At 41.9% G+C, this 230,686-nt stretch carries 212 protein-coding genes (2 of these 212 cut by a window edge); 106 read left to right on the plus strand and 106 right to left on the minus strand.

What is annotated here, in order from left to right:
- Positions 1–4,164, plus strand: the 3' portion of a protein-coding gene (locus P1X15_RS07815; RefSeq protein ID WP_277337590.1) for a hypothetical protein. Its footprint begins 18 nt before the window's first position; only the last 4,164 of its 4,182 coding nucleotides appear in the window; the start codon falls outside the window, past its left edge; the stop codon is at positions 4,162–4,164.
- A gap of 124 nt (positions 4,165–4,288) precedes the next feature.
- Positions 4,289–4,882: a hypothetical protein gene (locus P1X15_RS07820; protein WP_277337591.1), complete on the plus strand. Its 594-nt coding sequence runs from the start codon at positions 4,289–4,291 to the stop codon at positions 4,880–4,882.
- Here P1X15_RS07820 and P1X15_RS07825 read toward each other — a convergent pair.
- The 4 genes from P1X15_RS07825 to P1X15_RS07840 all read right to left on the minus strand — a co-directional run bounded on the left by P1X15_RS07825 (position 4,875) and on the right by P1X15_RS07840 (position 7,986).
- Positions 4,875–5,801 (minus strand): ribonuclease Z, encoded by a 927-nt coding sequence (locus tag P1X15_RS07825; protein WP_277337592.1) that lies wholly within the window; start codon positions 5,799–5,801, stop codon positions 4,875–4,877. The genes P1X15_RS07820 and P1X15_RS07825 overlap by 8 nt on opposite strands.
- Positions 5,802–6,230, minus strand: coding sequence for an STAS domain-containing protein (locus tag P1X15_RS07830; protein ID WP_273215164.1), 429 nt, complete (start codon positions 6,228–6,230; stop codon positions 5,802–5,804).
- Positions 6,231–6,321: 91 nt separating this feature from the next.
- Positions 6,322–7,263 (minus strand): phosphoribosylaminoimidazolesuccinocarboxamide synthase, encoded by a 942-nt coding sequence (locus P1X15_RS07835; RefSeq protein ID WP_277337593.1) that lies wholly within the window; start codon positions 7,261–7,263, stop codon positions 6,322–6,324.
- A gap of 39 nt (positions 7,264–7,302) precedes the next feature.
- Positions 7,303–7,986 carry a lipopolysaccharide assembly protein LapB gene (locus tag P1X15_RS07840; RefSeq protein ID WP_277337594.1) on the minus strand — a complete coding sequence of 228 codons (684 nt, stop codon included), beginning with the start codon at positions 7,984–7,986 and terminating at the stop codon, positions 7,303–7,305.
- 208 nt (positions 7,987–8,194) lie between these two features.
- Between P1X15_RS07840 and P1X15_RS07845 the strand changes: the two genes are divergently transcribed.
- The 3 genes from P1X15_RS07845 (at position 8,195) to P1X15_RS07855 (ending at position 14,446) form a co-directional block, all read left to right on the plus strand.
- Positions 8,195–10,315: a tetratricopeptide repeat protein gene (locus P1X15_RS07845; RefSeq protein WP_277337595.1), complete on the plus strand. Its 2,121-nt coding sequence runs from the start codon at positions 8,195–8,197 to the stop codon at positions 10,313–10,315.
- Between the two features lie 193 nt (positions 10,316–10,508).
- Positions 10,509–12,014 carry a malate dehydrogenase (quinone) gene (gene mqo / locus P1X15_RS07850; protein ID WP_277337596.1) on the plus strand — a complete coding sequence of 502 codons (1,506 nt, stop codon included), beginning with the start codon at positions 10,509–10,511 and terminating at the stop codon, positions 12,012–12,014.
- A gap of 29 nt (positions 12,015–12,043) precedes the next feature.
- Positions 12,044–14,446: an outer membrane beta-barrel protein gene (locus P1X15_RS07855; RefSeq protein ID WP_277337597.1), complete on the plus strand. Its 2,403-nt coding sequence runs from the start codon at positions 12,044–12,046 to the stop codon at positions 14,444–14,446.
- A 1-nt stretch (position 14,447) separates the two neighbouring features.
- Here P1X15_RS07855 and P1X15_RS07860 read toward each other — a convergent pair whose 3' ends face one another.
- On the minus strand, positions 14,448–15,293 hold the full coding sequence (locus P1X15_RS07860; protein ID WP_277337598.1) for an MBL fold metallo-hydrolase: 846 nt from the start codon (positions 15,291–15,293) through the stop codon (positions 14,448–14,450).
- A gap of 157 nt (positions 15,294–15,450) precedes the next feature.
- Between P1X15_RS07860 and P1X15_RS07865 the strand changes: the two genes are divergently transcribed.
- The 4 genes from P1X15_RS07865 to P1X15_RS07880 all read left to right on the plus strand — a co-directional run bounded on the left by P1X15_RS07865 (position 15,451) and on the right by P1X15_RS07880 (position 17,842).
- A complete protein-coding gene (locus tag P1X15_RS07865) occupies positions 15,451–16,008 on the plus strand; it encodes a pyridoxamine 5'-phosphate oxidase family protein (protein ID WP_277337599.1) in 558 nt (185 codons plus the stop codon).
- 272 nt (positions 16,009–16,280) lie between these two features.
- Entirely contained in the window at positions 16,281–16,757 is a 477-nt protein-coding gene (locus tag P1X15_RS07870; protein ID WP_277337600.1) for a GNAT family N-acetyltransferase, read from the plus strand.
- A 91-nt stretch (positions 16,758–16,848) separates the two neighbouring features.
- Positions 16,849–17,391, plus strand: a complete 543-nt coding sequence (locus P1X15_RS07875; protein ID WP_277337601.1) for an adenylate kinase — start codon at positions 16,849–16,851, stop codon at positions 17,389–17,391.
- 13 nt (positions 17,392–17,404) lie between these two features.
- Positions 17,405–17,842 (plus strand): NUDIX domain-containing protein, encoded by a 438-nt coding sequence (locus tag P1X15_RS07880; RefSeq protein WP_277337603.1) that lies wholly within the window; start codon positions 17,405–17,407, stop codon positions 17,840–17,842.
- 151 nt (positions 17,843–17,993) lie between these two features.
- On the opposite strand, the gene P1X15_RS07885 is transcribed toward P1X15_RS07880, so the two are convergent.
- The 4 genes from P1X15_RS07885 to P1X15_RS07900 form a co-directional block, all read right to left on the minus strand.
- Positions 17,994–18,287: a type II toxin-antitoxin system RelE/ParE family toxin gene (locus P1X15_RS07885; protein ID WP_277337604.1), complete on the minus strand. Its 294-nt coding sequence runs from the start codon at positions 18,285–18,287 to the stop codon at positions 17,994–17,996.
- 1 nt (position 18,288) lies between these two features.
- Positions 18,289–18,534, minus strand: a complete 246-nt coding sequence (locus P1X15_RS07890) for a type II toxin-antitoxin system ParD family antitoxin (RefSeq protein WP_273215179.1) — start codon at positions 18,532–18,534, stop codon at positions 18,289–18,291.
- A gap of 242 nt (positions 18,535–18,776) precedes the next feature.
- The gene (locus P1X15_RS07895) at positions 18,777–20,441 is read right to left on the minus strand and encodes a glycosyltransferase family 39 protein (RefSeq protein ID WP_277337605.1); all 1,665 of its coding nucleotides are present in this window, start codon (positions 20,439–20,441) and stop codon (positions 18,777–18,779) included.
- A gap of 76 nt (positions 20,442–20,517) precedes the next feature.
- A complete protein-coding gene (locus P1X15_RS07900; protein WP_277337606.1) occupies positions 20,518–21,696 on the minus strand; it encodes an acyl-CoA dehydrogenase family protein in 1,179 nt (392 codons plus the stop codon).
- Between the two features lie 166 nt (positions 21,697–21,862).
- On the opposite strand from P1X15_RS07900, the gene P1X15_RS07905 reads away from it, so the two are divergent.
- Both P1X15_RS07905 and P1X15_RS07910 read left to right on the plus strand, forming a co-directional pair.
- Positions 21,863–22,411 (plus strand): hypothetical protein, encoded by a 549-nt coding sequence (locus tag P1X15_RS07905; protein WP_277337607.1) that lies wholly within the window; start codon positions 21,863–21,865, stop codon positions 22,409–22,411.
- Between the two features lie 100 nt (positions 22,412–22,511).
- Positions 22,512–22,892, plus strand: coding sequence for a co-chaperone GroES family protein (locus P1X15_RS07910; RefSeq protein ID WP_028666623.1), 381 nt, complete (start codon positions 22,512–22,514; stop codon positions 22,890–22,892).
- Positions 22,893–22,955: 63 nt separating this feature from the next.
- Here P1X15_RS07910 and P1X15_RS07915 read toward each other — a convergent pair whose 3' ends face one another.
- Positions 22,956–23,525 carry a DUF4136 domain-containing protein gene (locus P1X15_RS07915; protein WP_028666624.1) on the minus strand — a complete coding sequence of 190 codons (570 nt, stop codon included), beginning with the start codon at positions 23,523–23,525 and terminating at the stop codon, positions 22,956–22,958.
- 100 nt (positions 23,526–23,625) lie between these two features.
- On the minus strand, positions 23,626–24,654 hold the full coding sequence (gene aroB, locus P1X15_RS07920) for a 3-dehydroquinate synthase (protein ID WP_277337608.1): 1,029 nt from the start codon (positions 24,652–24,654) through the stop codon (positions 23,626–23,628).
- 528 nt (positions 24,655–25,182) lie between these two features.
- Between aroB and P1X15_RS07925 the strand changes: the two genes are divergently transcribed.
- The 3 genes from P1X15_RS07925 to P1X15_RS07935 all read left to right on the plus strand — a co-directional run bounded on the left by P1X15_RS07925 (position 25,183) and on the right by P1X15_RS07935 (position 30,732).
- A complete protein-coding gene (locus tag P1X15_RS07925; RefSeq protein WP_277337609.1) occupies positions 25,183–28,302 on the plus strand; it encodes a SusC/RagA family TonB-linked outer membrane protein in 3,120 nt (1,039 codons plus the stop codon).
- A gap of 71 nt (positions 28,303–28,373) precedes the next feature.
- On the plus strand, positions 28,374–29,882 hold the full coding sequence (locus P1X15_RS07930) for a SusD/RagB family nutrient-binding outer membrane lipoprotein (protein WP_277337610.1): 1,509 nt from the start codon (positions 28,374–28,376) through the stop codon (positions 29,880–29,882).
- A 64-nt stretch (positions 29,883–29,946) separates the two neighbouring features.
- Positions 29,947–30,732: a DUF4397 domain-containing protein gene (locus P1X15_RS07935; RefSeq protein ID WP_277337611.1), complete on the plus strand. Its 786-nt coding sequence runs from the start codon at positions 29,947–29,949 to the stop codon at positions 30,730–30,732.
- 100 nt (positions 30,733–30,832) lie between these two features.
- Here P1X15_RS07935 and thrS read toward each other — a convergent pair whose 3' ends face one another.
- From thrS to P1X15_RS07965, 6 genes are all read right to left on the minus strand, one after another.
- Entirely contained in the window at positions 30,833–32,788 is a 1,956-nt protein-coding gene (thrS, locus tag P1X15_RS07940) for a threonine--tRNA ligase (RefSeq protein WP_277337612.1), read from the minus strand.
- A gap of 109 nt (positions 32,789–32,897) precedes the next feature.
- Entirely contained in the window at positions 32,898–34,145 is a 1,248-nt protein-coding gene (locus P1X15_RS07945; protein WP_277337613.1) for a lipopolysaccharide assembly protein LapB, read from the minus strand.
- 105 nt (positions 34,146–34,250) lie between these two features.
- The gene (locus P1X15_RS07950; RefSeq protein WP_277337614.1) at positions 34,251–35,132 is read right to left on the minus strand and encodes a class I SAM-dependent methyltransferase; all 882 of its coding nucleotides are present in this window, start codon (positions 35,130–35,132) and stop codon (positions 34,251–34,253) included.
- A 73-nt stretch (positions 35,133–35,205) separates the two neighbouring features.
- Complete coding sequence (locus tag P1X15_RS07955) at positions 35,206–36,846, minus strand: hypothetical protein (RefSeq protein WP_277337615.1); 1,641 nt, start codon at positions 36,844–36,846, stop codon at positions 35,206–35,208.
- The gene (locus P1X15_RS07960; protein ID WP_277337616.1) at positions 36,827–37,249 is read right to left on the minus strand and encodes an EVE domain-containing protein; all 423 of its coding nucleotides are present in this window, start codon (positions 37,247–37,249) and stop codon (positions 36,827–36,829) included. The genes P1X15_RS07955 and P1X15_RS07960 overlap by 20 nt, the downstream gene beginning before the upstream one ends.
- Positions 37,250–37,331: 82 nt before the next feature.
- The gene (locus P1X15_RS07965) at positions 37,332–38,258 is read right to left on the minus strand and encodes an ROK family protein (protein WP_277337617.1); all 927 of its coding nucleotides are present in this window, start codon (positions 38,256–38,258) and stop codon (positions 37,332–37,334) included.
- 182 nt (positions 38,259–38,440) lie between these two features.
- Here P1X15_RS07965 and P1X15_RS07970 point away from each other — a divergent pair, with 182 nt between their 5' ends.
- Positions 38,441–38,908, plus strand: a complete 468-nt coding sequence (locus P1X15_RS07970; protein WP_277337618.1) for a redoxin domain-containing protein — start codon at positions 38,441–38,443, stop codon at positions 38,906–38,908.
- Between the two features lie 147 nt (positions 38,909–39,055).
- Positions 39,056–39,652 (plus strand): TetR/AcrR family transcriptional regulator, encoded by a 597-nt coding sequence (locus P1X15_RS07975; protein WP_277337619.1) that lies wholly within the window; start codon positions 39,056–39,058, stop codon positions 39,650–39,652.
- A gap of 72 nt (positions 39,653–39,724) precedes the next feature.
- Here the strand turns inward: P1X15_RS07975 and P1X15_RS07980 are convergent, their stop codons facing one another.
- From P1X15_RS07980 to P1X15_RS08000, 5 genes are all read right to left on the minus strand, one after another.
- The gene (locus P1X15_RS07980; RefSeq protein WP_277337620.1) at positions 39,725–40,423 is read right to left on the minus strand and encodes a DUF1003 domain-containing protein; all 699 of its coding nucleotides are present in this window, start codon (positions 40,421–40,423) and stop codon (positions 39,725–39,727) included.
- Between the two features lie 51 nt (positions 40,424–40,474).
- Positions 40,475–40,852 carry a VOC family protein gene (locus P1X15_RS07985; protein WP_277337621.1) on the minus strand — a complete coding sequence of 126 codons (378 nt, stop codon included), beginning with the start codon at positions 40,850–40,852 and terminating at the stop codon, positions 40,475–40,477.
- Positions 40,853–41,011: 159 nt separating this feature from the next.
- Complete coding sequence (locus P1X15_RS07990; RefSeq protein ID WP_277337622.1) at positions 41,012–41,827, minus strand: helix-turn-helix domain-containing protein; 816 nt, start codon at positions 41,825–41,827, stop codon at positions 41,012–41,014.
- Positions 41,828–42,035: 208 nt separating this feature from the next.
- Positions 42,036–42,920: a pirin family protein gene (locus P1X15_RS07995; RefSeq protein ID WP_277337623.1), complete on the minus strand. Its 885-nt coding sequence runs from the start codon at positions 42,918–42,920 to the stop codon at positions 42,036–42,038.
- Positions 42,921–42,946: 26 nt separating this feature from the next.
- Positions 42,947–43,324: a DoxX family protein gene (locus P1X15_RS08000; protein WP_277337624.1), complete on the minus strand. Its 378-nt coding sequence runs from the start codon at positions 43,322–43,324 to the stop codon at positions 42,947–42,949.
- Between the two features lie 99 nt (positions 43,325–43,423).
- Between P1X15_RS08000 and P1X15_RS08005 the strand changes: the two genes are divergently transcribed.
- Positions 43,424–43,786 (plus strand): helix-turn-helix domain-containing protein, encoded by a 363-nt coding sequence (locus tag P1X15_RS08005; protein WP_277337625.1) that lies wholly within the window; start codon positions 43,424–43,426, stop codon positions 43,784–43,786.
- Positions 43,787–43,789: 3 nt separating this feature from the next.
- On the opposite strand, the gene P1X15_RS08010 is transcribed toward P1X15_RS08005, so the two are convergent.
- Complete coding sequence (locus P1X15_RS08010; RefSeq protein WP_277337626.1) at positions 43,790–44,158, minus strand: low molecular weight protein tyrosine phosphatase family protein; 369 nt, start codon at positions 44,156–44,158, stop codon at positions 43,790–43,792.
- 12 nt (positions 44,159–44,170) lie between these two features.
- Positions 44,171–45,103: a class A beta-lactamase, subclass A2 gene (gene bla / locus P1X15_RS08015; RefSeq protein WP_409049676.1), complete on the minus strand. Its 933-nt coding sequence runs from the start codon at positions 45,101–45,103 to the stop codon at positions 44,171–44,173.
- Between the two features lie 128 nt (positions 45,104–45,231).
- Between bla and P1X15_RS08020 the strand changes: the two genes are divergently transcribed.
- Positions 45,232–45,732 (plus strand): DinB family protein, encoded by a 501-nt coding sequence (locus P1X15_RS08020; protein ID WP_277337628.1) that lies wholly within the window; start codon positions 45,232–45,234, stop codon positions 45,730–45,732.
- A gap of 79 nt (positions 45,733–45,811) precedes the next feature.
- Positions 45,812–46,429, plus strand: a complete 618-nt coding sequence (locus tag P1X15_RS08025; RefSeq protein WP_277337629.1) for a Crp/Fnr family transcriptional regulator — start codon at positions 45,812–45,814, stop codon at positions 46,427–46,429.
- Here the strand turns inward: P1X15_RS08025 and P1X15_RS08030 are convergent.
- Positions 46,421–47,110: a DUF4386 domain-containing protein gene (locus P1X15_RS08030; RefSeq protein ID WP_277337630.1), complete on the minus strand. Its 690-nt coding sequence runs from the start codon at positions 47,108–47,110 to the stop codon at positions 46,421–46,423. The two genes, P1X15_RS08025 and P1X15_RS08030, sit on opposite strands and share 9 nt — an antisense overlap.
- Before the next feature lie 95 nt (positions 47,111–47,205).
- Here P1X15_RS08030 and P1X15_RS08035 point away from each other — a divergent pair, with 95 nt between their 5' ends.
- On the plus strand, positions 47,206–47,784 hold the full coding sequence (locus P1X15_RS08035; protein WP_277337631.1) for a Crp/Fnr family transcriptional regulator: 579 nt from the start codon (positions 47,206–47,208) through the stop codon (positions 47,782–47,784).
- Here the strand turns inward: P1X15_RS08035 and P1X15_RS08040 are convergent.
- Complete coding sequence (locus P1X15_RS08040) at positions 47,768–48,415, minus strand: DUF4386 domain-containing protein (RefSeq protein ID WP_277337632.1); 648 nt, start codon at positions 48,413–48,415, stop codon at positions 47,768–47,770. The two genes, P1X15_RS08035 and P1X15_RS08040, sit on opposite strands and share 17 nt — an antisense overlap.
- A gap of 100 nt (positions 48,416–48,515) precedes the next feature.
- Here P1X15_RS08040 and P1X15_RS08045 point away from each other — a divergent pair, with 100 nt between their 5' ends.
- Both P1X15_RS08045 and P1X15_RS08050 read left to right on the plus strand, forming a co-directional pair.
- The gene (locus P1X15_RS08045; RefSeq protein WP_277337633.1) at positions 48,516–49,247 is read left to right on the plus strand and encodes a carbon-nitrogen hydrolase family protein; all 732 of its coding nucleotides are present in this window, start codon (positions 48,516–48,518) and stop codon (positions 49,245–49,247) included.
- A 9-nt stretch (positions 49,248–49,256) separates the two neighbouring features.
- A complete protein-coding gene (locus P1X15_RS08050; protein WP_277337634.1) occupies positions 49,257–49,616 on the plus strand; it encodes a glyoxalase/bleomycin resistance/extradiol dioxygenase family protein in 360 nt (119 codons plus the stop codon).
- A 52-nt stretch (positions 49,617–49,668) separates the two neighbouring features.
- Here P1X15_RS08050 and secG read toward each other — a convergent pair whose 3' ends face one another.
- The 6 genes from secG to P1X15_RS08080 form a co-directional block, all read right to left on the minus strand.
- A complete protein-coding gene (gene secG, locus P1X15_RS08055) occupies positions 49,669–50,034 on the minus strand; it encodes a preprotein translocase subunit SecG (RefSeq protein WP_277337635.1) in 366 nt (121 codons plus the stop codon).
- 71 nt (positions 50,035–50,105) lie between these two features.
- Positions 50,106–50,936 carry a hypothetical protein gene (locus P1X15_RS08060; protein ID WP_277337636.1) on the minus strand — a complete coding sequence of 277 codons (831 nt, stop codon included), beginning with the start codon at positions 50,934–50,936 and terminating at the stop codon, positions 50,106–50,108.
- 53 nt (positions 50,937–50,989) lie between these two features.
- On the minus strand, positions 50,990–51,517 hold the full coding sequence (gene lptE, locus P1X15_RS08065) for an LPS assembly lipoprotein LptE (RefSeq protein ID WP_409049677.1): 528 nt from the start codon (positions 51,515–51,517) through the stop codon (positions 50,990–50,992).
- The gene (locus tag P1X15_RS08070) at positions 51,504–52,829 is read right to left on the minus strand and encodes a sigma-54-dependent Fis family transcriptional regulator (protein WP_277337638.1); all 1,326 of its coding nucleotides are present in this window, start codon (positions 52,827–52,829) and stop codon (positions 51,504–51,506) included. The genes lptE and P1X15_RS08070 overlap by 14 nt, the downstream gene beginning before the upstream one ends.
- Positions 52,830–52,871: 42 nt before the next feature.
- A complete protein-coding gene (miaB, locus tag P1X15_RS08075; protein ID WP_277337639.1) occupies positions 52,872–54,344 on the minus strand; it encodes a tRNA (N6-isopentenyl adenosine(37)-C2)-methylthiotransferase MiaB in 1,473 nt (490 codons plus the stop codon).
- Positions 54,345–54,510: 166 nt separating this feature from the next.
- Positions 54,511–54,834 carry a tetratricopeptide repeat protein gene (locus tag P1X15_RS08080; protein ID WP_277337640.1) on the minus strand — a complete coding sequence of 108 codons (324 nt, stop codon included), beginning with the start codon at positions 54,832–54,834 and terminating at the stop codon, positions 54,511–54,513.
- Between the two features lie 104 nt (positions 54,835–54,938).
- Between P1X15_RS08080 and P1X15_RS08085 the strand changes: the two genes are divergently transcribed.
- The 3 genes from P1X15_RS08085 (at position 54,939) to P1X15_RS08095 (ending at position 57,485) form a co-directional block, all read left to right on the plus strand.
- Positions 54,939–55,676 (plus strand): electron transfer flavoprotein subunit beta/FixA family protein, encoded by a 738-nt coding sequence (locus P1X15_RS08085; RefSeq protein WP_277337641.1) that lies wholly within the window; start codon positions 54,939–54,941, stop codon positions 55,674–55,676.
- 52 nt (positions 55,677–55,728) lie between these two features.
- The gene (locus P1X15_RS08090) at positions 55,729–56,694 is read left to right on the plus strand and encodes an electron transfer flavoprotein subunit alpha/FixB family protein (protein ID WP_277337642.1); all 966 of its coding nucleotides are present in this window, start codon (positions 55,729–55,731) and stop codon (positions 56,692–56,694) included.
- 200 nt (positions 56,695–56,894) lie between these two features.
- Entirely contained in the window at positions 56,895–57,485 is a 591-nt protein-coding gene (locus tag P1X15_RS08095; RefSeq protein ID WP_277337643.1) for a bifunctional nuclease family protein, read from the plus strand.
- 89 nt (positions 57,486–57,574) lie between these two features.
- Here P1X15_RS08095 and P1X15_RS08100 read toward each other — a convergent pair whose 3' ends face one another.
- Positions 57,575–58,450 (minus strand): DUF2911 domain-containing protein, encoded by an 876-nt coding sequence (locus P1X15_RS08100; protein WP_277337644.1) that lies wholly within the window; start codon positions 58,448–58,450, stop codon positions 57,575–57,577.
- 104 nt (positions 58,451–58,554) lie between these two features.
- On the opposite strand from P1X15_RS08100, the gene P1X15_RS08105 reads away from it, so the two are divergent.
- The 10 genes from P1X15_RS08105 (at position 58,555) to trxA (ending at position 71,296) form a co-directional block, all read left to right on the plus strand.
- Positions 58,555–59,106 carry an NUDIX hydrolase gene (locus P1X15_RS08105; protein WP_277337645.1) on the plus strand — a complete coding sequence of 184 codons (552 nt, stop codon included), beginning with the start codon at positions 58,555–58,557 and terminating at the stop codon, positions 59,104–59,106.
- A 68-nt stretch (positions 59,107–59,174) separates the two neighbouring features.
- Positions 59,175–59,567, plus strand: coding sequence for a hypothetical protein (locus P1X15_RS08110; protein WP_277337646.1), 393 nt, complete (start codon positions 59,175–59,177; stop codon positions 59,565–59,567).
- A gap of 135 nt (positions 59,568–59,702) precedes the next feature.
- On the plus strand, positions 59,703–60,359 hold the full coding sequence (gene rpe / locus P1X15_RS08115) for a ribulose-phosphate 3-epimerase (RefSeq protein ID WP_277337647.1): 657 nt from the start codon (positions 59,703–59,705) through the stop codon (positions 60,357–60,359).
- A gap of 269 nt (positions 60,360–60,628) precedes the next feature.
- Complete coding sequence (locus P1X15_RS08120) at positions 60,629–61,222, plus strand: RNA polymerase sigma factor (RefSeq protein ID WP_277337648.1); 594 nt, start codon at positions 60,629–60,631, stop codon at positions 61,220–61,222.
- A gap of 70 nt (positions 61,223–61,292) precedes the next feature.
- Complete coding sequence (locus P1X15_RS08125) at positions 61,293–62,378, plus strand: FecR family protein (RefSeq protein WP_277337649.1); 1,086 nt, start codon at positions 61,293–61,295, stop codon at positions 62,376–62,378.
- Positions 62,379–62,550: 172 nt separating this feature from the next.
- Positions 62,551–65,940 carry a TonB-dependent receptor gene (locus P1X15_RS08130; RefSeq protein ID WP_277337650.1) on the plus strand — a complete coding sequence of 1,130 codons (3,390 nt, stop codon included), beginning with the start codon at positions 62,551–62,553 and terminating at the stop codon, positions 65,938–65,940.
- Positions 65,941–65,951: 11 nt separating this feature from the next.
- A complete protein-coding gene (locus tag P1X15_RS08135) occupies positions 65,952–67,457 on the plus strand; it encodes a RagB/SusD family nutrient uptake outer membrane protein (RefSeq protein ID WP_277337651.1) in 1,506 nt (501 codons plus the stop codon).
- 57 nt (positions 67,458–67,514) lie between these two features.
- A complete protein-coding gene (locus P1X15_RS08140) occupies positions 67,515–68,141 on the plus strand; it encodes a DUF1080 domain-containing protein (RefSeq protein WP_277337652.1) in 627 nt (208 codons plus the stop codon).
- Positions 68,142–68,175: 34 nt separating this feature from the next.
- The gene (locus tag P1X15_RS08145; RefSeq protein WP_277337653.1) at positions 68,176–70,458 is read left to right on the plus strand and encodes a c-type cytochrome; all 2,283 of its coding nucleotides are present in this window, start codon (positions 68,176–68,178) and stop codon (positions 70,456–70,458) included.
- Positions 70,459–70,600: 142 nt separating this feature from the next.
- Complete coding sequence (gene trxA, locus P1X15_RS08150) at positions 70,601–71,296, plus strand: thioredoxin (protein WP_277337654.1); 696 nt, start codon at positions 70,601–70,603, stop codon at positions 71,294–71,296.
- Positions 71,297–71,332: 36 nt separating this feature from the next.
- Here trxA and P1X15_RS08155 read toward each other — a convergent pair whose 3' ends face one another.
- The gene (locus P1X15_RS08155) at positions 71,333–72,205 is read right to left on the minus strand and encodes a cation diffusion facilitator family transporter (RefSeq protein ID WP_277337655.1); all 873 of its coding nucleotides are present in this window, start codon (positions 72,203–72,205) and stop codon (positions 71,333–71,335) included.
- Positions 72,206–72,372: 167 nt separating this feature from the next.
- Between P1X15_RS08155 and P1X15_RS08160 the strand changes: the two genes are divergently transcribed.
- A complete protein-coding gene (locus tag P1X15_RS08160) occupies positions 72,373–72,708 on the plus strand; it encodes a PadR family transcriptional regulator (RefSeq protein WP_277337656.1) in 336 nt (111 codons plus the stop codon).
- A complete protein-coding gene (locus P1X15_RS08165) occupies positions 72,705–75,338 on the plus strand; it encodes an ABC transporter permease (RefSeq protein ID WP_277337657.1) in 2,634 nt (877 codons plus the stop codon). The genes P1X15_RS08160 and P1X15_RS08165 overlap by 4 nt, the downstream gene beginning before the upstream one ends.
- Before the next feature lie 65 nt (positions 75,339–75,403).
- On the opposite strand, the gene P1X15_RS08170 is transcribed toward P1X15_RS08165, so the two are convergent.
- The 3 genes from P1X15_RS08170 to P1X15_RS08180 all read right to left on the minus strand — a co-directional run bounded on the left by P1X15_RS08170 (position 75,404) and on the right by P1X15_RS08180 (position 78,337).
- A complete protein-coding gene (locus P1X15_RS08170; RefSeq protein WP_277337658.1) occupies positions 75,404–76,654 on the minus strand; it encodes an MFS transporter in 1,251 nt (416 codons plus the stop codon).
- Positions 76,655–76,891: 237 nt separating this feature from the next.
- Positions 76,892–77,326: an NfeD family protein gene (locus P1X15_RS08175; protein WP_277337659.1), complete on the minus strand. Its 435-nt coding sequence runs from the start codon at positions 77,324–77,326 to the stop codon at positions 76,892–76,894.
- 102 nt (positions 77,327–77,428) lie between these two features.
- A complete protein-coding gene (locus P1X15_RS08180) occupies positions 77,429–78,337 on the minus strand; it encodes an SPFH domain-containing protein (protein ID WP_277337660.1) in 909 nt (302 codons plus the stop codon).
- A gap of 349 nt (positions 78,338–78,686) precedes the next feature.
- Here P1X15_RS08180 and P1X15_RS08185 point away from each other — a divergent pair, with 349 nt between their 5' ends.
- Entirely contained in the window at positions 78,687–79,088 is a 402-nt protein-coding gene (locus tag P1X15_RS08185) for a hypothetical protein (RefSeq protein WP_277337661.1), read from the plus strand.
- A gap of 9 nt (positions 79,089–79,097) precedes the next feature.
- Here P1X15_RS08185 and P1X15_RS08190 read toward each other — a convergent pair whose 3' ends face one another.
- Positions 79,098–80,579 (minus strand): aldehyde dehydrogenase (NADP(+)), encoded by a 1,482-nt coding sequence (locus P1X15_RS08190; protein ID WP_277337662.1) that lies wholly within the window; start codon positions 80,577–80,579, stop codon positions 79,098–79,100.
- Positions 80,580–80,732: 153 nt separating this feature from the next.
- A complete protein-coding gene (locus P1X15_RS08195) occupies positions 80,733–81,191 on the minus strand; it encodes a nuclease A inhibitor family protein (protein WP_277337663.1) in 459 nt (152 codons plus the stop codon).
- A 48-nt stretch (positions 81,192–81,239) separates the two neighbouring features.
- Between P1X15_RS08195 and P1X15_RS08200 the strand changes: the two genes are divergently transcribed.
- Positions 81,240–81,833: a DUF937 domain-containing protein gene (locus P1X15_RS08200; RefSeq protein ID WP_277337664.1), complete on the plus strand. Its 594-nt coding sequence runs from the start codon at positions 81,240–81,242 to the stop codon at positions 81,831–81,833.
- Positions 81,834–81,967: 134 nt separating this feature from the next.
- Entirely contained in the window at positions 81,968–82,297 is a 330-nt protein-coding gene (locus P1X15_RS08205) for an L-rhamnose mutarotase (RefSeq protein ID WP_277337665.1), read from the plus strand.
- Between the two features lie 62 nt (positions 82,298–82,359).
- On the opposite strand, the gene P1X15_RS08210 is transcribed toward P1X15_RS08205, so the two are convergent.
- Entirely contained in the window at positions 82,360–83,421 is a 1,062-nt protein-coding gene (locus tag P1X15_RS08210; RefSeq protein WP_277337666.1) for a saccharopine dehydrogenase C-terminal domain-containing protein, read from the minus strand.
- 360 nt (positions 83,422–83,781) lie between these two features.
- On the opposite strand from P1X15_RS08210, the gene recJ reads away from it, so the two are divergent.
- The 6 genes from recJ (at position 83,782) to P1X15_RS08240 (ending at position 93,217) form a co-directional block, all read left to right on the plus strand.
- On the plus strand, positions 83,782–85,506 hold the full coding sequence (gene recJ, locus P1X15_RS08215; protein WP_277337667.1) for a single-stranded-DNA-specific exonuclease RecJ: 1,725 nt from the start codon (positions 83,782–83,784) through the stop codon (positions 85,504–85,506).
- A 45-nt stretch (positions 85,507–85,551) separates the two neighbouring features.
- Positions 85,552–86,283 (plus strand): LPS export ABC transporter ATP-binding protein, encoded by a 732-nt coding sequence (lptB, locus tag P1X15_RS08220; RefSeq protein WP_277337668.1) that lies wholly within the window; start codon positions 85,552–85,554, stop codon positions 86,281–86,283.
- Between the two features lie 152 nt (positions 86,284–86,435).
- Positions 86,436–86,954 carry a DUF4199 domain-containing protein gene (locus tag P1X15_RS08225; protein ID WP_277337669.1) on the plus strand — a complete coding sequence of 173 codons (519 nt, stop codon included), beginning with the start codon at positions 86,436–86,438 and terminating at the stop codon, positions 86,952–86,954.
- Between the two features lie 143 nt (positions 86,955–87,097).
- On the plus strand, positions 87,098–87,826 hold the full coding sequence (gldF, locus tag P1X15_RS08230) for a gliding motility-associated ABC transporter permease subunit GldF (RefSeq protein WP_277337670.1): 729 nt from the start codon (positions 87,098–87,100) through the stop codon (positions 87,824–87,826).
- A 92-nt stretch (positions 87,827–87,918) separates the two neighbouring features.
- Positions 87,919–91,662 (plus strand): hydantoinase B/oxoprolinase family protein, encoded by a 3,744-nt coding sequence (locus tag P1X15_RS08235; protein WP_277337671.1) that lies wholly within the window; start codon positions 87,919–87,921, stop codon positions 91,660–91,662.
- Positions 91,663–91,720: 58 nt separating this feature from the next.
- Positions 91,721–93,217: an XRE family transcriptional regulator gene (locus tag P1X15_RS08240; protein WP_277337672.1), complete on the plus strand. Its 1,497-nt coding sequence runs from the start codon at positions 91,721–91,723 to the stop codon at positions 93,215–93,217.
- A gap of 103 nt (positions 93,218–93,320) precedes the next feature.
- Here the strand turns inward: P1X15_RS08240 and P1X15_RS08245 are convergent, their stop codons facing one another.
- Positions 93,321–93,971, minus strand: coding sequence for an ABC transporter ATP-binding protein (locus tag P1X15_RS08245; RefSeq protein WP_277337673.1), 651 nt, complete (start codon positions 93,969–93,971; stop codon positions 93,321–93,323).
- A 150-nt stretch (positions 93,972–94,121) separates the two neighbouring features.
- Here P1X15_RS08245 and radA point away from each other — a divergent pair, with 150 nt between their 5' ends.
- Complete coding sequence (gene radA / locus P1X15_RS08250; RefSeq protein WP_277337674.1) at positions 94,122–95,489, plus strand: DNA repair protein RadA; 1,368 nt, start codon at positions 94,122–94,124, stop codon at positions 95,487–95,489.
- 224 nt (positions 95,490–95,713) lie between these two features.
- Positions 95,714–97,300 (plus strand): ABC-F family ATP-binding cassette domain-containing protein, encoded by a 1,587-nt coding sequence (locus P1X15_RS08255; protein WP_277337675.1) that lies wholly within the window; start codon positions 95,714–95,716, stop codon positions 97,298–97,300.
- Positions 97,301–97,312: 12 nt separating this feature from the next.
- Here P1X15_RS08255 and P1X15_RS08260 read toward each other — a convergent pair whose 3' ends face one another.
- The gene (locus P1X15_RS08260; protein ID WP_277337676.1) at positions 97,313–98,794 is read right to left on the minus strand and encodes an arabinose isomerase; all 1,482 of its coding nucleotides are present in this window, start codon (positions 98,792–98,794) and stop codon (positions 97,313–97,315) included.
- A gap of 292 nt (positions 98,795–99,086) precedes the next feature.
- Here P1X15_RS08260 and P1X15_RS08265 point away from each other — a divergent pair, with 292 nt between their 5' ends.
- Positions 99,087–99,965 carry an AraC family transcriptional regulator gene (locus P1X15_RS08265; protein WP_277337677.1) on the plus strand — a complete coding sequence of 293 codons (879 nt, stop codon included), beginning with the start codon at positions 99,087–99,089 and terminating at the stop codon, positions 99,963–99,965.
- Positions 99,966–99,969: 4 nt separating this feature from the next.
- Here the strand turns inward: P1X15_RS08265 and P1X15_RS08270 are convergent, their stop codons facing one another.
- Both P1X15_RS08270 and P1X15_RS08275 read right to left on the minus strand, forming a co-directional pair.
- Positions 99,970–100,659, minus strand: a complete 690-nt coding sequence (locus P1X15_RS08270) for a response regulator transcription factor (protein ID WP_277337678.1) — start codon at positions 100,657–100,659, stop codon at positions 99,970–99,972.
- A 50-nt stretch (positions 100,660–100,709) separates the two neighbouring features.
- Positions 100,710–101,972, minus strand: a complete 1,263-nt coding sequence (locus P1X15_RS08275) for a sensor histidine kinase KdpD (RefSeq protein ID WP_277337679.1) — start codon at positions 101,970–101,972, stop codon at positions 100,710–100,712.
- Positions 101,973–102,190: 218 nt separating this feature from the next.
- On the opposite strand from P1X15_RS08275, the gene P1X15_RS08280 reads away from it, so the two are divergent.
- Entirely contained in the window at positions 102,191–102,571 is a 381-nt protein-coding gene (locus P1X15_RS08280) for a DUF1573 domain-containing protein (protein WP_277337680.1), read from the plus strand.
- A gap of 76 nt (positions 102,572–102,647) precedes the next feature.
- On the opposite strand, the gene P1X15_RS08285 is transcribed toward P1X15_RS08280, so the two are convergent.
- On the minus strand, positions 102,648–103,883 hold the full coding sequence (locus P1X15_RS08285) for an MFS transporter (protein ID WP_277337681.1): 1,236 nt from the start codon (positions 103,881–103,883) through the stop codon (positions 102,648–102,650).
- A 130-nt stretch (positions 103,884–104,013) separates the two neighbouring features.
- Here P1X15_RS08285 and P1X15_RS08290 point away from each other — a divergent pair, with 130 nt between their 5' ends.
- Together P1X15_RS08290 and P1X15_RS08295 are read left to right on the plus strand one after the other, a co-directional pair.
- Positions 104,014–104,139, plus strand: coding sequence for a FeoB-associated Cys-rich membrane protein (locus tag P1X15_RS08290; protein ID WP_277337682.1), 126 nt, complete (start codon positions 104,014–104,016; stop codon positions 104,137–104,139).
- Positions 104,140–104,197: 58 nt separating this feature from the next.
- Entirely contained in the window at positions 104,198–105,187 is a 990-nt protein-coding gene (locus P1X15_RS08295) for an NAD(P)H-dependent glycerol-3-phosphate dehydrogenase (protein ID WP_277337683.1), read from the plus strand.
- A gap of 9 nt (positions 105,188–105,196) precedes the next feature.
- On the opposite strand, the gene P1X15_RS08300 is transcribed toward P1X15_RS08295, so the two are convergent.
- Entirely contained in the window at positions 105,197–105,919 is a 723-nt protein-coding gene (locus tag P1X15_RS08300; RefSeq protein WP_277337684.1) for a hypothetical protein, read from the minus strand.
- 184 nt (positions 105,920–106,103) lie between these two features.
- Here P1X15_RS08300 and P1X15_RS08305 point away from each other — a divergent pair, with 184 nt between their 5' ends.
- A complete protein-coding gene (locus P1X15_RS08305) occupies positions 106,104–106,709 on the plus strand; it encodes a Uma2 family endonuclease (RefSeq protein WP_277337685.1) in 606 nt (201 codons plus the stop codon).
- A 32-nt stretch (positions 106,710–106,741) separates the two neighbouring features.
- Here the strand turns inward: P1X15_RS08305 and P1X15_RS08310 are convergent, their stop codons facing one another.
- The 13 genes from P1X15_RS08310 to P1X15_RS08370 all read right to left on the minus strand — a co-directional run bounded on the left by P1X15_RS08310 (position 106,742) and on the right by P1X15_RS08370 (position 119,378).
- Positions 106,742–107,584, minus strand: coding sequence for a helix-turn-helix domain-containing protein (locus P1X15_RS08310; RefSeq protein WP_277337686.1), 843 nt, complete (start codon positions 107,582–107,584; stop codon positions 106,742–106,744).
- 63 nt (positions 107,585–107,647) lie between these two features.
- The gene (locus P1X15_RS08315; protein WP_277337687.1) at positions 107,648–108,094 is read right to left on the minus strand and encodes a hypothetical protein; all 447 of its coding nucleotides are present in this window, start codon (positions 108,092–108,094) and stop codon (positions 107,648–107,650) included.
- A gap of 119 nt (positions 108,095–108,213) precedes the next feature.
- Positions 108,214–108,897, minus strand: a complete 684-nt coding sequence (locus tag P1X15_RS08320) for a hypothetical protein (RefSeq protein ID WP_277337688.1) — start codon at positions 108,895–108,897, stop codon at positions 108,214–108,216.
- Positions 108,898–108,963: 66 nt separating this feature from the next.
- Positions 108,964–109,809, minus strand: a complete 846-nt coding sequence (locus tag P1X15_RS08325; protein WP_277337689.1) for a helix-turn-helix domain-containing protein — start codon at positions 109,807–109,809, stop codon at positions 108,964–108,966.
- Between the two features lie 358 nt (positions 109,810–110,167).
- Positions 110,168–111,091, minus strand: coding sequence for a hypothetical protein (locus tag P1X15_RS08330; protein WP_277337690.1), 924 nt, complete (start codon positions 111,089–111,091; stop codon positions 110,168–110,170).
- 20 nt (positions 111,092–111,111) lie between these two features.
- On the minus strand, positions 111,112–111,711 hold the full coding sequence (locus P1X15_RS08335) for a hypothetical protein (RefSeq protein WP_277337691.1): 600 nt from the start codon (positions 111,709–111,711) through the stop codon (positions 111,112–111,114).
- A gap of 338 nt (positions 111,712–112,049) precedes the next feature.
- Positions 112,050–112,835 carry a helix-turn-helix domain-containing protein gene (locus P1X15_RS08340; RefSeq protein WP_277337692.1) on the minus strand — a complete coding sequence of 262 codons (786 nt, stop codon included), beginning with the start codon at positions 112,833–112,835 and terminating at the stop codon, positions 112,050–112,052.
- A gap of 258 nt (positions 112,836–113,093) precedes the next feature.
- Entirely contained in the window at positions 113,094–113,627 is a 534-nt protein-coding gene (locus P1X15_RS08345; protein WP_277337693.1) for a hypothetical protein, read from the minus strand.
- A gap of 55 nt (positions 113,628–113,682) precedes the next feature.
- A complete protein-coding gene (gene hisC / locus P1X15_RS08350) occupies positions 113,683–114,741 on the minus strand; it encodes a histidinol-phosphate transaminase (RefSeq protein ID WP_277337694.1) in 1,059 nt (352 codons plus the stop codon).
- 36 nt (positions 114,742–114,777) lie between these two features.
- Positions 114,778–116,046 carry a histidinol dehydrogenase gene (gene hisD / locus P1X15_RS08355; protein ID WP_277337695.1) on the minus strand — a complete coding sequence of 423 codons (1,269 nt, stop codon included), beginning with the start codon at positions 116,044–116,046 and terminating at the stop codon, positions 114,778–114,780.
- Between the two features lie 151 nt (positions 116,047–116,197).
- Positions 116,198–117,052, minus strand: a complete 855-nt coding sequence (hisG, locus tag P1X15_RS08360; RefSeq protein WP_277337696.1) for an ATP phosphoribosyltransferase — start codon at positions 117,050–117,052, stop codon at positions 116,198–116,200.
- 262 nt (positions 117,053–117,314) lie between these two features.
- Entirely contained in the window at positions 117,315–118,319 is a 1,005-nt protein-coding gene (locus P1X15_RS08365; protein WP_277337697.1) for an ornithine cyclodeaminase family protein, read from the minus strand.
- A gap of 3 nt (positions 118,320–118,322) precedes the next feature.
- Positions 118,323–119,378, minus strand: a complete 1,056-nt coding sequence (locus tag P1X15_RS08370) for a proline racemase family protein (protein ID WP_277337698.1) — start codon at positions 119,376–119,378, stop codon at positions 118,323–118,325.
- Between the two features lie 73 nt (positions 119,379–119,451).
- Here P1X15_RS08370 and P1X15_RS08375 point away from each other — a divergent pair, with 73 nt between their 5' ends.
- Positions 119,452–119,916 carry a hypothetical protein gene (locus tag P1X15_RS08375; protein ID WP_277337699.1) on the plus strand — a complete coding sequence of 155 codons (465 nt, stop codon included), beginning with the start codon at positions 119,452–119,454 and terminating at the stop codon, positions 119,914–119,916.
- A gap of 46 nt (positions 119,917–119,962) precedes the next feature.
- Here P1X15_RS08375 and P1X15_RS08380 read toward each other — a convergent pair whose 3' ends face one another.
- Complete coding sequence (locus P1X15_RS08380; protein WP_277337700.1) at positions 119,963–121,231, minus strand: FAD-binding oxidoreductase; 1,269 nt, start codon at positions 121,229–121,231, stop codon at positions 119,963–119,965.
- 199 nt (positions 121,232–121,430) lie between these two features.
- On the opposite strand from P1X15_RS08380, the gene P1X15_RS08385 reads away from it, so the two are divergent.
- From P1X15_RS08385 to P1X15_RS08405, 5 genes are all read left to right on the plus strand, one after another.
- Complete coding sequence (locus P1X15_RS08385) at positions 121,431–124,433, plus strand: two-component regulator propeller domain-containing protein (RefSeq protein ID WP_277337701.1); 3,003 nt, start codon at positions 121,431–121,433, stop codon at positions 124,431–124,433.
- 27 nt (positions 124,434–124,460) lie between these two features.
- The gene (locus tag P1X15_RS08390) at positions 124,461–125,087 is read left to right on the plus strand and encodes a response regulator transcription factor (protein ID WP_028666709.1); all 627 of its coding nucleotides are present in this window, start codon (positions 124,461–124,463) and stop codon (positions 125,085–125,087) included.
- Positions 125,088–125,264: 177 nt separating this feature from the next.
- Positions 125,265–126,518, plus strand: a complete 1,254-nt coding sequence (locus P1X15_RS08395; protein WP_277337702.1) for an aspartyl protease family protein — start codon at positions 125,265–125,267, stop codon at positions 126,516–126,518.
- A gap of 34 nt (positions 126,519–126,552) precedes the next feature.
- Entirely contained in the window at positions 126,553–127,503 is a 951-nt protein-coding gene (locus P1X15_RS08400) for a hypothetical protein (RefSeq protein WP_277337703.1), read from the plus strand.
- Positions 127,500–128,654: a DUF1624 domain-containing protein gene (locus P1X15_RS08405; RefSeq protein WP_277337704.1), complete on the plus strand. Its 1,155-nt coding sequence runs from the start codon at positions 127,500–127,502 to the stop codon at positions 128,652–128,654. The genes P1X15_RS08400 and P1X15_RS08405 overlap by 4 nt, the downstream gene beginning before the upstream one ends.
- A gap of 130 nt (positions 128,655–128,784) precedes the next feature.
- On the opposite strand, the gene P1X15_RS08410 is transcribed toward P1X15_RS08405, so the two are convergent.
- A complete protein-coding gene (locus P1X15_RS08410) occupies positions 128,785–129,660 on the minus strand; it encodes a Ppx/GppA phosphatase family protein (RefSeq protein WP_277337705.1) in 876 nt (291 codons plus the stop codon).
- Positions 129,661–129,877: 217 nt separating this feature from the next.
- Between P1X15_RS08410 and P1X15_RS08415 the strand changes: the two genes are divergently transcribed.
- From P1X15_RS08415 to P1X15_RS08430, 4 genes are all read left to right on the plus strand, one after another.
- Positions 129,878–131,740: a carbamoyltransferase gene (locus tag P1X15_RS08415; protein ID WP_028666713.1), complete on the plus strand. Its 1,863-nt coding sequence runs from the start codon at positions 129,878–129,880 to the stop codon at positions 131,738–131,740.
- 77 nt (positions 131,741–131,817) lie between these two features.
- Complete coding sequence (locus P1X15_RS08420; RefSeq protein ID WP_277337706.1) at positions 131,818–132,960, plus strand: GDSL-type esterase/lipase family protein; 1,143 nt, start codon at positions 131,818–131,820, stop codon at positions 132,958–132,960.
- Positions 132,961–133,122: 162 nt separating this feature from the next.
- Positions 133,123–133,272, plus strand: a complete 150-nt coding sequence (locus P1X15_RS08425; RefSeq protein ID WP_169579790.1) for a DUF5989 family protein — start codon at positions 133,123–133,125, stop codon at positions 133,270–133,272.
- A 78-nt stretch (positions 133,273–133,350) separates the two neighbouring features.
- Positions 133,351–133,722, plus strand: coding sequence for an SxtJ family membrane protein (locus P1X15_RS08430; RefSeq protein ID WP_277337707.1), 372 nt, complete (start codon positions 133,351–133,353; stop codon positions 133,720–133,722).
- 8 nt (positions 133,723–133,730) lie between these two features.
- Here P1X15_RS08430 and P1X15_RS08435 read toward each other — a convergent pair whose 3' ends face one another.
- The 3 genes from P1X15_RS08435 to P1X15_RS08445 all read right to left on the minus strand — a co-directional run bounded on the left by P1X15_RS08435 (position 133,731) and on the right by P1X15_RS08445 (position 135,485).
- Positions 133,731–134,483, minus strand: a complete 753-nt coding sequence (locus tag P1X15_RS08435; protein ID WP_277337708.1) for a TIGR00730 family Rossman fold protein — start codon at positions 134,481–134,483, stop codon at positions 133,731–133,733.
- 215 nt (positions 134,484–134,698) lie between these two features.
- Complete coding sequence (locus tag P1X15_RS08440; protein WP_277337709.1) at positions 134,699–135,037, minus strand: helix-turn-helix transcriptional regulator; 339 nt, start codon at positions 135,035–135,037, stop codon at positions 134,699–134,701.
- A 1-nt stretch (position 135,038) separates the two neighbouring features.
- Positions 135,039–135,485 (minus strand): DUF6934 family protein, encoded by a 447-nt coding sequence (locus tag P1X15_RS08445; protein ID WP_277337710.1) that lies wholly within the window; start codon positions 135,483–135,485, stop codon positions 135,039–135,041.
- A 274-nt stretch (positions 135,486–135,759) separates the two neighbouring features.
- Between P1X15_RS08445 and P1X15_RS08450 the strand changes: the two genes are divergently transcribed.
- From P1X15_RS08450 to P1X15_RS08495, 10 genes are all read left to right on the plus strand, one after another.
- A complete protein-coding gene (locus P1X15_RS08450; RefSeq protein WP_277337711.1) occupies positions 135,760–136,398 on the plus strand; it encodes an MBL fold metallo-hydrolase in 639 nt (212 codons plus the stop codon).
- Positions 136,399–136,402: 4 nt separating this feature from the next.
- Complete coding sequence (gene pssA, locus P1X15_RS08455) at positions 136,403–137,140, plus strand: CDP-diacylglycerol--serine O-phosphatidyltransferase (protein ID WP_277337712.1); 738 nt, start codon at positions 136,403–136,405, stop codon at positions 137,138–137,140.
- A 78-nt stretch (positions 137,141–137,218) separates the two neighbouring features.
- Positions 137,219–137,470: a phosphoribosylformylglycinamidine synthase subunit PurS gene (gene purS / locus P1X15_RS08460; RefSeq protein ID WP_028666719.1), complete on the plus strand. Its 252-nt coding sequence runs from the start codon at positions 137,219–137,221 to the stop codon at positions 137,468–137,470.
- A gap of 75 nt (positions 137,471–137,545) precedes the next feature.
- On the plus strand, positions 137,546–138,547 hold the full coding sequence (locus tag P1X15_RS08465) for a 3-oxoacyl-ACP synthase III family protein (RefSeq protein ID WP_277337713.1): 1,002 nt from the start codon (positions 137,546–137,548) through the stop codon (positions 138,545–138,547).
- A 125-nt stretch (positions 138,548–138,672) separates the two neighbouring features.
- Positions 138,673–139,128, plus strand: a complete 456-nt coding sequence (locus P1X15_RS08470) for a DinB family protein (protein ID WP_277337714.1) — start codon at positions 138,673–138,675, stop codon at positions 139,126–139,128.
- A 50-nt stretch (positions 139,129–139,178) separates the two neighbouring features.
- Complete coding sequence (locus tag P1X15_RS08475; RefSeq protein WP_277337715.1) at positions 139,179–140,564, plus strand: Gfo/Idh/MocA family protein; 1,386 nt, start codon at positions 139,179–139,181, stop codon at positions 140,562–140,564.
- 26 nt (positions 140,565–140,590) lie between these two features.
- The gene (locus P1X15_RS08480) at positions 140,591–141,178 is read left to right on the plus strand and encodes an RNA polymerase sigma factor (protein ID WP_277337716.1); all 588 of its coding nucleotides are present in this window, start codon (positions 140,591–140,593) and stop codon (positions 141,176–141,178) included.
- Positions 141,179–141,237: 59 nt separating this feature from the next.
- Entirely contained in the window at positions 141,238–142,356 is a 1,119-nt protein-coding gene (locus tag P1X15_RS08485; protein WP_277337717.1) for a FecR domain-containing protein, read from the plus strand.
- Positions 142,357–142,404: 48 nt separating this feature from the next.
- Positions 142,405–146,007, plus strand: a complete 3,603-nt coding sequence (locus P1X15_RS08490) for a SusC/RagA family TonB-linked outer membrane protein (protein ID WP_277337718.1) — start codon at positions 142,405–142,407, stop codon at positions 146,005–146,007.
- A 32-nt stretch (positions 146,008–146,039) separates the two neighbouring features.
- On the plus strand, positions 146,040–147,542 hold the full coding sequence (locus tag P1X15_RS08495) for a SusD/RagB family nutrient-binding outer membrane lipoprotein (protein WP_277337719.1): 1,503 nt from the start codon (positions 146,040–146,042) through the stop codon (positions 147,540–147,542).
- Positions 147,543–147,591: 49 nt separating this feature from the next.
- On the opposite strand, the gene P1X15_RS08500 is transcribed toward P1X15_RS08495, so the two are convergent.
- Both P1X15_RS08500 and P1X15_RS08505 read right to left on the minus strand, forming a co-directional pair.
- Positions 147,592–148,326 carry a LytTR family DNA-binding domain-containing protein gene (locus P1X15_RS08500; RefSeq protein ID WP_028666723.1) on the minus strand — a complete coding sequence of 245 codons (735 nt, stop codon included), beginning with the start codon at positions 148,324–148,326 and terminating at the stop codon, positions 147,592–147,594.
- 57 nt (positions 148,327–148,383) lie between these two features.
- Positions 148,384–149,487: a sensor histidine kinase gene (locus P1X15_RS08505; RefSeq protein WP_277337720.1), complete on the minus strand. Its 1,104-nt coding sequence runs from the start codon at positions 149,485–149,487 to the stop codon at positions 148,384–148,386.
- A gap of 48 nt (positions 149,488–149,535) precedes the next feature.
- On the opposite strand from P1X15_RS08505, the gene rfbC reads away from it, so the two are divergent.
- From rfbC to P1X15_RS08520, 3 genes are all read left to right on the plus strand, one after another.
- A complete protein-coding gene (rfbC, locus tag P1X15_RS08510; protein ID WP_277337721.1) occupies positions 149,536–150,081 on the plus strand; it encodes a dTDP-4-dehydrorhamnose 3,5-epimerase in 546 nt (181 codons plus the stop codon).
- Between the two features lie 183 nt (positions 150,082–150,264).
- Entirely contained in the window at positions 150,265–151,008 is a 744-nt protein-coding gene (locus P1X15_RS08515) for a tyrosine-protein phosphatase (RefSeq protein WP_277337722.1), read from the plus strand.
- A 64-nt stretch (positions 151,009–151,072) separates the two neighbouring features.
- A complete protein-coding gene (locus P1X15_RS08520; RefSeq protein WP_277337723.1) occupies positions 151,073–151,477 on the plus strand; it encodes a DUF983 domain-containing protein in 405 nt (134 codons plus the stop codon).
- Here the strand turns inward: P1X15_RS08520 and coaD are convergent.
- The 4 genes from coaD to P1X15_RS08540 all read right to left on the minus strand — a co-directional run bounded on the left by coaD (position 151,461) and on the right by P1X15_RS08540 (position 153,928).
- Positions 151,461–151,937 (minus strand): pantetheine-phosphate adenylyltransferase, encoded by a 477-nt coding sequence (gene coaD, locus P1X15_RS08525; protein WP_277337724.1) that lies wholly within the window; start codon positions 151,935–151,937, stop codon positions 151,461–151,463. The genes P1X15_RS08520 and coaD overlap by 17 nt on opposite strands.
- Positions 151,934–152,827: a DUF3822 family protein gene (locus tag P1X15_RS08530; RefSeq protein WP_277337725.1), complete on the minus strand. Its 894-nt coding sequence runs from the start codon at positions 152,825–152,827 to the stop codon at positions 151,934–151,936. Before P1X15_RS08530 ends, coaD begins: the two co-directional genes overlap by 4 nt.
- Positions 152,828–152,853: 26 nt before the next feature.
- Positions 152,854–153,384: an NUDIX domain-containing protein gene (locus tag P1X15_RS08535; RefSeq protein WP_277337726.1), complete on the minus strand. Its 531-nt coding sequence runs from the start codon at positions 153,382–153,384 to the stop codon at positions 152,854–152,856.
- Positions 153,385–153,490: 106 nt separating this feature from the next.
- Positions 153,491–153,928, minus strand: coding sequence for a CBS domain-containing protein (locus P1X15_RS08540; protein ID WP_277337727.1), 438 nt, complete (start codon positions 153,926–153,928; stop codon positions 153,491–153,493).
- Between the two features lie 225 nt (positions 153,929–154,153).
- Here P1X15_RS08540 and P1X15_RS08545 point away from each other — a divergent pair, with 225 nt between their 5' ends.
- The 7 genes from P1X15_RS08545 to P1X15_RS08575 all read left to right on the plus strand — a co-directional run bounded on the left by P1X15_RS08545 (position 154,154) and on the right by P1X15_RS08575 (position 162,808).
- Positions 154,154–155,572 (plus strand): ATP-dependent RecD-like DNA helicase, encoded by a 1,419-nt coding sequence (locus P1X15_RS08545; RefSeq protein WP_028666731.1) that lies wholly within the window; start codon positions 154,154–154,156, stop codon positions 155,570–155,572.
- A gap of 21 nt (positions 155,573–155,593) precedes the next feature.
- On the plus strand, positions 155,594–156,166 hold the full coding sequence (locus P1X15_RS08550) for a DUF4269 domain-containing protein (protein ID WP_277337728.1): 573 nt from the start codon (positions 155,594–155,596) through the stop codon (positions 156,164–156,166).
- A 37-nt stretch (positions 156,167–156,203) separates the two neighbouring features.
- The gene (locus tag P1X15_RS08555) at positions 156,204–156,761 is read left to right on the plus strand and encodes a Crp/Fnr family transcriptional regulator (RefSeq protein ID WP_277337729.1); all 558 of its coding nucleotides are present in this window, start codon (positions 156,204–156,206) and stop codon (positions 156,759–156,761) included.
- Positions 156,762–156,865: 104 nt separating this feature from the next.
- Positions 156,866–157,267 (plus strand): hypothetical protein, encoded by a 402-nt coding sequence (locus tag P1X15_RS08560; RefSeq protein ID WP_277337730.1) that lies wholly within the window; start codon positions 156,866–156,868, stop codon positions 157,265–157,267.
- 4 nt (positions 157,268–157,271) lie between these two features.
- Positions 157,272–158,309 (plus strand): efflux RND transporter periplasmic adaptor subunit, encoded by a 1,038-nt coding sequence (locus P1X15_RS08565; protein ID WP_277337731.1) that lies wholly within the window; start codon positions 157,272–157,274, stop codon positions 158,307–158,309.
- 8 nt (positions 158,310–158,317) lie between these two features.
- A complete protein-coding gene (locus P1X15_RS08570; RefSeq protein ID WP_277337732.1) occupies positions 158,318–161,419 on the plus strand; it encodes an efflux RND transporter permease subunit in 3,102 nt (1,033 codons plus the stop codon).
- A gap of 51 nt (positions 161,420–161,470) precedes the next feature.
- Entirely contained in the window at positions 161,471–162,808 is a 1,338-nt protein-coding gene (locus P1X15_RS08575) for a TolC family protein (protein WP_277337733.1), read from the plus strand.
- A gap of 84 nt (positions 162,809–162,892) precedes the next feature.
- Here the strand turns inward: P1X15_RS08575 and P1X15_RS08580 are convergent, their stop codons facing one another.
- Positions 162,893–163,555, minus strand: a complete 663-nt coding sequence (locus P1X15_RS08580) for a lysoplasmalogenase (protein ID WP_277337734.1) — start codon at positions 163,553–163,555, stop codon at positions 162,893–162,895.
- A 24-nt stretch (positions 163,556–163,579) separates the two neighbouring features.
- The gene (gene mce / locus P1X15_RS08585) at positions 163,580–163,984 is read right to left on the minus strand and encodes a methylmalonyl-CoA epimerase (RefSeq protein WP_277337735.1); all 405 of its coding nucleotides are present in this window, start codon (positions 163,982–163,984) and stop codon (positions 163,580–163,582) included.
- 247 nt (positions 163,985–164,231) lie between these two features.
- Here mce and P1X15_RS08590 point away from each other — a divergent pair, with 247 nt between their 5' ends.
- Both P1X15_RS08590 and P1X15_RS08595 read left to right on the plus strand, forming a co-directional pair.
- Positions 164,232–165,116: an inositol oxygenase family protein gene (locus P1X15_RS08590; RefSeq protein WP_277337736.1), complete on the plus strand. Its 885-nt coding sequence runs from the start codon at positions 164,232–164,234 to the stop codon at positions 165,114–165,116.
- Between the two features lie 74 nt (positions 165,117–165,190).
- A complete protein-coding gene (locus tag P1X15_RS08595) occupies positions 165,191–166,228 on the plus strand; it encodes a LacI family DNA-binding transcriptional regulator (RefSeq protein WP_277337737.1) in 1,038 nt (345 codons plus the stop codon).
- Here the strand turns inward: P1X15_RS08595 and P1X15_RS08600 are convergent.
- On the minus strand, positions 166,200–167,111 hold the full coding sequence (locus tag P1X15_RS08600; RefSeq protein WP_277337738.1) for a sterol desaturase family protein: 912 nt from the start codon (positions 167,109–167,111) through the stop codon (positions 166,200–166,202). The two genes, P1X15_RS08595 and P1X15_RS08600, sit on opposite strands and share 29 nt — an antisense overlap.
- Before the next feature lie 115 nt (positions 167,112–167,226).
- Here P1X15_RS08600 and purE point away from each other — a divergent pair, with 115 nt between their 5' ends.
- On the plus strand, positions 167,227–167,715 hold the full coding sequence (gene purE, locus P1X15_RS08605; protein ID WP_277337739.1) for a 5-(carboxyamino)imidazole ribonucleotide mutase: 489 nt from the start codon (positions 167,227–167,229) through the stop codon (positions 167,713–167,715).
- Between the two features lie 96 nt (positions 167,716–167,811).
- Positions 167,812–168,522 carry a LysM peptidoglycan-binding domain-containing protein gene (locus tag P1X15_RS08610; protein WP_277337740.1) on the plus strand — a complete coding sequence of 237 codons (711 nt, stop codon included), beginning with the start codon at positions 167,812–167,814 and terminating at the stop codon, positions 168,520–168,522.
- 66 nt (positions 168,523–168,588) lie between these two features.
- Here the strand turns inward: P1X15_RS08610 and P1X15_RS08615 are convergent, their stop codons facing one another.
- Positions 168,589–169,407, minus strand: a complete 819-nt coding sequence (locus tag P1X15_RS08615) for a UDP-2,3-diacylglucosamine diphosphatase (RefSeq protein WP_277337741.1) — start codon at positions 169,405–169,407, stop codon at positions 168,589–168,591.
- A gap of 185 nt (positions 169,408–169,592) precedes the next feature.
- On the opposite strand from P1X15_RS08615, the gene P1X15_RS08620 reads away from it, so the two are divergent.
- Positions 169,593–170,225, plus strand: a complete 633-nt coding sequence (locus P1X15_RS08620; protein ID WP_277337742.1) for an acetyltransferase — start codon at positions 169,593–169,595, stop codon at positions 170,223–170,225.
- Positions 170,226–170,719: 494 nt separating this feature from the next.
- Here P1X15_RS08620 and P1X15_RS08625 read toward each other — a convergent pair whose 3' ends face one another.
- The 8 genes from P1X15_RS08625 to P1X15_RS08660 all read right to left on the minus strand — a co-directional run bounded on the left by P1X15_RS08625 (position 170,720) and on the right by P1X15_RS08660 (position 175,678).
- The gene (locus P1X15_RS08625) at positions 170,720–170,920 is read right to left on the minus strand and encodes a hypothetical protein (RefSeq protein ID WP_277337743.1); all 201 of its coding nucleotides are present in this window, start codon (positions 170,918–170,920) and stop codon (positions 170,720–170,722) included.
- 69 nt (positions 170,921–170,989) lie between these two features.
- A complete protein-coding gene (locus P1X15_RS08630) occupies positions 170,990–171,190 on the minus strand; it encodes a hypothetical protein (protein WP_277337744.1) in 201 nt (66 codons plus the stop codon).
- Between the two features lie 29 nt (positions 171,191–171,219).
- Positions 171,220–171,561: a hypothetical protein gene (locus P1X15_RS08635; protein WP_277337745.1), complete on the minus strand. Its 342-nt coding sequence runs from the start codon at positions 171,559–171,561 to the stop codon at positions 171,220–171,222.
- Between the two features lie 97 nt (positions 171,562–171,658).
- Positions 171,659–172,417 carry a hypothetical protein gene (locus P1X15_RS08640; protein WP_277337746.1) on the minus strand — a complete coding sequence of 253 codons (759 nt, stop codon included), beginning with the start codon at positions 172,415–172,417 and terminating at the stop codon, positions 171,659–171,661.
- Positions 172,418–172,429: 12 nt separating this feature from the next.
- Positions 172,430–173,374: a hypothetical protein gene (locus tag P1X15_RS08645; RefSeq protein WP_277337747.1), complete on the minus strand. Its 945-nt coding sequence runs from the start codon at positions 173,372–173,374 to the stop codon at positions 172,430–172,432.
- 669 nt (positions 173,375–174,043) lie between these two features.
- Positions 174,044–174,475 carry a hypothetical protein gene (locus P1X15_RS08650; protein WP_277337748.1) on the minus strand — a complete coding sequence of 144 codons (432 nt, stop codon included), beginning with the start codon at positions 174,473–174,475 and terminating at the stop codon, positions 174,044–174,046.
- 54 nt (positions 174,476–174,529) lie between these two features.
- The gene (locus tag P1X15_RS08655; protein ID WP_277337749.1) at positions 174,530–174,823 is read right to left on the minus strand and encodes a hypothetical protein; all 294 of its coding nucleotides are present in this window, start codon (positions 174,821–174,823) and stop codon (positions 174,530–174,532) included.
- 261 nt (positions 174,824–175,084) lie between these two features.
- The gene (locus P1X15_RS08660) at positions 175,085–175,678 is read right to left on the minus strand and encodes a hypothetical protein (protein ID WP_277337750.1); all 594 of its coding nucleotides are present in this window, start codon (positions 175,676–175,678) and stop codon (positions 175,085–175,087) included.
- Between the two features lie 309 nt (positions 175,679–175,987).
- On the opposite strand from P1X15_RS08660, the gene P1X15_RS08665 reads away from it, so the two are divergent.
- Positions 175,988–177,853 carry a 7TM diverse intracellular signaling domain-containing protein gene (locus tag P1X15_RS08665; protein ID WP_277337751.1) on the plus strand — a complete coding sequence of 622 codons (1,866 nt, stop codon included), beginning with the start codon at positions 175,988–175,990 and terminating at the stop codon, positions 177,851–177,853.
- Here P1X15_RS08665 and P1X15_RS08670 read toward each other — a convergent pair.
- The 7 genes from P1X15_RS08670 to recF all read right to left on the minus strand — a co-directional run bounded on the left by P1X15_RS08670 (position 177,847) and on the right by recF (position 185,038).
- On the minus strand, positions 177,847–178,605 hold the full coding sequence (locus P1X15_RS08670) for a response regulator transcription factor (RefSeq protein WP_277337752.1): 759 nt from the start codon (positions 178,603–178,605) through the stop codon (positions 177,847–177,849). The two genes, P1X15_RS08665 and P1X15_RS08670, sit on opposite strands and share 7 nt — an antisense overlap.
- A 32-nt stretch (positions 178,606–178,637) precedes the next feature.
- Positions 178,638–179,303: a hypothetical protein gene (locus tag P1X15_RS08675; RefSeq protein ID WP_277337753.1), complete on the minus strand. Its 666-nt coding sequence runs from the start codon at positions 179,301–179,303 to the stop codon at positions 178,638–178,640.
- 66 nt (positions 179,304–179,369) lie between these two features.
- Positions 179,370–180,815, minus strand: coding sequence for a hypothetical protein (locus tag P1X15_RS08680; RefSeq protein ID WP_277337754.1), 1,446 nt, complete (start codon positions 180,813–180,815; stop codon positions 179,370–179,372).
- A gap of 7 nt (positions 180,816–180,822) precedes the next feature.
- On the minus strand, positions 180,823–182,253 hold the full coding sequence (locus P1X15_RS08685) for a hypothetical protein (protein ID WP_277337755.1): 1,431 nt from the start codon (positions 182,251–182,253) through the stop codon (positions 180,823–180,825).
- Positions 182,246–182,893, minus strand: coding sequence for a hypothetical protein (locus P1X15_RS08690; protein ID WP_277337756.1), 648 nt, complete (start codon positions 182,891–182,893; stop codon positions 182,246–182,248). Before P1X15_RS08690 ends, P1X15_RS08685 begins: the two co-directional genes overlap by 8 nt.
- Positions 182,890–183,810: an RNA polymerase sigma factor gene (locus P1X15_RS08695; protein ID WP_277337757.1), complete on the minus strand. Its 921-nt coding sequence runs from the start codon at positions 183,808–183,810 to the stop codon at positions 182,890–182,892. Before P1X15_RS08695 ends, P1X15_RS08690 begins: the two co-directional genes overlap by 4 nt.
- A gap of 127 nt (positions 183,811–183,937) precedes the next feature.
- The gene (gene recF / locus P1X15_RS08700; RefSeq protein ID WP_277337758.1) at positions 183,938–185,038 is read right to left on the minus strand and encodes a DNA replication/repair protein RecF; all 1,101 of its coding nucleotides are present in this window, start codon (positions 185,036–185,038) and stop codon (positions 183,938–183,940) included.
- A 128-nt stretch (positions 185,039–185,166) separates the two neighbouring features.
- Between recF and pdhA the strand changes: the two genes are divergently transcribed.
- Together pdhA and P1X15_RS08710 are read left to right on the plus strand one after the other, a co-directional pair.
- Entirely contained in the window at positions 185,167–186,186 is a 1,020-nt protein-coding gene (gene pdhA / locus P1X15_RS08705) for a pyruvate dehydrogenase (acetyl-transferring) E1 component subunit alpha (protein ID WP_277337759.1), read from the plus strand.
- 77 nt (positions 186,187–186,263) lie between these two features.
- On the plus strand, positions 186,264–186,995 hold the full coding sequence (locus P1X15_RS08710; protein ID WP_277337760.1) for an ABC transporter permease: 732 nt from the start codon (positions 186,264–186,266) through the stop codon (positions 186,993–186,995).
- Positions 186,996–187,075: 80 nt separating this feature from the next.
- Here the strand turns inward: P1X15_RS08710 and P1X15_RS08715 are convergent, their stop codons facing one another.
- Entirely contained in the window at positions 187,076–188,305 is a 1,230-nt protein-coding gene (locus P1X15_RS08715; protein WP_277337761.1) for an ROK family transcriptional regulator, read from the minus strand.
- Between the two features lie 236 nt (positions 188,306–188,541).
- On the opposite strand from P1X15_RS08715, the gene P1X15_RS08720 reads away from it, so the two are divergent.
- The 5 genes from P1X15_RS08720 to P1X15_RS08740 all read left to right on the plus strand — a co-directional run bounded on the left by P1X15_RS08720 (position 188,542) and on the right by P1X15_RS08740 (position 199,999).
- Positions 188,542–191,880 carry a SusC/RagA family TonB-linked outer membrane protein gene (locus P1X15_RS08720; protein ID WP_277337762.1) on the plus strand — a complete coding sequence of 1,113 codons (3,339 nt, stop codon included), beginning with the start codon at positions 188,542–188,544 and terminating at the stop codon, positions 191,878–191,880.
- Between the two features lie 53 nt (positions 191,881–191,933).
- Entirely contained in the window at positions 191,934–193,628 is a 1,695-nt protein-coding gene (locus tag P1X15_RS08725; protein ID WP_277337763.1) for a SusD/RagB family nutrient-binding outer membrane lipoprotein, read from the plus strand.
- Positions 193,629–193,875: 247 nt separating this feature from the next.
- Positions 193,876–195,198: a cytochrome c gene (locus P1X15_RS08730; RefSeq protein ID WP_277337764.1), complete on the plus strand. Its 1,323-nt coding sequence runs from the start codon at positions 193,876–193,878 to the stop codon at positions 195,196–195,198.
- A 17-nt stretch (positions 195,199–195,215) separates the two neighbouring features.
- On the plus strand, positions 195,216–198,665 hold the full coding sequence (locus P1X15_RS08735) for a VCBS repeat-containing protein (protein ID WP_277337765.1): 3,450 nt from the start codon (positions 195,216–195,218) through the stop codon (positions 198,663–198,665).
- Positions 198,666–198,673: 8 nt separating this feature from the next.
- Positions 198,674–199,999, plus strand: a complete 1,326-nt coding sequence (locus P1X15_RS08740; protein ID WP_277337766.1) for a vanadium-dependent haloperoxidase — start codon at positions 198,674–198,676, stop codon at positions 199,997–199,999.
- 35 nt (positions 200,000–200,034) lie between these two features.
- Here P1X15_RS08740 and P1X15_RS08745 read toward each other — a convergent pair whose 3' ends face one another.
- The gene (locus tag P1X15_RS08745) at positions 200,035–202,575 is read right to left on the minus strand and encodes an ABC transporter permease (protein ID WP_277337767.1); all 2,541 of its coding nucleotides are present in this window, start codon (positions 202,573–202,575) and stop codon (positions 200,035–200,037) included.
- 71 nt (positions 202,576–202,646) lie between these two features.
- Positions 202,647–203,330, minus strand: a complete 684-nt coding sequence (locus P1X15_RS08750; protein ID WP_277337768.1) for an ABC transporter ATP-binding protein — start codon at positions 203,328–203,330, stop codon at positions 202,647–202,649.
- 145 nt (positions 203,331–203,475) lie between these two features.
- Here P1X15_RS08750 and P1X15_RS08755 point away from each other — a divergent pair, with 145 nt between their 5' ends.
- Both P1X15_RS08755 and P1X15_RS08760 read left to right on the plus strand, forming a co-directional pair.
- Positions 203,476–204,171 (plus strand): arylesterase, encoded by a 696-nt coding sequence (locus P1X15_RS08755; protein ID WP_277337769.1) that lies wholly within the window; start codon positions 203,476–203,478, stop codon positions 204,169–204,171.
- Positions 204,172–204,341: 170 nt separating this feature from the next.
- Positions 204,342–205,061: a hypothetical protein gene (locus P1X15_RS08760; RefSeq protein WP_277337770.1), complete on the plus strand. Its 720-nt coding sequence runs from the start codon at positions 204,342–204,344 to the stop codon at positions 205,059–205,061.
- 105 nt (positions 205,062–205,166) lie between these two features.
- Here the strand turns inward: P1X15_RS08760 and P1X15_RS08765 are convergent, their stop codons facing one another.
- The 3 genes from P1X15_RS08765 to P1X15_RS08775 all read right to left on the minus strand — a co-directional run bounded on the left by P1X15_RS08765 (position 205,167) and on the right by P1X15_RS08775 (position 208,146).
- Positions 205,167–206,036, minus strand: coding sequence for an aldose 1-epimerase family protein (locus P1X15_RS08765; RefSeq protein WP_277337771.1), 870 nt, complete (start codon positions 206,034–206,036; stop codon positions 205,167–205,169).
- Positions 206,037–206,089: 53 nt separating this feature from the next.
- Positions 206,090–207,571, minus strand: a complete 1,482-nt coding sequence (locus P1X15_RS08770) for a class A beta-lactamase-related serine hydrolase (RefSeq protein WP_277337772.1) — start codon at positions 207,569–207,571, stop codon at positions 206,090–206,092.
- 236 nt (positions 207,572–207,807) lie between these two features.
- Complete coding sequence (locus tag P1X15_RS08775) at positions 207,808–208,146, minus strand: DUF6249 domain-containing protein (RefSeq protein WP_277337773.1); 339 nt, start codon at positions 208,144–208,146, stop codon at positions 207,808–207,810.
- A gap of 118 nt (positions 208,147–208,264) precedes the next feature.
- Here P1X15_RS08775 and P1X15_RS08780 point away from each other — a divergent pair, with 118 nt between their 5' ends.
- Positions 208,265–208,804 (plus strand): RNA polymerase sigma factor, encoded by a 540-nt coding sequence (locus P1X15_RS08780; protein ID WP_277337774.1) that lies wholly within the window; start codon positions 208,265–208,267, stop codon positions 208,802–208,804.
- Between the two features lie 336 nt (positions 208,805–209,140).
- On the plus strand, positions 209,141–209,605 hold the full coding sequence (locus P1X15_RS08785) for a hypothetical protein (RefSeq protein ID WP_277337775.1): 465 nt from the start codon (positions 209,141–209,143) through the stop codon (positions 209,603–209,605).
- Here the strand turns inward: P1X15_RS08785 and P1X15_RS08790 are convergent.
- From P1X15_RS08790 to mltG, 8 genes are all read right to left on the minus strand, one after another.
- Positions 209,602–212,055: a TonB-dependent receptor gene (locus tag P1X15_RS08790; protein ID WP_277337776.1), complete on the minus strand. Its 2,454-nt coding sequence runs from the start codon at positions 212,053–212,055 to the stop codon at positions 209,602–209,604. The genes P1X15_RS08785 and P1X15_RS08790 overlap by 4 nt on opposite strands.
- A 130-nt stretch (positions 212,056–212,185) precedes the next feature.
- Positions 212,186–214,057 (minus strand): gamma-glutamyltransferase family protein, encoded by a 1,872-nt coding sequence (locus P1X15_RS08795; RefSeq protein WP_277337777.1) that lies wholly within the window; start codon positions 214,055–214,057, stop codon positions 212,186–212,188.
- A gap of 71 nt (positions 214,058–214,128) precedes the next feature.
- Positions 214,129–215,460: a DUF58 domain-containing protein gene (locus P1X15_RS08800; RefSeq protein WP_277337778.1), complete on the minus strand. Its 1,332-nt coding sequence runs from the start codon at positions 215,458–215,460 to the stop codon at positions 214,129–214,131.
- A gap of 27 nt (positions 215,461–215,487) precedes the next feature.
- The gene (locus tag P1X15_RS08805) at positions 215,488–216,105 is read right to left on the minus strand and encodes an L-threonylcarbamoyladenylate synthase (RefSeq protein WP_277337779.1); all 618 of its coding nucleotides are present in this window, start codon (positions 216,103–216,105) and stop codon (positions 215,488–215,490) included.
- A gap of 329 nt (positions 216,106–216,434) precedes the next feature.
- The gene (locus tag P1X15_RS08810; protein WP_277337780.1) at positions 216,435–217,439 is read right to left on the minus strand and encodes a glycosyltransferase; all 1,005 of its coding nucleotides are present in this window, start codon (positions 217,437–217,439) and stop codon (positions 216,435–216,437) included.
- A 395-nt stretch (positions 217,440–217,834) separates the two neighbouring features.
- Positions 217,835–218,767, minus strand: a complete 933-nt coding sequence (locus P1X15_RS08815) for a YihY/virulence factor BrkB family protein (protein ID WP_277337781.1) — start codon at positions 218,765–218,767, stop codon at positions 217,835–217,837.
- Positions 218,768–218,794: 27 nt separating this feature from the next.
- Positions 218,795–219,205, minus strand: a complete 411-nt coding sequence (locus tag P1X15_RS08820; RefSeq protein ID WP_028666770.1) for a thioesterase family protein — start codon at positions 219,203–219,205, stop codon at positions 218,795–218,797.
- A 105-nt stretch (positions 219,206–219,310) separates the two neighbouring features.
- On the minus strand, positions 219,311–220,348 hold the full coding sequence (mltG, locus tag P1X15_RS08825; RefSeq protein WP_277337782.1) for an endolytic transglycosylase MltG: 1,038 nt from the start codon (positions 220,346–220,348) through the stop codon (positions 219,311–219,313).
- Positions 220,349–220,708: 360 nt separating this feature from the next.
- Between mltG and P1X15_RS08830 the strand changes: the two genes are divergently transcribed.
- The 6 genes from P1X15_RS08830 to P1X15_RS08855 all read left to right on the plus strand — a co-directional run bounded on the left by P1X15_RS08830 (position 220,709) and on the right by P1X15_RS08855 (position 228,454).
- Complete coding sequence (locus P1X15_RS08830) at positions 220,709–221,278, plus strand: DinB family protein (RefSeq protein ID WP_277337783.1); 570 nt, start codon at positions 220,709–220,711, stop codon at positions 221,276–221,278.
- Positions 221,279–221,321: 43 nt separating this feature from the next.
- Positions 221,322–222,185: an alpha/beta fold hydrolase gene (locus P1X15_RS08835; protein ID WP_277337784.1), complete on the plus strand. Its 864-nt coding sequence runs from the start codon at positions 221,322–221,324 to the stop codon at positions 222,183–222,185.
- 186 nt (positions 222,186–222,371) lie between these two features.
- A complete protein-coding gene (locus tag P1X15_RS08840) occupies positions 222,372–224,915 on the plus strand; it encodes a phosphocholine-specific phospholipase C (RefSeq protein WP_277337785.1) in 2,544 nt (847 codons plus the stop codon).
- 228 nt (positions 224,916–225,143) lie between these two features.
- Positions 225,144–226,565: a class II fumarate hydratase gene (gene fumC, locus P1X15_RS08845; RefSeq protein WP_277337786.1), complete on the plus strand. Its 1,422-nt coding sequence runs from the start codon at positions 225,144–225,146 to the stop codon at positions 226,563–226,565.
- 232 nt (positions 226,566–226,797) lie between these two features.
- Entirely contained in the window at positions 226,798–227,859 is a 1,062-nt protein-coding gene (locus P1X15_RS08850; RefSeq protein WP_277337787.1) for a hypothetical protein, read from the plus strand.
- A complete protein-coding gene (locus tag P1X15_RS08855) occupies positions 227,843–228,454 on the plus strand; it encodes a hypothetical protein (protein WP_277337788.1) in 612 nt (203 codons plus the stop codon). The genes P1X15_RS08850 and P1X15_RS08855 overlap by 17 nt, the downstream gene beginning before the upstream one ends.
- 15 nt (positions 228,455–228,469) lie before the next feature.
- Here P1X15_RS08855 and P1X15_RS08860 read toward each other — a convergent pair whose 3' ends face one another.
- From P1X15_RS08860 to P1X15_RS08870, 3 genes are all read right to left on the minus strand, one after another.
- Positions 228,470–228,904, minus strand: coding sequence for a hypothetical protein (locus P1X15_RS08860; RefSeq protein WP_277337789.1), 435 nt, complete (start codon positions 228,902–228,904; stop codon positions 228,470–228,472).
- A 564-nt stretch (positions 228,905–229,468) separates the two neighbouring features.
- Positions 229,469–229,777, minus strand: a complete 309-nt coding sequence (locus tag P1X15_RS08865) for a hypothetical protein (protein ID WP_277337790.1) — start codon at positions 229,775–229,777, stop codon at positions 229,469–229,471.
- Between the two features lie 178 nt (positions 229,778–229,955).
- Positions 229,956–230,686: the 3' portion of a hydroxypyruvate isomerase family protein gene (locus P1X15_RS08870; RefSeq protein WP_277337791.1), read on the minus strand. Its footprint extends 163 nt past the window's final position; 731 of the gene's 894 nt are visible here — the last part of the coding sequence; its start codon lies off the right edge, out of view; its stop codon occupies positions 229,956–229,958.

Genomic DNA, 230,686 nt, shown 5'->3' on the forward strand with positions numbered 1-230,686 from the left:
ACGGTTGCTGCCCTACTTTTTGCAATTACAACCTATTCACAAAACTCTCTTTCTGTAACCCAAACAGGTAGTGGTGCCAATAATACAGACATTACCCAAGTTTCCACAAACAACGCCTTAACGCTTACGCAAAATTCGTCACCCGAAACAAGTAGTAATGACATTACTGTCAAACAAACTTCTTCTGACAATACATTTACGGGAAGCCAACAAAGTATTCATGAAAGTGAGAATAAATTTACTGTGGAGCAAATCGGCATACGAGCTACCACTGAACTCAGCCAACATGCCACATCAATGAGTCTCAACTCAGGCAGTATTGTTCAACGCGGTACTGACAATTTTGCTAGCACTCACCAACTTTCGAACCAATCGAGCCAAAACACTAGCACTATTTCCCAAGATAATGCGTCGCACAATGCTTCAGTTATACAAACTGCTTCTGAGTTTGCAAACAATTCTAGTACTATTTCTCAGCTATCCTATGGCAATGCGTCTTCCTTCAATAATGCATTGGTAGAACAAGAAAGCTCTGACAACGGTCAAAATACAAGTTCTATCCAGCAAATGGGGACTTATAATGTAGGTACTCTATCGCAAAGTGCATCTGGCTCAAGTAGTAGCAATACAGCCGAAGTTTGGCAGCACTATTTAAACACCCAAAGCGCTAATTTTGCCCAACTTACCCAATCCGCAATAGATGGTGGACAAAACATTGGGAAAATTTATCAAAGCGATACTGACAATGAGGGCGTTATCGACCAGTCTGCCACTGGGACAGGTGCTAAAAATACGGCTAGCATTATTCAGTCTTCAACTTCTACTTCCCTAAACGCGACAGGAAGTATCTATCAAACCACCCAAAGTTTGGGTGAAAATAGCGCAGAGTTATGGCACGCAGGCACAAACAGTGCTGGTACTATCTCTCAAACCATAAGCGATGCTAGTACCAGTAAAAATAATGCCTCTCTATCAGTCTCCTCTGAATCAATTGGACAAATCACTCAAATTGCCTCAGAGGGTGGTAGTAACACAGGTTATGTCGCCCAAAGTGGAAGCAACAACACCACTACCCTAGAGCAAACTGCCGTTGGGCAAGGGAGCAGCAATTTTACCCGCTTCTATCACGGTGCAGGTGTTCTATCAGGAAATAGTGCTGTGATTACACAAAATGCACAAAACGGAGGAGCAAATAAAGTAGATAATCTTTCCCAAATTAATAGCGATAACAGTCTCACTTTATCACAAACTGCGGATGGTCAAGGCAGCTATAATGAATCTTTTATTTCACATATTTCACAAGGAGGGAATGGCTCTTCTGCCAACATCTCCCAAGATGCAGCAGGAGCTGCTCAAAACGAAGCTCATTTAACTGATAAAGGTAGCAATAACAGCTCCACCATTAGTCAATCCATCAGCGGTGGTAGCAGCAGCAAAAACTTAGCTTACGTCTCTTATGACCAATCTACTTCCATTTCCAATAAAGCAAACATTACGCAATCAGGCGTAGAAAATTCTCAAAACACCGCTCACATCTTTCAAAATAATTCTTCTGAAAATGAAGGCAACATCACTCAAATAGCCAAAGGAAATGGCGTAGGGAAAAATACGGCAGGCATCAATCAGTCGGGTGCCACTCTCCCTCAAAATAACATTGCTACAATTACTCAGGAAGTTACAGATAATGCCATCAATAACGCAAATATTGGTCAATACCATAACTCAAGCAATGCTACAATAAACCAAAAAGCAATTGGTGAACAAGTTGAGAATTATGCCTCTATATCAGCACGTAAATTTTCGTCAGTAAACCTTCTTCAAGAGGTTACAGGGACACAATCGAAAAACACTACTTCTGTTAGTGAGGAGGGACAAGAAAATGAAGGAAATCAAAAAAATGTTACTCAAACTATTCAAGGTGACCAAAGTAATAACTCAGCTAACATATATCAGCGGTACCAATTTGTAGGAATTCCTTTCATTTCCTCTAAAAATAATTCAGTGACGGTAACACAAACTATCAATGGTAATAACAGTACCAATGATGTAATTGTTGATCAACACTACGGAGTTTCTGAATCTAATTCCGCAGAAGTAACACAAACAGCAGGTAATAATGGAAACAATTATGCTGAAATACTACAAGGCAATACAGGCAATTCCAGTACTATAAGCCAAGAGGCAACTGGAAGCAGTCTTAGTAAAAATGAAGTAAGAGTATATCAACACCAAATAGGAGCCAATAACAACACTAGCCAAATTAGCCAAAACGCTTTGGCAGGAGGTTATAACAAAGGTACAGTTACTCAATCTGGTAACGGTGCTGAGATGACATTGAGCCAAACTGCGGAAGATGCAGGTAGCAATAATGAAGCCACCCTTATCCAAAATGACGCAGCTAATGAAGTAAGCCTCACCCAACAAGCTAATGCTCAGGGGAGTAACTTGGCCTCTATCTATCAAGCAAAAGATGGCAACTCAGCGACAGTTTCGCAAACGGCCTCCGGAGAATCTAGTAAAAACTCCGTTACTGTTTTCCAAAACAACCCCAATGCAACCTCAAATACTTCAAGCATCATTCAAAATGCAGGAGAAGGCAGTACTAATAGTTTAACTGTAGCTCAATACCAATCTAATAATTCATCAAAAGTCAACCAAACAGCAACTAACTACAGCAAAAATCAGGCACTTGTTTACCAGAGTTTTAATACATCTGCTTCCAATTCCTCTGACTTTATACAGTCGGCTACTAATGGAGGAGAAAATTCAGGTACTATCAATCAAAATGGCATTGACAATACGGCAATAGTCAATCAAAATGCAGACGGAATAGGAAGTAAAAATACGCTAGAGTTATGGAATTCTTCTACAGAAGCCTCGCAAGCTAATTCCACTAATATCACTCAAACTAGCTCCAATCAAGGAACAAATAATGCTACAATTCGCCAAGATCATACAAACAATAGTATAGTTTTAAATCAATCTGCTTCTGGCATAGGAAGTATCAACACTGCCAATATATCTCATCAATTTTCGACAGGTACTTTGCCGCCTAATCAAAATAACGCGCAGGTTAAACAAACTGCAATTGGCTTGGGAGAAAACATGGTTAGTTTCTTCCAAAATGACAAAAAAAACACGGCTACTATCGAACAAACAGCAACTGGTGGAGCAGGCAGCAAAAACACCGCACTTATCGGCGGAATCAATCCCCAAAATACAGCGGAAGAAAACACCAGTTCAGTTATTCAACACGCATCAGCAGGTGGATTTAATAGTGGAAATATCTTAGTTGCTCACGGTAAATTCAATCAAGGTACAATCACCCAAAAGGCCGTTGAAAAAGATGCAAAAAACTACGCCAATATTGGTAGTTCTCACACAAGTATTGACAATACTGCTATTATCGATCAAGAAGCTAACGAGGTAAGCCAAAACAATAGTCAAATCATTCAAGAAGGCTCTTATAGTACTTCTAGCATCATCCAAAAAGCGGAAAAAGAAGGATATAATAAAGCCAACATTTTTCAAACAGGTAGCAATAATAGCTTTAGTATCAACCAATCAGCCGACAATGCTACCAATAACTTTGAAGGCACGCAGCAAGGTGAACACAACGAAGTATCTATTACACAAATAGGAGCAGGAGGTGGTACGCACTCCACTACTATCCTACAAAATGGCAATAACAATGACATTGATATTTACCAAAATGGTAGCAACAATACAGTAAGCGTATCCCAGCAAACCAACAATAGTGGTGTCTCGATTACGCAAGCAGCCAAGAGTAGCGACAATGCGGTATCTATTAGTCAGTATAATGATGGCGGACATAGTGCCACTATTACCCAAGCAGGTTCAGGGCATAGTATTACGAGCAATCAACGTGGCAGCACCCAAACGCAGGTATTGTCGCAAAGTGGTGAAACCAACATCATCACTTCTGACCAAAATGGAACCGACAATTTTGCATCTTTTACCCAAGCAGGTATTGAAAACACTGTGCGGAGTAGCCAATCGGGTACAGACCTCACCATAGAAAGCACTCAAACAGGCGAATATAACTCCGTCACAATCATCCAATCAGGCAATGGAAGCACCTTAAACAACAATCAATCAGGTGCCAACAATACTTTTAACCTTACTCAAAGTGGTTCTAATTGATTAAGTATTCTAGACACAACATACTAATAGGCGGCCTTGGCTGCCTATTTTTTGATATTCACTTTTTCAGAAAAACCGACAATCATTTTTGGAGATTATACGTTTAGTTAAGAAACAGCACATTATGCCTAAACGATACTCGCCTTTTATCTTTCTATTCTTCTTATCCATCTCGTGCATAGCCCAACAGATACTAAGTGATAAGGAGCTATTTTTACGACAAAATCCTCAGTATCAAACCATGCTCAATGGCGACGGTCGCTACTTAGCATTAGATGTTTATCGTTGGGGGGGAATTACTCGCCATCGCTATTTTGTGGGCGACGAACTAAGATTCAAGCTCAAAAGAAATCCTAAACGTTTTAACGAGACTATTGTCGCTATATCAGATAGTTCATTTACCATTGCCCGCTTCAACGATATTCTCAACGAGAATGAATATACCGAAATTAAATTCCCAGAAGTACGCAAAATTAGGGTGTATCGCCGCATCCCGTGGGTAACCCAAGGTGCCTATATGCTCCCCATAGCAGGAGGTATTTTTTTGCTGAGTGATACCTTTATTTACAAAGGTGGAATGGAGTTCGCAGTACAATTTGATCCTAAATCAGCTTTAATTGGTGGCGGAATAGCCTCTTTGGGATTGTTATGTAAACAGTTAAGTTTTCCCACCTATCGTCTTAAGCGTCATAGGCTACATACATTAAGAGTTAAGTAGATGTACTTTGCACTGCAAATGTTTTGCCTTCTTCGGCAATAGCTGTGGCTACAAATATGCTCTGTGCTTCTTGTAAAAACCCACTAAACTCTTTATACCTAGAAGAAAAATGCCCTAATAACAACCGCCCTACTTCTGCTTTACGAGCAATGCGGGCGGCATCTTTGGCTGTAGCATGGTAGCGCTCATAGGCCTGTTGTGCCAAATCTTCCATGAAAGTAGCCTCATGATAAAGCAAATCTACTCCTTTGATATATTCAGCAAGCTGTTCATAATACCGTGTATCGGAGCAATATGCATAGCTACGTGGCGCGGGTGCGGGTAAGGTATATTCCTCAAAGTTGTAGAGTATCGCCCCAGATTCGTCATAAATATGTTCCGCATTTTTAAGTTTTTTCAGGCACTCATACGACATCTGATCTGAAATTTTTTCTTTGATAAGCTTACGTTTATGGAGCTTTTCGCGAAAAAGATAGCCTGCACACGGCACACGGTGTTGCAACGGAATCGTGTGTACTGTAAAACAAGGATGGTCAAAAACTTGAGTATGCTGGGTAGTGTCTACCGCCGTAAAATGAATAGCAAAATGAAGCGGTGTCTGTGAATACTTAAATTGAAGGAGTAATATCTCATCAAGACCGCGTGGACCAAAAAGATGGAGGTCGTCGGTACGACCTCCCAAATTGAGACTTGAAAGTAAGGCAATAAGCCCAAAATAATGATCTCCGTGCAAATGAGAGATAAAAATCGCTTTCAGGCGACTAGGGCGTATTTTGTATTCTAAGAGCCTCATTTGCGTACCTTCTCCGCAGTCAATCAGAAAATTTTCGTTTTCGTAAGAAATCAACTGCGCAGAAGGATGCCGCCCTAAGGTAGGGGTAGCCGAACCTGCCCCCAAAATTGTGACTGTAAATTGCATTTAAGGTTTTTCGCTCTGAGTGTAGCCGTCTTCATCCATGTCATCGTCGTTGAAGTCATCACTATCAGCGCCAAATTCATTTTCCAAATCGTTCATAAAAACGGCATCAATACCTTCTTCGACAGTAGGTAGAATGGTGACATCACGGATTTTGCCATCAATAAGCTGATCTACAAAATCATCATCGTCCGACACCAAAACCAAAATACCTAATTCTCTCGAACACAGCATATTGATTTTCTTTAAAACACTAATCCCAGCACTGTCAATGCTCTTGGCCGTACTAAAATCAATGATAAGATTGTGAAAGCCTTCACGAAATAAAGTTCGTGATACTGCCTCTAAATCAGCAGCAAAAGTGTCTTCAAACTTGTTTTCCTGAACGTTGATAAGAGCGTATTGCTCGTGTTTTTGAATGGTATAGTTCATTAGATGTTGGTGGTTAAGAATTAAACGCTAAGTGTCAAAAGCATGTAGTAAAACGGCATTTAGCAGCTAGCGATTAACGAATAACGTATTCTCAACGCGAAAATAGCGAACCCTTGATATTTTCTTCTATTCTTTGCAAAATATCTTCGGTAGAAGCTTTTACGAAAGACTGCCCTGTCACTTTTTCAAAAAGCTCTATATAACGCGCCGAAATCTGCAAAACCCATTCATCCGACATTTCAGGAACTTGCTGTCCTTCTTTGCCTTGAAAACCATTTGCAATCAACCATTCTCTCACAAACTCTTTCGACAATTGTTTTTGAGGCAAGCCTTTTTCTTGATTTTCTTGGTATACATCCGCATAAAAATACCGGGAAGAATCAGGTGTATGCACTTCATCGATTAAGTAAATTTTACCGGCGGCATGGCCAAACTCGTATTTGGTATCAACCAAAATAAGCCCTTGCTGTGCTGCCATTTGGGTTCCTCTCTCAAATAGTGCCAAGGCATACTTTTCTAATTGTACATATTCTGCTTCCGACACTATACCTCTCGCCAAGATTTGCTCTCTCGAAATATCTTCATCGTGCCCTTCGTGCGCCTTAGTAGTAGGTGTAATAATAGGCGTAGGAAGACGGTCATTTTCTTTTAGTCCTTCGGGTAGAGTCACGCCACATACACTGCGCTTACCTGCCTTATACTCACGAGCCGAATGTCCCGCCAAATATCCCCTCACCACCATCTCCACCGGATAAGTTTCGCATTTGTGACCCACACTAACGTTAGGGTCTGGCACCTCAATCAACCAATTGGGGACAATATCGGCCGTGGCTTTTAAAAAATGAGCCGCAATCTGATTTAGCACTTGTCCTTTGAAAGGAATCGCTCGTGGCAAAATCACGTCAAAAGCCGAAATACGGTCGCTGGCAATCATCACCACACGGTCGTCAAAACTATATACATCACGAACTTTACCACGGTAAAAGCCCGTCTGATTAGGAAACTGAAAATTGGTTTGAGTAAGCGCTTGCATTGGGGGTTTTAGATTAAAGTGATGGTACAAAGGGCGGTTTTACCATTTTCCTTTACTATCATCATTGGGAGTGTTTGAACGATGTTTCTGTTGTTGTAAATATTGAATTTCGGAGGCTTTCAGGGCGTCTAATATCATCATAGCTTGCACTTCAGTCATTTTGATATTTTGGAGACGATTTAGAATATCTTTTTTCTGCTCTGTTTTTATCGCTTCTTGTGCTACTTGAGGATTCTCCGTTTTGGTAGATTTTGTTTCTTTGGTGGTCTCGTTTCGAGTGGTATTTGGAGAAGATTTAGGTTCGGGGATAATCCCGCTGTATTTCTTTTTCAAAAACTCATAGTTAAACCTTGATTTCTGATTATCAGGATTTTCCCTGAGGCTTTCTTTTAAATAATTGAGTCCAGCAAGGGTATCTTTTTCTAAAACCGCAATTACCCCAAGTTGATTCAAGGCTTTGGAAGCCAAAAAAGGGTCTTTTAGCCGAGCCAGTTTGTTATAATAGCGCCGCGCACTTTTTAGTTGTTTCAATTGAAAGTACGAATGAGCCAAATTCAAACGCGCTTCAGGTTCGGCAAAGAGTGAGGCAGAAGTCACATCACGATAAGCCTCAGTAGCTCTTTTATAGTCTTGATCCGTATATGCCTCTTGCGCTTCCATTTTGGCTCGATTACTGCGCGAAATTGTATCAAAGGAACGATTATCCCAAATCCACAAAAGCAAAAAAATTAGTAATGACGGAACCACAGTATAAAATCAATTAGGTAGGTATTTGTCCTATTATTTGTAGGGCATAACGCTCGCAACGCGCCTCTGAGTGTACTCCTAAAGTAACTAAGCTGCAAAGATAGCGTTTTTTAAATCTTGGCACAGTTTTGGAGATATTGGGCATATCACCTTACATTTGACTTGTTTTCCAATGTCTGTGGTTATGTCAAAATCCAAAAAGGGGAACCCTCAACCCGCCAAACCAACTCAAAAACAACAAGTTACACCTGTTGAACCTAGTATTTTATCTACACAAAGCTTTGGGGCAGAAGCTACGCCAAAGCCGCCAATCGCTGCGGTAAACAATGCCCTATTTCGTAAAGTTTTCTGGGGATTAGCTTTGGTGCTCCTCATCGGAATGCCCATTTTGAGTACTCAGTATAGTATTACTGCTGACGAATGGGGCAACAAAGCCTACGGCGAACTTTGCTTGGATTATTTCACAAGTCTTGGGCAGAAAAAAGATGCCCTTACGTATGCTCCTCGTGGTGGTGAAGTGATGTATTGCTATGGGCCTACCTTAGATCTTATATCAGCGGCGATTTATCGCACTACTGGTGCTGACCCTTACACCGTCAGGCATTTATTGCTTTCTTTGATGGGAGTACTCATTATGGTAGGATGCGGCCTTACTGCTCGTCTTCTTGGCGGCAATTGGCGCGTTGCCGTCATTGCTTTGGTGTTTACGTTGTTTTCCCCTCGTATTTTTGGGGATTCAATGAACAACCCCAAAGACATTACATTTGCGGCAGGTTATATTGTGACGGTATGCTTTTTGATTAAATTTTTGCAAGAACTCCCCCGCCCCTCTTGGCGTACTACATTGTGCCTGATTGCGGGTATAGGAATTGGTTTAGGAAGCCGCGCACCGGGATTGGCATTGGTAGGATATGTGCCTTTTTTTGTGGTTTTCGAAATCTTATTCCGTAAAGGTCTGCGCAAAACCATCTTCTCCGATAGCACTTTGGTCAAAGATGTAGCCCTAAAAACCGCCGTCGCTACCTTAGGGGGATATACTTTAGGTATTCTTTTCTGGCCTTTTGCGCTAGCCAATCCCTTCAAAAACCCGCTCGTAGCTTTACAAACTTTAACCAACTTCCCGATTAGTATCAAAACTCTCTTTGAAGGCTCCAAAATATATTCTACGGCTTTGCCTTGGTACTACGTTCCAAAATACATGATGGTTTCAACGCCTTTGTATTTTTTGGTGGGTTTACTGCTTTTTGTACTTATTTTTCCCTTTGTGAAGAAATATTTCAATCAACGTTATCTGTTCATTGTGTTGTTTGTGGGTGTATTTCCGCTTATTTACGGAATTTCAAAAAACTCAGCCTTCTACAATGGTTGGCGCCATACGACTTTTATTTATCCTCCCTTAGTAGCGCTTACAGCCGTAGGATTTGAATATTTGCTACAACGTTTTTCAAATACTGGACAAAAAATCTTGGCGGGGATTTTGGCGATATTGGTGGCATTGCCCTTGTGGTTTATGGTCAAAAATCACCCTTATCAATACACTTATTATAACGAACTTACAGGCGGTGTCAAGGGTGCTTTTGGACAATATGAGACGGACTATTTCGGAACTAGTACCCGTGAAATAGCCGCTTGGATGAAAAAAAACATCCCCAATATCCAAACCGATAGCGTGGTTATTGCGAGTGATTATTACATCCCTCTCAAAGATTATTTTACGGATTATCCCAAACTCAAAATGGCTTATCGACGCTACTATCAGCGTTCTGAGCATGATTGGGATTATGGGGTATTTTTGACGGGACATCTCACCCCGAGCCACTTCCGCAATCCCAATGTATTTCCACCAGCGGGTACGATTCATACCATTACGGTCAACGGTGCACCTATTGGAGTGGTAGTCAAACGAATCTCCAAAGATGACTTCAAGGGAATTCAACTTATCAAAGAAGGCAAAATAGCAGAATCGATACCTTATCTCGAAAAAGCCCAACAAGCCGACCCTAACAATGAGGTCATTAAGCTTTATTTGGCCAATGCTTATAACAACGTAGGCCGCCTCAATGAAGCCTTACAAACTACCCAAAAAGCCCTTGAAATTTTCCCTGAGTACTTAGGTGCCATGACTACCATGGCAATTACGTATATCAATCTCAACCAAAACGATAACGCGATTTTTATGCTCACGGAGGTTCTTAACCAAGACCCTTCTAATCGTGATGCTGCCCAATATTTGGCTTTGGCCTACGAACGAAAAGGAGACCTCAATACTGCCAATCGCATCAGGGCTCAGTTGCAGCCTCAATAAGTAAGCGTTTATAACAATATTAGCCAGCTAATCGCGTCCTACAAGGTCGCGATTTTGCTTATTTATAAGCGGATAGTTGCAATAAATAACCAACCATCCTTAAAAATAAATCATTGACAATCTTTTGATTAAGCTTTATTTTTAACCCATCAAACGAAACAACTTCCCAATCTCTAAAATCCATTATTAGCGTATGTCATCCCGTTCTCAGGTCGATTGCGATGTAGTACTCATCGGTGCAGGCATTATGAGTGCTACTTTAGCTGTTTTTTTGAAAGAACTTCAGCCCGATTTAAAAATTGAAATTTTTGAAAGATTAGACCACGTAGCTGGCGAAAGCTCATACGCTTGGAACAACGCAGGCACGGGCCACTCTGCACTCTGTGAACTCAATTATACGCCCCAAAAAGAAGACGGAACCATTGATATATCCAAAGCCCTCAAAATCATAGAGTCGTTTGAGATTTCTAAGCAATTTTGGGCCTATTTGGTAGGACACGGTTATTTTAGTAGTCCAAAATCTTTTATCAATAGTATTCCTCATATGAGTTTTGTCGAAGGAGAGGAAGATGTTTCTTTTTTGCGAAAAAGATTTGAAGCACTGCAAAGTTCACACCTTTTTGCGGGTATGCAATTTGCCGACGACTATGAAACCCTAAGCAAGTGGATTCCACTCATGGTGAACAAACGTGACTCTGACCAAAAGATAGCCGCTACTCGCATAGACATCGGTACCGATGTTGATTTTGGAGAACTCACTCGCAGCCTTTTCAATCACCTCAAAGAAAGTCATGAGGTAGCAGTATCGCTAAGTCACGAAGTGATTGCAATGCAACGAGACGAATATGAGCATTGGCTGCTAAGAATTGAGGACAAAACCACCGAAAACCACAAATGGATTAGGACCAAATTTGTTTTTATTGGGGCAGGTGGAGGCTCACTTCCATTGCTCGAAAAATCAGATATTGAAGAAGGAGAAGGTTTTGGTGGGTTTCCGGTCAGTGGACAATGGCTAGTGTGCCAAAATGAAACGTTGATTGAAGCGCACCACGCCAAAGTATACGGGAAGGCCAAAGTAGGGACTCCTCCTATGTCAGTGCCTCACCTAGACACGCGCATCATCAATGGCAAGAAGCAGTTACTTTTTGGCCCTTTTGCGGGCTTTTCTACCAAATTTCTCAAAGAAGGCTCTTTTCTCGACTTGGCCTTTTCTATCACCGCCGACAACCTTCTTCCTATGTTGAGTGCAGGGATTCATAATTTACCTCTTACCAAATACCTCATTGAGCAAGTGATGATGAGTTTTGAGGATAAAATGGATGCTTTGCGTGAGTTTGTACCTGCTGCCAAAACTGAAGACTGGGAGTTGGCTATTGCGGGGCAACGAGTCCAAGTCATCAAAAAAGACGAAAAAGAAGGAGGCATTTTAGAATTTGGGACAGAGCTAGTGGCAGCAGCCGACGGAAGCGTTGCGGCATTGCTAGGTGCCTCTCCCGGCGCTTCTACCTCGGTTTCGATTATGATTGATTTGCTAAACAAATGCTTCAAAAAAGAAATGAACTCCGAAGCATGGCAAGCCAAACTTCAAGAGATGATTCCGTCTTATGGCAAAAAACTCTCCAACGATCCTATACTTACCCAGCAAGTAAGACGCTGGAGCCATGAGGTATTGGAGCTTGACACCGTTCCTAATAACTAGTACCGATTTTTTTTTAACTAACAGCCAATATGAAGCATTTCAGTCTTTTTGTAGTTATTATTTTATTGTTGTCTATTTCGTCTGTATCCGCCCAAAAACTCAGCATTCGTCTTACTGATTCCAACAAAGAACCTGTGATTGGTGCTACTGTTCGGTTGACAGAACAAGCCGACTCTACCAAAAAACTCTTTGGAGTAGCCGATGTGGAGGGCAATGTCATTTTTGTACTTAAATCTCCCAACACAAACTATCGACTAGAAGCTACTTCTGTGGGCTTTGCTCCTTTCAAAACTACTCTCAACCCGTCGTCCCAAAGCGAATGGACGTTTGTGATGCAAGTAGACAAACAAACACTCAATGAGGTAGTAGTTACCGCTCCCAAGCCGCTCATGCTCCAAGAAGACGATAAAACCATCGTAGATCCTGAGCCTATCGCCAGTGTAAGTACCAACGCCATGGAAATCATGGAGAAAATACCTGGTCTCTTTATCGACCCCGACGGCAATATCTACATCAGTAGTACTACCCCTGCTACAGTTCATATCAATGGTAGAGAACAAAAAATGAGCGCCGCTGATATTGCCTCTTTACTTAAAAATCTCCCTCCCAACAGCATCGCCAAAATTGAAATCTTAAGAACTCCCTCTGCCAAATTTGACGCTAGCGGTAGTGGCGGTGTGGTCAATGTGGTACTAAAAAAAGGCGTAAAACTCGGCATCACGGGGAGCCTCAGTGCTGGCATGAATCAAGGAAGGTACGGAAATCAATTTGTAGGAGGAACTATCAATCACAATGACGGCAACCGTAGCGCGTATTTGACCCTCAATTATAACAAACGCAATAGCTATGACCAGCTCACTACTGACCGTCCTTTTACCGCCGATTCGCTCCTAAGTCAGCGATCATTCACAACGACCCCTAGCCAAGTATTTTACAGTGGTTTTGGAATGGGTTTTACTCCAAACAAAAAATGGGAAATCAATTTTGACGACCGCCTTTCTTTTAATAAGTATCAATCTCTGGCCGACAATCTCAATCAAATCAGCAGCATAAGTGAGGGGCTTGTTATTACCCAAAATACCAATACCCTTCAAAACAACACCAGCGCCTTTGCTTTCAATCAAGATATTTCGACCAAATACAAAATAGACTCCTTGGGTTCGGAGTTTACGATAGATGCCTCCTACAATTTTTCACAAAGCAATGGTACACAGAACTTTAGCACTATCTTCACCCAACCTGTTCGACCAGTGATTGGTGGAGATGGCTCAATTGACAACAAAAGGCACTTTTTCAATGCTCGTACGGATTTTCGGTACCAATTCCCCCATAAAATCTTGTTGGAAACAGGCCTCAAAACCACTCTTCAGCACTTCAATAACCAGACACAGTATTTTAGCGAGGCAGGAGGTATAAGACGCCCGGATAATTTCCGCACGCGGACTTTTGAATACGACGAAAACATCAACTCTGCTTATCTACAAGGCTCCAAAACTATCAATGCTTTTGTGATTAAAATGGGGGTTCGTTTAGAAAATACCCGCATGGATGGACACCAACTCAGCCCAAGCGATACCTCTTTTAGACTTCGTCGTACGGACCTTTTCCCCTATGTATTTTTGAGTCGACGCTTGTCCAAAATCGCTGGCTACGAGCTTCGGGGTTATTTGGTTTATCGGCGCTCTATCACGCGCCCCGTTTATGAATACCTCAATCCTTTTCCGCGATACATAGACCAGTACCTCTACGAATCTGGGAATCCTTCGCTTAGGCCTCAATTTACCGAAAATATCGAGGCCAATATCAGTGTCCAAGAACGTCCTATTTTTGCGATTGGGCGCAATTATACCCGCGACATATTTACAAATGTAGTGTACCAAAATCCTCAGAATCCAAGCCTAGCTTACCGAACTTATGATAATTTAGGCAAAAATCAAGAAACCTATTTTAGACTTATGGGGGCTATTCCTCCAGGTGGTAAATACTTTTTTGTGGTAGGAACCCAATATAACCACAACAAATACGATGGTTTTTATGAAGGGCGTCCGCTGACTTTCCAGCGGGGTTCATGGTCATTTTTCACCTTCCATTCGCTCAAAATAGACAATCGAACTACCTTGACTATCAACGGATTTGTGAGATTAAAAGGGCAACTTCAATTTTATGAATTAAGTAATTTTGGAGCTTTAAACATCAACCTTAATCGTAAGTTTTTTGACCGTAAGCTCACCGTAGCCCTCTCGGCCAATGACGTTTTCTTTACTTCAAACAATCAGTTCAACATTCAGCAAGGAAGTATCACAGCCTACGGCAAACGCCAGAGTGATACCCGTCGATTTGGGATTAATGTTTTGTACAATTTTGGTATTCGTAAAAAAGAAGAAAAAAACAATATGATGAATTTTGAAACGCTCGAAAAAAGCGTCAACTAATTTATCGAATCCAAACCCCTTGCCCTATTTCCAGAATTTGATGAGGGGTTTGGTACAAATTAGCATATTTCTCAAATTCTTGCGGCTCTTCGGTATTAAAACTAAACATGTGGTAATGATGCGGAATCACCAACTTAGCTTCAATTTCTTTACCTAAACGAGCTGCTTCTTCGGCACTCAAATTTCCGGCTACTTTACGCTCTGGTTTGTTGCCATTGATAGGCAAAAAAGCTACATCTACTTCAAAAGGCTTTAGGATTTCGACCATACCATCGTACCAAAGAGTATCGCCCGAGTGGTATACCCGATAGCCTCCAAACTCCACCACAAATCCCATATATTTACACCTCCCTAGCTTATCTCTTTCTAGGGCATTATGAGCAGCAGGTACGCCTATTATCTTAAAACCATGTATTTCAATGCCATCACCGTCATTGAGGCCCACTGGAAAATCTGTCGAACACGCCAAACGCTCACAAACAAAAGCTCGATTGGCTTCGGGTATTATAAACTGTATGTTGGGATTTTGGGCAATGAGCGGTAGGAGCGTTTCGGCATCTAAGTGATCCGTATGATTGTGTGAAGAAGTCACTACATCTATCATTGTGAGTGTAGCGGGGTCGATAGCACGCTCGCTCATACGCGTATGAGGCTTGTCGGTAACCGCATATTTAACTGTCAATGAGTCTGAAAGGTAAGGATCAAAGAGCAAGTGTTTTCCCTTAAACTGAACCAAAAAACCACTCTGCCCTAGCCACCATATCCCCAATCCTTCCTCAATCGCGGAGTGAGAAAGAATATCTTGTAACAAGGCATCGTCTTTTTGAAAAGCAGGAATCAGGCTCATAAGTCAGAAAATAGATTAGTGATACAGCTCTAAAACACCTTTTAATTGGCAATTTACTTATGCAAATGAGGTGGTTTTGGTCGAACTAACTTAGGAAGACAAACGTTGAAAATGTGTAAACCATATCGCCTCCTTCCTTATTTTAGGTTATATCATCATGGGAAAATTTCACTCTTCTATCGCGCCAGCTCATCAAGATTTTATTCAAAATCAGCATTTATTCTTTGTCAGTACCGCCCCTTTGAGTGGCGAAGGGCACGTCAATCTTTCACCCAAAGGACTTGATTGTTTCAGAGTTCTTAATAGCCATCAAGTGGCTTACATGGATTTGATTAGCAGCGGCAACGAGACCTCCGCTCATGTCCTTGAAAACGGCCGCATTACAATCATGTTTTGCTCATTTGACAAAACTCCGCTTATTCTTCGTCTTTATGGAAAGGGAAAAACAGTACTGCCTCATTCGGAAGAGTGGCAAATGTATGCCCCTCATTTTACAATATACCCAAGTACACGCCAAATCATAGTGGCGGACATAGATCTTGTTCAAACTTCCTGCGGATTTGGGGTACCGCTTTATGAATACGTCGGCGAAAGAAGCATTCATTTTGAGTGGGCCGAAAAAAAAGGAGAAGAAGGACTACAAGAATATATTCAAGAAAAAAACCTCAAAAGTTTGGACGGGCTACCCACGGCGATTGGACAAAACTCCTTTTAACAATTTCAACGATTTAGTTGCTAAATTGCACTAAATACAACGATTAATGACGACTCACGACTTATTACGATTAGATTTACAGGGGTTTCTTCCTTTTAGTGGAGGCATATTTCGGCAGGAATCTATATTTTTGTCTCTTTGAAATGGCTTCCATAAAATCTGTTTTTAGGATTTAAGACCTAATCATAAAGTACGTCTTTTTTTGTTTGTAGGTTTTGGAAAAATAGAAGTAGTATTCTCAAGCACTTTCATTAATAGATACGCCCCAACCAATGAATGTAGATTTAACAGAAAGCCTAAAAATCAGGCAATTGAGCGCCGAGGAAGAAATTCCTTATCACTTATTACTTCTTGCCGATCCTTCCCAAAAATTGATCGACGACTATCTACTCAGTGGTGAAGTATACGTAGCTTCGCTTGAGGAAGCCATTGTAGGGGCTTATGTACTCACTCCCCTCAACAACGATGAAATCGAAATCAAAAATATCGCTGTAGAAACCGAATACCAAAACAAAGGCTTAGGTAGTATTTTGCTTGATGATGCCACCCTCAAAGCCAAGGAAAAATCTTTCAAAATTTTAATCATTGGCACGGCAGATTCTAGTTTGGGGCAACTGTACTTATACCAAAAACAGGGCTTTGAAATCTCGGGTATCAAAAAAGATTTTTTTATTGAAAACTACGATGAGCCTATTTATGAAAATGGAGTGCTGTGTCGCCACATGATTGTACTTACCAAACACTTATAATTCTCTTCCGAGAAATAAAATAAGCTCACTTTTAGAACTTTAGTGCCTTCCCATTCAGTTTTCAAAAACAGCCAAGAAACATAGTAACCACATGAAAATTCACATTTTTGGTGCCTCTGCAAGCGGAGTTACTACGCTTGGTAGGGCATTGGCTGCCGAACTAGGGATTCCTTATTTCGATACTGACTCTTATTTTTGGGAACAAACAACAATTCCTTTTACTGTCAAAAGAGAACCAACCCTACGCAACACTCTACTTTCCAGCGATTTATCTCCTCACCCTAGTTGGATTTTAGGCGGGTCGGTTGTAAGTTGGGGCCAGCAAGAATGGGTTCAATTTGATTTAGTAGTGTTTTTATATATCCCTCATTCTATTCGGATGGCAAGATTGCATCATCGCGAGTTAGAACGCTACGGCAATCACATTTTCGAAGACCCTATTCGACGTCAACTCTATCGTGATTTTGTAGCTTGGGCTTCTGGCTACGATGACAACTCTACCAAAGGGCGTACCTTGGCAGTTCATGAGGCTTGGCTTCAACAACAATCCTGCCCTACACTCGAACTCCGGGGAGATTTGTCGGTAGCCGAACGCATCGAGGCTGTTAAGCACAAACTTTCTCTTATTTCCTAAAAAACTTTTTTGCATGACCTCTCCTAAAATCTTACCAGCAGTAGCAGCGGCTATTTTCAATACTCAAGGAGAAGTACTTCTTCAGCGCCGCAAAGATGTCAATCAATGGTGCATTATATCGGGGCATGTCGAATACGGCGAAAGCATCCAAGAAGCTATCCTGCGCGAAATATATGAAGAAGCAAACGTTTCAGCCAAAATCGTACGATTGATTGGCGTATACTCTTCTCCTGATTTTCAGACATATCACTATCCAGAATACTCCGTTCAGTACGTTACCTCTTATTTTGAAGTAAAACTTCTTGAAGAAATTAGAGAGGATTTTTCTAAAAACGAGTCCTTTGAATTCAAGTTTTTTAACAAAAACAAGCTTCCTCAACAAATGGCTCTCATCAATCCTCATTGGTTAGAGGATGCTCTAGATACGGCAAATGAAGTATTTTTAAGATAGAACCTTGCATTCTAAGGCTCTATCTTGATGGTACATTTATCGCAACCTAACCAAATACCGTGCTTGGGTTTCGGTAGCCCGAGTAGCCGGGTTTAAGAACGGAAGCGTCAAACCTGTGACGTGGAAGTTTTGGTAAGAATGCAACACCTCATCAAATCCGACTTTCTACGTCCATACGCACATGCAGCACGCGAATAATTTCTATGACTTTATCCGTCGCAGTACGATAGAAAATATAATGTTTGCCGTATAAAGCTTTTTTATAACCTTTTCGTACATAGTCAACGGGTTTGCCAATAACATTACCTTCTGCCAAGCCGTCAAAACATGACAATAAGCCACTGATATATTTTTCTGCCTGCTCTAATGACCATTCATCAACGGTATAGAACCAAATAACTTCTAAATCTTGCTGGGCAAGATTTGAAATTCTGTACTTCATCATGCTAGGCTAACGATTGCCGTTTTAATTCTGCTTGAAAAGATTGTGGGTTAAAGTTTTCAACAAAACCACTCTCCTCACCCTCGACTAATGCCTGTCTCAACACTTTGAGTTTTTCTTCCTCCTGTTCGAGCAAACGTAATCCTGCACGCACGACTTCACTGGTTGACGCATAACGACCCGTTTCAATTTGCATCTTAATAAAAGAATCAAAATGCTGCCCAATAGATATTGATGTGTTTTTGCTCATGGCATTTCCTTATTTTGATTTATTAATCATCAAAATTACCAATTTTTGGTACTTATTGCAAATCATTAGATTTTTGATCTAAGTACATGACAAAAAAGAGCTATATTTTTTTTAACAAAAACAAGCTTCCTCAACAAATGGCCCTCATCAATCCTCATTGGTTAGAGGATGCTTTAGATACGGCAAATGAAGTATTTTTAAGATAGAACCTTGCATTCCAAGGTCCTATCTTGATGGTATATTTATGGCAACCTAACCAAATACCGTGCTTGGGTTTCGGTAGCTCGAGTGGCGGGGTTTAAAAACGGAAGCGTCAAACCTGTGACGTGGAAGTTTTGATAAGAATGTAACACCTCAGCTTGACTATCAATGGTTTTGAGCGATGCAAGCCCCTGTTCATCGGTATAGAGAAGTATCTCTTTGCTCTTCTTCGTTGTCTTTAATTCTTCGGCCGACTTTATCACAGGCGTGGTACGTTGGGTATAAAAATCTAACGCACTATGAAAAATATTGTAATTTGTAGAAGCCTCCAAATCATAGATATAAAAGGCATCTTTTTTGTCTTGGTAATCTTTGGCTACTTTTTGCCCTACTACAGATCCAATCTGATAGGTCAAAAGCGTGGGATAAAAATGATAATTCATCACCAAGTTTGCCGCTACTGCCGTCAAAAATGGAGCAAATACAAGCTGTGAAAAGCCCGGACGACGGCCATTGTATAGTCTTACTACCAACACTGCCAGTAAAACTACGATAGCAATCAAAATGATGTTTTCTAAAGGGAAAAACCAAGTACAGGCCGCTAAAATGACAATACCCATTACGACCGACGTGATAATCAGACCCACTCGAACCCATTTAAAGACCGTCGCAGAAGACGGATTTTCGATGGTTTTTATAAGAAAAGAAGCCGTCAAAACCGCCGCCAATGGAAACACCACAAAGGTATAGTGTGGCAACTGATACTGCGCCGTAGACAAAGCCATAAAAGGCAATACAAAACCTCCCAACGAAATCGCTTCTTCTTGGGAAGTCAACAAAAACTTTTGTTTTACTACATGCCTAATCGCAAAAACCAACGCTGGAATAAATGCCAGTACCCAAGGCAAAAAACTCCAAAGGAAATTATGAGACTGAAAAAATAATCCTGCATCATTTACCCACTGATTTTCGCCCGTAATACGCCCAAAGCTCTGAGTCCAGAAAAAGAAAATAATGCCTTCGGTACCATACTGCCGTAGCAATCCAATACAATAAGGCAGCAATACCAGCCCAATAATCGGAATTCCTAATATCCAACGAGGGTCAAAAAGTTGTTTCCATTGACGTTTTAAAACAAAATCTACAAAAAATGCCGACCCTACTACAATGAGGCTGATGGGGCCTTTGGCTAGCATTCCTAAACCCGCAAACACAAATCCACCGACAAAATATTTCCATTTTCGATGCCGTAGGTATTCGGCGATTAGCCAAATAGAAACCATGACGCTATTGGTAAGCAAAGTATCACATCGAACATCATGGTTCATCAAAAAAAACGCTTGACAACTCCCCATCACCAAAGCCGCCACATAAGCGGTTTGTTCAGAATAATAAAGTTTTGTAAAACGATACACGGCATACAAGCCCAAGATTGTCGATAAAATTGGGATGAAACGATAGGCAAAATTGGAGATGCCAAATAATTTAAAAATAATAGCCGAAATCCAAAACAACAATGGAGGCTTATCGAGATAATAATCCTGACCGCGCAATTGTACTTCTAAAAAATTCCCATTATCGGCCATTTCGCGGGCAATAGACGCATATTGGGCAGCATCAATATCCATAATATCAATCCTAAACGCCCCGATTACATAGACTATGATTAAAGCTAAAAAAGGTAAATATTTGTTGTTCCAACGCATAAGGGTGGGTTTATATGTAGATTATTTTATTTGTGGGAGCGACTCAATCGCCCCCTGAAACTTTCTGTTAGAGGTATCACTTAAATGCTGGGATACCCGTAATCTCATGCCCCAATATCAAAGCATGAATATCGTGCGTACCTTCATAAGTAATCACCGATTCGAGATTCATCATATGCCGCATGATAGGATAATCGCCAGTGATGCCCATTCCTCCCAACATTTGTCGAGCCTCACGAGCTATATGAAGAGCCATGTCAACATTGTTTCGTTTGGCCATCGAAATCTGAGCAGTAGTAGCTTTTCCGGCATTTTTGAGGGTTCCTAGCCGCCAGACCAACAATTGCGCCTTGGTAATTTCGGTCAACATTTCGGCTAGTTTTTGTTGTTGAATCTGAAACGCACCTATCGGTTTTCCGAACTGAATTCTTTCCAAAGCGTAGTTGCGGGCAGTCTCATAGCAGTCAATCGCCGCCCCTATTGCTCCCCATGCTATGCCATAGCGGGCATTGTCGAGACAGCCAAGCGGCCCCCGAAGCCCCTCCACATTAGGTAAAATATTGGCTTTGGGTACCTTGACATTATCAAACACCAACTCTCCCGTCACACTCGCCCTTAGCGACCACTTATTATGGATTTCGGGCGCCGAAAATCCCTCCATTCCTTTTTCTACAATCAGTCCTTGGATACGCCCTTGTTCGTTTTTGGCCCATACTACCGCAACATCGGCCACGGGTGAATTGGTAATCCACATTTTGGAACCATTCAAAATCACGTGGTCGCCTTCATCCCTAAAATGCGTAAGCATGCCTGCCGGATTAGACCCATGATTGGGTTCGGTAAGTCCAAAACACCCGATCCATTCGCCCGAAGCCAAACGTGGTAAGTACTTTTGGCGCTGCTCTTCGGAGCCGTAGGCAAAAATAGGCCACATCACCAACGAACTCTGCACCGATACCGTAGAGCGCATCCCTGAGTCACAACGCTCAATTTCTTGGGTAATCAACCCATACGCAATATAATCCATCCCACCCCCACCGTACTCCACGGGTAAGGTAGGGCCAAAAGCACCAATTTCGGCAAATTTTTGAATCAAATGGGCCGGAAAGGCGGCTCGTTGAGCATAGTCTTCGATGATGGGGCGTACGTCACGATTAATCATTTGTCGTACCGCATCACGCACCAAGAGATGTTCTTCGGTCAGTAAGTCATCAATTTGATAAAAGTCAGTAGTTGTTGAAAAAGAAGTGCTCATGATTTTTGGAGAATGTATTTTAAAATAATCTCTCAGTCCGAATTATCCCCAAAATTATCATAAAATCCACCCATTATTACAAAAATCAAGGAAAGCTGTAACCAAATAGTTGTAACAAACGTTAGTATATGGTAAATTTGATAAACTCTGACACTGTTTTTGTAACGTGGAAACGCTTTTGCTGATTCTTTTATTGATTCCGTATTTAGTACTTCGATACTATCTTACAGACCACGATACCCCAACCGACAAAGAAAGGAAAAGGTTATTAGAGGGAATACAACTGTACGACAATCAAGCCTACGCTGAAGCTTTTGCTTATTTTGATAAAAGAATCAAAGAATATCGTAAATCTGCCATTGCCTACGCCTATCGAGCCAAATGCAATCTCAAAGAAGGAAATTACTTTTCGGCGATTTATGACTCAGGACAAGCCCTTAGCTTTGATAATACCCTAGCCGATGTACACCTTGATCACGGCATGGCTCATTATTTTTTAGGTGAATACAACACCGCTTTTCTATCGTTCGACAAAGCTGTTTGGTTTTCAAGAGGAAATGAATCCAACGCTCTTCGCTGGCGTGCTTTGGCTCGTCTAAAACTGCACCAACTATCGCAAGCCGAAAAAGACCTTTCGAGAGCCGTAGAATTGGGCGATGAAAACGCCGCCTATGTGCTGAGCCAACCTCCTTTTGGCCGAAAGGTGATTTTATAATCGCTTCAACTTTTTTCTTTTTATGTGTGTTACTACATTCACACCTCAAATTTCATTGGTGATTGATTATTTATTCGACACTTTCATAAACACCTAGTCTATGCTCGAAGTAACCCCCGACAACAAGCTTAAACGCCTCATTGTGGTAGGCGACCGCGTACTTATCAAACCCAAAAATCCCGTTGATCAAACTTCTTCTGGCCTTTATCTTCCTGCTACTGTTACCGAAAAAGAACAAGTGCAAAGTGGCTATGTCATCAAAGTCGGCCCTGGCTACCCCATTCCAAGCCCTGTAGAAGATGAACCTTGGAAAGAAACCGAAGAAAAAGTAAAATACATGCCTCTGCAAGCCCAAGAAGGCGACCTTGCGATTTATCTCCAACGCAATGCCATAGAGGTGATGTATAATGATGAAAAATACATCATTGTCCCTCAATCTGCCATCTTAATGCTAGAGCGGCACGAGGATTTGTTTGGCTAATCCTAAATAACCAAAAAAGCCCGGCATGCCGGGCTTTTTTGGTATAGAAATAGTATGTATTTGTCACTTACCGCTTTCCTGTGGACCACCACCACGGGGGTCATAGCCAGAAGCAAAAAGTGGATATTGATCAAAAATTGACCTCACTACGTTTCGGTAGTAGTTGTTGGCGGCATTGGGATTTTTGAAAATACCAGCCGCGTACCCTCTCCACACCACTTGGTCGCTATCGGCATCTATGAGTGAAATAATAATAGTTCCTTTATCTAATGAATAGCGAATAGGTTCATATTTGAAAGAATCATCTTCGGTATCTACCCAGTTTTTGATAACCGGCTGCATATAGCCCTGATAACGTAGATTGTCATAAAAAATGCCGTAATTTACCAAAAGGGAAGGCTTACTTGTGGAGAGACGATAGCCACGCGCCTGCATTTGGCGGTGAATCGCGTTGTACACTTCAGTACAGACGTTACCTGTATCTCTCTCACATTCCAAGAAAGCATACGTACTGTATGTCTTGAAATTTGTTTCATAACTGTAATCGTGTTCAACAAAAATACGACGACTTGTGTTACAGCCCGCCGCCCACACAACGACGCAACCAAAAAGTAAAAGTTTAGCAAGCTTCATGACGGATGTTAGTGTTAGGTGTTATGCCCGAATATTTGGATAAAATTACGAAATTTTCGATAAAAGCAAATTTTTTATTGTAAAACTTGTCAACAATAAATTATCCTATGTAATACGCTACTCCTTGATGAAATTCGTTGGCCGTTACTTTGATGTCATATCCACAACTCCCTATTCCTGTAAGCAACGAAAAACGCAACTCTCCCCCTTTATTTTTTTTGTCTTGATAAGCCAATTCAATCAGATGAGGTATATCAAGCACTTTTAAATTTACTTTGCCATACAACGAAAATATAAACTCCTCTACTTGCTCTAATGTTTGCAAATCGACCATTTTTTTTCGATAGGCAATGTAAGTTTCGATAATCATTCCTGCTGCGATAGCTTCTCCGTGCAACAAGCGCTCTTTGGGCGGTTTACTTAGATAGTAGGTCTCCACAGCGTGACCCACAGTATGACCAAAATTTAAAATTTTGCGTAATCCTTTTTCCGTCGGATCTTGAGCTACTACCTCTTTTTTTATTTCGACAGAATGCGCAATCAAATCTCCCCAGTCTTGCATCTCAAAGTCCTTCTTGCGTATTGCTTCCCATTTGGCCGCATCCGCAATCAGACAATGCTTAATAATTTCAGCAAAACCCGATCTCAGTTCTATATACGGGAGAGTGGATAAAAAGGATGCGTCAATCAAAACATTTTTTGGTTGGGTAAAAACGCCCAAATGATTCTTGAATCCTTGAAAATCAATGCCTAGTTTTCCACCCACACTTGCATCCACTTGAGCAAGCAAAGTGGTCGGAATTTGCACAAAATCAATCCCTCGTTTATAGGTGGCAGCACAAAACCCTCCCATGTCTCCAATCACTCCCCCACCCAGATTAAACACTACCGCATGACGGTCTAGGCCCAGGCGGGTCATTTCGCCCCAAATTTGCTCACACGTACTTAGATTTTTGTGCTGCTCACCCGCAGGCACTACTATCAAGTGGTGCTTTGGCAAAAGCGTTTTTATTTGACTATAGCAGTGTTTGCGGGTATTGGTATCTGCAATTACGACAACTTTAGAGTAGGCTTTATCAGATAAATAAGCCAGAAGGCTTTCTTGAATAGGAGCAATGGTTACTGACATAGGATGAGTTATGAATTAAAAATCTAAAATTAATTGATTTAAGTGCCAAAGCACAACTGGACTGCCCGTGCCGTTATTCGTTAATCATTATTCGTTGTTTGTTGTTCGTTAATCGCCATTCGTTATTTACCAATCATTATTCGCTCAAAATCAACAAATTACACCAAAACAAAAACCCTAAAACTTTTGCTTTAGTGCTTAAAACGGGATTAACCAAATTATTTGAAAACTAAAAAAATATATCTACCGCAATTTCACAAATCAATGTAATCCTTTATTCTACCTATCTCTTAAGACTGATAATTTCCTCCTACAAGTCTACTGAGATACCTTCCAAATACAGAATAATCATGCAAGGAAGGGATTAAATTCAAGCAAAAACCTGCACAAATACGCATAATAAATTTTGAAAAACCGCACACAAACGCAATTTTATTGCAAGATTCATTGCAAATCAGAAAGGTATTTGCTTTTTTTGGAGAGTTTATTCAGTTTTTTAATCAAACTAAAACCAACTTCAACTTCACTATGAACAAACTTTTACTCCGATTAGGAGTTTTGGTACTGTGTTTGGCTTTAAGCGTATCGCTTTTTGCCCAAGACCGAGTCATTACGGGAAAAGTATCGAGCAACTCCGACAACACCCTACTTCCTGGGGTGAGCATTGTGATTAAAGGCACTACACGCGGCACCACCACCGACAACAACGGCGATTTTAAACTCACTGTACCATCCAATGCTACTTTGATTTTCAGCTACATTGGCTTTACAAGTCGTGAAATAAAGGTAGGGAATCAGAGCGTTATCAACCTCGAATTATCGCCCGATGAATCGACCCTCAATGAGGTAGTTGTGACCGCTATGGGTATCAAGAAAGAGAAAAAACTCCTTGGCTACTCTACGCAAGATGTGAAAGGCCAAGACATCATTGATACAGGTCGAGACAACTTTTTAGTAGCAATGCAAGGCCGCATCGCAGGTCTTACCATGACTCCTACTTCGGGGCAACCGGGCTCTTCGGTAGCTATCCAATTGCGCGGAGCTAGTTCGATTGGTGGCAATAATCAACCGCTTTTTGTGGTAGATGGCCTCCCTATCGACAACCGTACTTTTAGCCAAGAAGCCTACGTAAACCCCTTGCCCAACCGCGACAATGACTATCTTAACCGCGCTGCCGACATCAATCCAAACGACATCGAAAGCATTACCGTTCTTAAGGGACCTGAAGCAGCCGCTTTGTATGGTATTGATGCATCGGCAGGAGCTATTTTGATTACTACAAAGAAAGGAAGTGCAGGCAAAAGCAAAATCACTTACGACAACAATTTCCGTTTTGAGGATGTATATCGTTTTCCGCAAGTACAGAAAGTGTATGGCCGTGGGCTCAATGGTGCTCCAGACCCAAACACCCAACGGTTTTTTGGACCAAAACTTCCAGAAAACACCCAACTTTATGACAATTTTGAGTCTTTCTTCCGTACTGGTTTTACTCAAAAACATAACTTAGGATTTGAGGGAGGAAAAGAAGGCGTGACTTACCGCTGGTCTACTACCTACACCGACCAAGCCGGTACTGTGCCTACGAGTGCTTTCAAAACCCTCTCTACGCGCCTTACCGCTACCGCCAATCTTACCTCTAAGCTCAAAGCTACTACCTCTTTTAGCTTTGTAAATACGCAAGTAGTGAAGCCTATCCGTAGCGAATATGGCTTTTTGATTGGTTTGCTTACTTGGCCTTCTTATGATGATGTTAGTAATTATCTTAATCCCGACGGCACGCGCCGCCGCTTGATTGCTGATACGGGCGAATACGACAATCCGCTGTTTAGTGTCAATAAAAACAAAAACACCGACCGTACCAAACGTACCATTGGCAATTTCTCGCTTGAATATACTCCTACTACTTGGCTCAACATCATCGGGCGATTCGGGGCTGACAATTACTCAACCCTCGGAAACTCATTCCTTCACCCTGAGTCGAACCGTGGCTTGGTAGGACGTGGTACTATCGACAACTATACCGAAAATAGTCAATTGCTTAATGGGAATTTGTTGATAACCGCTAAAAAAGCAATCGGAGATTTCAACACCTCCTTTTTGTTGGGAGGCTCAGTAGATGACCGCAATTATGAAGTCACTGCCGTAAGAGGGGAAAAATTATATTTACCTGATTATAATTCTATCAACAATACTGACCCTTCTACCCAGCGTAACAAGCTCACCATCACCCGTCAAAGATTGCTAGGTGTATTTGGGAAATTGGATATAGACTATAAAAATTATTTGTCGTTGTCGATCACTGGCCGTAACGACTGGTCGTCAACACTTCCAAAAGCCAACAATTCCTTCTTCTATCCTTCAGTAAGTATGAGTTTTGTATTTACTGATTTGCCTTCAATGAAAGGTCAATTCAGCGCCTTGTCGTTTGGTAAAATTAGAGCTTCTTATGCACAAACTGGTAAAGACGCAATTCCGTACCGCGTAAGAGCACGCTTAGTACCACAGACTACGACAGGCGGTGGTTTTATCTATGATTTTTATGGTGACAATCCAAACCTCAATCCAGAACGTTCGAGCGGATTTGAAGTTGGAACTGAGCTAAAATTCTTCAAAAACCGTCTAGGTCTAGAAGTGGCATACTATTCAAATGAGCGTTCAAAACAAATTGTCACCCAACGCCTTAGCTACGGAACAGGCTTTATCTTTGGATTACTCAATGGCGGTACTTTCTCTAATCGAGGTGTAGAAATCACCTTGACAGGTTCCCCTGTACGTACTCCTTCTTTTGGCTGGGACGCTACTATCAACTTCAGCAAACTTAAAACAGACGTGCGCAACCTTCCTGCTGACGTAGCAGAGTACTACAACTCTGATACTTGGCTCTATGGCAATGCCCGCGCCAGTGCTTTTGTGAATGGATTGGATAGTTATTATTCAAATATCAACTTAGCTTACAATCGCCGTGGAGAAGGAAGCGCAACTGCCATTGGTGGATATAGCTATCTCCGTAACAACAACGGCGATATTTTGATTAGTCCTGCTACTGGCTTACCCATTACTAATACCAACTTCTTGCCGATTGGCGACCGTAATCCAGATTTTACGATGGGTGTAACCAACATGTTCCGCTATAAAAACTTACAACTTTCGTTTTTATTGGATATTCGTAAAGGAGGAGATGTGTACAATGGTAATGAAAAATACTTGTATGCCATGGGTTTAAGCACGCGTACTCTCGACAGAGACCAGCCTGTAGTATTTAAGGGCGTATTGCGCGATGGTTTGGAAAATACCGATAATCCTACTCCCAACAATATCCAAGTCACTCCCGCTACTCGTTTAGATTATTATACTTCGGCCCTTCCGGAATCTGAATTTGTGGAGAAAGACATCAATTGGTTGCGTTTGCGAGATATTACTTTAAGCTACAAACTCCCTACTACCCTTCTCAATCGTACAGGTTTTCTGAACAATGCTAGCGTATTTGTAACAGGAACAGACCTGTTCCTTCTGACCAATTATACAGGTGCCGACCCAAGTATCAATGGTAATTCTGCCAGTACTCTTGGAGTAGGCGGAGCAGGTTTTGACTTTGGAACGTTGGCTCTTGCACGTGCAGTTTCGTTTGGAGTGCGTATCAGTTTATAATCCCCCTAACTTTTGACAAAGAGAAAATACTCTCAAAATCAAATAGTTACAAATATAAAATTTGATTAAAAATGAAAAAAATACTTCATATATTTCTTACACTTGGGGTAATGACGGGTTTGAGCAGTTGCGAAAAATACCTAGACATCAACACCGACCCAAGCAACCCCCAAGTAGCTGAGGCGTCAGCTATTTTACCTCCCGTACTTGCTCAAATGGTACGCGGGCACGTGTTTGACTCACGGTTTACAGGGCGCTATGTCCAGTATTGGGGCCTTAATTCTGCCCTCGATAGTTGGGAAAGACATGGCTATATTTCTGGAAGCGACAATGGCGGTGAGATGTGGCGCTCGCATTATTGGTCAGTAGGTAAAAACATCGATTTAATCATCGAAGATGCCACTCCAAAAAAGCAGTTTGACTATGTAGGTGCGGCTAAAGCCATCAGGGCTTGGACTTGGCAAACCACTACTGATGTACACGGTGAGATGATTTTGAAACAGGCATGGGAACCCAACCGCTACGTTTTTGAATATGATTCGCAAGAAGATGTATATAAGGAAGTGGTAAGACTCGCCACCGAAGCTATTCAGGATTTGAGCAATACCGAAACCATACCTGCTCTTCGTCGTGGGGACGCTGTTTATAATGGGGATGTGACCAAATGGACAAAATTTGCATATGCTGTATTGGCCAGAAATGCTCATAACTTAACCAATAAAGCAAGTTATAATCCTGATAAGGTAATTGAGTACGTAGACAAGTCTTTTACAAGCAACGCTGATAATTTTTCGGTGTCTCATGCAGGTTCAAACTCCCTTGATGGTAATTTCTATGGCCCACTTCGAGGCAACCTAACTACGACGGTGCCGGGTGCTTTTACGATAGGGCTTCTCGACGGTACTACTTTTGCGGGTGTTGTTGACCCACGCTTGCCCATCATGTTTGCAGCTTCTCCTGATGGGGTTTATCGGGGTGTGCAGGCCACTTTTGGTGACCCCAACAACGCCGCCGGAAACGTCAGAAGAATTCCATTGCTTTGGGGTAATCTTCCTGGTACGACCGCCCCAACGGCTGGCCGCTGGATTTATCGTGACAATGCCCCTTATCAGTTAGCGACTTATGCCGAACTTCAGTTTATCAAAGCAGAAGCAGCACTAAAAAAGAACAATCCTACATTAGCCTTAGAAGCCTATAAAAAAGGAATCGAAGCTCATATGGATTTTGTGGGAGTAGCCGCCGCCGACAAAGCCAAATACATGACCAGTACTGCCGTAGCACAAACGGCAGGTACGCTAAAATTAAGTGATGTTATGCTTCAAAAATACATTGCACTATACGCTATCGGGGCTATGGAAACATGGGTAGATATGCGCCGTCATAAGTACAGTAGCGATGTTTATACTGGCTTTACACTCCCTACAGGCACTCGTCTTTTTCCTGACAACAACGGCAAACCCGTGTATCGTATGCGCCCACGTTACAACTCTGAATACGTTTGGAATCGGAAGTCTTTGGACATCATTGGTGGTAATAATCCCGATTATCATACCTACGAAATTTGGTTTGTAAAACCTTAGTGCATTTATTTTTGAATCGCTGATGTGCCAAATGACACATCAGTTTTTAACCAAATTCATTGAAATGAAAATTAGCTCAATCAAAAATATACTAGTCGCAAGTGCAATTGCGACGCTCATCACTGCTTGCGGAGAAGAGCACAATCTTCTAAAAGATGTTGAGACTGCGCAAGGGGCACGGGTCAAATTTATCCACGCCGCCCCTGATGCTGCTGGTGTCGCCCTTTTTGTGAATGACAAGAAATTTTCGGGTGTTATCACTACTCCACCTGCTACTCCGGGTGTTATCACTTATGGCAATGTTTATCCAGCTATCGACTATGCCATCGTAGAGGCAGGTGCTGCCAAGGCTCGTCTGACTGTCCCCGCTTCAAGTACCGCTGCGGAAGTAGTTTTGTTTGATGGTAGCGTACCTGTAGAAGCAGACAAGTATTATTCGGTATTTGCGACAGGCATAGCGCCTACTTATGGCGCCGTCATCATTCCGGATAATATCCCCGCTTTCAACGACCGTCAGTTGTTTTTTAGGGTAGTCAATATGGTACCCAACTCCACCGCTGTAGGATTGACAATTGCCGGAAACACCCTCGCCGAAAAAGTAGAGTTTGGGAAAGCCAGTAGTTTTGTCCCGCTTACTCTTCCAACTGATTTTAAAGGAGGTGCCATTGCTATCAGCGGATTTACGACTAAAGTAGACGGTGCAGCCAATGTCACGACTTCTGTCACTACCAACTTTACGGGATTGACAGCAGGCCGTGCCATTACTTTTGTGGTAAGAGGGGTTTTACCCACTTCTACCACCACTACATCAAAATTTCCAGTTACCATCTCAACATACAATAATCGCTAAGTAGTTTTCTTAAACAAAAAATCCCGCGCTGAAAAGTGCGGGATTTTTTGTTGGTATTATCCAACGTTGGAATAGCTCAGCGCTTTGCCAACGTTTTTTATTAAGCCCCAAAAGTAGCAATCGTACCTTGTACTTCGGCTTTGAAATGTTCGATAAAATCTTGTATGGTCATTTGCCCTAAATCGCCTTGGCCTTTACGACGTACCGAGACTTTACCTTCCTCTTGTTCTTTTTCCCCTACAATGAGCATATAAGGTAACTTGTTAACTTCCGCATCTCTGATTTTGCGGCCTATTTTCTCATCGCGATGATCTACATAGCCACGTACATCCGCTTCTTGAAGTTGGAGGAAAATATCATTGGCATAGTCTTGGTATTTTTCAGAAAGAGGCAACACCGCAATCTGGTCAGGTGAGAGCCACAAGGGGAAATTACCCGCCGTATTTTCAATCAAAATAGCAATAAAACGCTCCAAAGAGCCAAAAGGCGCACGGTGAATCATCACAGGGCGGTGCTTCTGACCATCTGAGCCCATGTATTCTAATTCAAATCGTTGCGGCAATTGATAGTCTACCTGAATGGTGCCTAGTTGCCATTTGCGACCCAAGGCATCTCTTACCATAAAATCTAATTTGGGGCCATAAAAAGCGGCTTCGCCCAACTCTGTTACGGTGTTAAGTCCTTTTTCTGCCGCCGCTTCGATGATAGCACTTTCGGCTTTTGCCCAATCTTCGTCGCTCCCAAAGTATTTTTCTGGTTTTTCGGGGTCGCGTAATGAAATCTGAGCGCTATAATTGTCAAATCCCAAAGAGCGGAATACATATTGTACCAAGTCAATCACTCGTTTGAACTCATCCTTTACTTGCTCCGCTCGACAGAAAATATGCGCATCGTCTTGGGTAAAACCACGCACGCGAGTCAGACCATGCAACTCCCCGCTTTGTTCGTAACGATACACGGTCCCAAACTCAGCCAACCGCAAAGGCAACTCACGATAAGAACGTGGACGCGATTTGTAAATTTCGCAGTGGTGGGGGCAATTCATGGGTTTGAGCATAAACTCCTCTCCTTCTTCGGGCGTATGAATGGGTTGGAATGAATCTTTTCCGTATTTTTCCCAGTGCCCCGAAGTAATATATAATTGCTTTCCACCAATGTGTGGCGTCACTACGGGTGAGTATCCTGCTCTTACTTGTGCTCTTCGCAAGAAGCTTTCGAGACGTTCGCGGAGCAAAGCTCCTTTGGGCAGCCACAAAGGTAAGCCTTGTCCTACTTTCTCAGAAAATGTAAAAAGTTCCAGTTCTTTGCCTAGCTTGCGATGGTCACGTTTTTTGGCCTCTTCCAATACATGTAAATACTCGTCTAGTTCTTTTTGCTTAGGAAAAGTCACCGCATATACCCGTGTAAGCATGGGGCGTTTTTCGTCGCCACGCCAATAAGCTCCCGCTACATTCATGATTTTAGCGGCTTTGATAAACCCTGTATTGGGCATGTGAGGGCCACGGCAGAGATCCGTAAAATCACCTTGTGAATAAAAAGTAATCTGCCCGTCTTCCAACCCGTCAATCAGTTCGAGTTTGTATTGGTCTCCTTTTTCGGTAAAATACTCAATCGCATCTTTTTTGCTTACTTCGGTACGTTTATAATCGCTCTTTTGACGTGCCAATTCAAGCATTTTATCTTCTACTTTTTTGAAATCTTCCTGCGAAAATGGTTTCCCGTTTAGGTCAATATCGTAATAAAAGCCCGTTTCGATAGCGGGGCCAATCCCAAACTTTGTACCAGGATAAAGGGCTTCAATCGCCTCAGCCAGCAAGTGAGCCGAAGAGTGCCAAAAGGTGGCCTTGCCATCGGTATCATTCCACGTCAGAAGCTGGACGGTAGCGTCGGTGGTAATAGGGCGCGTGGCATCCCACACTTGACCGTTGACTTTGGCGGCTAATACATTCCGCGCCAATCCTTCGCTGATACTCAGCGCAATGTCCATACTTGACGAGCCTTGGGGATACTCGCGTACGCTACCATCGGGTAGCGTAATTTTGATAAGGTCACTCATTTGAAAATAACGAATTATACATGATAAATAATAAGCACCGCATGGCGGCTAAAAATTTTCGCAAAATTGGGATTTTTATACCTTACTGCCAACATTCCGCAAGCTCAATCTACGGCTTAATCTTCAAATTCCGTGCCGTATCAATCTTGGTTTTGATTTCTAAACGAGGCGTGAGTACTTGAAGCGGGATGCGTTCGGGATCAAGAGGACGCTCTTGGGTTGGCGAAGACTCCTCTTCCGACTCCGTAGCTACTTCGGGAGCTGCTGGCGGCAGCGTACCATAGGTATCCAAATAATATTTACGTTGCTGAGCGCGATACAACCTTCCTTTTGAACGCCAATCGCTAGGGTCAACTTCTGCCGCAAGTCCATACTGCTCCACCGCTCCTTCCAAATTACCCATCCGGTCGTAAGCAGTGCCTAACATAAAGTTTACTTGTGGGTATTTGGGATTATATCTGATTACTTTTTGAAAACTTTTTACTGCTTGAGGCAAGCTATTCCACTTAAGATAAATAGCTCCTGCCTGAAAATCAGCCACATAATTGGTGGAGTCAAAAATGATGGCTTTCCGAAAGCATATCAAGGCACTATCTAGTCTTTTTTGATTAGCATAACTCAACCCTCTGGTATAATGCAAAGCCGACTCCCTAGGAAAATACTTTAAGCCTTGGCTGTTGATATAGCGCGCTTGTTCATAATCCCGCAGACGAGTATGAATACTCGTAAGCTCAATATAAGCCGGAGCAAAACGGGGTTTTAGTTCTAATGCTTTCTGCATCAAAGCAATCGCAGAAAGTGTATCTCCTTGACTTGCGTCCAACATACCATTGTAAAAATAGGCTTCTCCTTCATAGGGAGCCATCTGCAATGCTTTGGCTAGGTATAATTTTGCTTGGCGGTATTGCTTTTTTTGTTGGGTCAAATCTCCCAATAGTATATACAACTCAGGCGTATCTTGCTGCAATACCTCAGCGCGGCGGGCGGCAGCTAAAGACTCGTCATACCGCTTCAATTGACGTAATATCCGTGCTTTAGTCAACAAATATAATCCATTGCTAGGACTAATATCAAGCGCCTCATTGACATCTTCCAAGGCAGCGGAAAAATTGCGTAGCACCATATACAGCTCCCCTCTTTTATGAAAATTGGCAGCTGAGCGTGGGTTACGTCTAATGATATTATCCAAATACTCCACCCCGATTTTAGCACGTTTTACTTCATCGTCGGAGGGAGACGGAGGAATACGCGTTTGCTGTCGGGCATCGCTGCTACACCCCCATAAACCAATCAATAGACCAATACCCAATAAAAACGAAAACCCTTTCAATGTGTTGAACTCAAATGATTTTAGCACAAATTTCGAGAAAGTTTCGACCAAATCACAAGTAAATACGCTAATTAAAAATTAGGCAAGCACTTCTCTCTGTGCTATTATTTCCATTATTTAATCATAGCTTCGCTATATACTCGCAAAACGATAAAAAATTCCTAGAGGCAATTTACGTCCAAAGTGATCAGGCAAGTATAGTTCTCCCATTTCGGCATTTGGTATTTTTCCAAATCGGTCTAAAACCAGATTTTCGGCCATTAAGGCTGAAAATCCCAGGGAGTAAAGATTCAAAATAAACACAAAATTCTGTTTATCAAGCAATTCGGCACAAGACTTAAGCAATTCATTGAGCTGTTCTTCAAGTACCCACTTCTCCCCAGCCGGGCCACGTCCATAGGCCGGCGGATCAAGGATGATACAATGATAGGTTTTTCCACGCCTTACTTCGCGTTGTACAAATTTAAAGGCATCTTCGACCATCCAGCGGATATTGTCGGCCCCGCTTGCTTCCATATTTTCGCGAGCCCACGTGACCACAGGCTTTACAGAATCTACGTGCGTCACGTCTGCACCTGCTTGTCGTGCCGCCACTGAAGCAGCACCCGTATAAGCAAAGAGATTCAAAACAGTAGGACGCTCAACGGACAAGCTACTCAGTTTTTGGGCTAAATAATCCCAGTTGGCGGCTTGTTCGGGAAAAATACCCACGTGCTTGAAAGCAGTCAGCGAGCATTTCAGTTTCAAATCTAGTTGCTGATGACGATAGCTTGTCCACCATTTTTCGGGCATTCCAGGAGTGAGTTGCCACTCTCCACGCTCGGGAGAGTTTTTTTCTCTTACAAAAGTTGCTTGCGCTCTTTTTTTCCATTCTTGCTCCGACAAAGACTTATCCCAAATCGCCTGAGGTTCCGGTCGGGCAAGTACATAAGCCCCAAATCTTTCTAATTTCTCAAAATTACCGCTGTCTATCAGTTCGTATTCTTTCCAGTGGAGAGGAGTGAGTAATTGCATATGTATAAATAAAAGTCCCTATTTTGTAGCAAACTTAAACTACAAAATAGGGACTTCGCAATAGAATCAGAAATTAAAAAGAAATTTTGTTCATATAAAATACATTCCGACGCCCATCGTCTCCAGTGATGCGTTGATAGCCAAAGGCCAAGTAGTAATTATCGTACCAATACAACACCTCATCGGTGGTAGTCTGACGCACACGGTCTCCCATATCGGCAGTCAAGATAGGAATAGGCTGACGGTCGGCTAATACTTTATTTCCTTCAAACACTTTGGCTTTGATAGCACCTTTGTTACTATAAAGCATTTCTATGGTTTGATCAGGATTAGGCTTCACCCGGATTTTTTCTTTTAGTTCCATACTACGCACGTTATCAAACGGCAAAGAATTATCCCAAAGCAGCTCTCCTTTGGGGTTGAAACCTGCCACGATTGCATGGGTATAAACAAACCCATTAAATACTTGACCGTTGTTCATACGACGGGAGCCAAACCAAGGATCCCAATAGTAAGGATTCCATAAGCCATAAGACGGAAACATACCAAACCCGCCCCATCCCAAAGGCGACATCATGGGTGAGCCCCACCACGAACTCATCCCATAAGGCCCGTTCATGTTGTTGCGATATTCGGGATAAAACACTTCGCCAGAGATAAGATAATTGCCGTTTTGCTCAATGATATCATGTACTAACAAGCGATAGTTTAGTTTTACGTCTGTTCCACTTTCTTTTTTGCGTTCGATTTTGCGCTGCATTCTTTCTTGCTCGCGCTCACTCATAAAATTGAAAAAGTTTTTGAAATCCGTAAAACTATGGTATTGTGTAAAATCGACCTCATCATACACAATTTTACTCAAAAACAACCCCTGCGATGCGCTGTTGTTGTTGCCTTGCATATTGCGGAAGCCATAAGTACCAATCATCAATTTGGTCGAGTCGTTGAGCATAAAAAGGCGCCCATTGAGCAAAGAATAATCGGGGTCAGGATTCAATACAATTTGACCCACCGACTGACCATATTCATCAAAAGTGCGAGAAATAAGTTTGATTTCACGGCCTTTGCGAGCGGCATAGCAAACATTGACAAGGTGATGAGTAGTATCTACATCTACCGACTGAATCACCGTATTGGCTTGGGTGACTCCGGGCAAAACCTTACTCTGCTTAGAGGCCAAGTTGGTATAAAGTAACATAGGCTCGTCGCGTACCGTGCCTGCCATAAAAACAGAATAGCCCAGGGTTTGAAAATCGGTAATTTGAAACCGATCAACCGAGGTCAAGAAGAAAGTCTCCATAAACCCCGCCAAGCCTACTTTTACGACTTGGTAAAAGTCTGTACGATTGCGCGTAAACAATAAATAGACCGACTGACCGTCATAAGATGATTTGACGAAGTCGAGATTATCTTCAATAGTACCATTCAATGACCAATCTCTTTCAAGGTCAGGGTTGTATTTTTGAATATTAAAAGCGTTTTTGGCGATTTGCGACACCAAAACAACACCTTTATTGCCAAGCGAAATTGTGTGAAAAGCGGCATTGGTACCTTGAGTAGGAATCTCGGTCCTCTTGATAGTTTGGGCATTGGCAAAAAAACTTCCCAATAAAATTACCAACGTGCTCATAGCATGCCATAAGTAGGAGCTAAATAAAGGCATTAACCCTTGCCCTACTCCTGATTTTCGAACATTATTCATCTGTGTTTTCATCGTTGCTAAGACTTAAGATTAGGTCAAACTCTTCCGCTTGAATCGGCATGACCGACAAGCGAGATTGCCTAATTAACGCTATTTGTTGTAATCTATTATCTGCTTTTATTTGTTGCAAAGTCACTGGCTTCTTCAAAGGCTGCACTGGCACTAGCTCTACCACTACCCAGCGTGGGTCATCGATAGTAGGGTCAGGATAAGCTTCTATGGCTACCTCTGCAATACCCACTACGGCAAGCCCCTCATTGCTATGATAAAACAACACCCAATCGCCTTTTTTCATGGCTTTGAGGTTATTGCGTGCTTGATAATTTCTTACTCCATCCCATACACTTCTACCTGCTTTCACAAAATCGTCCCAACTATATACAAAAGGTTCTGACTTAACTAACCAATGATTCATTATTATGAATTTATACCTTATTGGGGTTTTTAGTGAGCTAAAAACCCCAATGTTAAATTTCCTTAAAATACTTTTTACAAAACTATTTGACCAACATTGCCGCCCCAAACACGCCTGCGCTATCTCCCAATTTAGGTCGTAGGATTTTAGTCTGCACACGACCACTGTTGAAAATATATTTTTTGGCTCTTTCTACACCTTCGGTATAAAGCAAATCAATATTGCCCACTCCTCCACCCAGCACAATGGCATCGGGGTCGAGAATATTCATCAGTACCGAAACTGCCTTGCCAAAATACTCTAGCATCCTGTCGATAGTCTGCGTAGCAAAAGGGTCTGTACCATCATAATATCTCTCCACTATTTGCTTCATTTTCAGCTCTTTTCCACTTATTTGTGTATAGTACCTTTGCAAAGCTGGCCCCGACAATACTTGCTCAGTACACCCCTTTTTACCACAATAACAATCATAACCGTTGGGTTCGAGTTCATTATGTCCCCATTCTCCTCCAATACCTTGGGTTCCGTTCAAGACAAATGATTGACCATCGTTTCCTTTAATAACAACCCCACCCCCTACGCCTGTTCCCATAATGACGCCAAAAACACACTGATAGTTGGGAACCACCTCTGGCACCACTCCCATTGTAGCTTCGGCAAGGGCAAAACAATTGGCATCATTGGCGATTTCAACCGGAATGCCCAAAATTCCCATTAAGTCTTTTTTGAGGGGCATGTCATTGAGACAGGTAGTATTACAGTTTTTCATCAAGCCCGTAGAAGGTTCCACCGTACCTGGGGTACCAATCCCTACTTTTTCGGCTTTATGACCAGTCTCGGCTTCAAGCTCACGTATCAGTCTCACGATTTGATTGACAATATGCTGATACCCTTTATATGATTCAGTATCAATCCTTTTACGTATAATGACGGCATCAGGTGACGGGGATGCCAATATTACTCCCTCTATTTTGGTGCCTCCGAGGTCGATTCCCCAAATAGTCTGCATAATGATTTGAACGGATGTATGATTGTTAAACGAAATAATTAGCTTATTCCTGATAAAGAATACCTAGCTTCAAAACTCCTCTCTCTGGTTAATTTTTGGCATAATTACGAACATTTGCTGACTTATCAAGTTTTCAAGATGTATTTCTATTTTTGCAAAATAAAACCGAAAAATCTAACAATATGGCACTCCAAAAAGGCGATAAGGCTCCCTCATTTAAGCTTTATAATACCAATAAACAAGAAGTTTCTTTAGAAGACTTTGAAGGCAAAAACCTTATTATTCATTTTTTCCCAGCTGCATTTACGGGCGTATGTACCGCTCAGCTCTGCACCATGCGCGACAATATCGAGTACTATACTCGCCTCAATGCTGATGTAGTGGGTATATCAGTAGATATGCTTTTTTCGTTGGGAAAATTTAAGGATGAGCAAAACTATACTTTTGACCTCCTCTCTGATTTCAACAAGCAAACTATCCGAGATTATGGAGTCTATTTTGAAAACTTCGCTTTTGGCATGAAGGGTGTGGCAAGTCGTGCGGCTTTTGTGATTGATAAAGATGGAGTGATTCAATACGCAGAGGTACTAGACAGTCCCGCCAACTTACCAGACTTTCAGGCTATCAAGAGTACATTAGAAAGTCTTTAGAATATTGCTCTTACAACTTTCCCCCAAAAGCCCCTACCTAGGTAAACCTTGAGGGGCTTTTTTTAGTAAAATTTGGTTATTTGTAGCTTTTAATTTATGTTGTAAATAATTTTACATTGTTAAGTTACTTCTAATCCATAAAAATACATGGGAATCGTTGAACGTCGGGAACGCTTACGTAAGCAAGTTCGTACCGACATCCTCAAAACTGCCCGCGATATCGCCCGCGAAGAAGGTTGGCAAGCAGTATCTATTCGAAAAATAGCCGAAGTAATCGAATATAGTCCTCCTATCCTTTACGAATATTTTGACAATAAAGACAAGCTCTTAGAAACCATTCGTAATGAAGGTTTCAGTCATTTGCACAATGAGCTCACTCGCCTCAAAACCTTGTATCGTAGTCCTGAGAAGCTTCTAATCGAATTTGCACAAGTGCAGTGGAAATTTGCGATTGAGCAGCCCGAAGTATTTCAAGTAATGTTTAATATAGAAGGAGCCATGTGCCAGTCTAGACAAGCATTTCAGGTGGAGTTTGCTATGCTCAACAACCACCCTATCTGGGATGCTTTGGCGCACATTCGTCCTCGGTCGGCCGATGCCATCTCCAAAACCTTCTACGAATGGTGGTGTTTGACTTACGGTTTTTTGATGGTATCTCTCATCACTCAACCCAAAGCCAGCTTAGCTACTTTTGAACCTATTTTTATGGAGTCAGTAAGGCGTTTTGTGAGGGGGCTTGTATGACCAAACATTTACATCAATAGACTTTGATAGAAGTATGCCTCTAGGCAACGTTTTTGAACGTTGCCTAGGCTTTTATGACTCTTTGGTATTCAAACGCTTCATCAAATCTTCTAAGTAATCAATCTGAACTTCCTGTATTTCAAGCAATTTTCGATTTTGGTGTACCAGTAAGTGGTCCATTTTCTCACTCAGCAATTTGATTTCGAGCTCGGCTTTTAGATTGATTTTATAATCATGCTCAGCACGTTGTCGGTCTTTTTGCTCTTGTCGATTTTGACTCATCATAATGATTGGTGCTTGTATCGCTGCCAAACACGATAAAATCAAATTCAGCAGGATAAAGGGATAAGGATCGAAAGGCTTGGCCGCCAACACCCAAACGTTGATCAACATCCACAGCATGAGAAAAGAGAAGAAAGTGATAATAAACGTCCAACTTCCTCCAAATGTCGCAATCTTGTCCGCTAACCTCTGCCCGATAGTAAGTTGGGTGTCTATTTCATCTTGGATGTTTTCCGACAAAATGGCGTTTTCATTAATAGCCCTCATTACATCCAAATCTAGCACTGCCAACTCACCCCGTTCTTGTTCTACCAACTTCGTAAGGTAAGTACGTCGATAGTAATTCAGCTCGTCAATCGAAATATAGCTTTCGGGACTAAAGGCAGGATAGTCTTGCTGAATGTACTTAAATATACTATCTCGGATATCGCACCCTTTGACGGCCTCTGCCGCATCAATCGAGACATTGGAAATAACACTGATTGGCATATACTGCTTCTGTAATTTTCTGCGAAGGTATTACTTTTATTGCTCAATCAACTAATCCTGAGGAGAGTACTTTACGATATCTATTCCGATGCCATTGGGATCTTCGATAGCAAAATGCCGATCTCCCCAAGGTTCATCCCGAATATCAATTTTGATTTCTATCCCGTTATTTTTTAATTGATTATAAATTTTGTCAACATCCTCTACTTCAATGGTAAGATACATACCTTTTCCCATAAATGGTGCTTGAAACAAAGGTTGCTGAGTGGGATGATTTGGCAGCAAAAAGCTGATTTCGGCTTCTTTAGAGGGTGTATGAAGTAAGAGGTAAAATTCGTTTTCAAAACTTACTCCAAACCCTAATACTTGCGTATAAAAGACCTTGCTTTCTGCGAGTTTGTGCGTAACAATACCGGCGTTTAGTTTCATTTTGTTAGAGATGTTAGAAGTTCCGTTTTTTTGCGAATAAGCAATGTTTGATAGACAAACAAGTAAACAAATAGCCATTAAGTATCTCATCGTCAATAGGATTTTGATGACACAAAAGTCCCAAAATCCCTTGCTTTATCATTGTAAAAATCGGACAACTTACCTACCAAATGCTTTGCTCGGCGTCACTCCATAAAAATTTTTAAATTCCTTTATGAAATGAGCTTGGTCATAATAGCCTACGTCAAAAAAAAGCTTGTTTTGTCTCAAACTCTGAGAGGAAGGTTTGGCGCGTAAAATATGCTGAAACCGCACCACTTTACTAAACGTTTTGGGTGTATCACCAATATAAAACTCAAAAAGGCGCCGAAGCTGACGTGAACTTATCCCGGTATCTAAATCTGTCTCCACATCTAGTATCCCCTGCTTATCAAGAATAATCTGTATCGCATTGTAAAATCTAGTATCATGGTTAACACTGGCCTTTGAGACGATTTCAATAAAATACGCATCCAGTAAGTTTACGATTTGGGTGGGACTTTGTTCGGCATTCAAATGATTTTTAATGAAGTCTGAAACATCAGGAAGTACATGGTCTAATGACTCAAATTTATTGCTAAGTTCTTTGGCGTTTATTTTGAATAATTGCGGAAACATACTGGGCAAAAACCGAACCCCCACATAATTGAAAGAATGAGGAAGTGCAAACTCCGTAAACTGTTTGCAAAAACCCATCACAAAACTTTCGTGCGATTGATGTGCCTCAAAGAATATATCAATACACCCATCCGAAACCACTCGGTAATTGAACTGCTCCGATAGTGGATGAGCGGTTTGGAGCTGCCAATAGCAATAAATATAGGGTCGTAGCTCAGGTGCTGGCAAAAACTCACGATAAATAACATTTTCGGCCGATTGCCTGACCGTCGGCTGAATAGGCGTGTACAAATCTCTTATGCTGATTGATTTACCCAAAATATACTTCGTTTTGCATCGCCAAAGATAAACATAAACACGAGTCATCCGAAGGAGGTTGTATGGCAATACCTATCATGACAATCATAAAAATACCTTCTGATTAGGTTTGAGAATCTGCAAACACTCAAATACAAATCAGAAGGTATTATTGATGAATCACCTAACTTCGAGAAGATTCATGTTTCTGGTTCACAACCATCTATTTCTACACTATGGTTTCCTTGTGGGTGGTAGTGTGTTTGATTTTGCTATTTTGTGGCAAATGATTCAAATGGGGCATTTTACCCTGGCGATATTCCTGATAAAGTCTTCTGATATCGTCTTGAGAATCACCAATAAACGGTCCATGACTTACTACCGCAGCCCGCTGCGGTTCACCCGCATATACTATAAATCGTGCCCCTTCATCACCTGCTTTGAAGCTTACTTGGGTCTCCTCAGATGGTACTGAAGGTAGTTCTAGCCAAGCCGATTGACCTTGCACGATTTTTTTATCTCCTATCCATACAGCGCCTTCCACCACATAAATAAAGCCGTTGTAAGAAGCAGGAAGCCCCTGAATAGCCTCACTTTGAACACCTAATTTAAAATCCACCAATGTAAAAGGGGTATAATTTTTTAAAGGTGAAGTAAGGCCATTGCTTGTGCCGCTATAAACCCTAATTTCATCATTACCATTGTTGAAAGTAGGTACATCTTCCACCAAAATTTGTTGCCAACGAGGCTCGGCCCAACGCTTATCTGGCGGTAGCACCAGCCACAATTGCAAGATGTGCATTTTGGTTTTGGCCGTGATTTCTTCCGTATGAATGATACCTTTACCCGCAGTCATTAATTCCAAACTCCCTGTTTTCCATTCCCTTCCGTCACCTTGCAATACCAAAGTTACCGTTTCAAAGCCTGCGTGAGGATGGGCACCACCCACTGGTGCGCCACCTGGCAAATCAAGGCGATCGTCCATGAGGAGAATAAAGGGATCGGTTTGGGCAAATTGAGTGCCATCAATAACCGCCGCTGCAGTATGGCCTATTCCCAGAAATCCTTGATGTAAAGGACTGCTGACAATTTTAGTTATTTTACGCTGTTTCATGTCTGAATTGATTTTAAATTGAATTTTTATGCTTCTGTGGTTTTAAACAACCGCTGTTTTAACTCTGGAAAACGTAACACAATCGTAATCCAGACCAACACCTGTATCACCACTGCCATCATAATAGACTGCTGATGCTGAAGGTGGGTGGCTATTGCTCCTCCCATATACGCAATCAACAGCAAAGAACCTAATACTCCTGTACGAGGAATAACAAAAAGTGTGAGCGAAATAATCTCGACAATCCCAATGATTCGATAAGTACTTGCATCTATTCCCGTAGATGCTGCTTGCGCCAATGCAGCTTCATTTTGTGTGAGTTTTAAGTAAGCACTAAACGTAAAAAGTAATGCTAAACCTAGGGTCAAAACCCAACCTATTGTTTTGGTGATTTTCTGTGACATCTTCAATTATTTTTTTGATTACGTTGCAAAATTACATCCACATGTTATACTTTTGTAATCTGTTACAAAAAGGATACCGATTACAAAAAGAATACCACTATGGAGATTAAAGAAGAATATATCACAGAAAATAAAACCGAATGCAAAAGAGCTATTTTGGCAGTAAGAGATACGCTAGATGTAGTAGGAGGAAAATGGAAGCTAGTACTATTGACAATCTTAATGAGAGGTAAAAGGAGGTTTAGAGAGCTTTCTAGAGAAGCCGGCATCTCTCCACGGATTTTGTCGAAGGAATTGCAAGAGTTAGAAATGAATGGGCTGATAAGCCGAACCGTATGTGACACTAAGCCTATTACGGTAGAGTACGACGTCACGCCTTATAGCGAGACGTTACATGAAGTGCTTGACGCCCTCAATCGCTGGGGAGTGCAGCATCGTCATAAAATCATTAATACACCCTAAACCCTAGCTGCCAAGCAATCCCCGCTCATACACTTCTTCCACTTTTTCTTTTAAAAGTGTGATGAGCTCAGGCTCCATAAAATCGTACTCATCAGGAATGTACAAACACACAATTTTCTTATTTTGATAAATCTCTGGGAATCGCTGCCGTATGTAGTTTCTATGGTGTCTTTCCATTACTATAATGCTATCTGCCCAACTCAGTATATCCCTAGAAATCACTGTTTTGGCTGTTTTGTCAGTTCCTGCTGATTTCACTTCAAAACGCAAATCATTTTCATAGATTTTATGGGCAGTAGCACTCCTCATTTTGTTGATTGTACAAACAAAAAGCAGATTCAGCTTTTTGCTTGGTTGTAGCATGGTAGACATACATTTGAATGGTTATTTCGACTTTTCGTTGAAATAATCCCAAGCAGCTTTTGCGATATCGGCCACAATCTTCTCATTGGTTTCTGCATTTTCTTTAGAGTCAGTCACAAAAACACTAATGAAAAAGTGGCGCCCATTGGGTAAAAATACAATCCCTATATCGTTTACAGCCGCCGTAATTCCTTTGTTAGTACCTGACGAACCTGTTTTGTGAGCCACTACCGTATTGGGCGGCAACGCTCCTTTTAGTCTTTTAGCGCCAGTAGTGGTTTCTCGCATTACTCGCCAGATAAAATCATGGCTTTTGGCCGAAAGAAACTTTTTCTTATTGTAGTAAAAAGCCGAAAGTACTTCATTGGCAGCTTTGGGCGTTGTCCAGTTTTGGAACTGTAGCTCCCAATTGCCTTGCTGTTGTTCTTCGTTAAATTTAATGGAAATATCTTTAAAGTTGTGTTGAATAAAATACTCCTCCACGACCTTGGGTCCACCCAAAAGTCGAAGCAAAACCTCACAGCCCACATTGTCGCTTGAAGCGACGGTCGATTCTAAAATTTCGGCAATCGACAAAGTAGCTCCGTTGGGGTATTTATCTCGTATAGGACTGTAAAGATCTGGCAACAAATCTTTTTTCTGAATTTCGATTTTTTGATCGAGCGAAAGTTTCCCTTTATCTACCTGCGACAATACCACCAAACCAATGTGTAACTTAAAAACACTTTGTAAAGGATAATGCCGATGAGCATTGATAGAGAGCGTATCTTTGCCATTGTTTCCACTGATCGCCACTCCTACCACGGCATTTTTGGTCGCTATTATTTTATTAATTTTCTGATGCAAATCGTTGGTTGTCTGCCCGATAACTTGGCCAATCATTACGAAAAACAGAAGAATAGACAGACTGATTAGTTTGTTCATTTTTTTAGATTGTCTTTGAAGAAAACACATAATACCCTGTTTGGAAGTGTGGGGTGGCAAATTATTGAAGAAATCTTGAACCACAAGCAAAAAACCGAACATAATTTACCATTTTGCTAAGTAGTCAAAAATACCGTTTTTAAGCACTCATTTACAAAATGGAAAATCCACTAAAAGAAATCATCTGGAATCAATTTGGTGCAAGCATCGAAATGCTCGAAAACGCTATCCTTCTGTGTCCAGAAGAAGAATGGAACACCGATAAACTCTTTTGGTATCAGGCTTTTCATTGTTTATTTTTCTTGGATTATTATCTCACTCTTGAGCCTTCTTCCTTTATACCTCCCACCCCGTTTACTTTGTCCGAGTTTGAAGATACGCTTCCTGAAAGAGTATATACGAAGGAAGAACTGATAACTTATTTAGAGTTTTGTAAAACCAAATGCCGCGACCTAATCACCAGTATGACTGACCAAATCGCCCATAGTCATTGGACAAATCAATCCAAAACGATGAGCTATCCTGTGGTTGAGATTTTGCTTTATAATATGCGTCATGTACAACACCACGCTGCTCAACTCAACTTACTATTGCGACAAACAATTAATAACGCTCCCGATTGGGTTTTTCGAGCCAGCAGCTCTTTAGTGAAGAGTTAGTGTTTCACAATTCAGTCCATTGTATCTTTTGTGGTTTATGATTACTTTCATCAAACATTTTTAAAAATGTAGTAGCCTTATGAATTTTACCCTAAATATTGAGCCAACTGAGGTGAATGTGAGACAAGAAGTGCTTCGTTTTGTCTCACAATTTGACAGCTTAACACCTGAGGAAGCAGAAGATATTGCGGCGCATCTGAAAGCAAAAGCCTTCAAAAAAGGACAAATACTGGTAAAAGAAGGAGATATTACTCGCGAATGTTACTTCGTCCTAAGGGGGTGCTTGAGGCAATATGTGATTGTAGATGGAGATGAAAAAACCACCGAATTTTATACCGAAAATCAAGCGGCGGTACTTTTTAGCAGCTATACATCTCAAAGTAAATCAACAAGTTATCTAACGTCCATTGAAAATTCGATTGTGATTGTAGGCACTCCAAGCGAAGAAGATAATATGTATCAAAAATTTCCAAAACTTGCCAACATCACTCGCATGATGTTGGAACAAGACTTTGGGCAAATCCAAAACAAGCTTACGCATTTTATCATAAGCTCTCCCGAAGAACGTTACCAGCACTTACTAAGCCACCGCCCCGATTTACTTCAACGAGTTCCGCAGCACCAGTTAGCTAGTTATTTAGGAATCACGCCCGAATCGCTCAGCCGTATCAGAAAAAGGATTCTAAAATCAAGCTAACGAAATGTTTTGCCTTCCTTTCCACAAAAACCAAGCCGCAAGACCCAACTCTCCTGCTGCCATCGGCAGGCTCAAAATAGCCTCTACCGTACTTCTGATACTCTGATAATCTTCCAAAAGCAAGTTGGCGGTATTGCTAGCTAAATAACATCCACCCGCCACTAACGCCAAAATCCCCAGCGTTTTGGGAAGTGCTTTGGTCTTCAAGGCTAAATACCCCAAAAGACAAAGATGCACCCCAAAAACAATCAGCGACAAAGACCACATTTCCAGAAATCCATTCAAGGCGCTATCGATAAGCATTTCATTTTGAGGATTATACTTCTGAAATTGTAGTACCATCACTGGGTTTTGGAGCGAAACCCCAAGCAACGCCGCATAGATGAGTCGCATCCAAGCCGTCAGTAAACACAAAGATTCGTCAATATCTTTGAAAAAAATATAGATTGACCATGCTACAATAACATCCAAAATCAAAATCACCACAAACAAAAAAATGAACAATCGAAAGAGCGGTTGGGAGTGATTGAGATTGACAAGCGTGGCCGAGCTATTGTTGGCTACATAGATATTTTGAAAGGCATATCCATAGGCAGTTCCCGCAAAAATTGCCATTGTTAGGAGAGATACGCCCATGACAAAAGCCATTTTTCGATGCAGTGGAGAGGTTAGTGTTTTCATGAGTTGTTTGTTAAATTTGAACGCACAAAACTACTTCACTCTCCATGCTTAAATCGTTGACTTAAGATAAGAAATATCACTATCCAAAAATTATCATGCAGCAAAAACTTATTACTTATTTTTCAGAAATCATGCCCCTCACTGCCGACGAAATCGAAGCTATAGTGGAGAGCATGACGATTAGAAGCTATCAGAAAGGCGACATTCTACTTGCAGAGGGACAAGTGTCTATGGAATGTTATTTTATATTGGAAGGTTGTGTCAGGCAGTATTATCTTATTGATGGAGAAGAAAAAACTACTCAATTTTTCACCGAAAACGATTGGGTAGTTTCCTTCAATAGTTTCACCCAGAAGATTCCTTCAAATCATTATCTTGTTTGCAACGAAGATACCACTCTTGTAGTAGGCAATGAAGATAAAGAGAACGCACTCTATCAACGTTTTCCAAAATTTGAATCCATTTCTCGCAACATTATGGGAAATGTGTACGGTCAGCAGCAAGAACTCACAGCCTCGTACGTAACCGATACACCAGAACAACGTTACCTCAAATTGCTAGAGTTACGTCCCAACTTACTACAACGAATCCCCCAATACCAGTTGGCTAGTTATATTGGCGTAAAGCCAGAATCACTCAGCAGAATTAGACGGCGAATCATGCAAAGGCATTGATTTTGTCAAAAGATAAACCTTTTAGGCAGAGCCATATACCAAAAGCAACTTCAAACAAGCCTCCAGGTAACGACATAATAAGCCCAATTGGATACCCAAACAATTCGAAAATAGCCCCTAAAGCTAGCCCCAAATACCCTACAAGTCCCCAAATTGCGAGAAAGGTAGGCACCCATTTGAGCTTCCAAAGCGTATAGCAAAACCCTATACTGCCTACCCCTAAGGTCAGCATGGCAAGTTGATAAGCCCAAAAATTTGATTTCTGTGCTACCATTACTATCAGCTGCGCCGCATCTACCTTAGGATGAGATTGTTCCAATCCCGCTACGCTCAATAGGCTTATCATTCCTACTGCTAGCATGAGCGCTTCAAACAAACGGGCACACAAATATCCCAGAGCAATTCGCTTATTGTAGATTTCTAAGTACGGATAAATCACAACTGCCAGCACCACTACTGCCATTGAATTTCCAAATGAGAGTAATATACCTAAGCCTAGGTTAAGTCTATCCAAAGCCGTGGAAGAACTATCTAATGTCGACGAAATGAGGGTATTCCCTACGCCATACAAAACCATAGCTGCTAAAAACAAGCCTCCTATCCAACGTACATTTTTTTGGTTTACTTCCATTACAAGTTGTATTTTTGATAACATCAGTCAAAAGTATCCCTACGTTTTCCCAATTTCATTGACAATTGTTAAGAAAGCATCGAACGAGTTTTATTAGATTATGAAAATCTGCGTAGCCCAAATTCGTCCTCAAAAAGGGGCGATTGAAACCAACCTCCAACGGCATATCGAACTCATTAGGGTAGCGATAAGCCATGAGGTGGATCTAATTATTTTCCCCGAACTTTCTCTATCAGGTTATGAACCTACGCTTGCCCAAGATTTGGCGAAAGAAGCCAATGATGTACAGCTTGATACTCTCCAAAATTTAAGCGATACTCATCAGATTACTATTGGGATAGGCATGCCTACCTATACCCAAAATGGGATTTGTATCAGCATGATTATTTTTCATCCCTATCAGGCACGCCAAGTATATTCAAAAAAATACCTGCATGAAGATGAACTTCCTTTTTTTGTAAATGGACAAAATGATAGCGTTGTCATAAAAGCCTTTCCACACATTGCACTAGCGATTTGCTATGAGTTGTCCATTCCTGAACATGCCCAAAACGCTCATAGTCATCATGCCCAAGTTTATATAGCTAGTGTAGCCAAAACCGCTGAAGGAGTTGAAAAGGCCTCCAAACAACTATCGCACATCGCATCCCAATACAACATGACTGTGCTGATGTCAAACTGCGTAGGTTACTGTGACAATTTTGAAAGTGCTGGTCAGAGTGGGGTTTGGAATCAAGAAGGGCACCTGCTAGGACAATTAGACGCTGTCTCTGAAGGAATATTGGTGATAGATACTGATACCCAATCAATATTATCTTCTATTTTAGTTTAGTGTCATTTTATGAAACAGCTACTTACTATCATCCCTGTAATACCTTCGGCCAATATCGCCAGAGATATAGTTTGGTATCATGCTCATACCGGTTTTGAATGTATTTTTCATGACAGTATGTATGCCGTACTGCATAGAGAAAATTTATCTATCCATTTGCAATGGCACGCCGATAGCCCCGACGACCCATTACTAGGAGGGTCTGTGATTAGGATACAAGTTAAGGATATAAAAAAGATTTTTGAAGAATTTGTACAACGTGGCACCGTAGAGTTGCACCAATTCAGAGAAAACACACCTTGGAGAACGCATGAATTTGGTTTTTTTGACCTCAATCAAAATGCAGTTTTTATCATGGAAGCTATCTAACAACAAAAGCCCCAATGACTTGGGGCTTCGTTAATAGAAAATGTCTTTTTGCCTATTTTTGCGCAGGTGCAGGTTGCTGCTGAGCTGGCGCAGGCGTTGTAGAAGGGGCTGGTGTCGTAGGAGCAGCCGGCAATGAGCGCTGATTTGCTTTTTCTACGTTAACACTGTTGATGCCTGAATCAGTTTGAGGAGAACCAATAAACAGGTTTGAAACCAAAGCCAAAATAGCCATTGCTCCAGCCAAACCCCAAGTAATTTGCTCCAACAAGTCAGTTGTGCGTTTTACGCCAAACATTTGAGTGGCACCTGTTCCACCAAATTCCCCTGCCAAACCACCGCCTTTTGAGTTTTGTACCAATACTATAAGTACTAGCAATACGGAGATAATGGCAATCAATACAATAAATACGGTGAACATAATCTTTTAATTTTTAGAAGTTTAACCTTAAACGTCAGATATGATGGCTATCAAACGTACAATGTATTACTTCATTCAGTGGTTAAATCCTTAATTTTTTCAGCAAAGTACGCTTTTTTTTCTGGTTTTTTCAACATCAGCTGTTCGTATATTTCTATAGCTCGCTCAATTTTACCCTGTCTGACCATGATTTTGGCCATTCCTTCGCTCACTACGCCTTCCGAGAAGGTCATATTTCGTTTTTTAGCGAGGTCTTCTGGTTCGGTATTGACCACTTCATGTGGATTGGCTCTAATGGGTCCCATTTTGGCTTCATTCTCAATAAAACTATCAATAATTTCAATCTGTTTCAAACGTTCAAGTTCACGATGATCGAGTTGGTTATCTTCCACTACTGAGCTTTCTATCTGTTCCAATTCGGTTTGTAAGGCGTTTTCTCTTAAAGCACTGTCATCGATAGGAGGTCTTTCGGGCAGCTTGCTTTTGGCGGAGGTAGATTCTGTTAAAATTTGTAAATTGTCTTCTTCCAACGAAATAGTTGGTAACTCTGGAAGCTTCCAAGGCGCTTGATAATTGGAGGCAGGTGTTTTCTGATAATCTTTTGGCCACAATATCACGTTTTCAAATTGGCTACTCCGCAAAGCAGGCGACCATTCAAATTCGTTTTGTATCAATTTGCGCAGTGTATTGCGGCTCAATGAATAAGCCGCGGCTTTTTGGACACTCGTCTCTGAGCGGTCAGGGAAATACTTCATGCACGACTTGGCAATCAACACATGTAATGCCTGACAATAAGGATACTCTTGAGCGGCTTCTTCCAAATGGACGACATCCGCCTCCGCCGTATCTTCTGGATGCGTAGTCCAGTAAGAAAATGATTCTTTAACGTAACGATTACTCATATATGGGGTCAATAAAAAATGCACAAAAACAGCCGACAGTCACTGATAAAAAATTACCAGTCTCCTGCCGATTTATTGAAAATGTCCTGCACGATTTGGTCTAAAATCTGCGGAATCAATCGACTTTCTACCTGACTCAGTGTTTGATTTTGGGGAAAATCTTTAAAAAAGGAGAAAGATTGATCAAAGTTTTTTTCTTCATCCTTGTTATTAGTAAACTTCACTTGAATACTGATAGTGAGTCGGTTTAGAGCGGCTTGGTCATTGGAAGTAGGTGCTGCAGGAGTGACTTCATAGCCTACAATGCTTCCCTCAAGCTGAAGATCTCCATTGTTGGGCAACAACGCCAAATTGGTGTTTCGCTGGTAATATTCCTTCATTTTTTCGTTGAACTGCAAAGCTAAGTTTGCGGGTCCTCCAGCCGTTGCCATCGAAAAATTGTTGATCGTAACACTCTTAATATCGGACGCTAAGGTGGTTCCCCTAAAAGAATAAATTCCACAAGAGCTACAAACCCATGCCTGAAACAAACAAAGAACAACAACCCATCCTCGATACCTCAACATGTTATTCTTCTTCAATATCATATTGTTTGATTTTTCTGTATAAAGTTCGCTCCGAAATTCCCAACGCTTGTGCCGCATATTTACGTTTACCATTACTCCGCTGTAATGCTTTCACAATCATCTCTTTCTCTTTTTGTTCGAGCGAGAGTGATTCATCTTCGGCGGCTTCATGTGCGATGTCTTCTACATCATCGTAGGGTGAAATCTGAATAATGTTGGACGACGGATTGGTGATGGTAGATCCGCTACTGATAGTAGGTTGACTTGGCAGAAGTTTGGTTTCAGAGAGAGCTTTTCCAAAATTGCCATCCGCTTCTATGCCACTAAACAGCCCGTCGTGCTCCCGCAAAATATCACTACCATAGGCTTCATTGTTCAATACTTTTAGCACCAATTTTTTGAGATCATTGACATCTCGACGCATATCAAACAAGATTTTGTACAACAACTCCCGCTCATTGAATGATTCGGGATTGGCACTACCATTGTTCAAAGCACCGTGTAGGGTCACTGAGCGTGTAGAACTAGCATAATTAGGCAAATATTTGACCAAAGTCTGGGGCGTAATCGGGACTTTATTGTCGGCTTCCAGTATTTGTATTTGCTCGGCAATATTTTTGAGCTGACGAATATTCCCCGGAAAATTGTAGCTAATGAGCATTTCACGAGCTTCGGCTGTAAGGACAACAGGCGTGATACGATAGCGCTCGGCAAAGTCAGTAGTAAATTTCCGAAAAAGCATATCAATATCCGACCCTCGCTCACGAAGTGGAGGTACCGCAATAGGAACAGTATTGAGGCGATAGTACAAATCTTCGCGAAACTTACCCCGCTGAACTGCATCTATCAAATTGACGTTGGTAGCAGCCACTACTCTTACATCCGTTTTTTGAACCTTCGACGACCCTACTCGGATAAACTCTTTGTTTTCCAAAACCCGCAACAAACGTGCTTGTGTGCCGATGGGCATTTCGGCAATTTCGTCCAAAAAGATAGTACCGCCATTGGTGATTTCAAAATACCCCTTACGATCATCTATCGCCCCTGTAAAAGAACCTTTTACGTGTCCAAACAACTCTGAATCAATCGTTCCTTCGGGAATCGCTCCGCAGTTGATGGCGATAAAAGGCCCGTGTTTACGGGCACTTAAATTATGAATTATCTTTGAAAAAGATTCTTTACCACTTCCACTTTCTCCCGTAATGAGCACTGTCAAATCGGTGGCCGCCACCTGCATAGCTACGTTGAGAGCATAGTTGAGAGCAGGAGCATTTCCGATGATGCCAAAACGGTTTTTAATGGATTGTATTTCGGGATTTGAAAGCATTTAGCAAACCAAAAAATGACAAATAAATTTTAAGAAAGTCCACTAAGCAGGTACTTCTTCTACTACTTTTCCAATCAAAGTAGCCGACGAACACTCTGTCACTAATACATGAACGTAATCTCCCTTTTTGTAATGCTCTCTTGGAAACACCACCACTTTATTTTGGTCATTTCGACCACACAAATCTGCATCCGAACGTTTAGAAGGGCCTTCTACAAGTACTTTATGGACTTTACCTAGCGCCAATTGGTTACGCTCAGCTGAATGCTTAAGCTGCACCGCAATCACTTCTTGCAAGCGACGCTTTTTGATATCTTCCGGAATATCGTCTTTGTATTTTTTGGCAGCGGGTGTACCAGGTCTTTCGGAGTACGCAAACATATAAGCGTAGTCATATTTCACGTATTCCATCAGCGTGAGCGTGTCTTGATGCTCTTCTTCTGTTTCGGTACAGAAACCCGTAATCATATCGGTCGAAATACCGCACTCTTCGCCCAAAATCTCACGAATTCGGTCGATTTTCTGCACGTACCACTCGCGGTCATAGGTTCTGTTCATAAGCTTCAATACCCGACTATTACCACTTTGGGCTGGTAAGTGAATGTACTTGCAGATATTTTCGTACTTCTTCATGGTCCAAAGTACATCATCTGTAATGTCTTTGGGGTGAGAAGTGCTAAACCGAACTCTTAAGTCCGGACTGACCAAAGCCACCATTTCCAACAATTGGGCAAAATTGACCGTAGTCACATTTTCGTTCTCTACAATTTCGTCTTGTGGCTTTATTTTACCTTTTTCGCTCTTCCACTTATAGCTATCTACATTCTGCCCTAGCAGGGTCACTTCACGATAGCCTTCTGCAAAAAGCTGACGAGCTTCTTCTACGATGCTAAAAGGATCACGACTACGTTCACGCCCACGAGTATAAGGCACCACACAAAAACTACACATGTTGTCGCAACCACGCATGATGCTAATGTAGGCCGTAATACCGTTGGAATTCAGGCGGATGGGTGAAATATCGGCGTAGGTCTCCTCGCGGGATAAAAATACATTGACGGCTTTTTGTCCCGTTTCGGCCTCTTCTACCAGCCGTGGCAAATCACGATACGCATCAGGTCCAGCCACGATGTCTACCATTTTTTCTTCTTCCAAAAGTTTAGTTTTCAAGCGTTCGGCCATACATCCTAGCACGCCAATCACCAACCCCGGACGTTTTTTCTTGAGGTTGTTGAGCTGCTGAAGCCTATTCCTAACTTTTTGCTCGGCATTGTCGCGAATGGCACAAGTATTCAAAAAAATCACATCGGCACCATCTTCGCTAGAAGTAGTAGCAAAATCAGCATTGCGCATCACAGCCGCCACTATTTCGCTATCCGAAAAATTCATCTGACACCCATAGCTTTCGATAAAAAGCCTTTTTTTGTCAACTGTTAGCTCTTCTTCGCTTACTTTGACAATCTCACAGGCTTCTTTGTCTGTTTCCGAAAGTATTTTTAATGTTGAAGTAATCATTTTCTTAGTCAATGTCGTTAGTCCATGTAAGAGCTATTTATATAAAGGCTCTCCAAGAAGTGCCGCAAAGTTACGAAAGAATCACTGAAAAAACTGACAAAGTGTCAGGGTTTAACAAAATTTAGTAAAATGGGGCGTTTTTAATTCAACTGTTTCTGAAGATACCTCAAAGATACTCGTCTTGGAAAGCACGATAAGCCCGTTGAAGCTCTTGATAAGTTTTTGTATTTTGCTGATTCAATGCCAATTGCATCCCTTGGAGATACAATTTTTCGGCTTCTTCAAAAAACTCCATCTCAGCAAACAACGCCGCAGCATGGTAGTAAGTAGGCAAATAATCAGGATGTTTCTCCAAAAGCATCCGAAAATAAACCTCGGCTTGATGGGCATCGCTATTTTGATATTCCATCGCTAAGGCATACATATTGAAAGGATCGGAAGGATCTTCTTCAAAAAATTGTAGTAATAACGTGAGGCGATTGTTATTCATAAAAAATTATTATGCAAGCATACTATTTTTAAAAACCTTGTTTATATTCGCACCAACAAAATAAATCTTCTAAAAGTTATATTTCAAACCATCTGAATAAACCCATGAAAATTTTAGTTTGTATAACCAATGTCCCAGATACATCAGCCAAAATTAGTTTTACTGATAACAATACCAAACTCAACAAAGCAGGAGTTCAATATATGATAGGCCCCTATGATGATTATGCTTTGGCACGAGCAGTGGAGCTAAAAGAGAAATCTGGAGGCAGCATTACTGTTCTGAACGTAGGCGAAGCCGACAGTGACCCACAAATTCGGAAAGCACTGGCGATTGGTGCTGACGATGCTATCCGCGTCAACTGTGACCCTCAAGATTCTTATTTTACTGCGGCACAAATCGCAGCCGTGGCCAAAGACGGGAATTATGACCTGATACTTATGGGACGTGAATCTATCGATTTCAATAGTGGAGTCGTGCACGGATTGGTAGGAGAAATGCTCGGAATCCCGTCGTTTTCGCCCGTTATGAAACTTGATATAGAAGGAAATACCGCCAAATTTGCCCGCGAAATAGAAGGAGGTAAAGAATACCTCGAAGCGCCTCTGCCGTTGGTATTGGGCTGCCAAGAGCCTATCGCCGAGTGGAAAATCCCAAACATGCGTGGTATCATGACCGCTCGTACCAAACCCCTCAAAGTAGTAGAGCCTGTCGATGTAAACAATCTTGCTTCGCTTACGGCTTATAGTTTGCCCGCACCAAAAGGGGCGTGTAAAATGATACCTGCCGACCAAGCAGAAACGCTCATTACCCTTCTAAAAACAGAAGCAAAAGTATTGTAACTACAGTAACACCTGTCTATCAAACACTTACTTTATTAAATCTTTGATCTTTATGTCGGTCTTAATATTTGTAGAATTAGATAACGGAAGTATCAAAAAAACTTCTCTCGAAGCCGTAGCCTACGGAGCGGCGGTAGCCCAAACCCAAGGTACTAGTGCCACTGTTTTGGCCATTGGCAATGCCGATTCAAGTGAACTTGCCAAAGCGGGAGCGTATGGCGCTAACAAAGTCCTCCACGCCAACGACGCTGCACTTTCCAACGAAAACGCGATGGCTTATGCAAGCGTACTAGCAGCAGCAATTCAGCAAGAAGGCTCCAAAATCGTCATTTTGCCAAAATCTGGGCTTTCTGACGCAATGGGTGCACGTGTAGCAGCCAAATTGGGGGCAAGTATCGTTTCGGGGGTTACCGAACTCCCCGACCTCAGCAATGGCTTCCAAGTAAAGCGTAGCATTTATACAGGCAAAGCCTTTGCCACTGTCGAAGTAAAAGGTGATATCAAAATATTGGGAATCAAGAAAAACGCCATAGAAGCCCAAGAAGGTAGCGGAACTGCAACCATCGAAAGTTTCAGTCCAAGCTTGCCAGAGGGCGATTTTACGGCCAAAGTCATCAACCAAGAAAAAGCCAGTGGAGAGCTATCACTTACCGAAGCCGATATTATCGTTTCGGGAGGACGTGGTATGAAAGGCCCAGAACACTGGCAACCCCTACTAGATTTGGCGGAAGCATTGGGAGCAGCCACGGGATGTTCAAAACCAGTTTCTGACCTAGATTGGCGCCCTCACCATGAGCACATCGGGCAAACCGGTATCAAGGTAGCCCCCAATCTTTATATTGCTTGTGGTATTTCGGGAGCCATTCAACACTTAGCAGGCGTCAATTCATCCAAAGTGATTGTGGCCATCAACAAAGATCCCGAAGCACCTTTTTTCAAAGCAGCCGATTATGGTATCGTAGGAGATGTATTTGACGTTTTACCACGACTTACCAAAGCCGTCAAAGAATCAAAATAAGGTTTAGGGCTTTTGCGTCAACGAAACTCTCTGATACGGGAACGCTAAAAGCACCTTCCGATGTTAATAAGCCTACGGAGAATGGAAAAACTTTCCTTTTTCTCTGTAGGTTTATTATTTTTGCATCCTCTCAAGGGGAATCCGTTATCCGTTATCACCCTGTGGAGGATTTGATAACAGATATTAACATAAATACAGTAGTGGAAAAAATAAAATTGGAAATTTTGGGGCTCTCACCGAGCCAATCACAGGCTGGCTCTTTTGCACTGGTACTTGGAGAAGAGTATGGAAATCGCCGCTTGCCGATTATTATTGGCATGTTTGAAGCGCAGGCTATCGCCATCGAAATCGAAAAAATCCAGCCCAATCGTCCCATGACCCACGACTTGTTTAAGTCGTTTGCCAAGGCATTTAATTATTCAGTCAATGAGATTATAATTTCAGACTTGCGCGAGGGAATATTTTTTGCCCGCATTTACTGTTCTGACGGTGTAAGAGAAACGGTGATTGACGCTCGCCCTTCAGATGCGATTGCGATTGCGCTCCGTTTCAATGTACCTCTCTATACCTACGAAACCATCTTATCAGAAGCGGGAATTGTATCAGGGACTCAAAACGAACCCGAAGACGCGATTGAAGAGCTTGTACAAAGTCCCAAGCCTCGCTCCCTCAACGACCAACTCAAAAACATGAGTTTGGAAGATTTACAACGTATCCTCGATGAAGCTCTTTCAAACGAAGAATATGAGAAAGCGGCTAAAATTCGGGACGAGATTACGCGTCGTAATTAAGCATACATAATGATAGCATTCTCATAATAAAAGCCCTGACCATAAAAATCAGGGCTTTTATTATGAGAAATACCTTCCCAATTTTAGTGTTATTTCTTCTTTCCTTTAGGCAATATCGCCGGAACAGGAATTTTGGAAGCAAATTCGGCTGCGCCTTTTTCAATAGCATCTTTAAAAAACGAGAACGAAGGGTCGCCACTCGATTGTCCTAAGTCAAGGGCTTTTTTGGCAATAGGAGCGGCTTCCGCAAAATTCCCTAGTTTACCTAAAATCTGCGCCTTGGTCCATAGATTACGGAAAGTTTCTTTGTAAGCCACCGCCTGATTGACCATCGACAATGCTTTTTGGAGATTGATTCCTTTGCCGAGTAAATAATTAGCTCCTGCATTCATGTTGTTGGCACTTGCTTCGGCCGCTTTGTCAATGGCCATTTCTACCATTTTAGTAGTGTTTGTGGCAAGTTTCGTACTTACTTTGGTCTGCGCCCACATTATATCAAGATTGGCAGTAGAATCCGTAATATCCGAAAACCCAATCGCAAATGTTTCGGTAGTGGGTGCTTGCGTAGGTTTTACATTTACGCGTACCACATCATCTGCTTGTTTGTATTGTTCAGGAGCAGTAGCAGCAGACTTATTGATAATGAGCGTCCAAGTGTCGGCATTAGGAATGCTATACAAAAAGTACTTGCCAGCTGGTACATTTTGGCCTTCGAGCATAATATCGGTCGAAAATTCAATAGCTGTTGCTTGGTTGGCACCTGTCCGCCAAAACTGTCCATAAGGAACAAGCTTGCCAAAAATCTCCCGACCTTTCATACTTGGACGTGAGTACTTTACCGTAATATCCGTAACACCCACACCCTGCATTATGGTAGCAGATGAGCTAGGCTGAGGGGTACGAATCTGGGCAAAACTAAAGGTAGAAGCAGCCAATAAGGCTAGTAAGGTCAATGATTTCTTCATGATTTTTAGCAGTTTTGTTTCAAATTTTTGGAGTTTGTGGCGCGAATATAAGTAAAAGAAGTCGATAGGCCGCTAACTCTATATACTATTAAAACTTTCATAAAATGAAACGTAATCAATTGCTCACCCTTCTTAATCAACATATACCTTTTGACAAAGATGAGCATCAAATGTGGCAAGACACCCTTCAGTTTGTCACCCAAAACCCCGACTGTTTTGAGCGATGGCTCGCTATTGGCCATGTGACTGGCTCGGCTTGGGTGGTTGATTCTAGCTCCCAAGTGGCCCTGTTGATGCATCATCAAAAACTCGACCGCTGGTTTCAGCCGGGTGGACATGCAGATGGCGAATCTGATATTTTGAAAGTAGCTCTCAAAGAAGCCCAAGAAGAAACAGGACTCCACGACATCAGGGCCGTATCCTCCCAAATCTTTGATGTGGACGTACACCTCATTCCTGCCAATTCCAAAGAAGCGGCCCATTTCCATTACGATATTCGTTTTTTGTTTGAAGCCAATAGCCAAATTCCTCTCCAGCAAAACAATGAGTCAAAAGCGCTTGCTTGGGTACCTTATACGAAGATACACGAGTACAATAGTTCACCTTCTATCATGAGAATGGTAGAAAAAATGAGAATAAGTAATTTTTTTGAGTAAAAAATAGGTATATAAACTCTATTTTTTTACTTTAGTGACCGTATTCCAACAATCGATAAAATTATAACATGAAATTCTTTACATCCTTTCGCATAGGCGGTTGGATAGTGCTTTTTGTCATGAGCACCCATTTGCTCAATGCACAAACAGCCAAGGAAGACCGCAACAACCATCCCAAGCCTCAAACAATCGACAAGATTCAATTGCGCTGTGCTGCTCCTTTTGTCTATTCCCCTCATATTTCGTACAAAGAACAGCGACAAATGCAATTGGCTAAAAAGAAAATGGGTGGTATAACTTTTGTGGTCAAATCCCGCCGTACTACTTCTGCCAATTACAAACAGCAAAATTTTCAGCCAAAATCCCGTCCTTCTTCAAGTACCGAACGGTTCGTGGCTGATAGTAGCGCCCCTTTTGTGAGGTATGAGTTTTCTGATTCTCTAAGAGCTAGCAATCGATAATGGGGGATTTTGATAGTGGAGGTGCCGAGTTATTCAAAAAAAGGCGAACTTTGCACCTCCACTAATCCTAATACATTAATTCTGTGTAGGTAAAACAAGTGCTAGCGCACTTACTGCCCGCCCATTGATTGTTTTATGAATACTCCTCTGATTGCCCCCTCTGTGTTGGCCGCCGATTTTGCCAATTTACAGCGCGACGTAGAAATGCTCAATCGAAGTGCTGCCGATTGGATTCACGTAGATATTATGGATGGCGTTTTTGTGCCCAATATTTCTTTTGGTCTTCCTGTCACAGCTGCCATCAAAAAACACGCACAAAAGCCACTAGACGTCCATTTGATGATTGTTCAGCCCGAGCGATATTTAGAAGCTTTTCGTGATGCGGGTGCCGAAATCTTGACAGTGCACTACGAGGCTTGTCCTCATTTGCACCGCACTATTCAACATATCAAATCGCTAGGAGTCAAAGCTGGCGTAGCTCTCAATCCTCATACGCCCGTGAGTGTATTACAAGATATCATTCAGGATATAGATTTGGTGCTGATTATGTCGGTAAATCCGGGTTTTGGTGGGCAAAAATTCATCGAACGTACCTACGAGCGTGTCCGTCAACTTGCGACCTTGATTGCAGAATCAGAAAGTCAAGCCATTATTGAGATAGACGGAGGTGTCAATCAAGACAATGCTCCCCTACTCTATCATGCAGGTGCACGCGCACTCGTAGCAGGAAGTTTTGTATTTTCGGCTCCTGACCCCGAGGCAACTATTTCTAATTTAAAGAAAGTGTGGTAACAAAGTAGCAATGACGTCTCAATCCTAAGACGTCATTGCTGTCTATTGGGTATTTTAGCCATTCCAATCTTCTCCGTATCCTTTAAAATGCAAACGATTTTAGACACACTATTAATCGTTGATTTTGGTATGATTGGCGTTTAGTCGCCAATCATCCGCCTATCCATTCTTTACAGCAATCAAAATCCCTCTACTTTTATTACTAATATTTCAAAACAATATCCAAGTTTCCTATTTTTGTGGGGAGTTCGCATTCCCATAAAACAACAATGGAAGATACAAACCTAGCAGATAGTCAGTCATCCGACGAGCAAGGGCTTTGGCTCGCTTTCAAACAAGGCGACCGAGAAGCGTTTGAGCTTATCTACCGAAAGCATATCAATCCATTGATTAGTTATGGATACAAAATCACTTCTAATCGTAGCCTAATTCAAGACTGTATTCAAGACTTGTTTATAGAATTATGGGAAAGTCGCGAGCGACTCACCGACGCCTCCTCTATCAAATATTATTTGTTGAAGTCGTTGCGTTATAAGCTTCTTCGCACCTTACAGCTCACCCCTATCCAAGATATTCAGGAAATAGATATTGAGGCAAGTGATGATAATTTTGAAACAAAACTTCTAGCAGACGAAATCGCTACCCAACAAGCTCTGAAACTCACTAACGCACTCCAACTCCTCCCTAAACGTCAACGCGAGGCCATTCATTTACGTTATTTCCAAGAAATGAACAACGAAGAAGTAGCTCATATCATGGGAGTGGGCTATCAGTCGGCTTGTAAATTTATCTACACAGGACTCAAAACTCTCCGCGATTTGATGCAATTATCGGCCGTGATTTCTTTTCTATTAAAATTTTAAAAAAATTCTTCAAAAAATGGATTAAAAGTCGGGGTTTTCTGCACTGGGCTATAGAAAACACCAAATATTCATGGATAAGGACTATTCCCGATTTGAAATTGAAGATTTTGCTTTTGATGAATCTTTCCGCCGCTGGGTAAGCGGCAAGGATTCTTCTGTCCGCGCTTTTTGGGAGTCTTATCTTGAATCAAACCCTCACCAGACAGACGTTATTTTAGCAGCCCGCCAACTTGTATTAGATTTACAAAACGAATCATCTTTGACCGATGACCCAGAATTAGCAGAGTCGATTTGGGACAATGTACAAGAGCGAACACAGCCCAAGCAAAAAGTATTTTGGCTCCAAACCTCCCGCTGGTACATGGCTGCTGCCGCCGTATCTATGCTGATAGTGATATCGGCTAGTGTGTGGTGGCTACGTCACTCACCCAAACAAGTAAGTTTAAATTCACCACTTTCTTCTCAGCAAGACAGCACTTTATATACCGAACGCGTCAATACCCAACAAAAAACGATGACGCTCTATTTGGAAGACGGGAGTTTGGTGACTTTAGAAAAAAATAGCCGTTTGATTTATCCTAAAAAATTTGGTCCGTCGAGCCGGATTGTGCATTTGAGTGGTAAAGCTTTTTTTGATATTACCCGAAATCCCGACCGTCCTTTTTTAATTTATGCCAACGAAACCGTCACGAAAGTATTAGGCACAAGCTTTACCATTAGCGCTTATCAGCATGATAGTGAGGTGATTGTGGCAGTAAAATCAGGCAAGGTGTCTGTTTTCCCGAAAAAAGACTTTGACAAATCCCCCCAAAACAGCGTGGCGGCAGGAGTAGTGCTTACGCCCAATCAACAAGCAGTGTTTTCGCGCAAACAAGAACAATTTAATAAGACTCTAGTCGAACAACCAATCTTGTTGACTTCCAAAGAAAGCAACATGTTTGACTTCGACAACAAACCCCTCGCAGAAGTGTTTGGGGTACTTGAAAAAGCTTATGGCGTAGAGATTGTATATGATGCTGACTTGGTCGTAAATCGCTCACTTAAAGTAAGTTTTGACGATGAGTCTTTGCAAGAAAAACTAATGATTATCTGTAATACAATGGATTTGTCGTATCAAATTGTAGACGCAAAAGTGCTTATTGAGAAGAAAAAGTAAATTTTTTGCTAACCCAAAACCCTCTAATTGATGCAATAAAAAACCTACTAAAACAAGAGGCCGGTAGCGTAGGAACACTACCGGCCGAAAGACGTCCCCCTACATCTTTGGCCGGATAAGGGGATGTTTTGCTCACTGATTTAATCAAGTAAACAACAAAACATTCAAAGGTATGAAAAAACATCGACTCATCGTCGAAACTGTTATTGCTATGCTTAAATTTTCCTGTTTTCATATATTAGTGGCAATGGTGAGCTTTGGAATAAGCATCGCCAAAGACAGTAATGCGCAGGAAATTTTGGAACGCCCTGTTTCCGTAGAAATCATAAGCAAAGATGTCCAAACGGCGCTACAATTTGTAGAAAAATCAGCAAAGGTTAAATTTAGCTACGAACCTGCCCTTTTACCGAAGGGAGAAAAAATCAACCTTGTTGTTAAAAACGAACGTCTCTCGGCGGTTTTGGAGAAACTGCTGAAACCTCTTCGGCTCGTGTACACTACCTCTGGTAAATACATTATTTTGACCAAAGAGACCAAACAAAGTTTTCTGGAAGTAGAAAGAAAACCCGAACCCGAAATGTGGTTGTTTGAAAAAACGATTACTGGCACCGTCTCCGACGAACGAGGTCAGGGTTTACCCGGAGTAAGTGTTTTGGTAAAAGGTACTCAACAAGGAACAAGTACCGACGCCAACGGTAAGTATAAACTCATCCTAGGAGACGCTCCTACGACTTTGGTATTTTCGTATGTAGGATATGTAAGTCGAGAAGCACTCATCGAAAACAGAACAGCACTTGATATTCAGCTCCTTCCAGACGAAAAGGCGCTCACTGAAGTGGTGGTAGTAGGGTATGGTACCCAGCAAAAAGAAGATATTACGGGGGCGATTGCGACGGCTTCTGCCAAAGAACTTCGCGACCCGCCAGTTGCCCAAGTCGCACAGATGCTACAAGGTAAGCTAGTAGGGGTGCGCATTGACCAAGTAAGCGGACGCCCTGGCGAAGGAATGAACATCAAAGTGAGAGGATCCGTGTCAATTACGGCAGGTGCTAACCCGCTATATGTAGTTGATGGAATGCCGATTACGGGCGATATCAATACCATCAATCCCAACGAAATCGAAAGTATCAGTGTGTTGAAAGACGCGGCAGCGTCGTCGCTTTATGGTTCGAGAGCGGGCAATGGAGTAGTGTTAATTCAAACCAAAAAAGCCAAAGCTGGAAAAACCCTCATTGATTTTAGTTCTTATTATGGCTTTACTCAAATACCAGAGGCCCGCAGATTGAAAATGATGAATGCTGAAGAATATGCTCAGTTTCAGAAAGAAATAGCCGAATCCAACGGGCGTGCAGTTAATCCAGCTTTTCAGAATCCCGCTCAGTATGCCGGAAAAGGTACTGATTGGTACGATGTAGTGACCCGCACAGGTGCTATTCAAAGCCACAACCTTTCCATTAGTTCGGGTACCAAAAACTTTTTAACATCGGTCACAGGGGGGTATTTCAAAGAAGAAGGCGTAGTGGTAGGGACGGGTTTTCAGCGACTTTCATTACGCGTCAATTCCCTTTTTACCCCTAGTGAAAAAGTAAAAATTGGATTCAACCTAGCTCCCAACTTCGCTTCTAATACCAATTTTGCTACCGACGGCGGACCTTATGGTACCGAAAACATCATTTCGGGAGCATTGGCGACTAGCCCATTAGCCAGTCCTTACAATGCCGACGGGAGCCTCGCCCTTACCGCTTCCGACCCTGCCTCTTTTGGCAATCCTAATTGGCTAAGAGTGGCCCAAGAAAAAGTATATCGCAACAAAACGCATTCGTTGCTCTCCAATGCCTATGTTGAATACGAAATCATCAAAGGATTGAAAGCCAAAACAACCGCCAATGTGCAGTTGAGCAACAACAACATCTTTCAGTTTAATCCTTCAACGATTGGGGTTTTGTTTACACCTCCGCCACGGATTCCGAGTGGCTCTGACAATACTACCAACATGTACAACTGGGTGAATGAGAACTCGTTGACGTATCAAACTGAATTTGAAGGACATCAAATTGATGCCTTGGTAGATTTCACGGCGCAACGTTTTCGGAGTGACAACAACGTGATTTCGGGCACCAACTACCCCGATGATAAAATCCAAGCGGTAAGTGCCGCAGGTAGGGTGGTAGTGACGAGCAATGTACAAGAATGGGCTTTGCTTTCTTACTTAGCCCGTCTTAATTACAATTACAAAAGTAAGTATCTACTGACGGCGTCGGTACGGCGTGATGGTTCTTCGCGGTTTGGCCCAAACAATCGTTGGGGAAATTTTCCTTCTGTATCAGTTGGATGGATTGTTTCAAAAGAACCCTTCTGGACCCTGACACCCGTTTCATTTTTGAAGTTAAGAGCGAGCTACGGAATCACAGGAAACTTTGAAATCGGTAATTATTCATTTCGGTCAACGGTCGGGTCGGTCTTTTATGCTTTCGGGAATTCTATGTTTCAGGGCAGAGCAGCCAACAACCTAGGTGACAACAATCTAGGATGGGAGCGCAAGAAGCAATTTAACATTGGGGCAGATGTATATCTTCTGAACGACCGTTTCCAAATAACGTATAACTATTATCGTACCATCTCCAGCAATTTGCTTTACAATGTCTCAGTTCCGGTTTCTTCTGGTTTTAGCAGTATTCAGACCAATATCGGCGAATTGAAATTTTGGGGTCACGAAATAGGCATCAATACCACCAATATTCACAATGAGCACTTTAGCTGGAATACCTCCCTCAATATGTCGTTTGACCGCAATCGAGTAGAAAAACTATCTACCGAAAAAACAACGGCTATTTACCAAGGAATGTCTAGTTATGGTTTTTTCAGTCATATTTCACAAATAGGTTCGCCAGTGGGACTGTTTTATGGAGCGGTTTGGGATGGGGTTTATAAAAATCAGGAAGAATTCAACACCTCTCCCAAATACGCTGATTCTCAAGTAGGTACTATCAAATACAAAGACTTAAACGGCGACGGAAAGATTACTTTTCCCGAAGATTATACCACTATTGGCACCCCGTGGCCGAAGTTTATCTTTGGGCTAACCAACCAAATACATTATGGAAACTTTGACCTCGGACTTACAATTACGGGCAACTACGGCAATCAAATATTGAGCCATTACGAAAACTGGCTCACCAATCTTGATGGTCCTTTCAACGTATTGGCAGAAGTAAAAGACCGCTGGAAATCTCCTTCTGACCCTGGCGTGGGCAAATATGGCAGCGTACAGCAAGGAACGACCTATCTTGAGCGCGACCGCTGGAGTACACGCTACCTCAAAGACGGTAGTTTTGTTTCGTTCAAAAACATTACGGTAGGTTATAATATTCCACTTAATAGCCGTACTATCCGCAACTTACGCGTGTATAGCAGCATTCAGAATGCGTGGGTCATTAGCAAATATCCGGGCAACCCTGAGGTCAACACTCGAAATGTATCGAGCGGCAACTCTCCCGGAGTCGATGAAGGTTCGTATCCTGTACCACGCACAATCAGTTTTGGCCTTAACCTTGGATTCTAAAAAGAAGCACTATGAAAATCAGACTCATCGCCATAGGTATTTTGTTTTGTATGCTGAGTGCCTGTGATAATTTTTTGGATATTGCTCCCGAAACGTCCTTATCTTCCGATAGTTTTTTTCGTACTCAAGCCGATTTTGAACAGGCCGTAGGCGGGATTTATGCACCCCTTCAAGGTCTTTATAATCAAGATTGGATACTGAACGAAATGCGTTCTGACAATACCTTTTTTATTTATAATATCGCCCAACGCGGAGGAAAACAGCAAGAAGACCCCGCTACTTTTACGGTTGAGACCAACAACACCTATACTCTGGGAAAATGGACCAACAATTATCTCATTATCTCCCGAGCCAATCAGGTATTGAGTAAAATGGAAGAAGCAAGTTTTGAGACTTCCGTCAAAAACAACCTAAAAGGGCAAGCTCTTTTTTTGCGGGCATTTGCTTATTTTGATTTGGTGAAAAATTTTGGCGGAGTGCCGCTTTTTCTCCAACCAGCTACTTCTTACAAAGAGACCTTTCAACCCCGAGCTGAAGTAGCGGCTATCTATAAGCAAATCGTAGCTGATGCTTCCGAAGCCACAAAACTACTCCCTGCCAAAGCTGCGGCTGTAGGGCGAGCCACTGCGGGAGCAGCTTATACCCTCTTGGCCGATGCTTATATCAATCAGAAAGCTTGGGCGGAGGCCGAAACCGCACTCAAAACCGTCACGACACTAGGCTATAGTCTTTTGCCTAACTACGGTGATATATTCAAACCTACCAATAAGGGCAATAGCGAAATGATTTTTGATGTTCAATACGCCGAAGGAACTTCACAAACGATTTTTAATGCCTTGCCTTACTTATTTATTCCTATCTTGTCCGACCCTTCGGTCATTACAGGGGTAAAGCCTGCTACTCAGCAGACTTACGGAGGGTTTAATGTGCCTACGCCTGATTTGCTCGCCGCTTATGAAGATACGATCAAAGACCAACGCTTTGCGGCATCTATCGGCTTTTATACGGGTACTTCTCCCTTGATAGGAATCAAATACGACCGAACACCTTACATCAAAAAATACCTACATCCACACGGCGTGTATGGACAAACTGCCGAAAATGGGCCTATTTATCGCTATGCCGAAGTGTTGTTGATGCTTGCCGAAGTAGCCAACGAACAAAATCGGGTGAGCGATGCAGTGGGCTATCTCAATCAAGTACGTAAGCGTGCTGGTTTGTCAGATTTGACGAGCACAAGTCAGGCCGATTTGAGAGCTAAAATCCTGAAAGAAAGACAAATCGAGTTAGCATTCGAAAATAAACGCTGGCGCGATTTGGTACGGACAGGTCAGGCAGTAACGCTAATGTCGGCGATTAGTACCAAGGTAAAGGCCAATCCTCAAGCATATTACTATCCCACGGGTAGTGCGCCTATTACAACGGCTTTTAATGTCAGTGAAAGAGATTTGCTTTATCCAATCCCGGTAAGTGAAATCATCATTAATCCTGAATTAAAACAAAACCCTGGTTACTAGCACTCACTAAAGGGCTTGCTTCTTTTGAAGAAGCAAGCCCTTTTCAAACCACATGATATGATAAGATTCGCAATTTTGATGAGCCTTGTGATAGGTTTTTGGGGAGGATATCCTTCCAAAAAAGTATCCATTTTTGACGGAAAAACCTTCAACGGTTGGGAAGGTGACACCCTGCATACGTGGCGTATCGAAAACGGCACAATCGCCGCAGGCAAAGCAGGACAGAATGTGCCCCACAACGATTTTCTTTGTACTACACGTCGTTATGAAAATTTCATTTTACATCTTAAAGTAAAACTAACTGGTACTCAAGGATTTGTGAATGGAGGCATTCAGTTTAGAAGCGAAAGACTGACCAAACCCGCCTACGAAATGACTGGTTATCAGGCTGATTGGGGCCCCAAATATTGGGGAAGTCTCTATGATGAATCACGACGTAACGTCACTCTAGTACAGCCCGATTCGGCTCTGGTCACAAAATGGGTGAAACCCAATGACTGGAATACCTACGAAATACGAGCCGAAAAACGTCGCATTCGTTTGTATGTCAATGGACACCAAACCGTAGATTATACCGAAAAAGATGATAGCATTCCTCAATCGGGCCTGATTGCGCTACAAATCCACGGCGCAGGACATACCCAAGTAGCGTACAAAGATATTGTCATTCAAGAATTGCCCTAACGAAACTTTCATCCATCTATTTCTTGCATTTCTTATGAAACGTACATTTTGGAATATTTTCATATTAAGCTCGTTTTCAATTCTTTTCCTGACGGCTTATCATGACATGAGTCGTACTTCAAGCACATCGTCAGAAGACCCTTTTGATACTCCCCGCACCGTAAGTCAAACCCCCAATACCGTGCCCCTTTCACCCGAAGAGAGCATGAAAACCTTTAGAGTACCCAAGGGTTATAAATTGGAATTAGTAGCAAGTGAACCCATGATTTCGGAGCCAGTGGCATTGGCTTGGGACGGCGACGGGCGCTTGTATGTAGCTCAGATGGAAACTTACATGCAAACTGTATTGGCCGATGGACAGGACCAACCCCACAGTCGAATCATGCGTTTGGAAGATACTGATGGTGATGGTAAAATGGACAAAAGCACCGTTTTTCTTGACAAACTTTTACTACCGAGGGCGATATTGACCGTAGGCAAGGAGTTGTTTGTCAACGAAACCAATACTTACAATATCTACGCTTATAGCGATACCAACGGCGACGGCAAAGCGGATAAGAAAAGGGTAGTATATGAAAACAAACGCCAAGCCTTCGGGAATGTGGAGCACCAACGAAGTGGCCTAGATTGGAACCTCGACAACTGGATTTATGAAACTATCGACCCTATTCGGTATCGTTATAAAAACGGACGTCTCCAAGCCGATACACTGCCCAATCCTGCGGGTCAGTGGGGGCTTACTCACGATGATTATGGGCGAGTGTATTTTAGCCGAGCGGCCGCAGGTGTGGCAGCATCAGGTTTTCAGATAAATCCTAGCTATGGATTGCTTGATTTTGCCGATGCCCTCGAAAAAGATTTTAGCCAAGTCTGGTCTACTATCAAAACCCCCGATGTCAATGGAGGGCCTAAAACCCTGCGTCCCGATAGTACGATGGCTACTTTTACTTCTATTTGTGGACAATCAGTCTTCAGGGGCGACCGTCTTTCCAAAAGTATTCAGGGAGATTATATTGCTGCCGAACCCGTAGCACGAGTCATAAGGAGAGCCAACATTGAGAATCGAAACGGAAAAATCTTTCTTTCAAACGTTTATCAGGAAGATGAGTTTGTATCCTCTACCGACATGAACTTTCGCCCCATCAATACCTACACTGGTCCTGATGGCTGTTTGTATATTTTGGATATGTACCGAGGTATTATTCAAGAATCTACATGGGCACAGCCCGGAAGCTATCTTTATGACCAAATCAAATCGAAAGGGCTTGACAAAAACATTCAGCGAGGACGTATCTATCGGCTTGTATATGATGGCATAAGTCCCGAAAAAGCACCCAAAATGCTGAGCGAATCGACTCAAAAACTCATCCATCATCTCAATCATCCCAATGGCTGGTGGCGCGACAATGCCCAAAGGGAAATCATTATCAGAAATGATAAATCGGTAACTCCCCTCCTCCAACAAATAGCATTAGGTCAAAAAAGTATTCTTACAAAAACACCTTCCGATTTGGCACGAATACATGCACTATGGACACTGGAAGGACTAAGCACACTTGACAAATCGCTTTTAGTGAAGCTTTTAACTGACCCAAACCCCGAAATACGCAAAATGGCCGTGTGGGCAAGTGAGTCGCTTATCAAAAAAAATGACCCTCAAATTTTGGAAAAATTATCATGGCTCCAAAATGACGAAAGCTATGATGTACTAGCGCAATTGCTCACCTCTATTTCTCTCAGCAAAACACCAAAAGCTACCGAAATCGCCAATGCCATTTTGGGCAAGCACCCCAACAATGAGTTACTAATAGGCATTAAAAATACGTTGCAAAAAACCGAAGAATCTAAAAAAATAGGCAGTGGGCGGTTGTATGCCTTAAACCCAACCGACCGACAACGCGTAGTAGAAGGAAAACAGATTTTTCAATCCTTGTGCGCTACTTGTCATGGGCTCTATGGCGAAGGTTCCCCTGCTAAGACCGCTCCGCATTTGGCTGGTAAATTTAAACTGCTCGAAAATCGCAATGAGGTCATCAAAATCATGCTACATGGGTTGACTGGGCCCGTAGATGGTGTCACCTATCATGAATTGATGCCTCCTATGGGAACCAACAGCGATGAGTGGATTGCTTCCGTCTTAACTTATGTCCGCTTTGACTTGTGTATGCAGAGTTTTCCACAAATATCAGAAGGCTACCTCAACAATTTTGTAATCGTAAAACCCGAACAAGTAAAGGCTATTCGGGAAAAAAATGGCAATAGATCTAAACCTTGGACGTGGGAAGAACTTTTTGCGGAAAAGAAACAAGGACGCTAGGTTTATGTTGTCACAAAAGAGATAGAGGCTATCTATTTATTCCCCAAAAAGTGAAATCCTCTATCTCTTTTACAAGCCATATTTGCCCCAAACATTCCACAAATAAATCGTAAATTGCGAGCCACATCAAGCTTCGCAAACCATGAAATACAGTTGGTCTTTAGTATTTATCTTTCTTCACTTTATTGTCAAATCACAAACGGTCTCGGTAGATACCTTTGCGGTACAACTAAAGCAATATCCTCATCCACAACTTATTGATGTAAGAACACCCAAGGAATTTGGCGATGGGCATTTGCCCGGAGCTATCAATATCGACTCCCAAAGCAAGGATTTCACCAAAAGCCTTGCTAATTTAGACAAAACTCAACCCATTTTTGTGTATTGCTTGTCGGGTGGACGCAGTAGCACGGCTATGGCCAAACTCCGCAAACTTGGCTACACCAATGTACTAGATTTACAGGGGGGATATTTGAAGTGGGCTTCGCGTATGATGCCAGTCGAAGGGGTTTCAAAATCAAACGCCCAACCAGAATGGCCCGAAACCCGGTTTGACAGCCTTCTTCATGCCCGCTCTTTGGTGCTTGTAGATGTGTATGCGCCTTGGTGCGGCCCCTGCAAAAAAATGGCACCGATTATTGACAAACTCTCGACCGAAATGGCCTCTACTGTCAAGATAGTCAAACTCAATGCTGACACCGAAAAACCTTTCATGGCCACTTACAAAGTAGACGAGTTGCCTACATTGCTCCTTTTTGAAAATGGAAAACTCCTCACTCGTCAGACGGGTTTTCATAATGAAACAGCTTTAAGAGCCTTGATTAAGCAAAAACCTTAATTTTATAAAAGCTCGCCCCTTTATAGCATGAGAAAACTACATATTGTCTGGCTCAATATGAATCAGGACATGCCCCAACTGAGGTAATTGACTCCTTAAAGTATTTTTGAGTTGATGCGCAATCTCGTGTCCTCGCCTTACCGTCAAGTCTCCTTTGACGGTGGCGTGTAAGTCCACATGGTATTTCAGTCCCGCTTTCCGAATAAAACATTTTTCGGTATAAAGTACTCCGTCAACTGTTAGCGCAATTTGTCTTATCTCCTCTACCAGGTCGTCATAAACATGCTCGTCCATGATTTCGCCTAAAGCAGGACGAAAAATAAGGTAGCTATTATATAAAATAAAACCCGAGGCAAAAAGAGCAGCCCAATCATCAGCGGTTTCGTAACCTTTTCCGAATATCAATGCTATCGTAATCCCCCCAAAGGCCGTCACCGACGTAATAGCGTCGCTACGATGATGCCACGCATCGGCTTTGAGGGAAGAGCTATTGGTTTCTTTGCTTTTTTTAAGTACAATCTGAAACGAAATTTCTTTCCAAATGATAATTCCGCCCAACACAAACAAAGTCCAAGCCTTGGGCAGTTCGTGGGGTGTTTGGATATTTTGGATACTTTCATACGCAATGATGGTAGCAGAAGTAATCAAAAACCCAACTACCACAAATGTAATCAAAGGTTCTACTCGCCCATGTCCATAAGGGTGATTTTGATCGGCAGGTCGATTGGCGTATTTTAGACCAAAAAGCACCAATATTGACGAAAATATATCTGCGGTAGATTCGATAGCATCCGCAATCAAAGCATAAGAATTCCCAAAAAAACCTGCTAGCCCTTTGAGAGCTGCTAAAAGAGCATTGCCTACAATACTGAAATAAGTAGCCCGTATGGCGGTTTGTTCTTGTGTCATCTGCTTGTTTTTAAAATTACTTCTTTCCTCCCTCTTCGTTTATAGGTTATAAAGCTAGTAGTAGAAATTTATTATAGAAATTAAAGTTTTAAAAAATATTTTACATACAAATAACGAATAAATAATTTTTATTTTACATACATTTACACAATAAATACACCTATTTTATGAAAGGAACGCATTTAGGCGAATTTGAAGAGTTAGTTTTATTGACCATTGCTGCCCTTAGCAGCGAAGCATACAGCGTGGCGATTTGTGATGAATTAGAAAAACATACTGGACGCACCACCAAACTCGGGGTGGTTCATGCCGTACTCAACCGACTAGAAGAGAAAGGATTAGCAAAGAGCTACTTAGGAGAAGCCACCAACGCACGCGGCGGTAAACGTAAACGTTATTATGAAGTAACACAAGTTGGAAAAATCGCCCTTACCCACGCTCGCGACATTCGTGAAGGGCTTTGGCGGATTATTCCTGACCTTCATTTAGGCGGAGCGTTATGAATAATTCTCTACCACCTAGCCCACCTCGCTGGGCGCAAAGGCTCCTTTTGTGGTATTGCCGGCCCGAACTCGCCGAAGATTTACAAGGCGACCTCAATGAGTTTTTTGAACGAAATCTACGCAAGCACGGGCTTTGGTATGCTTGTCTTATTTATTGGGTAGATGTCCTCAAATTTATTCGTTCTTATACGCTACGTACCCCTGAGTTTCACCTTTTATTTATCAATTATATCATGATTAACAGCTATTTTAAAACCTCGATTCGTAGTTTGTCTCGAACCAAACTCTTTTCTTTCATCAATGTAGTCGGCCTTGCCATCAGTATGTCGGTAGGACTTTTGATGATTTCACTTTTGAGTGATTTACATTCTTATGATGATTTTCATGCGAAGAAATCTCGGATTTATCGCATCATTACCACGCTACATCCCAAGGGAAATGCCGATATAGATTTGGCTTCAAGCTCGGTATTGGCAGGCAAAAAAATCAAAGAATCTTTTCCCAACATTGAGAGTGTGACGCTCTTACGACGGGGCTTCGGTGGCGACGCCCAAGTCGGGGAGAGCATTGTACCAATAGGAGGTTTGTGGGCTGATTCTTCATTTTTTAAAGTATTTTCATTTACGTTGCGGGCAGGCAATCCTACCACAGCTTTACGTAATCCTTACTCAATAATATTGCCCGAAAAAACTGCTCATAAACTCTTTGGCCATAGCGATGTTTTGGGCAAAAGTATTCGCTTCGATACCACTAATTATACCATCACAGGTATTATGGAAGATATTCCCAAGCTCTCCCACCTTCGCTTTGATGCATTGGTATCATTTGCGAGTATAGATTTGAGAAATGCTGATTCCGATGGTCATTTTTTGAATTGGGATAATGTTTATTCAAATTATGCCTATGTGTTACTTCCAGAAAACGGTCATCTACAGACCTTACAAACCAACCTAAATAAACTCTGCACCACCCAAAACAAACAACTGAAAGACTTACAGATTGAACTATCAGCCCAACCTTTGACGAAAATCGTGGTAGGCAATAATCTGGAAAACGCTATCGGCCCTACCATTCATCAAATGGCCATATGGATACTAGGAGGGTTAGTAATAGTCGTTATTCTGTCGGCCTGTTTCAATTATACCAACCTGTCGATTGCACGTTCGTTGCGTCGCTCGCGCGAAGTAGGTGTACGCAAAGTTATGGGAGCTTTAAGAGGTCAGGTTTTAGGGCAATTTATCATTGAGTCCGTTATTATTTCACTGCTTGCTTTCATATTTTCTTTTTTACTCTTTTTGGTGTTGAGGGAGCAATTTTTATCGTTGAATCCTCACCTAGACAACCTCGTATCGCTCAGAATTTCACTCAAACTTATTGGGTATTTTATTGTTTTTTCAATGAGTGTGGGCATCGTTGCCGGTTTTTTGCCAGCGTTGTTTTTTTCACGACTCAAAGCTCTACAAGTTTTGAAAGGAACCTCTTCAATTCAACTTTTCCGTCGAGTCAATTTGCGCAAGAGCCTCATTGTAGTTCAGTACACACTGTCGTTGATTTTTATCACAACTACTGTCATAGGTTATCATCAATACAAAAGCTTTTTAGTATTTGACTTGGGATTTTCGACCGAAAACATCCTGAATATCAAACTACAAGGCAACAAAAGCGAATTGTTACGCAAAGAATTGGCAGAAATTCCGGCCGTGAAAGGCATTGCTACTTCGCGGCTTGTGACGAGTTTGGGGAGTATTTATGGCACGATGATTAAATACCAAAGCCCCACCGATTCTTCCAATGTAGCACTCAATTTTGTGGATGAACGCTATTTACCTCTTCATGGACATCGATTACTAGCAGGTCGAAATTTCACATCCCATACCCACGAAAACAATAGCACCGAAATCATTGTAAATCAACAGCTTCTCAACCGTTTTGATATCACTCCTCAAAACCCTTCAAAAGCTTTGGGAGAGCAAATCAAAACCCTGGATGGTAAAAAATACACCATTGTAGGCGTCCTCAAAGATTTCCACTATGGTACGGTAGAGCGCAAAATTGAACCTTTCATGATGCACTACTCACCCGAAGAATCGGGGGGATATCTCAACCTCAAAATCAATTCTCAAGACTTACCCTCTACAATGAGTCGCATTGAGGAGGCATGGAAGCGAATCGACAAAACCCACCCCTTGGAAGCGCACTTCTATGATGATCAAATCCAAGAAGCCTATCAACAATTTTCGGTCATGGTAAAGGTAATTGGCTTTTTGGCTTTTTTGGCAGTCATTATTGCATCGATGGGGCTATTTGGGATGGTAGTGTTTATGACAGAAACCAAACTCAAAGAAATTAGTATTCGAAAAGTAATGGGTGCAAACGAACCCTCTTTGATTTACTTTTTAAGCAAAAGTTTTATTGCCCTGTTGATACTTTCAGCGGTCATTGCTTTGCCACTTACCTACTTCTTCTTTGATAAAGTAGTCTTGGTCAAATTTGCTTATCATCAGCCTATTGGTTTGGGTGAATTAATGACAGGTTTTGTCATGGTAGTGGCTTTGGCTTGTATACTTATTGGAACCCAAACCCTCAAAGCTGCCCGTACTAATCCTGCCAAAGTGCTTAGAAATGAATAAAGCTGCTCTGTTATTTCTCTATTTTGACCTTTCATAATGAAGGGTCAAAATAGCAGTTTGCTACACTACGACAACTGCCGAGGCTTGCTTACCATCAAAGTCAGTACACTAGCTACCAACACCGCAAAAGCTAACAAAATATAAGAAGCATAAAAAGAACCCGTAAGCCCATTGAGATAGCCTACCAAATATGCCCCCACAAAAGACCCTAAAGCCCCCATACTATTGACTAAACCGATAGCACCTCCTACGACATTTTTAGGTAAAAGCTCCGTCAGAAGGGCAAAAAACGGCCCATAAGGTGCATACAAAGCGCCTCCTGCCAATACCAACAAAGCATAAGAAAGCCAGAAGAACTCACCTTTCAACCCATAAGCACCTACAAAAGATACCGCTGCTATCAGCAAAAATGGCCAGATAAAAAGTTTACGATTTTGGGTTTTATCAGAATAGTAAGAAGCGCCAAACATCCCTACAATCGCCAAAATATAAGGCACTGCCGACAGCCAGCCCGTGGTGATAATGTCCATATTTTGCCTTGACTTAATGATAGAAGGGAGCCACATCACAAACCCATATACCCCCAAACTCCATAAAAAATAATGAATACATAAAAGAATAACGGCTTTAGACCGAAACGCCTGCCCATAATTTTTGACTGGTTTTATGGATTCTTGTTCTTTTTGTAAACGTTGTTCGAGCACTCCTTTCTCTTCCTCCGAAAGCCAAGTGGCTTCGCGTGGTGTTTCGGCAATCATTTTCCACCACACAAAAGCCCAAATGATACCCGGCACTCCTTGAATGATAAACATCCATCGCCAGCCTAAAGACTCAATAAGATACCCCGACAATACCGACATCCACAAAACCGTAACGGGATTACCCAAGATTAAAAAGGTATTGGCACGCGAACGCTCCTCTTTCGTAAACCACTGACTCAATAAAATAAGCATGGAAGGCATCACGGCACTTTCTACTACGCCAAGCATAAACCGAATCACTATCAACGAAGGTACATTGCTTACCATACCCGTAGCTGCGGCCAAACTCCCCCACAAAATCAGAGAAATGAAAATTAGTTTTTTTGCACTCTTATGTGAAGCATAGTGCGCTCCAGGTATTTGGAAAAAGAAATATCCTAAAAAAAATAGAGAACTAAGTAAAGAGGTAGTTGCTTTTGAGATATGAAGGTCTTCGTTCATTCCTCCTGCCGCTGCAAACCCAAAATTAGCTCTGTCGAGATAAGCAAGACTGTAGGTAATAAAAGCAATAGGAATAATGCGATACCAACGGATTTGGGGAAGAGGGCTAAGCATAACTAATAAAGCTAAGTAAGAGTAAAATTGGGAAAGTCTTTCAAAATAGCGCTGCGCTTTCGAGCAAAACTACAACTCTTTAAAAGGCACTAAGAGACGCAATTGCCCTAGCTGTTGGTAAAATAAACTTATATATACAAACTACTACATCACAATCATTTTTATTTTTACTAACTAAAAAACGACGAGCCACCATTGAAAAGCAATGGTGGCTCGTCGTTTTTAGAATACAATTGTCTATTGGGCAACTATCAGCTTAATACCATCTAGTTGTTTGATAGTAACCAACTGTCCAGGAAGGATATCCTGACGATTTTCGGCCAAAGCAATCCATTCTGTACCACGATAAAAAACCTTACCTTCGCCTTCCGACGGAATCCGCTCTACTACGGTAGCTTTATCGCCCACATATTCAGAATATTCGAGAGATTTATCGTTCCGTTTGAGAAGGCCTCTCAATGGTTTACGTAGGGCAAATAATGAAATCACTGATACAATCGAAAAGCAAAAAAGTTGAGCGTTGATGGTAGGAGTCAGCCCTACCCAAGTCAAAATAGCGGTCACAAATGCCCCTACGCTCAAAAACGCAAAAACAAACGTTATTGATAACAGTTCCGCAATCAACATTGCGGTTCCGATAATAACCCAAACTTGGGTGGACGTAATTTCCATTTTTCTTCAAATGTTAAAAGTTTGCACTTTCACTATCAATCAGACTACATGCCTACAGCACTTTGCCTGCTGATGCCAAAGCAATACTCGGTGACAAACAACCTACTTTTGTTGCTGCTTTACCACACTCATTGCTGCCGCAATCATCGAAGACATATCTCCGAAATTGGCCGGCAAAATCATGGTATTGGTGCTTTTGGCTAAATTACCAAATTGTTGCACCAGCTGCTCCGCTACTTTTAGCTGTACAGCGTCCATACCGCCTTTTTCTTGAATAGCCGCCGCTACTACTTTTATACTCTCAGCCGTAGCATCTGCTACTGATTTAATGGCTGCCGCTTGTCCCTCTGCTTCGTTGATTTGACGCGTCTTGAGGGCTTCTGATTCCAATACTACTTTCTGTTTTTGTCCTTCAGCCATGTTGACGGCGGCCATTTTTTCACCGTCGGATTGTAAAATCAAAGCCCTACGCTCGCGCTCGGCCTGCATCTGCTTTTCCATAGCGTGCAATACGCTTTGTGGCGGAGTTATATTTTTGATTTCATAACGCAGCATTTTTACCCCCCACCCTATGGCAGCTTCGTCAATAGCTTGCACTACCGCTTGGTTGACAGTAGTACGTTCTTCAAAGGTCTTGTCCAAATCAATTTTTCCTATTTCCGAACGCATGGTGGTTTGAGCTAGCTGAGTTACCCCAAAAACATAATCAGAAATACCGTAAGAAGCCCGTTGAGGATCAACTACTTGCAAAAACAAAACGCCATCTACTCGCACCTGAACGTTGTCGCGAGTGATACAGATTTGTTCGGGAATATCAATTGCTTTTTCTTTCAAACTATGTTTATAAGCAATCCGGTCAAAAAAGGGAATTACCCAATTGATACCCGGCTGCAAGACACCATAAAATTTTCCGAGTCGTTCTACAACAAAAGCCGTTTGTTGAGGTACCACTTTTACGGTCATCCATACAAGCAACAAGGCCAAAACGACAATTACGATAAATGTAATCATTTCAAATAAAGGTTAAGAGTTTAAGAGTTTAACAGTTTAGAGATTTCGAATTCATAAACCTAAGCAAAAGTAACCTAGATTTATCAGCACATCAATGCTTTCGGGATGAAGATAACAAAACTTATCAAGAACGGTAAGTTCTATTGATTGAACGGTTTAGAGAATAAATTAGCGTTCTTGTTTTCTTACAAATACACATAGATTTTAACTAATTCTTTACAACCAAACAGGGCTCAAATACGTCTTATGGGATGTTGATACTTTGACAGGCTCCGCTAAAAGAGAACTGATTTTTGTTCACAAAAAATTATTTAAACATTGCACCGCATTTAAAACCTTTCTTTATAGTATGAAAAATCTCTTAGGACTCTTATTATTTTTTTCTTTGGTAGCTTGTAAAGAAGACGCCCCCTCCAATCAGCTTGTAGGAACCTGGAAACTTGTTTCCTATTGTGTTCCTACAAGCTCTACTACTTGCAACTCGGTCGTGGTGCCCGATTCAAAAAGAGTTTTCGTTTCTTTTACAAAAAATGGAGAGTTTGGAGAAGGATATCAAAATACAATTCCGGCTGAATATGCTTTTTTAGGCTGCGGAGGAGGCACTTATGAGCTAATGCCTTCACAACTTCGCATCAGAGCAGTATGTATGTCCTCCCTCAATGGGGCGCTTTTCAATGTTGTTATTCTTGATGACAAAAAACTAAGTTTAAATGGGCCAAGTGGTGGCGAATACACTTTTGAAAAACAATAATAGTTCCCATTAGTCTTTCGTCCATTGATTATCAACAAGCCGCCAAATCTTTAATGGATTACCGTTTTTTAGTTCGTCTGGCAAAAGGTGATTGGGGAAATTTTGGAAAGCAAATGGCCTTACAAAACGTTTTATGGCTCGTGCTCCTACCGAGCCAAAACGCCCGTCGGTACTAGCTGGAAATGGCCCACCATGCTGCATAGCGGCCCCTACTTCTACGCCTGTCGGAACACCATTAAGAATCAATCGACCACAAAGCAGACTGATATTTTCCAACAATCCTTCTGCCTGAATCAAATCAATTTCATTGGCTATTACCGTACAAGTAAGCTGTCCTTCCAAATGACTTATTACTTCATTCATTTGGGCCAGATTTTGGCATTTGATAAGGAGAGCAAAAGGGCCAAAAACTTCTTGATGCAAGGTAGGATTGCTCACAAACTCCACTGCGGTAGTAGAAGCTACCGACGGAATACCCTCATACACTTCGGCGGGCCATTGGCTCTCTGAGGCTAGAGTGACGCCTTCCCGAGAAAGTACATCGTTACGTTTTGTCCGAAAAGCCTTGGCAATACCTTCGTGCAACATCGTTAAAGGCTGTATTTGGCGTATTTCTTCGGCCAATACTTCCATAAACTTATCCAAACCTGCGCCTTCTATTCCTATGATAAGCCCCGGTTTAGTACAAAACTGCCCCATTCCACCTGTGATAGAGGCAGCATACATCTTGGCATATTTTTCTGGCTCATTTCCTAGGGCATTAGGCAGTAAAAATACGGGATTGGTGCTACCCATTTCGGAGAAAACCGGAATCGGTACGGGTCGTTGATTCGCCAAATCAAACAAAGCTTTGCCCCCACCATACGAACCTGTAAAACCTACTGCGGCGGTTTTAGGATGCATCACTAAAGCTTTCCCCACTTCAAAATTAGCCCCATACACGTGTTCAAATACTCCTTCGGGCATTCCGGTACGAATGATAGCCTTCTTGATAGCTTCTGCTACCATAGCGGAGGTTTCGGGATGGGCAGGATGGGCTTTTACCACTACTGAGCAGCCGGCCCCCCACGCTGCTGCGGGATCTACGCCCGCCGTAGAATAAGCAAAGGGGAAATTGCTTGCTCCAAACACCACCACTGGCCCAATCGGTACTAGCATATTACGCACATCAGGTTTGGGTAAAGGTGTTCTTTCGGGCTGCGCCGTGTCAATCGTCGCTTCCAACCACGAGCCTTCCTCAAGTACATCAGCCACATGACGCAGCTGAAAGCAAGTACGCCCTCTTTCTCCCACCAAACGCTCATAAGGCAAGTGCGCTTCGCGCATCGCTACTTCTATGACGGCATCACCAAGTAGCTCTAGCTCTTCGGCAATGGTCCTGATAAACAAAGCCTTTTCTTTGGCCGACTTGCTACGGTATTTCAAAAAAGCTTGGTAGGCGCGATCCATCGCGCTCTCAATTGCGGGAAGTGTGGTATCTTGATACATCATGTATTGTATTTTATTAGTAACAATTTAGCGGTATGCTTTATGCAAAAAGTCATAAGCTTTTTGGTTTTATCGTACACGAGAGCTTGAGACTGCACTTTTCTAAAGAAGCTTACAACGAAGGAGCTACCTGTTTTAAAAAATTTGTTTGGTTTACTAGGTTTCGACCACTTTGGTTTTCAGGCCTCCCCATTCTTTTTCAGACATAGGACCTACCAAATACACATCAATTTCTATCTGTCCTACTTTAAAAGCCTGCATTGGGGCTTGAATGTGGGTTTCTAGCAAAGCTTTCAAACTTTCAAATTGCGCCACTTGTTGTTTTTCTTCTTCTCCATACCAATCTTCAATGGTAGTGACAGGCTCCCAAAATTTTTCTGGTTCAATTTCTTGCACTGAAGTTTCGGGTGGAAGCCCCAAAAAAAACTCTAAGTCACTCACGGTTAGAGGAGAAGCCACATTGACTTTTAATTGTATCCATTCGATTGGCTCGTCTGATTCGCTAGGATAGTACAAATTTTCTAAAAAAGGAGTGACTTTTGAGATCCACGACGTCTCAATGCCGATGTCACTCGAATTAGAATCCGATTGATTCTCAATTTGATTGCTTTCCATTTTGTTATTTTTCTAAATTTGAACCAAACTTAAAACATTTTCAAGACAATGCTAGAGCAATTAATGGGTCTTATCCAAGACAACTCTCAGGATGCTATCGTAAAAAACCCTGCCATCCCCAACCAGTTCAACAGCGACGCGATGCAAACAATCTTCAGTTCGGTAGTAGGTGGGTTACAAAACCAAGCTCAAGAAGGCAATGTAGGCGGCCTCATGGGTCTCTTGTCAGGGCAAAGCGGCACAGGTAATAACTTAATGGGAAATCCTATTGTATCGGGTATTGCTCAAAATGCTATCAGTAGCTTAATGGAGAAATTTGGCTTATCAAATAGCGCAGCGGCTGGTATTATCTCTCAGGTACTTCCAGGAGTACTAACTTCACTCATTTCTAAAGTAAGCAACCCTGGCGATAATAGCTTAGATTTTGGTGGTATCATGGGTTCTTTATTGGGTGGTCAGACTCAGCAAGCTCAACAGCAAGGTGGCTTTGATTTTAATCAAATCGGATACGCTTTGGCCGACGGAAAGCTCGACATGAACGATGTGATGAGAATCGGTGGTAGTCTTCTCGGTGGTAGCAGCAACAAAAGTAACTCAGGAGGAGGCTTGGGTGGCTTACTTGGTGGCCTTTTTGGGAAATAAAAATCCTTATATATTCATTAAAACGAAAGCGTCTAAAAGAAATTTTAGGCGCTTTTTTAGTTCAATTACAAAAGGTAAAGTCATCCATTTTTCTGCTTTAATAGTTAATCTTTTTCATTTATTCTATTAGTATTATGCCAAGATATTGTTTAGCCCTTGACCTCAAAGACGACGAAACGCTAATTGCCGAATACGAAAAATACCACGAAAAAATCAGACCCGAGATTGCGGAGAGTATCACCAGCTCGGGTATTACCAACATGGAAATTTACCGTATCGGCAATCGTTTGTTTATGATTATGGATACTACCGATGACTTTTCATTTGAGGCCAAAGCCGCCGCCGATGCCGCCAACCCCAAAGTACAAGAATGGGAAAATCTGATGTGGAACTATCAGCAAGCATTGCCTATGGCCAAAGAAGGCGAAAAATGGCTCGTGATGAAACCTATTTTTAAGCTTTAATACTGAACGCTGGCGACGTTTGAAACGTCGCCAGCGTTGAAACCCATTTTCAAATTAGCATATCAAACTTCCTCATTGAAAAAAGCGCCATTTTGTGTAGCAAGAAAAGCGTCAAGAGGAATTTCTTCTTGTTTGATAAAACCTTGTTGTGACAATGTTCCGGCTGCCACCATCTCCACCACTGCTGCAATAGAAGCCGCAGTAGTCCAAGAAATAGCTCGCCAATGTTGTCCGTCAATTTCGCGAGGATGATAGGCTCTATAAAATTCTTCTCTGGCCAAACTACCTGCTTGCCAGCCTTCTACCACGGCATATACATATACTACATCTTGTTTTACGGGAGGCTTGGCTGCGGTCAAAATCTCTTCAATTTGCGCTCGACGGTTTTTCATAATCAATTCATAAAGCAAAAAACGCATCAATTTAGCATGCCCCGGATACCGAATCGTTTTGTAATTAAGCGTATCTACTTTTCCTAAGTAAGTTTCGCACATAGTGCCTAGACCTCCAGAAGTACTAAAAGCTTCAAATTCTTGTCCTTCGATATTGATTACTTCGATACCATCAAGCGACGATACCATTTTACGTTCGCCATTGTGGATGACTTCTGCGTCGTTGATATACTCATTGATAACCCCCGCCGGTGACCACGTAAACGAGTAGCCCAACAATCCATTTGGATAACGAGGCAGTGCACCTACCCTCAATTCTATGTCGCGGAGTTTATCAAATCTTTTTTCCAAATCTGCTCCTACAATACCAATCAGACCCGGAGCCAACCCACACTGCGGTGCCATGACCCCACGGTGGCCAGTAGCCATCTCCCTAATAGCCGCCGTAGTAGGCACATCTTCGGTCAAATCAAAGTAATGAATCCCTATTTCATGAGCAGACTGAGCAATGGGCAAATTGAGATTGTAAGGCATACACGACACCACGGCATCATACTCTTTCAAAATTTTTTTGAGAAGGTCGATATTTGTCACATCGCCTTCTATAATCTCAAAAGGCAAGGATTTAGATGGACGTCGTAAATCTAAACCTCTGACAGTAAATTGTTTACTAAGCAAGGTAGCGACCAATGAACCAACCTTACCCAAGCCAATGACTAATACATTTTGCATGGTTACTATTTGATTTTTGGATGAGAAATACAATGAAAATACTAGAACTATTGCCGAAAAATAACGACACGAGAAGACACTAGGGTACAAAAGAACAGGCACTACGAAGGTAGGCCAAGCGAGCAAGATATTTTTTAAGGTCTGGATTCATGACAAAACAAATGTAAAAATCCTTTGTTGTTTGGGCAAGCAGTTGTTAAAAAATCTAAATCCCCTTTCCTAAAAATGCAGTTTCATCAATATCCACAAAACCAAATTCACTGATTATCAAACCAATACACATTGTCATTTATAACTAATTTGATAACAGATATTGAGAAAATTTAAAAGCTGTCGATGATTTTTGTTACTTTGCAAAATATGAATATCAAACGCTGGACATACCCCAACCCTCTGACATCCGAACAAATCGCTCAAGCAGAATCGTTGACCGCCGCCATCAATGTAAATCCATTTTTGGGGCGTCTGTTGGTTCAAAGAGGCATTACTAATTTTGAAGAAGCCAAAGATTTTTTTCGTCCTTCTCTTAGTCATCTCCATGATCCTTTTTTGATGAAAGACATGGACAAAGCCGTCACAAGGTTATTGCAAGCTTTTCAAAATCAGGAGAAAATCATCGTTTATGGAGACTATGACGTAGACGGTGCCACTTCGGTAGCGCTGTTTTATGGTTATCTCAAACAGTTTTATCCTCATCTCGAATATTATATTCCCGATCGCTACTCAGAAGGCTATGGCGTATCGTGGCAAGGCATCGAATATGCCCAGAAAAATGGTTTTACACTTATCGTCACACTCGACTGCGGCATCAAATCGGCCGACAAAGTAGCCGTCGCGCGAGAAAAAGGGATTGATTTTATTATTTGTGATCACCACCGCCCTGACCTCAATCTTCCAGCGGCAGTGGCGGTACTCGACCCCAAACGCGAAGATTGTCCCTATCCTTACAAAGAGCTAACAGGCTGTGGTGTAGGCTTTAAACTTTTACAGGGGCTTTGTCAGCAGGGTTTTGCGGACGAAACCGTTTTGGAAAGCTATTTGGATTTGTTGGTAGTAAGTATTGCCGCCGACATCGTTCATATCACAGGCGAAAACCGTGTCTTAGCAACTTTTGGCCTCAAAAAAATCAATCAACGGCAGCGCATCGGACTCAATGCCCTGATTGATATTGCGGGTTTCAAAAATGAGTTAGACATTACTAATATTGTTTTTGGATTAGCACCTCGCATCAATGCCGCTGGGCGTATTGCGCACGCCAAGGAAGCCGTCCGGCTCTTGCTCTCAAACGACAAAGAACAAGCCGATGCTTTTGCGCAAGAAATCAATCAACACAACAGCGACCGCCGCAACTTCGATACCAGCATCACCGACGAAGCACTCAATATGATCAGGGAGAATCATTGGTTGTTGGAGGCGAAAAGTACCGTTTTGTACAAAGAAGATTGGCACAAAGGGGTTGTCGGGATTGTAGCGAGTCGTTGTATTGAGCATTTTCATCGTCCTACCATCATTCTTACCCATTCCAATGGCAAAGCTGCTGGCTCTGCTCGTTCGGTACCGGGTTTTGATGTTTACGAGGCGATTGAGGCTTGCTCAGATTTGTTAGAACAGTTTGGTGGACATACCTTCGCCGCAGGTTTATCCCTACCAGTGGATAATGTAGAAGCTTTTCGAATTAAGTTTGATCAAATCGTAAGAGAAAGGATTTTGCCCGAACAACTCACTCCTTTGGTGGAGATTGACATGGAGCTGGACTTAAACATTATCAACCCTCGTTTTTATGGTATTCTCAAACAAATGGCGCCTTTTGGCCCTGGAAATATGACTCCCGTTTTTGCGAGTCACGATGTACGAATGAGCGGTAACCCTACTCTTATGAAAGAAAAACACTTGAAGCTAGAGGTATTTCAACCCACACCTCAAGGTGCCGTGAAGTTTACGGCAGTAGGCTTTGGTATGGCGGATTTTTATCCAAAACTTGTAAGTGGCAAACCTTTCTCTATTGCTTATACCATCGAAGAAAATACGTTTCGCGACAAAACTACGTTACAGTTGTATTTGAAAGATATAAAGTTTGAAGCCTAAAGGCTTTTATACACTTCTATCAGGAGTGTGTAAACAAACCAACCCATGATTCTTAGAACAGAAAATTTAATTAAGAAATACGGTTCTCGCCTCGTCAACGACCACGTGAGCTATCAAGTAGGACAAGGTGAAATCGTAGGTTTGCTTGGTCCCAATGGCGCCGGAAAAACCACCTCTTTTTACATGGCTACTGGTCTGGTAAAACCCAACAGCGGCCACGTATACATCGATGACAAAGACATTACCGACCTGCCCATGTACAAACGTGCACGACTAGGCGTGGGATATTTAGCTCAGGAGGCATCTGTATTCCGAACGCTCACAGTCGAAGAAAACATCATGGCGGTGCTTGAAATGACCTCTCTCTCCAAAGCCGAACAAAAACATAAATGTGAAGAACTCCTCGATGAGTTTAGTCTTCATCATGTTCGCAAAAACAAAGGTATGGTGCTTTCGGGTGGTGAGCGCCGACGTACCGAAATCGCCCGTTGCTTGGCCGTTGATCCTAAATTTATTTTGTTGGATGAACCTTTTGCGGGAGTTGACCCCATTGCGGTAGAAGATATTCAGACGATTGTGGCCAAATTAAAATATAAAAACATCGGAATCCTCATCACTGACCACAATGTATCCGAAACTCTCTCTATCACCGACCGTGCTTATTTGCTTTTTGAAGGAAAAATCCTAAAACAAGGTACACCAGAAGAATTAGCCGCCGACCCTCAAGTACGTCGTTTGTATTTGGGTCAAAGTTTTGAACTCAAAAGAAAAATCTAAGAAAATAGGTAATTGGGGCAAAAAGAGCTACCTCAAAAAATCCTTTCAAGATTTACTTTTTGCCATTTATCCTTTATTTTTCTGTCGCTTTTTTGAGATTCTTACCTTTACCGTCATTCTCAATCTAACTAATCCTTTAAACTACCCTTTTCATGGAACCGCAAACAACTACCGCTCGAATTTCCCTTAAATATGGCATTATTTCGGCCGTTGGATCTATCATTTTTATCACTATTTTGTACTTAACAGACCAAAGCACCAATGCTGCCATTAGCTGGTTAGGGATGATTATTCCTATCGCGGCAATGGTGATGGGCATGAAGGAATTCAGAAACCTAAACCAAGGATTCATGACTTACGGACAAGGTTTGGGAATTGGCACGTTGATGTCGGCAATATCTGGTTTTTTGAGTTCTGTTTACACCTACATTTACAACATATTCATTGACCCCACCTTGCGTCAACAAATGCTAGACAAAGTACGTGATGACCTAGAAAGTAAAGGTATGGATGATACCCAAGTGGAGGCTGCACTCGAAATGACCCAAAAATTCTCTACTCCTGGCATTACCTTCTTTGTTGGTATTTTGATGTCGATTATTATGGGCTTTATTTTTTCGCTTATTATTTCAGCTATTTTCAAGAAAGACAAACCATTTGACCTTGAATAAACGTGAAGATTTTATCAACCTTGCAATAATTATTGACACAAAATCAGACTTTCCTAGTTTTATATAAACTTCGTAGAGGTCCGCAAAGCCTTCTTTAAATTTGCCTCGTTACTCAAATTCATAGCGTAATTTGTCCCTTTAAAATGATTGCTATTTTTCGAAAAGAAATCTTTTCATTTTTTAGTTCGCTCACGGCCTATATCGTCATGGGGGTATTTTTGACGGCAGTGGGTTTGCTGCTTTGGGTATTTCCAGATACCAATGTCCTTAATTATGGCTATGCCGATTTAGGTACTTTTTTCAATCTTACACCTTTAGTATTGCTGTTTTTGATTCCAGCTATTACGATGCGGGCTTTGGCGGAGGAAGTAAAAAATGGCACCATTGAATTGCTCCTTACCAAACCATTAGGTAATTGGTCTTTGGTTTTAGGAAAATTTTGGGCCAGCCTGGCACTTACTTTTTTGGCGCTGATTCCTACATTGCTTTATTACTATACGGTTTATCAACTTGGCAATCCCGTCGGCAATATCGACTCGGCAGCCGTATTTGGATCTTATATTGGTCTTTTGTTTTTGAGTGCGGTGTTTGTATCTATTGGATTATGGACTTCCTCGCTTTCCGACAATCAAATCGTAGCTTTTGTATTGGGGGTTTTTATTTGTTTTCTTTTATACACAGGGATTGGTGCCATTGCAAAACTAGATTTTTGGGGAGAATTTTCTTATCCACTTTCTTGGATTTCGCTCGATGAACAATACGCCGACTTAGGTCGGGGGCTTATTGATAGCCGCAATGTCGTCTATCTTACTTCGGTCGCTGTTTTATTTTTATGGATGACCCAAAATAGAATTGCGAGTCGGCGGAAATAACCTAAATTTAAGCTCTTAAAGGGAGGGTTAAAGGTGAAGGAAATCTTTCCTTACTTTTAACCCTTCATCGTTTAAACATTCACTAATCTGCAATGTGGCAAATTTGGATTGATACTGGCGGGACTTTTACCGATTGTTTGGGGCTTAACCCTGACGGACAACTAAGACGAACCAAAGTACTCAGCAGCAGCTTTTTAAGAGGAACTATTTTACAAAAAATAGCGCCCAACACTTACGAAGTTTCGGCTCCCTGGGCTAGTTATGAGGGACTTTTTAGAGGTTATGATTTTAGGGTATTAGGCCAAAATGATTTTTTAAAAGTCGCCGATTTCACAGCAAATAAACTGGTATTAGAAGAAGAGATTTCTGTGCTTCATTACCCTTTTCATTTTGAGATTACGACCCACGAAGAAGCGCCCGTACTAGCGACGCGCCTCATTACTCAAACCCCACTCCATGCATCCTTTCCCGCTCTTACCATGCGCCTTGGTACGACCAAAGGTACCAATGCGCTATTGGAACGAAAAGGCGCGAAAGTAGCTCTTTTTGTTACCAAAGGTTTTGGGGATTTGCTCAAAATTGGCACCCAACAACGCCCCCATTTATTTCAGCTAGCCATTCCTGACCCTGTATTGCTCTATGACCAAGTGATTGAAGTAGACGAGCGACTTGATGCCGAAGGGAACCTGCTCCATCCCTTGGATACCACTAATATTCAGGATATTTCGAGCAAATCGGCAGCTATTTCATTTTTACATAGTTATAAAAACCCAGTTCATGAAAATGCCCTTCAGTCTCACCTACGTGGGCAAGGGCATGAGTATGTCAGTAGCTCGGCCGAATTGTATGCAGGTATCAATTATCTCAAACGCACCCAAACAGCTCTGATTAATGCCTACTTACAGCCTATATTATCTGATTATTTGAGCAATATTACGGCTTCTCTAGGTCAAGAGGCAGTACGCGTCATGACAAGTGCAGGGGGGCTAGTGCATTCAAGTCTTTTCAGAGCCAAAGATAGTTTATTGAGCGGCCCAGCAGGTGGCATGGTAGGTGCAGCAACTATTGCTCAACAACTTGGTTTTGAGCGTTGTTTGACATTCGACATGGGTGGAACAAGTACTGACACGGCTCGTTTTGACAATAAATTAGATGTAGAATTTGTCACCAAAATTGAAGGTATTGAGCTACACAATCCTACCCTCGCCATAGAAACTGTAGCTGCTGGTGGAGGGTCTATTTGCTATTTTGATGGTCAAAAACTACGGGTAGGTCCCGAAAGTGCTGGTGCTCAACCGGGACCCGCTTGCTATGGCGCAGGCGGCCCTTTGACAATTACAGATGTCAATTTGTTGTTGGGCAAAATGGATGCATCACGTTTTGGGGTTCCTATCAATCCAAACAAGGCTCAGCAAGCTCTCCAAATTATCCAAGAACAAATTTTGACCCAAACCCGTCAACAACTTAGTGAAATAGAAATTCTGCGAGGTTTTGAGCAAATCGCCAACGAAAAAATGGCAGAAGCTATCCGACGTATTTCGGTCGCCAAAGGGTTTGCCCCCAAAGATTACCCCTTACTTACTTTTGGAGGAGCGGGGGGGCTACATGGCTGTCAGTTGGCCGATATTTTGGGTATCGACACCGTAATTCTTCCTTACGACGCAGGTCTTTTGAGTGCTTTTGGCATGGGACAAGCCCGTACCCAACGCATTGTAAATCAACAAATTCTTAAACCTTTAGAAGATATACTCCCTGAGCTTGATGAGCTAATTCACACATTGGCAACAGAGGCTACTAAAGCACTACATCAAGAACAAATCAAGGAGGTAAAAGTTGAGTATATTCTATTATATCTTCGTTTCAAAGGACAAGAAAACGCCTTAGAGATTGTCTACCAAAGCGCCGATAATCTTGCCGAACAATTTCGAGAAAGATACCGACAGCTTTTTGGGTACTATCCCAGCTCTCTCGCGATTGAGGTAGAAAGCATCAAGCTGATTGCTAGCGAAAAAGCAGAATCTCAAACTTCTTTTCTCCAATACGAGCCTGTTCATAAAGTCCAACCCTTTAAAATAAGCCCCTCTCAATACGCCATTTTTGATTGGGAATCCTTAGAAGAAGGGGATTTTTTTGAAGGTCCTGCAGTCTTACTCAATGCCACTTCTACCTCATTTATTCCCGAAAGATGGCGGCTAGTAGTTACCCCTACCAAAGACGCTGTGGTGCACAAATCAAATGCTCCTCACCCTCAAGAAGCCCAAGAAAAAGAAACTCAAGAAACCATAGAACTTGAACTATTTACGAATCGTTTTATGGCTATTGCCGACGAAATGGGTGCGCAATTGCAACGCACCGCTTTCTCGGTCAATGTCAAAGAACGTTTGGATTTTTCGTGTGCTATTTTGGACGCTCAAGCGGAGTTATTAGTCAATGCCCCCCATATTCCAGTTCATTTGGGAAGCTTGGGCGTATGCGCTCGCTTAGTACTCCAACGCACTCCCCTCCGTTCTGGGGAGGTTGTGATTGTAAATCATCCCAAATACGGAGGGTCGCATTTGCCCGACGTCACGCTTTTAGCGGGCGTTTTTACCCCTCAAGACGACCTTATCGGCTACGTTATCAACCGTGCTCATCATGCCGAAATAGGAGGCCGCACGCCGGGGTCAATGCCTCCTGATGCTATTTCGCTCGTCGAGGAAGGAGTCGTTATTTTGCCCACTTATTTGGTTATCAATGACCAAATCCAATGGGAAGCTATGGAAGAATTATTTCTGAAAGGGCCATATCCTACTCGCTCATTTACCGAAAATATGGCCGACATCAACGCGGCCTTGTCTTCCCTAAAATCCGGACAAATAGCTTTGCAAGCGTTGGTAGCTCAGCATGGATTGGCGCGGGTGCGGCATTATATGAAACTTCTCAAAGACTCCACCTTTTCGGCCTTAAAAGAAGCACTACAACCCATACAAAATCAAACCTTTACTGCTTTAGAATCTTTAGATGATGGGCATCAAATCAGCGTAAAAATTATAACATCGGCCCAGAAAACTTCACCTAGTTCCCCACTGATTGTTTTTGATTTTAGTGGAACTTCGCCCCGTCATCCTTTCAATCTCAATGCCAATATCTCCATTATTTACAGTGCGATATTGTATGTATTGCGACTATTGGTCAACAAAAACATTCCTCTTAACGAAGGGCTTACCCAAGGTATCGAAGTCATTTTGCCACCTGATAGTTTTTTACACCCTGAGTTTAGTGACGATGCCTCCCTCTGTCCTGCTGTAGTAGGAGGAAATACCGAAGTCAGTCAACGCCTCGTGGATACACTTCTCAAAGCTTTTGGGTTGGCAGCTTGTAGCCAAGGGACGATGAACAATTTTTTGTTTGGCAATGGGCAGTTTGGTTACTACGAAACCATCTGTGGTGGTACGGGCGCTACTTCCCAAGCACATGGCAGGGCCGCAGTACACCAACACATGACCAATACACGCATCACCGATGCTGAAGAACTCGAACGACGCTACCCTGTGCGTCTTGACGAGTTTGCAATTCGCAAAAATTCGGGCGGAAAAGGCCGATGGAACGGTGGTGACGGGGTGGTTCGTGAACTTACGTTTCTGGCACCTTTGCGCGTAACCCTCATTACCCAACACCGTCAAGTAGCACCTTATGGTATAAAGGGTGGCAAAAATGGACAAACAGGACGCCAAACCCTAACTACAAATGACGAAAAAAAGCAAGAACTCAGCGGAATCTGTTCGCTAGAAGTAGTCGCTGGAGATAAAATCAGAATCGAAACTCCGGGAGGTGGAGGCTATGGAAGCCCAATTTAAAAAGTGTCTTATTTCCCCAAAAAAATGCTAAATTTACGGATAAATAAAAGTAAGCAACGTGCCTCTTAACCAAGACAACATACGACTCGTTTTTGGTCTTAAACTAAAACAGCTTCGCCTAGACAAATCCCTATCTCTCAGTGACTTGTCCCAAAAAACAGGCTTATCTATTTCTTATATTAATGAAATTGAAAAAGGGAAAAAATACCCTAAATCAGATAAAATTATAGCCCTTGCTAGTGCGCTTGATGTAGATTATGATTCGTTGGTATCTATCAAATTGAGCAAAAAACTGGAACCTATTTCAGAATTATTACAGTCTAACATCCTTACCGAACTCCCCCTTGATTTGTTTGGAATCGACCCCGCCGACTTGCTCGAAATGCTCTCCGATGCGCCTACTAAGCTGAGTGCGTTTATCGGAACGCTTATCGAAATTGCTCGCAATTACAACATGTCGGTTGAGCAGTTTTATTTCTCTGCTTTGCGAACTTACCAGGAAATGTACGACAATTATTTTGAGGATTTGGAAGAAGAAGCCGATGCTTTCCTAACTCAATTTGCCATACCCGAGGAGTTGATTTTAGATGATAAATACTTGGCCGACTTACTGGTCAAAAATTATGAGTACGAGATTCAGTTTATTGACGAAAAAAAATATCCCGAACTCGTAGGAATTCGTTCTCTACTGGTTCACCGTAGCGATAAACTGCGGCTATTGGTAAGTCCACAACTTGATGCCAACCAAAGGGCATTTGTCTACGGTCGAGAGTTGGGGTACCAATACATGAAGCTCAAAAATCGCCTCAATACCACCCACTTAGTAGAAGCCGAATCTTTCGAACAACTCCTCAACAACTATAAAGCATCGTATTTTGCAAGCGCCATCATCATCAAAGGAAATATATTGGCTCGCAAGCTTTCAGAGTTTTTTGAGCAGCCTTACTTCGATGCCGATGCCTTACTTAATCTGATAGAATACTTCCACAGTACCCCCGAATCTTTTTGCTACCGCCTCAGCAACATTCTCCCCAAGCACTTCGGAATCAGTCAATTGTTCTTTTTGCGGTTCAATAATTATGCTGGCCAAAACCGTTTTGATTTGACAAAGGAAATGCACATTGCCCGCAAGCACAACCCTCATACCGTACGTGATGAGCACTACTGCCGCCGCTGGGTAGCACTGACGATTTTGCAAGAATTAGCCGATTTACAGCAAAAAGGACAATATCATTATACTCTTTGTCGCGCCCAAATTTCCCACTATATCGATACGCAAGACAAATATTTTGTGGTATCTTTTGCCAAGCCCATGTCCCCTACCCCCAACCTCAACGTAAGTGTATCGATGGGGATTCGACTAGATGATAATGTAAGAAGCAAAATCAAGTTTCTCAATACGGGGCAAATCAGCACACGTGAAGTCAACGAAACCTGCGAACGCTGCCCTTCTTTTGATTGTAAAGAACGGATGGCGGCACCCACGGTTTTGCAGCGAAAACGCAAAAATGAAGCGATTCGTAAAGCGATGACTAAGCTAAGTAGCGAGCGGTAGAGCCTCATCCCCTTTTTCTTACAGGAGAAAGAGAATGACGCAGAAACTATAACCTACCTACCTTCACGACTTCGTCCTTGTGAAAGAAGGGGGATTATGAATATCAAACTTTAAGACCACCATCTACCATTTCTAGCTTGCGGTCGGCAAGGTTGGCTAGGTGTTCGTTGTGGGTTACAATCACGAAAGTTTGCCCAAGTTCATTACGAAGTTTAAAAAACAATTGGTGTAAGTCTTCGGCATTGCGCGAATCAAGGTTGCCACTTGGCTCATCGGCAAACACAATAGCAGGATTGTTGATAAGAGCACGCGCCACGGCCACGCGCTGCTGCTCCCCTCCAGATAGCTGAGAAGGCAAATGACTTAGCCGTTCTTTCAAACCTAGCATTTCGAGCAATTCTTGGGCTCTTTTGGTAATTGTCGAGCCTTTTCCTCCAATAAACCCCGGCATACACACATTTTCGAGGGCCGTAAATTCGGGCAGTAAATGATGAAACTGAAATACAAACCCAATCTCCTCATTACGAAAAGCCGCCAAATCTTTTTCTTTCAAACCAAAAACATCTGTCCCCTTGATGATTACTTTTCCCGAATCAGGATTGTCGAGTGTGCCCAAAATATGCAATAACGTGCTTTTTCCAGCCCCTGACGCTCCCACGATAGTCACCAATTCGCCTTGGGTTATTTCTAAATCAATTCCTTTCAAAACGGATAGGGTTCCGTATTTTCTTACTATTTGGTGGGCTTGTAGCATAGAGACTTCTTTTGGATTTGGGACGACAAAGATTAGAAAACTTCCTAACTTAGACAAAAGCAATGGGAGTACTTTTCTCCAATATTTTGTTGTTACTATTGCAGGTTCTTCGTTTTTTGCGCATACTTGCCGTCTTCTAAAAATCAACCAATGGCTAAAGTAAAAACTGCTTATTTCTGTCAAAATTGTGGTCATCAGGCTACTAAGTGGCTCGGTCGCTGTCCTTCCTGTGGCGAATGGAATACCCTCGTAGAGGAAGTTTTGGAAAAAGAAGACAAAAAAGGCCCCTTAGGACAATGGAAATCGGTGAGTTTGGCGGCCAAACCCAAAGCCATTGCCGACATCAAATATGAGGAAGAGCCGCGCATTGTTACTACTGATGGCGAGCTCAATCGCGTATTGGGAGGTGGAATCGTGCAAGGGTCGTTGGTGCTGATTGGAGGAGAGCCAGGCATCGGCAAATCGACCTTGATGCTTCAAATCGCCCTCACGCTCAAGCAACGCGTACTGTACGTATCGGGCGAAGAAAGCGAGCAACAAATCAAAATGCGCGCCGAACGCATCACTTCCAACAATCAAAATTGTTTTATCCTGACCGAAACCAGTACCGACAATATCTTCCGACAAATGGAAGAATTTGACCCCGATGTACTCATTATTGATTCTATTCAGACCATGCAATCTTCTCTGATTGAATCAGGCGCGGGGAGCGTGTCGCAAGTACGGCAGTGCGCTGCCGAACTCATGAAATACGCCAAAGAAAGTGGTGTACCTGTGTTTATGATTGGGCACATCACCAAAGACGGTAACCTCGCCGGTCCCAAAACCCTCGAACACATGGTAGACACCGTCCTGCAATTTGAAGGCGACCGGCATACTACTTACCGGATATTACGCACCACCAAAAACCGCTTTGGAAGTACTTCTGAACTAGGGATTTATGAAATGCTTGGTTCTGGCTTACGCCAAGTCACCAACCCCTCCGAAATCCTAATTTCGCAGCGCGAAGAACAGCTCAGTGGCATTACCATTGGCTCCATGCTCGAAGGTAATCGCCCTTTGATGATTGAGATACAATCGCTAGTGAGTGTCGCCAATTATGGTACACCCCAACGCAGCAGTACGGGCTTCGACAACAAACGCCTCCAAATGCTACTTGCAGTTTTGGAAAAACGCGGCGGCTTTCGACTCGGCACCCAAGACGTATTCTTAAATGTAGCGGGTGGCTTACGCGTGGAAGACCCCGCCATAGACCTCGCCGTCGTGACCTCCATTGCTTCTTCTTACGAAGATGCGTTCATTGCACCATCGGTTTGTTTTGCGGGAGAGGTGGGTTTGGGAGGTGAAGTACGCGCCGTCAATCGTATTGAAGGGCGCATCGCCGAAGCCGAAAAATTAGGCTTCAAAAAAATCTATATTTCCAAATACAACACCAAAGGGCTTATTTTCAAAAACTACAATATCCAAATCATTCCCGTCGCCAAATTAGACGAAGTTTTTGGGGATTTGTTGAGGTAAGAAAAACATGAACCTAATTCCAAGATAAGCTTGGAAATTCTATTGTTTTCAATAGTACATATTTTCAGAAATCTATTCCACTAGCCTCACATAACATATTTTTCGTACCTTTGTACCACAAAACTTCCCCAAAATCATGTAGGAGCCAATTTCTTTCAGGACTTTCAAAAACAACACCCCAATGAAGGGTTTTTGTTATTCTTCAATCCTCAAAGAAAGAAATCATGATTTTTTTACAGCATATTTCCTATATACATCCCAACAAAGATTTGTTGTTTGACAACATTAATCTAACGGTCAACAATCAACAAAAAATCGCCTTAATCGGCCATAATGGTACAGGTAAATCTACACTGCTCAAAATCATAGCCAGAGAGCTAACGCCCTCAGGTGGTCATTTGAAAGTAGAAAGCACACCCTATTATATTCCCCAAATCTTTGGGCAATACAATCATTTGACGATTGCACAGGCTTTACACATCGACCAAAAACTCAATGCCTTATGCGAAATCCTGAATGGAAACGTAACAGAAGACTACCTGAACTTGCTAGCCGACGATTGGGGCATTGAAGAACGCACCCAAGCCGCCCTCCACGAATGGCAACTTGATGATTTGGATTGGAATCAGAAAATGGAAACACTCAGTGGAGGGCAAAAAACGAAGGTCTTTCTTGCTGGTATTTCTATTCACCAGCCTGAACTGATTTTGATGGACGAACCTAGTAATCATTTAGATACCACAGGAAGGCAGCAATTGTATGAATGGCTGCAATCTACTTCAAGTACAGTAGTAATAGTAAGCCACGACCGGCAGTTGTTGAATCTCTTGGAGACAGTTTGTGAACTAAGCAAACGAGGAATCACTGTGTTTGGAGGCAATTATGATTTTTATGTCGAACAAAAGCAAGTTGAAATTGAGACATTGAATCAGGATATTCACAGCAAAGAAAAAACACTCCGCAAAGCCAAAGAGAAGGAACGTGAAACCTTGGAGCGACAGCAAAAATTGGACGCTCGTGGCAAGAAAAAACAAGAAAATGCGGGAATAGCCCGCATCATGATGAATACCTTGCGCAACAATGCCGAAAACAGTACGGCCAAAATCAAGAGTGTTCATTCAGAAAAAATCAGTGGCATTTCAGAACAACTACACGAATTGCGTAACAACCTACCTGACCTCGACAAAATGAAGTTTGGTTTCGACAATTCAGCTTTACACAAAGGGAAAATTTTGCTCACCGCCACCAATATCAACTTTGGTTATACAATTCAGTCTTTATGGAAAGAAAACTTGAACTTCCAAATCAAAAGCGGAGAGCGTATAGCTCTCAAAGGACTTAATGGCTCTGGTAAAACTACTTTGATAAGACTTATTCTGGGCGACTTACAACCATGCAGAGGTCTTCTCCAGCGTGCAGAAATCAAATCAGTTTATATTGACCAAGATTACTCGCTGATTGACCGACAACTCACCGTGTACCAACAGGCCCAAAAGTATAATATCATGACCTTACAGGAGCACGAACTCAAAATTCGACTCAATCGTTTTTTGTTTTCCAAAGAAAAATGGGATAAGCCTTGCTCCACCTTGAGCGGAGGTGAAAGCATGCGTTTGATGCTTTGTTGTCTTACTATTCAAAGTCAAGCCCCAGATATCATTATTTTAGACGAGCCTACCAACAATTTAGACCTGCAAAATATCGGCATCTTGACGGCAGCAATCAACGAATACCAAGGTACATTGATAGTAGTATCGCATGATGAACGTTTTTTGAAAGAAATCAATATTCAGCAAACCCTCCAACTCTAAGATGATACTAGCTTAACACACTTTTATGACTTCCATTTCAAGCAAAGCCCCTAATTTTTGGATTTTGGAACTGATATGCCCTATTCCAATCGCACAATGATGCGCCGGGCCGTGACTATTCCAATCATTCACAAATTTGCGGGCACCTTGCGGAAAACGATAACGACTATTGGTATTACCTATTTCCAAAATAGGACCAGATACCGACTCGCCTTCGGCCACTAGCAACATGAGTCCCCCACCCCTTCTTTCTACTACAGAGAGCAAGGTGACAGGGCCATTTTTCACGCTCATTTCTACCGAAACTCCTTCTCCTACCTTACCATGATATACTTTGAGGGGGCGTACTTTGGTTTTGCCCTGCGAAATCGCAATGTGCCCGGGACCATCATGCCCCATCAGTACCACATCATCCGCAAAATCCATGGCATAATACTCCGTAAACGAACCACCAGCGCCAAAGCTATCCATGATTTTCATGGCTTGGGCATTTTTGATTTCATACTCGCCCGCTACAGGAATCCCCTGCGCTGTCAGGAGTGAATTCCCCAGTATAATGGAGGCAATCGCTTCTTCATTTTCTAGATTTCCAGTGCCTTTATAATAGTAAGCTATCGAGCCGAGTTTATACTTCTTCACCAATCTATCCAATGCTACCGAAGTCACAGCAGCTTTCTCCAGCTCGGCCAATCCACAATCTGGTTGGATTTCAAAAACCTCCTCAAACAATTGAAGTCTGTCTGTGCATTCGTCGGGAGTTACCTCTTTTCGTAGTTGGGCGAGTTCTTCCACTTCCAAAAGCTCTATATGCCCACCAAAATGAGCATATTGCTGAGTCAAATCTGAGTAAATATCCAACATCCCACTATAATAATGCCCCATGCAGCCAAGGCGATTGTGAGCCATGATTTCTTTGACTTTTGCGGCTTCCACCCATTCTTTTACATCCTCCCAGCACTCAGGGTCATGGTGTAGCATTCCCGTTATTTGGTGAAATTTAATGCCTACTCGGTGAAAAACATTCGCAATTTCGGGAACGGGGCAAGCAGAACAATACGCCAACCACTCCCCTGTCATTTTTGTACGATTGGTCAAGGCGTTGAAACTCTTATAATCAATCGCTGCTTCAGGCGATAAGTTCAAAATGATTACTGGCACTTTGGCCCGCTGCACTACTGGAAGTACGGTGGAAGATAAGGCATAAGTAGTGACATACAGAAATATCAGACTCACATCGGCTTGTTTGAAAAGTTGCCCTGTTTCAAAAGCCTTATCGGGCGTGTCGACTAAGCCTGCGTTGACGATATAAGGATGAAAATCGGCTATTTTTTCTTCTACGACTGCCATATAGCCTTCTAGACGCTCTTTAAGGCCTTCAAATTGAGGCCAATAAGCATCTAATCCTATTCCAAAAAGTCCAATTTTAAGAAGAGAAGGAGAAGAATAATTTTTGATATTTTCCTCCTCTAAAGTAGCATTTTGCTTATACATCATAAGGGTGTTTAGGTTTCAAGTACGTTGAGATAAAAACCTCCTATACTTCAAAAATGGGTGGAGATACAGGCTTCGGTTAGAGTTTATATAGTAGTTTGCACACAATTTTCCTTTATTAGGAATATACACACCTTTATTAGCCGACAACCTTATCAATCTATGCAGATCAAAGTTTTCTTACAAACTGAAGAGGGCATTAATGTATGGCTAATCGTATCATTTTTTTACAAAAAAATAGGATTTTCCCCCGTCATTAAATGACTTTTTTGATTATTATATTGCATTTTTTGATATGAAGCTTTTTCGGAAATACTTCACTTTCGACTCTAATATTTCTGAGCAAAATTTAGGTATCAATATCCTGAATGTTGGTCATAATATTCATCCTGCTCATACACGCTATCCCGATGTTGAGCACCCTGATTCTTATTATTTTGAGTGGGAAAAAGGCCGTAGTCTCAAAGAATACCAAATCATATATATTTCGAAAGGAGAAGGAGACTTTGAAGCAGCCGACTTCCCCACGCAAACCATCGAAGCAGGCACTATTATTTTGCTTTATCCGGGCATTTGGCACCGATATCGACCCAAAGAAAACACCGGTTGGGAAGAATATTGGGTAGGTTTTTCTGGCTCGTATGCCCACTATCTTCTCGAACAAGAATGTTTTAACCCTCAAAGCCCAATTATCAAAGTTGGATTCAATGCAGCATTTTTAGAGACATTTTCGAAGCTCATTGAGGTAGTAGAAGTAAGGCAAGAGTCCTACCAAAAGCTTTCTTCTTTTCTGCTCATTCAGCTTTTGGGGATTGTATACGCATCGGTATTGATGTCGCATCAAAAATTGTCAAGAAAAGAAGAAATTATTGAAGAAATCAGGAAAGAAATTCACAAAAACTGGAACAAAGATATTGATTTTGAACAACTTGCGCAACGCTTCAACCTTAGTTATATTTGGTTTCGGAAAACCTTCAAAGAAGTATTAGGGACTTCGCCCAATCAGTATCATCTAAACCTCAAACTCCACAAAGCCGAGCAGCTCATTCACGAAAGTAATCTTACTTTGGCCGAAATCGCCTACCAATCTGGCTTTGAATCTGAGTTTTATTTTTCAAGAATTTTCAAGAAAAAAATGAACTACAACGCCTCCGATATACGTAGAAAAAAATAAGGTTTTACCACCTCATTCTGAATCCTATACCGTGGATTCCTTCAATTTTGATGTGGGGATCGTCGCAGAGATACTTTCTCAAGCGCGACATAAACACATCAAGGCTACGCCCCATAAAATAGTCATCGTCGCCCCAGATAGCTTTTAGTAAGTCTTCACGTTTGATGACTTGATTGGGACGGTCTACCAAATACCTCAAAACCTCCGCTTCTCGATAAGTCAAATCTTGGGTTTTGTTTTCAAATTGAAGCTGAAGTTTTTCAAAATTAAAAGTATAATTCCCAACTTTTACACCTGCTGCTACCCCATTGTTGGGAGATTTGGAGGTCAATTTTTGAGTCCGACGTAAAAAAACTTCAATTTTCAGGATAAGTTCTTCAATACTAAAGGGCTTTGTAAGATAATCGTCGGCCCCCAACCTAAGTCCGTGGATTTTGTCTTCTTGGAGCGAACGTGCCGTCAAAAACAATATAGGAACCTCTTCATCACGTTGCCTTATTTTTTGTGCCAAAGTAAATCCGTCCAAGTGAGGCAACATCACATCTAACACACATAAATCAAAATCTTGCTGGTTAAATACTTCCAATGCTTGTAATCCGTCGGTACAATGGACGATATCATAGTGGAGTTCAAGGTTGTCTTTGGTTACAAATCCCAAATTTGGGTCATCTTCGACGTATAAAATTCGCGGCATTGTCTAGTCAGTCTTAAGCGGGAGATTCATGTTGTAAACGCCAGCGGCAGTTACTTATTACCCTCTGTTTTTTTTAAGGGTATCAAAATAATAAATTCACTTCCTTTTCCAAGCTCACTTTTCAGCTTTAGTTTCCAATGGTGCGCTTTGGCGATTTGCTGCACATAGCTCAATCCAATCCCAAATCCTTTCACGTTATGAATGTTGCCCGTTGGAACCCGATAAAACTTTTTAAAGACTTTATCTTGATATTCGTTAGCAATTCCTATGCCATTATCTTTCACAGACACCATAAAAGTATGGTCAGTCGTAGATGTCGACAAGATGATATTGGGGTCTTTGGGAGTATATTTGAAAGCATTGTCAATTAGATTGCTGATAGCGTTTGACAAATGTATTCTATCAGCATAAATATAAGGTTCTTGGGCATTGAGCTTGAGCGTCAGGTTCTTTTCGTACTTATTGGCCAGCGAAGAAATAATCTGGTGTACATCCAACCACTCTACATTAAGTGGCAATGTATTTTTCTCGGCTTTGGCCATATTGAGCACCGTTTCTACCTGATTTTGAAGGCGTAGAGCTTCTTCTTTCAATATCTCAGTATATTTTTTGAGTCTTTCGGGCTGCTCTTTGATAGCCGGAGTATTGAGTACATCAGCCGCAATCCGAATCGTTGCAATCGGCGTTTGAAGCTCGTGAGTCATATTGTTGATAAAATCTCGCTGTACTTCGGTAAGTTGTTTTTGGCGGAGAATGACAAACAAAGCATAGCCAAAAAAGCCCACTGCAATCAGCACCAGCAGTGAAGACCACACCCACCCTCTCAAATCACTAATCACTGCGCCTTGTTGGTTGGGAAAACGTACCCCAAAATAGTAGGGATATTTATTGGATTTGAGCCAATTGGCGGTTTGAGTAGGGGCTTTACGGTCGTCACGGGTACTGAGTGATACTCCATAAAACATTTTATTGCTAGCACAATCATAAATCCCTACTTCAAAATCTGTCACCAAACTATGTTTCAAAAAACTAGCTTTTAGATAATGTTCTAAAATTCCGGGGTCAACCATAGAATTGGTATTCACTAAAAAATAGTTGGAAGAAAGCTGCTCGACGGGATTGTTGTGAAGCATCACCGAATTGAGGCGAGCCAACTGCTCCGCTACTTCCTGCAACGATACGTGAACCTGCTGATTGAACTGACGTTCTCGCATAGCCAAAGCTTTCCTCACCCAATAAATTTGAGTCAAAATGACTCCAATAATGGATAACGTTGATAAGATGACTAATAAACGAATGGTGGTTCTAGACATAAGTGCATCCGCACAATTTAGGTTGGAACTAGGTCTATTGGCAATATTAACCAAAAAACATATACGAAAATAGGACTGCGGTAGATTCTTACCAAGCGGTTAACAATCCATTAACAAAAGTTGAGTTTTCATTAACAAGCGTTTTCATAAGGTTGATCTACTTTTGACAAGTCAATCGATAACGTAAATATATGGTTCAATTTAAAAGACGTAGTAACATGAAAAAAGTAACTATCCTTTCTGTTTTATTTACATTTTTAGCTGTTTCGCTCGTGCTGGCACACGTATTAGCGCCTGCCTTTGGGTGGGCTGAGACCGAACATGATTTTGGTAAAATCAAACAAGGCAAACCCGTAACAGCCGAATTTAAGTTTACCAACAAGGGAGCGCATCCGCTCATTATCAATAAAGCCTATGGCTCCTGCGGTTGTACGGGTGTCGAGTATCCCAAAGAACCCATTATGCCGGGAGCTTCAGGCAATATCAAAGCTACTTTTAATGCTGCGAGCGTGGGGGCTTTTAATAAAACTGTAACGGTAGAATCCAACTCTGAAAGTGGTATCGTTACTTTAAATATTCACGGAGAAGTCGTTCTTTAAACTTTTTCTACAGCTATGAAAACGAAAGGGAGCACTCAAAAATGCTCCCTTTCATATTTTAGAATGCATGCCTTTTTTATTCTACATAATCTAAGTCTTTATGAAAAGTTTCTTCCATCCAAAAAAGCGAAGTATAAGCTATCGCAAAACACAATAAAGCCACAATTGCTCCCGCGCTTATCACCCCAAAACTGGGTTTGAGGTATTGATACAAAGGCAAGGTAATAAGCGTAGTAGCTCGTACAAAATTGGCGACGGTAGAAGTAGCCGTAGCACGCAGATTGGTCCCAAAGTTTTCGGCAGTAACGGTCAAAAACATAGCTATATACCCAATCGAAAAACCTAAATAGGCACAAGTCACATAAAATGCTTGAGCTTCTGTGATGCCTCCATAAAGGTAAAAAAGCACCCCCACTAAGGTCATGGTAGTCATGATTCCGATGGCCATTTTTCTAGATTTGAGCCACTGACTGAGCACTCCACTAAACATATCTCCTATGACTGTTCCTATAAAAACATACATCACACATCGCCCAGATACAATTTCTTCAGAAATCCCTAACGCTTTCCCAAACTCATTGCTAAAAGTAGCTAAAATGCCAATTACAAAATAGGTAGGAACTCCTACTCCAATGCAGCGCATGTATTTCCAAAAACGACCAGCATCTTTAAAAAAAGCCCACATACTTCCTCTTTGTATTCTTTGGACTTTGGCTTGTTCAAACATCCCCGACTCATACAAACGTACTCTCAATGCCAACAGCGCTAGCCCCAATCCTCCTCCGGCAAAATAAGTGGTACGCCAATCAAACCACGAGTTGGTAAGAAAAGCCACTACTGCCCCAAGTAGCCCTACACTCGCAACAATCGATGAGCCATAGCCTCGCAGGTGTTTGGGCAATATCTCGGATACCAATGTCAGGCCAGCGCCAAGCTCGCCCGCCAATCCCACGCCCGCCACAAATCTCAAAAATGCATACGTCGTGGGGGATTGAACAAAACCACAGGAAATATTAGCCACTGAATACATAATAATCGACCCAAACAATACTGAAAGGCGTCCTTTTTTGTCGGCTAATATCCCCCACACAATACCACCAATAAGTAATCCTGCTTGTTGCCAATTATAGATTTGACTTCCTAATATCGACACCTCTTCGGGATTTAACCCTAGGCCTTTGAGACTTGGTACGCGTACAATATTGAAGACAATCAAGTCATATACATCTACAAAATAGCCAAGGGCCGATACAATCACCGGAAGGCTCAACAAATGACTCAATGCCGAAGGTTCGGCAGCGGGGTTTTTCATAAAATAAAAAGCATTAAGGGTCGTCAGGAACGCAATTACGCAAAAAGACGTTTTCTGAAAAAATATTAACACTAAATATAAAGCTGAATCATTGTTTTTAAAGTCGCACTGATTCCCTTTTCATCGCTTCATGCTCGAAACTATCATCATATCAACTCTTTTTTTAGGTGCCTTAGGCTACGTTGGGAATCGCCTTCGTAAAGAACTCAGCCCCAAGAAATCGGGCTGCGGCAAAGGATGCGGATGTACAAAATAGTTTTAGAGTTTGCTCTTTGCCCTTATTTTTACGCGGATTTATTTCTTACAACATTCTGATGACCACAATCACCGTCATAGGGGGTGGCAGTTGGGCCACTGCTATCATTAAAATTCTTTCCGAAAACAACGTTCAGATTCGTTGGTGGCTCCGCGACCGCACCGCCGTCGAGCACATTCGTAAGCACCATTACAATCCCGACTATCTCCGCGACGTAAGATTGAGTCCGCGCAAAGTCAAAACATTCACCAAAATCACTGATGCTCTCAACGGAGCAGAGTATGTTATATTGGCGATTCCGGCGGCGTTTGTCCAAGAGCCACTCTCTTCGCTCACTGCCAAACACTTTGAAGGAAAGCGCCTTATCTCAGCTATCAAAGGCATGATTCCCGAAAAACATTGTTTAGTGACCGACTGGCTAGAGGAACGTTTTGAGGTACCAATTAGCCAAATCGCCGTTATAGCAGGCCCTTGTCATGCCGAAGAAGTAGCATTAGAAAAACAATCTTACCTCACCATTGCTTCTACCAACGAAGCCTGCGCCGCTCATTTTGCTGACCTTATGAAATGCCACTTCGTAATGGCGCGTCCATTAGTGGATTTGTACGGTGTAGAGTATGCCGCTGTCATGAAAAATATCGTAGCCTTGGCTTGCGGTATTAGTCATGGCCTGGGCTATGGCGACAATTTCCAAGCCGTACTTGTCTCCAATGCCATGCAGGAAATCAAACGATTTGTAGATGCCGTTGACCCTCGCCCGAGAGACTTGAGTGCTTCGGCTTATCTAGGAGATTTGCTGGTGACGGCTTATTCACAGTTTAGTCGTAACCGTACTTTTGGCAATATGATTGGACGCGGTTATAGTGTTCAATCTGCCCAAATGGAGATGAAAATGATAGCGGAGGGGTATTATGCCGTCAATAGTATTTTTGAAATGAACAAAAAATACAAAGTAGATATGCCTATTACAGAAGCTACTTACAAGATTTTGTACGAGCGCGAAAATCCTAGCACCGAAATAGGCAAATTAAAGCTACGACTCCAGTGAGTTTTTATGTTAAAAGGAAATCACCCCAAAAATCACCCTCGCTATTGTCTGCCATACTATGCCTTTTGTTTCAAAATAATAGAAATACGGCGCAGCCAAAAATACTCCTAAAGCTATTAAATATACCCGATTCTTCTTTTTTTGTTGTTTCCATTCATATAAGAAAATCAAGAGCAATAAAAAGGCAGAAGGTAAATACGAAACGGCAATGCTTTGTTCAAATGCTTGTACGCCAAGCCAGCGATAATCCAATCGCCCGAAAGCAGCCCAAAGTAAACCTAACGCATGAACAATCATGTAACTTTTGTGAATAGTACGCTGTGTACGATGGCGAATGGCCATGGTATATGACCAGACAAAACAGACGAATGCACTTATCGGGACAAATTGAAACGCCAATAAATCGACTTGCGGCACTTTGCCAACACCTTTTAAATACCCTTGGCGAATGGTTAAAATCATGATTAGTCCCAGAAAGGACACGTAAGCATACGAAAATTTCCCAATCAGTCGATGCAGTTTGTGTTGTCTAAATCGAATCAACAGTGGCTGGATAATCAGTACACTCATCCAAATCGTAATCGAAATGCCATGTAGGTGAGTAAGGGTAGAAATGCGAGAGTCAAATGTAGGAAAAAGCCCAAAGTAGGAACGATAAAAGCCATAAATGGCACAAATAAAAAAGAATATAAAAAGAAAACTAATGTTGCGATTTTTGCTGAGTGGCTCCATCTGTTACAGAATTTATAACGTACTGTCATACAAAATGATATAGCCAAAATTCGGCAAGAAAACTCAGTGCTTAGTGGTAAAAAATAGTTGTTTTTAACCTTATAAAACTTCCTTTTCAAACCGCTGCTTGTCAAAGCCTGTTTCGCCTAAATTTGGTTATATTTGAAAAAAACATTCGGAAACTATGGAAGATACCAAACTCATTCCCAAAATCCTGATTTACGAAGAATTCGACGGCATTCCTCTTTACCGAAAAGGGTACAAGGATTTTGTGTTAGGGCTGAAAAAAATTGAAGAAATCAATATAGGTACTAGTGCATTACAATCTTTTATTATCGCAGCTATCTTAAAACATTTGTTCAAAATATTGCCAGATACCTATTCGGCACTAAGCTCTGAATTGGGGCTTCATCTATCTAAAAACGCTAATTTTTCGGCCGATATCGCCATTTATAAAGAAGGACGCTTGAATATTGGATTTCATTCGGTCAATTATGTGGACACTCCTCCCAATGTGGTCATCGAAGTAGATATAAAAATAGAAGAGTACGATTATTTTAAAAGCGAAGAAGAATACTTTCATCGCAAAACCGAACAGCTGCTTCAATGGGGGGTAGAACGGGTCGTTTGGGTATTTTCTTCCTCCCGCCGAATCTTGGTTGCCGACAACCTTCAAAAATGGGAGTTTATCCGTTGGGACTTACCCTTTATCGTCATCGATGATTATGAAATAAACTTGTGGGAACTGATGCTCAAAAATGGGTTTCAAGTCGAACTCAAATCCCTGTAAAGGTTGGGAACCTTTACAGGGTTAGTTAGCTTTTACAGCCCCACAAATTCAGCATTGAGCTGAAGGCGGCGTTCGGGATTAAGATTACTCTCTTGAATCAAAATATTGGGCGTTACTCCAGCAAAACGTTTAAAATCTTTGACCAAATGCTGGTAATCGGTGTAGCCTGTTTTCACCGCAATACTCAACCAATCCAAATCTTGACGGGCATCTTTGAGCGAATAAGCTTGATAAAACCGACAAATACGAGCAAAATATTTAGGCGTCACACCTACTTGTCGCTCAAAACGTTTTTCAAATTGCCGAAAACTCAAACACGCATCACTGGCCGTTTGGGTGAGACTAAAACCCTGAGGATTAGTCAAAATGAGATTACCTATCTTATCAATGGGTTCAAACCCAAACTTGACTCGGGTAACTTTTTTTGTAAAATATCGGTCAAGAATAAGCGGTAGCTCGTCGTAGGTAGTTGCATTAGATAATTGGTCTTCCACATCGTCGATTTCTCGTCCCAAAATCGCTTGCGCTTCTACGTATTGATGCAGAAGTTCGTACATCGGAATCCGTAGTAGTTTATGAATGGCTCCGGGCTGAAATCGAACGTGTACCATCATGTATTCGGAAGGCAAATGTAGATTTTGGCGAGTAGTAGGCAGACCAAAAATGCACGTTTTAGGACGGACTTTAAACTCTCCTGTTTCTACGGTTTCGGCGGTTTTGGTACCTCGTATTACAAACGTCATTCCTTCTTCGGGATTAACAGGATATGCCTTTATGGGAAACTGAATGTCTTTCCCAAATCGCATGTGCAGCACCAAATACTCTTTGATGTAGGCTTCGAGAATAGGGGCGGGTTGACAACGTTGGCAAATCATAGCGATCGAATAAACATAACTTACAATCGTTGTTTAAAGATACACAAAAGTTTGATTATCAGCCTATTTTGGTAAATAATAATGTTCAGAGATACTAGTAATTTTCCAATCATTTCCTGTTTTTTCGAGCAAAACGATTCGGTGTGCTTTTACTGCTTTTCCGTCGGGGGCTGTATAGGTGGTTTGATAATTAGCACTGGCGAAGTTACCCGCCGATTTGATACGAAAGTCGGCATTGCTGACACTTAGTGGCATAGCAGGTGGAAAGGCATCATCGCTGGCGAAATCGGCACCTGTGCGTGAAGTGTACGTACCATCGGGCAGATTTACACTTACAATGGTATGTTTTGTGTCTTTGGGATCAAACAACCAATGCTTCCGAACTTCGCTGGGCTGATGGGCTTTGAGTGCTTTTGCTTCGGCGAGTAGCGTGGCCTTAATAGCTTCTTCGGAGGGTTGGGCATACAGACTTCCCGACGTAATCAAGAGAACAAAGAGTAAATTTTTCATTTTTGAACAGGCAGTTGGGTAAAACATAACTGCACAAAAATGAAAAGTTAGAGTGAGATTGTAGTGGTAAAAAATCGTTGAATTACAGGTGGTACGGACGTCCCGTCCGTCATTAACAACTAGACTTTCCCAAAAAACAGCTGCCAAATTTTATCTAATAAAGGTTGATTTCCCAAAAACAAATAAGCGACAAGAGCCAAATTAAACACATAATATCCCAAGCCAATTAAGTAAGGCTTGTACATTTTTCGAGTAAAAAACTCTACTCCAAAGAATAACAACCAAAAAACCAGCTGCACAGCCAAGCCATTGACAAGCAGGCGAGCTACCGCAGGATTGAGAAAAGGGATGACGGTCATCACCATAAATCGAGCGTGGTAAGCGGGCTTTCGGCGAAAGTATATAGCCAAGCCATAAAAAGCCAAGAACACAGGTACATCGAATAGGTTGGCAGTGAAAACAGGCAGGCTTTTTTCTCGACTTTGCTCTTGGTTGATAATCAGTATTAGCGATACGACCATCAACGCCACCACTACATAAGAAGCCTTACTTACCCACCGATGCCATTCGAGTTTTTTCTGCACAATCAAAATTGGTTGGACAATGAGCATCAGCAACCAGATAATGATGAAGATAGCGTGAAAGTGAGTAACGGTAGTGATGGTAATAGGAACATTGCCAATGGGACTGATAACGCCTTGAAAATCTGGAAATTCACCAAAGTAACTTTGGTAGAAGCAATAGATGACCAAAATAAAAAAGGCAACAAAAAAGTAGGGTAGAAAGCGGTAGGTTTTTTCCATGATGAATGTTTTTTTCGAAACTTACTGCCTTTTAAGCGTGTAGAGGTGGTAAAAAAACGACAGAATTTAGCGCGTAGCCATTGTTTTTGTCACCAGCCCCAGTCTGCGTTCGGGAGAGTCCAGTTCTGCTTGAAGGATAAGATTGGGCGTAACGCCAGCAAATTGTTTGAAGTCCTTGACTAAGTGTTGGTAATCGTTGTAACCCGTTTGTAGAGCGATACTTAGCCAATCGAGTGAAGTGCTTTGTTGTTTGAGCTCAAATGCTTTATCAAAACGACTAATGCGAGCCAAAAATTTAGGGCTAACGCCCATGCGTTCAATAAACTGTCGTTCCAGATGTCGTGGACTCCAACACGCCTGGTTTGCTAGCCAATCTAACGAAAAACGATTAGGGTCTTTAATCAGCAGCTGCCCAATTTGAGCCACTGGACTTGCGTCAATTTTTCGTTTTTTTGCTTTTTGCCACAAGTAGGCCTCCGCAATTGTGATGATGTCATGGTAAGAGGAAGCATTCGCCATTTGTTCATTGACGGTTTTTATTTCATGTCCAATCACACTTTCCGTGTCGAGGTATTGGTCGGTAATGCAACGGAGCGGTACACCAAATAATTGGTACATGGCGTCGGGCCAAAACACCACCTTGAGCATGATATAGTCGTTTGAAATGTGCAAGTTAAGTCTCGAAACTTGCTGACCTGACACGTAACAGGCACCTCGTTGTACGACCTCGTCGGTGTGTTGATTGATACTCGTAAGCGGAGTTCGCGGGTTAAAAGTAAGGCATTGTTCGGGACAAGGCGGGTATGGTTTCACAAAAGAAGCATTACCCTGCTTTACCTTAAAATGCAGCAGCAAGTACTTTTTGACAAATGGAGCAAGGAAAGGCGAGGGATGAATGTGTTCAAAAACCATTCTTTTTTTGAAATAGAATTGATAATGAGCTAGTTCAAAGATAAAGAAGAAATGGAGAAGAGGAATACCGTTTAATAAATACGACGGTAGAGACGTTGCAATGCAACATCTCTACAAAACACCGTAATGTCCCTACCTTATGGACAGACCCAGAATTTTTGAATTGTATTTTTTATAGACACCAGCCATTGCCGCCATGTCAAGTCCCACGAGAAACAAAAGTAGTATCGCCCCCGTTGGCTGATACACGTTTGCCATCCAGAAGAAATACAAATTTGCCCGTAAGCACGCAAAAAACTCATTCTGTCAGTAAATGGTAAAAAAATCGACCTTGTAAAGGTTTTGAACCTTTACAAGGTTAGCTTGGCTTTATTTTCAAAAACATCCAAGCCACAATGACCTGTAAGGCTAAACCTGCAGGAGCTCTGTATAACCAGTCGTTTGTTTTCAATTCCTTAATCAAAGACAACGAATGAGTGTTGTTCAATGGGATTTGAAAATGAGGAACAAAATAAAGGGCTGTAATTGCAAAAAGGTAAAGTACCAATAGCAAATAGCTTGTAACCAAGTATTTTGGAACTTCTTTTGGTCGTTGCCAATACATGGCAATCAATAGAAAAATCGGGGAGAAAGCTGCAAAAACGAACATAATGCTAAACAACAGACTGGGAGGTGTTTGTCGGTAAGCCAGCCAATCTTTTGCGCCTACGGTTTCCCACAAAGGATACGCCAGACTACCTTCAATGCTTGTTGTACCCAAATTGTAAAAGTTCAATACAACGACACAAAAAAATATCCATTTGGCAACAGGCTTTATATCTCGAAAATATACATACAGGAATGACAGCAAAATAGCTACTTGCAATGCCGAAGGAATAATTTGAAAATAAAGCGTTTGGGACAAAAGATGTCGATTTTGCGTTGCATCGTAGCCTGTGATTGCCCATTGTGTATAGATAGGCATCATCACCAACAGAGTAGTTGCCACGGAAATTGCACCTAATACTACGCCGGCATAAACAGCCCATTTGGGAAAAATAGGAGGAGCCAGCCAAATCATGGAAATAGATGACAACAGCATTAAAACAGCGGGTACATAACCAACCCAAATCATTAAGCTATTGTAGGTGGTTACGTACAACAGAAAGTTTTCATGCACATTCGCAAACTGAGGATTCACGATGAATTGTAACATCATCGTAAGACCAAAGTGGCGCAACGTAAGAATACTGTAAAGGAGCAATGCCCATTTGGTGGTAGTTGGGTTGTTGTTGATAGCCATTTTTTCGATAGTGATAATTATTACCCCAAACTAAGTTTCACTTCCGATACTCGTTGCCATGCTGCTATGCCAAGGATTATCCACGGAATGCCCCAAAAACCAATCACTGCCGCAGGGCGGTTGCCTGTGACAATCAGTAGCGGAAACATAAACAAGAATGGAAAACAACCTACCACCAAAGGCACGTACCGTTTCCAACCCGTCCATATTTTTTCTTTGATACTGGCTATTCCTACCAAAATCATTCCCAAACCACTCAGAAAAGCTCCCAGCGGCGCAAAAGGCAACGGCATCCATTGTCCTAAAATATAGGAAATAGCTCCAGCGATAGAAACATAAAAGAATTTACGTCTTTTGCCAAAGCCTGTAGGCTCTCCTGTTTTCCAAAGAGACACTGCTCCTATGAGCATCGAAAGTGTGCCGATTAATCCAGCCCAAGATTGTAAATTTTGTGGAATCAAATCATCCATAACCACCAGAAAGGGAAGGATAAATCTGCCTTTACCATCTTCATCAACTGCCCCTAAAAACCAGAATGGGAAACTGAAAACCAAGTAGGTAATTCCTGTAATAATAAAGCAACTACTTGCTCGCTGCAAATGTATAACCTTTTCGTTCATAATGAGTTGTGTTTTTACAAACCTATTTTTAAATAAGGAAAAAAGCATAGTAAAAAAACGACATTTTTCTTGTAGTACTTCTTTGTAATCAAGCCTAATTGATGTCATTTGTCCTAATTTTCGTACATTTGTTTACCAACTGAAAGTACCATTGGATCATTGACCCCGCCCCCCAAACCATTGAACAATACCACTACGAAGATGGTCAATATGAACTTACCCTAAAAGCCGCTGAAGGCACAATCAAAAGTTTTGTCATGAAGGGTTCTCCATCCCGATTCAGGCGGTGTTTGACGAAGCTCTGAACATCGAAACGTTGAAGACTTTGATGTAGTTTGTCAGTATATCACCGCATTTTCAAAATCAAAACCAGTAGGGACGGTTCCTGTAAACTGCTTAAAATCACGCAATAAGTGATTGTGGTCAAAATAGCCACAATCGTAAGCAATATGTAACCAACTGCGGTTGGGTTGTTGTTGCTTGATTTTCATCGCTCGATTGAAACGCACAACTCGACTATAAAACTTGGGAGATACTCCTGTTCTTTCCAGAAATTTCCGCTCAAACTGCCGATTGCTCAAACAAGCATCATGAGCCAACTCATCCAACGAAAACCGATAAAAATCGGGTTGCTCCAATACAGCATCAATCGGATGTCTTTCGACTTGATACTTCCTCACTTTTTCCAACAAAAAAGCGTCTGTATAACATACCATTTCTTCAAACGTATCAGCATTTTCAATCTGTTCTCGTAGTTCGTTGATTTTGTTTCCCAATACCAAATTCATTTCTTCGTGACCTCCCGTAAACAACGTCATCGGTATACCAAACAGCCGAAAAAAGCCTGACGGCTGCAATAGTACTTTAAACATTCGATAGTCGTTAGGAATCAACAAGTTGTGGCGTAAGGTTGTTTGCCCCGTAACGACATTATCAGGAATTGTAGCTGATGTATTATCCAAATAATATACCTGTAATTTGCCTTTTGGATAAAAATAAAGGCAGGTTTCGGGGATGGGCGCAATGGGCAGATTCAAGGTAGGTGCTTCATGCTGAATGTGCAAACACCAATATTCTTTTACGAAAGAGCGCAAAATGGGCAGAGGTAGAAATTTTTGTAGCAAAGCACATCAGGTTTAGTGTTCTTGAAAATACACCAAAAGTACCTGATATACAAGAAGATAGACCGTAAACTTAGTAAACGGTCGATAATCATTCTGAGACATACAAAGCAATGCTTCTTTTGACAAAAAAAACTTTGCTAACCAAGGTATAATACACAAAAATCCCTGACCTTCGATAAGAAAAAGTCAGGGATAAATCTATCTTAGGTAATATAAAATCGTTGTATTCAAGAGAACGTATAGCCCTCTAACAACTAACTAAAAGTTAAACCTTACACCAAGGCTGGCTTGAGGATGTAAATAAAAAATAGCTGGTACTAATTCCGCATACAATCCTGCCTCTACAAAACATGAAAGAGGACTTCCGCTCACAAAATACTCAGCGCCTGCTAGTCCAGCACCTCCTAAAGAAATATTGTTGGTATATTCTTTAAGTCCAGGGGCATTGCGAGATTCAAAATAGTACCGGCGTGAGTTGATTTGCCCACCAAAACCATAATAAACATGCAGCAATTCTTTCTTGAAAAGTCCATGATGCCATAAATAAGTAGCTCGCAACGACAAGCCAGCGTTTTGGTAATAACCTTTGCGGTATTTGCGATCACGGCCATAAAACAACCCGTACGTTCCTACCGAAACATCAAATGCTTTGTTTTCACCAAAATACTTCCGAAGATTTACCCCTGAAGGCTCTACCAGCTGAAACCCAACCGCCCAGTTGTTGTACTGTGCCAAGGACGGCAAAAATGAACATAACGAAAAGAGGAACGTAAATAAAAGCTTCTTTTTCATTGAAAATAAATTTGGTTTTCTACAAGACAACTACCTATCATCAATCCCTCATCGCTCAAGCCACTACCGCAAACTCCTTTAGGGTTTTTATTAATATATCATTTTCTTCAGGTGTGCCAACCGTGATTCGTAAACAACCATCACAAAGAAGCACTTTAGAACGATCTCGGACGATGATTTTTTGATCAATCAAATACTGCATCACCGCCGAAGCATCTTCAAAAGCTACCAACAAAAAGTTAGCATCCGAAGGATATATCTTATTAACTAACGGCAAGCTGGCCAAATTCGTGCCCAAACGGGCGCGCTCAGCCAAAATATCACGCACCATTTTGTTTTTTGTTTCTACGTGATTAAGCGCTTCAAGTAACAACTGTTGCGTAGCCCCACTCAAATTATAAGGAGGCTTGATTTTATTCAAAACCTTGATGATTTCTTCCGAAGCAAAACACATTCCCAAACGCAAAGAGGCCAAGCCCCAAGCTTTAGAGAAAGTTTGTAACACCACAAGATTAGGATAAGTATCCAATTCTTGGGTAAATGAAGGCTCATCCGAAAAATCAATATAGGCTTCGTCCACAACGACTAACCCGCTGAATTGCTCCAAAAGGGCATAAATTGCTTCTCGCTTTACCGAATTTCCGCTAGGATTGTTGGGCGAACATATCCAAATGATTTTGGTATGAGGTGTAATAGCTGCCAACACTTTCTCGGTATCAATCTGAAAATCGGGCGTGAGAGGTACTTTGATGGCAGCCACGTCATTGATATCGGCACTTACTTGGTACATGCCATAGGTAGGAGGCAACAAAATCATGTTGTCTTGGCGAGGAGTACAAGTAGCCCGTACCAACAAATCTATCGGCTCGTCAGAGCCATTTCCTAAGAAAATCTGTGAAGGACGTACGCCTTTAATGGGTGCCAATTTTTCTTTAATCGCCCACTGATAGGGGTCAGGATAGCGATTCCAAGCTTGACCATTGACCGCCGCATAGGGGTTTTCGTTGGCATCCAAGAAGATACCTTCTTTGCCCGTGTATTCGTCCCGAGCCGACGAATAAGGTACTAAATTAAGAATATGAGGGCGAAGTATTTTTTCTAAATTAAAAGTCATTGTGCTAATCGGAAAAATTCTTGAAAACTATCTATTTCACGACAAACTGCTCAATCGTAAACTTACAGCCCGCTTGTGTGCCTGTAGCGATTCGGCTTCAGCCATCGCCTCTACGGTAGGGCCTAAAGCTTTCAGGCCTTCAGGGGTGATATGCTGCACCGTAATTTTTTTCACAAAACTATCTAACGATACCCCGCTGTATGCCCGAGCGTGGCCGTTGGTAGGCAAGGTATGATTGGTACCAGAAGCATAATCTCCGCAAGATTCGGGGGTATAATTTCCTAAAAAGATAGACCCCGCATTGATGATTTTTTCGCATACTTCGTCGGCATTCCTCACACTCAATATCAAATGCTCGGCGGCGTATTCGTTCAACAAATCAATCGCTTCTTCTTCGGTTTCTACCAAAATTGCCTTGCTGTTTTCGATAGCTTTACGGGCAAAATCGCGACGAGGCAATGCTTCCAACTGTGTACTTAAAGTGATATTGACCGAAGCCAAAAATTTCTTATCAGTCGAAACTAACAATACCTGACTGTCAGCTCCATGCTCCGCTTGCGACAACAAATCTGCCGCCACAAAAGCCGGAACAGCACTGCTATCACCATACACTGCCACTTCTGATGGCCCAGCAGGCATGTCTATTGCTACTCCTTCTTTGGCCAAGAGCATTTTGGCCGCAGTCACGTACTGATTGCCCGGTCCAAAAATCTTATATACTTTCGGAATCGATTCTGTACCATAAGCCATAGCTGCAATAGCCTGCGACCCTCCTACACGGAAGATTTTGGTAACTCCTACCAACTGAGCCGCATACATAATTGCGGGGTGGTCACTTGGCGTACAAAGCACTACTTCTTTACAACCTGCCAATTGAGCCGGAACTCCCAACATCAGCACTGTACTAAACAACGGTGCCGACCCACCGGGGATGTATAGCCCCACTTTCTCGATTCCGACACTCCGTCGCCAGCAAGTTACCCCTGTCATGGTTTCTACTTTCTGAACAGGCTGGTATTGGGTTTCGTGAAATTTACGAATATTGGCATATGCCTGACGAATCGCCGCTTTTAACTCCTCAGAAAGACTAGCCTCCGCCGCTTCTATCACTGAAGCAGGCATCGCTACATCTACCAGCTCAATTTTATCAAATTTTAAGGTCAATTCCTTAATAGCAGCATCACCTTCTTTTTGTACTTTTTCTAAGATTGGGGCTACCAATTTTTCGATTTTGGCCATGCTTTGGGTAGGGCGAGCCAAGAGTGACGGCCATTCGCTACGGCTAGGATATGGAATGATTTGCATGAGTTGTGTCAGTATTTGTCTTGAATATTAAGCATTTATGCAAAATTAGACTTTCCAAGTTTTTAATTTTTCTGATTATCAAAGGCATAGGCATAAAACTTGGAAAGTCTAAGCTAATTTTACTTAACTACTTACCTCAAAGATTCCAAAATTATCGAATCATTTTTTCAATAGGTATGATTAAAATCCCTTCTGCACCTGCTTCGCGAATTTTTTCAATATTTGACCAAAAATCGTTTTCGTTAATCACCGAATGCAACGACACCCATCCTTCCGTTACGAGTGGCAATACCGTCGGTGCTTTCATCCCCGGAATGTATTGCATGATTTCATTGACTGAAGCCGCCGGACAATTCAGCAAAATATATTTGTGATTTTGGGCCGCTTGCACCGCCTTGATTCTAAACATGATTTTATCAAGCAAAAGGGCTTTTTCTTCGCTCAAATTAGGAGCGGCTATCAGTATAGCTTCCGAACGATAAATAACCTCTACCTCTTTGAGTCCATTGCTAAGTAAGGTACTTCCTGAACTCACAATATCGCACACAGCATCGGCCAATCCGATACTGGGGGCAATTTCGACCGAGCCGCTGATTTCGTGAATGTCGGCTTCTACCCCATTTTCTTTTAAGTAATTTCCCAAAATCCGAGGATACGAAGTAGCAATGCCCCTTCCTTGTAAATCCTGAACACCATTCCACTGCGTACCTCTCGGAACTGCCAATGAAAGACGGCATTTAGAAAAGCCTAATTTATGTACTACGGTCACTTCACGACCTGTTTCGGTATATACATTTTCACCCACAATTCCCAAATCCGCGACCCCATCCTCGACATAGCCCGGGATGTCGTCGTCGCGTAAAAACAAAAATTCGGCAGGGAAGTTGGCCGAAATAGATTTCAGTTTACCCGAAGAGCTACTATCAAACTGAATCCCACACTCTTTGAATAATTTAATAGAATCGTCGCTAAGGCGTCCCGATTTTTGAATGGCAATACGTAACATGAATGATTGGTAGTTAGGTGTTTACAACTGTACTTATAGCACAGTGAAACATTTGAAAATCTAATAAAATTGGAGGGGACGAATGACTCGTATCCTGAAGCCATACGTTATAAAAAGTTTCTACGCTCGCCCGTAGGCGTGGTGGTGATGATGTCGAAAAAAAGCGTAGTTGGGTGTTTTCACGAAGAATTGTACAAATTGATGCTGCAAATGTAGCTTAGTCTCTGAGGATTGTCAAGGATTTGTACAAAAAAAGAGGATTTTAGGCTAAAACAACGCCCAAATCATGTTTTTGGGCTTTTTTAATCAAAAAACTAGCCACTGCCAAATCCTGCACGGCGTTTCCGACGGATTTAAAAACTGTAACCTCATCTTCGCTAAGACGAAAAGGTCGAGGCTGGATCAATATTTCGCCTAGTTCTGTCAGATGGGGGGTATTGCTCAAAAAACCTTCTTTCATCGCCAACACAATATCTCCTGCCTCAGCCAAAGCCGCCGAACGCTGCTCTACCACAATTTGGGCTTTTTGCATGGTAGCCGCTGGAATCTCGCGGGCATCTGGCCGATAAGCACCAACGGCATTAATATGAACCCCCTTTTTCAAGTATTTGTGTTCAAATACGGGCACATTTGAAGTAGTGGCGGTACAAATAATGTCGGCCTCCTCCAATTGAGAAGGCTCCTGCGCCGCTTCTGTCGAAAGCCCTAATCGGTTGTGTATTTCCTCACAAAAAGCCTCCGTTTTCGCGATATCTCGCCCAAAAACAAGTATTTTCTCTAATGACCTTACCGCAGCCACGCCTTCGATTTGGGTACGTGCTTGGGCACCTGTTCCAAAAACTGCCAACACTTTGGCGTCTTTTCTAGCCAATACGTCGGTCGCTAATCCTGCGGCGGCACCCGTTCGCAGCGCCGTTAAATACTCCGCATCCAAAAGCGCCAGCGGTTGCCCATGAATCCCATCCATGACCAGCATCATGCCATGTATCAATGGTAAATTTTGGGCTGGATTTTCCCGAAAAATCGTAACAACTTTGACGCCTAATGCTTCTGATGAAGGCAAATAGACGGGCATAAAAAGGGTTTGGGCATTTTGCTCAGGTTGGGGAAGATTAACCCTCAAAGGTACTACAGCCTCTCCGTTTGAAAGACTTTGGAAAGCCTCTTTCATCACGTCAATAGCCTCCACCATTGATACAGCCTCCGCCACCACTTGACGCGAAAGAAAACGAAAAGTTGAATGCTCTTTCATCATTACGTTTTTCATGATTCACCTTAAAAAGAAACCCTGTCCCAAAGCGTCGTCGGGGTCAATCAAAAATGTATTTTTCCCACAGATATGTGCTCTACCCTCTACTTCTGGGATGACAGCTCTGTGGGGTCCAAAAGTTGTTTCTTGTTTTACCTTTGCCACAAATCGACTCCCCACAATGCTCTCAATCACCATCGGCTGACCTATCGGTAATTGTCCTTGTGCATGATGCAGTGCCACCCGCCCACTAACGCCCGTACCCGTAGGACTACGATCCACTTCACCCTCGGCAAAAATACATACATTGCGGCTATCTGTTCCTTCAGAATGCCCCTTGCCATAAAAGATAGTACCGTACAAAAAACTCAAATCTTCCTCAAAGGGATGTTTGATTTCGAGCTTATCCATAACGGCTTTTTTGATAGTCATGCCTTTTTCAATCAAAAGTCGATAATTGCTTTCGGCCATGCCTAGCCCTATCTTATCGGCATCTACGTAGGCATAAAAAGCCCCACCATACACCACATCAAGCAGTACTTCACCAAGTCCTTCTACCTCCACCACTTGGTCGCGATACAATACAAAAGATGGTACATTTTCAAAACTTACCGAGCTCACATGCCCCTGATTGACATAGGCATAGGAAGTAATCAACCCCGCAGGTGCTTCTATTATCAGCTTTGTAACAGGCTCTTGGAGTGGCACCAATCCCAATTCCACGGCGACTTTTGTAATGGCGATGATACCATGCCCACACATAGAGCTGTAGCCTTCATTGTGCAAAAAAATCACTCCAAAGTCTGCATTGTCGCTACTAGCCTCAGTCACAATGCAGCCATACATATCAGCATGACCACGGGGTTCCCACATGAGGGCTTTTCGCAAATAGTCAAGGTTTTGTTTTAAATACCGCCTTTTTTCTAAAATGGTATTTCCTTCCAATAGCGGTAACCCCGACGTAATAATCCGCAGCGGTTCGCCTCCGGTATGCGCATCGATAGTTGTAATTTGTAACCATTCTTTGGGGGGATTCCAATCATTTAACGCCGCAAGACGTTGGGCAATAGAGGACATAAAGCGTTTAAATATTTTTGAAAGTGAGGTTAAAATAAGTAGATTTCGGACACTTTTCTAAAAAACGTGCAAAATGAAAATAGTTTTAATACAGTTTATCTTTATCGCTGCGCTTTTGGTAAGTTTTGAGGGTTTGGCACAGTATGGATATGGGGGTTATGGCGGAGGTTATGGATATGGCCGTGGGTATTCCTCTAGGAGTCAATTTCCCGATACCCCTCGCAAACCCCTCACCCCCGACAAGATCGCCGAGGAACAAACCAAGTGGATGGATAAAAAGCTAAAGCTTACCGACGAACAATCGCTCTCAGTCGAAACCGCCAACTTAGACTATGCCTTACGTCTGAATGATTATCAGGAAGCGTTTATGAAATCACACGCTACTACCAGACCTTCGCCCCAAGAAATCCAACAAGTAAGAACTACCGTAGAAAAATGGCAGGCTGAAAGAGAAACCAAGTTTCAATCAATTTTGACGCCTGAACAATGGGAAATATACCAGAAGAAAAAGAAAAGTATGCCACATACTTCAGGGTAACCTCCTAACGCAGGGGGCGTTCAAAACGCCCCCTGCGTTTCGGCATTTATCCAAAACGCAAAGGATTAAAATCCTGAATATCCATACTGGTTTTGGCCCCTAAGATTAATTCTGCGACAAGTTTCCCCGTAGCAGGACCAAGGCTTACACCCATCATACCGTGGCCGGTAGCTAAAGTCACGTTTTCAAAACTTTTTACCCTTCCGATGTAAGGCAAACCATCGGGTGAACAAGGACGCAAACCACGCCACACTTTTTCTTTTTCTGGCAATGCCACCTCCATGTCGGGGTAGTAGCGATTGATTCCCTGCACAATCCCCCTCACTCGGTTCATGTTTATCGTCATGTCAGTACCTGCTACTTCGAGCGTACCTGCAAAACGCAAATCTGTCCCCATTGGCGTAGCCGTAGCTCGGGCTTCGAGCATGATAGCAGGTACTTGGATATTTTGAGCTATATTTTTTACCATAAAACTGTAGCCCTTTCCCCCTTGAAGTGGTAAGGATATGCCCAATTTTTCGGTCAAAACAGGCGACCACGCTCCCGCCGCAATGACCAATTCGGCCGTTTCTGTTTTGAATATACTACGCTCTCCACTCGTATTTTTGGTCTGCACCGCCATGATTTTATTGCCTTGTTTTTCAAAAGCAATTACTTCCTGATTTTCGTGAATCCACACACCTCGTTTTTTCAAATAACTCACCAAGTTTTTGACAAGCAAATTGGGTGTAATATGTGCGTCTCCAGGATAATACACCGCCCCTTTCACATCTACTCTCACCTGAGGTTCAAGGTCTTGTACTTGCTGCGCCGTGAGTATATCTGCCACAATCCCCGCACCATTAGCAAGGTGGGCTTCTTCGGCCATTTCGTGCTCAGTATCAGCATTTTTATAGAGCATCAACAACCCACGCTCATGCCATCCAAAGTCTATCTCTTGCGAGGCAGCTAAGTCTTGAAATAGTTTTTTACTCAACAAACTAATATCTCTCAACACCGGAATCGAGCGTTGTACGTGCTGCTCAGTCGAATGTTTCCAAAAGAGCATTCCCCAACGCATCAAATCCCAACTCAACCTTGGTTTGACGTAAAAAGGGCTGGTCGATTTGAGCATCCATTGTAAGCCTTTTGCAATCATACCGGGCTGAGCCAAGGGCACAATATGACTCGGCACAATCATTCCTGCATTGCCAAAAGAGCAGCCATCTTCAAAAGTACCTTGTTCGATTATAGTCACTTGGCAGCCAGCTTTTTGGAGATAATAGGCCGAAAACAAACCGCTTACGCCTCCTCCGATGATTGTGATTGAAGTCATAGTTTTTGATGCTAAATTAAAGACTCAAAGTTACGACGAGCCTTATATGTTTTGATAATTCGAAGTTGACGACTTCTGATGAAATTTTAACCCATACTTCTTACCGCCAAAAGCCAAGATTGTATTTAACCCTTGCTTGGTTTATTAATTTTTGATTGTATTTTTGTACACTTCTTTTTTCTAACAGGCCAGTCATGAAATGCTAATTAACCATCGGCATACCAAAGGGCTATTTGCGTGCATTTGGCTCCTTGGAATCTTACAGACAGCCGTAGCGCAGGTATATTATTTCCAGCACTACGATATTTTTTCGGGGTTGGGGCAATCACAAGTTTCTGACATCGAGCAGGATCGCTTTGGATATATTTGGCTTTCGACGCGGGGCGGAGGGCTTTCCCGCTTTGATGGTCTGCATTTTACAACCTACCGCAAAGAAGATAATTTGCCTGCCAACAATATCGTATCTCTCGAAATTTCGCCCAAAGGTCACATGTATGTGGGCACATCATTGGGGCTTTCTATTTATGACGGAAAAAAGACCCTGCCTATCAAATCCCCCAGTACAGAACCCTATACCGTATCGTCAGTCATAGGTGATAAAAAAGGGAATATTTATGCTATTTGCAACGCAAGTAGACTTGGGAAACTAGTCAATGACAGTCTCATTTTTTTAAAAAAACAAGGTTCAGAACGCCCTTCTTTCTATAGTGATCTGGCGGAGACACCTTCTCGGCAACTCATGGCAGCCACCTATAGTGGTGAAATATTTGAAGTGACTCCTAGCCATCTTCAACGACGCCACACTGTCCCCGAAGGGCTTGTACTAAGATGTATGATGTTTGACTCCAAAGATAGTCTTTGGCTTGGTACCGAAAAGGGAATTTTCAGAACATCAGCAAAAAAACAAAATATAAAACTCGATGATTTACAGTTCATTAGCAAAGAATTAGCCTATGAAATTACGGAGACTTCTGATGGAAGTATTTGGGTTGGATTAAGTGTAGGAGCACTGCGCTTTAAACAAGGCAACATTCTTCAATTTGGGATTCATAATGGTTTCACCAATTTTATGGTCAAGGGCTTACTTGAAGATCGAGAAGGCAATATCTGGTTTATAACCGACGGCGACGGGGTTTATAAATTCACAAATCCTTCTTTTACAAGTCTCAACGAAAACGCAGGTCTTACTTCCAATACCATTTCCTCTTTTACTATTACCTCTTCTTGTATATTATGGATTTCATATTTTGGCCGTGGTCTTGATATTTGGAATACCAAAACCCAACAAAAAATCGCTGTTCCCAAAGAGCTCCAAAACAAGCGCATCAATTGTTTATCAACTGACAATGAAGGGAATATATGGATTGGATTGGCAGGGCCGGGTGTTTATAAGGTTTCTAAAAATCAAGTTCAATATATTCCTTTAGAAGACTATATTACTTCTCATGGTATTATCCTTTTTTTGGAAGCTGGTCAAGGAAAAGATATGTGGATTAGTACTTCTAATGGGGTTTTGATACACGATGGTAGCAAGCTAAAACACTACACCTATCAAGAAGGTATCAAAGGCTTGTTTGTAAGAAGAACTTTAAAACTTTCTTCTGGTGAAGTAATTATATCAGGAGCTAGGGGTCTAAATTTGATAAAAAATGGGGTATTAAGCGATTTTTCGTATGACAAAGATTTAGCTTCCTTTTCGGCACTTAGCATGGCTCAGCGAGCCGATGGACTAGTGGCTCTTGGAAGCTTTGAAGACGGGGTGGCAATACTCGACCTTAAAAACGGTCGAAAAAACTATTTTACGGTCAAAAATGGACTTTGTTCCAATCTCATTTACAATACCATTTTCGATAAAGAAGGGCGTTTATGGGTAGGAACCGAGCGAGGAATCGACCAACTCACCTTGGATAAGAGCCTGAGAATAACCAATGTACGTCATTTTAACGAAACAGACGGTTTCACCGCTCGCGAAACCAACGCCAATACGATTGCACTTTCGACACAGGGAGATATATGGATAGGTACTATCAAAGGGCTATTTCACTACCACCCTAGCAAAGCCAAATCAAAGCTAGAGAATCTCAAAGTTCATTTTACAGACGTAAGGATTCCATTTGATACTACAAACCTATTTCAATACCAAACCAAAGAAAACAGTTGGTACAATGAACCTATCCATTTGGAGCTTCCACATACCAAAACCCAGCTCAAAATCAGCTATATAGCTATCAATCATAGCCGCCCTGACCATATTCGTTATCAGTATCAGTTGGAAGGAGCCGATACCGATTGGCTAGGACCTACCGACCAAACCGCCGTGGTGTATTCTCACCTTACGCCCGGCAAGTACACGTTTAAAGTAAAGGCCTCTTTGGGAGACAATCAATGGGGCGAAATCTCCACTTATGAATTTGAAATCGTTCCGCCTTTTTATCAACGTTGGTGGTTTATTTTAATCATTGTTGTAATAATGGTTTCCATGGGCATCCTCTCGCAAAAGCTTTATATTCAGTATCGTACGCGCAGGGTATTGGCGTATGAAAAACTCAAACAAGAGGCAGAAGCCGCGATTAGGGTACAAATAGCTCAAGATTTTCATGACGAACTCGGCAATCGATTGGCCGCTATTAGAATGCAATCCAATGTGCTTAAGTTTCGATTTAACGGCCATGAAAGCGAAGAAAAAAGGATTGTGGGTGAAATCGAAAAAAATGTCGTGAGACTCTTTAGGGACACCAAAGATTTTATTTGGTCTATCGACCCCGAAAGCAACCAGATCACCGAGTTGGCACTCTATATCAAAGACTTAGGCGAAAATTTATTACAAGATACTCCTATTAGATTTCATGCCAACACTCATTTCCCTGCCGATGCTACAGACTTGGTTTTGCCACCAGGCTGGAGTATTCAAGTGATTATGATTTTCAAGGAAGCACTCACCAACTGTGTCAAACACGCTCAATGCAAAAATATCTACTTTACAGCAACGATTGAGCAGCAATTGTTGACCTTTGAATTGATAGATGACGGAATAGGTATTAAGTTTCCCACGGAAGGCTATCATAAAGGGCTAGTTAATATGCGTCAAAGAGCTGAAAAAATACATTGCCATTTGACCATAAAACCCGAAAATTTGAAAGGAACAATCGTACAACTAAAAGGGAAAATACCCACCAAAACAGCCTCCCTTAAAAATAGGTAGCTTTTAAGGGCCTAACCAAAACGTATAATGAACAACGTCACAAGAATCACCGTCATTGAAGACAATGAGGCCGTCAAAGATGGCCTTGCACTCATCATCGGAAGTCAGCAGCGGTTTCAGGTAGTCAATACCTACACCAACTGCATCGATGCCCTCAAAAACCTCCGTAGGGATATGCCCGACTTGGTCTTGATTGACCTTGAGCTACCGGGTATGCATGGCATAGAAGGTATCAAGCGTATCTTGCGTGAGCGCCCTCATACCACCTTGCTTGTGGTAAGCGTACATGAAGATAGTAAACTTGTCTTTGAGGCACTTTGCGCGGGTGCGTCGGGCTATTTGACCAAAGATACTGACCATATTAGGCTGCTCAATGCCATCGATGAAGTATTAAGTGGAGGAGCGCCTATGAGTTCAAAAATCGCCTCTTTGGTAGTAAAGTCTTTTCAAAGAAATCTCAATTCGCCCCTCTCAGACCGTGAGACGGATGTATTGACTCTTTTGTCAAAAGGTAAAACCTATCATTCTATTGCCGATGAGCTTTTTATTAGTGTCGAAACTGTCAAAACCCATATTCGAAATATATACCAAAAACTACACGTCACTAACAAAACTGAAGCCCTTAAAAAAGCCGTCAAAGACAAGCTTATTTGACATAACGATTTTTGGGGGATAAAACACCCATTTTAATCTCTTATCGGCAGCAGACTATGAACACAACCCTCTCATAGTCTGCTTTTTATTAACAAAACCACTATTTTGGGGTGATGCGCAGCATTGTAGATTTTCGTTGCTTTATGGTTAGAATTTAACCCTTACAAAGCCATGAAAATGAAAAACTTATTGCTGTTACTCGCGGTACTTTGTGTTAGCTTCTATACCCAAGCAAACAAACCTACCGAACAAGAAGAAGTGTATGGACTCCACTTGGCCAATGGCCGCCAATCTACCCGCATTCGCTTTGAATTGCATTCTAATCTTATCATCGTGCCCGTCAAAATCAATAAGTCAGACACCCTCCGATTTGTGTTGGATACGGGCGTAGGCTCTACTATTTTGACCGATGCCTCAGTAGCACACAAATTGGGTATGAAATCGGTTCGAAAAATGAAAATTCAAGGCATGGGAAATGGCGAAGCCATGGCTGCGGATGTGACCGTAGGCAATACCCTTAAAGTCGGCAAGTTGCAAGCTTTCAAACACAATGTCGTGGTGATGGATAAAGACATTTTACGCCTTTCCGAATTTGTGGGCGTACCTATTCATGGTATTTTTGGCTACGAAATCTTTAATAAGTTTGTGGTAACGATTGATTTCAACCGGCAAGAACTCACCCTCACTACCCCCACCAAATACAAATACTCTGCCAAGCATGGCGACAGATTTCCGATTGTGATTGAAAAGACAAAACCTTATTTAGACGCGGTGACGGTTGTGTCCAACGATCGTGAATTGCCTATTAGAGTCGTGTTGGATACAGGCGCGGGTCATGCCCTGATGCTCAACACCTCTGCTTCAAATATACAACTCCCCCAAAAAGTGGTCAAAGCCCAACTCGGCGTAGGTTTGGCGGGCGTTATCAATGGGCATATTGGTCGAATTCCTAAAGTACGAATCGGCAATTTTGAACTTAACGATGTTATCACCACTTTTCCTGACAGCAGCGCCTTTGGGGTCAAAATCACCGACCAACATCCCTACCGTGATGGTAATCTTGGAGGCGAATTGTTGCGTAGGTTCAAAGTTACTTTCAATTATGAGGCAGGCTACATAGTGCTAAAGCCCAATAAAAAACGCTTCAACGACCGTTTTGAACACGACATGAGCGGCATTGATGTGAGGGCCAAAGGAAATCGCTTTCGCCAATATTACGTAGAAAATATCGTAGAAGGCTCTCCTGCACAGCAAGCCGGCCTACAAGAAGGCGACGAATTACTTTTTATTAACAATGAATCGGTAGAAGATTTGGCACTTTCGGAGCTTTATCGGATGTTTCAACGAAAAGAAGGTAAAGAAATCAGATTAGTAGTACGTAGAAATGGCCGCCCTGTCTCAATTGATTTTGCGTTGAAAAGGATAATTTAATACCTTTCAGTTCCTTTAACCAACGCCCTCTTTCATGCCTAAGCCTTTTTTTACGATTCTCCTTCTTTGGAGTTTACAAGCTTATACTCAAAATATCCCTTTAGTCAACCCACCTCAATCCCCCCTCGTGTTTGAGCCAGCAAGCACGGGGGCTTATGAGCGTGATTTTGCACTATCGCCCGATGGCACCGAAATGTACTGGTCGGTGGTTACCCCAAAAAATATTTTTAGTGCTATCGTTGGTCGAAAATTAATTAAGGGTCAATGGAGTCCGCCACAAGTTGCTTCTTTTTCAGGACAATTTAGCGACCTAGAGCCTGCTTTTTCGCCCGATGGCAAGCGTCTTTATTTTGCTTCAAACCGCCCTGTCACTCCTAACGATTCTACCAAAGATTTTGACATTTGGTACGTAGAGCGTACTTCGGCAGGCTGGTCTTTGCCCAAAAATATGGGAGTGCCTATCAATACCCCCGATGCTGATGAGTATTACCCTTCACTCACTTCTAATGGGACTCTTTATTTTACGGCAATTTATAAAAATGGTCTCGGCAAAGACGACTTGTGGCGTAGCGAATGGGTCGATGGCCAATACACCTCACCCAAACTCGTGGATAAACCCATCAGTACCGAAGGCTACGAGTTTAATGCCTATGTTTTGCCCGACGAATCTAAATTGTTTTATACAAGTTGTTTTCGAAAAAATGGCGTTTTGGATTGTGACTTGGTTGTGAGTTCGCGCTTGTCCGACGGCAGTTGGAGTTCCCCAAAACCGCTGGAGGGAGTCAATTCTGACAAACTTGATTATTGCCCCTTTGTATCTCCTGATGGCAAAATTCTTTTTTTTACGAGTGAAAGGGCTCCGAAAAATTGGGATTTGACGAAGCCGCTGTCTTATCAAGATTTACAAAAACGTCTTCAATCACCCCACAATGGAGAAGCTGACCTCTATTGGGTAGAGCTCAAATCTGTACTTCCAAAACCATGAAACGAATATACACCATTGACATCACGCGCGGCGTGGTGATGATTATCATGGCCTTAGACCATGTAAGAGATTTGCTGCACACGACCGCCCTCACCCAAGATCCCACCGACCTTCGTACTACCACCACCGCCCTCTTTCTGACGCGTTGGGTTACACATCTGTGTGCGCCTAGCTTTGTGTTTTTATCGGGGACTTCGGCCTACTTAACTTTCAAAAGCCAAAACAATCTCACTCAAACCCGTCAATTTTTACTCAGTCGTGGACTTTGGTTGATGTTTCTGGAAATCACCATTGTCAATTTTGCCTTTTGGTTCGACCTACAATTTCGGACTATCATCTTGCAAGTCATTTTTGCCATTGGAGTGGGTTTTGTAGGACTTTCATTTTTGCTAAAAATCCCCGTCAAAATTTTAGGTGCCATAGCTGCCCTCATCATTGTGTTGCATGGGCTTACTTTTTTTGTGCCGATACCCAAAGACCAAGCGGCGGCTATCGGGTGGTCGTTTTTGTTTCGGACCAATGTATTCCCTCTTTCTCCCAATTTTGTACTTGGTACGCTTTACCCAGTAGTGCCGTGGTTTGGAATCATGCTCGCTGGCTTTTCGTTTGGGGCGGTACTTCAACAACCTGCGCGTCGCAAATGGCTATGGCGTGCTTCCTTTACAGCACTTGGTTTGTTTGTGATAATCCGATTCATCAATTTTTATGGAGACCCAAGCCTCTGGAGCAAGCAATCTTCGGACTGGTTTACGGTGCTGTCGTTTATCAACGTCTCCAAATATCCCCCCTCGCTTTTATATACCCTTTTGATGTTGGGGTTGATGTTTGGTATTTTGGCTTTGGGAGATATACAGCCCAATGTTTTCACCGAGCTATTGGCTACGTACGGTCGCGTGCCTTTGTTTTATTACCTCCTTCACTGGTACCTCATTCACCTTCTGATGTTTGGTATGGTGTTTTGGCAAGGATTCGGTTGGAAAGATATTCCTATTGGACCCTTTAGTTTTGGTCGCCCTCCAAACAGCGGTGTTGAACTACCTACGGTATATCTCGTATGGGGCGGTGTGGTACTTACCTTGTATCCTCTCTGTCGATGGTATGCACGTTATAAGGCCGCCAATAAAAACATAAAATGGTTGTCTTACTTGTAATTGAATCCCCTTACAATTAATTGTCAATGAAATTTTATCAACTTGTGGTAATCATTCATCTCGGCAATGCCCCTCATATGATAAACCTCTAAATTCGGGACGACTCACAGGTGAAGCTCAAACAAGGAATTTATTTATGTTTGATTCGGTCATATACCAACTGTATGATACCATCTTTTAGGCCCAGATCTGGCACCAAAATCTTATCCGCGCCAGACCATTTCATCACCGAAATATAAATATCAGAAGCAGGTACAATCACGTCGGCACGGTCAGCATTGAGGCGTAGCTTGTGTACACGCTCTTCTTGGCTAAATGACGCAATATAATCTCTCATCCGCTGAAGTTCGGAGAGAGACGTCGCATTTTCTTCCGTTTTTGATACTAGATTAAACAATTTGGAAATATTACCTCCCGTACCCACAGCCGTCACGGGTTCAAGCGTGTCTACATTATCTTCAATCCAATTTTCTATTTTACGCCAAGCCCCTTTGCTCTCCTTTCCCTCAAGCAAGCGCACCGAGCCAATCTTAAAAGATTTAGAAGCAATTTTTTGACGGTTAAAATAAATATTCAATTCGGTACTTCCTCCGCCCACGTCAATGTGAAGATACTGACCGTCTTCGATTGATTGCACCACCACATTATTGATAAGCTGCGCCTCCTTGATACCGTCGATGATATGAATCCTAATCCCCGTGATAGCAGCTATACGCTCAGCTACCTCGTGGCCATTGCCCGATTCTCTCATAGCAGACGTGGCACAAGCCATGTAGCCATCTACTTCATGTAGCTCCATAAGAAGCTTATAGCACTGCATCAATTTGAGCGTGCGAGCCTCACTTTCAGGGGTTATGTTTCCAAAATTAAAAACATCATGACCTAAGCGTAATGGAAAACGCACATACTCTACCTTCTTAAAACTGGTGTGCCCGCCGTCGTGCAAAACCGACGAAATTTGCAGCCTTGCTGCGTTAGAACCAATATCAATTGCTGCTATTTTCAACGATTGTTTCTCATTTAGTTTCCGCAAAAGTAAAGCCTAGTAGATTACCTTTTAATAATCATGTGGGTTAATTTTTGAAAAATCACACAATCCTCGTTAGTTTTGTCGGTCATTATTAAAGTAAATCAAAAAATAAAGTTGGCAAACTTTTGTTAACGTTGTCCCGGTTTTAAATTTTAGTGACCCGTAGTCAACAGTTAACCTACCGATTTGTAGAATGAAAATACTTGGAATCTCTGCTTTTTATCACGATTCAGCCGCTGCTTTGATAGATAACGGTGAAATTGTAGCCGCCGCACAAGAAGAACGTTTTACCCGCAAAAAACACGACCCCAACTTCCCAGCCAATGCCGTTAAGTATTGTCTTGAGTATGGTGGTACTACCCTCAATGAGCTAGATGCCATTGTATTCTACGATAAGCCTCTTCTCAAATTCGAGCGTTTGCTAGAAACTTACTACACTTTTGCGCCCAAAGGAATCAAATCGTTTATTACGGCGATTCCGGTGTGGATTAAAGAAAAAATGTTTCTCAAGCGCCTTATCAAAGAGGAGCTAGAGAAAATCGGTTATGACCCCAAAAAACCCGTCAAACTTCTTTTTCCGGAGCACCACTTATCGCACGCAGCAAGTGCCTACTACCCTTCTCCCTACGAAAAAGCGGCGATTTTGACCATAGACGGCGTAGGCGAGTGGGCCACGGCATCTATTTGCTCAGGCGAAGGCAATAAAATCTCTATCCTGAAAGAACTACGATTCCCTCATTCGTTGGGGCTTTTATATTCGGCATTTACTTACTTTTTAGGGTTTAAGGTCAACTCTGGTGAGTACAAACTCATGGGCTTGGCTCCCTACGGAAATCCTTCGTCTCCCGACGTGGATAAGTATGTAGAAACTATCAAAAAAGAATTAATAGACCTCAAAGAAGACGGTTCTATCTGGCTCGACCAAAAATACTTCGACTATGCTACTGGCCTCAAAATGGTCAACGAAAGCGAATGGGAGCGGATGTTTGGTATGAAAACCCGTAGACCTGAAGACCCTCTCGAAGCACATCATTGTAATCTAGGTTTGGCGATTCAGCGCGTTACGGAAGAAGTAGTAGTAAAAATGGCCCAAGAAGCCAAACGCCTTACGGGTGCCGACTATTTGTGTTTGGCAGGAGGTGTGGCGCTCAATTGCGTTTCCAACGGAAAACTACAAAAAGCCAACGTCTTCAAAGAAGTCTTTATCCAACCTGCCGCTGGTGATGCAGGAGGCGCCCTTGGCGCAGCACTGACGGCTTATTACATTTATTTTGACCAAAAACGCGTCATCAATTATACCCAAGATGCCATGAGCGGCTCTTATTTAGGGCCTACTTTCTCAGATTTGGATGTAGAATTGGTGGCAAAAAAATACAAAGCCGTTGCCAAAAAATTTGAAAACTTCGACGAGCTTACCCAAGAAGTAGCCAAAATCTTAGCGGAAGGCAACGTAGTAGGCTGGGTACAAGGGCGCATGGAGTTTGGGCCACGCGCATTGGGCGCACGAAGTATTTTAGGAGATCCGCGCAATGCTGAGATGCAGAAAAAGCTCAACGTCAAAATCAAATATCGTGAATCGTTCCGCCCGTTTGCGCCTTCGGTATTGGCCGAAAAAGTAGGTGAGTATTTCGATTATGAAGGTATTTCGCCTTATATGTTACTTGTGCATCCTGTCAAAGACTCACGTCGCAAGCCACTTCCAGCCGATTTTGATTCGTTTGATTTGCGCAACAAGCTTTACTATTTGCGTTCGGATTTACCTTCTATCACGCACATTGATTTTTCGGCGCGGATTCAGACCGTACACAAAAACACCAACCCACGTTACTATCAACTCATCAGCGATTTTGAGAAATTGACGGGATATGGGGTCATCGTAAACACTTCTTTCAATGTACGAGGGGAGCCTATCGTAAGTACACCCAACGACGCCTATCGTTGTTTTATGCGTACCGAAATGGACTATTTAGTAGTAGGAAATTACGTATTTGACAAACGTCAACAACCTCATTGGGAAGACACCGACAACTGGAAAGAAGAATTTACCTTGGATTAAGGCTAAGCACGAAGAGAGAGATACTTTATTTCTCTCTTTCGTCTAATACCTAATAAACATCCAACGTCTGTTTCAATATGACCTCAAAATTAATCACGTCACTTGTCCGCCTTATTTTTCTAGGAATCGTTGCTTTCTTTTTGTTTTTCCCCGACAAATTGAGTATCAAGTTTGATTATCCTTATGCGGGCTTGGTAGATAATTTTTATGTAAGATTGGCCAAGGCCACTTCGCTTTTATTGATTTTGATAGAACTACTCCGAATGTTTTATTATGGAGTAATCAAAAATCCTAAAGGCAATAAAATCATCACCAACATCGCTACATTGGGGATTATGGTGGTTTGGCTTGTGGGTATATTAGAAATAGCGTTTATGTTTATCTCCCAAAGCCACGAAGGAGATTTGAGCAAGGCTTCTCAAATTTGGTTTGCGAAATACTGGAAACCTATTACGCCAGAAGGCTACCGAGATTTCCCTAAATCTAATCCCGAGCAAAAGAAAAAAATCCTAGTATTGGGAGACTCTTTCGCGGCGGGGCATGGGCTTGAAAATACCGAAGATCGTTTTTCAGACCAATTAGAAAAAAAATTGGGCGCCGATAAAGTCGCCGTTTATAACTTAGGGGTATCGGGTTCAGATACGCGCGATGAGTTTGAGCGTTTACAGAAATTCCCCGTGAAACCAGAAGTGCTGGTATTAGAATATTTTCCTAACGACATCGAAAAAGCGGCCCGCGATGCCAAGCTGACCTTGGCTCAATTTCAGCCTTACGATGACATCAAAATGCCAGGGGTAGGGTCATTGGTAATGCGCTTTTATCTGCCAAATTACATCTATTGGCAGTTTCCGCATATGCCTCCTGCTTCGATTACTGATTTTGTTCAGAAATCATACACAGATACCACTATTCTCAACCCACATTTGCGAGATTTGCAGAAAATTGTTGACTATGCTCGGCAACACAATGCTCCAATGTACGTTGTAATGGTGCCTTTTTTGCAAAACGTAGAAAAAAGTAATGGCTATACTAAGCCCATTGAAGAGTTTTTCATAAAACAAAACATTCCAGTGGTACGCCTGAGTGAGTATTTGGAGAGCATCCCTGCCAAAGAGCGCATCGTAGGAAAAAACGACGGTCATGCGAGTGCCAAAGTCAATGCCTTGATAGCGGAGAAGTTGTACGAAAAGATGCGGCAATCTCCTCAAGCTTTGAAATAGAGTATCAACAAATAACTAGGTAACGCTAAGATTCACTTTGGCATAACCTTAAAATGTGTAATTTTGTATTTAAACAACATTGAATCACTGTTATTAATTATTTGTTTGAAGTTAACTCTCTAGCTATCAACTCATAAAACTAGTAACTTATATCTTACAAAAATGGATTTTCTAAAAGACTTATTTGCCTTCTTAGGCGAGCGAAAAAAATGGTGGTTGGCTCCAATGATTATTCTTTTGTTGCTCATTGGCGTTATTATTGTCATTGGTGGTGGTTCGGCAGTAGCCCCATTCATTTATACATTATTCTAATTTAAAGTTGTTTGTTTGTCAGTTATGAGAGCCTATCCCATAATTGACAAATGAATCAATGGATAACACCTTTTAAAAATGTCTGAAGCAGAAAAAAGTAAAGCCCAGTTAGTGATTGTCACTGGGTTGGTAATCTTTTCGTTTATTTTCAAATCGGCCTCCTTATATTTACTCTACGCCGCAGGGATTGTAGGTCTTCTTAGTATTTTCGTTCCTGTAGTAGGAGATTTTATCGTAAAAATTTGGTTCAAAATCGCCGAAGGATTAGGATGGTTTAACTCTCGGGTTATTCTTTCGATTATGTTTTATGTGTTTTTGTGGCCAATAGCGATGCTTTATCGCCTTTCTACCAAAAACCCAATGGGCGTAAAACGTCCTACATCTACCAATACCGTATATGTAGAACGTAATCATGAATACACCAAAAAAGACCTAGAACAAATCTGGTAAGATTTGTTCTACCCTTTTTCTAAAAGCCACCAAATCGGCTTACGGCGTTTCTGAACATGGTAGTTGGTCATCAAGTACAGGCTAATGTGCTCGATGGCCTCATCTACACTATCAGTCACTTTGAGTAGTCCTAGGTCTTCGGGCGATATGGTACCTTGCTCTACCATTTTTTCGAGCATTGTCAACATGGGTTTGTAGTATTCTGTGCCCATGAGTACCATCGGAAAATTAGTGACTGTGCGGGTTTGAATGAGCGTCAAGGTTTCATACAGTTCATCCATTGTCCCTACTCCACCGGGCATAATCACAAATCCATAAGAATATTTGACCAATAGTACTTTACGCACAAAGAAGTACTTAATCTTCACCCATTTTTGCATATAAGGGTTTTCACTTTGCTCGTGGGGCAGTTTAATATTACAGCCTACCGAACGTCCCCCATTTTCGAACGCACCTCTATTGGCCGCTTCCATAATACCTGGCCCTCCTCCCGTCATTACGGTCATGCCAAGGTCATTGACGATGCGTTTTCCCAATTCGCGCGCTTGCTCATAATACACCGACCCTTCTTTGAAGCGAGCCGAGCCAAAAACCGTAATACACGGCCCCACAAAATGCAGCGCTCGAATTCCTTTCAAAAACTCCCACAATACATCTAGGATAAATAAAAACTCAAAACGACGGCTTTTGGGGCCTTCCAAATAATAATCTCCGTGACGTTGGTCAATAAAAGGCTTTCTTTTTTCTGGTTCTGGAATCATATGGAATTTAAATAACTATTTAGTATTGTATTCCTTTACGAATGAATCTAAAGGAGAAAATATAAATCTTGGAAAAACTTTTGAGTGATTTTCTATCAAGAGCTAATCAATAAAAACCGAAAGCCCATGTTTTTAGACATTTAAACATCCCTCTCCCCCTCAAAATCCCAACAAAAGAGGCAAAATTACCCAATCAAAGTAGGGATAAATTTACCCTATGTCGTCACCATTATCTTTAACCCCAACCCCTCAATAATTTTGAGGAAAGTAGAGAGCTGTACATCTACCTTACCGTTTTCAATACGGCTAATAAACTCCTTTTGCATCCCCACTTTGTCGGCTAGTTCGGTTTGGGTTAAGTTATTTCGTTGGCGATACTGTTTGAGGGTTTCACAAAGCTCAGCGGCTTTTTGTTTGGCGGCTTCTGTTGGTAAGATTTGCGGGGGTAAGGGATGTTTAGCCAAAATTTCTTTAGCGCGAGCTACCTGTGCCAATATTGCCGGAGAATCGGCATAACTGCTTAAAGTAGCATCTTCTTTGATGATTGGTTTCATTTTATTGGTTTCTTTTTATGATAAATCCTTCATAATCATTCCCTGCTTTAAATAACTCCCACCCCTCACTTGCCAACCCATACACCGTAAAGTATTGCTCTATTTCTTTAAAGTTATTGGTAATTCCTATACGATAAAGTCGTGTTCGTGCAGGGGTGCTGCCGGTGGCAAATATCAAAGCATCAGGGTGACGATTGGTAAAATCAACAGTAGTGGCAGCAACTGTAGCCAGCACTTTCATACTGTCACCGTTGTTTGTTACGACTGTATCGCTTATTTCATCCGTCACAGGGTCAACATCTACAAAACTTAAATTGAAGATGATATTGCTTTCATCTATCGGTCTATATTCTATTCGTTTTCTAATACTTCCATGCGTACCCTCACTCACAAACTCATAAATATCCGCCTGCCTTTTACTACTGATAGGATATTGTTCTTGTTTCATCTAACAAATTTATAAATTAACTAATTCATTAACAAAAGCACTTTATAGCAAATCACTAAGTAACCTTTGTTTTTCTACCATTAAAACTTCTAAGATAACTTTAATTAGTCTTTAAGGTTAGCATATTACAATAAGCGTGAAATAAATACGAATTTCAATGATTTGGTTATTCGTTGATAGGTCAAGTGCCTCTAAAGGCTGTTTACTTAAAATAGTACTTTTGCAAACTTGCCAAGTTTAACCCTAACTTAGCAGCAATTTTAGTGATTTTGTTATGATTCAGATACAATCTTTTGTTTTCTCTCCTTTTCAAGAAAACACTTACATTCTTTTTGACGAGACGCACGAGGCGGTTATTATCGACCCAGGTTGCTTAATGCAAGCCGAAAAAGAAACACTCGCCCAATTCATCACCCAAAATAGACTCATAGTAAAGGCACTGCTTCAGACCCATGCTCACCTCGACCATGTGTTTGGAAGTGCGTTTGTGAAGCGAAAATACGGCGTCAAAATGTGGATGCACAAAAACGAGCTTCCGATTTTGGCCTCTGTCGAAAATCGATGCCAACTTTGGGGAATCCGTGGCTATGAGCCAGTAGAAGCAGATGAGTTTATCGACGAAGGTGATATTATTTCTTTCGGAAATTCTCAGCTTGAGATATTGTTTGTACCCGGTCATGCGCCTGGTCATTTGGCGTTTGTAAATCATGCGCAGCGTTTTGTTATCGGCGGTGATGTGCTTTTCAAAGGCAGTATCGGGCGTACCGACTTCCCACTTTGCGACCACGATGCACTCATCAATAGTATTCAGACCAAGTTTATGACTTTAGAAGATGACTACCGCGTATATGCTGGTCATATGGATAGCACTACGATTGGACATGAGCGCCGCACCAATCCTTTTCTCACTTAATTTTATGTCAAAACCTAAACTACTAGCCACTTCTGATATTCGACTTTTCACGATTCCCAACCTCATGACCTGTGGCAATCTCGCTTGTGGCTGTTTGGGAATTGTATTTAGTTTCAGGGGAGATTTGCTCCTCTCAGGTACTTTGATTTTAGTAGCAGCCGTCTTAGATTTTTTGGACGGTTTTGCCGCTCGGATGCTTCGACAATCATCGGCAATTGGGAAAGAGCTTGATTCGTTGGCCGACATGGTCACTTTTGGAGCTTTACCCTCGATGATTATTTTCCAACTATTGGAGAAAACCAGTACTTCTATTGATATTGGCAATATGCTGATTTCTTTTAGCGCATTTATTCTTACTATTTTTTCGGCTTTACGTTTAGCAAAATTCAATATCGACAGTCGCCAATCAGATTCTTTTATTGGCGTACCTACGCCCGCCAATGCCTTATTAGTTGCCTCTTTGCCTTTTATTTTACGCAGTAATCCCGAACTAGAACCGTGGATAGTCAATCAACAAATACTCATCGGATACACTTTATTGATGTCGTATTTGCTAGTGGCTGAGTTACCACTTTTGGCTTTCAAGTTCACCACCTTTGCTTGGAAAGCCAACCAAGTCAAATATATTTTCCTTCTAGTGTCGGTGATTTTATTGTTTTTGCTGAAATTTGCAGCAATTCCGCTGATTGTAGCTATTTATATACTTCTGTCAGTGTTGCAAAGGTTTATTAAAATTCAATAACATAGCACATTGTATTTCAATGGTTTTGATTACGAAATACTTTGTTCTTACCATTCATTTAAAATCAAAAAATTCCAGATGAAATTTATCGCCGAAATCAACGTCATGCCCCAAAAAGAAATTTTGGACCCCCAAGGTAAAGCTGTTAAATTGGGACTTCACAATTTAGGAATTGACGACGTGTCGGATGTTCGTATTGGTAAACATATCACGATGGCTCTTGAAGCTGACTCTGAGGCCGACGCCAAACAAAGAGTAGAAACTGCTTGTAGCAAATTGCTCGCCAATATGATTATGGAAGACTATACTTATACCCTCAAAGAAGGATAAATCATGAAAAAGGTGATTGCTAACTCCATAAAGCAATCACTTTTTTTATTATCTGACTCCTAATTCATTCCCTCAATGCCTTATTCCAAAATAACAGGGTTGGGCTACTACATACCTGAAAATGTAGTTACCAACGAAGACCTTAAGCAGTGGATGGACACCTCCGATGAATGGATTCGGGAACGAACCGGAATTCGGGAGCGGCGTTTTTTTACTTATGGCAAAGATACCAATGCAAGCATGGCTACTGCGGCCTCACGGCAAGCTTTGGGAAGAGCAGGTCTGCAACCTTCTGACGTAGAGCTAATTGTATATGCTACAATTACTCCTGATTATTTCTTTCCAGGGTCAGCATTTTTGATGCAACGCGAGCTCGACTTGGTGGGTATTCCCGTCATTGATATTCGTGAGCAATGCTCGGGATTTGTGTATGCACTTTCCATTGCGGATCAGTTTATCAAAACAGGCATGTACAAAACAGTACTTGTAGTGGGCGCCGAAATCCAATCCACTTGGACCGACAAAAGCACCAAAGGCCGCAATGTAGCCGTGATTTTTGGAGATGGCGCAGGGGCGGCCGTAGTTCAAGCTACGGAAGATGATTCGCACCGCGTTTTATCGACTCACCTACACGCCGACGGACGTTTTGCGGAAGATTTGTACGTCAAAGACCCCGGTAGCAGCCGGCCTACTCGCTCCGCTACCAAAGAAATGATTGATGAAGGAGGCTTCGAGGTGGTTATGAATGGAAATGCCGTCTTCAAACACGCCGTTGTAAGATTTGCCGAAGCCATCCGTGAAGCCCTTGATGCCAATGGCTACCGTCCCGAAGACATTTCACTTTTGGTACCTCATCAAGCAAACGTACGTATCAGCGAATATGTACGCGACCAAATGAAACTCCGCGAAGATCAAGTGATTAGTAATATCCATAAATATGGAAATACTACCGCCGCTTCTATTCCCATTGCCCTTACCGAAGCTTGGGAAGAAGGCAGAGTCAAAGAAGGTGACATTATTTGTCTTGCGGCTTTCGGAAGTGGGTTTACTTGGGCATCCGCTTTGATTAAATGGTAAAAATTATCCCTCTCTCGCTTGCCAAGTCTATCTAAAAAACTTGGCAAGTTTCATAAATGGTTGTGCTGAGTCCTTGATAGTTTAAATGCTTTTTTTAAACTTGTCATCTCATAACACTTCCTTTTATGAAATCGTATCACATCCGCCTTTTTGAATATGACCATTGGGCCAATCTACGTATCATCGATGCCCTCGAAAAGCTTGATACGCCGCCCGAAAGAGCGCTCCTATTGATGAGCCATATCCTCAATGCCCAGATGGTCTGGTTTACCAGAGTGGCCAATGACCACTTAGTGGTAAGTCCCTGGGATTTATTGCCTATTTCGTGGCTTAAAGAAACGGCCGAACGCAGTTTTCAAAAATGGGATAGCCTTATCAAAGACACCGATGAGCAAGAATTCAATAAAATCATTAAGTATCAAAATACAACTGGTGCAAATTTTGAAACGCCGCTGGGTGAGATTTTAATCCATCTTACGCATCATGGTGCCTACCACAGAGGCCAAATCATCTCTTTGCTCAAACCTATGGTAAATCCTCTCCCAGCCACAGATTATATTTTATGGCTTAGAGAAAACTAATTTTTTTTACCCTCATTTTCGGCATTTCCTTACCTTCATTACGTTACGATATGTCAACTATCAATCGGCGTCGTGCTCTCAAAACACTCGGCCTTACGGCAAGTGCGGCTGCATTTACCCATCATGCCCAAGCCGAAACGATTCAAGAAATCACGTTTCCCAAAGATCCTCGCTATATAGCTATCGCTCAACCCATAACGGCGATAGTATTGGGAGCTGGCAATCGGGGAAATGTCTATGGGAGATATGCTTTAGCCAATCCCAACGATATAAAAATGATAGGCGTAGCCGAGCCTGTTGCTTTCCGAAATGATAAGTTTGCGAAAGTGCATGGAATCAGCGAACAGCATCGTTTTAAAACGTGGGAAGATGTCTTTAAAGTCCCCAAATTTGCGGATGCTATCATCATCTCCACTCCCGATTATCTGCATTATGGCCCTGCTATGAAAGCTTTAGCGATGGGCTATCATGTATTGTTGGAGAAGCCGATTTCACCCTCTTTACAAGAGTGTTTGGAAATATTGGCTGCTGCAAAAAAATCCAAAAGTATTATTGCGGTTTGTCATGTGTTAAGATATACGACTTATTTCCGCAAACTCAAAGAGCTTTGTGATTCGGGAGAACTAGGTACGATGATGAGTATCAATCATTTGGAAGGAATCGAATATGTCCACATGGCGCACTCTTATGTAAGGGGCAATTGGCACGAAGCTACCAAAACCAATCCTATCATTTTAGCTAAATCGTGTCATGACTTAGATATTATGCGGTGGATTGCCAGCAAATCCGCTAAAACCGTATCAGCCTATGGCAATCTGAAATGGTTTAAACGCGAAAACGCCCCTGAAGGCAGTACCGAACGCTGCGTAGAAGGTTGCAAGGTAGAACGTGAGTGTCCATTTTCTGCCATAAAGGTCTATTACGAGCAAAAAAAACGCATCCACGTACTTGATGTTCCGGAAGACCCCGCGCTACAAGGTCCCGCTATTTTAGAAAAGCTCAAAACTTCCAACTATGGACGTTGTGTATATCGAATGAACAACGACCAGCCCGACCACTACACCAGTATTTATCAATTTGAAGAGGGCGTATTGGCTACTTTTGGCTTAGAGGCGTTTACGGCATGGGAAGCCCGCAAAACCCGCGTTATGTTTAGTATGGGTGAAATAGAAGGAGACAATGATTTGATAAAAGTAACCGATTTCCGAACCAAAGAAGTAACCTTATGGAAAGCCAGTACCCAAAAAGAATTTAACAACTCTGGGCATGGTGGTGGAGACTTTGGCTTAATGCAAAATTTTGTTCAAGCAGTAGCCCAAAACAACCCTTCTCTCCTTACCTCTACTATCGATGCCTCTATCGAAAGTCATGTAATGGGATTTATGGCGGAAGCTAGTCGAAAAAATGGAAAATCGATGGAGATAAAACTGGGGTAATCCCCACCAATCTGTCATCAACAATAATGGGTGAACCAACAAACGAACGTCAACTCTGGCAAGACTTTCAGAATGGAGACGACGACGCCTATACGCAGCTCTATAGGCTACACGTCAGAGCTATGTACCGTTATGGGCTTAGTTTAGTGCCTGTATCAGAGGCATTTGTATTAGATTGTATTCATGATGTATTCACCGAAATTTGGGCCAAACGTACCCGCCTTTCTGTACCCGACAATGTGCGTTATTATTTATTAAAATCTCTCAAAACCCGCATTCTTCACCTGCTAAAACGCCAAGAACGTCCTCATCAATTTGTTTCTCAAGATGATTTCGATGATTTGTGGACTGAACCTGCAAACGATGAATTACAAACTCAAGAAGAGGAAAGTATCAACAAACAAGAATTAATCAAAAACCTCATAAGCCAGCTTCCGCCTCGTCAACAAGAAGCCATTCGCCTCCGATTTGTAGAAAATTTGGAATATACCCAAATCGCCGAACTGCTGTCCATGAATCGTCAATCTGCCCAAAATCTAGTATTTAGAGCAGTCGAAAAACTTCGTAACTGGCTCCTCCCTTCCTTATTTTATCTTTTTTCAAGATTTTTTTAAAATCTAGTGAGTATATAATACACCCATGTGTCATCTACGGACAAAAATCCTTGACACTTGTGACCAACCTATATCAGACGTATTCTGCAACCGATTTTGTAACCGACGATGCTTTTCTCAAACATCAACTTACACCCGACGAAAACTCTAAGGAGTGGTGGCAAAGTTGGCTTGCTCAAAACCCCCATAAGCAAGAAGAATGGCAAAGAGCCGTTCGACTGCTTGAAGCCGTAAAACTAGGCCTCAATGAATATACCCGCACCTATCTGACGCCCGAAGCCGAGGCAATGCTACTTCAACGCATCAATGCCACCAATCAAGCCCACGATGAAGAGACAATTTCACGCGCTCTTCCTGCCCTGAACCGTAGCTGGGCTTGGTATGCTGCGGCAGCTTGTGTGATATGCATAGCAGGTTTAGGCTGGTATACATACACCAAAAAACCTTTGCCTCCCTATCAAGCTTATGTCAAAAACCTCAATGATTCGAAAATAGAAAAAATAAACCAAAGCGCCCTACCTCTGTTGGTACAGCTACCGGATGGTTCTCAAGTAAAGTTATTCCCTCAGAGCCGTTTGAGTTATGATAGTCATTTTGGTCAACAAAACCGCAGTGTTTACCTATCGGGAAAAGCTTTTTTTGACGTAACCAAACAGCCCCATAGCCCTTTCTTTGTATACGCCAACGAACTAGTCACCAAGGTATTAGGAACTAGTTTTGTGGTTCAAGCTTATCCCAACGACAAGCATGTAGAAGTACAAGTCAAAACGGGCAAAGTATCGGTATTTACCCAAAATGACCCTGACAAAAAGCAAAAGTTAAACAATCGTGAATTGGAAGGGATAGTACTGACTCCTAACCAACAAATTATCCTTAATCGACAAGAATTAAGGCTTTCGAAGACTTTGGTGGCCGAACCTCAAATTTTATTAGAAAAACTTCAAATACCCACCTTCGAGTTTGAAGAAACTCCTGTAGTGGAAGTATTCGAGCTTATCGAAAAAGCTTATGGCGTCAACATCGTTTATGATGCCGAGCTTCTCTCATCGTGTACTATCACGGCTTCATTGACCGACGAATCTCTCCCCCACAAAATCAAATTGATTTGTCAAGGGATTGGAGCTAGCTACGAAACCATTGATGCCCAAATAGTAGTGTATTCAAAAGGCTGTAAATAATATTATTCAATTATATCCAATTTCAACATCTAACCATTACTTTCTCCTATGAGAAAACATCTACGTCTTCGCAGTTTGGCTATTCGTACGGTATGTCTGACCTGTACTCAGCTGCTGCTTTCTGTACTATTAATTGGTGTCACGTACGCCCACGAAAGCTACGCCCAAGAGTTGTTGCAACAACGCATCACCCTCCGCGCAGAAGAGCAATCTTTCAAGTCAGTGTTGTCCAAAATCGAAAAACTTACTTCGGTCAAATTTTTGTATAGCCCAAGTCTTATCAAAACAGAACGTAAAGTAAACGTCCATGCGGTCAATGAGCCTTTAAGCAAAGTATTAGAATCACTGCTCAAGCCTCTGCAAGTATCGTACGAGGTAGCAGGCAAACAAGTTATTTTAAAACAAGAAGCCCAACCAATCCAACCAATCGAAAAAAAGGTTTCGATTGGCAATGATGCCATGCTTATCCAAGATCCTATCAAAGGAACACTCACCGATGCAAAAGGAGAAGTGTTGGCCGGAGTAAGTGTATTGGTCAAAGGTACAAATCGGGGTACTTCTACCGACGGCGCAGGAAAGTATAGTATCATAGCTAACCCTTCTGAGACACTCGTATTTTCGTTTGTAGGTTATCTTAAAAAAGAAGTAGCGGTAGGAAATCAGACCGAAATCAACGTTGTGCTCAATGAAGACACTCAAACCTTGGGCGAAGTAGTAGTCACTGCGCTTGGTATTAAAAGAGACAAACGTGCGCTGGGATACTCTATTCAAGAGATTAATGGCGAGAGCCTAGCCCAAGCCAAAGAAGCTAACGTAGCTACATCGTTGGCTGGAAAAATCGCTGGAGTACAAGTGACCCGCGCTGGAAATGGAGCTGGTGGGTCTTCGAGAGTAGTGATACGTGGTGCAAATTCATTGGTCGGCAATAGCCAGCCTTTGTATGTAATCGATGGTATTCCGATGGACAACAGCAACGTAAACTCTCCTAGTCGTTGGGGAGGTATTGACTATGGCGACGGAATCTCCAACATTAATCCAGAAGATATCGAAACCATGTCGGTCTTAAAAGGCCCTAATGCTGCCGCACTTTATGGACAAAGAGGTAGTAACGGAGTGATTTTGATTACCACCAAATCTGGTAAATCTCGCAAAGGGATTGGAGTCAAATATGGTATTGATTATTCGGTAGGAGATGCCCTCGTATTGCCAGACTTTCAGGACGAGTACGGACAAGGGCTCGACGGAACTTTTACGCACTTTCGGGGCAACGACGGGAAAATATATACTTGGGCAGCAGCTCAAGCAGCCAATATCCAAGGCATGCCCAAAATGAGTGGTGGACGCGACCGCTTCACCCGTTCAAGTTGGGGTGCTAAAATGGAAGGGCAGCAATACGAAGACCAATGGGGTAATATCTTAAGTCTGACTCCTCAGCCCAATACTTTCCAAACGTTTTTCAATAAAGAAAAACAAATGGCCAACAATATTAGCGTTGAAGGGGGCAACGACAATGTCAACTATCGTTTGTCGTTTGGCAATACCAAAATCGACGGCTACACTCCTGGCAATACCCTTAATCGTAACAATATCAACCTTCGTACCCTTGCCAAAATTACGCCCAAATTAGACTTGGACGTTAAAGCTAACTATATTGGTCAACGAGGCAACAATCGTCCTACAGTATCGGATGCCGCCGACAACCCTGCATATTTATGGATAAGCCAGCCCCGCTCCATGCCCATGAGTGTCTTAGAACAATCAGCATGGACAGCCGAAGATATCACAAAACAACTTGGCTACGGAAGCATTATTTATCCGGGTTTGGAAAAAACATATGCTACCAACTCTTCCACGGCCAACCCTTACTGGACTCGTGACCATACCCGCAACTCTGACGACCGTCAGAGGCTTATTGGATTGATTAAACTGAGTTATCAATTCAATAACTGGATTCGATTGACGGCCAAAACAGGTACCGACTTTTATACTGACCAGCGTTTTCGGTATCGTGAAAAAGGAACTTACCAAAGCCAAAACCGCAACGGCGACATCATAGAAGAAGTGACTCGCGTACGAGAAGACAACAGTGACGTGTTGTTGTCGCTTACACCTCAATTGTCAAAAGATTTCTCGTTATCGCTTAATCTAGGAGCCAATCATCAGAAATTTTCAGCTCGTACTACAGGAAATACTGGTACGGAATTTATTGCACCTAATTTATATTCTATCAACAATACCCTGCTCAATTCTTATATTTTCAACCTTTCGGAGTCTTCCATCAACTCCGTATATGGAGCAGGTTCAGTAGGATTCAGAGACTATTTATTTGTTGATTTCTCTGCTCGAAACGACTGGTCGTCTACACTCTCACCAGCCAACAATTCGTTTTTTTACCCTGCCATTAGCAGCAGCTTAGTAGTTACGGATGCCTTCAATTTACAAAATAGTACCCTCAGTTTCTTAAAAGTACGTGCTTCGTGGGCACAAGCGGGAAGCTCAGGAAGCCCTTATCAATTGACAGGTAACTACTCACTGGACCAAAACCCTCATGGTGGACAGCCATTAGGCTCGTTTACATCGGTAATTCCTGACCCTAATCTAAAAAATGAGTTGACTACATCCATTGAATTGGGTCTTGAAGCTCGTTTCTTCAAAAACCGCCTTGGTCTTAGTTTTGCTTATTACGATGCTAGCACCAAAAACCAAATCCTCAATATTCCATTGCCGCCTTCGAGTACATTTAGTTCACGACGTATCAATGCAGGCGAAATCCGCAATCATGGTATAGAGCTATCGATTACGGGTACACCTGTGCGCACCGAATCTGGGTTTTCGTGGGATGCGACTTTCAATTTTTCCCGCAACCGAAACAAGGTGGTTGAGTTGGCTGAAGGAGTCTCTACTTTCCTTTTGGGCGATGATCGCAACGTACAAGTCATTGCTACCCCTGGCAAGCCTTTCGGAACTATCATCGGCAATGGCTTTCAGTGGCTTCGTGACGACAAAGGCAATCGCCTCATCGACCCTACTACAGGCTTACCGCTCAAAACCAACGCCAAATCTTTATATGAAATTGGAAGCGCTTTGCCCAATTGGATTGGCGGTTTCAATAATGTGTTGCGCTACAAAGGCTTTGCGCTTTCAGGTTTGATTGACATCAGCCAAGGTGGTAAAATATTTTCACAAAGCCTTCGCGAAGAACTGGTATATGGTACAATCAAAAAAACACTACCTGGACGCGACGGAACTTACGTAGCAGAGGGAGTAGTAGCTCAGAAAAATGCCGACGGAACTTGGACAAGCACTGGTCAAACCAACACCAAACAAGTAAGAGCGCAGGATTATTGGAACGTCATTGCACCAGATAAAGATAACGTAGTCTCTGAAGAAATGCTGAATGATGCAAGCTATGTAATGTTTAGAGAACTTACTTTCAATTATCAATTACCTTCTAAGTTTATCAGCAAAACACCTTTCCGCAACATCCGCGCGGGTGTATATGGTCGTAACTTGTTTTATTTCCAACGCAAAACCGACGGCTATGCACCCGAAGCTTCTTCCTTCAATGTCAACAATTCTTCGTTGGGGCTTGAATCTACTTCACTGCCTTTGTTGCGGTATTTTGGTGTAAGCTTGAATTTAGAACTCTAATCAACTCTTTACCTTTTTAAGACATACATTTTATGAAACATATAAAAATCAAATCGCTCGTGGTGTTGGGAAGCCTCCTTATGGCACAAAGCTGTACCGAAGATTTTGAAAAAATCAATACACCCCCTACTACCCTATCTACCATTGATCCGGGGCTGATTTTATCAAAAGCCCAAAAAGATGCGGCATTTTCGGAAGGTTACGAATACCCTAACAATCAGTTTGGCTCATGGATACAACATTGGGCAGGGGGCGTTTTAATATCTAGTTCAAGGTATATTCAACAAACCGACGATAACCTTTGGAATGATCACTACGCACTTATCAGAAATCTATCACAAGTACGGAATCAAATACTCAAAGGTCGTGAATCTGATCCTAAAGCCCGCACCAAATTGGCCATTGCGCGGATTGTAGAGATTTCGATATGGCAACGTCTCACTGATCTTTTTGGTGATGTTCCATTTTCCGAAACCGCATTGGGTGTAGAAGCCGTCAACAACCAACCTAAATTTGACACGCAAGAGTCTATTTATAAAAAACTAATTCAAGATTTAGATGCGGCTATTGGCCAGCTCACTCCTACTGATGAAAGCTACGGCAGCGCTGATTTTTATTTCAAAGGCAATATCGCTCAATGGAAAAAATACGGCAATTCCCTTAAACTACGTCTTGGGATGCGGATTAGGTATGCGGATGCAGCATTGGCTCAAAAAACCGTAACTGAGGCCATGGGCCAACCGCTGATGGAAAGTAATGCCGACAATGCTGCCGTTCCTACCTTCAATGATGCCACTAACGGTAATGTACACCCTGTACTCAATCATTGGCTTGCTGGTAGCCCCGACCTCAAATACCTAGCGTCGGCCTTGGTGACTCAACTTGTTTCGACCAAAGACCCACGGCTCCCACGTTTGGCTCAGCCTAGTGTTAATTCAGTAAAAGCCGGTGCTCCTGCCTACAAAGGCATTGGTGTAGCCCTTACTGATGATTTGCTAAAGGCTGTTATCAAGGATGATTATTCTACGGCTTCCCAAACTACCTTTTTCAACAAAGCTTATAGTCCCGCTATTGCCTGTTTAGCGATGTCTTTTTCAGATGTTAGTTTTTACAAAGCCGAGGCTGCCCTAGAAGGATGGGGTGCTACTACCGATCAAGCCGAGAAATTTTATCAAGATGGTCTCAAAGCCGCATTGGCTCAAAACCCCTATAATGTCACTACTATCCCAGCAGATTTTCAGGAACAGCTTTCTTTTACGGGATTGAGCAAAGAACAAAAGCTAGAAAAAATTGGTACGCAAAAGTGGATTCAGTTGTTTGGACGCTCTTACGAGGCCTTTATCGAATGGCGCCGCATGGGCTATCCCGCGCTCAAACCAGGCCCCAACTTAGGCTCTACCAATGGGCAGATTCCGAGGAGAGCTATTTACTCATCTAGAGAGACATTACTCAACAAGCCTAATTATGATGAAGCCGTAAAACGCCTCTCAAACGGCAACTCCTACACTTCAAAAGTGTGGTGGGATAAAAAATAAACCCTTCAATAATAAAGGGCTGTTGGAAAATCCAACAGCCCTTTATTATTTATAAACTCAGCATATCTTTAAATCTAATGGCTTGGCGGCGAGAGATTTCTATTTTTTCACCGCTTCCGCGCAAAGTCACCAAAAGCCCCCCTGAAAACCAAGGTTCGATTTTGTCAATCCACTGCAAATTGATGATATGTTTACGGTTAGCTCTAAAAAAAGAAACGGGGTCGAGACGCTCCTCCAAAGCATTCAATGACTTAAGAACGAGTGGTTTTTGGTCGTCAAAATGAAGACGTACATAATTACCCATCGATTCAAACAGCCTTACTTTACCGAGTTTTACAAACCAGCATCTTTCACCGTCTTTGATAAAAACTTGGTCGTTTTCTCCCAAAATTTTACGTTCGGTCAAAGTCTCAGTTTCGTTCTTTCTGTCGAACTCATCAAATACCCGATGTACTGCTTCGCTCAATCGAGGTAAATCAATAGGTTTCAGGATATAATCTAGCGCATTGTATTCAAAAGCCTTGAGAGCATACTCATCATAGGCTGTTGTAAAAATTACTTCTGGAATTGTATCATCATCCAACGATTCCAACAATTCAAACCCGTTTTTACCAGGCATCTGAATATCTAAAAACAATAAATCGGGGCGTTGCTCTTCTACTAGCTTTTTTGCTTCGTCGGCATTAGCCGCTTCGCCTACAATTTCAATCTTTGGAAAATTCTCTAACAATCGGCGTAACTCGTTTCGAGCCAACCTTTCATCATCAATAATCAGGGCTTTCATTAGCAAATGATTTGTGGTTTATCATATTTTGAACTTTTAGGCTACGGCAGGCCTATTTTATATACTTTTAGCCGCTTTCTTTGTTGAGGGGATACTCCTAAATACCCCTTCGGTTTGAATTGGAATAATCACCTCAGCTCTTACCACTTCTTCCGATTCCTGAAAAATCCTAAACCCCGCCGAATCTTCTCCATACAACAAATGTAAGCGACGCTCAGTATTTTCAAGGCCAAACCCGCTTGCTTCCTTGTGTTTTTCTAAATCGTTGTCTTTTTTGATGAGCGTTCCCGTATTTCGAATATGAATATGTACGTGATCGTTTTCTAAAAAAGTAGTCACCTGAACAAAACCCCCATTTACGGCTTTTTGGACTCCATGTTTGATTGCATTTTCGACCAAGGTCTGGAGCATCATAGGAGGCACTTGTAAATATAGAGTTTTGGGATCAATATGAAAATCGGTAGTAAGTCGGTCTTCGTAGCGCACTTTTTCTAGACTCAGATAATCTTCTACCGTTTTTAGTTCTTCGCGTAGCTCAACGGTTTTGCGCCGATCAGCTAGTAGCGAATTGCGCAAAATATTAGACAGCTGTGTTATTCCTTGCTGTGCTTTGGCCGGATTTTCCGAAATAAGGGCTCTAATAGAATTAAGGGCATTAAATACAAAATGAGGGTTGAGCTGAGAGCGAAGTATCTTGGCTTCAGTTTCTTTGACAGAGGTCTTGAGCAAAATCTTCTCAATTTCGGTAGCCCGCATGTTTTCTACATAATGATAAATCGTATAGCTCAGCACCCACATAAACATACTCTTGCTCCACGACAACAAATGACCAAAGAAAATAAATAATTGGCTATGAAATATCTCTCTAAGAGTCTGTATATCAATAGGATAATTCATCAAAGTCATGATAAATCCTAACAAAAATCCTGAGAAAATAACCCGAGGAACTAGTCTATATAAAGGCAAACTAACCCAGTTCTGTTCTTTTACAATCAGGCGATAAAAGTGAGTGAGCAATATGCACACCAAAATATTGGCGATGGCAATAAAAAACATCTTGAGCGTAAGCTCGTCTTCGAATGCGTAGTAGAGCAATTCGTAGAACATAAGAGCCGACCATCCCCCTATTTGACAAATCCAGTATATTCTTTTTTTCGACATTCGTCCAATTTAGCTAATTTTGCCTTTGTTTTCAATTTACTCACCCCTATGCAAGTTATTAAAAAATCAATCGAAGGCCTGATAGAAATTATACCAGCGGTTTATAAAGATGAAAGAGGGTCTTTTTTTGAGACTTTCAATAAAGAAACTTTTGAGGCGAAAGGAATCCCTACTCATTTTGTTCAAGACAATCAATCTTTCTCCAAAAAAGGCGTTGTAAGAGGATTGCACTTTCAACGCGAGCCATTTGCTCAAGGAAAACTCGTACGAGTAGTATCAGGAAGGGTACTTGACGTGGCCGTCGATATTCGTCCCGACTCCCCTACCTTTGGCAAATACGAAACGGTTGAGCTTTCTGCCGAACTCAACAATTTATTTTATGTGCCAGAAGGGTTTGCTCACGGATTTGTGGCATTAGAAGATTCAATTTTTATCTATAAATGCACCAACGTTTACAACAAAGCTTCAGAGGGAGGGATTATCTGGAACGACCCTGATTTAAACATCGATTGGCAAATCACTAACCCTATTGTCTCCGAAAAAGACCTTCAATTACCCACTTTTAAAGGTTATTTTGACCAAATAGCTTCTTAAGCAATTTATATACCAATTTGATTTAATTTTTTTTCGATAGGTAGCTTTATTAAACCAATAGGTATCAATATTCTGATTTTCTAATGGTTAACAATTATTTTTGTATGCCTATTACTTTGGCACAATTCATGAAAAGATAATTTCATATAACGAAATGTATCTGGAAGCGAATTGTAAACCACCATGCCTTTTTCTTTTCTAAAACGAAATCGTACCTCTCAAGCATCTACTCGTTTTCCGCCTTTTGCGGTAGATATGCATGCTCATATTTTACCGTTGCTTGATAATGGTCCCCAAAGCTTGGAAGAAAGCGTGGCGCTCATCCAAGAAATGGCCTCTCAAGGATTGCGCAAAATTATCGCCACTCCTCACATCATGGGAGAGTTTTACGAAAACAGTATCGAAAATATCCGTAATAGCCGCAATCGACTGCGTAGTGAGCTTATTCGCAAATGTATCTCGGTCGAAATCGACATGGCTGCCGAATACTACCTTGATGTCTCTTTGGTTCATATGCTCGAGCAAGGCCAACCTCTTCTTGCAATTCAAGATACTTACTTGCTGCTAGAAACAAGCATTGTAGGCAGACCTTCATTTTTGTACGAAGCTATCGAACTCATCCAAAAACGCAACTTAGTACCCGTATTAGCTCATCCAGAGCGTTATCATTATTTACAACAAAATTTCGATCTAGTAATTGATTTGCACAGACGAGGGGTATTGTTTCAACTCAATCTCAACTCTTGGCAAAGTAATCACCTTGCTACTCGCCAACTTGCCGAACGCCTAACTACCGAAGGACTGGTATCATTTGTAGGAAGCAATACCCATAATCAGCGCGAATGGAGCCACATCAAAGACTCTATTCATTCCACGGTTTTTGCACGATTGGTAGAAAAAGGGCTTTTAAACTCTCATCTTCTATAAGCGCATTGGAATAGGTTTTGTATGGTCAAAATATATTACCTTTGGAGCCAATCTTTCTTTAGATATGCTCAAAGGATCCAAGTTATACAGTATTCTCCACAATAAGTGCCCTCGCTGTCAAGAAGGCAATTTTTTCAAGAGTAATCAGTCTTTTCGGTGGAAAGACTTTGATAAAATGCATACCAACTGCGAAGTATGCGGAGAGTCATTTGAAAGAGAGCCAGGGTTTTACTTCGGCGGTATGTATGGCAGCTATGCGCTTTATACTTTACTAATTTCCGTTGTTTTTGTATGCTTTGTACTTTGGCTTCAGTTCAATGTTTTGTATGTATTGGGGGTTTTGATTCCAATTTTGATTTTGTCTCAGCCGCTTTTTTTCAGATGGGGTCGATTGCTGTGGATTAATATCTTCGTAAAATATGACCCAGAAGCAGCCAAAAACCCAAAAAAAATCAAACCGAAATGGTAGCCTTGGAAAGTTTGTAAGGCAAAAATTCGTCTACATCGTGACCATAGCGATGAAGCTCTCGGATGATAGTGGAGCTAATTGGAGCTAAATGTGGGGATGTAATAAGAAAAATCGTCTCTACTTCTTCATAAACGTGCCTATTTACCTGCGATATGCTATTTTCGTACTCAAAATCGGTCGTATTTCGTAAACCTCTCAGTAAAAACTGCGCTCCTAATTGACGAGCCATGTTGGCTGTCAAGTCATCATAAGTGGCGGTACTGATTTGTGGATATTTCGCAAACGTTTCGTCAATCAACGCCTTCATTGTTTCTAAGGGAAAGTAGCGCTTTTTGTTTGAATTGTGCCCAATCCCTACGATGATTTCATCAAACAAGTTGAGCCCTCTCAACACTATATCTTCGTGGCCTTTGGTAAAAGGGTCAAACGAGCCTGGAAACAATGCGATACGTTTTTTCATAAAGTTGCGAAATAGATATTGTATAAACTAAAATAACGATGCTCGGGCAAATCTTCAAAAGCTTCTCCTAGCATAATTTTTGGTGGAATATTACCGAACGAAATATGCGATAAAAATTTTTGGAGCAGTTGGTAATCTTCTGAGAAAGGGGTTATCTCACCATAGAGAAAAGCGGATAAATCATCGGCTCTTAAACCTAGTGAATCTAACACAAACATTACAAAATACCCCATATCAGAGGCGACTTTGTAGGCAAACTTGTTGCAAAAAAGCAAGCGGCTATTTTTAGCAATAGTCACTGTCAGATATTCATCTTCGAAGTGAAGGCTCATTACACTTCTGTCTTTTTCGAGCTTCGATTGTATGATCGTTCCCTCAATCAAGGCATGCGTCTGATGCAGAAAAATAGGCTTATGCAACGTATAAGTGTTGAGCATAAATTCGCTGATAGATTTCTGAACAACAAATACATTGCGGGCGCCTAAGTGCCTTACTTCACGGTGTACTACCTGCTCATGCTCAAGAGTCTCTCCTCTCAACAGTTCTAGATAGGAGCCAATATATTCTTTTCGAAAGTACTCATCCGGTATAAGCGTAAAATGAGGCGTATTGAAAGAAACACTCACACTTTTCCAGAGATTATTCCCCAAAAAACGATGCTGCTGAAACAAATCCGACAGCCAAGCCGATTGATTTGGTTCTCGACCAATCCCTGACATGAGATAATCTTCTAAACACAATACCCGTTTTTGGCCGCCGTCAAACACCATGAAACGAAGCCTTTCGGTATTTACTTCCAACATTAATTCATACTCCGCGCATTTTTCGGGGTCAAATCTTTCATCTTTAATCTCCAACAATGGAGTAATCGCGGTCTGTGTAATAAGCATCCGTCTTAAAAATCCTAAGTGAATCGTTAGTTGTGAACTACTTCCGTCAAGGTATTGAGTTCGTTGAGGTAGCCTTTTAAAAGGTAAATATCAGATAAACGGTTGCAATATTTGAAAAGTGTATGCACCTCATGAGATGGGTACTTTTTTATATCTTCAAAATTCATCCAACGTAATTCTTGGATGATTTGGGCGTCGGTAGTCATCTCTGGATCCGAACCAAGAAGCTGCTGCCCTCCTATTACTTTTACTTCAAAAAAAAGCTCTAAAGCATGCAGCGGCGGGTGCATAAATTCGTTTACAAACATCAAAGAACCAATTTCAACATCAAGCCCCGTTTCTTCTTTAAATTCTCTTTTGAGCGCATCGGGAGTAGTTTCTTCAAAATCGATTCCTCCTCCCGGAGGACACCAAAAGGTATCGGTGTTGCCGATTCCACGGTGATTAAGCATCAAAATTTTGTTGTTTTCGATGCATATACCGCATACTCTTATGCGAAGTCGATTGCCATAGAGGCGTTTTACTTCTTCTCTCGCCTTTTCCAAAGTTACAGTCAAGTTGTTTGTTTGAAAGGTCGGCAGCAGTAGTCTACACTGTATCAACATGTTAGCCCAAGGCTACCTTCCTTTTACATTACTTCCCAACTGCAAATATAATCATATATCAATATGGACTTCCCGATATATAACTTTCTAATGATTCGATACGAGCTTTTTGGTCTTTGATAATACTCGTTACCACGTCGTTGATAGAGATAATACCTATTAGCTCCCCTTCATCCACAATCGGCAAGTGTCGAATATGCTTCTCTGACATGATAATCATAGCCTCTTCCAATTTTTGCTCAGAAGAAACCGTAATAAGCTTGGAGGTCATTACGTCTTTGATGAGAGTTTGATTCGAACTTCTCCCCAACAAAATCACTTTGCGGGCATAATCTCTTTCTGAAAAAATACCGACTAACTGACCTTCATCTATGACCAACACTGCCCCAATGTTTTTTTCGGCCATCTGCTGCAATGCTTCCAACACAGTAGCGTCTGACTTGACTGAGAAAATAGCATTGCGGACTTTGTCTTTTAATACATTCTTGATTTTCATTCGTTATAAAAATTAAAGTTAGGAATTAGTTTAGCTAGTCATCAAGAATACCCTCTCTATCACCACATTATCCATTTTATCTCACATTAGGCTTTTGGTATTTTAGGGAACATTTCGCTTAAAGAGACTATGAAAGTATAATTTTTTCTTAAAAAATGAAAATAAAAAAAAAGGAATAATTTATCATGGTTGCGAAATTTGCATTCCTACTGTAGTTTTGAGTACATGAAAGAGACACCGCCTTTGACTTCCGCTGCTTTGGTGCAAAAAGCCTTCCCCCATGAGCCTACTTCGGGTCAGCAGCATTTTTTTACAAAAATTGCCGAGTTTTTAGAAAACGAAGATGTACGCGACTGTTTTTTGCTCAAGGGATATGCCGGAACGGGTAAAACAACCCTCATCAGTACCGTTATCAAAGTTATCACCAAATTTGGCTACAAAACGGTGCTTTTGGCTCCTACCGGGCGTGCTGCCAAGGTCATGAGCAATTACTCCAAGAAAAAAGCCCTGACTATCCATAAAAAAATCTACCGTCAAGTAGCGGATGCTTATACGGGTACGCTGCATTTTGAGCGACAATCCAACAAACACCGCGATACGCTTTTTATCGTTGACGAAGCTTCCATGATTTCGGACGAAGCCGAATTTGGCTCGCATGGCCTTCTGTATGATTTGATTGAGTATGTGTTTGAAGGCATTGGCAATAAACTCCTCATCGTGGGAGATGTGGCTCAGCTACCTCCTATCAATAAAGAACTAAGCCCTGCCCTCGACAAATCGTACCTTGAAAGTACTTTTTATCTCAGCGTGTATGAGCAAGAGCTCACTGAAGTGACGCGCCAAGGCCAACACTCCGGCATCCTGCGCAATGCCACTAGTCTCAGAGATACCCTACCGCTCGAAAAACTTGACATCAAACTTCAAACTAAAGGATTGAGGGATTTTTATAAAATGCCGAGCGACCGCCTCGAAGACGGTCTACGCTATGCTTACGAAAAACACGGCCGCGAAAATGTCACTATCATCACCCGTTCTAATCGCGAAGCGGTACAGCTCAATCAGTTTGTAAGGCGTCAAATCAACGCCGCCGAAGAAGAACTTGAAGTGGGAGATTTGTTGATGATTGTTCGCAACAATTATACCGTCCTCGACGAAGAGTCGCCCGCTGGTTTTTTGGCCAATGGAGATTTTGTGGAAGTAAAACGCATCCGCAAGGAAGAAGAAGTACATGGCTTTCGGTTTGCGACAGTAGAGCTTCAGCTCCTCGATTATGAAGAACAGCCGCCTTTTGAAGCCAAGATTTTTTTGGACACATTGCATTCGCCTAGCCCTTCGCTCACTCAGGAAGAAAACAGGCGGTTGTATGAGGCTGTATTGGAGGATTATATGTATCTCAAAACCAAAAAAGCCCGCAACGAAGCTATCCGCCAAGACGTGTATCTCAATGCCTTACAAGTAAAATTTGCTTATGCTCTTACCTGCCACAAATCCCAAGGAGGGCAATGGAAATCGGTTTTTGTCAATCAAGGTTTTTTACCCGAAGACCAAGTCAACAAGGAGTTTGTGCGTTGGCTTTATACAGCTGTTACACGGGCTACCGATGAAATATTTATGATGAATTTTCACGCTCAATTTTTTGAGTAAATTTTAGCACATCTCATAATAATGCAACTTCATTTTCTTGATATTTCTTACCTAAAAACTGGGAATGAAAAGCAAAAACAAGTATTTCAACTTCTCAACCATTATAAAGTAATGGAGATTTTGAAAGCATTTTCTCCCATTTTGGTAGGTACTATTCCGATTGGAATCGATATTGCATCAAGTGATTTGGATATTATTTGTTGCTGGGACGATAAAGCTAATTTTATCCATATCCTGACCCAAAAATTAGGCAATCAAACTGGATTCAAACTCTACGAAACTATCATCAGAGGTCACCAAGCAGTGGTGGCACAATTTGATTTAGAAGAATTTCCGGTCGAGATTTTTGGGCAAAATATCCCTACTACGCAGCAAATGGGCTACCGACATATGTGCATTGAACACTATCTTCTTTGTCAAAAGGGTGAAAAGTTTAGACAACAAATCATCGACTTAAAACAACAAGGCTACAAAACCGAACCTGCTTTTGGTGTATTGTTAGACCTAGGCGATGATCCTTACCAAGCTCTTCTTCAATACGAAAAAGAGTTTTTGAATAATGATTTCTACAACCTTTTCTCGCCCAAAAACTAGAATAATTTCCTACTTTTACTTCACCTAAGCAATCGACGTGGAACTCACTACTTATCTAAAACAACAAGGGATATACTCGGACTCTATTGGGGAATGGCTCCATGCAAACAGCAAAACAAAAGCCTATCCTAAAGGGCATACCTTGCTGATGCCAGGCGAAATGTCGCATCGGGTGTATTATGTACAGGCAGGTTTGTTGAGGTCTTTTTATACCAAAGACGACAAAGACATTACGCATACTTTTGTGGCTGAAGGTGCTTTCATTTTACCGATTGAATGTATTTTTCACGGCAGCCTTTCCATTTATGGTTACGAGCTGATTGAAAGTTCGGTAATCACCACTTTTCGCTACGACGATTTTAACAAGCTTCACCAATTTCCCGAAATCAAAGAAGTAGAAAAACTGCTTCTGTACGAAGCCGTCAAAAAATTTTCTGACATCATCAATACCATCAAATTCCAATCTGCCAAAGAGCGCTATGAGCGTATGCTCAAAGAGTACCCCAACATTCTGTTGAGGGCGCCTTTAGGTCATATTGCCTCTTATCTGGGCATTACCCAACAAACCCTCAGTGTCATCAGAGGACAGATTTAAGTGTTAGGATTGAAAAAAATTCCTGCATCTCTTCATTTTTTAATCTATCTTAAAAATCCAGAATCACAGGCACCCCAACTTTGCAGCATCAAAACAAAACGCAAATGTTGGACCAAGCCCATATTCACCAAATCATCGTTGCTGACGAAACAGGAATGGCTTCGCTCTTTCCTACACTCAAGCACAAGCTCACTGCCGAGGAAGTGGAGTTTGTGTCTTTGGTTTACTGTATCCAATCCACCAACTATCATTTCCAACCAGAAATAGAGATTCTGCAAAAACATTTCCCTCACCGATTGGTCGTGTTTTTTCAGCAACCTACTTACAGCGATAAGCACTATCTCGTCCGCGAAGTGTTAGAAGCGATTATCAATTCCAACACGAGTGTGGTGGTAGAAGCAATCCTATCTGCTACCCCCGAACTCCGTTTTGAAGCCGAGACGGAGCTACATTTTTTAGGAATTCAAAATATCTCATTTCAAGAACAATATTTTTTAAATCAATAGACAGATGAAAAATCCCATTCTCTATGTATTGCCAAGCGTAGTGTTAATGCTCGCCGCTTGCAATCAGAATCAGCCAGAACAAAAAGCTCTCGCCACTGCCACAACCACTCCCGTAAGTGTAGAAGAAGTGCACACCTCCGCTATCAATAGCGACATTTCGGTCAGTGGAAATATTGAAGGAAATACCACCGTACGTCTTGGTTTTTTGGTGGCAGGCAAAGTAAACTTTATCGCAGCCCGCGAAGGACAAACCATTAAAAAAGGGCAATTGGTAGCAAGTTTAGACCCTACCAACTACAACATTGCCAAGCAGTTATCGGATGTTCAAGCCAATGCCGTAACCGACGAATTTAATCGTCTCAAGCTCCTGCATGACAAGGGAAGTGTCACAGAGAGTGATTTTTCGAAAGTAAATTTTTCACTACAACAAGCCAAACTACAACAGCAACTTCATCAAAAAAACGAAAGTGACACCAAACTATACGCTCCTATCAATGGGGTATTGATGAAAAAATTGACCGAAGTGGGCGAAATTGTTGGTACGGGTATCCCTTGCTTTGTTATCTCAGACATTAGTCGCGTCAAAGTGTTGGCGTATATTCCTGAAGGTGAACTTCATTTTATCAAAATCGGACAGCGCGCCGATATTACTATCTCAGCTTTAGACAAAACATTTTCGGGTCGTGTGATAGAAGTAGGCTCTGCCGCTGATGTGACTTCGAGGGCTTTTACCATCAAAATCGAAGTCGAAAATCCCGGTCAAAGCATTCGCCCAGGCATGATAGCCGAAGCCAAAATCAAAGTAAACGCCACTTCAGAAATGGTGCTTTTGCCCGTCGAAAGTATCAGCCGCGACATTAACAACCAAACCTACGTGTATGTCGTAGACAAATCAGTCAACAAGGCTTTCAAACGAGAAGTAAGTATCGGAAAAATGATTGAAAACAAAGTTGAGATTATTAAAGGACTCAATACCGGCGACGTAGTAGTAACCGCTGGTCAAAACAAAATCACCGATGGCTCTTTGGTCACGATTAAATAAGCAAGACGATGAATATCATACAAGCATCCTTAAAATATAAACAAGTCACAATTTCAGTATTGTTATTGTTGTTTGTGATTGGGATTCAATCTTTGTTGAATATGCCCCGCCGCGAAGACCCAAAAATCACTATTCGCACAGGGCTCGTGGTGGCGTATTATCCCGGTGCCAACTCTTCGCAAGTAGAAGACCAAGTCACCAAAAAATTAGAGCAATATCTATTTCAATACGAAGAAGTAAACAAAGCCAAAACCTACTCTACCACCAAAGATGGCGTGGTAGTCATCAATGTAGAACTTACCGAGAGAGTCAAACAGCCCGATATTTTTTGGAGCAAACTCCGTAACCAACTTCTTGTAGCCAAGCAGCTAGATCTACCAGAAGGCGTCAGAGGGCCTATTGTCAATTCGGACTTTGGCGATACAGAAGCGATGGTAATCGCTTTGGAAAGCCCCACTGCAAGCCCAAGTGAACTCAAAAGCTACGCTCAAAAATTGGAAGATTATCTTCGGACGATTCCTGCCACTTCCAAAGTGAAACGCATTGGTGAACAAAAAGAAGAAATTGTGGTGTCGTCCAATTCAGAAAAGCTATCACAATATGGCATCAGTTTACAGCAAGTAGTAACCCTTTTGCAATCGCAAAACAAGATAAACCCCACTGGCGACATCAAAACCCAAAACAACCAAACCTCACTTTATACCAAAGGTTATTATAATACGGAAGCTGATTTAGCCGATCAGATTGTGGGAACTTCTCAAACGGGTTCGGTCGTAAAATTGGGTGACGTAGCTAAGTTCAAACGTGATTATACCGAGCCTCAAAGCATTATTACAGTCAATGGAAACTCAGCGATTTTGTTGGCTATTCAGATGCAAGAAGGCAACAACATCGTCAAATTTGGTGACGAAGTCAATGCCAAAATCGAGCAAGCTCAAAAAGTCATTCCTTCTCACGTCAAGATTACGACGATTGTGAATCAGCCACATTTGGTACAAGAAAATATTTCGCACTTCATTAAAGAGTTCTTTTTGGCCATTATATCAGTTATTGTAGTGGTGATTTTACTGTTGCCTTTCCGCATTGCGGCAGTAGCTGCTACGGCTATTCCTGTGACGGTAGCCGTCACTTTCGCCCTCATGCACGGCATTGGTATCGAGCTTCATCAAGTATCATTGGCGGCGTTGATTTTGGTATTGGGCATGGTCGTGGATGATGCCATCGTGATTGCCGACAACTACGTGGAGCTTCTGGACGAAGGCATAGACCGCTGGACAGCCGCTTGGCGCAGTGCCAACGACCTAGTCATGCCAGTATTGGTAGCTACGATTACCATTGTGGCGTCGTTTATGCCGATGATTTTGCTCAATGGTAGCGTTGGCGAATTTATTTTTGCCTTACCTATTACGGTGGCCATTGCATTGCTTTCTTCTTTCATAGTAGCTATGTTGCTTACGCCCATGTTATGTTATCTTTTTATCAAAAAAGGTTTACATCAAGCTGACAATCAAGACAAAAAGAAAAGAAAGTCACTGCTCGACTTCATGCAAGAAGGTTATAATCGCCTCATTGATTGGTGCGTAAAATACCCCAAAACCACCATCATCACTAGTTTTGCTTCTATTCTATTGGCAGGTTTATTGTTCAAAGGTGGAGTGCGGCAGTTGTTTTTTCCCGCCGCCGAACGAAATCAATTTATCGTAGAAGTATGGATGCCCACGGGTACTAAATTGGCCAAAACCAATGAAGCCATTAAAAAAGCAGAAGCACTCCTCAAAAATGACAAAAGGGTCGTTTCTTATGCCACCTTTACGGGTACTGCTTCTCCTAGATTTTACTACAATTTTTCGCCTGAGTTTCCTACTACCAACTACGCTCAGATTTTGGTAAACACCACTGACGAAAAAACCGCCGAAACACTGGCCGAAGAGTTGAGTCAAAAAGTAGAAGCTACTATACCAGAGGGCAATACTTTTGTAAAACTCATGCAACAAGGCTCACCGCTCAAAGCACCTTTAGAAGTCAGAATTGTCGGTGACGACTTGGCTCGTTTGAAAGAAATCAGTGAACAAGTAACTTCTATCGTCAAAAATGCCCACGGTAGCCAACAAGTCCGCAATGATTTTGGAGAAGACTATTATGGTCTCTCGCTCAATCTCAAACCCGAAGCTAGTCGCTTAGGATTTACCACAACAAGTATTTCGCAGACGGTTTACACAGGTTTTAGCGGGGCCGCTATTTCAAACATTTATGAAGGCAACAATGCCGTCAATATCGTGCTGCGCTTAGACGACGCCAACCGCCAAAATACGGACGACCTCCAAAGAATATACCTAAAATCACCGATTACGGGAAGTAATGTACCTCTCCGCCAAATAGTAGATGTGGTACCTCAGTGGCAAACAGGCAAAATCATGCACCGCAACGGCGTTCGTACACTTACGGTGCAGTCGGAGGTAGCGCATGGGGTTTTGCCAGCCGAACTTTTGAATCAAATCAAACCGCAGATTGAAAAGCTCTCCTTGCCCAATGGCTATCATATTGAGTACGGAGGCGAATATGCCAACAAACAAGAGACTCTTTCTCAAATGATTACCGCCCTTGTGGTGAGTTTGGTACTAATATTCTTCATTTTGTTGTTTCAATTCAAAAACCTAAAAGAGTCCACCATCGTCATGCTTACGATTCCCTTGAGCTTATTCGGTGCTATTTTAGGTTTAGCCGTCACTGGCAACAACTTTAGTTTTACTGCTTTTATTGGGTTGATTTCGTTGTCGGGGATTGTGGTTCGTAATGCTATCATTCTCGTTGACCACACCAACGAACTCATGCGACATGGTATGGATATCCAAACGGCAGCCGTAGAAAGTGGCAAGCGTCGTCTCCGCCCTATATTTCTGACAGCAATGGCTGCGGCAATCGGTGTACTTCCCATGATTATCTCCCAATCTCCTATGTGGGCGCCTCTCGCAAGCGTGTTGGCCTTTGGAGTAGTTTGGAGCATGATTATGGCACTCATCACAGTTCCGGTACTTTATATCGGCTGGGTCAAGGCCAAAGACAAAAAAGACATTTTATCGAAGGCTGAATTGGAGAATTCGGCAGTTTAAAAATTCAGAAATGTTAAGAGTTACCTCTAGCAGGACTTAAAAATTACGAAAATGAAAAATCTAAAAATATTCACCGTACCCTTGTTGATGTGTGGTATTCTATCCATACAAAATTCTTGGGCACAAACTACTTATTCGTTAGAGCAATTGACGGATGTTGCCCTTAAATCCAACCGTGGCCTAGCCATCAAACAATGGCAGATTGAGGAGCGCAAAGCCAAAGTCAAAGAAGACGAAATCAAACGCTTACCTGCGGTAAATCTCAGTAGTACGTATCAGTATAATTTCAACTTAGCCGAAATCACAATCCCTGCGGGAACCATCGGCACTATCCCTCTTAGTGCCACCAATCAAGTACTTTTGCCCAACCAAGATGAAAGTTTTACGGTTGGTAAAAAAAGTAATTACAACATCGGAGTGAGTGCTTATCAACCTCTTTCGCAACAAGCAAAAATCAAAACGGGCATCGAAGCTAGTAAATTAGAAACGGTGGTAAGTGAAAAAGAAAAGCAAAAAATCACTTTACAAATCAAGCATGGCATTGAGCAACTGTATTTTGGGACACTCATTGCCCAAAAACAACTAGAAGAAGCCCAAGCCAAACTTGAGCTAGCTCATACCCGAATGAAAGATGTCGAAAACGCTTTGGAGGCAGGCAAAACGCTTGATGTCAACAAAGTAGGCTTACTTGCCAATATCGCCGACGAAGAGCAAAACATCTTGAAATTGAATTTTCAGATTCAAAACTATAAATCCGATATTGCTAAATTGGCGGGATTGGAAAGCGAAAACTTCAACTTAGAAAGCTCACTCCCGCTGCTCGTTGGGCTGCCCAACGTGGAAGAACTCAAAACCGAACTTTCTGCTAATCCTGATCTACAACTTGCCAATCTTTCTAAAAACAAAGCAGAATTGGGCATCAAAGCGGCCAAATTGAGCGAGCGGCCAGATTTGGGTTTGATTGCAGGCTATGCCTTCCAAAGTGGCAACCCTTTAGCACCCGCCAACAACCCGTTTGTGGGTATCAATTTAAAATGGAATATCCAAGACTTGTATGCCAACAAACAAACCCAAAAACAACGCGCCTTTCAACTCAAACAAGCCCAAGAAAACATAGATTATACCAAACAGCAGCTTTCGTACGAAATCGACAAAGCCTACCGTAAAGCTCTCCAAAGTAAATCTTTGATTGAGGTCGCCGAAAAAGCCTTAAAGTATCGTCAAGAAGAACTGAAATTACAGACTGACAAACAGGCCGCTGGTATGAATCTCAAAACGGATTTGTTATCAACCAAAGTGCTGGTAGCGAAGGCTGAAGCAGATGTGTATGCCGCTAAAATGTCGTATCTAATAGCTGTGTCGGACTTGGATGTATTGATAGGAAAATAGGGATGCTTTGTCATTTTTTGCATCAGACACGAAATACCTTTTTTGCCCCAAATCATAATTTGGGGCAAGCTATACGTCACGATTTTATTTCTTAGAAATACCCCATACTATCAACCATTGCGCGGCGGCATAGGTACTCATCACAAACAAAGTAGACGCTTCAAAAGGAGATAAAAATTTGTTGAGTGCGATGCCCGAATCAGATAAGATAAACAATATCGCCCCCACTAAAACCCAATTAAAACTGGTAGAAGATACGGACTTAAATCGAAAAGCTGCCGCCACTCCCATACTACACAAACAAATAGAATACGCTACTACGGGTATCCACAATCCTTGATTTTTAGGAGATAAAACCATAGGAGTATGCAAAATTGTCAAAAAAATAAGCCCATACAGCGCAAAAGGTAAAGCCAGTTTCCACCAATTGACCTTTAAATACTGCTTACCTGCGGAGGAAGGAGTCTTTTGAAAAGCCACGATATAAAAAACCTGCATCACAAGAAAAGAACCCAAACCCGCCATAAACATATTGGCTCCCCCAAACATCAAAAACACATCCCCTCCCAGTCCAAACCACATTCCTACCCACAACCAAGGATGAGTCTTCAAATAATCGCGCCTCCAAAACAACAACGAAAGCATAATAAGCGGCTTAAAAACATACACGCCTTCTCTAAACCCTGCATAACTACAAGCTATTTCGACAACGACAATCCCTAAATAAATAATCAGTTTTGAACGCATGAGCAGCTAAATATAATTGAGATACTATTTCTTTTCTTGGCAGAGTTCTATCAAAACTCCATTCGTACCTTTGGGATGCAAGAAGCAAACTAGCTTATTGTCAGCACCTTGCTTGGGGGCCTCATTAAGAAGCACAAAGCCTTCTTCTTTAAGCCGCTGCATTTCACTTACGATATCATCTACTTCAAAAGCGACATGATGGATACCCTCTCCTTTTTTTTCGATAAACTTAGCAATAGGACTATCAGGATTGGTAGCTTCTAGAAGCTCTATTTTGGTTTGATTAACCCTAAAAAAAGAAGTCGTAACTCCCTCTGCTTCTACAGCTTCGTGTTTGTAGGGGGCTATGTTAAAAAGCTTGGAAAATAATTCGTCGGAAGCCGTAATACTCTTGACAGCAATCCCTAAATGTTCGACGTTGGTAAGCATATTCTGATAGTTGATGATTGAAAAAAGATTATTTTTAAAAGACAATATCCCTCCAAGTCTCACGAGTGATTTTTTGATAACTTACTCTACTTAAATTCCTTCTTCATTTTCTGTAAGTTTTAATATTTTTTTTCAAACGTTTGCATTAGTTTTTCTTATTTCTGTCTTTATTTCTTCAAATATTAATAATGTATATTTGCTCAGTCACAAACATTCTTCAAGATATTATTTACTCTAACATACTCAAATGAGCACCACGTCTTATAGCAATGCCGAAATTGCACCCTTATCAAGTTTAGATGAATGGGAAGATGACCTTCTTAAACGTTATCCCGACCCTGATAGCATAGCGCAAGCGAAAGCCAAAGAAGAATTTCGTAACTACGACCAACCGGGCCGTGATACTGTTACGGAGTTTTATCGCCTCAATCACAAATATCAAACTTATGATTTTGTGATGGAAAAAGAACAGGAATTCTTAAAATTTGATAAAAAAGAAATGCCCGTATGGGACGCTTTCCAGTTCTTAAACACCCTTGTCGATGACTCAGATCCAGATATTGAGCTTGACCAGCTTCAGCACCTTCTCCAAACCTCAGAAGCTATCCGTGCCGATGGCCATCCTGATTGGTTTGTGTTGACGGGCTTGCTACATGACATGGGCAAAGTGCTTTGTCTCTTTGGTGAGCCACAATGGGCGGTTGTGGGAGATACTTTCCCTGTGGGCTGCAAGCACTCTGATCGAATCGTTTATCCCGAATTTTTTGATGCCAATCCTGACTCAAAAGATGAAAGATACAACACCCAATACGGTGTGTATGAGCCTAATTGCGGCCTGCGCAACGTACACATGTCGTGGGGCCACGACGAGTATCTTTATCAAATGGTAAAAGATTATTTGCCAGAGTCAGCGCTTTACATGATTCGCTATCACTCATTTTATGCACAGCACCGCGAGCAAGCTTACAATCACCTCATGGATGCTCACGATCACGAATACTTCAAATGGGTAAAATTGTTTAACCCATACGACTTATATTCGAAAGCTCCCACTCCTCCCAACTGGAAAGAGCTTCGTCCTTATTACGAAGATTTGGCAGCGAAATACTTGCCTACTACCTTGAAATTCTAAAAATAAAGAGCGGCTCACACCGCTCTTTATTTTTAATCACCAAATACTTAATTTAGGGCTTCTATTATAAGCTCATGAAAACACCTTCATCTGACCGCCCTGTCACGATCAAAGACATTGCTCGTAAGTTTAAATGCTCTCCTTCAACGGTTTCTAGGGCATTAAACAATCACCCTCTTATTAATGAAGATACCCGCAAAAACTTACAAGAATACGCGCAAAAGGTAGGTTATCAGCGCAATTCGGTGTCGCTTAGCTTACTCAACAAGCGCACAGGTACGCTGGGCGTGATTGTTCCAACGCTCAACCACCAGCACGAAACCGCCATCATCGACGGGTTACAGTCAATACTACAGCCCCAAGGTTACTTGATGAATATCTGTGTCACCAACGAGAGTTATCTTCTAGAAAAAGAATACGTAGAAAAGCTCCTAGCCAATCGAGTAGAAGGGATTTTTCTTTCGATTTCGCAAGAAACCTACGACTCTGGCCACTACGAGCACCTCGAAAGTATCATTCAGCGCAAAGTTCCGTTGGTTTTTATTGACCGTGAATATGGGGGATTTGAGGCCAGTAGAGTCACCATTGACGACTATTACGGTGCATTTGCCGCCACCGAACACCTAGTGAAAATGGGCTGCCAACGAATTGCCCATTTAAAAGGCCCTCACGGTCTGGCGGTGACGGAGCAGCGATTCAATGGATATTTGGACTGCCTCATAAAGTATCAGCTGCCTATCAATGAAGACCTAATCGCCAATACCAATTTCAAAGTCGATAGTGCTGTCATTCCCACCCAACGTTTTATGGAACTCCCTTCTCCTCCAGATGGAATTTTTGGGGTCAACGATCAAGTGGCGATTGGTGCTATGTATGTAATACGCGAGCAAGGATTTGAAGTACCTAGGCAAGTAGCTATTGTTGGTTTTGATGACTCCCCTATTTCGGCTTATATTTCGCCCCCACTTAGCACCGTCAGGCGTCCTGGCAAGCAGATTGGGGCAGAAGCTTCTCGCATTTTTTTGGGAGAAATCAAAGACCGTACTTTACCCTTTGAAAACCTGATACTACCTTCATCGCTCATCATCCGTGAGTCATCTCTTCGGGCTTAAACTTTGATTGCTTTTCAGCTTCTCGTAGCTGATTGCTGGTCATGGTGCTACCATCGTGCGACCATCCGGGAGGGCTAAATACGTATTTTAGCTTGGTTTTCCAGCTTACTTTTCGTCCTAAGTCTTTGAAGATAGCTTTCCATTCATGAAAAATGGTATTCGTCAAACTAGTATCTTCCAATGACTTAGTAAGACCATACCGTACGGGTTCTTCTTCTAATTCTTCTTGAAAAGTACCAAAAATACGATCCCAGATGATAAGACACATACCCATGTTTTTGTCGAGATAGCGGGTATTGGAAGCATGGTGTACGCGATGATGCGAGGGGGTCACAAAAATATATCCTAACCAGCCCAATTTCCCCACGTAATTGGTATGTACAATAATCCCGTAAGTCTGAGTAATAGAGTACATCAATATAATATCGGCTGGCTTGAAACCTACCAATACCAATGGAATGAAATAAACAAACCGATACAACGGCTGAAATACTGAAGAACGAAAACCTGTAGTCAAGTTAAAAAACTCAGATGAATGATGCGTGACATGCACCGCCCAAAAAAACCTACTATAATGGTCTACTACGTGCAACAAGTAAAACACAAAATCTTCGGCCAAAAACAGCAATAACCAATAAGCATACACGTTGGTAATTTCGGTAAAGTGGTATTGATAAAACCAAGCCAAAATCACTACATATACTGCTCGAAAAGCCAAATCAATTCCTCCATTGAAAAGCATCAAAAGAAAATTGGTAAAAGTATCGCGCCACGTATAAAAATGGCGATGTTGCCAATGGCTCAGAAGTGCCTCCAATCCAATTAATATTGCATAAAAAGGCGTTGTTAATTGAATTATGGTTTGTTCTAATTCGTTAGTCATTAGAAAAATACTATTTTTGCGTTGCAAAGTTAGCAAAAAACAAAATATATACGGTGCCAAACTTGACAAACTAGCCTAAACGCCGTATAATAGCACAAATCCCGATAGTACGAGTATGGTAGGAATCATCATGGGTAGTATCTCTGACCTAAAAGTCATGCAAGAAGCTGCCGACATTTTAAAAGAATTTGGAATCAATTACGAGATTGATATAGTTTCAGCCCACCGTACTCCCGAAAAAATGGTCGAATATGGAAAAAGCGCCCGTTTGAGAGGATTAAAGGTCATCATTGCAGGAGCAGGTGGCGCAGCTCATTTGCCTGGAATGGTGGCATCACTTACGACCTTGCCGGTCATTGGAGTACCAGTCAAAAGTAGCAATTCTATTGACGGCTGGGATTCGGTATTGTCTATATTGCAAATGCCCTCTGGTGTACCCGTAGCCACGGTAGCACTCAATGGCGCCCGCAACGCCGGCATTCTGGCCGCCCAAATCATCGGATCGTCCGATGAGAAAGTAGCAGACACTTTATTTGCCTACAAAGAATCTCTCAAAGTCAAAGTCGAAGAAATGAGTGCGGAAGCCCAAAAATACCGGGCATAAATTTTTGTTTATTTCATTAAAACAATCTGAGTAATATCTTTATATAATAATAAAAATCTTACTCAACGCATCATTGTAAATTTCATTTAAAAGAAAATGTCAGAAAACGAAAATAGAAATCGTCGTCCCGAAGAATCTTCGAAATTGCCCTACCTCTCGTTAGGCGTCTTAGTAGTGATGATTGCAGGATTGTTGTACGTAGGTTATGAATACATCGCCGACGATGCCGCCGATGTAGATCAGATACTCAATACACCACTCGATACCACAGGTCGGGAATTGCAGCCCATTCCTAACAATGACGGTCAGCTCGCTCAGCCTCCTGCTACTAGCCAAGCCTCAGAGGAGGCTTCGTCCGAAACGCTGCCTCCGCCTCCAAAAGAAGAAGAATTGGCTACCAAAACCCCAAGACCTGAGCTCGAAGAAGAAACAAAAAAGCCTACTGAAACCAAACCAGTAGAAGAGCCAAAAAAAGTAGTAGTGGATCCAGGAGGCGTTGAAATTACCCATACGGTACAAGCAGGAGAGACTTTTTATGGTATTGCTAATCGCTATAATATCAAAAGCACTACCCTTAAGGGACTTAATCCTAGCATCCAAGATGAAAGCAAAGATGTAAAGTCGGGCGTAACGCGCATCAAAATACGCGTACAAGCCATTCATACTGTAGGGCCTGGGGATATTTTGCGCGTAGTAGCCGATAAATATGGAATCTCAGTGCAACAGTTGATGGCTGCGAACAAAAAGACTAAAAATTTTGCCGAACGTGGTGAAAAGCTGGTTATCCCATTCCCTGAAAAAAAATAGATTAAATCATACTGACTCGGCCTACGTTTGTAACAAGCGTAGGCTTTTTTTGCATAACCTCCCTGCTCAACTCACCTGAGCAAGTCTTTCTTTCCTCCCAAAAAACTCCGAAATCGTAGGCTCAGCTACTTCTTTTACTTCTTGTTCGTTGTAATACACCAAGTGCCATTCCCCTTCCTCATCTTCTACCAATGCACTCAGCGATTCTACCCAATCACCAGAGTTCATATATATCAAGTCTCCAATTTGTCGAATTGCTGGCTGGTGAATATGCCCACATATTACCCCGTCGCAGTTACGAGATTTGGCTAGCTCAGTCAGTTTCTCCTCAAAATCTGAGATATAGCTCACAGCTGCTTTTACACGCTGCTTTACCACCTGCGACAATGAATAGTAGGGCAACCCTCGCCAAGTACGATAGTGATTGTATAACTTATTGACCCACAACAAAAATGTATAACCCATATCCCCCAGATACGCTATCCATTTCATATTGGTAGTAATACTATCAAATACATCCCCATGCGTGACATAAAACCGCTTGTCTTTTGATTTGAGAACGTAATCTTTCCGAATCTGAAACTGTTTGCCTAATTTGAGAGGCATGATTTGATCCATAAAATCATCATGATTACCACGCAAATAAATTACCTTGGTATCATATTCGTCCATCATCTTCAATACAGTCTTAAAAAAAGCGGTATGCTTCTTTTTCCAAGCGCCATATTTCTTAAGCTGCCAGCCGTCGATGATGTCACCGTTCAGAATTAGTTTGCGACACTTATAGTGTTTGAGAAAATTGGTTACTTCTTTGGCCTTGGAACCGCCCGTACCCAAGTGCAAATCTGAAATAACGATTGTCCGAAAATGTGTTGTATTTTTCATGCTATCAAAAAAAATACATTCCTTTTACTTATTCATTTTCAAGGATTTATCGTTTTGCTAATTTTTAAAATAGCTAATAACATTTTGATAACACTACCTATATCAGGAACTTTAGCGACCAAAACATGATTAAACATTTACTTAAAAGAGACATTAGATAAATGTCTCATAAATCTGATTATTGAATGGAAAATCCCGTATTAATTTTTGGTGCCACTGGCTTAGGCTTAGTCGCGTTAGATATTTTTCAAAGAAACAATGTAGTGGTCTACGGACTTCTCGACGACAATACCTCTTTACACAATACCGAAATAGACCAATACCTCGTATTAGGTAGTACTGATGATGACGGTTTTTTGAAGTTGATTGGTAAAAAATGTGAAGCTTTTGTGGCCGTCGAAGAGCGTACTTTACGACGCAACTTGGTCGAAATGCTCAACGAACGCCGTCACATCATGCCCGTCAACGCCATTCATGACACAGCGGTCGTTTCGACTTTAGCCGAAATAGGTCATGGCAATCTTATTGCAGCTCGCGCCGTGATCAATGTAAAAGCAAGCATTGGTCATCACAACCTCATTCAGTCGGGGGCTATAGTAGACCACGGAGCTACCATTGGAGATTATGTAAACATCGGCGCGGGAAGCGTCATTGGAAGCGGGGTTGTTATCGACAACGACGCCTTCATTGGGGCAGGGGCAACCTTGATTGCAGGCGTTAAAATCGGGCAAGGTGCCAGCGTAGGAGCAGGCTCAGTAGTAGTGGAAAATGTACCTGCGGGCGGCAGGGTATTTGGTAATCCCGCGCAGAAAGTGTGATGAATTTGTTATTTGTTTTTATATTTATCTTACAATTAAAAAGCAGAGGAAAGCCTCCTTAAATTCCAATATTCCACTATCAATTAACGAGTTAGCTTAGTTAAGTAGACAACATTTACCACCACCTAGCGACCGATTAAAATTGGCCCAATTGCTCGGTGATGGCCAACCCCACGATGAATACATTCAAGAACAAATCGTTTGGGAGTTAAAACAAATCGTTCATAAACTCAATTTAGTGAAATAAGAGTAAATGCCAGTTCCAACATTAAATGAGTTTTTGAGTGATTTACAGTATTAGGCCTATGTCTACTTTTTAGTGACAATTCAAAAACTAGATTGAGGCAAAATTGGGGGGTGTTATTGCTTGAAATCATCAATTAATAGATGTTGGATAGGTGAATACACAAATTATTGACTGTAAACTATTTACAACTTTTACTTCTGTTTTACTTTGGATAACCTATTACGCCAACAATGACGCTGCTCGATCCTTACCGAGCCGAATATTCAATCGTAAGCCGCACACCTTGCGATATGTCAACCCCGTATCTCCATTGTAATAAAGATAGAAATGCTTGTTGGTTAGGGTCTTGGGGATTGGCCGGTACCACAGAAAGTAACGTCAAATTTTTCGCAGAAACCTTTTCTACCTCATATACTGGGATAGAAGAATTGGGTACTGTGATTTTCAATTGATTATCCCCTAACTGCCATGTCCCAGTGGTGACGTCGTTATCAAGATAACCTGTATAGGTACCATCCTAAGCCAAATTCATCCAAGCCTTATAGGCAGAGGTTAGTCGGCTATACGTTACTACGGATATGCCAGTTGCTACTGACACCACCGTAGAGGACTCATTCTGCCAGCTGCGGGCAATACGTTTGTTAGTAGAGAGTGGACCGTCATTCTGACAACCCGTCAAGATAATCAGCAGCGTTATAAATAGAAGAGCGGTTTTCATAAATTTTTGTTGGCCAGAGTAATATTTACCTACTGCCTGATATATTCAAGCTGATTTCGTTTAATCTTATTCCCTACAACTTCACTTTGCCAAGTATAGCCATCATGAGTAAGCAAGAGATTTGGTGGATTGTATTTATAGGTAACATCAACGCTACTGATAATTTTAGATACTTGGTAGTAAAATTCATCTACCCCATCCTTATCAGTTGTAAATCGGTAGCGATTGTAAAGTATCTCTCCCGTCGTTGAATTCGTAGAATACACGGCGACCCAAGTAGTTCCGGCCAACTTTAGATTAGCTCCGGGTTCACCGTTTTTGGAGCAGCCCAAAAACGTGAATAAAACCAGCAATACGAGTAGTTGTTTCATTAAAATTTTTCTGATATGTTATATCCAACGGCTGGACCTGAATCAATGCTAGATTGAACGCCAACTTTTTGGAGTTTGGTATCAAATATGGAGTAGACTAATACCAATAAGGTCTGTAATAATGCCTGCGACCAACTCCATATCCTACTGCTCCTCCCACAAAAGCCCCTACGACAAATGCTTCGCCCGGAGTAAGCCCCCCCGAACGGTAGCGTGGTGGCAAAGGGCGGGAATTAGTAACCCAGCTTCCTTCTTGCTGGCCAGCGATTTGTTTAGGGTTCTCATAATTGATTGTGCCAGGCACCCAAACTACTTCGAGGCTTTCGTTGGGTTTTATAAATTGATAGCCCGGAAAAGGAGCATACTTGTCTTGGTCGGCTAAAGAAATCACTTTCAATTCCTGATAACGATGGTTGGGATTCCAAACGGTTTCGGTAAAAGTATCCCCATCATAAATAAATTTATAGCCGGTAACAGGCGACCATTGCCCCTCGGTTTTGTCAGACCACGCCATATAGTCCGGATGCAGTAGCCCTGATTTCCAGACGGTTTGTAACCCTCGGGTTTTATCTATAAATTCATAGCCAGGCATAGGATCCCAGATACCTACAATTTCTGTGGTTTCGACTTTAAATTCGGGATGAGGTGTACCTGCCTGCCATTTCACATCGGTATTTTGCCAGAAAAATCGAGATTCAGCGTTATCTGCTCCTATCCAAGTGTAGCCTTCGACTGGTTTTGCCATAAAAGGGCCTGCAATGCTGATTTTGGAAGTCATGGCTGTAGTGAGATGCCAAATCCCCACAAGCCCTGCTAGGATGATTAGAACAAATTTGGGTTTTTTAAAATCGTTCATAATGAATTTAAATTAAAGTTTAATAGACACCCCAATCTTGGTATAAGACAAACCGGTGTAGCCCAGTTCTAAAAACCCGCCGACTGACTTAGAAAAATAGAGCTTCCCTCCTGCAAAAAAATTGATATGTATGGGGCTGTAGTAATAGTAGTAGCCGGAATAGTTTCTATAACCGATTCCTGCACCTGCATACAGATCAAATTTGTTAGAATCTAAGCTGAGTATTCGATTGAAGTGGTAAGACCCTCGTGCACCGATATAAGTAGCCCAATAGCGACGGTAGTAGCTGTTGTAGTAGTAATAAGAACTATAATACGAAGCCCAAGCAAAGTCTAACTGTGCCCCTACACTAATATCAGGGTGGATGCCATATTCGTAAGAAGCTCCGATAGGTAACGCCCTAGAATAGTAGCCATTATAACCCAAACCTAAACCAATGTTGAGGAGGTGATTTCCTTGACTAAAACCATACCCAGTCGAACGTCTGGAAGAAGAACTATACGAAGAACTGCTTCGATTAGAGGAACTTCTTTGGGGAGTGGATGAATAACTATTGCTACGAGGTTGTTGTGTGGGTGAAGTGGTAGTACCACCAGCGGGCAATTTGGTGGCGTTGCTTCCAACATTATCACTTGAGGCTGAACCTGCCGCAGTTTTAGTAGAACCGCCAGCAGGTAGTTTGGTAGCATTGCTTCCTGAGGTTGCCCCCGTCGCAGTTTTAGTAGAACCGCCAGCAGGTAGTTTGGTAGCATTACGTCGTCCATTACTTCCTGAGGTTGACCCCGCGGCGGTCTTATTAGAACCACCGGGCAATTTAGTAGCACTACTGCCTGTACCATTGCCGGAGGATTTGGGTTTTGTTATAGTGGTCTTCTTGGCTGGAGCTTTGGCGGTTTGTGTATACCCGTCAAAATAGCCTATTCCTACAAAGAATAAAAACATCAACAGCTTTTTCATTTATATAATTTTTCAAAAATTCGTAAATTTTTAAAATAATTGAATGCTTCGTAAGGAGTAATGAGGACTTCGTAAAATCTTCCCAAAAGTACTTTTTCGGCCAATGCTGTGAAATGCTGACAATTCTACCAAGCTGCTAATAATTTCATTTTGAAAAAGAGGATAACTCATTAGAGTTATATGCAAGTTGTCGATAAGTTTCAAAATCTCTTTGATTTCCTAATTCATATAACAGCTTCATGGCATTCACCAAATTTCCATTCAAATTTGTAAAACAACCATAGTTATACATCGATAAGCTTGTTTACTTCTATCATATACTTTTTTAATATAATTTTCAGCATCTCTGTATTTATACTTAACAAATACCATTCCTTCCAATGTACTGATTAGAGTTTGTTTGTTAAGTGCTTTTATAAATTTAGACTCTGCTTTTGAATAATCTCCATTTCTATAAAGCTGCCATCCTTTTGAAGTGAGCTTTTCTGAACTTGCACAGCTAAAAAAGGAAAAGTATCGGAAGGGCATAGAAAATCGTATAAACATGAAAGCGTTTCATCGGAATGAGGGTTAATTTTAAAATAAACTCGTTTGATTCTAAAAATATCCGATATAATCTACCACAAAAACCACAAACGGGTTGTAGTTTTTGTGATACTGAAGTTTTTCTTACCTTGTCACATTAACTTTGATACAGTCAGAAACGCTAGAGGGAGACACTTGTCCCGATCCAGAAACTGTTGCTCCCGAGGCGAGATATACAGTCGTGTTCCAGTCAATTTTGTTACCATCTAAAAATTGATACGCGACTGTTCCTTGTGCCGAACAATTCCCTGGAGCAGATGAATATATCGCAGAAATAGTTCCAATATCACGTCCGTTAACAGTTACATCAATTTTAACGATAGGAATACCATTAAAAAAGCCTGCACTTGCATAAAAAGTAGCATTTGAATATTTACAGCTTCCGTCATTTACTTCAGCTACAAGATCTCTATTCAATGCATTTGGGTCTGTACAGCCTTTTTTCTTTTGGCACGAAGAAAACAACAAATTGACTGCTACTACAATCGTCATTAAGAGTAATAAGTTTCTTTTCATAATGGGGGAGATTAATATGATGCCTACTTTATAAAATGGATTCGGCTTATTCATTTATTTTATTTTTATTACATTGCATTTATCTGTTCTCCCATCATAAAAATTAAAAATAAGACCATCACCATCAGGATATTCTTTTTTTGCTTTCCTTATAAGTTTGTCACGAACATCTTGAAACTGCCCGCTACCCCATGTCATAGAGGACTTTACTGTGCCAATATATTTGTATTCTTTTACTGGTTTAGAGTTTACAAAAATATAATACCCTTGAATTTGGCCAACTTCTGCTGTTGAACTTCTAGGTTCATAACTAGCAGCTTTCAGAGCAAGCAATGATGTCAATGTCACACCCTATAAAAGTTCCAAAAATTATTCTTTTCATTTTTATTATTATTGTGTTTTCTAGTATCATCTCGTATTCCAAAATTGTTTTTAACCCCATTTAAGAAGACAAAATCTATATTTGATAAAATACAAACCCAAAAATGATGATTCAAAACAGTCATATTATCAACTAAAGAAGAATATCAATAGAAATACCAATTTTGATTTAAGCCCAAAATCATCACTTTTGGGTAAGGGTCAGTATAAAATCAAATTTCTCTATTTTTATGCACCAATGGCCAAAATCAAAACCAACCAAAGTCCTGAGCTAATACCATATCTAGTCCATATTTTTTTCTTTTTAATCTTATGAGCCTGTTGTCTATAAGCTTGATTGTATTCATGGCTTTTCATCAACTGTGAACTTTGATAATTCAAATTATTATCAGAAGGTTCTGATGATGAACAAGCTACTGCCGGAATTAAACCAACTAAAGGGCTAAATAGAATCGTTGTCGCGCCAGTCCAGCCAGCACCTGAATTTTTTCCCTTGTAATTGGTGATTGCATCCTCTCTTCCTTTTATTCTCATATCGATTGAAGCATTATTATCCATATTGGTACTGGTGTTTGCCTTTTGAGATTCTGTAAAAATATCTTTAGAGCCATTTTGGTAGCGGATCATCAATACATCTGACTTCAATATTGTGAATACTGGACCGTTTAAATTATCAAATTTTTTGTATTTTATTTCAGTTGTTGTTATTTCAGTTACTTTAGCCTGAATATCTTCACTCGTTTTTTTTGTAATAATATCTTGTGAAAAACAAAAAGTTAAAGAAAACAATACTAGAATCGCTGTTAAGAAGTTTTTTTTCATTTTTTTAGTTGTTTTAAATTTATCCATTTATAAGGCTTTTTAAATTTGTTTCGTTTTTTTAAATGGTTTTCGCTCTCCATTTGTCATGATTTAAACATTATTGCTTGTTACAAGCAAATTTCTTATTTCACTTTCTAACGTCTTCTTATTTGACTTCACAAAGGTCTTAAATATCCATTTACTACGCCATCATAGTTTTTATTATTCGTCTAATAAGTATTATTAGATGTATATCATAAATTTTATTATAAAAATTATGATATATGATTCCCGACCAAATCATTACTTTTGGGTTTTGTAACATCCAAAATGAAAAAACACCTTATTGTACTCTTAATCTTCGCTTTAGGAAATAATCTCTATGCCCAAATTACCCTCCATTCTTCCTCCCAACGGCAGGTGATTGGTAGCCAAACTTGGTTTTTGAGAGAGTCGACAAAAGAAGGAATGTCACTGAAGGAGATAATAAAGGCCGATAGCTTAGGGAAATTTGTAAAAAACAATTCTTCTGTTCCCAATTTTGGATTCTCACAGTCAGCTTATTGGGCGAGGTTCGATGTCACCAATTACGACACAACCACTCATCCATATCGATGGCTCCTTGAAGTGGGTTTTGGAAACATGGCTTTTGTAGACTTGTACATACTAGATACCAATACACCTATTTTACATACTAAAGCAGGAGATTATTTAGGAAAAAAGGGCCGACAATTTGATTATTTTGGGTACATTTTTGACCTATCCATTCGCCCAAAAGAGACCAAACGCGTATATATGCGATTTCAGCCTTATTCAGGGCAAGCACTTTTTCCACTGGCTATTTGGCAAAACGATGCCTTTTTTAATGCCAATCAAACCGTGAGCTTCATTTGGGGAGGATATATAGGTATATTGCTGGTAGTGCTACTCTACCATTTGGTGTTGGCATTGGTGACCAAAGAGAAAGGTTTCGCCAAGCTCTCCGCTTATCTGCTTACTTATTTAGGCTTTGAACTAGCGCGGGGTTTTGGGTTAGGGCCTCGCTACCTTTGGTATGATTCTATCTTTTTTACAACTTATGCTGCTTATATTTTCAGCACCATTTCGTTGTTGTTGTTCCTAGATTTTTACAATTATGCTACCCAAGTCTCTGAGACTAACCCCCGTCTTCGTACCATTATTCGTGCCACCCAAGCGTTTTGTCTATTGTTAGGTTTGACCACCTTTTTTTATAACAGTGCTGGCCAAAATCAACTAATGAGCCTCCAGGCATTGGTAGTTGGCTTAGTCGTACTTACGACAGCTATCCGTTCGGTTTGGCAAGGAAACAAAACAGCTTGGTTTTATTTACTAGCGATTGCTTCTATTTATATAGGTACTATGGTGCAAAGTGCCCAACGAGCTGGGTTTTTTAGGGTGTATGAAAGTTTACTTACTCGTTATGCTATCAATATTGGGTCTTTAATCGAAATTTTGTTGTTATCGCTTGGCGTCGCCTATACCGTCCGAGCTGAGCGAGCTAAGCGACAAGCCGTTGAAGAGCAAGCCCAACTCGAACAACAAAATCGACATCAAGCGATTGAAGAAGCAGAACTAAAAGGGAAAAAAGAAGAAATGCAACGGGTATCAAATGACCTCCATAATCGCCTAGGTAATACTTTGCTGGCTCTGCGCTCCACCCTCAAAACGCTTCAAGGGGAATTGCAAGGTAATATAGAACAAAAATGGCTCGTTGAAAGCATGGATTTAGTTCAAGAAACTTACAACCAAATCCGAGAATTGTCGTATGGATACTCGCCCAAAATTCTTGAAAAAGAAGGACTTTTTGGGGCCTTGACTCAGCTCATCGAACGTTTCAATAGAATCCAGAAACAGACTGTTTTTTATTTGTCTGTTTCTGGAAGCGAAACATTATTAGGCAATAAACACGCCTTAGAAATTTATCAGCTTTGTCTCGAACTAATCAATAATATCCTCAAGCACTCTGAAGCTTCGGAAGCAAGTATCCGTATTCGTATTACCGATTATTCGAGTAGTATCATAGCTATCGACAACGGAATAGGACTAAAAGAGCATGTCAGCTCCTCTACATCCTTTCCCAAAATGTACGACCACATCACTCGTTTAGGAGGGACGTTGGCAGTTCGGACGAGCGAAGAGATTGGCCTCAAAGTTGAAATCACCCTTCCTCATTGACCAGGTTTGAGAAGGCCAAATTCATAGCAATAATGAATAAGCCCTATCACTCCATTTACCTCTAGCTTACGTATAGCACTCTGGCGATGCACCGCTACCGTAGGAGCTGCAATATTCAATTTACTCGCAATTGCTTTGGTTGTCAAATCTTCGGCCAAACAAACCATAACGTCGATTTCTCGCTCAGTCAATAGTTTCAATTTCTCAGATTTATGGGCCATTTCTTTGTTTTTTGCCAATATAGGCGTGAGCTCAGGACTATAATAAATTTTTCCTTCCAAAACCGCCTGAGATGCTTTCACTACTTCAGCTTCGTCATATGGCTTTAATATATAAGCATTCACACCTAAATTGACAACTTCACGGATAATATCGGCAGAATCAAGTCCCGAATAAACCACAATCAATATTTTGGGGTTGATTTCTTTAGCTTCTCTGATTAAGTCAATACCACTTGTGGCATGTCCAAATTGCAAATCGGTAATCAGCAAGTCAGTAGAAGAAAGCATTTTAAGTGCCTCATTTACACTCTGTACCCCACCTACCACTTGGAAGGTAGGCTCACTCGTAAACGCCAGTTTAAGAATATTTACAATCGCTGCGTGATCATCGACTACTAAAGTTTGAATAGGACGATTGGGGGTAGTAGGATGCAATGAGGAATCACCTCGGGTAATGCCAAAGTTGTGCGCGAGCCCTTCAGGCGACACCGCACGTTGAGTTTGAACATGTGTTTTCAGTAGAGTTTCCATAAAGTTTTTCTAAGTGGGAAGAAAGCTTGAAGTTATTGTTTTTTTAGCAAAAGTTCGTGCTTTTTTTCTTTGGTTTTGATGGCTTTTCCAGTCATCTCTCGGTATATCCATCGAAAAGTGTTACGCACTACATTCCAACGCGTTTGATAACACAAAAAAGAAGTAAATACCTCTCCTGATTGGTCAGTGACAGTGCCAGCAAAAATGTCAATGTCAAGCACTTGACGATACAGATTAATGATAGATTCGTACTTAGCTCCTCCTAACACATTTTTTTTGCCAGCCCATAGCGCCATCCACAACGAGGCCGCATATACTTGTAACCGAGCACTCGCTTTCTTTTTGGTAGGTTCGAGCCAGATGCAGCTAATCTCTGCCGTATCTGACTCACGAAATCCAAACTTTTCTTCAAAACCCTTCAAATGTACCTCACTAAACGGCTCTAAATAGCGCAAAGGGGCATCTGCATTGATGACAAAGCCTCCAATAATTTGCCCTTGATACACGGCTACGTAAACTCGTGCCTGAAACAAATATTCCAAAGAAGGCTGGCTACCACTCTGAGAAAAATACTGATGCTGGTACCATCGTAATTCGTCGGGTGTACGAAGACGAACAAATCGAACAAGGCTGTTGTTTGGAAATAAAATGCGGGCAAGTATTGCCGCAAAAACGGGGGGTTGTTGTGCTTGTTGCATGGGACAAATCCATTTTGGTTCGTCCTTTCATGCAGCAGCACAAAAACGTTACATTTTCAAATCAGGTCACGGATTGTAACGATAAGAAAGCTCGGTATTCCAAAAAAAGAATACTCGCTTTTGTATCGAAAATAGCAAGTAGGGAGCACCTCTACTCTCAGGGAGGGACTTGCATAACTGCCAACTATCTGCCTCACTAAACCGCCAAAGTTGGGTTGAAAAACCTCGGGCCAAAAACCCATATCCTCGACTTGAGAATCCACTAAAACTACCATTTGCCCCTAGAGGAGTGATTTTTTGCCAAGGAGCAGAAGCTATCTCAGGACGAAAACGCCAACAAGTATTCTGTGTTATAATATAAGCGGACTTGCCAATCGAAAATGACACTGAATCAGATATTCGCGTTAGTATCCCTGAATTGGTAAGTGCAAGCGTCGATTCTTGTGCCCATTTGTTGGTGGTAGGGTCATATGTCCATACACTCCAAGCATCATCTCTGTTTAGTTTTGATATGAGATACCCTTTATTGCCCAACCCCACCGCATATGTATCTGCCCCTATGAGGGGACAATCGGCTATGGGTTTCCAACTATCTGTTCCATTACCAACAGCAGGGATGTACTCCCAAAATTTACCTATTTGGGTGCTATACAAATTACCCGCAAACATTCGAGTACCAACCGTAAACGAAACCAGCGCCAAATTGGTAGAAGTAGTCACCAAACCTGGAAAGGCTGTCCGTTCGGCCCAGTTATTAGTCGCTAACGAAGGGTCAAACTCAAACACTTTGTTTCGTCCACTCAACATATCTACGATGCAGTACCCTTTTGTATGGTTATCGAAATAGGTTTTGACTCTTATTAGTTCAGAAGCGGAGGGGAGAATTCTAGTTTCTAGCTTTGTCCATTCATCACATGGCTGATTGTAGAGAGTAGTTAGGGCAATACTATCCGATTCACTCAACCTAATCTGTTCATATTGGTTAGAGAGCGACATCGCCGATTGCAGGTCTTCACTATCCTTAAAACCCAGTGCTACGCCTATTTGATACACCAGCACTCTTTGCAAAACAGATGTAGTCCAAGGAAATGATCGACGCAACAAAATAGTACAACCATTATTAGCAGGGTCACGTCGAATTACGCTAAGTGCATCCAAGTTTTGGGAAATCAGTCCTTTGTCTGATTCAATACTAGGAAAAATGGGAGAATCTGTAAATGTAACCGTGATAGCGGGAACTTGATTGACGACCTCTTTCAATTCCAAATACCCATGTGTTTTGTTCCACAGGCCAGCAGCATTCCTAAGAGCTGTAAGTTGAGATTGCTGGTCAATATTACTAGTAAAATCTGTCATCTTATACAAGATGCTACACGTGCCAAAGCGGCGAATAGAAGTCACGTTATCGTTGACACCAAGGTAAAGAGGTTTCTGGCTACTCTCCATAAAACCCAGCTCACATCCCACCAATCCCAAACATATCCAAATCAAGAGATAAATACGTAGATTCATAGTTTTGTCAGAAACGAAATGAAACATCTATCCTAAGACCGTGTTGAACCGCATCAATATCTTGTGGTTTCGATTCTTTAAATCGTAATGGTTGATAACAATAACTCCCCCATATACGATAACGTCCCACCCAATACCCGGCTCCTACTGCACCACCAACAGAGGGTTTCAAGGTGGGTTGTTGAGGAGAGCTTGTTACGTTAGTTTTATATTTGAAGCCAAAAGGTATCTGCAACGAAGGGCCTATCCCAAGCTGCATACCAGAAGAGCGATACTCACCTTTTGATTTAAAGTTGCCCACAACATATCGAGGCTGAATTTGTATTTGTTGGATACGAAACTCCTCAATATCTCGGGTAGTATTATCTATTTTGTCTAATGTCTTAAAATGATTGGTACTCCAAAGTATATCTGTTTCTATACGACCTTTTCTTTCCCATTGCCCAATGCCTAGACGCACGCCAGCCGTAATTCCTTGAGCTATGGAAGCTGGGATACCAATACCATTTCTCCGAAATTGAGGCATTTGTACTTGCCAGCCAACTACCGGCTCTACGTAGATTGCTCTATTGAATTCTTTCCAAAGCACCTGCTCGGTCTCTGTAAAATGTCTTTTTACTGAATCTGATGCCGTCGTAATATAAAAGGAATAATAATCCACAACCGTTTTTTGTAAATCTTGTCGAACGTTTTTGTTAACAGAAACTGCCTTAAACTTATCATCAGAGAATTGATAAAAGTTTTTGATTACCTCTTTCACAACTAGCTTTCGTAAAAGAAAACTTGGGTAATCGCCACTTTCATTACTATATTGATTTATCGATACTTTCATTTGAGTTTCTATGGCTTTAATTATGTTATTGAAAATCGCATCTGCATTAGGCTTTTTATTCATCCTTTTATAAACCATCCAAACTGCCAAAGCATCCGCTTCGAACTCGTGGATTTTAAAGCGATTAAGTTGTACTGTTTCGTGTTTACCACTGCTAAATTTCAAAACAATCTTATATCTTTTTATAGATTCACCCAACGCTTTATTGATTTCTGCATTATTGCCTAGTGTGTATTTCTCATAGGTATGCCCTATCGCATGGTGAGCTATTTCATGACAAATCAAGAACTCTTCACTACCATCTATCTTCCCTGCTTTAACCTTTGTCATAAACGCAGGTTTATAAAAAATGTACCTTTTCTCATCGCGACACATTTGCGCATAAATCACCCCATGACAAGGGAGAGAATCAGGATAGATAATAGGGGTATTATCAAATAGACTAGTATATGATTTAATTACGTTTTTAGCATCTTCCAAACTATACTCCTCGCTAAATCTTGATTTAGCATTTCTTAGGACTTCGTCACACCCGCAAAGTTGGGCATAGACACACGACAAATTAACTAACAGTCCAACAAGACAAAGCCACAGTATCTTAATCATGGTATGGTAAAAGTTGAGTAGGTGTAAGTTGTCCTTCTTTGATTTTATACTTCACATTTTTAGAATATAACAGATACGTATTTTTCTCTTCTATGGCCCTTATTTCCCAGCCGGCAGTTGGTTCCAATGCATATAATTTTAATGTATCTCCTTGCCATTGGTATTCGGGCTTGGAGTTCCCAAAAAGTCCATTTCGCTTATAAAAAGCGAGCGTCAGAGAATCTTTCTCATAAAAAGATATTCCTTCTTGTTGCACCTTAATCCGAGCTATCGTAGGCTCATTAGGCCACCACAAAGTAGAGACCACAATCACCAATACACAAGCGACCCCGCCCAGCACAGTCCATAAGTTGCGCTTCGTTATTTTCTCAAACACGGCCTCAAAAGGTGTATGCTCCTCTTTACGTCGCTCATAATGAAGTTCTTCTTCACGATAAGCTTTCCTTTTTTGGTCTAGCTCTGCCTCAATAGCCGCCTCATGCCCCAAAACTGCCAATGAATCCTGTACTAACATAAATGCTAGCAATTGATCTTTATACAAAGGCTCCGCTTCCAGTCTGCTCTCAATAGTTTTTTTCTCTTCTTCCGAAGAAGTTCCGCTGAGGTAGCGTTGCCAAGCATTTACATCATTTTCGTTCATTTCGCGATTTTATCCCGTAGTCGTTGCTCCAACATTTTTTTAATTTCTATTCCTTGATCATAGTTGTTTAATATTTCAACCACTGTCGGAATACTCTTTAGCGATAGTGCGGTCAAGCAACGATTTTTTCGTTGCCGTATGGTTGTTTCTTTCTCCTTTCCGTTAGTCAATTGAACAAGTGTTTTAGGTTTCTCATCCTTACTTGAAACTTGAATAAGCGTCTGAGCATTCGTTTTCAACTCATCGTTTGAGGCATCTTTGAGAGTGGCTACTTTTTCTTGATCCCAGCCATAATGACTCAGCAATAGCTTTTTGCATCCTTCATCTAAGCCTAAAAAGTCAGCCGCTACTACTTGATTCACCTCGGCGAGCATTATCAACTGCTCCTCCGTAACCGCAGCAGGCGCATACTCTTTGGGTAAAGTTTTTAAGGGATTGGTCTTTTTTTTCTCTTCTCGATAATGAGCAAAGCAAAGATTCATACAAATAGCGCCCAGGTAGCTGGGCAAGGAGCTATATAAACTAAAATCATTTTTTGATTTGACCTTTGTCACCAATACTTTTAAAGCATCTCCCACTGTATCGTCAGCTTCGTCAGGGTTCCATTTTGGATTGATTTTTAATATCAATGACTTGAGTCGTTGCCACAGCCCTTGGTAGTCGTAAGTGCGCGCCGTTAATCTGATAGATTCATCTTTAAGATGTAAAAGGAAGTAATGATCTTTGTACAAAGACTCAATTTGATATTTTGGATTTGAAGGTGTACGCGTTCGAGCCATCCAAACAAAGGAAATCGCTGTACTTTTAGCCAATTCAACTTTCAGGTCTTCTCTAGGAGGATACTCAAATTTTAGACACTCCTCCACAACCTGTTTTTTTATTCTTAGTTCTGCCTTATATCCTTTATTGATTGCCAACAAATCGGATTCTTCCATAGAGTCGAGGTGTGTTTTTCATAAATGAGGAGTCATTAGCAATAATAGAAGAATTACGGCAAAAAATCTACATTTTAGTTTTCCTCTTTTGGGAAAAATAAACATTTTCTTATCGAATGAAATCTATCCTGAAAAACTTAGCTCCTCCTTTCAAATCTTTCAATAATTGCTCCGTCCGCTCAGGGCGAGCATCGGTCAAAAAAACTTGTCCAAAGGTATTTTCTTCTATCAGTTGAATGAGCTTCTGAATACGTCGGTCATCCAATTTGTCAAAAATATCATCAAGCAAGAGTAAAGGCTTCATCTCTTTTTCGGCCGCAATACAGTCGAATTGAGCCAATTTCAAGGCCAATACAAATGACTTTTGCTGCCCTTGAGAGCCAAACTTTCGCAGAGCTACCTCATCCATTTCAAACAAAAAATCGTCTTTATGAATGCCCATCAGGGTACGCTGTAGCTGCAAATCTCGCTGCCGATGTTGCCGGAATTTTTCTCGAAAACTTAGATCTTCGACTTCCGATTCATATTTGATTGTAATAGTTTCGCGGCTCTCCCCCAAAAACGCATAGTATCGCTGCACTAGCGGCTCAAACTCCACCAAAAACCGCTGACGACGTTCATAAATACGATTGGCAAGGCCCACAAGTGCTTCATCATAGGTATCCAACAATACATCGTCAAATTGCTGTCGCTCCGCAAAAAGTTTAAGAATGCTATTTCGCTGCGCAAGGGTTTTGTTATACTGTAATAAATCTTGTAAATAAAAATGATCCAATTGCGACAACACCCCATCAAAAAAACGGCGGCGCTCTTCGCTTCCTTCTCTAACGAGATCAGTGTCGTTTGGAGCTACTAATACGATAGGGAACTCCCCTATATGATCACTGATACGCTCATAGGGCTTTTTGTCTGAAAGTATTACTTTTCGCTGCCCACGCTGTAAGCTACAGGTAATCTGAATTGTTTTAGGTCCTTTCCTAAAAATACCATCTACCATCAAAAAATCGGCATGGTGCTGAATACTCAACACATCCTGTACCTGAAAAGCGCTTTTGGTAAGTCCTAACCAATAAATCGCATCTAATAAATTGGTCTTTCCGCTACCGTTTTCCCCTACGAAGCAATTGAGACGCGGAGAAAACTCAAAAGTCCCCTCTTCATAGTTCTTAAAAAACGACAATTGGAGTTTTTCTAGGTATAGCTGTGGCATTGATTGGTTTTATGCTTATTTTCGCGGGGCAAAGATAAAAACATTAGACTTTGGATAAGGGTCAATTACGAGAGAAAGAATGAATGCCCCTTCTCCGAAGCCCAACGTCACAAATCGAATTTAACACTATGGCAACCAAAACCAAAGCGGCACCAGCCAAAACTACTCACCCCAAAGAAAGATATATGTACTGGTATGAGTCTATGCTCCTTCAACGTAAATTTGAAGAAAAAGCAGGTCAACTCTACGGTCAACAAAAAATACGCGGATTTTGTCACCTTTATATTGGCCAAGAGGCTTGTTCGTCGGGAGGCGTCACTGCCCTTACCAAAGATGATAAATGGATTACGGCTTACCGCGACCACGGAATTCCGTTGGCATTGGGCACTGACCCCAAGGCAATCATGGCTGAGCTCTATGGAAAAGCGACAGGTACGACCAAAGGCAAAGGAGGCTCCATGCACATCTTCGACAAAGAAAGAAATTTTGTAGGAGGCCACGGTATTGTGGGAGCCCAGATTCCATTGGGTGCTGGAATTGCATTTGCAGAGAAGTACAACAAAACCAAAAACCTCTGTATTTGTCTTTTTGGCGACGGAGCTGTACGCCAAGGCGCCTTGCACGAGGCCTTCAATATGGCCATGACTTGGAAACTACCGGTCATTTTTGTGGTTGAAAACAATGGATACGCCATGGGTACTTCCGTGACTCGTACTTCTAATGTGACTGACCTCTACACCATAGGCGAAGCTTACGATATGCCCTCTGAGCCTGTAGATGGTATGGACGTAGAAGCCGTACATGAAGCAGTAAGTCGCGCCGCCGAACGCGCCCGCAACGGAGAAGGCCCTACGTTTTTAGAATTCAAAACCTACCGCTATAGAGGTCACTCAATGTCTGACCCCCAAAAATACCGTACCAAAGAAGAGGTAGAAGAATACAAAAGACGTGACCCTATTGAGACTATCAAGGAGAAAATCCTCGCCAATGGTATTGCCACGGAAGAAGAAATCGCGGCTATCGACGCAAAGGTGAAACAACAAGTAGAAGAATCCGTGAAGTTTGCCGAAGAATCTCCTTGGCCTGATGCTTCTGAGATTTATACAGATATATATTTACAAGAAGATTATCCTTTCATCAAGGATTAATTACATGCACTTGATATGTTAGGCGATAAGTGAAGCTTCATCCAAGAGGCAGCGCTTATCGTCTAAATTTTTTTGCTATGAAAACGTTAGGAAGTTATTTTATTTTTTTAGGTAACCTTTTCCGTAACCGTGAAAAGTTTAAAGTTTACGTAAAGTTAGTACTAGAAGAGTGCATTGAAATCGGTATCAATTCCGTTTTTATTGTCTCGATTGTTGCCACCTTTCTCGGAGCAGTGACTTGCGTACAAACCGCCGACAACCTCGTTAGCCCTTTTGTTCCTAACTACATTATTTCGCTCATTGTACGTGACAGTAGCATTTTAGAATTTGCTCCTACGATTACGTGCGTAGTATTGTCAGGTAAAGTAGGCTCCCACATCGCTGGTGGACTTGGCACCATGCGTATTACAGAGCAAATCGACGCACTCGAAGTAATGGGGATCAATTCGGTTTCGTATCTGGTACTTCCCAAAATAGTAGCCGCGATAGTGACTTTTCCAATGCTCGTTATTTTATCAGGCTTTCTTTCTATTTTAGGCGGGTATTTAGCGGGAGTGGCTACCAATGTCATCTCTCCCGAAGATTACGTCACTGGACTACGGTACGATTTCCGCACATTCAACATTCCTTTTGCCCTTATCAAATCGGTTGTATTTGCATTTCTGATTACTTCTATCTCTTCTTTCAAAGGGTACTTTACAAGAGGCGGAGCCTTAGAAGTAGGACAAGCTTCTACTGCGGCTGTTACTAATAGCTGCATAGCAGTGCTGATCGCGGATTATCTATTGGCTCAACTTATGTTGCTTTAGCTCCTACCAAAATAAAAAGGCAGCTCTGTCAAAGCCGCCTATCTTGCTATATCTCACATCTGGGATGCGAAAGTTTTAATTTAAGAGAAATCAATTACTTTTTCTACCACATAAGCCTGAGTACCAAGCCATTTGGCTTCTTGACCTAGCTGCGATATTACGACGCTAAGGTTGTTTCTAAAGTCTGTAAGACAATATTTATTGATAGCCTGCTCGATGGGGTTTGTAATAAACGCCCCCGCTTTGGCCACAATTCCATCTACAATGATAATTTCAGGATTGAAGAGATGAATCGCAATCGAGAGTCCTTTGCCCAGCTCCATTCCGATTTCATGAAGAATATCTATTGCAAACGAATCACCCTGCCAAGCAGCGTCAATGATAGTTTCAGCGTCGATTTTGTCCGTCTCAATCACCGACAACCTAGAGATTCGTCCTTCACCTAGTCCTTTTTTGATACGTCTTATGAGAGAAGCCGCAGAAGTAATGGTGTCCAAACAGCCCACCTTGCCACAATGGCATAGCTCCCCATTGGGTACTACTTGAATATGCCCTAGCTCTCCCGCAAAACCCGACGCTCCCTGAAACACTTCTCCATTAAGAATTACTCCCAAGCCTACCCCCCAATCAATATAAATAGCCAATACGTGGTCTTTGCCTTGCGCTAGTCCAAAACGGTGCTCACCCAACGTAGTAGCTTTGGTATCATTGATCACATACACTGGAAATTTGAAATGCCTCTCAAGCATCGTTCCAAAAGAATTCTCACTTTGATTGAGGCTACGATAGGTAAAGTTAAACCCTTTACGAGTATCCACAAGTCCCGCTACGGCTACACCCATTGCCATAAAATCACTATACTGGATTCCAGACTCTTTCAATACCTGTTCTGTGACGCCGATTAGATGATTGAGAAACTGCGGAGAATCTTCAAGTTTTAGATTAAAATCGTGCCTAAGTACTACCTCATTTTTGAGATTCATAATCAGCACTTTGGTGTCGTGCGTACTTACATCTAATACGACTATATAAAAGCGCTCCGTACTTAGGCTAAACAATACCGGCTTACGCCCTTGTTTGGTAACGCCCGTTCCTACGGGTACAATCCACTTTTCTTCGACCATTTCTTCCACGATACTCGTGACCGAAGGCACACTACTATGGATTACCCGCGCCATTTCGGCGATAGAACATGTACCTGAACGATAAAGCTCAGTGAGAATACGACGTCGATGTTGACTTTTTTTATAATCAACTACTGACGTTTTAGGGAAAATATCGGCCTCAGACGATGTAGTGGAATCAAACATAATACTTCTATAAGATTAATATGCCAAATAAATACTTATGGTTGGATTCATAAATGTAATATTAATTTTTTTTACAAATGAATCTATTTTAAAAATATTTTTTTATTAAATTTCTTGTCCAACATTCATAATCTATTTATTATTGTAAAATAATTGTACAAGTTTCCCAAAAATTCGTTTCATCAACTATTTTTTCCTATTTTTTTTTACTAATCCTTATAAACAATCCATCATTTATGAAAAAAACGCTACTTGTGTGCATGTTGCTTTTGATTGGCTGTATATCAGCCTTTTCGCAGAGCAACCGTACCGTTACAGGTACTGTACGCGATGCTAAGAGCGAGCCAATTCCGGGCGTAAGTGTTATTGAAAAAGGCTCTCGCAATGGCGCCATCACAGATCAGTATGGCAACTTTAGAATCAATGTTGGTACCAATGCCACCTTGATTTTTTCCTATGTAGGCTTTTTGAAACAAGAAAAAGAGATAGGCAATAGTACCTCTTTGACAATAGTACTTGATGAAGACACAAAAACACTTAACGAAGTAGTCGTAACTGGCTTTGGGGTAAAACAAGAAACACGCAAACTTGCATATGCAGTGCAAGAAGTGAAAGGCCAAGACCTTATCCGTGCCAACAACGCCAACGTCGTCAACTCACTTCAAGGTAAAGTAGCTGGGGTACACATCGACCAAGGTACTGGTGGTCCTATGTCTTCTTCACGTATTCGTATCCGTGGTAACGCCTCTTTAGGCGGTAATACTCAGCCTCTTTTCGTGATTGACGGGGTGTTGATTCGTCCTGGTACTTCTGGTGCTGACTCATGGGGTGCTGCCCAAGATATGGGTAACATCATGAAAAACATCAACTCTGACAACATCGAATCGATGACCGTTTTAAAAGGTTCTGGTGCAAGTGCGCTTTATGGTTCGGAAGCTTTGAATGGTGTAATCGTAATCCAAACTAAAAAAGGACGTGTTCAAAAAGGACTTGGTGTTACTTACAACCATACTTCTTCTTTTGAAAAAGCATATCGTTTCTTAGACCTTCAAAACCAATTTGGAGCTGGTATCAATCCTACATTCCCCAAAGGCGCTGACGGAGTTGACGAAATCGATCGCGTAGGTGGTGCATGGAGCTACTCTTATGGCCCTCGTATGCAAGGACAAATGGTGCGTGATTTGGACGGACGCATGGTACCATACGTTGCCAACAATCCGCTTGATTTCTTCCAAACTGGTAAATACACCAACCACAACGTGGCCATTGAAGGTGGTACCGAAACTACTACTTTCCGGGCGGCTTATTCTCGCCTCGACAACAGCACTATCATGCCTTCTGGAACAGAGCTAAGTCGTAACAACTTCAATTTGAGAGCCACTCAAAAGATTGGTAAAATCTTCACGTTGGATGCAACCGTTGACTATACTGACAACAATCTAACGAACCCTGCTCGTCAAGGAGGTAACTTCAACCCTGTATTCCGTCTTGTATTTGGACGTCCTCGTAGCTTCGATATCAATTATTGGGCTAACAACTACGTTGATCCAACTGCGGGTGGTCGTCGCCAAGGGGTCAATGACCCATACAACATTACTTCTTTCTTCTGGGAAACATTTGAAAGAGATGAGCTTCAAAACGAGAAAGTATTCCGTACCAACATCGACCTTAATGCCAACCTTGCTCCTTGGTTAAATCTTTTGGTACGTGGAAACGTACAAAACCAATTGATCAAAGCAGAAACCAAAAACCGTGGAGACGGCCCTCGTTTTTCTGGTAACGATTTTTATCAAACACGTACCCAAGACGACTCACAATATCGCTTGCAAGCGGTGTTGAGCGCTAACCGTAATATTGGAGACAATTTCCAATTTAACGTTGCTGCTGGTGCTGAAACCAACCGTCTACTAGGTGGTCGTAACTATCGCACTTGGACAGAAGGCGGACTTCGCTTGCCAGAAATTTACTCGCTTGCCAACGCCCGTACTCGCGTCGAAATTGCCACTAGCCCTATTGCAGCTAAACGTACGGATGCGGTATACTTGTATGGAGACTTGACTTTCAAAGATTACTTGACTTTCAACTTCAGTAATCGTATGGACTTCTCATCTACCTTGACTTATGCTGACGGTAGCGGGGATTATTCATACTACTATCCTTCGGTAGGTCTTTCTTATATCGTGACTGAAAGTCTCAAAAACTTGCCTACTTGGTTGAGCTTTGGTAAGCTTCGTGCTAGCCTTGGCTATACTGGTGCTGATACTGATCCATGGTCTCTTAACCGTACTGGTATTTATAATCCAATTGGTGTTTACAACTTCCCTACAGGATCAGTGCAACGCTCAGGATTCCGCGACAATACTCTTCCTAACTATGCGCTACGCAACCGTCTAGCACGTGAATGGGAACTAGGATTTGATGCTCGTTTCTTCAACAACCGAATTGGCATCGATTTCACGGTATATAACAAACTTACTACCAACGAAATCTTGAGTATCCCTGTAACTTCAGAAGCAGGTGTAAGCAGCCGTATCATCAATGCTGGTAAAATCCAAAACAAAGGGATTGAGTTGATGATTACTGCTACTCCTATCAAATCTAAAGATGTGCGTTGGAATACTTCATTGAACATTACTCGTAACCGCAACAAAATCCTTGAACTAACTGAAGGTGTTAGTAACTATCAATTAGACCTAGCTTTTGGTGCGGATATGGCCTCCGTGGCTCGCGTAGGTAAGGATTACGGAACTATCGTTACATCTTATGCTTTTGCGACCTATCAAAGAAAAGATGCTAGCGGAAACCCTGTATCTCACCCAAGCAATGGACAACGCGTAATTGGGTCAGTAAGTGGCGGCTCGGGAGGTTATCTTGGTTTTATGCGTAGTGGTGCTTATGGTCAAGGTGAAAAAGAAATCGGTAGTATCATGGAAAAAATGTTGTTGAGCAACGTTAACAATGTTTCTTACAAAAATTTCAATTTAACGCTCCAAGTTGACTCAAAAATCGGTGGTATGATGGCTTCAGCTACGCACCAATACGGTTCACAGTCTGGAAACTTTGCACGTAGCTTGTTTGGCCGTAACAAAGAACTAGGTGGTGTAGAATTTACGGATGCTCAAGGTGTACGTCGTGATGACGGTATCATTCCAGAAGGTGTACTAGCTGATGGTTTCAAGGTAACTAAGGATGGCCAAACCATTGACTTAGGTGGTATGAGCTACGCAGAAGCAGTACAAAAAGGCTATGTTACCCCTATCCCCGCTCGTAACTACTACGAAAACCTTACACAGTGGTCGTCAGGTATTCGCGAATACTCTACTTTCGAAAACTCTTGGGTATCAATGCGTGAAATCTCAGTTGGTTATGATGTACCTGCAAAATTCGTTAACAAAATCAAGTTCCAATCACTTCGTGTAAGCGTAGTAGGTCGTAACTTAGGTTATTTGTACCGCACTGCACCTGATGGTATCAACCCTGAAGGTTTGAAATCTAACCGCCCAGGTGAATTTGCTGAATACGGTGGCTTGCCGTTCTCTCGTAACATTGGTGTAACACTTAACGCAGGTTTCTAATTCTCAGCCTTTAGTTGCTGATTTTTCAAAACATTTTTTAAAGACAGATAATTATGAAATGGTCATATAAAACAATCCTTGGTTTGTTGGTAGCGGGATTTGTAAGTACCTCTTGCGATAAGCAAAGCTTTGTAGACATCAACAAAGATCCCGATGCACTCTCAACTGTACCGCCAGAAAATCAATTGCTCAACGCAACGATTAGCTTGCATTCTCAAGACTTTGAGGCTTATTATGATACTTATCGCCGTATCATGCCTTGGATGCAGTACAATACGGGTACCAACGGTAATGAACTAGCTTTTACTTCCAACGTCGATAACTTCTCTCAGCGCTATGGTCGTTTCTATAACGGTGTTGGAAATGTACTTTATGACTTAGAGAAACTTGTAGAGCGTCTTCCAGAAGCCGAGCAACCTAAATATGTGCATATGATTCGTATGGCGCGTGTTTTACGTTCTTATTATGCTTTCTATGTGAGTGATATCTATGGTAGCATTCCTTATTCAGATGCATTCCTTGCTCGCTATGGTGGAACCCTCACTCCTAAATATGACACCCAACAAGAGCTTTTCAACAAGTTGGATGCTGATTTGAAAGAGGCTGTTACTGTCCTCAAAACTACCCAATCAGTAGCTCAAATCAACCCTGCTGCTTACGATCAGTATTATGCAGGAAGTGCTACCAAATGGGTTAAAGCGGCCAATGCACTCCGTTTGAAAATTGCAACTCGCCTCATCAAACGTGATGCTGCGAAGGCGCGTACTATCGCTCAAGAAGTATTGGCTACTCCTGCCGACTTGATGACTTCAAACGCTGACGGATGGGTATTTGTAGGTCGTTTTGATTTTACTAGCGGTGGAAACTGGAACCCTGATGGTTTTAGAGCTTCTAAGCCTTTGGTTGACTTCATGTGGAATACCAAAGACCCACGTTTGGATGCATTCTTTACGCCTAACCGCTATTCGCAAACAAACATTGATGCTTTGATTGCCGCTGGTCAATTGCCGGCTGGGACGAAAGAAAACGCTCGTCGCTATGTAGGAAGTTTCACTAGCCCTGACGAAGCGCAAACAGCCGTCAATCGCCGCGCGTTCTACACACCTCGTACTGTTACGGTATCAGGTCAGCAAGTATCGGTTGATACCCTTTCAAACATTCAACCTCGCTTATTCCAACCTGCTTTCAACAGCGGCAATGGTGTAGGAGATGGTCTTTCTTATTTGCCTGTGATTACTTACGCTGATTTTTGTTTCATGCGTGCAGAGTTGGCTGCTCGCACTATCACCACCGAATCTGCTAAAGATTGGTACGAAGCCGGAGTAAGATCTTCTATTACTTGGTTTGATGAAGTAGCCAAAGGAAGTAAGATCGAAAACTATACTGCTCTTACAGCCGGTGAAATCGATGCTTACTTGGCTCGCCCAGAAGTAGCTTTCAATTCGGCAAAAGCCATCGAACAAATCGCTAGCCAAGCTTATATCAATTACTTCAATAAAGTAAATGAAGGCTGGGCTGTCTGGAAAAGAACAGGCTTCCCCAACTCGACTTCGGTTTTGGCTTTGCCTGATATGCGCTCAAATGGGGCTGTATTGGGCCTCCCACGCCGCGCACCACTTGGCTTATTGAACACAACAGACCCTAACTATACCAACAAGAAAAGCGCTTATGATGCCATGGCAGCCATCACAGGATGGGGCCGTGACCCTCAAGATGCTACTGGCCGCGTATGGTGGGATCAACAATAATCTTAAACGTTAGAGTTGAACTTTGGTAAGTAGTCGAAATTCCGAGATAGCTTTATCTCGGAATTTTTTTCTTTCAATTTACTTTTAGCTATTATACATAAAAATCTCCACAGAAAATCTATTCTATCATTACTAGCGCCTTTTGTATTTCTAATATTATTCTATTTTCAAATTAATCATTGTAGTGAGTTATCGTATTTTTGTAAGTACAAAAACTACTTTTACTATGCGATTTTGGGAGTCAAACATGTACAGTTCTTTTTATAAAGTCTTACTAATAGGTCTTTCTAGCTTATCTTCTTTTGCTCAAAAAATCACTTTTTACCAAGATATCCAACCTATCTTTCATGCCAATTGCGCGGGTTGTCACCGTCCTGGAGAAGCGGCACCTTTCAACCTGATTACTTATGAAGACATCAGCAAACGTTCGGACTTCATCAAAAAAGTAATCACATCCGGCTATATGCCCCCTTGGCGTGCCAATGATCAATACACTCATTTTGCCAACAAAAGACAATTGAGTGACGCTCAGATACAGGCGGTTATATCGTGGATTGACACTGACATGCCTAAAGGAAAAATCAACCTTGATGCAGAGAAAAAGCTCCTCGATCGTACGGATGCTGGTACAGCTTATCACCGTAAGCCTGATTTGACCCTCAAAATGGATAAAGCTTACCTCCAAAAAGGTGACGGGGAGGAGCGATTTATGGTATTTAAGATTCCTTTTGAGTTACCCGCCGAAGCCAATGTAGAAGCAGTGGAGTTTGTATCAAACAACAAAAAAATCATTCACCATGCCAACTACGCCGTCCACCCGGTGGAAGACCCTACCATAGACCTTCATAATACAGTCTCTCAAATAAACCTTGGCACTGACGAAAAATATACTTACGACCAATGGCTCCCCTACAAAAAGAAAATGGTGTACTATGGCGGCTGGATTCCAGGGTCTTTTTATGAATCGTATTCAGCGGGAGTAGGCTGGAAAATGCCTCGTCGCGGTGTAATTTTGCTTACGATTCATTTCGGTCCATCGGGCAAAGACGCAGAAAGTTTTAACGGCGTCAATTTCTTCTTCAAAACTGAGCCTATCAAACGCACCGTCAAAGTGATTAGTTTGGGCTCGGGAGGCATCGGACAAAAAGATATTGACCCACCCCTTATGATTTTTGCCAACGACAAATCTACGCATCATCTTCAAGTGACCAATCGCAATGAAGATATTTCACTGCTTTACATTTGGCCTCACATGCACCAAATCGGAGCCGAATTTAAAGCCTACGCCATGAATCTTTCAAGAGATACCATTCCGCTTGTACATATTCCCAATTGGGATTTTAGATGGCAAGAACTTTACCGTTATCAACAACCCGTCATTCTCAAACGTGGCACAGTCATCCATATAGACGGCACCTACGACAATACCGCCGAAAACCCCGCTAATCCTTTTAAGCCGCCAAAGCTTGTGCTTTCAAATGGCGATATGCGAAGCGACCAAGAAATGCTTACGTTGCTTCTGGTATATGTGCCTTATGAAGAGGGGGATGAAAACAAAACTTGGGAATAAACATTTTACTGGCAATTATGACTGGATTCAATCGATATTTACTCAGCTCTGTTGGAATAGTTTTCTTGCTTTCCCTTAGACTTCTACCTTCCGACTCATCGTCTGATTGGAAATTTTTACCGGCTCCAGTTGATGCTCCTAAGCAGCAGCCTCAAAATTCAGTGCCACTTTTTAAACTCCTCTCTCCTACTCACACAGGCGTTAATTTCATCAATACCATTACAGAAAATGACTCTCTCCACATTTTCAGGTATGAATATCTTTACAATGGTAATGGGGTCGGAGTAGGAGATTTTGATAATGATGGCTTACCTGATTTGTTTTTTTCGGGCAATACCGTTTCTCATAAGCTTTATCTCAACCGCAAAAACCTCCAATTTGAAGATATTACAGTAGCTGCGGGCGTAGGAGGCAATGGTACTTGGGGCACAGGCGTATGTGTCGTGGATATCAATGGTGATGGATTGCTCGACATCTATGTTTGTCATTCGGGTAAATTCCCTGCCGAAAAACTCGTCAACGAGCTTTTTATCAATCAAGGTTTACAAAATGGTGTACCTGTATTCAAAGAAAGTGCACGTGAGTTTGGGCTAGACTTGCCTGGGACACAAAGTACCCAAGCTGCTTTTTTAGATTATGACCTTGACGGTGATTTGGATGTGTTTGTACTCAATCATTCCAATCATACTTACAACCCTCTGCTCAATACCCGTACTACTCGCTCTACTCCTGACATGCGTTTTGGTAATCGTTTGCTAAAAAATGAAGACGGTAAGTTTGTGGATGTGACTTTGAAAGCGGGTATTATCAACAATCCCCTCAATTTTGGCCTTGGGGTAGTAGTCTCGGATGTCAATCACGACGGGTGGCCCGATATTTACTCTACCAGCGATTATACCGAGCAAGACTGCCTTTATCTTAATCAAAAAAATGGCACCTTCAAAGAGTCGTTAAGAAGCAGTATGGCACACATTTCCAAATTTTCGATGGGGGTCGATATTGCCGATTACAACAACGACCTACTCCCCGACGTACTCACGCTTGATATGCTTCCTGAAGACAATCAACGCCAGAAAATGCTCAAAGGGCCTGATGAATATGACCAATACAAACTCCTAATAGACAGCGGCTATTATCATCAAAATATGCGCAATATGCTCCAACTGAACCTTGGGAATAGAGCCAAAGAAGTAGATGAAAACCCGGCAAAAAGCGCTCCTGCATTTTCAGAAATAGGCCAATTAGCCGGCATTTCTAATACCGACTGGAGTTGGGCAGGTCTATTGGCCGATTTTGACAACGACGGTTGGAAAGATTTGTTTGTATCCAATGGCTATTTGCGCGATTTTACGGACATGGATTTTATGAAATATACCGTTGCCGAAGCCAAACTCAACTATGCATCTCGGGGTATTCTCGATTTTCAGACCTACGATTTGGTCAAAAAAATGCCTTCCAATCGTCTCGTCAATTATGTATTTCGGAACAATCGTGACTTAACATTCTCCCCAAAAAACCAAGAGTGGGGCATCACTAATCCGTCGGTTTCGACGGCAGCAGCTTACGCTGATTTTGACGGAGACGGCGATTTGGATTTAGTGGTTTGTAATCAAAATGAAGCGGTTTCTATTTACCAAAATCAAAACGAAACCCAACAACAAAAAAACAATTTCCTAAAAATCAAGCTTAAAGGAGCAGAACGTAACACGATGGCCTTGGGCACAAAAGTCATCATAGAAACTTCTGAGGGCAAACAATACCAAGAAATGTACCCCGTAAGAGGCTACCAAGGTTCGGTAGAACCTTTACTTTGTTTTGGGCTAGGCACTCATTCAGTGGCTAAATCAATAACCGTCTATTGGCCCAATGGCAAAGGCTCTTTTTTGCAAAATGTACCTGCTAATCAATCCATTGAAATAACTCAACAATCCGCCACCGAAACTTCTGCCTTGACGATTTCAACTAACGAAGGTCTTTTTACAGAACTAAATGCGGACCATGTACTTCCTTTCAAACATATTGAAAACGACTTTATTGATTTTAAAGTAGAAGTGCTTATTCCTTACCAACTTTCGCGTTTGGGACCTGCCTTGGCCAAAGGAGATGTAAATGGCGACGGCTTGGAAGATATTTTCTTGGGAGGGGCAGTAGAACGAATGGGCGAGCTGTGGCTACAGCGTCCCGACGGAAATTTTCAACGTAGTCCGCAACAAGCTTGGAAACCCGACGCGGCAAGTGAAGATGTAAATGCCTTGTTTTTTGACGCAGACGGCGACCAAGACCTCGACCTATACGTAGTGAGTGGTGGCAACGAATACGAATCTGGCTCTCCTGAGTACCAAGATCGCCTCTATCTCAACGACGGCAAAGGGAATTTTCAGCGGACGAGTGCGGCCATTCCAGTCATGAACGATAGCAAAATGGCAGTGGCAGCCGCAGATTTTGACCAAGACGGCGACCTGGACCTTTTTGTGGGAGGACGCGGAAAAGCAGGTTTTTTCCCTTTACCTTCGGTTAGTTTTTTATTAAGAAATGATACCAAAAAAGGCAGCAATGCTCCTGTATTTACGGATATTACGGACCAAATCGCCCCTTCGCTACGCCTCATTGGAATGGTGCAAAGTGCCATTTGGAGTGACCTCAACAATGACAAATATCCAGAGTTGATAATCGCAGGAGATTGGATGCCCGTTTGTATTTTTCAAAATAAAAATGGCAAACTTACCGACATCTCCTCTAATAGTGGTCTAGCCAATACCGAAGGAATGTGGGCTTCCTTGTTGGCGACTGACATTGACAACGATGGCGACATAGACATTGTAGCTGGCAATGCAGGACTCAACAATCAGTTTAAGGCATCAAACAAAGAACCCATGAGTATCGTTGCTGCCGACATCAACGACGATGGTGTCATTGATCCTATTTGGAGTTATTTTATCCAAGGCAAAAGCTATCCTGCCGCCTCCCGCGACGAGTTGCTGGATCAAGTTACGCCACTACGCAAAAAATTCAACCGTTATCACCTTTATGCCAATGCTACGATAGAAGATATTTATTCTACCAAGCAACTCTCTTCTGCCAACACCGTAAAATGTAGGCAATTGTCATCGGGCATTTTTATCAATGAAAAAGGGAAGTTTACCTTCAAAGCCTTTCCCATCGAAGCACAATTTTCACGGATTAGCAGTATTTTATACGAAGATTTTGACCACGACAATCATAAAGATTTGTTATTCATTGGCAATTTTCACCCATATCGCGTACAAATGGGTCCATGTGATGCTAGTTTTGGACTTCTGATGAAAGGCAACGATAAAGGAGATTTTAGGCCTCTACTTCCTGCTCAAAGTGGCCTTTGGGCCAACGGAGATACTCGCTATGCCACTTTTATCAAAACAGCAAAGGGTTCGCAAAGGCTAATAATTGGTCAAAATAATGACAAGCTAAAGATTTTTGAAATTAAGTAATATTTCCCATGCTTACCATACCTTGGCCCAAAGCCCTGTTTATATTTTTGATAATGTGCTTTCGCCTTTCCAACATTAAGGCACAAGATACTGCTTTCGAAACTGCTACCTTTCATGAGGCACATCTACACCTTACAGATGTAATTGTGACGGATATTCTTAGTCCCCCAGTAGCCTCACGGGTATATATGTACGCCCATGTGGCAGCTTACGAAGCCCTCATAGCTACTACTCCTTCAACAAGCTACCTATCACTCGCTGGGCAACTTCGTCAGCTTTCTGCCGTGCCGGCTCCACCTAAAGCCCTCAATCCTGCCATAGCAGCGCTTGAAGCATTTTTAGTGACGGGACGTAGTATGATTTTTTCAGAACAAATGTTTGATGAAAGAGTCGCTAAAATCTGGCTGAGTTTCCAGCAAAAAGGCTACAATAGCACCCTCGTAGAAGCATCTCGTGCTTATGGCCGCCAAGTCGCTGAGCATATTCTGGCTTGGAGCTCGCAAGACAACTACAAAGCCACTCGTGCCATGCGTCGATATGCGCCTATCAAACGTGTGGGGGCGTGGTTGCCTACTCCTCCGGGTTATATGGCGGCTATTGAACCATATTGGAATCGTATCCGAACGCTAGTTCTGGATTCAGCGGCTCAATTCAAACCCCTACCCAATCCACCTTTCAATACGCAACCTAGCAGTGATTTTTATAAATTGGCCAAAGAAGTGCAGCAAACGGGAATAAATTTAACCCCCGAACAAACCCTCATTGCCAGCTTTTGGGATTGTAATCCTTTCTTTCTCAATACCCAAGGCCACCTTAATTTTGGCACAAAAAAGCTCTCTCCTGGCGGACATTGGTTGTCAATTGCGGGACAAGTAGCTACCCAAAAGCAGGCCGATATGCACAAAAGTAGCGCCGCCTATACACTTACTTCGATAGCCTTGTTCGAAGGTTTTATCAGTTGTTGGGACGAAAAATACCGTTCTAATGTCATTCGCCCTGAGACTTATATCAACGCCTACATCGACGAAAAATGGCGGCCTTTGCTGCAAACACCGCCTTTTCCCGAATATACGAGCGGCCACAGTGTCATTTCGTCGGCGGTGGCGGTAGTACTTACAGCATGGTTTGGCGATAATATTGCGTTTTTGGATGCGACCGAAGTCCCTTACGGGCTGCCAAAGCGTCAATTTCAATCGTTCAACCAAGCTGCCGAAGAAGCGGCCATTAGTCGCTTATATGGTGGCATTCACTATCGCCCCGCTATCGAAAACGGACAAAAACAAGGTCAACAAATCGGAGAATATATACTTAAGAGATTGAGGATAAGAAAATAAAGAGGAATATTACATCATAAAAAATAAAAACCTCCTTACCCATCTTGGCGCAGCACCTCCAATGGCGAGCGCGACAAAATCCCCCAACTATTAATGATTCCGATAATGACCGTAATGGATGTTACAACCAAAAACACAATAAGTATTGGCAAAAATTGAGGAGTGAAAGGCGTTTCAAAACTAAAGTAAGCCAAGGCCCAGCTACCAGCTACCGCCAACAGAATCCCCGTACTGGCTGCCAAAGTTCCCAAGAAAAAATATTCCAAAGCCGTAATCACTAAAATCTGCCGACGGCTTGCTCCCAATGTCCGTAAAAGAATACTTTCCCGAATCCGTTGGTATTTAGAAATAAGCACCGATGCTATCAGCACAATCAGCCCCGTAAGGATACTAAAACCCGCCATAAAACGAATCACAAAGCTGATTTTGGTAGATATTTCGTCCAACACGGTAAGAATCAATCCTAAATCAACCATCGATACATTGGGAAATTGCTGCACCACGGTCTGTTGAAAACGCGCCGATACCTCATTGTTGGGTACGTGGGTCAATAGCACGTGAAACTGAGGGGCTTCTTCTAATACGCCTTTGGGAAACAACACCAAAAAGTTGGTCTGTACACCACCCCAATCTATATCTCTATAGCTCGCTACGACGGTGGTCAAAATCGTACCTTGCACGTTGAAAGTAAGGGTATCGCCTATATCTATGGCGTTACGCTCGGCATAGCCATCTTCTATCGAAATCGGCACTGCTGCACTAAAATCCTTGACTTCATCTACCCATTTGCCCTTCACTATTTTTTCACTCGAAATGAGCGAATCGCGGAAGGTAACGCGGTATTCGCGGCTAAAAAGGCCCCGCCAGCGGCGGGTAGTGGTGTCTTTTAAAGCTTCGATAGAAGTTTGTCCGTTGAGTTGTTCCAAACGCATCGTCACAATCGGAACCGACTGCAAAACGGGCAGTTGCTGTTGTTTCAACAATGCTGTAACGGCTGTTTTTTGAGGACTTTGAATATCAAAAAGCACCATATTGGGCTGGTCGCCGTCAGTAGAGAGTTTGATACGGTCGAGCAAAATCGTTTGGATAAAAATAAGGGTACAAATAAACATCGTCCCTAGTCCTATCGATACCACCAAAATAATGGTTTGATTGTTGGGACGGTACAAATTTGCCAGACCTTGTCTTGCCAAATACCCCCAAGCTGAGGGAAAAAATCGCCGAACAGCCCACATCAACAATGTTGCCATTGCGGTCAACAACAAAAAAGCAAAGGTTACTCCTATAGTAAAGGCCAAAGCATCGGTCCATTTTTTCATTTGAAGCCACGTAAACCCAAACACAAAAAGCAAAATGAGGGCATATATGACCCATTTAAGCGGGTCTTTGCTCAATGTGACGTTTTCAAAAGATTCACGTAATACATTCAGGGGAGAAATAGTACGAATGGAGATAAGCGACAAAAGCGCAAAAAGATTGGAAATAATCACGCCCAACAAAATCCCTTGTCCAATCGATACCCACGAAAGAGAGGTCTCTAATTCAAAGGGCAAAAAGTCTTGCAAAACAGCAGGCAAAAATTGCTGAATAATCGCTCCCAAACCGGCACCAAGTAGGGAACCAAGAAGCCCTATTCCCGAAATTTGAATCAAGTAAATCAAAAAAGCCTGTGATGCCTTCACTCCCAAACAGCGCAAAATGGCTATCGAACTGATTTTTTCGCGGATGTAAATATGAATGGCACTCGCCACTCCCACGCATCCCAACAACAACGCAATAAAACCTACCAAACTCAAAAAGCGCGTCAAGTCCCGGAATGTACGACCCGTATCTTGTTTTTGGCTTTCTACGGTTCGGAAATTATAATTTTCGGCTTCGAGCGTAGGCTCGATTTTTTTGACAAGTTGTTCGATATTGGTTTTAGGGGCAAACTTAAAATAATACCGATACACGATCCGGCTTCCTTTTTGGGCAAGACCTGTTTGAGTAAGATATGACAACGGAATATAAACCGAAGGCGCTACAGTAGCAGCAATGCCCGTTTGGCCGGGGGCCTTGGTAAGGATACCCGCAATCAAAAAAGTTACCTCTCCTACCTTGATAGAATCACCCACTTGAGCCTGGTACTGAAGCATCAAAGTCTGATCAACAAGGGCGGCTTTTTGATTTCTAAAGCTTTTGGCCGCCGTTGTAGGCGTAGTTTCGAGTTGGCCATAATAAGGAAAATCGCCCTCCAAAGCCCTCACTTGCGCCAGTCGTGTACCTGCACTTTTAGGGAAATAAATCATCGACGCAAAACTCCGTTCTTCTGACTGCTGCCCGCCTAATGAATCAATCAACGCCGCTATTTTGGGAGCAGGAGGTGTATTGTCGGATAGTTCAAGGTCGGCACCGAGGAGTTCGGCGGCTTGCCCATCGATATTTTCTTGGAGATTATAACCCAATGAATAAATCGCTACCAACGCCGCAATACCCAAAACGATAGAAGAAATAAAAAGCAACAATCGAGAATAATTGCGGCGGCTATCGCGCCAAGCCATTTTGAGTAGCCAACTGAAGTTTGTTTTTGAATTCATGTTAGGTTTTGTGCAGACTTTAAATTTGATTCAGACTTGCCAAGTTTTAAAAACTTAGCAAGTCTTTTATTTTAAGAAACAACAACATCAGACGCGACCTTCCCACCTTTAATACGTACAATGCGCTGAGTCTTAGCGGCTAGCTCAAGATTGTGAGTTACAAGCACCAAGGTCGTTCCGGCTTCTTTGTTTAAGTCAAAAAGTAGTTTCTCTACCTTCTCACTCGTTTCGGCGTCAAGATTCCCGGTGGGTTCGTCCGCAAAAAGAATTTGGGGTTGGTTAGAAAAAGCCCGCGCCAACGATACCCGCTGCTGTTCGCCTCCACTGAGCTGCGTAGGATAATGATGCCCACGATCAGCCAAACCTACTTTGTCTAACAAGTCTAGTGCTCGACTTTTAACGTTTTTTTCACCCCGCAATTCGAGCGGGACCATTACATTTTCGAGAGCCGTAAGGGTAGGCAACAACTGAAAGTTTTGAAAAATAAAACCTACGTAGCGATTACGGACATCGGCCAATTGGTCTTCGTTGAGGTTGTTGAGCCTGATTCCGTTGAGTTCTACACTCCCTGCACTCGCTCTATCCAAACCTGCACACAAGCCCAACAAGGTGGTTTTACCGCTTCCCGAAGGTCCCACAATCGACAATATCGAACCTGTTTCTACCGAAAAGTTGACCTCGTCTAACACTTTCAAATCTCGATTTCCGCTGCGATAAACCTTACTGACTTGCTGAAGTTGGAGTATATTTGCCATGAACGTTTTTTGGTTTTATTTTGTCAATGCGAAAGAGTTACCTCTTAAATTTGGGAATTAGGCGATTCGTCACCAATTTTCGACTCTTATGATTGTCAATTACCTACTTTACAAGGTATCAACTTACTGATAAACAAAATACATTATGTCCAAAATAGTTTCAATATCCTTGCTTTATTTTTTGGTGATGATTATGTTAGGTTGTGGTAATGGAGAAAAAAATACCGAAAATAACAGCACTCCATCCCAAAATAAGGCAGAGACCTCATCCCAGAAAACCAAAAATATATTGATTTTTGGCAATAGCCTCACCGCAGGCTATGGCCTCGAACCTACCGAATCGTATCCTTCACAACTACAAAACCGCTTGGATTCACTCCATTTGCCTTACAAAATCATCAATGCAGGATTAAGTGGAGAGACTACCTCAGGAGGCAATAGCCGCTTAGATTGGGTACTCAAAAACCCCGTTGACATCTTTATTTTAGAACTTGGCGGCAACGACGGCTTACGTGGCATTCCAGCTACCGAAACCCGTAAAAATCTCCAAGCGATGATTGACAAAGTAAAAGCCAAATATCCCGATGCCAAAATCATCTTGGCAGGAATGCAAGTACCTCCTAGCATGGGCAAAAAATACGCCGATGAGTTCAAAGTCATTTATACCGAATTAGCGCAAAGAAACGAGGTAGCACTGATTCCTTTTTTGCTTGAAAATGTAGGAGGTGAAGTCAAACTCAACCAAAAAGATGGTATCCACCCCAATGCCGAAGGTGCCAAAATAGTAGCCGAAAATGTATGGCAAGTATTGAAGGGGCTATTGGAAGAATATACAGGTTAAGAAGTGACGTTTGGTCATAAGTTTGCCAACACAAAGGGAATACCTACCCCTCGTCCCGACATGATGTCGGGACGCAAACGGCATAAAGTCTCCGACTTTCTAAAGACTACTTACCGCTACAAACATCAATGGTTTGAGGAGTATAAATCCAACTTAATCATTTTAGTAAGATGACCTATTTATTTATTACAGTACTAATGGTATTCTTTTTGTGGCTACTTTTCTCTCCTAAAAAGAAAAAGCATATTCTTAGTAGTACGACCCCTAATATATCCTCAAAAAACAATCAATTTATTCTAACGGAAGATATTGATAATATGGCTAAAATCATTTTGAAGGAGCAATATCAAGAATTCGCAGATGTAATAAGTTTATTAATCACTGAAAAAGAAGAAGCATATAAAAAACTTTCGAAGCTTTACCGTCTTTTTAAAGATTTTGAGAATGAGCCTGTAGGTTCTTTAGATGGGCTTTTAATACTAATTGAGGTTGCTACAAAATTCAAAAAGATTGTACCTGTTGATTGGAGTGGAGAATATAACGAAAACGACCTTAAAAATCATATTCTACTAAACCTTGATAATACCAATCTATCTTGGACAAATTATGAAACTTTAGAAGAAAGATTTTTAGATGCTACAAACGGTTATGGGGATTATGATCCCAAAGGCAGATTTCTACAGCATCAATTTGATGAATTGATTAAAATATTAAAGCCAATACATGCTAATTTGCTCAATCTAAATGATTTTGGCGACCAATATAATCTTTTTCTTGCTTCCGATTCAGATTTAAAGCAATTAGATAAATATATCCAAAAGGGAGAAATCATTGTGATAGAAGATATAGTTAATGCTACAAAGCAAGAAAACGACTGGAAAAATATTTAACTATATACCCCTCGTCCCGACATCATGTCGGGACGCAAACGGCATAAAGTCTCCGACTTTCTAAAGACAGCTCCTATCGCAAACATCAATAGGTATTAGAATCTCCTACTCCAAAGTAACCTTCCAAGTTCTTTCAAAACTTTCCTCAGAAGATAGTGCTATGATACCTTCTTTTTGAGTGATGTCTTGTGTGTGAGCTACGGAATCTGCAATACCACACCACGGCTCAATACACACAAAATCAGCGTCTTTGGCAGCCCAAATCCCCAAATAAGGAAAGCCTGCAAAATCAAATCGAAGTGAATGCGGAGATTTGGGGGAGTACAACAATACACTTTGGGAACGGTAATTTTTAAACACAAGCGCATCTTCATAAAACAACGCTTTTGATAAAAACAAATCGGTCGTTTGTGAGGCCAACAACACAGGCTCGGTTTGTATCAACCCCTCCGAAGTAAGAGGCCATCTTGCCAAATCTTCCCTTTCGTCAAAACACAACGAATAATCCTCATAACTAGCACCTTCGGTCAAAGGGACTTTGAAAGCGGGATGTCCTCCTACCGAAAACCACATCGTATCTTGTCCTGCATTTTCAACCAAATAACTCACACTCAAACTATTGTCTCTTAAAACATACCGAATCCGAAAAGCAAACTCAAAAGGATAAACCACCAACGTACTTTCATCATGGGTAACTATAAAAGTAACCGAATCATTTTCTTGCTGCTCTACCGTAAAGACCTTGTCCCGTGCAAAACCATGCCTCGGCAACTGATACGCCTGCTGATTGAAGTAATAGGTATTGTTTTTGAGCCCTCCCACGATTGGAAAAAGTACGGGCGAATGCTTTCCCCAAAAGGCTGGGTTTCCTTCCCACATAAAATCAAGTTGGGCCGCTTTCAAAAATAAGCTAGTAAGCTCAGCACCTTTGGGATTAATCTTTACCAAAAGAAAATCATTCTGAATCGTAATCATGGGAGAGGCGTTGTTTTGAGGCAAAGTTAAGTGATAAAAACAATTGTTGGTACTTACTTGCCCTTCGTTTCAATATCTATAATTTGCTCACCATACTTTCCCAAATACATTTTGAGCAAAGGCCCATAAAGTTTATGCCCGTCGTCGACGTTGGTAAAAATAATCACCGCCTCTTTGGATTTAGGCAACAAAAACACTTGGGTTCTTACGCCTTCGTCGGCTCCGCCGTGGGATAAGGCATATTGGCCATCACCAAAGTCATAAATTTCCCACCCCAAACCAAAGTACTTGTGTTCTTTGGTTTTTACTTGATGACTCACCATTTCGTTGAAAATTTCTTTACTCAAACCTTTAGCATTCATGACCGACACCAAAAATTTACCATAATCCTCTACCGTCGTCAGCAAATCATCGGCGGCATTGGCATAGGTATTTTTATTGATTTTATAGGTTTCTCCTTGTAGATTGTGACCCACCGCAAAACGCGCTTCATCGACGGTGCTATTCCAGTAAAATTGGGTATCATTCATACCCGTGGGAATCAGCAAAGTCTCCTTGGCAAGTACATCTAAGGGCTTTTTAAACTTTTTCTCCAAGGCTTTGCGTAAATACTCAAACCCTTCGCCCGAATAACCGTATTTGGTACCGGGGTCGCTGCCAAAGGCCAGTTTTTGGTCAGGATTGTTCCAACGCCAATTCGGGAAACCAGTTTGGTGCGTCAATACATGACGGGTGGTTAGTTTTTGGTGGCGCGGGTCGTTTTTCAAATCTGGGTCTATCCAATAATGAAACAGCGGCTCGTCCAAATTCCATTGACCCGCACTTACCAAGCGTAAAGTAAGCATCGCTACGACGGGTTTGGTCAACGAAGCTACATTGAAAAGTGCATTGTAAGGAGCAGGCACCTCTTTTTTCAAATTTCCATACACTTTGATTTCCTTTAATTGACCCTCTCGGATGATGCCCAATCCTAGCGCAGGGATGTGGGCATCTGCGAGCCATTTTTCTACGGCGACATCACTTTCAAAAACAACTTGCTCATTATCAGCCGCATCAATCGTCTGATGGTCATAGCTAAGCCCCCGTCCCAACCGCCACTGCCCTTCTTCGAGCAGCCACAAATGCGTAAAACGGGCAATGCTCGCGAATCGCTCGGGCTGTCCTTTTATGTTTTCATAAAACCGATGCCGCCCCACTTGAATCGCGCCGTAAAGCACGCCATTTTTTTCGAGTGGATACACTTCCATGCTTCCTTTAACCAACGCCCGACGCGATTGGTACCTTTCAGGATGCGCACAAAGACCATTTTTAAAACTATTAATAAACTCTCTTTTACCGTTGGTAATTCCACCTTTGTCGTGATAAAATTCAAAATTTTCGCTTACCAAATATTCAAGTGGAGCCAAATCGCAAGTGTTGAAGGTGATTCCAAACAGCAAACTGTCTTGCTTCTGAATCGTTTGAAAAAGGGAAGTTTGGGCATAGCCAAAGAGGGTGGCGGCTACAAAAAAAGCCGTCAAAAAGATAGTTTTCATTGCTGTGTTATTTAAAAATTAGATTTACTTAAACTAAACTTTGTAATTTTCTTAAACCCTACGCAGCCTCCAACTTTAGGTTGGGAAAAATAGAGAGGCTTTATCTTTCGGGACTTTAAGCTTGATTTACAATATCTTGATATAAAAATTCAGGGCTAAAGCCTCAAAATGCTCTTATTACTTTTAGACCCTAGCCTAAAGGCGTGGGATTTGAGGAGACTTATAGTATAGCAAATTTACTTATTGATTTTTCTTTCAATCAAAAAGCTGATTATCAAGCCCACTCCTCCAAATATAAACATCATAGCAATGAATGCTCCTTGGCGTGGAACACCAAATTCAATTTCGACAAAATTGCCAAACAAAATACCCACCCCAATGCCGATCAAAAGCAGTCCATAACGAAGCGTAGCCGAAAGAATTCCTTTTTTATTGCTAAATTCGGCAGGAGATAGACCTCGTTCCATCAACGACATCCGCTCGCGGTGACGGGTCAGCAACAGCACGTAGAGTATCCCGAATATCGCCCCTATCGCCGTAAGTGATACAATACAATCTCGCAATATCTCATCCATGATTGAAAAAATTGATTGGTTTACATCACATTGGAGGGGAGATTGAAGTAGTTGGTTACAAAAAACTTGAAAAATATTTTGTAACCAATAGTCAAAAACATCACTCTTATGAGATAGAATGAAACATCATGATTTATTTTATATCGACAAAGTATTGAAAGGCAACACGACAGCCTTTGCTTTTTTGGTGGATAGATATAAACACATGGTGTATACGATTGCCCTCAAAATCAGCGACAATGAAGCGGATGCCGAAGACATAGCCCAAGAGAGTTTTGTAAAAGCCTATCGTCAGCTTCATACTTTTGAAGGAAAATCTAAGTTTTCGACTTGGCTTTATACCATTGCATACCGCACTGCTTTGGCGCAGATACAAGAAAATACCATAGATACGGCACCTATCACCGAAGAAATCGCCGATACGTACGCACCCGACCCACTGTCGTCGTCGCTCGAAGCCAATGAGCAGCAACGTTACGTACGGGAAGCCATTCAGCGATTACCCAAAATAGAAGCCTTACTAGTGACGTTATATTATTTAGAAGAAAATTCGGTCAAAGAAATTCAAGAAATCACTGGCCTCACCGCCGAAAATATAAAAATTCGATTGTTTCGCGCCCGAAAAAAGTTGGAACAATGGTTACGATTTTTGTTATAAAAACTTTATAGGTAGTCGAGATTTGCGGCGGAGACGCTGTACCGTTTTTGCCACCAAATGGTAGTTTGGGGTAAGCTCATATTTGCGTCGGAGACGCAAGACCATTTTTGCCCCAAATGATAGTTTGGGGCAAGCTAGTAGTCGAGATTTACGGCGGAGGCGCAAGACCATTTTGCCCCAAATGATAGTTTGGAGCAAGCTAGTAGTCGAGATTTACGGCGGAGGCGCAAGACCATTTTGCCCCAAATGATAGTTTGGGGCAAGCAATAGCCAAACGATATAATTTGGGCCAAGCCCTAGTAATTGTTGAAAGTAAAACGTTTAAACGGCTTTATTATGAACGAAGAGGACTCATTAAAAAATTGGTTAAAAACGGCTGGTTTAGAGGCGCCTTCTGAGCGTTTTACGGAAAAAGTGATGCAAAAAATTGAAGCTGAAGCAGCTCAATCTGTGCTTATAGAAAGCAATCTCAAAGCCCTGCTGCAAGCCCATACGCTCGCTCATCCGTCGCATGATTTTACCAAAAAAGTCATGGAAAGGGCCATTGCACCTAAAGTATATGCCCCTATCATTCCCTCCAAAGCGTGGTATGCTGTAGCGGCAGTGTTGGTTTTGTTTATGGTAGCTAGTATTTATACGTGGAAGCCGTCTCATTCGATCGCACCTCAATACTCGCCCACCCTACCCCACTTCACTCTTCTTTCCTCTATTCCCTTTACCTACGCAGCCGGGTTGCTAGTGATAGGGATTTTGTTTGCGATAGCTCATCTTTTACAATACAAAACCCTCAAAATCAACTAGCTTCTTACCCTACTTTTTTCGTTTTCAGAGCCGCCGGTTTGGCGCAAATTTAAGGTTTTACCTTTGTTGAAGCGGTACGAAAACGACAGTGTCACAACTCGCGAATCAAGATAGCTAAACCAATTGGCCGAGGCATTGGCGATATTGCGGATGTCACCTTTGATTTGGTTGGTATAAAAAATATCGCTCACATTGAGTTTAAGCGCACCTTGATTTTTCAATATTTTTTTGGCTACCCCTGCCCTTACTGACCCAATCGGATAAATGAGCAATTGACCTAGCAAAAAAGTACTCTGATAAGAACTTGCCAACTCCGCCGACCACGAGCCATTGATTTGGATTTGATTGGTAGGAATCACTGCCCAATAAAACCGTGAGTCGTCAAGACGCTGACCATACAAAGTAGCTTTGAAGCCATTATTGATGTATTCTGTGTAAACGTTGAGGGTCCACCATTTCGCCAACTGAAAACTTCCATTTACTGAAATTCCGTAAGAAATCCGCTGCCCAAAATTTCCGGGACGGCTGTAGTAAATGGTGCCTCGTTGCTCATTGGTTTCCGAAATTACATTTTTGGCAATACTGTATTGTAAAGTAGTCGTAATCTTGTTTTTGAAAGTATGAGATAGCTCAAAATTGTAAGAAAAAGTAGGTTGCAGAAAAGGGTTCCCACCATAATACGTAAAGCGATCCAGAGGATAAGAAAATGGATTCATATCCTGATAATTGGGACGGTCGATACGCCGACCGAAAGAGAAGCCCATTTGGTGTGTATTGGTACTATCTAAGCGATATTGAAGGTACAAAGTCGGGAAAAAACTATTGTATTTTCGGGTAAAAGTAGAGTCTTTGGTCTGTTTATTTCCTAATTGATGTCCTTTGATAATTGTATTCTCAAATCGCAATCCAGCTTGCAAAGACCATTGTTTCCAATTTCTTGAATAATTGACGTAAGAGGCATTGATATTTTCGTTGTAATTAAAATTGTTGGTAAACTCATAATTGGGCGATGGTTTACCGTCCAGAATGTCAAAAAAATCAGCGATATTTCCTGTACCAATAATACTCGTTTTTACGCCTGTTTCAAACCTTCCTCCATCCGAAGTAGGGTGTACATAATCTACCTTAGCCGTACCAATGTCGATAGTGGTAGGCAAATACGAAACCAAAATCGACCTACTCACAAACTGATTTTTAGCATCCAAAATGGTATTGGTGAGTGTTTGGTCGCTGGTAGATTGGTAGTGAATATAGTCGATATTGGTCGATAGTTCCTTGCCAGTACTATCAAACTTATGGGCAAAATTGAGGTTGATACTACCATTTTTCCAGATTCGGTCGGTGGGGCTGAGTGCTTCTACAAAACTTGTTACTTCATTTTTAGCATCCAAAACTTGGGCTTTGTTTGTGACAGTGTTACTAGAAGGATTATAAAAGCCATTGAGTACCAATCCAAAAGTGGATTTTTTGGAAGCATAATAATCAAAGCCTGCTTTTACAGAATTGCCGCCATTGTTACGCTGAATGTAGGAATTTTGGGTAAAGGCCGAATTAAACTTCCCTGCCGCATCATAATAGCGCCGCCAAATGGTAAGGTCTTGATAACTATTGTTTTGATTGACGCTAAGACTAGAAAAGAAATTGAATTGATTGACCCGATAATTAAAATTGAGGCTATTGTTGGTACGTCGATACACACCCTGACCATAGCTCAAGCTAAGACCTCCATTAAAGCCTCGCAGCACATTTTTTTTCAATCTGATATTAATTACCCCCGCATTGCCTGCGGCATCATATTTAGCGGGAGGATTCGGCATGATTTCGATGGTTTCGACCGAGCCCGCCGGAAGCGATTTGAGATAATTGGCCAAATCATCGGCCGACAAATAAGTAGGTTTATCATCCACAAATACTACCACGCCCGATTTGCCTTTGAGCCTGATGCCGCCGTTTTGGTCCACTGCTACTCCAGGCGATTTTTCGAGTACTTCCAAGGCATTTGTTCCAGCATTGCTAATCAGAGCATCTACATTGACCACGGTACGGTCAATTTTGGTTTCCACAAAAGGCTTTTTTCCTTTTACCGTTACCTCCGCCAGATTTTTGTTGGCTTCTTGCAGCACTATGGTAGGCCAATTCACGTCTGTCTTATCTACTTCAAAAGGGGTACTCAGGCTTTTTTGATAACCCAAGTGATTTACCATCAGCAGATAAACACTAGATTTTATACCTATAAATTCAAACTGCCCGTCGGTTTCGGTGACGGCAGCTTTCACAAAAGCTGAGTCTTTGGCCGTAACAAGTGACACCACGGCCCCTTCGAGGGGTTTTTGAGAACTGCCTTTGACGGTCCCATTGATTTTGAAGGTTTGAGCGAAGAGGGTAGTCGAGTAGAAAGATGACCACGAAAACACACAAAAAAGAGAATGTAGCGTATAGCGTTTGAGCATGGCTGGCAGGAAATTGTATGATGGTAACGTCACAAATGTAATACTAACTCCCACCATACAAATTTCCCCTTACGCCAATCGCTTTATTTAAAAGCCGAAGTGCGTTAAAAAGAACCTAAAGTGTAAATTATTACCATCCAATCCCGTAGTCTTCACCGTGATTGCTAGAGCCTCCCCAGAAACTATTGTGTGTCCAATCAAAATAAATGGCATTGATAGGGCCACTCGTACGCTCCTGATAATTGATTTTATAGCCCATTCGTCCTAGTTCTTTCCGAGTCCAGGCAGGCATGGCTTCGTTGAGCGTAAGGCCGCCATTGATACGTTCGTGTTTTCCAAAACTTGAATACATTTGCTGTGTTTTGAAACTTGGTGCTTCACAAGATTCTTGCACAGTCATGTCAAACTCAACCATGTTCAGAAAAAACTGTAACAATAATTGGTCTTGTTCATCGCCTGCTTGCTTGGCAAATGCTAAGTAAGGTTTTCCATTTTTAAGGGCGAGGCTTGGCGTAAGTGTGACGCGAGGGCGCTTTCCAGGCGCCACTACATTATAGGGGTTTTCTTTGGGGTCAAGCACAAAAGCCTGCATTCGTTGGCTCATTCCGATACCTGTATTGCCTGCAATACAAGCCGGCACCCACCCGCCACTTGGTGTCACCGAAACCACCCAGCCTTCTTCATCGGCGGCTTCGATAGAAGTAGTACCTGCGGTAAAACTTTCCTGAAATTTCTCATCCAAAGTAGCGTTGTTTTTGGGGGCGTTTAAGCTGGCACTTCCCCAATTTTTCAACATATCAAGATAAGGGTTCGCCTTTCCTTCAAAAGGATAAGGGTCGCCCGGGCCTATTTTGGGATCGTTCATGTCAAACTTGATGAGTTTGCTGCGTTCTTTGGCGTATTCTTTCGAAAGCAATCCTTTCATAGGTTCTTCGGGTGCAAAAGCAGGGTCACCATAATAAAAATCACGGTCGGCAAAGGCCAAGTTCATTGCTTGATACAGGGTATGAATATAGCGCGTCGAATTGTAACCCATGCTTTTCAAGTCAAAGTTTTCGAGAATATTGAGTGCTTGCAACATAGCTGGCCCTTGGGTCCACTGCTGAAGTTTATAAACCTCAATGCCGCGATAAGTAGTCATCATAGGTTCTTCGATTTTGACTTTCCAGTTGGCCAAATCTTCCTCCGTAATCAAGCCACCCTGCTCACGACAACCTCTCGAAAATTCTTTGGCGATTTCGCCTTTATAAAACAAGTCATTGGCTGCATAAATCGCATCTTTGCGTGACTTGCCTTTGGCGAGCGCTTGCTGCTCGGCATTGACCAATTTGGTCAATGTAGCCAACAAATCTTTTTGGACAAAAATCTCGCCCGCATCAGGTGCTTCACGTGAGGCTCCAAGATGTGGCAAAAACACTTTTTTAGAATAGGGCCATTGTTTGATAAGGTCTTTGCCTTTTTCGATAGAATTGGCCGTTTGTGCTTCGATAGGATAACCCGCCGCCATTTGCATGGCTGGAGCCAATACATCCTTAAGCGACATCGTGCCATACTCAGCAAGCATGGTCATCAATCCTCCTGGCGTACCGGGCGTCACAGCCGCCAAGGGGCCATACTCCGGCGGGTATTTCATGCCTTTGTTGGTAAAAAACTCAGGCGTAGCTCCCGTAGGTGCTACTCCGTGGGCATTGATAGCAATGACTTTCTTGGTTTTGGGATTATAGATAAGAGCCTGTGTTTCACCACCCCAGCTCAATACATCCCACATAGTACAGGTCGCTGCGAGCATTGCACAAGCCGCGTCGATGGCATTGCCACCTTTGGTAAAGGTCATCGCACCCGCCGTAGCAGCGAGAGGCTTACCGGTGATAGCCATCCAATGTTTTCCATGTAAGGGGGGTTTTTGGGTAGTGACAGGTAGATTATTAAAAGCCTGCCCCCTTCCCTCAACCAATGAGAAAAATAGGACAAATCCAGTCAGCAGAAGGCGAAATTGTTTCATAAAGTTTAGGTTTGTTGATTTTTATCCTAAAATTACGCAGACCTTTCAAGGATAACAAGCCCCAAACACGCTCACACCATTCCTTTTGCTTTCAATTCAAGGTATTTGTTGACGGTATTGGCATTGAGGTCTTTAGGAGCGGTCAAAATGGCCTGAATCCCGTACAGTTCGAGTTCTTTGACGATGCGCCGTTTTTCGTAGTAAAACCTTTCGGCTATGGTTTTGAGGTAAATATCTTCGGTATTGTCAGCAGGGTTTTTGAGTAAAGAAGACGTCTCAGTATTTTCAAAAAACACCACAATCAATAAATGTGTTTTGGCCAACTGCCGCAAAAAAGGCAGCTGTCTTCGCATAGCACTGAGGGTTTCGAAATTGGTAAAAAGCAACAACAAACTCCGCTGGCGGATGTGTTTTTTTACATGCGCATATAAAGTTTCATAATCGCTCTCCAAGTAGCGGGTCTTTTGTTTATAAAGCACTTCGAGTATTTTCTGCATCTGCCCTGCCTTCCGCTCTGCGGGCAATATTTGCCCTATTACTTCCGAAAACGTAATAAGGCCCGCTTTGTCTTGTTTGATTAGGGCGATATTGCTCAACACAAGCGTAGCGTTGATGGCGTAGTCGAGTAAGGTCATTTCTTCAAAAGGCGACTTCATGACCCGCCCTTTGTCTATCAAACAATACACCGCTTGTGAGCGCTCATCTTGGAAGGCATTGACCATGAGCTCATTTCGACGGGCGGTAGCTTTCCAGTTTACAGTTCGTACATCATCTCCTTTTACATAGGGACGTATCTGTTCAAACTCCATACTATGACCCAAACGCCGAATTCGCTTGATACCCAGCTCCGTGAGTCGGTTCGAAATCGCCATCAATTCATACTGCCGCATCTGAAGATAAGAAGGATAGACTGCGACAGTTTTGTTTTGGGAAGATTGATACCGACGTTTCACCAATCCCAAGGGTGTCTTGATAAAAGCATTGACTGCCCCAAAACTATATTCACCGCGCTTGGTGGGGCGCAGCTCATAACGTAGCAACTGGGTTTCGTTGGAAGAAAGTTCAGCCTCAAAAAGTACATCTCTCCTCTGAAATTGAAAAGGAATTTCGTCTACTATTTCCCAGCGGGTTTTGAAAGGGTAGCGGTTTTCGAGATAAATCGACACGGGATTGTTATCTCCATTCGATAGCCGGTCTGACACATCTCTTTTCACAAAAACTCCTTCTTTGGTACGAAAAAGTAATAAAACATCCAACAACGCCAAGAAAGCAAAAATAGCCGTCATAAGTTTGGCGATTCCAAACAAAAAAGGTGCTGCTTGTGCCAATAAAAATACCGCACTGAGTCCCATCAAAACACCCCAAAAAAGATTGGAAAAGTATAAAGGTCTAATATATTTCAATTGAATAAATGAAGTTGGATGTTGGTATTAAATCGTAAATTCGCCTGCTCCTTCACGAATCACCTCAAAATCGTCGTTGGTGGCGTCTATAACCGTAGAAGGTATCAAGCCCCCAAAACCGCCATCGATTACAATGTCGACTTGGTGCTGAAAGCGCTCAAAAATGATTTCGGGGTCGGTAGGATATTCCATAAAATCATCTTCGTCCTTGATAGAAGTCGTAATGATAGGATGATCAAGTTCATAAACGATTTGGCGAGTAATGGGATGATCAGGAATACGAATCCCTACAGTTTTGCGGTTTGCCAATACTTTGGGGACGCGATTGCTTGCTTCCAAAACAAACGTAAAAGGCCCTGGTAAGAGTCTTTTCATGAGTTTGAAGGCGTTGTTGCTTACTCTGGCGTAATCTGCAATATGGCTCAAATCAAAACAAATAAACGAAAAGTCATTTTTCTGGGGTTTGATGCCTTTGATACGGGCCAAGCGCTCAACTGCTCGCGCATTGTGAATATCGCACCCCATCGCATAGACCGTATCCGTAGGATAAATAACAATACCGCCGTCGCGTAGGATATTGATTACTTGCTGTATCTTACGCGGTTCGGGGGTTTGAGGGTGTATTTTCAGAAACTCTGCGGGCATTTGATTATTCAGAAATTTAAAATCCAGTAATTTAAAAATGAAAGTACAAACAATTCGTACAAACTAACAAGCCGTTATTCGTTAACTATTTTTCGTTAAACGTCAAGCATTAAACACAAGAATCTGTGAATCAAATAATTAACAAACAACTAGATAGTAAAAATAATAAAAACTAATTTTACACAGCCCCGAAGTAATCAAGTAAAATCAAAAGAGCACAAATGTGATATTTCTGATAATCAATACCATTAACAGTTACCTGAATTGGTATCTCCTAAACAGCAATAATTGGCATTTATGTTGATAATCAGCAGCTTATTGATATTTTTCTAACGCTCCAATTGTACAAACGGAACGCCCTGCTGCATAAGTTGAAGATTGCGTTGATTGCGCCATTTGGCATAATACTGATAAAGCCAATTGACAGGAAGGCGAAGACGACAAAGCCACACCAATAGCTCGGTTTCCCAACCGGGGTCTTCTATATAATTAAGAAGTTTGCGAAAAGCCGCCGCTTGCTCGGCGTCTTCGGCTACAAAACATTTCTTGATAAACTCACGAATCCGATTTGCCAAAATATCATATTCCTCTTGCGAACGGCTCAAATCATAAGCTTTGTTGCAGACTTCCCAGCTTGACTTAAGCATCGGATTGCCGACTCTATAAAATTGAGTTGCCAAAGACCCATTCAAGACACGTTTGTGAGTCAAGACTTCATCTATGTAATGATATTTGTAATCATGCGCTGAACGAACAAAAAAATCAAAATCTTCGTAACTAAGATTTTCATCATATCCGCCAAGTTTCATCAATACTGACTTACGCATCATGATGGTAGGCGTACAAATAAAATAACGGCGCAAAATCTCTTTGTATACATCGCCCGTAGGTACTTGTCCCTCAGCACCACCATGTGCGCCAAGCGCATAATGATACCCAAACTTCTTGCCTGTCGAGTCGATATAAGCCGCGTTGGAAAACACCACCGCGTATTCTTTATTAAGTGTCTCAAAAACATCTACTTGTTTTTGAATACGTTCGGGGAGCATGATGTCGTCGGCAGCCAAATCAATGACATATTTGCCAGAAGCTTGCTCCAAACCTTGATTGAAAGCCCGACAAAGGCCAATATTGTAAGTATTACGTATAAATACAATGCGGGGGTGCTTATCCACTACCTGCTGTATCACCCTCCTCGAATCATCTGTACTTGCATTGTCAATGACAATCAGCTGAATAGCCTCATACGTTTGGTTAATCACAGACAACAAACTCTCTCTCACAAAATTCTCGTGATTATAACAGGTACATATTACGGTAACTTCCGGTTTCATGCTAATCGTTAGGCAAAATTGCCTCAGTAATAATATTTTAATACAGATTTTGGGAACATTTATTAAGTAAATCTAAAATATTAATAGCGATTGATTTGCACCTCTCCCTGTCTTTTTAGTTAACGGTCAAAACTGAGCAACCTATTGAGCATCACAAAATCGTGCCAAATATGCTTTAAAACTTTTAAAATCAGAGAAATACACTCAACAAATCACTAATAATCAAATAGTTGTAATTTAACATACCAAATATCAAGCCTTACCTATCTCAACTGGCTAATTTGGCACGATTTTCTCTGGTAAACGTTTAAAATCTGGTGTAAAAAATATTTTTCATTATTTATGGGTTAGGGTAGTGCATAAATGCCGTATCAAGTTGTATACGGCATTTTTTTTTAAGTTGTTTTATTACGTTTTTTTTGGTGTTTGGCTCGCCAAATACTTAAATTAAGCTCAAAACCGAAAATAAGTAGCAATGCTACCAAATAAAACCAAATCATCATCGCAATGATGGTACCGATAGACCCATATAACTTATTGTAGCTACTAAAGTTTGACAAATAGAAAGAAAAACCGTAGGTCGCAATGATAATTAGGAGGGATGCAATCAATGCCCCCAAATTAAAAAAACGCCAACCGTGGTTGATTTTGGGCGCAAAACGGTATATAATTGCCACGGCCAATGTAAAGGCAGCAAACATAACTCCATACCGCAAAACATCTACCAAAAAAACGGTAAAATCATCTCCTAATAGTACGGTATCGTGGAGCCAATCTACCACAAATCCTCCCCCTATAATCACGATTACTGCCAAAAACAAAACCGACGAAAGCAGTACTGTAAGCATGATCGAAATGCCTTTGGTCTTGAAAAATCCTCGGTTTTCGGAAGTACGATCTGCCATATTGAAGGCTGTCATGAGGGCTCCCATGCCATTTGTGGCTGTAATAAGAGCAAAAATAAAACCAAAAGACAATATACCAGTTTGCTTACGGCTGATAATATCGTAAATCGTAGCTGCTGCAAACTCGTACAATGCCCCCGGCATGGCATCGTGCATAAAGCTCATGATTTGAACTTGCATGTCGGGAATAGGGAAGTAAGGAATCAACGTAAATAAAAACAGAATCGCAGGGAATACCGCCAATGTAAAATTGTAAGCTACCGCAGTGGCCCTTTGATCGATATCATAGAGCAAGATTTTTTCCAATAAAATAGTACCTATGTCTGCCAAAGAGACTGTTTCCGAAAAAAATCGCTTTTGGTGTAACCATGCATAGCTACGACGAAGTTGGCGGTATTTAGATGTTGACCAGTTTTGAAGCATTCATTCCCGATGATTTATTCATGTATTTCAAGAAAAATACGGCGCAAGTCGTTCGAGAAGCCCTTTAGGTGCTCGCGTTGGACGGTTGGTATCACGGCTCAAAAACACAAGTGTAGTTTCTCCAGTATTCAATAAGACATTGTCTTGATTTCGAATTTCGTATCGAAATACCACCCGTGCTGCGGGCAACTCAGGAATCAAAACCTTAATCGTAAGCTCATCATCATAGCGTGCAGGCTGAAGATAACGCGAATAGTTTTCATATACGGGCATCATGGTGCCACTCTGCTCCATATCACGATACGAAAACCCGATACTCCTCAAAGCCTCTACCCTTCCTATTTCATAAAATCGTCCATAGTTTCCATAATATACGTATCCCATTTGGTCGGTATCGGCATACCTTACTCGGGTTCCTTTTACTTCGTAAACAAACATATTTTTAGTTAAATATTTAAACAACCCGAAATCAATGTGCACAACTGACAATCAAAGTTTAGCATTTCTCTGCATTTATTCCTTCATTATCAAACACTGTATTTCTTATTTTTTGATATTCAATCGATTCAGTGCCTCTTGATACAAGCGAGCGTTTTTGAGGTGGTCTTCATAATTGCTGGCAAACATATGATAGCCCGAAAAATCAGCACTGGCACACATGTAAGTATAATCGTGTTTTTCGTAATTCAAAACGGCGTCGATTGAATTCAAATCTGCCACACGAATAGGTCCGGGCGGCAGTCCCACGTTGGTATAAGTATTGTAAGGAGATTTTACCAAAAGTTGCGCGTTAAGAACCCGTTTAATCTCAAAATTTTTGAGGGCAAACTTAATGGTGGGATCTGCTTGAAGAGGCATCGACGAATTGAGTCGATTGATGTACAAACCCGCCACACGAGGTCTTTCGTCTTTTTTACGTCCCTGCTCTTCTTCCACAATCGAAGCCAAAATCGAAACTTGGATGGGTGTTAGCCCGATAGCCTTCGCTTTGGCTGTGCGTTCGGTATTCCAGTATTTTTGGTATTCGTCGTACATTCTGCCCAAAAACTTGGATGCATTGGTAGTCCAATAAATTTCGTAGGTATTGGGCAAAAACATGCTCACTACATTAGCGGTATCAAAGCCGTATTTCTGGCATACTTGTGGGTCGTCGAGCAAGACTTGCAGCGAATCGGGGCCAAAAGCAAATTTGTTGCCGATGCGCTGTATCAAATCGGATTTGAGGCGGATATTGTTAAAAGTCAGCCGCACCGCATCTTGGCGTCCATTTCTGAGTTTTTGGATTGCCTCCCAGTTGCCCATTTTGCGGGTCAAAAGGTAGCGCCCGGGTTTTACTCTTTCGGGTAAATCCAAAAATTTAGCCAAAAACCGAAAAGACATCTCATTGTTGAGTACATCATTTTTTTTGAGAGTATCTAAAAGACTTTCATAAGTGCCTCCCACTGGTATCAAAAGCGCAAAATCTTTTTCTTTTTCTGCTTGAAAATTGGGCGTCTTGGCCACCTGCCAAAAATAAAAACTAAAAGTAGTCGCTACCACACAGACCGTTACGAATAATCCTATTTTGAAATTACGAGACATGAAACATGAAGTTAGATGTTGATACCTGAACACTCCATAAGAGTTTACTTCTCTCTGGAGGGTTCAAAATTGTTGCAAAAGTAGTAGTTCGATTGGTATTTTTTATGGGAAAAGTGATGAGGATATTATCAATGGGTTCAAAAACGTAATTTTTTGTTTTAAGAACCTCGCTAAGTGTGCCCAAGTATCGCATAGCCAACCGTCTCAGGATTCTTATGGTAAAGTGTACTTTTAAACACAGAAATAATAAGATTTGAGTAACTTTGCTTTTCGTTTAATCATTTTTAAAATTCAATAGTTACATACAAAGGCATAAGTACATTGAGTGCCTACGCAGACGTGTACGAAATATATTCACAAATGGACGCAAAAGAAGAGTTATTACGCATTATTGACCAATTTAACCTTATTTACGAAAGCGAAGAAGCATGGCATGGCCCCTCTGTGGTAGAGGTATTGAGTGATGTGTCGTGGGAAATGGCTGCCGAAAAAATCATGCCCAATACCCACTGCATTGCCGAGTTGGTGTACCATATGACTACTTGGCGCATTTTTGTTGTAAAACGTCTACAAGGTGACGGCGAATACGAAGTTACTAAAGCTCGTGATTGGAAGACTTTCCCCATCTTTGACGAGTTTGAATGGGAAGCCCTGCAAATGGAACTTAGCCTTAGCCAAGAAGAACTCATTGCCGAGCTCGAAAAAAGAGAAGATGACGAGTTTTTGGAAGAAATCGTTCCGGGGCGTCAGTACGATTATTATACCATGCTTCACGGTATTTTACAACACGACTTATACCACACAGGACAAATATCAATTCTCAAAAAAGCCCTTTTCTACAAAGGTTTGGGTAAGAAAAAACACCAAGATGAAGACGGCTACTATGGCTCGGGTGCCGGCGACTTCGATGATTATGATGATAGATATTAAAAGCTATTGATTCATCACTATTCATCTCAAACTCTGAATTTCCATGCGTCTATCCACGTTGCTAAGTTTTTGTTTGCTTCTCACCTGGACAGTTCGTGCACAAAACTCGTCTTCCATAGCAGCCGTCAATGGTACTAAGCTATACTACGAAGTAGCAGGGCGCGGAGAAGCTTTGGTTTTTATTCACAGTATCGCCCTCGATACTCGCGTTTGGGATGCCCAATGGTCGGTTTTTTCCAAGAAATTTAAAGCTATAAGGTACGATGTGCGCGGCTATGGGCAGTCGGGTCGCGCACACGACCCTCACGATCCTACTGAAGATTTAAAAGCATTGCTTGATTATCTCAAAGTAGAAAAAGCCCATTTGGTAGGTCAGGGTATGGGAGGTAATATCGCCTTGAATTTTGCAGCCAAATACCCCGACAGAGTCCTAAAAATCATCTCTGTAGACACTACATTAGACGGTTTTGCTGACTATACTGCTGATTTCAATGCTACTCTAAATCAGATTGTGGATTTAGCCTCTCATCGCGGCTGGCACGACGAAGAGCAAGCGGTATGGCTCCGATCTCCGCTTACTCGCCTTTACACTGCCGATGATAGAGCTATCATCAACCTGAGTGAAATCATTGCCGATTATCACGGCGATCACTTTATCAATCCCCGCATCAATCCTGACTTTGGCAGCCCCAGTACTTTGCAATTATTATCCAAAATCCAAAATCCTTTGCTCATCCTCGTAGGCGAAAAAGACGAGGAAAGTATGCACCGTATTGCCAAAATTTTAGAAGCCCAAGTACCTTATTCTCAAAAACGTATTATCAAAGGTGCAGGACATCTCTCCAACATGGACAAACCAAAAAACTTCAATCACTTAGCATTAAGCTTTTTAAGGAAGAAACCTTAAATTTGATGCCGTACAACAAACCAAACCCCAACCTAGGGCTTATAAATAGAACGCTATTTTTAACAATTTGATAAAACCTTTTGATGAGGAATAGGTATTGTTTTGCAGTCAATTTTGCACAATAGTCCTAATGTCAATTTTGTTCGTAGTATATTTATCAAAGCCCAATTACAACAATACCTTTTTATGGATACCAGAAGAGAGTTTCTCAAAAAAGCAGCTTTGCTCTCCAGTGGAGCAAGCCTCTGGGGCATGTTGCCTGCCTCTATTCAAAAAGCACTAGAAATCAATCCTGCCCAAGGCAGTACCTATCTCGATGCTGAGCACATTGTAGTGCTGATGCAAGAAAATCGCTCTTTTGACCACTGTTTTGGTACACTCAAAGGTGTTAGGGGCTTTAATGACCCCCGTGCGATAAGTTTGCCTAATAAAAACCCCGTTTGGTTACAAACCAACCCCAACGGTGAAACCTACGCCCCTTTCCGCCTTGACATAAAAAATACTAAAGTAACTTGGATGAGCTCGCTGCCTCATTCGTGGGTGGATCAAGTAGATGCCCGAAACGACGGCAAATACGACCGCTGGCTATACAGCAAGCGCTCTGGCCGTAAAGAATACGCTCATATGCCCCTTACGCTGGGATATTTCAACCGAGAAGACCTTCCTTTTTATTATGCTTTAGCAGATGCTTTTACGGTATGTGACCAGCATTTTTGTTCTTCTTTGACCGGTACCACCCCCAATCGACTCTACCTCTGGACGGGTACAGTCCGCGAAAAACCCACTATTGAATCAAAAGCCAACGTTCGAAACTCCGACGTAGATTATGATGATCTCGCTAGTTGGACGACTTTTCCAGAACGCTTAGAAGACAACAACATTTCGTGGCGAATCTACCAAAACGAACTTAGTCTACCTGTTGGATTTACGGGTGAGCAAGAAGAATGGTTAGCTAATTTTACGGATAATCCTATCGAGTGGTTTTCGCAGTATCATGTTCGATTCTCACAGGCATATCAAAAGTTTTTGGCTAAACAAGTTCAGGTACTGCCCACGGAAATTGCCGAATTAGAAGAAAAAATCAAAACTTTGCCTGCCACAGGTACCGAAACCGACACGGCAAAAAAAACGCTTGCCAACAAACAGAGAATGCTCGAAATCGCAAAAAAAGACCGCGAGCTCTGGACCCAAGAGAATTTTCAAAAACTATCTCAACGCGAAAAAAATCTGCATCAAAAAGCGTTTACAACCAACATCAACGACCCCGATTATCATAAAATTACAACTCTAAAATACAAAGACGGAGACACCGAACGCGAAATGTCGGTACCCAAAGGCGATGTGTTGCATCAGTTTAGAGCCGATGTCAACAGTGGCAACTTACCGACCATTTCTTGGGTAGTAGCCCCCGAAAACTTCTCCGACCACCCTGGTGCTCCTTGGTACGGTGCTTGGTATATTTCGGAAGTGATGGATATTCTTACCAAAAATCCTGAGGTATGGAAAAAAACTATTTTTATCGTCACCTATGATGAAAATGACGGATACTTCGACCATGTACCCCCTTTTGTAGCTCCTGACCCTTATCGCCCTGAGACCGGCAATGTCTCTAAAGGAATAGACAGCAGTGTTGAGCATGTACGCATGGAACAAGAAGTCGCCGACAAACGTACCCCCAAAGATTCGCGAGCAGGCTCAATTGGCCTTGGATATAGAGTACCTATGCTCGTAGTGTCGCCTTGGAGTAAAGGTGGTTATGTCAACTCTCAAGTACTCGATCACACGTCGGTGTTGCAGTTTATGGAACATTTCCTAACCAACAAAACCAAGAAGCCTATCAAAGAAAGTAATATTAGTGCATGGCGACGAGCCGTGTGCGGTGACTTGACTTCGGCCTTCAGACCTTACAATGGAGAAGATATAAAACTGCCTACTTCGGTCGATAAAAATGCTTTCATCCAAAGCGTACACCAAGCCAAGTTCAAAAATCCTCCTGCCAATTTTAAGCAACTTTCGGCTCAGGAGGTTGAGCAAATCAAAAGTCAGCCCCTGAATTCGCCCCTTTTGGCTAAACAAGAAGCTGGTATCAAACCTGCCTCTCCACTTCCTTATCAGCTTTATGCAGAAGGAAAATTGAGCGCCGACAAAAAATCTTTTCAATTGAAAATGACCGCTCATAACGAAGTATTTGGTGAAAAAGCAGCGGGTTCTCCTTTTAATGTATATGCCCCAGGTAAATATCGCAACGAAGACCTCAAAGCATGGTCTTATGCTGTATTGCCAGGCGACTCTCTGACAGATAGCTACCCGCTCCAAAACTTTGAAAATGGTCAGTATCATCTACGGGTCTATGGCCCCAATGGTTATTTCAGAGAATTTAGTGGCAATGCCAACGACCCACAAGTGGAGATTGTGTGCGAGTATGAACGTACCGCTCCCAAAAGCAAACAATTGACCGGCAATCTGACTATCAAACTCCGTAACCTCGACCCTCAACGTAAACTAAAAGTAGAGGTGGCCGAACACGCCTACAAAGGTAGCAAGCAAACCAAAACCGTGGACAAAAACGGTACGCTATTCATAGCTCTTGACCTCAAGTCTAGCTTTGGTTGGTATGATTTTAGCGTAAAAATAGACGGATATTCTAATTTTGAACAGCGTTTTGCGGGCCGTGTCGAAACTGGCAAGCCTAGCATGAGCGACCCACTTATGGGAAAAGTTGATGTATAAATAGTTGTCAATGCTAGCACTCCCCCTTAGAAACTCTCCAATGCTTTTCTAAGGGGGTTTGTTATTTCTTACCCTCCTTCTTGGTCTACTAAAAATCTATGTTTTTATTAAAAAAGAACAGATAATGATTTCTATCAAAAGCCATTTAAGCTTTTGTGTTTACTTTTGCAGCGTCAATACATTTGTTTAAACACGACGCCTCACTCGCGTCATCAATCAACCAATATAATGGAATACCGCATAGAAAAAGATACCATGGGCAAAGTAGAAGTCCCCGCTCATGTGTACTGGGGAGCGCAAACCCAACGCTCTATTATGAATTTTCCTATCGCTCAGGACATCAACAAAATGCCCAAAGAAATCATTCGGGCATTTGCGTATCTCAAAAAAGCCGCTGCGATTACTAATTTTGAAGCGGGAGTTCTTCCAGAAGACAAAAAAAATCTCATCGGCCAAGTATGCGATGAAATTTTAGAAGGCAAACTCAACGACCAATTCCCACTCGTAGTATGGCAAACAGGCTCGGGTACTCAGTCCAACATGAACTGTAATGAGGTGATTGCTTACCGCGCCCACGTCATCAACGGCGGGTCTTTGCTAGATGAAAAAAAATATTTGAACCCCAACGACGACGTCAACAAGTCGCAGTCATCTAATGATACCTTCCCTACTGCAATGCACATTGCGGCGTATCAGATTTTGACCGAAATCACCATCCCTGGCATCGAAAAACTCCGCGATACCCTTCAAGCCAAATCTAAAGCCTTCAAAGATGTGGTGAAAATTGGACGTACGCACTTCATGGACGCTACGCCCCTTACGCTTGGTCAAGAGTTTTCGGGCTATGTATCGCAGCTTAATCATGGGCTAAAAGCCATAAAAAATACACTTGCGCACTTGTCAGAACTGGCCTTGGGCGGAACCGCCGTAGGTACAGGTATCAATACTCCCAAAGGGTATTCAGAAAACGTAGCTGCGCATATCGCTGCTTTGACGGGTTTGCCTTTTGTAACGGCTGAAAATAAGTTTGAAGCACTCGCCGCCCACGATGCCATAGTAGAAGCCCACGGCGCTCTCAAAACAGTAGCCGTAAGCCTCATGAAAATCGGTAACGATATTCGGATGTTGTCGTCAGGGCCGCGTGCGGGTATTGGCGAAATCTACATCCCTGACAACGAACCTGGTAGCTCTATCATGCCGGGCAAAGTAAACCCTACTCAGTGTGAAGCTATGACGATGGTAGCGGCGCAAGTAATGGGCAACGACGTAGCTATCAATATCGGCGGGTCAAATGGTCATTTTGAATTGAACGTATTCAAACCCGTCATGATTTACAACTTCTTGCATTCTGCACGCTTGATTGGGGATGTATGCGTGGCTTTCAATGACAAATGCGCCATAGGTATTGAACCATTGACCGAAAATATCCGCAAACACGTCAACAATTCTTTGATGCTAGTAACGGCCCTTAACCCTAAAATCGGGTATTACAATGCGGCGGCGATTGCCCAAGATGCCCATAAGCGCGGTATTACGCTCAAACAAGCGGCTCTTGAAATGGAACTCAAAGGCTTAGACTTCACCCACATGACTTCTGAGCAATTTGACGAATGGGTACGCCCCGAAGACATGGTAGGAGGCTTGAAATAGTACACGCCTAACCCCGGCAACGTTTTGAACCGCCCCTACAACCCCGGCAACGTTTTGAACGTTGCCGGGGTTTACGTTGCCAGGGTTTTTCAGAACGCTCTAATCACCAAACCAAACGCCTCAACCTTCTCTATATACGCTTGGCTTCATTTGTTTGGAATAAGAATAGGCTTTTATTCAATTTTGTATTCCAAATCTGTTTCGAAAAAACTCTTACAGCCAATCCTATAAAATGTCTCTCTTCGGCAACCTCGCCTTACTCATCTCATTCTTGTGTTATTTAAGTCTAGCGTCGATGGCTGGTAAGCCCATTCCAGGAGGCGACTATGGCGTAGGTCATGCCTTTGCCCTTATGTTTTCATATGCAGGTGTGGCCATTGGTCTTTGCATAGCAGGGGCAATGGTGTTTTGGAAAGGAGGGTTTGATTGGATAGCCGAAAAAAACACAGTGCGTAGCATACTGGTAATCACAGGTATTTTATCCATTCTTATACTCAGTTTTTTTGGAGCAATGGGCAATGGAGGTGGTGCGCCTTGGGTGGTGCGTATGTTGGGAAAACATACCGTAGTGTGGTTGTTGCCTCCCGTATTTTGGACCACTCTTGTCTTACTCAATCCCTCCTTACGGACTTCTCTTTCCAGTACTTTATGGCAATGGCCCATCAAAGCAGTCGTTCTCCTCAGTGTATTGAGCTGCCTTGCCATGATTGGAGAATGGTTCGTCAATATTCCCATTCAAGTAGCCCAGCAAAGCAAAGCGCGAATAGAGGCCGACAACAAGCAAAAGCAGCAATTTTTGAGCGAAATTGCCCAAAACAACGCTCAAACTTCGCTCATTACGATTTTGGTATTTACCACTAAATACCACGACCCCGACGTAAGAAATGCCGCTCTCGCCAAAATCAAATCCAACCCTCAATGGCAAGAATACCTCGTGGAGCGGTTGGCTACTCCGTGGGCTCCCCAAGTGTTTTCGTTTATGGCCGACAATGAGGTGGACAACAAAAATCTTTTTGTAAAACCCCTCGAAATAGGAATCTTAGAAATGGCAAAAGATTTTGAAGATGGCATGAGACGTACGCACACTTTTTACGACGGTCAGTTTTACAGCGAAACGGAAGATGTCTTAGAAACCATTGCTAAATTTGAAGGTATGGGTGCGGATTATGCCCCTGCCGTGCGTAAAATGCGCGCCGCGCTAGACACGCCACTTGACAGCTATCAAGTCAAAGCCAATTTAAGGTGTATTCCAGTATTAGATCAATGGTTGAAAAAACATGAAAAAACTCGATAATCTTCGATTTGCTGATACAGGCGCCAGCTTGTATGACTTAGCTACGTCGTATATAGTATCATGCCCGCAATGCCACAGTCGAGCCGTCATTACTACTGATTTGGCACCAAGTACCTTTCGCCTTCGCTGTACCTCTTGTTTTCATGTAGAAACCCCTGCCCATTGGTATGGAGCTGCTACGGCTTTTGTGTCGGTCAAGTGTCGAGAATGCTATCATCCTTTAAGACGCTCGGCTTCTTGGAAAGGAACTTGGAAAAAATTAGCCATGAAATGTGACAAATGTGGCGACCAATGCGAATATGACGCCCATATCACTTATCACTCTCTCCACCAAGGCCGCATGACCGACCCGGTGTTTGGGTTAGATTTATGGCTTCAGCGAGAGTTTCGGGGGGAGTTGTTTTGGGCTTACAATTACGAACATTTGGCCTTACTGCGTCAATTTGTAGAAGCAAAACTTCGCGAACGAGGCATTAGTCCACGCAATACTATCAAGAAAAACAGTTCTATGATAAGCCGCCTGCCAGTCTTTATCAAGAAAGCTTCCCACCGCGCCGATTTATTAAAAATGATTTCACAAATGCAACAAGCGTAGCCCTAGAATTTGGACTTATTTTTTTACACCTGCATAAAAGAAAAACTCACTTTTACTTTGGTTCGAATAACTCACCATCAACACTTTAGATGATACTTCTTTGTCTTTTTTATCATCATACCATTTCCCTACTACATAGGTACCCACTTTGGTATTTTCATAATACAATTCTAGCCCGTCTTTCACTTCTTTAGTAGTAAAGCCTGAAAGCTTTTGGGTAGCAGGTTGGGGAATAAAATTGGTACGTGTCAAGTCGAAAGTGCCATTATTTTTCTTGACAATATCAAGACGGGGAAGCTGATTTTCGTCAGTGATGGCAATGCATAAGGGGTCTAAAAAAGCATTAGTGCGGTACACTCCTTCTAGCTCATTAGAATCTTGGCTTAGGTCATCGCTTTTACAACTACCCAATACGCCCAACAATAGTAAAAAAGCAAAAAAGTTTTTCATAAAATAATCAGTTAAGGTTCTGAAAAATAGGACGCTTCTGAAGTGCTAACCGTTGGAACGTATGTACATTATTTTATCATGCCTTCGTCTGCTTACTTTGCGTCGGAGACGCAATCCCTTTTTTGCCCCAAATTACAGTTTGGGGCTAGCTTTCGCTCGTACCGACATCCTGTCGGTGCGAAGATGGTATAAAGTTCTCCGACTCTAATAAGAATATTTCATAACAACTAAGGTTCTGAATGATAGGACGTATCCATAGAGCTAATGGGTAGAATATTTCTAATGCTATTTTCTCATTATTCAGTTTATAGGCTTTGCGTCGAGACGCAGTACCTTTTTTGCCCCAAATTACAGTTTGGGGCTAGCTTGCGCTCGTACCGACATCCTGTCGGTGCGAAGACGGTATAAAGTCTCCGACTTTAATAAGAATATTTCATAACAACTAAGGTTCTGAATGATAGGACGTATCCATAGAGCTAATGGGTAGAATATTTCTAATGCTATTTTCTCATTATTCAGTTTATAGGCTTTGCATCGGAGACGCAATCCCTTTTTTGCCCCAAATTACAGTTTGGGGCTAGTTTTCGCTCTTACCGACATCCTGTCGGTGCGAAGACGGTATAAAGTCTCCGACTTTAATAAGAATATTTCATAACAACTAAGGTTCTGAATGATAGGACGTATCCATCTAGCTTGCGCTCGTACCGACATCCTGTCGGTGCGAAGACGGTATAAAGTCTCCGACTCTAATAAGAATATTTCATAACAACTAAGGTTCTGAATGATAGGACGTATCCATAGAGCTAATGGGTAGAATATTCCTAATGCTATTTTCTCATTATTCAGTTTATAGGCTTTGCGTCGGAGACGCAATCCCTTTTTTGCCCCAAATTACAGTTTGGGGCTAGCTTTCGCTCGTACCGACATCCTGTCGGTGCGAAGACGGTATAAAGTCTCCGACTTTATACTTTACTAAGAATACTTCATAACATAAGAGCCGTTGAAGGCTTCATACTCCAACGGCTCTGTTATATGTATAGTAGGAAGTCTCCTACACGTCACATATCAAAACACATTTTCTCAACGACTCTATCATTCCTGCTTTGTCTTTGGCCTTGGGTACATATTCTTGACCTACGTATCCTTTGTAGCCTGATGCCACAATCGCCCGCATGATGGCAGGATAATAAATCTCTTGTGTTTCGTCGATTTCGTTACGACCAGGATGCCCGCCCGTGTGATAGTGGCTGATGTATTTTCCATACCGTTGGATATTGCGAATGTGGTCACCACTCATACTTTGCATATGATAGATATCATAAAGCATTTTAAATTTCTCGGACCCTACCATTTCGCAAAGCACCGCCCCCCACTCAATATTGTCGCACTGATAATCAGGGTGGCTAGCACGCGAACTCAACAACTCCATTGTAAGCGTAACATCGTATTTTTCGGCCAACGGAATAAGACGTTTGACACCTTTTTGGCAATTGAGAAGCCCTTGATAATCTCCTAGACCGTTGCGGTTTCCTGAAAAACAAATCACATTTTTGATACCATATTCTTTGGCTTGTGGAAGGAGCTCTTCGTAGCATTTGTAGATGGCATCATGATTTTTAGGGTTGTTGAGAAAACTCGTCAAGCCTGTTTTTTCGGGCCAAGGATCAGCCCAGCCCATCGCCGAAGTAAGGCCGTAATTTTTCATGATAGGCCACTCTTTCGGCCCTGTAAGCTCAATAGACTCAATCCCAATTTCTTTAGCAGCTTGGCAAAGCTCCTCAA

It is taken from the genome of Runella sp. MFBS21 (assembly GCF_029433105.1).
In the GTDB taxonomy this organism is placed as follows: Bacteria; Bacteroidota; Bacteroidia; order Cytophagales; family Spirosomataceae; genus Runella.

Bases quoted from the DNA above. Each gene is read 5' to 3' on its own strand.
- P1X15_RS07820 (WP_277337591.1), top strand. From the start codon at position 4,289: ATGCCTAAACGATACTCGCCTTTTATCTTTCTATTCTTCTTATCCATC.
- P1X15_RS07825 (WP_277337592.1), bottom strand. From the start codon at position 5,801: ATGCAATTTACAGTCACAATTTTGGGGGCAGGTTCGGCTACCCCTACC.
- P1X15_RS07830 (WP_273215164.1), bottom strand. From the start codon at position 6,230: ATGAACTATACCATTCAAAAACACGAGCAATACGCTCTTATCAACGTT.
- P1X15_RS07835 (WP_277337593.1), bottom strand. From the start codon at position 7,263: ATGCAAGCGCTTACTCAAACCAATTTTCAGTTTCCTAATCAGACGGGC.
- P1X15_RS07845 (WP_277337595.1), top strand. From the start codon at position 8,195: ATGTCAAAATCCAAAAAGGGGAACCCTCAACCCGCCAAACCAACTCAA.
- mqo (WP_277337596.1), top strand. From the start codon at position 10,509: ATGTCATCCCGTTCTCAGGTCGATTGCGATGTAGTACTCATCGGTGCA.
- P1X15_RS07855 (WP_277337597.1), top strand. From the start codon at position 12,044: ATGAAGCATTTCAGTCTTTTTGTAGTTATTATTTTATTGTTGTCTATT.
- P1X15_RS07860 (WP_277337598.1), bottom strand. From the start codon at position 15,293: ATGAGCCTGATTCCTGCTTTTCAAAAAGACGATGCCTTGTTACAAGAT.
- P1X15_RS07865 (WP_277337599.1), top strand. From the start codon at position 15,451: ATGGGAAAATTTCACTCTTCTATCGCGCCAGCTCATCAAGATTTTATT.
- P1X15_RS07870 (WP_277337600.1), top strand. From the start codon at position 16,281: ATGAATGTAGATTTAACAGAAAGCCTAAAAATCAGGCAATTGAGCGCC.
- P1X15_RS07875 (WP_277337601.1), top strand. From the start codon at position 16,849: ATGAAAATTCACATTTTTGGTGCCTCTGCAAGCGGAGTTACTACGCTT.
- P1X15_RS07880 (WP_277337603.1), top strand. From the start codon at position 17,405: ATGACCTCTCCTAAAATCTTACCAGCAGTAGCAGCGGCTATTTTCAAT.
- P1X15_RS07885 (WP_277337604.1), bottom strand. From the start codon at position 18,287: ATGATGAAGTACAGAATTTCAAATCTTGCCCAGCAAGATTTAGAAGTT.
- P1X15_RS07890 (WP_273215179.1), bottom strand. From the start codon at position 18,534: ATGAGCAAAAACACATCAATATCTATTGGGCAGCATTTTGATTCTTTT.
- P1X15_RS07895 (WP_277337605.1), bottom strand. From the start codon at position 20,441: ATGCGTTGGAACAACAAATATTTACCTTTTTTAGCTTTAATCATAGTC.
- P1X15_RS07900 (WP_277337606.1), bottom strand. From the start codon at position 21,696: ATGAGCACTTCTTTTTCAACAACTACTGACTTTTATCAAATTGATGAC.
- P1X15_RS07910 (WP_028666623.1), top strand. From the start codon at position 22,512: ATGCTCGAAGTAACCCCCGACAACAAGCTTAAACGCCTCATTGTGGTA.
- P1X15_RS07915 (WP_028666624.1), bottom strand. From the start codon at position 23,525: ATGAAGCTTGCTAAACTTTTACTTTTTGGTTGCGTCGTTGTGTGGGCG.
- aroB (WP_277337608.1), bottom strand. From the start codon at position 24,654: ATGTCAGTAACCATTGCTCCTATTCAAGAAAGCCTTCTGGCTTATTTA.
- P1X15_RS07925 (WP_277337609.1), top strand. From the start codon at position 25,183: ATGAACAAACTTTTACTCCGATTAGGAGTTTTGGTACTGTGTTTGGCT.
- P1X15_RS07930 (WP_277337610.1), top strand. From the start codon at position 28,374: ATGAAAAAAATACTTCATATATTTCTTACACTTGGGGTAATGACGGGT.
- P1X15_RS07935 (WP_277337611.1), top strand. From the start codon at position 29,947: ATGAAAATTAGCTCAATCAAAAATATACTAGTCGCAAGTGCAATTGCG.
- thrS (WP_277337612.1), bottom strand. From the start codon at position 32,788: ATGAGTGACCTTATCAAAATTACGCTACCCGATGGTAGCGTACGCGAG.
- P1X15_RS07950 (WP_277337614.1), bottom strand. From the start codon at position 35,132: ATGCAATTACTCACTCCTCTCCACTGGAAAGAATACGAACTGATAGAC.
- P1X15_RS07955 (WP_277337615.1), bottom strand. From the start codon at position 36,846: ATGAAAACACAGATGAATAATGTTCGAAAATCAGGAGTAGGGCAAGGG.
- P1X15_RS07960 (WP_277337616.1), bottom strand. From the start codon at position 37,249: ATGAATCATTGGTTAGTTAAGTCAGAACCTTTTGTATATAGTTGGGAC.
- P1X15_RS07965 (WP_277337617.1), bottom strand. From the start codon at position 38,258: ATGCAGACTATTTGGGGAATCGACCTCGGAGGCACCAAAATAGAGGGA.
- P1X15_RS07970 (WP_277337618.1), top strand. From the start codon at position 38,441: ATGGCACTCCAAAAAGGCGATAAGGCTCCCTCATTTAAGCTTTATAAT.
- P1X15_RS07975 (WP_277337619.1), top strand. From the start codon at position 39,056: ATGGGAATCGTTGAACGTCGGGAACGCTTACGTAAGCAAGTTCGTACC.
- P1X15_RS07980 (WP_277337620.1), bottom strand. From the start codon at position 40,423: ATGCCAATCAGTGTTATTTCCAATGTCTCGATTGATGCGGCAGAGGCC.
- P1X15_RS07985 (WP_277337621.1), bottom strand. From the start codon at position 40,852: ATGAAACTAAACGCCGGTATTGTTACGCACAAACTCGCAGAAAGCAAG.
- P1X15_RS07995 (WP_277337623.1), bottom strand. From the start codon at position 42,920: ATGAAACAGCGTAAAATAACTAAAATTGTCAGCAGTCCTTTACATCAA.
- P1X15_RS08000 (WP_277337624.1), bottom strand. From the start codon at position 43,324: ATGTCACAGAAAATCACCAAAACAATAGGTTGGGTTTTGACCCTAGGT.
- P1X15_RS08005 (WP_277337625.1), top strand. From the start codon at position 43,424: ATGGAGATTAAAGAAGAATATATCACAGAAAATAAAACCGAATGCAAA.
- P1X15_RS08010 (WP_277337626.1), bottom strand. From the start codon at position 44,158: ATGTCTACCATGCTACAACCAAGCAAAAAGCTGAATCTGCTTTTTGTT.
- bla (WP_409049676.1), bottom strand. From the start codon at position 45,103: ATGTGTTTTCTTCAAAGACAATCTAAAAAAATGAACAAACTAATCAGT.
- P1X15_RS08020 (WP_277337628.1), top strand. From the start codon at position 45,232: ATGGAAAATCCACTAAAAGAAATCATCTGGAATCAATTTGGTGCAAGC.
- P1X15_RS08025 (WP_277337629.1), top strand. From the start codon at position 45,812: ATGAATTTTACCCTAAATATTGAGCCAACTGAGGTGAATGTGAGACAA.
- P1X15_RS08030 (WP_277337630.1), bottom strand. From the start codon at position 47,110: ATGAAAACACTAACCTCTCCACTGCATCGAAAAATGGCTTTTGTCATG.
- P1X15_RS08035 (WP_277337631.1), top strand. From the start codon at position 47,206: ATGCAGCAAAAACTTATTACTTATTTTTCAGAAATCATGCCCCTCACT.
- P1X15_RS08040 (WP_277337632.1), bottom strand. From the start codon at position 48,415: ATGGAAGTAAACCAAAAAAATGTACGTTGGATAGGAGGCTTGTTTTTA.
- P1X15_RS08045 (WP_277337633.1), top strand. From the start codon at position 48,516: ATGAAAATCTGCGTAGCCCAAATTCGTCCTCAAAAAGGGGCGATTGAA.
- P1X15_RS08050 (WP_277337634.1), top strand. From the start codon at position 49,257: ATGAAACAGCTACTTACTATCATCCCTGTAATACCTTCGGCCAATATC.
- secG (WP_277337635.1), bottom strand. From the start codon at position 50,034: ATGTTCACCGTATTTATTGTATTGATTGCCATTATCTCCGTATTGCTA.
- P1X15_RS08060 (WP_277337636.1), bottom strand. From the start codon at position 50,936: ATGAGTAATCGTTACGTTAAAGAATCATTTTCTTACTGGACTACGCAT.
- P1X15_RS08070 (WP_277337638.1), bottom strand. From the start codon at position 52,829: ATGCTTTCAAATCCCGAAATACAATCCATTAAAAACCGTTTTGGCATC.
- miaB (WP_277337639.1), bottom strand. From the start codon at position 54,344: ATGATTACTTCAACATTAAAAATACTTTCGGAAACAGACAAAGAAGCC.
- P1X15_RS08080 (WP_277337640.1), bottom strand. From the start codon at position 54,834: ATGAATAACAATCGCCTCACGTTATTACTACAATTTTTTGAAGAAGAT.
- P1X15_RS08085 (WP_277337641.1), top strand. From the start codon at position 54,939: ATGAAAATTTTAGTTTGTATAACCAATGTCCCAGATACATCAGCCAAA.
- P1X15_RS08090 (WP_277337642.1), top strand. From the start codon at position 55,729: ATGTCGGTCTTAATATTTGTAGAATTAGATAACGGAAGTATCAAAAAA.
- P1X15_RS08100 (WP_277337644.1), bottom strand. From the start codon at position 58,450: ATGAAGAAATCATTGACCTTACTAGCCTTATTGGCTGCTTCTACCTTT.
- P1X15_RS08105 (WP_277337645.1), top strand. From the start codon at position 58,555: ATGAAACGTAATCAATTGCTCACCCTTCTTAATCAACATATACCTTTT.
- P1X15_RS08110 (WP_277337646.1), top strand. From the start codon at position 59,175: ATGAAATTCTTTACATCCTTTCGCATAGGCGGTTGGATAGTGCTTTTT.
- rpe (WP_277337647.1), top strand. From the start codon at position 59,703: ATGAATACTCCTCTGATTGCCCCCTCTGTGTTGGCCGCCGATTTTGCC.
- P1X15_RS08120 (WP_277337648.1), top strand. From the start codon at position 60,629: ATGGAAGATACAAACCTAGCAGATAGTCAGTCATCCGACGAGCAAGGG.
- P1X15_RS08125 (WP_277337649.1), top strand. From the start codon at position 61,293: ATGGATAAGGACTATTCCCGATTTGAAATTGAAGATTTTGCTTTTGAT.
- P1X15_RS08130 (WP_277337650.1), top strand. From the start codon at position 62,551: ATGAAAAAACATCGACTCATCGTCGAAACTGTTATTGCTATGCTTAAA.
- P1X15_RS08135 (WP_277337651.1), top strand. From the start codon at position 65,952: ATGAAAATCAGACTCATCGCCATAGGTATTTTGTTTTGTATGCTGAGT.
- P1X15_RS08140 (WP_277337652.1), top strand. From the start codon at position 67,515: ATGATAAGATTCGCAATTTTGATGAGCCTTGTGATAGGTTTTTGGGGA.
- P1X15_RS08145 (WP_277337653.1), top strand. From the start codon at position 68,176: ATGAAACGTACATTTTGGAATATTTTCATATTAAGCTCGTTTTCAATT.
- trxA (WP_277337654.1), top strand. From the start codon at position 70,601: ATGAAATACAGTTGGTCTTTAGTATTTATCTTTCTTCACTTTATTGTC.
- P1X15_RS08155 (WP_277337655.1), bottom strand. From the start codon at position 72,205: ATGACACAAGAACAAACCGCCATACGGGCTACTTATTTCAGTATTGTA.
- P1X15_RS08160 (WP_277337656.1), top strand. From the start codon at position 72,373: ATGAAAGGAACGCATTTAGGCGAATTTGAAGAGTTAGTTTTATTGACC.
- P1X15_RS08165 (WP_277337657.1), top strand. From the start codon at position 72,705: ATGAATAATTCTCTACCACCTAGCCCACCTCGCTGGGCGCAAAGGCTC.
- P1X15_RS08170 (WP_277337658.1), bottom strand. From the start codon at position 76,654: ATGCTTAGCCCTCTTCCCCAAATCCGTTGGTATCGCATTATTCCTATT.
- P1X15_RS08175 (WP_277337659.1), bottom strand. From the start codon at position 77,326: ATGGAAATTACGTCCACCCAAGTTTGGGTTATTATCGGAACCGCAATG.
- P1X15_RS08180 (WP_277337660.1), bottom strand. From the start codon at position 78,337: ATGATTACATTTATCGTAATTGTCGTTTTGGCCTTGTTGCTTGTATGG.
- P1X15_RS08185 (WP_277337661.1), top strand. From the start codon at position 78,687: ATGAAAAATCTCTTAGGACTCTTATTATTTTTTTCTTTGGTAGCTTGT.
- P1X15_RS08190 (WP_277337662.1), bottom strand. From the start codon at position 80,579: ATGATGTATCAAGATACCACACTTCCCGCAATTGAGAGCGCGATGGAT.
- P1X15_RS08195 (WP_277337663.1), bottom strand. From the start codon at position 81,191: ATGGAAAGCAATCAAATTGAGAATCAATCGGATTCTAATTCGAGTGAC.
- P1X15_RS08200 (WP_277337664.1), top strand. From the start codon at position 81,240: ATGCTAGAGCAATTAATGGGTCTTATCCAAGACAACTCTCAGGATGCT.
- P1X15_RS08205 (WP_277337665.1), top strand. From the start codon at position 81,968: ATGCCAAGATATTGTTTAGCCCTTGACCTCAAAGACGACGAAACGCTA.
- P1X15_RS08210 (WP_277337666.1), bottom strand. From the start codon at position 83,421: ATGCAAAATGTATTAGTCATTGGCTTGGGTAAGGTTGGTTCATTGGTC.
- recJ (WP_277337667.1), top strand. From the start codon at position 83,782: ATGAATATCAAACGCTGGACATACCCCAACCCTCTGACATCCGAACAA.
- lptB (WP_277337668.1), top strand. From the start codon at position 85,552: ATGATTCTTAGAACAGAAAATTTAATTAAGAAATACGGTTCTCGCCTC.
- P1X15_RS08225 (WP_277337669.1), top strand. From the start codon at position 86,436: ATGGAACCGCAAACAACTACCGCTCGAATTTCCCTTAAATATGGCATT.
- gldF (WP_277337670.1), top strand. From the start codon at position 87,098: ATGATTGCTATTTTTCGAAAAGAAATCTTTTCATTTTTTAGTTCGCTC.
- P1X15_RS08235 (WP_277337671.1), top strand. From the start codon at position 87,919: ATGTGGCAAATTTGGATTGATACTGGCGGGACTTTTACCGATTGTTTG.
- P1X15_RS08245 (WP_277337673.1), bottom strand. From the start codon at position 93,971: ATGCTACAAGCCCACCAAATAGTAAGAAAATACGGAACCCTATCCGTT.
- radA (WP_277337674.1), top strand. From the start codon at position 94,122: ATGGCTAAAGTAAAAACTGCTTATTTCTGTCAAAATTGTGGTCATCAG.
- P1X15_RS08255 (WP_277337675.1), top strand. From the start codon at position 95,714: ATGATTTTTTTACAGCATATTTCCTATATACATCCCAACAAAGATTTG.
- P1X15_RS08260 (WP_277337676.1), bottom strand. From the start codon at position 98,794: ATGATGTATAAGCAAAATGCTACTTTAGAGGAGGAAAATATCAAAAAT.
- P1X15_RS08265 (WP_277337677.1), top strand. From the start codon at position 99,087: ATGAAGCTTTTTCGGAAATACTTCACTTTCGACTCTAATATTTCTGAG.
- P1X15_RS08270 (WP_277337678.1), bottom strand. From the start codon at position 100,659: ATGCCGCGAATTTTATACGTCGAAGATGACCCAAATTTGGGATTTGTA.
- P1X15_RS08275 (WP_277337679.1), bottom strand. From the start codon at position 101,972: ATGTCTAGAACCACCATTCGTTTATTAGTCATCTTATCAACGTTATCC.
- P1X15_RS08280 (WP_277337680.1), top strand. From the start codon at position 102,191: ATGAAAAAAGTAACTATCCTTTCTGTTTTATTTACATTTTTAGCTGTT.
- P1X15_RS08285 (WP_277337681.1), bottom strand. From the start codon at position 103,883: ATGAAAAACCCCGCTGCCGAACCTTCGGCATTGAGTCATTTGTTGAGC.
- P1X15_RS08290 (WP_277337682.1), top strand. From the start codon at position 104,014: ATGCTCGAAACTATCATCATATCAACTCTTTTTTTAGGTGCCTTAGGC.
- P1X15_RS08295 (WP_277337683.1), top strand. From the start codon at position 104,198: ATGACCACAATCACCGTCATAGGGGGTGGCAGTTGGGCCACTGCTATC.
- P1X15_RS08300 (WP_277337684.1), bottom strand. From the start codon at position 105,919: ATGGAGCCACTCAGCAAAAATCGCAACATTAGTTTTCTTTTTATATTC.
- P1X15_RS08305 (WP_277337685.1), top strand. From the start codon at position 106,104: ATGGAAGATACCAAACTCATTCCCAAAATCCTGATTTACGAAGAATTC.
- P1X15_RS08310 (WP_277337686.1), bottom strand. From the start codon at position 107,584: ATGATTTGCCAACGTTGTCAACCCGCCCCTATTCTCGAAGCCTACATC.
- P1X15_RS08315 (WP_277337687.1), bottom strand. From the start codon at position 108,094: ATGAAAAATTTACTCTTTGTTCTCTTGATTACGTCGGGAAGTCTGTAT.
- P1X15_RS08320 (WP_277337688.1), bottom strand. From the start codon at position 108,897: ATGGAAAAAACCTACCGCTTTCTACCCTACTTTTTTGTTGCCTTTTTT.
- P1X15_RS08325 (WP_277337689.1), bottom strand. From the start codon at position 109,809: ATGGTTTTTGAACACATTCATCCCTCGCCTTTCCTTGCTCCATTTGTC.
- P1X15_RS08330 (WP_277337690.1), bottom strand. From the start codon at position 111,091: ATGGCTATCAACAACAACCCAACTACCACCAAATGGGCATTGCTCCTT.
- P1X15_RS08335 (WP_277337691.1), bottom strand. From the start codon at position 111,711: ATGAACGAAAAGGTTATACATTTGCAGCGAGCAAGTAGTTGCTTTATT.
- P1X15_RS08345 (WP_277337693.1), bottom strand. From the start codon at position 113,627: ATGAAAAAGAAGCTTTTATTTACGTTCCTCTTTTCGTTATGTTCATTT.
- hisC (WP_277337694.1), bottom strand. From the start codon at position 114,741: ATGACTTTTAATTTAGAAAAAATACTTCGCCCTCATATTCTTAATTTA.
- hisD (WP_277337695.1), bottom strand. From the start codon at position 116,046: ATGCAAATCATTCCATATCCTAGCCGTAGCGAATGGCCGTCACTCTTG.
- hisG (WP_277337696.1), bottom strand. From the start codon at position 117,052: ATGTTACGTATTGCCATTCAAAAATCGGGACGCCTTAGCGACGATTCT.
- P1X15_RS08365 (WP_277337697.1), bottom strand. From the start codon at position 118,319: ATGAAAAACGTAATGATGAAAGAGCATTCAACTTTTCGTTTTCTTTCG.
- P1X15_RS08370 (WP_277337698.1), bottom strand. From the start codon at position 119,378: ATGTCCTCTATTGCCCAACGTCTTGCGGCGTTAAATGATTGGAATCCC.
- P1X15_RS08375 (WP_277337699.1), top strand. From the start codon at position 119,452: ATGAAAATAGTTTTAATACAGTTTATCTTTATCGCTGCGCTTTTGGTA.
- P1X15_RS08380 (WP_277337700.1), bottom strand. From the start codon at position 121,231: ATGACTTCAATCACAATCATCGGAGGAGGCGTAAGCGGTTTGTTTTCG.
- P1X15_RS08385 (WP_277337701.1), top strand. From the start codon at position 121,431: ATGCTAATTAACCATCGGCATACCAAAGGGCTATTTGCGTGCATTTGG.
- P1X15_RS08390 (WP_028666709.1), top strand. From the start codon at position 124,461: ATGAACAACGTCACAAGAATCACCGTCATTGAAGACAATGAGGCCGTC.
- P1X15_RS08395 (WP_277337702.1), top strand. From the start codon at position 125,265: ATGAAAAACTTATTGCTGTTACTCGCGGTACTTTGTGTTAGCTTCTAT.
- P1X15_RS08400 (WP_277337703.1), top strand. From the start codon at position 126,553: ATGCCTAAGCCTTTTTTTACGATTCTCCTTCTTTGGAGTTTACAAGCT.
- P1X15_RS08405 (WP_277337704.1), top strand. From the start codon at position 127,500: ATGAAACGAATATACACCATTGACATCACGCGCGGCGTGGTGATGATT.
- P1X15_RS08415 (WP_028666713.1), top strand. From the start codon at position 129,878: ATGAAAATACTTGGAATCTCTGCTTTTTATCACGATTCAGCCGCTGCT.
- P1X15_RS08420 (WP_277337706.1), top strand. From the start codon at position 131,818: ATGACCTCAAAATTAATCACGTCACTTGTCCGCCTTATTTTTCTAGGA.
- P1X15_RS08425 (WP_169579790.1), top strand. From the start codon at position 133,123: ATGGATTTTCTAAAAGACTTATTTGCCTTCTTAGGCGAGCGAAAAAAA.
- P1X15_RS08430 (WP_277337707.1), top strand. From the start codon at position 133,351: ATGTCTGAAGCAGAAAAAAGTAAAGCCCAGTTAGTGATTGTCACTGGG.
- P1X15_RS08435 (WP_277337708.1), bottom strand. From the start codon at position 134,483: ATGATTCCAGAACCAGAAAAAAGAAAGCCTTTTATTGACCAACGTCAC.
- P1X15_RS08440 (WP_277337709.1), bottom strand. From the start codon at position 135,037: ATGAAACCAATCATCAAAGAAGATGCTACTTTAAGCAGTTATGCCGAT.
- P1X15_RS08445 (WP_277337710.1), bottom strand. From the start codon at position 135,485: ATGAAACAAGAACAATATCCTATCAGTAGTAAAAGGCAGGCGGATATT.
- P1X15_RS08450 (WP_277337711.1), top strand. From the start codon at position 135,760: ATGATTCAGATACAATCTTTTGTTTTCTCTCCTTTTCAAGAAAACACT.
- pssA (WP_277337712.1), top strand. From the start codon at position 136,403: ATGTCAAAACCTAAACTACTAGCCACTTCTGATATTCGACTTTTCACG.
- purS (WP_028666719.1), top strand. From the start codon at position 137,219: ATGAAATTTATCGCCGAAATCAACGTCATGCCCCAAAAAGAAATTTTG.
- P1X15_RS08465 (WP_277337713.1), top strand. From the start codon at position 137,546: ATGCCTTATTCCAAAATAACAGGGTTGGGCTACTACATACCTGAAAAT.
- P1X15_RS08470 (WP_277337714.1), top strand. From the start codon at position 138,673: ATGAAATCGTATCACATCCGCCTTTTTGAATATGACCATTGGGCCAAT.
- P1X15_RS08475 (WP_277337715.1), top strand. From the start codon at position 139,179: ATGTCAACTATCAATCGGCGTCGTGCTCTCAAAACACTCGGCCTTACG.
- P1X15_RS08480 (WP_277337716.1), top strand. From the start codon at position 140,591: ATGGGTGAACCAACAAACGAACGTCAACTCTGGCAAGACTTTCAGAAT.
- P1X15_RS08490 (WP_277337718.1), top strand. From the start codon at position 142,405: ATGAGAAAACATCTACGTCTTCGCAGTTTGGCTATTCGTACGGTATGT.
- P1X15_RS08495 (WP_277337719.1), top strand. From the start codon at position 146,040: ATGAAACATATAAAAATCAAATCGCTCGTGGTGTTGGGAAGCCTCCTT.
- P1X15_RS08500 (WP_028666723.1), bottom strand. From the start codon at position 148,326: ATGAAAGCCCTGATTATTGATGATGAAAGGTTGGCTCGAAACGAGTTA.
- P1X15_RS08505 (WP_277337720.1), bottom strand. From the start codon at position 149,487: ATGTCGAAAAAAAGAATATACTGGATTTGTCAAATAGGGGGATGGTCG.
- rfbC (WP_277337721.1), top strand. From the start codon at position 149,536: ATGCAAGTTATTAAAAAATCAATCGAAGGCCTGATAGAAATTATACCA.
- P1X15_RS08515 (WP_277337722.1), top strand. From the start codon at position 150,265: ATGCCTTTTTCTTTTCTAAAACGAAATCGTACCTCTCAAGCATCTACT.
- P1X15_RS08520 (WP_277337723.1), top strand. From the start codon at position 151,073: ATGCTCAAAGGATCCAAGTTATACAGTATTCTCCACAATAAGTGCCCT.
- coaD (WP_277337724.1), bottom strand. From the start codon at position 151,937: ATGAAAAAACGTATCGCATTGTTTCCAGGCTCGTTTGACCCTTTTACC.
- P1X15_RS08530 (WP_277337725.1), bottom strand. From the start codon at position 152,827: ATGCTTATTACACAGACCGCGATTACTCCATTGTTGGAGATTAAAGAT.
- P1X15_RS08540 (WP_277337727.1), bottom strand. From the start codon at position 153,928: ATGAAAATCAAGAATGTATTAAAAGACAAAGTCCGCAATGCTATTTTC.
- P1X15_RS08545 (WP_028666731.1), top strand. From the start codon at position 154,154: ATGAAAGAGACACCGCCTTTGACTTCCGCTGCTTTGGTGCAAAAAGCC.
- P1X15_RS08550 (WP_277337728.1), top strand. From the start codon at position 155,594: ATGCAACTTCATTTTCTTGATATTTCTTACCTAAAAACTGGGAATGAA.
- P1X15_RS08560 (WP_277337730.1), top strand. From the start codon at position 156,866: ATGTTGGACCAAGCCCATATTCACCAAATCATCGTTGCTGACGAAACA.
- P1X15_RS08565 (WP_277337731.1), top strand. From the start codon at position 157,272: ATGAAAAATCCCATTCTCTATGTATTGCCAAGCGTAGTGTTAATGCTC.
- P1X15_RS08570 (WP_277337732.1), top strand. From the start codon at position 158,318: ATGAATATCATACAAGCATCCTTAAAATATAAACAAGTCACAATTTCA.
- P1X15_RS08575 (WP_277337733.1), top strand. From the start codon at position 161,471: ATGAAAAATCTAAAAATATTCACCGTACCCTTGTTGATGTGTGGTATT.
- P1X15_RS08580 (WP_277337734.1), bottom strand. From the start codon at position 163,555: ATGCGTTCAAAACTGATTATTTATTTAGGGATTGTCGTTGTCGAAATA.
- mce (WP_277337735.1), bottom strand. From the start codon at position 163,984: ATGCTTACCAACGTCGAACATTTAGGGATTGCTGTCAAGAGTATTACG.
- P1X15_RS08590 (WP_277337736.1), top strand. From the start codon at position 164,232: ATGAGCACCACGTCTTATAGCAATGCCGAAATTGCACCCTTATCAAGT.
- P1X15_RS08595 (WP_277337737.1), top strand. From the start codon at position 165,191: ATGAAAACACCTTCATCTGACCGCCCTGTCACGATCAAAGACATTGCT.
- P1X15_RS08600 (WP_277337738.1), bottom strand. From the start codon at position 167,111: ATGACTAACGAATTAGAACAAACCATAATTCAATTAACAACGCCTTTT.
- purE (WP_277337739.1), top strand. From the start codon at position 167,227: ATGGTAGGAATCATCATGGGTAGTATCTCTGACCTAAAAGTCATGCAA.
- P1X15_RS08610 (WP_277337740.1), top strand. From the start codon at position 167,812: ATGTCAGAAAACGAAAATAGAAATCGTCGTCCCGAAGAATCTTCGAAA.
- P1X15_RS08615 (WP_277337741.1), bottom strand. From the start codon at position 169,407: ATGAAAAATACAACACATTTTCGGACAATCGTTATTTCAGATTTGCAC.
- P1X15_RS08620 (WP_277337742.1), top strand. From the start codon at position 169,593: ATGGAAAATCCCGTATTAATTTTTGGTGCCACTGGCTTAGGCTTAGTC.
- P1X15_RS08630 (WP_277337744.1), bottom strand. From the start codon at position 171,190: ATGAAAACCGCTCTTCTATTTATAACGCTGCTGATTATCTTGACGGGT.
- P1X15_RS08635 (WP_277337745.1), bottom strand. From the start codon at position 171,561: ATGAAACAACTACTCGTATTGCTGGTTTTATTCACGTTTTTGGGCTGC.
- P1X15_RS08640 (WP_277337746.1), bottom strand. From the start codon at position 172,417: ATGAACGATTTTAAAAAACCCAAATTTGTTCTAATCATCCTAGCAGGG.
- P1X15_RS08645 (WP_277337747.1), bottom strand. From the start codon at position 173,374: ATGAAAAAGCTGTTGATGTTTTTATTCTTTGTAGGAATAGGCTATTTT.
- P1X15_RS08650 (WP_277337748.1), bottom strand. From the start codon at position 174,475: ATGAAAAGAAACTTATTACTCTTAATGACGATTGTAGTAGCAGTCAAT.
- P1X15_RS08660 (WP_277337750.1), bottom strand. From the start codon at position 175,678: ATGAAAAAAAACTTCTTAACAGCGATTCTAGTATTGTTTTCTTTAACT.
- P1X15_RS08665 (WP_277337751.1), top strand. From the start codon at position 175,988: ATGAAAAAACACCTTATTGTACTCTTAATCTTCGCTTTAGGAAATAAT.
- P1X15_RS08670 (WP_277337752.1), bottom strand. From the start codon at position 178,605: ATGGAAACTCTACTGAAAACACATGTTCAAACTCAACGTGCGGTGTCG.
- P1X15_RS08675 (WP_277337753.1), bottom strand. From the start codon at position 179,303: ATGCAACAAGCACAACAACCCCCCGTTTTTGCGGCAATACTTGCCCGC.
- P1X15_RS08680 (WP_277337754.1), bottom strand. From the start codon at position 180,815: ATGAATCTACGTATTTATCTCTTGATTTGGATATGTTTGGGATTGGTG.
- P1X15_RS08685 (WP_277337755.1), bottom strand. From the start codon at position 182,253: ATGATTAAGATACTGTGGCTTTGTCTTGTTGGACTGTTAGTTAATTTG.
- P1X15_RS08690 (WP_277337756.1), bottom strand. From the start codon at position 182,893: ATGAACGAAAATGATGTAAATGCTTGGCAACGCTACCTCAGCGGAACT.
- recF (WP_277337758.1), bottom strand. From the start codon at position 185,038: ATGCCACAGCTATACCTAGAAAAACTCCAATTGTCGTTTTTTAAGAAC.
- pdhA (WP_277337759.1), top strand. From the start codon at position 185,167: ATGGCAACCAAAACCAAAGCGGCACCAGCCAAAACTACTCACCCCAAA.
- P1X15_RS08710 (WP_277337760.1), top strand. From the start codon at position 186,264: ATGAAAACGTTAGGAAGTTATTTTATTTTTTTAGGTAACCTTTTCCGT.
- P1X15_RS08715 (WP_277337761.1), bottom strand. From the start codon at position 188,305: ATGTTTGATTCCACTACATCGTCTGAGGCCGATATTTTCCCTAAAACG.
- P1X15_RS08720 (WP_277337762.1), top strand. From the start codon at position 188,542: ATGAAAAAAACGCTACTTGTGTGCATGTTGCTTTTGATTGGCTGTATA.
- P1X15_RS08725 (WP_277337763.1), top strand. From the start codon at position 191,934: ATGAAATGGTCATATAAAACAATCCTTGGTTTGTTGGTAGCGGGATTT.
- P1X15_RS08730 (WP_277337764.1), top strand. From the start codon at position 193,876: ATGTACAGTTCTTTTTATAAAGTCTTACTAATAGGTCTTTCTAGCTTA.
- P1X15_RS08735 (WP_277337765.1), top strand. From the start codon at position 195,216: ATGACTGGATTCAATCGATATTTACTCAGCTCTGTTGGAATAGTTTTC.
- P1X15_RS08740 (WP_277337766.1), top strand. From the start codon at position 198,674: ATGCTTACCATACCTTGGCCCAAAGCCCTGTTTATATTTTTGATAATG.
- P1X15_RS08745 (WP_277337767.1), bottom strand. From the start codon at position 202,575: ATGAATTCAAAAACAAACTTCAGTTGGCTACTCAAAATGGCTTGGCGC.
- P1X15_RS08750 (WP_277337768.1), bottom strand. From the start codon at position 203,330: ATGGCAAATATACTCCAACTTCAGCAAGTCAGTAAGGTTTATCGCAGC.
- P1X15_RS08755 (WP_277337769.1), top strand. From the start codon at position 203,476: ATGTCCAAAATAGTTTCAATATCCTTGCTTTATTTTTTGGTGATGATT.
- P1X15_RS08760 (WP_277337770.1), top strand. From the start codon at position 204,342: ATGACCTATTTATTTATTACAGTACTAATGGTATTCTTTTTGTGGCTA.
- P1X15_RS08765 (WP_277337771.1), bottom strand. From the start codon at position 206,036: ATGATTACGATTCAGAATGATTTTCTTTTGGTAAAGATTAATCCCAAA.
- P1X15_RS08770 (WP_277337772.1), bottom strand. From the start codon at position 207,571: ATGAAAACTATCTTTTTGACGGCTTTTTTTGTAGCCGCCACCCTCTTT.
- P1X15_RS08775 (WP_277337773.1), bottom strand. From the start codon at position 208,146: ATGGATGAGATATTGCGAGATTGTATTGTATCACTTACGGCGATAGGG.
- P1X15_RS08780 (WP_277337774.1), top strand. From the start codon at position 208,265: ATGAAACATCATGATTTATTTTATATCGACAAAGTATTGAAAGGCAAC.
- P1X15_RS08785 (WP_277337775.1), top strand. From the start codon at position 209,141: ATGAACGAAGAGGACTCATTAAAAAATTGGTTAAAAACGGCTGGTTTA.
- P1X15_RS08790 (WP_277337776.1), bottom strand. From the start codon at position 212,055: ATGCTCAAACGCTATACGCTACATTCTCTTTTTTGTGTGTTTTCGTGG.
- P1X15_RS08795 (WP_277337777.1), bottom strand. From the start codon at position 214,057: ATGAAACAATTTCGCCTTCTGCTGACTGGATTTGTCCTATTTTTCTCA.
- P1X15_RS08805 (WP_277337779.1), bottom strand. From the start codon at position 216,105: ATGCCCGCAGAGTTTCTGAAAATACACCCTCAAACCCCCGAACCGCGT.
- P1X15_RS08810 (WP_277337780.1), bottom strand. From the start codon at position 217,439: ATGAAACCGGAAGTTACCGTAATATGTACCTGTTATAATCACGAGAAT.
- P1X15_RS08815 (WP_277337781.1), bottom strand. From the start codon at position 218,767: ATGCTTCAAAACTGGTCAACATCTAAATACCGCCAACTTCGTCGTAGC.
- P1X15_RS08820 (WP_028666770.1), bottom strand. From the start codon at position 219,205: ATGTTTGTTTACGAAGTAAAAGGAACCCGAGTAAGGTATGCCGATACC.
- mltG (WP_277337782.1), bottom strand. From the start codon at position 220,348: ATGTCTCGTAATTTCAAAATAGGATTATTCGTAACGGTCTGTGTGGTA.
- P1X15_RS08830 (WP_277337783.1), top strand. From the start codon at position 220,709: ATGGACGCAAAAGAAGAGTTATTACGCATTATTGACCAATTTAACCTT.
- P1X15_RS08835 (WP_277337784.1), top strand. From the start codon at position 221,322: ATGCGTCTATCCACGTTGCTAAGTTTTTGTTTGCTTCTCACCTGGACA.
- P1X15_RS08840 (WP_277337785.1), top strand. From the start codon at position 222,372: ATGGATACCAGAAGAGAGTTTCTCAAAAAAGCAGCTTTGCTCTCCAGT.
- fumC (WP_277337786.1), top strand. From the start codon at position 225,144: ATGGAATACCGCATAGAAAAAGATACCATGGGCAAAGTAGAAGTCCCC.
- P1X15_RS08850 (WP_277337787.1), top strand. From the start codon at position 226,798: ATGTCTCTCTTCGGCAACCTCGCCTTACTCATCTCATTCTTGTGTTAT.
- P1X15_RS08855 (WP_277337788.1), top strand. From the start codon at position 227,843: ATGAAAAAACTCGATAATCTTCGATTTGCTGATACAGGCGCCAGCTTG.
- P1X15_RS08860 (WP_277337789.1), bottom strand. From the start codon at position 228,904: ATGAAAAACTTTTTTGCTTTTTTACTATTGTTGGGCGTATTGGGTAGT.